175 protein-coding genes, 1 tRNA gene and 2 pseudogenes (2 of these 178 only partly in view) are annotated in these 230,686 nt (G+C 48.4%); 93 read left to right on the forward strand and 85 right to left on the reverse strand.

Annotation, left to right across the window (positions count from 1 at the left end; translation table 11 throughout):
* The 5 genes from ACXAGX_RS04700 to ACXAGX_RS04720 form a co-directional block, all read left to right on the forward strand.
* Positions 1-589, forward strand: partial view of an SDR family oxidoreductase gene (locus ACXAGX_RS04700; protein ID WP_474836881.1) — the 3' portion only. The gene continues 62 nt to the left of window position 1, outside the view; the window shows 589 of its 651 coding nt (coding positions 63-651); its start codon lies beyond the left edge, outside the window; it ends in the stop codon at positions 587-589.
* Positions 590-749: 160 nt separating this feature from the next.
* The gene (locus ACXAGX_RS04705; RefSeq protein WP_474836883.1) at positions 750-2,342 is read left to right on the forward strand and encodes a DUF4331 domain-containing protein; all 1,593 of its coding nucleotides are present in this window, start codon (positions 750-752) and stop codon (positions 2,340-2,342) included.
* A 6-nt stretch (positions 2,343-2,348) separates the two neighbouring features.
* A complete protein-coding gene (locus ACXAGX_RS04710) occupies positions 2,349-2,837 on the forward strand; it encodes an Ig-like domain-containing protein (protein ID WP_474836885.1) in 489 nt (162 codons plus the stop codon).
* Positions 2,838-2,885: 48 nt separating this feature from the next.
* Complete coding sequence (locus tag ACXAGX_RS04715; RefSeq protein WP_474836887.1) at positions 2,886-3,977, forward strand: tetratricopeptide repeat protein; 1,092 nt, start codon at positions 2,886-2,888, stop codon at positions 3,975-3,977.
* Positions 3,978-3,994: 17 nt separating this feature from the next.
* On the forward strand, positions 3,995-5,122 hold the full coding sequence (locus tag ACXAGX_RS04720) for a HupE/UreJ family protein (RefSeq protein ID WP_474836889.1): 1,128 nt from the start codon (positions 3,995-3,997) through the stop codon (positions 5,120-5,122).
* A gap of 45 nt (positions 5,123-5,167) precedes the next feature.
* Here ACXAGX_RS04720 and ACXAGX_RS04725 read toward each other — a convergent pair whose 3' ends face one another.
* The 7 genes from ACXAGX_RS04725 to ACXAGX_RS04755 form a co-directional block, all read right to left on the reverse strand.
* Positions 5,168-6,031: an aspartyl protease family protein gene (locus ACXAGX_RS04725; protein ID WP_474836891.1), complete on the reverse strand. Its 864-nt coding sequence runs from the start codon at positions 6,029-6,031 to the stop codon at positions 5,168-5,170.
* Positions 6,032-6,095: 64 nt separating this feature from the next.
* On the reverse strand, positions 6,096-11,867 hold the full coding sequence (locus ACXAGX_RS04730) for a tetratricopeptide repeat protein (protein WP_474836893.1): 5,772 nt from the start codon (positions 11,865-11,867) through the stop codon (positions 6,096-6,098).
* Positions 11,864-14,320 carry a VWA domain-containing protein gene (locus ACXAGX_RS04735; RefSeq protein ID WP_474836895.1) on the reverse strand — a complete coding sequence of 819 codons (2,457 nt, stop codon included), beginning with the start codon at positions 14,318-14,320 and terminating at the stop codon, positions 11,864-11,866. Before ACXAGX_RS04735 ends, ACXAGX_RS04730 begins: the two co-directional genes overlap by 4 nt.
* Positions 14,321-14,329: 9 nt before the next feature.
* Complete coding sequence (locus tag ACXAGX_RS04740; RefSeq protein WP_474836897.1) at positions 14,330-16,000, reverse strand: hypothetical protein; 1,671 nt, start codon at positions 15,998-16,000, stop codon at positions 14,330-14,332.
* Positions 16,000-16,899, reverse strand: a complete 900-nt coding sequence (locus ACXAGX_RS04745; RefSeq protein WP_474836899.1) for a DUF58 domain-containing protein — start codon at positions 16,897-16,899, stop codon at positions 16,000-16,002. Before ACXAGX_RS04745 ends, ACXAGX_RS04740 begins: the two co-directional genes overlap by 1 nt.
* A 2-nt stretch (positions 16,900-16,901) precedes the next feature.
* Positions 16,902-17,909 carry an AAA family ATPase gene (locus tag ACXAGX_RS04750; protein ID WP_474836901.1) on the reverse strand — a complete coding sequence of 336 codons (1,008 nt, stop codon included), beginning with the start codon at positions 17,907-17,909 and terminating at the stop codon, positions 16,902-16,904.
* Positions 17,899-19,380, reverse strand: coding sequence for a prolipoprotein diacylglyceryl transferase (locus ACXAGX_RS04755; protein ID WP_474836903.1), 1,482 nt, complete (start codon positions 19,378-19,380; stop codon positions 17,899-17,901). Before ACXAGX_RS04755 ends, ACXAGX_RS04750 begins: the two co-directional genes overlap by 11 nt.
* Before the next feature lie 187 nt (positions 19,381-19,567).
* Here ACXAGX_RS04755 and ACXAGX_RS04760 point away from each other — a divergent pair, with 187 nt between their 5' ends.
* Entirely contained in the window at positions 19,568-22,327 is a 2,760-nt protein-coding gene (locus ACXAGX_RS04760) for a M16 family metallopeptidase (protein ID WP_474836905.1), read from the forward strand.
* A 353-nt stretch (positions 22,328-22,680) separates the two neighbouring features.
* Positions 22,681-22,911: pseudogene (locus tag ACXAGX_RS04765) on the forward strand (IS5/IS1182 family transposase); the annotation flags it as partial.
* 384 nt (positions 22,912-23,295) lie between these two features.
* On the opposite strand, the gene ACXAGX_RS04770 reads toward ACXAGX_RS04765, so the two are convergent.
* From ACXAGX_RS04770 to ACXAGX_RS04790, 5 genes are all read right to left on the reverse strand, one after another.
* Positions 23,296-23,889: a hypothetical protein gene (locus tag ACXAGX_RS04770; protein ID WP_474836907.1), complete on the reverse strand. Its 594-nt coding sequence runs from the start codon at positions 23,887-23,889 to the stop codon at positions 23,296-23,298.
* A gap of 508 nt (positions 23,890-24,397) precedes the next feature.
* Positions 24,398-25,822: a sensor histidine kinase gene (locus tag ACXAGX_RS04775; protein ID WP_474836909.1), complete on the reverse strand. Its 1,425-nt coding sequence runs from the start codon at positions 25,820-25,822 to the stop codon at positions 24,398-24,400.
* A gap of 69 nt (positions 25,823-25,891) precedes the next feature.
* Positions 25,892-26,905, reverse strand: a complete 1,014-nt coding sequence (locus ACXAGX_RS04780) for an AAA family ATPase (RefSeq protein ID WP_474836911.1) — start codon at positions 26,903-26,905, stop codon at positions 25,892-25,894.
* A gap of 10 nt (positions 26,906-26,915) precedes the next feature.
* On the reverse strand, positions 26,916-27,587 hold the full coding sequence (locus ACXAGX_RS04785) for a response regulator transcription factor (RefSeq protein WP_474836913.1): 672 nt from the start codon (positions 27,585-27,587) through the stop codon (positions 26,916-26,918).
* A gap of 56 nt (positions 27,588-27,643) precedes the next feature.
* A complete protein-coding gene (locus ACXAGX_RS04790) occupies positions 27,644-30,646 on the reverse strand; it encodes a TonB-dependent receptor domain-containing protein (protein ID WP_474836915.1) in 3,003 nt (1,000 codons plus the stop codon).
* Positions 30,647-30,828: 182 nt separating this feature from the next.
* Between ACXAGX_RS04790 and ACXAGX_RS04795 the strand changes: the two genes are divergently transcribed.
* Both ACXAGX_RS04795 and ACXAGX_RS04800 read left to right on the forward strand, forming a co-directional pair.
* Positions 30,829-31,209, forward strand: coding sequence for a DUF2798 domain-containing protein (locus tag ACXAGX_RS04795; protein WP_474836917.1), 381 nt, complete (start codon positions 30,829-30,831; stop codon positions 31,207-31,209).
* A gap of 37 nt (positions 31,210-31,246) precedes the next feature.
* Positions 31,247-32,428, forward strand: a complete 1,182-nt coding sequence (locus ACXAGX_RS04800) for an MFS transporter (protein ID WP_474836919.1) — start codon at positions 31,247-31,249, stop codon at positions 32,426-32,428.
* Positions 32,429-32,465: 37 nt separating this feature from the next.
* Here the strand turns inward: ACXAGX_RS04800 and ACXAGX_RS04805 are convergent, their stop codons facing one another.
* Positions 32,466-33,515, reverse strand: a complete 1,050-nt coding sequence (locus tag ACXAGX_RS04805) for a LacI family DNA-binding transcriptional regulator (RefSeq protein ID WP_474836921.1) — start codon at positions 33,513-33,515, stop codon at positions 32,466-32,468.
* A gap of 631 nt (positions 33,516-34,146) precedes the next feature.
* Here ACXAGX_RS04805 and ACXAGX_RS04810 point away from each other — a divergent pair.
* From ACXAGX_RS04810 to ACXAGX_RS04825, 4 genes are all read left to right on the forward strand, one after another.
* Positions 34,147-37,053: a TonB-dependent receptor domain-containing protein gene (locus ACXAGX_RS04810; RefSeq protein ID WP_474836923.1), complete on the forward strand. Its 2,907-nt coding sequence runs from the start codon at positions 34,147-34,149 to the stop codon at positions 37,051-37,053.
* Between the two features lie 112 nt (positions 37,054-37,165).
* Positions 37,166-38,800, forward strand: a complete 1,635-nt coding sequence (locus ACXAGX_RS04815) for a glucoamylase family protein (protein WP_474836925.1) — start codon at positions 37,166-37,168, stop codon at positions 38,798-38,800.
* The gene (locus tag ACXAGX_RS04820) at positions 38,797-41,148 is read left to right on the forward strand and encodes a glycoside hydrolase family 3 N-terminal domain-containing protein (RefSeq protein WP_474836927.1); all 2,352 of its coding nucleotides are present in this window, start codon (positions 38,797-38,799) and stop codon (positions 41,146-41,148) included. Before ACXAGX_RS04815 ends, ACXAGX_RS04820 begins: the two co-directional genes overlap by 4 nt.
* A 98-nt stretch (positions 41,149-41,246) precedes the next feature.
* Positions 41,247-42,203 (forward strand): M20/M25/M40 family metallo-hydrolase, encoded by a 957-nt coding sequence (locus ACXAGX_RS04825; protein ID WP_474836929.1) that lies wholly within the window; start codon positions 41,247-41,249, stop codon positions 42,201-42,203.
* Between the two features lie 80 nt (positions 42,204-42,283).
* On the opposite strand, the gene ACXAGX_RS04830 is transcribed toward ACXAGX_RS04825, so the two are convergent.
* Both ACXAGX_RS04830 and ACXAGX_RS04835 read right to left on the reverse strand, forming a co-directional pair.
* Entirely contained in the window at positions 42,284-43,339 is a 1,056-nt protein-coding gene (locus ACXAGX_RS04830; protein ID WP_474836930.1) for an SDR family oxidoreductase, read from the reverse strand.
* A 61-nt stretch (positions 43,340-43,400) separates the two neighbouring features.
* On the reverse strand, positions 43,401-44,156 hold the full coding sequence (locus ACXAGX_RS04835; RefSeq protein ID WP_474836932.1) for an SDR family oxidoreductase: 756 nt from the start codon (positions 44,154-44,156) through the stop codon (positions 43,401-43,403).
* A 99-nt stretch (positions 44,157-44,255) separates the two neighbouring features.
* On the opposite strand from ACXAGX_RS04835, the gene ACXAGX_RS04840 reads away from it, so the two are divergent.
* Positions 44,256-45,137, forward strand: a complete 882-nt coding sequence (locus tag ACXAGX_RS04840; RefSeq protein WP_474836933.1) for a LysR family transcriptional regulator — start codon at positions 44,256-44,258, stop codon at positions 45,135-45,137.
* A gap of 18 nt (positions 45,138-45,155) precedes the next feature.
* Positions 45,156-45,737 carry a uracil-DNA glycosylase family protein gene (locus ACXAGX_RS04845; RefSeq protein WP_474820603.1) on the forward strand — a complete coding sequence of 194 codons (582 nt, stop codon included), beginning with the start codon at positions 45,156-45,158 and terminating at the stop codon, positions 45,735-45,737.
* A gap of 6 nt (positions 45,738-45,743) precedes the next feature.
* On the opposite strand, the gene ACXAGX_RS04850 is transcribed toward ACXAGX_RS04845, so the two are convergent.
* A complete protein-coding gene (locus ACXAGX_RS04850) occupies positions 45,744-46,928 on the reverse strand; it encodes a DUF418 domain-containing protein (protein ID WP_474836935.1) in 1,185 nt (394 codons plus the stop codon).
* Between the two features lie 247 nt (positions 46,929-47,175).
* On the opposite strand from ACXAGX_RS04850, the gene rutA reads away from it, so the two are divergent.
* The 5 genes from rutA to ACXAGX_RS04875 all read left to right on the forward strand — a co-directional run bounded on the left by rutA (position 47,176) and on the right by ACXAGX_RS04875 (position 51,789).
* Positions 47,176-48,309 (forward strand): pyrimidine utilization protein A, encoded by a 1,134-nt coding sequence (gene rutA / locus ACXAGX_RS04855; protein ID WP_474820610.1) that lies wholly within the window; start codon positions 47,176-47,178, stop codon positions 48,307-48,309.
* On the forward strand, positions 48,309-49,046 hold the full coding sequence (rutB, locus tag ACXAGX_RS04860) for a pyrimidine utilization protein B (RefSeq protein WP_474836937.1): 738 nt from the start codon (positions 48,309-48,311) through the stop codon (positions 49,044-49,046). Before rutA ends, rutB begins: the two co-directional genes overlap by 1 nt.
* Positions 49,047-49,059: 13 nt before the next feature.
* Positions 49,060-49,443, forward strand: a complete 384-nt coding sequence (gene rutC, locus ACXAGX_RS04865) for a pyrimidine utilization protein C (RefSeq protein WP_474820616.1) — start codon at positions 49,060-49,062, stop codon at positions 49,441-49,443.
* The gene (rutD, locus tag ACXAGX_RS04870; RefSeq protein ID WP_474836939.1) at positions 49,433-50,263 is read left to right on the forward strand and encodes a pyrimidine utilization protein D; all 831 of its coding nucleotides are present in this window, start codon (positions 49,433-49,435) and stop codon (positions 50,261-50,263) included. Before rutC ends, rutD begins: the two co-directional genes overlap by 11 nt.
* A gap of 68 nt (positions 50,264-50,331) precedes the next feature.
* Positions 50,332-51,789, forward strand: coding sequence for an NCS1 family nucleobase:cation symporter-1 (locus ACXAGX_RS04875; RefSeq protein WP_474836941.1), 1,458 nt, complete (start codon positions 50,332-50,334; stop codon positions 51,787-51,789).
* A 21-nt stretch (positions 51,790-51,810) separates the two neighbouring features.
* Here the strand turns inward: ACXAGX_RS04875 and ACXAGX_RS04880 are convergent, their stop codons facing one another.
* Positions 51,811-52,560, reverse strand: a complete 750-nt coding sequence (locus ACXAGX_RS04880; protein ID WP_474836943.1) for a sulfite exporter TauE/SafE family protein — start codon at positions 52,558-52,560, stop codon at positions 51,811-51,813.
* Between the two features lie 133 nt (positions 52,561-52,693).
* Here ACXAGX_RS04880 and ACXAGX_RS04885 point away from each other — a divergent pair, with 133 nt between their 5' ends.
* The 7 genes from ACXAGX_RS04885 (at position 52,694) to ACXAGX_RS04915 (ending at position 65,607) form a co-directional block, all read left to right on the forward strand.
* Positions 52,694-55,999: a S41 family peptidase gene (locus ACXAGX_RS04885; protein WP_474836945.1), complete on the forward strand. Its 3,306-nt coding sequence runs from the start codon at positions 52,694-52,696 to the stop codon at positions 55,997-55,999.
* 401 nt (positions 56,000-56,400) lie between these two features.
* The gene (locus ACXAGX_RS04890; RefSeq protein WP_474820630.1) at positions 56,401-57,468 is read left to right on the forward strand and encodes a branched-chain amino acid aminotransferase; all 1,068 of its coding nucleotides are present in this window, start codon (positions 56,401-56,403) and stop codon (positions 57,466-57,468) included.
* Positions 57,469-57,589: 121 nt separating this feature from the next.
* Positions 57,590-58,060: a CreA family protein gene (locus tag ACXAGX_RS04895; protein WP_474836947.1), complete on the forward strand. Its 471-nt coding sequence runs from the start codon at positions 57,590-57,592 to the stop codon at positions 58,058-58,060.
* Positions 58,061-58,170: 110 nt separating this feature from the next.
* Positions 58,171-59,277, forward strand: coding sequence for an adenosylhomocysteinase (locus ACXAGX_RS04900; protein WP_474836949.1), 1,107 nt, complete (start codon positions 58,171-58,173; stop codon positions 59,275-59,277).
* Between the two features lie 198 nt (positions 59,278-59,475).
* Complete coding sequence (locus ACXAGX_RS04905) at positions 59,476-59,604, forward strand: hypothetical protein (RefSeq protein WP_474836951.1); 129 nt, start codon at positions 59,476-59,478, stop codon at positions 59,602-59,604.
* Between the two features lie 2 nt (positions 59,605-59,606).
* Positions 59,607-60,725, forward strand: coding sequence for an RNA polymerase sigma factor (locus ACXAGX_RS04910; protein ID WP_474836953.1), 1,119 nt, complete (start codon positions 59,607-59,609; stop codon positions 60,723-60,725).
* Between the two features lie 238 nt (positions 60,726-60,963).
* Entirely contained in the window at positions 60,964-65,607 is a 4,644-nt protein-coding gene (locus tag ACXAGX_RS04915) for a hypothetical protein (RefSeq protein WP_474836955.1), read from the forward strand.
* A gap of 66 nt (positions 65,608-65,673) precedes the next feature.
* Here the strand turns inward: ACXAGX_RS04915 and ACXAGX_RS04920 are convergent, their stop codons facing one another.
* Positions 65,674-66,570, reverse strand: coding sequence for a cation diffusion facilitator family transporter (locus ACXAGX_RS04920; protein ID WP_474836957.1), 897 nt, complete (start codon positions 66,568-66,570; stop codon positions 65,674-65,676).
* A 177-nt stretch (positions 66,571-66,747) separates the two neighbouring features.
* Positions 66,748-67,626, reverse strand: coding sequence for a LysR family transcriptional regulator (locus ACXAGX_RS04925; RefSeq protein ID WP_474836959.1), 879 nt, complete (start codon positions 67,624-67,626; stop codon positions 66,748-66,750).
* A gap of 220 nt (positions 67,627-67,846) precedes the next feature.
* Here ACXAGX_RS04925 and ACXAGX_RS04930 point away from each other — a divergent pair, with 220 nt between their 5' ends.
* The gene (locus ACXAGX_RS04930) at positions 67,847-68,896 is read left to right on the forward strand and encodes a WD40/YVTN/BNR-like repeat-containing protein (protein WP_474836961.1); all 1,050 of its coding nucleotides are present in this window, start codon (positions 67,847-67,849) and stop codon (positions 68,894-68,896) included.
* 30 nt (positions 68,897-68,926) lie between these two features.
* On the opposite strand, the gene ACXAGX_RS04935 is transcribed toward ACXAGX_RS04930, so the two are convergent.
* Entirely contained in the window at positions 68,927-70,084 is a 1,158-nt protein-coding gene (locus ACXAGX_RS04935) for an AI-2E family transporter (RefSeq protein ID WP_474836963.1), read from the reverse strand.
* A 470-nt stretch (positions 70,085-70,554) separates the two neighbouring features.
* Between ACXAGX_RS04935 and ACXAGX_RS04940 the strand changes: the two genes are divergently transcribed.
* The 5 genes from ACXAGX_RS04940 to ACXAGX_RS04960 all read left to right on the forward strand — a co-directional run bounded on the left by ACXAGX_RS04940 (position 70,555) and on the right by ACXAGX_RS04960 (position 79,679).
* Positions 70,555-72,138 (forward strand): flavin monoamine oxidase family protein, encoded by a 1,584-nt coding sequence (locus ACXAGX_RS04940; RefSeq protein ID WP_474820666.1) that lies wholly within the window; start codon positions 70,555-70,557, stop codon positions 72,136-72,138.
* Between the two features lie 18 nt (positions 72,139-72,156).
* Positions 72,157-72,555 (forward strand): c-type cytochrome, encoded by a 399-nt coding sequence (locus tag ACXAGX_RS04945; protein WP_474820670.1) that lies wholly within the window; start codon positions 72,157-72,159, stop codon positions 72,553-72,555.
* Between the two features lie 18 nt (positions 72,556-72,573).
* The gene (locus ACXAGX_RS04950; protein WP_474820673.1) at positions 72,574-73,098 is read left to right on the forward strand and encodes a RidA family protein; all 525 of its coding nucleotides are present in this window, start codon (positions 72,574-72,576) and stop codon (positions 73,096-73,098) included.
* 611 nt (positions 73,099-73,709) lie between these two features.
* Complete coding sequence (locus tag ACXAGX_RS04955; protein WP_474820675.1) at positions 73,710-76,481, forward strand: TonB-dependent receptor; 2,772 nt, start codon at positions 73,710-73,712, stop codon at positions 76,479-76,481.
* An 81-nt stretch (positions 76,482-76,562) separates the two neighbouring features.
* Positions 76,563-79,679 carry a glycoside hydrolase family 2 TIM barrel-domain containing protein gene (locus ACXAGX_RS04960; RefSeq protein WP_474836965.1) on the forward strand — a complete coding sequence of 1,039 codons (3,117 nt, stop codon included), beginning with the start codon at positions 76,563-76,565 and terminating at the stop codon, positions 79,677-79,679.
* A gap of 166 nt (positions 79,680-79,845) precedes the next feature.
* Here the strand turns inward: ACXAGX_RS04960 and ACXAGX_RS04965 are convergent, their stop codons facing one another.
* Positions 79,846-81,075 (reverse strand): N-acetylmuramidase domain-containing protein, encoded by a 1,230-nt coding sequence (locus ACXAGX_RS04965; protein WP_474836967.1) that lies wholly within the window; start codon positions 81,073-81,075, stop codon positions 79,846-79,848.
* A 272-nt stretch (positions 81,076-81,347) separates the two neighbouring features.
* Here ACXAGX_RS04965 and ACXAGX_RS04970 point away from each other — a divergent pair, with 272 nt between their 5' ends.
* On the forward strand, positions 81,348-82,904 hold the full coding sequence (locus tag ACXAGX_RS04970; RefSeq protein WP_474836969.1) for a phage tail sheath family protein: 1,557 nt from the start codon (positions 81,348-81,350) through the stop codon (positions 82,902-82,904).
* Between the two features lie 80 nt (positions 82,905-82,984).
* Here the strand turns inward: ACXAGX_RS04970 and ACXAGX_RS04975 are convergent, their stop codons facing one another.
* Positions 82,985-83,920: a LysR substrate-binding domain-containing protein gene (locus ACXAGX_RS04975; RefSeq protein ID WP_474836971.1), complete on the reverse strand. Its 936-nt coding sequence runs from the start codon at positions 83,918-83,920 to the stop codon at positions 82,985-82,987.
* 419 nt (positions 83,921-84,339) lie between these two features.
* Here ACXAGX_RS04975 and ACXAGX_RS04980 point away from each other — a divergent pair, with 419 nt between their 5' ends.
* The 4 genes and pseudogenes from ACXAGX_RS04980 to ACXAGX_RS04995 all read left to right on the forward strand — a co-directional run bounded on the left by ACXAGX_RS04980 (position 84,340) and on the right by ACXAGX_RS04995 (position 87,512).
* A complete protein-coding gene (locus tag ACXAGX_RS04980; RefSeq protein WP_474836973.1) occupies positions 84,340-84,699 on the forward strand; it encodes a DUF2750 domain-containing protein in 360 nt (119 codons plus the stop codon).
* 83 nt (positions 84,700-84,782) lie between these two features.
* Positions 84,783-85,661 (forward strand): annotated as a pseudogene (locus tag ACXAGX_RS04985) (M24 family metallopeptidase); the annotation flags it as partial.
* 249 nt (positions 85,662-85,910) lie between these two features.
* Entirely contained in the window at positions 85,911-86,453 is a 543-nt protein-coding gene (locus ACXAGX_RS04990; protein WP_070123995.1) for a hypothetical protein, read from the forward strand.
* A 144-nt stretch (positions 86,454-86,597) separates the two neighbouring features.
* Positions 86,598-87,512 (forward strand): hypothetical protein, encoded by a 915-nt coding sequence (locus tag ACXAGX_RS04995; RefSeq protein ID WP_474836975.1) that lies wholly within the window; start codon positions 86,598-86,600, stop codon positions 87,510-87,512.
* A gap of 82 nt (positions 87,513-87,594) precedes the next feature.
* Here ACXAGX_RS04995 and ACXAGX_RS05000 read toward each other — a convergent pair whose 3' ends face one another.
* Positions 87,595-89,304 (reverse strand): GMC oxidoreductase, encoded by a 1,710-nt coding sequence (locus ACXAGX_RS05000; RefSeq protein ID WP_474836977.1) that lies wholly within the window; start codon positions 89,302-89,304, stop codon positions 87,595-87,597.
* Positions 89,292-89,852, reverse strand: a complete 561-nt coding sequence (locus ACXAGX_RS05005; RefSeq protein WP_474836979.1) for a gluconate 2-dehydrogenase subunit 3 family protein — start codon at positions 89,850-89,852, stop codon at positions 89,292-89,294. The genes ACXAGX_RS05000 and ACXAGX_RS05005 overlap by 13 nt, the downstream gene beginning before the upstream one ends.
* A gap of 610 nt (positions 89,853-90,462) precedes the next feature.
* Between ACXAGX_RS05005 and ACXAGX_RS05010 the strand changes: the two genes are divergently transcribed.
* Positions 90,463-91,647 carry a GAF domain-containing sensor histidine kinase gene (locus ACXAGX_RS05010; RefSeq protein WP_474836981.1) on the forward strand — a complete coding sequence of 395 codons (1,185 nt, stop codon included), beginning with the start codon at positions 90,463-90,465 and terminating at the stop codon, positions 91,645-91,647.
* A gap of 106 nt (positions 91,648-91,753) precedes the next feature.
* Here ACXAGX_RS05010 and ACXAGX_RS05015 read toward each other — a convergent pair whose 3' ends face one another.
* Complete coding sequence (locus ACXAGX_RS05015) at positions 91,754-93,307, reverse strand: ATP-binding cassette domain-containing protein (protein ID WP_474836983.1); 1,554 nt, start codon at positions 93,305-93,307, stop codon at positions 91,754-91,756.
* Entirely contained in the window at positions 93,307-94,905 is a 1,599-nt protein-coding gene (locus tag ACXAGX_RS05020) for an ATP-binding cassette domain-containing protein (RefSeq protein WP_474836984.1), read from the reverse strand. The genes ACXAGX_RS05015 and ACXAGX_RS05020 overlap by 1 nt, the downstream gene beginning before the upstream one ends.
* A 289-nt stretch (positions 94,906-95,194) precedes the next feature.
* Between ACXAGX_RS05020 and ACXAGX_RS05025 the strand changes: the two genes are divergently transcribed.
* The 6 genes from ACXAGX_RS05025 (at position 95,195) to ACXAGX_RS05050 (ending at position 101,817) form a co-directional block, all read left to right on the forward strand.
* On the forward strand, positions 95,195-97,303 hold the full coding sequence (locus ACXAGX_RS05025; RefSeq protein ID WP_474836986.1) for a TonB-dependent receptor: 2,109 nt from the start codon (positions 95,195-95,197) through the stop codon (positions 97,301-97,303).
* A gap of 87 nt (positions 97,304-97,390) precedes the next feature.
* Positions 97,391-98,101, forward strand: coding sequence for a TetR/AcrR family transcriptional regulator (locus ACXAGX_RS05030; protein WP_474836988.1), 711 nt, complete (start codon positions 97,391-97,393; stop codon positions 98,099-98,101).
* A gap of 54 nt (positions 98,102-98,155) precedes the next feature.
* Complete coding sequence (locus ACXAGX_RS05035) at positions 98,156-99,097, forward strand: ABC transporter permease (RefSeq protein WP_474836990.1); 942 nt, start codon at positions 98,156-98,158, stop codon at positions 99,095-99,097.
* The gene (locus ACXAGX_RS05040; protein WP_474836992.1) at positions 99,094-100,047 is read left to right on the forward strand and encodes an iron chelate uptake ABC transporter family permease subunit; all 954 of its coding nucleotides are present in this window, start codon (positions 99,094-99,096) and stop codon (positions 100,045-100,047) included. The genes ACXAGX_RS05035 and ACXAGX_RS05040 overlap by 4 nt, the downstream gene beginning before the upstream one ends.
* Positions 100,041-100,853, forward strand: coding sequence for an iron ABC transporter ATP-binding protein (locus ACXAGX_RS05045; RefSeq protein WP_474836994.1), 813 nt, complete (start codon positions 100,041-100,043; stop codon positions 100,851-100,853). The genes ACXAGX_RS05040 and ACXAGX_RS05045 overlap by 7 nt, the downstream gene beginning before the upstream one ends.
* Positions 100,819-101,817, forward strand: a complete 999-nt coding sequence (locus ACXAGX_RS05050) for a siderophore ABC transporter substrate-binding protein (protein WP_474836996.1) — start codon at positions 100,819-100,821, stop codon at positions 101,815-101,817. The genes ACXAGX_RS05045 and ACXAGX_RS05050 overlap by 35 nt, the downstream gene beginning before the upstream one ends.
* Before the next feature lie 123 nt (positions 101,818-101,940).
* Here ACXAGX_RS05050 and ACXAGX_RS05055 read toward each other — a convergent pair whose 3' ends face one another.
* The gene (locus ACXAGX_RS05055; protein ID WP_474836998.1) at positions 101,941-104,199 is read right to left on the reverse strand and encodes a TonB-dependent receptor; all 2,259 of its coding nucleotides are present in this window, start codon (positions 104,197-104,199) and stop codon (positions 101,941-101,943) included.
* Positions 104,200-104,325: 126 nt separating this feature from the next.
* Between ACXAGX_RS05055 and ACXAGX_RS05060 the strand changes: the two genes are divergently transcribed.
* Positions 104,326-105,162 carry a helix-turn-helix domain-containing protein gene (locus tag ACXAGX_RS05060; RefSeq protein WP_474837000.1) on the forward strand — a complete coding sequence of 279 codons (837 nt, stop codon included), beginning with the start codon at positions 104,326-104,328 and terminating at the stop codon, positions 105,160-105,162.
* A gap of 89 nt (positions 105,163-105,251) precedes the next feature.
* Here the strand turns inward: ACXAGX_RS05060 and ACXAGX_RS05065 are convergent.
* Both ACXAGX_RS05065 and ACXAGX_RS05070 read right to left on the reverse strand, forming a co-directional pair.
* Positions 105,252-105,336 (reverse strand) — tRNA-Leu (locus tag ACXAGX_RS05065).
* A gap of 148 nt (positions 105,337-105,484) precedes the next feature.
* Positions 105,485-107,470, reverse strand: coding sequence for a TonB-dependent receptor domain-containing protein (locus ACXAGX_RS05070; RefSeq protein WP_474837002.1), 1,986 nt, complete (start codon positions 107,468-107,470; stop codon positions 105,485-105,487).
* Between the two features lie 358 nt (positions 107,471-107,828).
* Here ACXAGX_RS05070 and ACXAGX_RS05075 point away from each other — a divergent pair, with 358 nt between their 5' ends.
* Positions 107,829-108,272: an RDD family protein gene (locus tag ACXAGX_RS05075; RefSeq protein WP_474837552.1), complete on the forward strand. Its 444-nt coding sequence runs from the start codon at positions 107,829-107,831 to the stop codon at positions 108,270-108,272.
* A gap of 55 nt (positions 108,273-108,327) precedes the next feature.
* On the opposite strand, the gene lptG is transcribed toward ACXAGX_RS05075, so the two are convergent.
* Positions 108,328-109,389, reverse strand: coding sequence for an LPS export ABC transporter permease LptG (gene lptG, locus ACXAGX_RS05080; protein ID WP_474837004.1), 1,062 nt, complete (start codon positions 109,387-109,389; stop codon positions 108,328-108,330).
* Positions 109,390-110,493 (reverse strand): LPS export ABC transporter permease LptF, encoded by a 1,104-nt coding sequence (gene lptF / locus ACXAGX_RS05085; RefSeq protein ID WP_070124735.1) that lies wholly within the window; start codon positions 110,491-110,493, stop codon positions 109,390-109,392.
* A gap of 294 nt (positions 110,494-110,787) precedes the next feature.
* On the opposite strand from lptF, the gene pepA reads away from it, so the two are divergent.
* Genes pepA through ACXAGX_RS05100 form a run of 3 tightly spaced genes read left to right on the forward strand, consistent with a single transcriptional unit; the run spans position 110,788 to position 115,514 of the window.
* Complete coding sequence (gene pepA / locus ACXAGX_RS05090; RefSeq protein WP_070124737.1) at positions 110,788-112,293, forward strand: leucyl aminopeptidase; 1,506 nt, start codon at positions 110,788-110,790, stop codon at positions 112,291-112,293.
* Between the two features lie 5 nt (positions 112,294-112,298).
* On the forward strand, positions 112,299-112,727 hold the full coding sequence (locus tag ACXAGX_RS05095) for a DNA polymerase III subunit chi (protein WP_070124738.1): 429 nt from the start codon (positions 112,299-112,301) through the stop codon (positions 112,725-112,727).
* A 9-nt stretch (positions 112,728-112,736) separates the two neighbouring features.
* A complete protein-coding gene (locus tag ACXAGX_RS05100; protein WP_474837006.1) occupies positions 112,737-115,514 on the forward strand; it encodes a valine--tRNA ligase in 2,778 nt (925 codons plus the stop codon).
* A 113-nt stretch (positions 115,515-115,627) separates the two neighbouring features.
* Here the strand turns inward: ACXAGX_RS05100 and ACXAGX_RS05105 are convergent, their stop codons facing one another.
* From ACXAGX_RS05105 to ACXAGX_RS05115, 3 genes are all read right to left on the reverse strand, one after another.
* On the reverse strand, positions 115,628-118,324 hold the full coding sequence (locus ACXAGX_RS05105; RefSeq protein WP_474837008.1) for an ATP-binding protein: 2,697 nt from the start codon (positions 118,322-118,324) through the stop codon (positions 115,628-115,630).
* 16 nt (positions 118,325-118,340) lie between these two features.
* Positions 118,341-119,609, reverse strand: a complete 1,269-nt coding sequence (locus ACXAGX_RS05110; protein ID WP_474837010.1) for an ABC transporter substrate-binding protein — start codon at positions 119,607-119,609, stop codon at positions 118,341-118,343.
* Positions 119,610-119,718: 109 nt separating this feature from the next.
* Positions 119,719-120,453 carry a choice-of-anchor H family protein gene (locus ACXAGX_RS05115; RefSeq protein ID WP_474820726.1) on the reverse strand — a complete coding sequence of 245 codons (735 nt, stop codon included), beginning with the start codon at positions 120,451-120,453 and terminating at the stop codon, positions 119,719-119,721.
* 250 nt (positions 120,454-120,703) lie between these two features.
* On the opposite strand from ACXAGX_RS05115, the gene bla reads away from it, so the two are divergent.
* Positions 120,704-121,342 carry a subclass B1 metallo-beta-lactamase gene (bla, locus tag ACXAGX_RS05120; RefSeq protein WP_474820729.1) on the forward strand — a complete coding sequence of 213 codons (639 nt, stop codon included), beginning with the start codon at positions 120,704-120,706 and terminating at the stop codon, positions 121,340-121,342.
* 50 nt (positions 121,343-121,392) lie between these two features.
* Here bla and rraB read toward each other — a convergent pair whose 3' ends face one another.
* Both rraB and ACXAGX_RS05130 read right to left on the reverse strand, forming a co-directional pair.
* A complete protein-coding gene (gene rraB / locus ACXAGX_RS05125; RefSeq protein ID WP_070124747.1) occupies positions 121,393-121,773 on the reverse strand; it encodes a ribonuclease E inhibitor RraB in 381 nt (126 codons plus the stop codon).
* Between the two features lie 54 nt (positions 121,774-121,827).
* The gene (locus tag ACXAGX_RS05130) at positions 121,828-122,556 is read right to left on the reverse strand and encodes a 1-acylglycerol-3-phosphate O-acyltransferase (protein WP_474820731.1); all 729 of its coding nucleotides are present in this window, start codon (positions 122,554-122,556) and stop codon (positions 121,828-121,830) included.
* A 193-nt stretch (positions 122,557-122,749) separates the two neighbouring features.
* Between ACXAGX_RS05130 and ACXAGX_RS05135 the strand changes: the two genes are divergently transcribed.
* Entirely contained in the window at positions 122,750-123,901 is a 1,152-nt protein-coding gene (locus ACXAGX_RS05135) for an HD domain-containing phosphohydrolase (protein ID WP_474820734.1), read from the forward strand.
* Between the two features lie 107 nt (positions 123,902-124,008).
* Here ACXAGX_RS05135 and glnG read toward each other — a convergent pair whose 3' ends face one another.
* The 4 genes from glnG to glnA all read right to left on the reverse strand — a co-directional run bounded on the left by glnG (position 124,009) and on the right by glnA (position 128,653).
* The gene (glnG, locus tag ACXAGX_RS05140) at positions 124,009-125,424 is read right to left on the reverse strand and encodes a nitrogen regulation protein NR(I) (RefSeq protein WP_474820736.1); all 1,416 of its coding nucleotides are present in this window, start codon (positions 125,422-125,424) and stop codon (positions 124,009-124,011) included.
* Complete coding sequence (gene glnL / locus ACXAGX_RS05145; protein ID WP_474837012.1) at positions 125,417-126,502, reverse strand: nitrogen regulation protein NR(II); 1,086 nt, start codon at positions 126,500-126,502, stop codon at positions 125,417-125,419. The genes glnG and glnL overlap by 8 nt, the downstream gene beginning before the upstream one ends.
* A gap of 128 nt (positions 126,503-126,630) precedes the next feature.
* The gene (locus ACXAGX_RS05150; protein ID WP_474837014.1) at positions 126,631-127,137 is read right to left on the reverse strand and encodes a DUF4124 domain-containing protein; all 507 of its coding nucleotides are present in this window, start codon (positions 127,135-127,137) and stop codon (positions 126,631-126,633) included.
* Positions 127,138-127,243: 106 nt separating this feature from the next.
* Entirely contained in the window at positions 127,244-128,653 is a 1,410-nt protein-coding gene (glnA, locus tag ACXAGX_RS05155; protein WP_474820746.1) for a glutamate--ammonia ligase, read from the reverse strand.
* A 782-nt stretch (positions 128,654-129,435) separates the two neighbouring features.
* Here glnA and typA point away from each other — a divergent pair.
* The 3 genes from typA to ACXAGX_RS05170 all read left to right on the forward strand — a co-directional run bounded on the left by typA (position 129,436) and on the right by ACXAGX_RS05170 (position 133,011).
* On the forward strand, positions 129,436-131,274 hold the full coding sequence (gene typA / locus ACXAGX_RS05160; protein WP_474820749.1) for a translational GTPase TypA: 1,839 nt from the start codon (positions 129,436-129,438) through the stop codon (positions 131,272-131,274).
* A gap of 116 nt (positions 131,275-131,390) precedes the next feature.
* Complete coding sequence (locus ACXAGX_RS05165) at positions 131,391-131,765, forward strand: response regulator (protein WP_070124759.1); 375 nt, start codon at positions 131,391-131,393, stop codon at positions 131,763-131,765.
* Positions 131,766-131,856: 91 nt separating this feature from the next.
* The gene (locus ACXAGX_RS05170) at positions 131,857-133,011 is read left to right on the forward strand and encodes a MalY/PatB family protein (RefSeq protein ID WP_474820756.1); all 1,155 of its coding nucleotides are present in this window, start codon (positions 131,857-131,859) and stop codon (positions 133,009-133,011) included.
* Between the two features lie 36 nt (positions 133,012-133,047).
* Here ACXAGX_RS05170 and ACXAGX_RS05175 read toward each other — a convergent pair whose 3' ends face one another.
* Entirely contained in the window at positions 133,048-134,244 is a 1,197-nt protein-coding gene (locus ACXAGX_RS05175; protein WP_474837016.1) for an Nramp family divalent metal transporter, read from the reverse strand.
* A gap of 86 nt (positions 134,245-134,330) precedes the next feature.
* Here ACXAGX_RS05175 and ACXAGX_RS05180 point away from each other — a divergent pair, with 86 nt between their 5' ends.
* Complete coding sequence (locus tag ACXAGX_RS05180) at positions 134,331-135,014, forward strand: UPF0149 family protein (RefSeq protein ID WP_474820763.1); 684 nt, start codon at positions 134,331-134,333, stop codon at positions 135,012-135,014.
* 2 nt (positions 135,015-135,016) lie between these two features.
* Here ACXAGX_RS05180 and ACXAGX_RS05185 read toward each other — a convergent pair whose 3' ends face one another.
* The 3 genes from ACXAGX_RS05185 to ACXAGX_RS05195 all read right to left on the reverse strand — a co-directional run bounded on the left by ACXAGX_RS05185 (position 135,017) and on the right by ACXAGX_RS05195 (position 137,385).
* A complete protein-coding gene (locus ACXAGX_RS05185; protein WP_474820767.1) occupies positions 135,017-135,193 on the reverse strand; it encodes a hypothetical protein in 177 nt (58 codons plus the stop codon).
* Between the two features lie 75 nt (positions 135,194-135,268).
* A complete protein-coding gene (hemJ, locus tag ACXAGX_RS05190; RefSeq protein ID WP_474820771.1) occupies positions 135,269-135,694 on the reverse strand; it encodes a protoporphyrinogen oxidase HemJ in 426 nt (141 codons plus the stop codon).
* Between the two features lie 14 nt (positions 135,695-135,708).
* Positions 135,709-137,385, reverse strand: a complete 1,677-nt coding sequence (locus tag ACXAGX_RS05195; protein WP_474837018.1) for a chloride channel protein — start codon at positions 137,383-137,385, stop codon at positions 135,709-135,711.
* A gap of 103 nt (positions 137,386-137,488) precedes the next feature.
* Between ACXAGX_RS05195 and ACXAGX_RS05200 the strand changes: the two genes are divergently transcribed.
* On the forward strand, positions 137,489-138,232 hold the full coding sequence (locus ACXAGX_RS05200) for a DUF6776 family protein (protein WP_474837020.1): 744 nt from the start codon (positions 137,489-137,491) through the stop codon (positions 138,230-138,232).
* Here ACXAGX_RS05200 and ACXAGX_RS05205 read toward each other — a convergent pair.
* On the reverse strand, positions 138,229-140,109 hold the full coding sequence (locus tag ACXAGX_RS05205; protein ID WP_474837022.1) for a bifunctional sugar phosphate isomerase/epimerase/4-hydroxyphenylpyruvate dioxygenase family protein: 1,881 nt from the start codon (positions 140,107-140,109) through the stop codon (positions 138,229-138,231). The two genes, ACXAGX_RS05200 and ACXAGX_RS05205, sit on opposite strands and share 4 nt — an antisense overlap.
* A gap of 145 nt (positions 140,110-140,254) precedes the next feature.
* Here ACXAGX_RS05205 and ACXAGX_RS05210 point away from each other — a divergent pair, with 145 nt between their 5' ends.
* The 3 genes from ACXAGX_RS05210 (at position 140,255) to aroQ (ending at position 143,099) form a co-directional block, all read left to right on the forward strand.
* Positions 140,255-141,160 (forward strand): LysR family transcriptional regulator, encoded by a 906-nt coding sequence (locus tag ACXAGX_RS05210; RefSeq protein ID WP_474820785.1) that lies wholly within the window; start codon positions 140,255-140,257, stop codon positions 141,158-141,160.
* A 111-nt stretch (positions 141,161-141,271) separates the two neighbouring features.
* Positions 141,272-142,606 (forward strand): MFS transporter, encoded by a 1,335-nt coding sequence (locus ACXAGX_RS05215; RefSeq protein ID WP_474820789.1) that lies wholly within the window; start codon positions 141,272-141,274, stop codon positions 142,604-142,606.
* A 61-nt stretch (positions 142,607-142,667) separates the two neighbouring features.
* Positions 142,668-143,099 carry a type II 3-dehydroquinate dehydratase gene (gene aroQ, locus ACXAGX_RS05220; protein ID WP_474820793.1) on the forward strand — a complete coding sequence of 144 codons (432 nt, stop codon included), beginning with the start codon at positions 142,668-142,670 and terminating at the stop codon, positions 143,097-143,099.
* 72 nt (positions 143,100-143,171) lie between these two features.
* On the opposite strand, the gene ACXAGX_RS05225 is transcribed toward aroQ, so the two are convergent.
* Positions 143,172-144,014 (reverse strand): shikimate dehydrogenase family protein, encoded by an 843-nt coding sequence (locus ACXAGX_RS05225; protein ID WP_474820796.1) that lies wholly within the window; start codon positions 144,012-144,014, stop codon positions 143,172-143,174.
* A gap of 450 nt (positions 144,015-144,464) precedes the next feature.
* On the opposite strand from ACXAGX_RS05225, the gene ACXAGX_RS05230 reads away from it, so the two are divergent.
* From ACXAGX_RS05230 to ACXAGX_RS05285, 12 genes are all read left to right on the forward strand, one after another.
* Positions 144,465-147,332, forward strand: a complete 2,868-nt coding sequence (locus ACXAGX_RS05230) for a TonB-dependent receptor domain-containing protein (protein WP_474820798.1) — start codon at positions 144,465-144,467, stop codon at positions 147,330-147,332.
* Positions 147,333-147,483: 151 nt separating this feature from the next.
* On the forward strand, positions 147,484-148,584 hold the full coding sequence (locus ACXAGX_RS05235; protein ID WP_474820801.1) for an alpha/beta hydrolase fold domain-containing protein: 1,101 nt from the start codon (positions 147,484-147,486) through the stop codon (positions 148,582-148,584).
* A gap of 3 nt (positions 148,585-148,587) precedes the next feature.
* The gene (locus ACXAGX_RS05240; protein WP_474820803.1) at positions 148,588-150,309 is read left to right on the forward strand and encodes a carboxylesterase/lipase family protein; all 1,722 of its coding nucleotides are present in this window, start codon (positions 148,588-148,590) and stop codon (positions 150,307-150,309) included.
* Between the two features lie 252 nt (positions 150,310-150,561).
* Positions 150,562-152,772, forward strand: coding sequence for a TonB-dependent receptor (locus ACXAGX_RS05245; protein ID WP_474820805.1), 2,211 nt, complete (start codon positions 150,562-150,564; stop codon positions 152,770-152,772).
* A 51-nt stretch (positions 152,773-152,823) separates the two neighbouring features.
* The gene (locus tag ACXAGX_RS05250; protein WP_474820809.1) at positions 152,824-154,401 is read left to right on the forward strand and encodes a tannase/feruloyl esterase family alpha/beta hydrolase; all 1,578 of its coding nucleotides are present in this window, start codon (positions 152,824-152,826) and stop codon (positions 154,399-154,401) included.
* A 30-nt stretch (positions 154,402-154,431) separates the two neighbouring features.
* On the forward strand, positions 154,432-155,463 hold the full coding sequence (locus tag ACXAGX_RS05255; protein WP_474820813.1) for an AraC family transcriptional regulator: 1,032 nt from the start codon (positions 154,432-154,434) through the stop codon (positions 155,461-155,463).
* A 167-nt stretch (positions 155,464-155,630) separates the two neighbouring features.
* Complete coding sequence (locus ACXAGX_RS05260; RefSeq protein ID WP_474837024.1) at positions 155,631-156,968, forward strand: MFS transporter; 1,338 nt, start codon at positions 155,631-155,633, stop codon at positions 156,966-156,968.
* Positions 156,969-156,991: 23 nt separating this feature from the next.
* Positions 156,992-158,392, forward strand: coding sequence for an aldehyde dehydrogenase (locus ACXAGX_RS05265; protein ID WP_474837554.1), 1,401 nt, complete (start codon positions 156,992-156,994; stop codon positions 158,390-158,392).
* Between the two features lie 44 nt (positions 158,393-158,436).
* On the forward strand, positions 158,437-159,273 hold the full coding sequence (locus ACXAGX_RS05270; RefSeq protein ID WP_303572699.1) for a p-hydroxycinnamoyl CoA hydratase/lyase: 837 nt from the start codon (positions 158,437-158,439) through the stop codon (positions 159,271-159,273).
* 14 nt (positions 159,274-159,287) lie between these two features.
* The gene (locus ACXAGX_RS05275; protein ID WP_474837026.1) at positions 159,288-160,781 is read left to right on the forward strand and encodes an AMP-binding protein; all 1,494 of its coding nucleotides are present in this window, start codon (positions 159,288-159,290) and stop codon (positions 160,779-160,781) included.
* 124 nt (positions 160,782-160,905) lie between these two features.
* Positions 160,906-161,250 (forward strand): iron-sulfur cluster insertion protein ErpA, encoded by a 345-nt coding sequence (gene erpA / locus ACXAGX_RS05280; protein ID WP_070124818.1) that lies wholly within the window; start codon positions 160,906-160,908, stop codon positions 161,248-161,250.
* A gap of 128 nt (positions 161,251-161,378) precedes the next feature.
* The gene (locus ACXAGX_RS05285) at positions 161,379-161,951 is read left to right on the forward strand and encodes a glutathione S-transferase family protein (RefSeq protein WP_474837028.1); all 573 of its coding nucleotides are present in this window, start codon (positions 161,379-161,381) and stop codon (positions 161,949-161,951) included.
* A 47-nt stretch (positions 161,952-161,998) separates the two neighbouring features.
* Here the strand turns inward: ACXAGX_RS05285 and ACXAGX_RS05290 are convergent, their stop codons facing one another.
* Together ACXAGX_RS05290 and ACXAGX_RS05295 are read right to left on the reverse strand one after the other, a co-directional pair.
* Positions 161,999-162,937, reverse strand: a complete 939-nt coding sequence (locus tag ACXAGX_RS05290) for a D-2-hydroxyacid dehydrogenase (protein WP_474837030.1) — start codon at positions 162,935-162,937, stop codon at positions 161,999-162,001.
* A 74-nt stretch (positions 162,938-163,011) separates the two neighbouring features.
* On the reverse strand, positions 163,012-164,301 hold the full coding sequence (locus tag ACXAGX_RS05295) for an OapA family protein (RefSeq protein WP_474837032.1): 1,290 nt from the start codon (positions 164,299-164,301) through the stop codon (positions 163,012-163,014).
* A 197-nt stretch (positions 164,302-164,498) separates the two neighbouring features.
* Between ACXAGX_RS05295 and tyrS the strand changes: the two genes are divergently transcribed.
* Positions 164,499-165,701: a tyrosine--tRNA ligase gene (gene tyrS / locus ACXAGX_RS05300; RefSeq protein WP_474837034.1), complete on the forward strand. Its 1,203-nt coding sequence runs from the start codon at positions 164,499-164,501 to the stop codon at positions 165,699-165,701.
* A gap of 86 nt (positions 165,702-165,787) precedes the next feature.
* Here the strand turns inward: tyrS and ACXAGX_RS05305 are convergent, their stop codons facing one another.
* Positions 165,788-166,216, reverse strand: coding sequence for an NAD(P)/FAD-dependent oxidoreductase (locus ACXAGX_RS05305; protein ID WP_474820838.1), 429 nt, complete (start codon positions 166,214-166,216; stop codon positions 165,788-165,790).
* A 776-nt stretch (positions 166,217-166,992) separates the two neighbouring features.
* Here ACXAGX_RS05305 and ACXAGX_RS05310 point away from each other — a divergent pair.
* Positions 166,993-167,832, forward strand: coding sequence for a hypothetical protein (locus tag ACXAGX_RS05310; protein WP_474837036.1), 840 nt, complete (start codon positions 166,993-166,995; stop codon positions 167,830-167,832).
* A 142-nt stretch (positions 167,833-167,974) separates the two neighbouring features.
* A complete protein-coding gene (locus ACXAGX_RS05315) occupies positions 167,975-168,244 on the forward strand; it encodes a hypothetical protein (protein WP_474820844.1) in 270 nt (89 codons plus the stop codon).
* 39 nt (positions 168,245-168,283) lie between these two features.
* On the opposite strand, the gene ACXAGX_RS05320 is transcribed toward ACXAGX_RS05315, so the two are convergent.
* The 9 genes from ACXAGX_RS05320 to gltB form a co-directional block, all read right to left on the reverse strand.
* Positions 168,284-168,889, reverse strand: coding sequence for a GNAT family N-acetyltransferase (locus tag ACXAGX_RS05320; RefSeq protein WP_474820847.1), 606 nt, complete (start codon positions 168,887-168,889; stop codon positions 168,284-168,286).
* Positions 168,867-169,265 (reverse strand): DUF2721 domain-containing protein, encoded by a 399-nt coding sequence (locus ACXAGX_RS05325; RefSeq protein WP_070124830.1) that lies wholly within the window; start codon positions 169,263-169,265, stop codon positions 168,867-168,869. Before ACXAGX_RS05325 ends, ACXAGX_RS05320 begins: the two co-directional genes overlap by 23 nt.
* Before the next feature lie 73 nt (positions 169,266-169,338).
* Complete coding sequence (locus ACXAGX_RS05330; RefSeq protein WP_474820851.1) at positions 169,339-169,755, reverse strand: rhodanese-like domain-containing protein; 417 nt, start codon at positions 169,753-169,755, stop codon at positions 169,339-169,341.
* Between the two features lie 104 nt (positions 169,756-169,859).
* Positions 169,860-170,807 carry a cobalamin biosynthesis protein gene (locus ACXAGX_RS05335; protein ID WP_474837037.1) on the reverse strand — a complete coding sequence of 316 codons (948 nt, stop codon included), beginning with the start codon at positions 170,805-170,807 and terminating at the stop codon, positions 169,860-169,862.
* A gap of 10 nt (positions 170,808-170,817) precedes the next feature.
* Complete coding sequence (gene mtnN, locus ACXAGX_RS05340; protein ID WP_474837039.1) at positions 170,818-171,513, reverse strand: 5'-methylthioadenosine/S-adenosylhomocysteine nucleosidase; 696 nt, start codon at positions 171,511-171,513, stop codon at positions 170,818-170,820.
* 164 nt (positions 171,514-171,677) lie between these two features.
* Entirely contained in the window at positions 171,678-172,265 is a 588-nt protein-coding gene (locus ACXAGX_RS05345) for a DUF2726 domain-containing protein (RefSeq protein ID WP_070124837.1), read from the reverse strand.
* A 166-nt stretch (positions 172,266-172,431) separates the two neighbouring features.
* On the reverse strand, positions 172,432-172,794 hold the full coding sequence (locus tag ACXAGX_RS05350) for a hypothetical protein (protein ID WP_070124839.1): 363 nt from the start codon (positions 172,792-172,794) through the stop codon (positions 172,432-172,434).
* Positions 172,795-172,981: 187 nt separating this feature from the next.
* Entirely contained in the window at positions 172,982-174,397 is a 1,416-nt protein-coding gene (locus ACXAGX_RS05355; RefSeq protein ID WP_474837041.1) for an FAD-dependent oxidoreductase, read from the reverse strand.
* 17 nt (positions 174,398-174,414) lie between these two features.
* The gene (gltB, locus tag ACXAGX_RS05360; protein ID WP_474837043.1) at positions 174,415-178,881 is read right to left on the reverse strand and encodes a glutamate synthase large subunit; all 4,467 of its coding nucleotides are present in this window, start codon (positions 178,879-178,881) and stop codon (positions 174,415-174,417) included.
* Positions 178,882-179,613: 732 nt separating this feature from the next.
* On the opposite strand from gltB, the gene arcB reads away from it, so the two are divergent.
* From arcB to ACXAGX_RS05375, 3 genes are read left to right on the forward strand one after another with little or no spacing between them, the layout of a single operon-like run.
* A complete protein-coding gene (gene arcB, locus ACXAGX_RS05365; RefSeq protein ID WP_474837045.1) occupies positions 179,614-181,971 on the forward strand; it encodes an aerobic respiration two-component sensor histidine kinase ArcB in 2,358 nt (785 codons plus the stop codon).
* A 5-nt stretch (positions 181,972-181,976) separates the two neighbouring features.
* Entirely contained in the window at positions 181,977-182,525 is a 549-nt protein-coding gene (locus tag ACXAGX_RS05370) for a PH domain-containing protein (RefSeq protein WP_474837047.1), read from the forward strand.
* Positions 182,525-184,096 (forward strand): PH domain-containing protein, encoded by a 1,572-nt coding sequence (locus ACXAGX_RS05375; protein ID WP_474837049.1) that lies wholly within the window; start codon positions 182,525-182,527, stop codon positions 184,094-184,096. The genes ACXAGX_RS05370 and ACXAGX_RS05375 overlap by 1 nt, the downstream gene beginning before the upstream one ends.
* 35 nt (positions 184,097-184,131) lie before the next feature.
* Here ACXAGX_RS05375 and ACXAGX_RS05380 read toward each other — a convergent pair whose 3' ends face one another.
* The 12 genes from ACXAGX_RS05380 to ACXAGX_RS05435 form a co-directional block, all read right to left on the reverse strand.
* Positions 184,132-184,692, reverse strand: coding sequence for an HD domain-containing protein (locus ACXAGX_RS05380; RefSeq protein WP_474837051.1), 561 nt, complete (start codon positions 184,690-184,692; stop codon positions 184,132-184,134).
* A gap of 186 nt (positions 184,693-184,878) precedes the next feature.
* Complete coding sequence (locus tag ACXAGX_RS05385; protein ID WP_474837053.1) at positions 184,879-185,085, reverse strand: TraB/GumN family protein; 207 nt, start codon at positions 185,083-185,085, stop codon at positions 184,879-184,881.
* Positions 185,082-185,288, reverse strand: coding sequence for a TraB/GumN family protein (locus tag ACXAGX_RS05390; protein WP_474837055.1), 207 nt, complete (start codon positions 185,286-185,288; stop codon positions 185,082-185,084). Before ACXAGX_RS05390 ends, ACXAGX_RS05385 begins: the two co-directional genes overlap by 4 nt.
* Before the next feature lie 22 nt (positions 185,289-185,310).
* Positions 185,311-185,496 carry a hypothetical protein gene (locus ACXAGX_RS05395; protein WP_474820894.1) on the reverse strand — a complete coding sequence of 62 codons (186 nt, stop codon included), beginning with the start codon at positions 185,494-185,496 and terminating at the stop codon, positions 185,311-185,313.
* A gap of 76 nt (positions 185,497-185,572) precedes the next feature.
* Positions 185,573-188,080, reverse strand: coding sequence for an acylase (locus tag ACXAGX_RS05400; protein WP_474837057.1), 2,508 nt, complete (start codon positions 188,078-188,080; stop codon positions 185,573-185,575).
* Positions 188,081-188,315: 235 nt separating this feature from the next.
* Positions 188,316-189,500, reverse strand: a complete 1,185-nt coding sequence (prpF, locus tag ACXAGX_RS05405) for a 2-methylaconitate cis-trans isomerase PrpF (protein ID WP_474837059.1) — start codon at positions 189,498-189,500, stop codon at positions 188,316-188,318.
* Between the two features lie 76 nt (positions 189,501-189,576).
* Positions 189,577-192,168 carry a Fe/S-dependent 2-methylisocitrate dehydratase AcnD gene (gene acnD, locus ACXAGX_RS05410; RefSeq protein WP_474837061.1) on the reverse strand — a complete coding sequence of 864 codons (2,592 nt, stop codon included), beginning with the start codon at positions 192,166-192,168 and terminating at the stop codon, positions 189,577-189,579.
* Between the two features lie 55 nt (positions 192,169-192,223).
* Positions 192,224-193,348, reverse strand: a complete 1,125-nt coding sequence (gene prpC / locus ACXAGX_RS05415; protein ID WP_474837063.1) for a bifunctional 2-methylcitrate synthase/citrate synthase — start codon at positions 193,346-193,348, stop codon at positions 192,224-192,226.
* A gap of 49 nt (positions 193,349-193,397) precedes the next feature.
* Positions 193,398-194,276, reverse strand: coding sequence for a methylisocitrate lyase (gene prpB / locus ACXAGX_RS05420; protein ID WP_474837065.1), 879 nt, complete (start codon positions 194,274-194,276; stop codon positions 193,398-193,400).
* A 14-nt stretch (positions 194,277-194,290) separates the two neighbouring features.
* Positions 194,291-194,962, reverse strand: a complete 672-nt coding sequence (locus tag ACXAGX_RS05425) for a GntR family transcriptional regulator (RefSeq protein WP_474837067.1) — start codon at positions 194,960-194,962, stop codon at positions 194,291-194,293.
* Between the two features lie 216 nt (positions 194,963-195,178).
* Positions 195,179-196,582, reverse strand: coding sequence for an MFS transporter (locus tag ACXAGX_RS05430; RefSeq protein WP_474837068.1), 1,404 nt, complete (start codon positions 196,580-196,582; stop codon positions 195,179-195,181).
* 74 nt (positions 196,583-196,656) lie between these two features.
* Positions 196,657-197,430: an IclR family transcriptional regulator gene (locus tag ACXAGX_RS05435; protein ID WP_474820919.1), complete on the reverse strand. Its 774-nt coding sequence runs from the start codon at positions 197,428-197,430 to the stop codon at positions 196,657-196,659.
* A 255-nt stretch (positions 197,431-197,685) separates the two neighbouring features.
* Between ACXAGX_RS05435 and ACXAGX_RS05440 the strand changes: the two genes are divergently transcribed.
* Positions 197,686-198,321 carry an RpiB/LacA/LacB family sugar-phosphate isomerase gene (locus ACXAGX_RS05440; protein WP_474820922.1) on the forward strand — a complete coding sequence of 212 codons (636 nt, stop codon included), beginning with the start codon at positions 197,686-197,688 and terminating at the stop codon, positions 198,319-198,321.
* Positions 198,322-198,429: 108 nt separating this feature from the next.
* On the opposite strand, the gene ACXAGX_RS05445 is transcribed toward ACXAGX_RS05440, so the two are convergent.
* Genes ACXAGX_RS05445 through ACXAGX_RS05460 form a run of 4 tightly spaced genes read right to left on the reverse strand, consistent with a single transcriptional unit; the run spans position 198,430 to position 202,024 of the window.
* Positions 198,430-199,017, reverse strand: coding sequence for a BON domain-containing protein (locus ACXAGX_RS05445; RefSeq protein ID WP_474820926.1), 588 nt, complete (start codon positions 199,015-199,017; stop codon positions 198,430-198,432).
* Positions 199,017-199,616 carry a phosphoheptose isomerase gene (locus tag ACXAGX_RS05450; RefSeq protein ID WP_070124870.1) on the reverse strand — a complete coding sequence of 200 codons (600 nt, stop codon included), beginning with the start codon at positions 199,614-199,616 and terminating at the stop codon, positions 199,017-199,019. Before ACXAGX_RS05450 ends, ACXAGX_RS05445 begins: the two co-directional genes overlap by 1 nt.
* Positions 199,617-199,666: 50 nt before the next feature.
* Positions 199,667-200,011, reverse strand: a complete 345-nt coding sequence (locus tag ACXAGX_RS05455) for a YraN family protein (RefSeq protein ID WP_474820931.1) — start codon at positions 200,009-200,011, stop codon at positions 199,667-199,669.
* A gap of 3 nt (positions 200,012-200,014) precedes the next feature.
* Positions 200,015-202,024 (reverse strand): penicillin-binding protein activator, encoded by a 2,010-nt coding sequence (locus ACXAGX_RS05460; protein WP_474837070.1) that lies wholly within the window; start codon positions 202,022-202,024, stop codon positions 200,015-200,017.
* 218 nt (positions 202,025-202,242) lie between these two features.
* On the opposite strand from ACXAGX_RS05460, the gene rsmI reads away from it, so the two are divergent.
* Both rsmI and ACXAGX_RS05470 read left to right on the forward strand, forming a co-directional pair.
* Complete coding sequence (gene rsmI / locus ACXAGX_RS05465) at positions 202,243-203,091, forward strand: 16S rRNA (cytidine(1402)-2'-O)-methyltransferase (RefSeq protein ID WP_474820939.1); 849 nt, start codon at positions 202,243-202,245, stop codon at positions 203,089-203,091.
* A 98-nt stretch (positions 203,092-203,189) separates the two neighbouring features.
* Positions 203,190-203,456: a hypothetical protein gene (locus tag ACXAGX_RS05470; protein ID WP_070124877.1), complete on the forward strand. Its 267-nt coding sequence runs from the start codon at positions 203,190-203,192 to the stop codon at positions 203,454-203,456.
* An 80-nt stretch (positions 203,457-203,536) separates the two neighbouring features.
* Here ACXAGX_RS05470 and mscL read toward each other — a convergent pair whose 3' ends face one another.
* The 5 genes from mscL to ACXAGX_RS05495 all read right to left on the reverse strand — a co-directional run bounded on the left by mscL (position 203,537) and on the right by ACXAGX_RS05495 (position 208,073).
* On the reverse strand, positions 203,537-203,962 hold the full coding sequence (mscL, locus tag ACXAGX_RS05475; RefSeq protein ID WP_474820946.1) for a large conductance mechanosensitive channel protein MscL: 426 nt from the start codon (positions 203,960-203,962) through the stop codon (positions 203,537-203,539).
* Between the two features lie 214 nt (positions 203,963-204,176).
* Entirely contained in the window at positions 204,177-205,307 is a 1,131-nt protein-coding gene (gene nspC, locus ACXAGX_RS05480) for a carboxynorspermidine decarboxylase (protein WP_474837072.1), read from the reverse strand.
* Between the two features lie 15 nt (positions 205,308-205,322).
* Positions 205,323-206,525: a saccharopine dehydrogenase family protein gene (locus ACXAGX_RS05485; RefSeq protein ID WP_474820951.1), complete on the reverse strand. Its 1,203-nt coding sequence runs from the start codon at positions 206,523-206,525 to the stop codon at positions 205,323-205,325.
* A 92-nt stretch (positions 206,526-206,617) separates the two neighbouring features.
* Complete coding sequence (locus ACXAGX_RS05490) at positions 206,618-207,019, reverse strand: hypothetical protein (RefSeq protein WP_070124884.1); 402 nt, start codon at positions 207,017-207,019, stop codon at positions 206,618-206,620.
* 124 nt (positions 207,020-207,143) lie between these two features.
* Positions 207,144-208,073: a 1-aminocyclopropane-1-carboxylate deaminase/D-cysteine desulfhydrase gene (locus ACXAGX_RS05495; RefSeq protein WP_474837074.1), complete on the reverse strand. Its 930-nt coding sequence runs from the start codon at positions 208,071-208,073 to the stop codon at positions 207,144-207,146.
* 152 nt (positions 208,074-208,225) lie between these two features.
* Between ACXAGX_RS05495 and ACXAGX_RS05500 the strand changes: the two genes are divergently transcribed.
* The 3 genes from ACXAGX_RS05500 (at position 208,226) to ACXAGX_RS05510 (ending at position 211,714) form a co-directional block, all read left to right on the forward strand.
* Positions 208,226-208,744 carry a chalcone isomerase family protein gene (locus tag ACXAGX_RS05500; protein ID WP_474837076.1) on the forward strand — a complete coding sequence of 173 codons (519 nt, stop codon included), beginning with the start codon at positions 208,226-208,228 and terminating at the stop codon, positions 208,742-208,744.
* Complete coding sequence (locus ACXAGX_RS05505; RefSeq protein ID WP_474837077.1) at positions 208,741-209,280, forward strand: DUF3833 domain-containing protein; 540 nt, start codon at positions 208,741-208,743, stop codon at positions 209,278-209,280. Before ACXAGX_RS05500 ends, ACXAGX_RS05505 begins: the two co-directional genes overlap by 4 nt.
* Positions 209,281-209,521: 241 nt before the next feature.
* Positions 209,522-211,714 (forward strand): bifunctional rhamnulose-1-phosphate aldolase/short-chain dehydrogenase, encoded by a 2,193-nt coding sequence (locus tag ACXAGX_RS05510; RefSeq protein ID WP_474837079.1) that lies wholly within the window; start codon positions 209,522-209,524, stop codon positions 211,712-211,714.
* Positions 211,715-211,777: 63 nt separating this feature from the next.
* On the opposite strand, the gene ydiJ is transcribed toward ACXAGX_RS05510, so the two are convergent.
* A complete protein-coding gene (gene ydiJ / locus ACXAGX_RS05515) occupies positions 211,778-214,807 on the reverse strand; it encodes a D-2-hydroxyglutarate dehydrogenase YdiJ (protein WP_474837081.1) in 3,030 nt (1,009 codons plus the stop codon).
* 171 nt (positions 214,808-214,978) lie between these two features.
* Between ydiJ and ACXAGX_RS05520 the strand changes: the two genes are divergently transcribed.
* A complete protein-coding gene (locus tag ACXAGX_RS05520; protein ID WP_474837083.1) occupies positions 214,979-215,716 on the forward strand; it encodes a PIG-L deacetylase family protein in 738 nt (245 codons plus the stop codon).
* A gap of 73 nt (positions 215,717-215,789) precedes the next feature.
* Here the strand turns inward: ACXAGX_RS05520 and ACXAGX_RS05525 are convergent, their stop codons facing one another.
* The gene (locus ACXAGX_RS05525) at positions 215,790-216,146 is read right to left on the reverse strand and encodes a hypothetical protein (RefSeq protein ID WP_474837085.1); all 357 of its coding nucleotides are present in this window, start codon (positions 216,144-216,146) and stop codon (positions 215,790-215,792) included.
* 183 nt (positions 216,147-216,329) lie between these two features.
* On the opposite strand from ACXAGX_RS05525, the gene ACXAGX_RS05530 reads away from it, so the two are divergent.
* From ACXAGX_RS05530 to ACXAGX_RS05545, 4 genes are all read left to right on the forward strand, one after another.
* Positions 216,330-216,662: an ArsR/SmtB family transcription factor gene (locus ACXAGX_RS05530; RefSeq protein ID WP_474837087.1), complete on the forward strand. Its 333-nt coding sequence runs from the start codon at positions 216,330-216,332 to the stop codon at positions 216,660-216,662.
* A gap of 139 nt (positions 216,663-216,801) precedes the next feature.
* On the forward strand, positions 216,802-217,665 hold the full coding sequence (locus tag ACXAGX_RS05535; protein WP_474837089.1) for a TonB-dependent receptor plug domain-containing protein: 864 nt from the start codon (positions 216,802-216,804) through the stop codon (positions 217,663-217,665).
* Positions 217,666-217,672: 7 nt separating this feature from the next.
* A complete protein-coding gene (locus ACXAGX_RS05540; RefSeq protein WP_474837091.1) occupies positions 217,673-218,140 on the forward strand; it encodes a TlpA family protein disulfide reductase in 468 nt (155 codons plus the stop codon).
* Positions 218,141-218,230: 90 nt separating this feature from the next.
* Complete coding sequence (locus ACXAGX_RS05545) at positions 218,231-219,928, forward strand: protein adenylyltransferase SelO (RefSeq protein ID WP_474837093.1); 1,698 nt, start codon at positions 218,231-218,233, stop codon at positions 219,926-219,928.
* 88 nt (positions 219,929-220,016) lie between these two features.
* Here ACXAGX_RS05545 and ACXAGX_RS05550 read toward each other — a convergent pair whose 3' ends face one another.
* Positions 220,017-220,484 carry a hypothetical protein gene (locus tag ACXAGX_RS05550; protein WP_474837095.1) on the reverse strand — a complete coding sequence of 156 codons (468 nt, stop codon included), beginning with the start codon at positions 220,482-220,484 and terminating at the stop codon, positions 220,017-220,019.
* Between the two features lie 301 nt (positions 220,485-220,785).
* Here ACXAGX_RS05550 and hisI point away from each other — a divergent pair, with 301 nt between their 5' ends.
* Positions 220,786-221,205, forward strand: a complete 420-nt coding sequence (gene hisI / locus ACXAGX_RS05555) for a phosphoribosyl-AMP cyclohydrolase (RefSeq protein WP_474820974.1) — start codon at positions 220,786-220,788, stop codon at positions 221,203-221,205.
* Between the two features lie 56 nt (positions 221,206-221,261).
* Positions 221,262-222,158 (forward strand): GTP cyclohydrolase FolE2, encoded by an 897-nt coding sequence (folE2, locus tag ACXAGX_RS05560; RefSeq protein WP_474837097.1) that lies wholly within the window; start codon positions 221,262-221,264, stop codon positions 222,156-222,158.
* A 100-nt stretch (positions 222,159-222,258) separates the two neighbouring features.
* Here the strand turns inward: folE2 and ACXAGX_RS05565 are convergent, their stop codons facing one another.
* Together ACXAGX_RS05565 and ACXAGX_RS05570 are read right to left on the reverse strand one after the other, a co-directional pair.
* Complete coding sequence (locus tag ACXAGX_RS05565) at positions 222,259-224,433, reverse strand: M3 family metallopeptidase (RefSeq protein WP_474837099.1); 2,175 nt, start codon at positions 224,431-224,433, stop codon at positions 222,259-222,261.
* Positions 224,434-224,457: 24 nt separating this feature from the next.
* Positions 224,458-225,801, reverse strand: coding sequence for a dihydroorotase (locus ACXAGX_RS05570; RefSeq protein ID WP_474837101.1), 1,344 nt, complete (start codon positions 225,799-225,801; stop codon positions 224,458-224,460).
* A 360-nt stretch (positions 225,802-226,161) separates the two neighbouring features.
* Here ACXAGX_RS05570 and ACXAGX_RS05575 point away from each other — a divergent pair, with 360 nt between their 5' ends.
* Positions 226,162-226,581 (forward strand): DUF4174 domain-containing protein, encoded by a 420-nt coding sequence (locus ACXAGX_RS05575; protein ID WP_474820990.1) that lies wholly within the window; start codon positions 226,162-226,164, stop codon positions 226,579-226,581.
* Between the two features lie 44 nt (positions 226,582-226,625).
* On the opposite strand, the gene ACXAGX_RS05580 is transcribed toward ACXAGX_RS05575, so the two are convergent.
* On the reverse strand, positions 226,626-229,076 hold the full coding sequence (locus tag ACXAGX_RS05580; RefSeq protein ID WP_474837102.1) for a membrane-bound PQQ-dependent dehydrogenase, glucose/quinate/shikimate family: 2,451 nt from the start codon (positions 229,074-229,076) through the stop codon (positions 226,626-226,628).
* Between the two features lie 504 nt (positions 229,077-229,580).
* Here ACXAGX_RS05580 and ACXAGX_RS05585 point away from each other — a divergent pair.
* A protein-coding gene (locus tag ACXAGX_RS05585) for a DUF3360 family protein (protein WP_474837104.1) crosses the window boundary here: on the forward strand, positions 229,581-230,686 show its 5' portion. It continues 385 nt past the right edge of the window; 1,106 of the gene's 1,491 nt are visible here — the first part of the coding sequence; its start codon is at positions 229,581-229,583; its stop codon lies beyond the right edge, outside the window.

A 230,686-nucleotide genomic window follows, 5' to 3' on the forward strand; every position in this document is an offset into this window, starting at 1 on the left:
GGTTAAAGGGAGTCATCACGTTGTTGCTATGCACAGAAAAGAGCAGCAACAGCAGGATCTGGAAGGGCGGGGTGCGCGCACATGCTTATTGAGTATCACAGAAACCGATGTACCCACCCTGGCTTCGGCCATCAAAGGTTGTGATACCGTTGTGTTCACCGCGGGTGCGGGCGGCGCCAGTGAAGAGCTTACGAATAAGGTAGATGGCGAGGGCCTGGAAAAAACCGTAGATGCCGCTATTGCCGCTGGGGCTAAGCGGTTTGTGTTGGTTTCTGCTTTTCCTGATGCGGGTCGTGGCAAAAAGATTTCAGACACCTTTGAAAACTATATGCGGGTAAAACGTCTGTCGGATGCGTACCTTGCAGAAAGTGCGCTGGACTGGGTCATTCTCCGTCCAGGCACGTTGACCATCGAAGAAGGCACCGGGAAAGTAAACGCCGGGTACGCAATTAAATATGGCGATGTTTCTCGTGACAATGTTGCCGATACTATTCGGGCCATTATCGATAACAAAGCACTGACACACAAAATTATCGAACTCACTGATGGTGATGTGCCTGTGGACGACGCCATCGGAAAATTTGTCTAAATAACAGTAAGAAGGCAGAGCAGAGCGGATTCTTACTGGCGGTATAGGTTTTTTGTTACATACTTTTCAAGAATTTTTTAATTAATTTTAAAAAATGATGCATCCAGTTAGCCATCTTCCCCGTATGGCTAGTTGTACATTCACAAAAAAAGGTATGTCTATGTCCCCGTTCAAACCGCTCAGCCTCGCTGTCTCAGCTGCATTACTTGCAGGTGTTTCTACTTCTGCATTGGCGTCTAGCCACCGTGAAGCACCTGCAATTACGCGTGCTCCAACGGTCGATGCAACCGATTTTTATATGTTTAACAGCTATGAAACCGGTCGCGAAGGTTATGTAACCTTAATAGCTAACTATATTCCGTTGCAGGACGCTTACGGGGGCCCGAATTATTTCGCTATGGACCCAGACGCTGTTTATGCCATCCATATCGATAATGATGGCGACGCCATGGAAGATATCACTTTTGCATTCCAGTTCAGCGCCATGCTAGCGGCTGAAAACGAAGGTGTAGCTTTACCGGTGGGTCCAGAAGGCGACCAGAAAATGATAAAGGTGCCATTGAAAAATGTAGGGCCGGTTAGTGCTGACGACCAAAGCAATGCCAACTTTTCTGAAAGTTACACCATGACGTGGGTTAGCGGTAATGCGCGTACTGGCGAACGTACCATGCTAATGCCATCTGAAGGTGACATGTTCTCGAAGCCGCTGGACTACATTGGTGATAAAACCTTTACCAGTTCCACAGAGTACGAACGCTATGCAGGGCAGTTTGTATATAGTTTTTCTGTGCCCGGCTGCGATAATAGCGGTAAGGTTTTTGTCGGACAGCGCAAAGACCCCTTCGTCGTAAATCTGGGGGATACTTTTGACTTGGTGAATTATGTGCCCGTTGAAGGTGATAGCGCGCCAGGAGCCGGTGACGGTGATGGTTTCCCGGGGGGCATAACGCAGAGTGCCGATAATGACGACTTAGCTGACAAAAACGTCACTTCCATTGCCGTTGAAATTCCGGCTGCATGTATTACCGGTGACGGTAACGGAACGGTGGGAGCGTGGACAACCGCCAGTTTGCCACAAGCCAGAATTCTAAACCCCAATGCTACCTTCGATAAACCCGCCGTGGCTAGCGGCGCGATGACACAGGTTTCTCGTCTGGGCAGCCCATTGGTCAATGAGCTGGTAATTGGTCTTGCCGACAAAGATAAGTTTAACTCGTCGCATCCATCTGAAGATGGTCAGTTTGCCGACTACGTGACCCATCCCGTGCTGCCTGAACTGCTGAATATTCTATTCCGTGATGCCGTAAACACAACGCTTGGCACGTCTATCGAAACATTAGCACCCACTAATTTTCCACGTAACGATTTGGTCACCGCGTTTCTCACCGGTTTCCCAGGAGTTAATCAGCAGGCTTCAGTAACTGCATCAGAAATGCTCCGTTTGAACACTGCCATTGCCGCGACACCTGCAGGTGAACAGTCTGCGTTTGGCGTAGCTGGCGATGATCTGGCGGGGTTCCCAAATGGACGCCGCCCTGGTGATGACGTGGTAGATATTGCTCTTCGTGTGGTGATGGGCGCCTTATGCTATCCGATCCCGGTAAACGGTGAACCAACAGATTTGGGGCTGTGTGCAGAAGAAGATGCTAGCGTGGGTAACGTGCCTTTTACCGATGGTGCGCCGGTAGACGCATCTATGATGAATAGCAGCTTCCCATACCTTGCCACGCCTATTTCTGGCTCAGCAGAATAAGGAGCCATGATGAAACATTTATACTTACTCGCAGCCGCGGGCCTGGTGCTTACCGGCTGTGGCAGTGACGATGACGACGAGGTCGTCAATTACGCGCCAGAAGTCGTTTCTGACAACTTCACCACCACAGTGGATACCCCTTTTTCCGACATGCTGACAGCAACTGACGAAAACGGCGACACACTGACATTTGCACTCGCTGATGCACCTTCAAACGGTGCGGTGGATATTGCCAGTGACGGTAGTTTTACATTCACCCCGGCGAGTGAATTCACCGGCGAAGACATGTTTACTTTCACGGTAACAGATGGTGAAAGTGACCCTGTGAGTGGCACTATTGGCATTACGGTTGAAGCCGAGCAGGTGGAGAGCGCAGCGTACATTCGTGCCGCTTTTAATCAATCTGCAACGGACATGCCTTTGCCTGTTAATGGCAGAGAGTTCTCTGATGATGATGATCCTACAGCCTACGATGACTTGCTGAGCGATTATTAATACCACAGTACATTTGGCCAAGGATGGCTTTCTAACAGGGAACTAGCCATGAGAAGAGCGAAAGACGTTACAACGCTGCTTACCGGCATAATCTGTGCGGGTGCTGTAACTTTGCTTATTACCGTGTTGGTAACACTTGGGGTAAGTATCAATAATCATGCAGAAGCTGCAGTTTACTATCCGGACAACAACACGGTTATTGCGAGTTGGGAACGGCCCTCTGATGCATTACCCGATGTTCAGACATTGCAGCAGGAGTTGGAACAAGCCCGTACGTTAAATGGCTCGGAAAAAGTGTTACGTAAACTCTATAGACAAACCAAACGCGGGTTGAATGCACAAGTCGATAATCCCGATTGGCACATTTTTCATGCCAGATTATTGCAACAACAACATCAGTTTGACGAGGCTGCTGAAGTGCTCGACAACACGATCAGACAACACAGGGCATCAGCTTCCGCCCTTATGTTACTTGCTACAGTGGAAGTGAATCGGGGAAACTCTGATCAGGCACGCAAGGCCTGTCAAAAGTTGGCTGGCATTGGCGAGCCCACATTCGCTGCCATTTGTTTGCTGGATATCGATGCTCAGCAGCAGCCAGACGAAGCAGACTATCAAAAATTACAGCAACTACGTAAGTTCTCAGGTCTCGAACGCGCTCCTGCTATCGATAGGTGGGCAGGAGAAATTCTAGCGGCGATGGCATTGGCATTGAATAAACCTGAAGAGGCGGCGGGGTATCTCAGCGACACTGATTTGTCGGCTGCGCCAATTAGCCGGGTTGCCCTTTGGGCCGACATTCAGCTTGAATTGGAACGCTCCAGAGCTGTTATTGATATACTTACGCCGTTGATCAAAGCGCCTTCTAATGTGGATGATGCCATACTTGTCAGACTCGCTCAGGCGGAAGCTACGTTAGCTGCCAATGACTACTGGCAACAAATTATGAAGCAACGCGTTACAATGCGGGAGTGGCGTGGTGATAATGTGCACGCAGCCCAGTTGGCGCGGTATTACCTCGATGTAAATGCTGACCCGGTGAAGGCAATGCACTTTGCAAAGCTCAATTGGGAGCACGGCAAAACTTGGGACGATAAAATGTTATTGCAACGAGCCAATGCGTTAGCATTAGGACAGTGATTGATATGGAGTACCCTATGCGTTGGGTGTATTACGCAAAGCTTTCAATAGTACTCATGGTGCTTCAACTCAGTTTTTTTGTCGCCAGTAAAGGTTTTGCGCACGAGCTGAGTAATGGCTATTTGACCCTGTCTGGTGAAGACACGCGTCAGCTTGAGGGAAGGTTGTCGTTAATGCCTTATGACCTTGAGATTGAGGTGAAGCTCGACGAGAATTTCGACGGCGATCTTACCTGGCAAGAGGTGAAGGCAGCACAGCCCGGTTTACATGATTATGCCGCCTCAGTACTGCGCTTTACTCAGCAGGAAACGCTATGTCGCCCAGTCTTTAAAGATGTTGCTATGGAGAGCATATCTGGCATCGATTTAATCGCGATTCCATTTACGCTTACTTGTCCTACAGACTCCGCTATAGTTGTTAGTTACCAGGGTGTATTTGACATGGAAGCGAGTCATAAAACCCTGCTAACGGCGACAATTGGTGGTGCCAGTCTTACCGATGTATTCACTGATTCACATAGAGAAAGTGCGCTGGCGACCGACTCAGATACTACCGCCTGGCAGACAATAACGACCTTTGTTTATCAGGGCATCATTCATATCTGGATTGGTATAGATCACATTCTGTTTTTACTGGCCATGCTGCTCACTGTTAATTTGGTGAGAAAAGACAATCGTTGGCAGGGTGAGGAACGAACTGGCACTATTCTCAAATCTACATTGTGGCTGGTGACAGCTTTTACCGTGGCACATTCAGTCACACTTACCACTACGGCACTAGGTTGGTATCAACCCTCTAGTCGCTGGGTTGAATTCGGTATTGCCATCTCAGTTATGCTCACGGCGCTAAACAATATTTGGCCGGTAATTCACCGTTTGGTGTTTATCACTTTTGCGTTTGGTTTACTGCATGGAATGGGCTTTGCCAGCGTTTTCGGAGAGCTGCAAGCGAATGCTGCCAGTCCGCTTTTGGCCATAGCATCGTTTAATATCGGTGTGGAAATTGGACAGTTAGTCGTGGTGCTATTGTTACTACCGGTGCTGTTAGCGCTTCGGCATGTACGTGCTTATGTTTCGGTAATAATGCCATTGGCGTCGTCGGTCATTGCGCTTATCGCGCTGAATTGGGCTATTCAGCGCTTTTAATAAGAACTTAGTGAGCATTTACTCGCGATGCATTTTGCGTAGAATTTACGCTTCAGGTAATTTTATTAAAAATTCCTGTTTTGGAAAATCGATAGCAAATCCAGGTAAGCTGTTTAGAACATCGCCTCCAAGAATTAATGCTGGTGGCTCACCATCTGCGTTCATAGTAAAACGGACTGGCACGTCTCGCATAGTGATTCCACCTACTGAAATTGTTTTAACAGAGGCTTTTTTGACTGCGCTCATATTTGATGTGGCACCCAGAATAGTGCCGTCATCTGCTAGATGAGAGTCTGTGGATAACCATCCCAGCGCTTTCAATACGGAATAATTGGCAATGGTGGCGGCTGCTCCGGTATCAATGAGAGCCGGAACTTCAACGCCATTCATCTTTACATTGATATGTATAAGCAAACCGCCATTTTTAATGGCAGGAATGGTCAGGTAATTGCCTTCTATCTCGCCAGAGAGGACAGTGCTGAGGCTGTGAGTTGCAGCATCAAATAGCAGTGCTTTATCTGCAAACAGGTCCATACCAATAATTCCCGCCGCTTCTGTGGCTCCCGAGTTCGGCATTGCTAAAAGCCCGATATAGCTTATGTCAAATAAGTCGCTTTTGAACGAATCCACCGGGTATGCCTGTGCAGCAATAGCGCCCGTCGCACCGTTTATGATCAGGCCGCTATCAAAGCTCTCCAACTCAAGTCGCTCTGCTAGGGCTGGCATCATCAGTGTGGCTTCGGCGCCGGTGTCCACCACCATATAGTACGGGCCCTGACCGTTTACCTCGGTGGCGATCACAGGGCGATTACGAGAGTCATATCGCATTTCCGTCGACAACGTCGTGTTTTCGCTTGCCCATGCACCTGCCGAAACAGCGCATAATGTGAGTAATACCGACAGTTTCATATCAGTCTCCGTGATTGGTCCTTTCCTGACTGTAACCAGGTAACCTTACCTCTACCTTGCAGCTTTATTCGACTACCGTCAGCTTGTCTGCGAACTGGTCTTTTATATCGTCATTGAGCGCAGAATCAGCTATTGCTAAACGAAGAGACTGTTTCCAGTCGTCGCTGGCATCTTTGATAAGCATGTCAAACCAGGGTAATAAAGACTGTTGATTCTTCACCGCCGCTGATGGGCCAAATAATTGACTTAACAGTGCATCAGCTTCACGGTCATAGCCGTTTATATCAGATTGCTGAGTGGGACTCTCAAGCGCTTGCAGAACCCGGTTTATTGCAGCGCTGTCGTCGCCTAAGACGTCACGGGTGTAAAGGGCAATGGCAAACTCCACTACAGGTGAAATTTCATCTCCCTTGTCGTCTATCATTTCTGTAATTGGCTCGCCGGTTTCTATTCCCAATTTTGCCTGCGCCATCAGGGTGAAAGCCTGCCAATATGCTTTAGCTGCTTGTGAATCCGTTGTCATTCGTTGACTGATGTGAAAAACCTGCGCCAGATAAGACGCAGCCACTTGACCGTTGTTCCAACTGCTTAACTGGGCAACCGCATCGGATAGAGAGGGGGCGTTGAAGCGACTCTGTACAATTCGCGTTTCCATTGTCAGCGTGGGGTAATTCATTTGCCAAACTGCGGCAACTACCAGCTCCCCCGCCTCTTGATATTGCTTTGCGCGAGAAAAGACATTTGCCAGGCCCAATCGCAAATACACCGATGCATTCTGAGTCTTTGCTATCTGTGCTCGCAACATGGTCAGGGAATGTGTATCCGGCGTGATACTGCTAAGTGGCAAAGCGGTGGCCAGAAGCTGAAGATGATGTGCGGTAACATCGGGTTCATCAAGTTGCGACAATAAATTCGCGATATGCTCATCCAGATTTCCCTGAGCAGACCATCCTCTGGCAATCACATCATAGAGCCTTTGCATTGAACTTCGCTGTTCAGCTGGCAGTGCTATCAACCAGTTATTAAACATGACTGTTGCTTCGGGAACGTTTGCAATGTGAGCCAGAAAATCTTCTGATGAATTGTCAGTTACAGGTAAACCTTCGCTATCATAAATGACATGAATTAACTGTTCGCGGCCTAGCCGCTTGCCGTCGAACTGTTGTCCGCCTTCAATGCCATTGCGCCAGAGGGTATTCAACTGACGAAGTCCTTCACTTCTGTTCTGATTATACACCTTTACGAGGCGTGCAATATCCGGTTGAGAGACACTCTCAGGCGCAGCGACCTGGTTACCGCCTTCCCGCCGTTTCAACTCGACTACCAGCGGATCAGCAGGGAAACGTCTGGCGTATTCAGTGAAAATTAAGCTATATAGTGCGGCGGTGCCACCGTCCTGCGCGCCGGCAGACATCGATTTATTGAGCCAACCGACCAGTGAAACAATATCGGCGACGGGTTTGCCAATCTGCGCCGTTTCTTTACCAGCCCCTTTAGCGTTTATCTGATGCAGGAAGTACTGAAGATGCTGGTCGTCATCGTTCGCATTGTTTTGTAACCTTGCAGAGATAACCGTTTCCAGTGTATCGAAGTGTCGCTCTCGCCACAGCAAATTGATCAGGCGGTTGAAGATCAGTTCATTCGCAGGCAATTGCCTGTGTAGCGCAGTCAGGTAATCGAGCTGATTAGACGTTTGGTTTTCAGTTGGCAATATATTGTTTATAAAAAACCGCGCGTCATCCGCTGCTATTTGTGGCGCGGCCAAAAATTCTGTGATGTAGGCCAGGCGTTCATCTCTTAAGTAGCGGTATGTTACATCGGCGAACGCCTGAAAATGCACACCAGCACCTGCTGCTCTGGTCAATTTCAGTAGCGCATCAAAAGCCTCCGTTTTATCTCCCTCAAAGAAAGCGGTGAGGAAATGTGGCAACTGTTCGCATTGGACTGATATACCCGCAATCTTCGTTGCCTCGTTTTGCAGAAATGGCTGGTTCTCCGCTGCGGCACTGAGCACCATTACTCTTTCCGCCATGGCTGCGCAGGGCGCCAGATTGTTGCCATTAGCCGTAACGTAGCTATGCAGCAATTTTGCCACTTGCTCCCTGTGGTCAGGGGAAACCGGTTTAGCAAATACGCGCTGTACAATTTCCTCTCTGATTGGATTAGTGGCGCCGGTCTGGCGGTAGCTTCGCTCTGTCTTCTCCCATAATTCGAGTAAATCCTTAGGGGAAAGTTTACTAAATAACAATTTATTAAAGCTGTCATCGTTCATGGCGTAGGGCAGGCCTGCCAGCGGAGGTGTGTTAATATGCTGGATGGTGAGTGAGATAAATTCTGCATCTGTGAGTAAGGGAGCTGAGAGCTTCGCTTCCAGCTTTCGAACGGTTTCTGGCAGATATCGTTGCAATTGCAACATCAGCAGCTTCTGGTTAGGCACGTCTATCATTACGGGCCAGAAGCGCTTCTTAAACTGCTCATTAGGCATCTTATCGGCAGCACTTCTCAACACATCAAAGTAGTTACCGCCAACGATCGGCGTGAATTCACCATTGCTCCTGAGTCTGGCAGTGAGTGATGATGCCAACTCAATAACGGAATGCCAGTCGTTTGAATCAATGGCGAGAGCCAAAGTCAGTTTGAAGTTATCTTCAACCTGCGCCTGATTTTTAAGGTGCGCGAGAACGTCGAGTGTTTGCTGGTCGCCTAACGGGGAAAGCGCAAGTGGTGTAAAATCTGCAAAGATCGGTGTTAAATCTGACAGCGCACTCTGCCACTGTGGCTGACTATGCCGGCTACTGGCAATACGCTGCATTAAATCTGTGATAAATGTTATGCGTGGATATTCGCTCACCTTTCCCAAGGGAGCAGCATCAGCGTGCTGTTGCAAGCTTTTCAGTGAGACTTTCAGCATGGATTGCAACGCCTGCATTACCGTTTTTGCCTGAGCCTCGTTTATTGTAAGCAGCAGTCCTTCAGATAGCGTGGGGAAAAACTTAAAGCTGTCTGAAGTGCGCATGGTGCTGAAATCGGGCTGGTGAAGCGGAGCTTGAGAGATAATTCGCTTCAGGCCTTGCCAGTACCAGTATTCGGCCATGTTTTTGTCGTTGAACTGTTCTTCCAGAATGGCTGTTTTACGCAAAAGCTCGAAATTGCTTTGATCTACCAGTAAGGCCTCTTTGAAATAGGTTAGTGCTGCACTGTCCATATGCTGACTGGCGTAAGCATCCCCTTTTAATTGCTTAACGTTGAGTATGCCGGGGATTTCCGTCATTAACGAAAAGGCGCGTTCAGCTCCTTGGACATCGCCGTCAGCGAGCAGAGAGCGACCCAGATCGGCATACAAGGCGGGTGGAAAGTCATGCTGAAGGGCGAGCAGGCGTCGGCCGTATTTCAGTTTCTTTTGCTCATCGCCAATCGCTGGACCCGAAGACTGGCTGTACGGATCTTTGCCGCTGAACTGTGAGATCAGACTTCTGAGTAGCGCTGCACGCTGGGTATCCGAGGCGGCCAGAATCAAATTGCTGATATGTTCTGCGGTGTCGAAATCGCCCTGACTTTGCTTAATGTCAGACAGCACCATTAGTAGTGATATGTCTGAACCGGAAACTACCAGACGCGTTAATATTTGTCGGGTTAACCAGTTAAGCGTACGGTTTTTAAGCGAAGGCGCGGCCTTATCTTCCCGTTGATCTGGAGTTGAATCAAACAGATTTAACAGGCCGTCTACAGTATTCATGTAGGCTGTATCTGTTGGGGCGGAAACCAAACGGGTTTGGAGTAACCTCACCGCCAGCTCAAACTGACTGGATTTTTTATAGAGCTCTACCAATTGCAACAGGGCGTCTGGATTAGTGTTGGTGTCGATGGCTTTTCTATATTCGGTTATCGCCTGTTCAGTCAGGCCCGCCAAAGTATAAATACTGGCAACAAATGCATGATCGTCTTGATTGCCATTCTCTGTTAGCGAAGCAATAAGTGTGTTGACCTGCGCCAACCGCTGTTCCTGTGGCGTTTCTCCGGCATTACTCTTTGTTGTCTCATACGCATTGTTACGTAAGCTATTTAAGGTAATTTGTTGCCAGTATTGCGATGCATTAGCGGGGTCCCTTTCTGCTAATTGTTTCCAGATTTCATTAAGCCTTGCGTACTGACGACTGCGCCCGAACAGGCTGGCCAGTAATTCCAGACGTTGTGTTTCGGGTATTACCGCTTTGGTCGCATAATTGTTTATGGCGGACTCAGCTTTATCGGTTTGATTGTCCGCCAAATGCAGAGCCACAAGCAGGTTTAATTCATGATCACTGAGTCCACCGTTTTCCAACAGCTGTTCCAGTTCGGTGACTTTGTTCTCTAATGTTCCTGCTTTTTGCGTTGCTTTAACCAAAAGGTTTTCGAGATAGAATTTGCGGGCTGGAAGCGTTGCCTGTTGCCACAATGTTTCCCATTCGGCAACCGCTAAATCTTCGCTTCCGGCATTTCTGGCAAGTTCAGCTAAATGCAGCCGCTGATCGTAGGAAAGTCGACCGCCCGCCTTTCTGAAATTTAACAGTACCTGAAGTGCCTGCTCGACATCGTCGAGTTGCTCCAGTGCAGTCACCACCAGTAAACGAGAAGGGCTCTGGGCTTGTGTCGAGGCGGTGATATTGTCCAGCGCCATCCTTGCTGAAGCTTCATCACCTGCTGCCAGATACGTTTTGAACAGAAAATAATTTACGTCAGGATCGGCTTGCGCATCGTGGACACGAGTTTGCAGCATGGCGATGGCGCTGTCCTGCATATTCATGGCAATCATACGCTGTGCTGCAGCTAGCAGCAGAGACTTTTTGCCAGCATTTACAGAACCGAAATCGTCAAATACCTGCTTAGCACCCGTTAGATCCCCTTCATTGATAAGCTGACCAGCGAGTCCATAGTAGCCTTCAGGGTTTGTCGGGTTAGCCTGAATTTGTTGGCGATAAAATGTGGTGAGTCCATGCTGATCATCAGACAGCGATAACAGCGCGGCGTTGCGGGATTTTATAGCAGGCAGAGTACTGGTTTCTGTCAGCGCCAGAGCCTCACTGAACTTACCTTCTTCAAGTAGGAAGTCCAGATACAGGGGCGTGAGGAACGGGTCGTTATGATAACCAGATAGTGTGTCCAGTACCGCTTCAGTTCGTCCGTTAATTCTTACTGCTTCAGCGAACAAGGCAAGCGCATAGCGTTTATCGGAGCGGGTTTCCGCTTGCTCAAAAGCACGCCATGCCAGCTTTTCAGCCCTATCGCTTTCAGCGATTTCCAGTAGCCAGTTGGTAAATACTAACTGACTGGGTAAGCTTTTGTTTTCAATGCTTTCCAGGATTGGTATTGCCTTTGATATACCAGAGGAGATGCCCACGACCAGCGCTACATTTTCTGCCAGTTTCGGATTGTTTCTGGCTATTTGCTTCAGGATATCCGGTTTATCTTGCAACAGTGCCAACTGGATCTTCATTTGCAGTTGCTCAGAGCCATTCAGCCCAGCACGGTCAGCCAGCGTGGAGTAAATACCGATGGCACTGGTTTTGTCGCCTAATGCTTCATATGCCTCAGCAAGCAGCACATCGCTTAGCCTGTATTGTTCTGCGATGGTCTTCACCTGCGTGATATCGCCATTTTCCCATGCGGCTAAGAGCGCTTGCCTGGCAGATATATCATTCTGAATTTGTGATGCCAGCATCGAACTCGGTGCAACGCTTGTTGAGCCGGGCTTTGCAGGTTCACCAGACATTGAAGATTCACCTGACATTGCAATCAGCGGTGAGGAAGTACTAGCAATAAGGAGTGCCAGCGCAATGGGTTTCAGTTGAAATCTCATACTACATTTCCCGGAAAGCGTGTATTGCGGCGCGACGGCCAGCGACGATAAATAATTTCAGACAAGTAAAGTAGCAGCGCGAGCGCCAGTGCGAATGGCATCAGTGCAAAGGTTTTAACGAAGGTGTTGCCCGTGTTCGATGCGTTCTGTCGGGTTTCAGCAAGCGAACGTGCTCCGCCGCTGCCGTTTACAACCTGTTGCAGTCGTTGAGCATATTGTGTTTCAAGTTGAAACTCTGGGCGAAGGTCGCTTAGTGGCGATAATGCCGAATAAAAGGTTCGGTGAGTCGTATCTACTTTTACTTCCACCGCCGCATCACGGGCAACATTGATTGTGGCAGTAAACAGCCCCGGTGCTCGCCGGCGAATTGGTGTGTCGTGCCAGTTTGTTTCATCAGAGCGCTTCCACTGTAACTCTGGCTGAATGTTGTCTGCTTGCGCAATGAACTGCACATTAATTTGTTCGAATGATCGCTGTGTGGTGAGTGTTGCACGGTTTGCCAGGGCGGCGAGAGAACCGATAATACCTCCCAATTTCTGACCATATTCAGGCATTCCTGCCCAGCTCTCAGTGCCTTTACCAAATGGTTCGGTCATCAGTGCCGTCACTTTTCCTGCGCCAGCTTGCCAGGAAGCGAGTAAAGGGTCCTGGCTGTTATCGATTGTCCATTCTGCAATAGCGGTTGGTTTCAGTGGGGCCGACGTATAGCCATTAATTGGCGAGGGGAAAGACGCTGCTGTAGCCGCATCACGAACGGTAAAACCGCCTTCTTTATAAGCCGATGCGGGGATTTTATCTGCGCGACGAAAGTTAAGCTCTACCATGCTGAATTCGTTGTATACCGCATAGAAGCGCCCCCGGCCCCAGTTTGCCAGGTCTGCCATTCTTTCTTCTCCAGTGGCGTCATCGCCAACCAGCACGGTAGAAACATTGATTTGATCTGAGGCGATATACTGCAATAACTTCTGGTAGTTCTGTTCTTCTACCGCGGCGTCGGTAATAAGCAGAATATGGCGGTATTTATTGTGGCTGCTTTTAAGCCCGAAATAGGCTTCTTCAATAGCAGGAAAAAGTTCACTGCCACCTTGTGCCTGCAGTCGACCGATAGCGCGTTCCAAGGTTTCGGTGTCCTGAACGGGCTGCATGGGCACCGCCCATTGGCGGGTGCCGTAAAATTCTACGATGCCCACCTGATCCTGCGGTTTTAGTTTTCTTACTGCCAACCGGGCCACTTGTTTGGCAAGTTCAATTGGCTGCCCCTGCATGGAACCAGAGCTATCGATAATGATCGCTAGTGAGATACCCGGCTCACGTTTGGCTTCTGTGTTATCGATATTAACCGGTAATAAATCCGCTAACGGGCTGCGTGCCAGACCGTTGGTAGAAAACGCCTGTTCGCTTCCGGTGTAGAGCAAGCCGGTGCCACTGTTAATTGCATCGAACAGTGCGCTCTGAGACTGCACGGGTAGCGCTGACTTACTGGCATTATGAAGCACCACCGCTTCATACTGACTGAAATCCATTGGCTCCGACCAGGGGAAGGGGGCGGTAGACACACTGAAGGCATTGCCCAGTAACAACTGCAAATGCTCGCCGTCGGTTTCATTGGGGGTGCCCATTAGCACCGGGATTGGTGATTGCGCTGCGAGCACGAAGGTGCGGCTATCAACAATCTGGTTGTTGTCGATGAGCGCTGCTTGCCAGGTAGAAAACAGGTTTTCAGAGGCAGGCAACGCAATGACAGGAGAAAACAGGTTATTTTCCGTTGCCTCGCCTAAGGTGGCCGCTATAACTTCGCCGGTTTGCGATGTGAGTCTGAGTGACAACGTCGACGCATCCCGCGCTTCAGCGAGAACGTTCACGGTGAGCGCTGGCGATTGCCCCGGATAAAATGCCGGGTAGGTCGTCGTCTGGATAGTGGGTTTTGCTTTGACGCTGTCTGCTTTAATCCAGTTCAGAGTGACATTACGTGCTTTAAGGGCAGCCAGAACCGGTTCCCAGTGATCATCGGTGGCGTAACCGTCGCTAAACAGTGTAATAATCCCGCTTTTTCCATAAGGCACTGACGCCAATGCCGTCATTACCGCCTGGGTGAGCGACGTCGATGGTATCACTGCCGCAGGAACATTTTTAAAATCAGTGTTGTCACTGTTGTCGATCACAATAACATTCGCGTCGTTGGCTTCAACCTGGCTGAGTAATTGATTGGCCTGTTCCATCGCGTCCTGAGCGCTGGTTTCATCCACACTTGGGGAACGGTCTACAATAACCACATGATGTACCACATCGGAATGCCATTGAACCACGGGCTCCATTAGTGCCAGTGTTATACAGAGCACCAACAGGCATCGCAGCACCGGTAACACTCGGCCCTTTCCCCTGCGGAAATACCAAATCATTGGAAGCAGCGTTAACAGCGCCAGATAGGCAGGATGTAAAAAAGAAATACTCATGATGTGCTCCTATGCCCAGCGACCACGTTGAATCATTAACCATTCAACAATCAATAAACCTAATGCGATGAGAATGATAATTGTCAGCCAGGGAACGTCAGCTCCTGAGTCTGCTTTTACGGTACCGGACGCTTCGCGCGCACTGGCAACCTGCCGGGATATAACCGGTGACTGAAGAGAGGCCGCTTCAACGGTGTCATCAGCATCCATTTTCATGACTGTCAGTGGATACGGACGGATGACATTATCTACCGGTAGTCCATTGCCTGGCTCCTCTGGCGCTAATTCACCCACTGCAAGATAGGCAGGCACAACGGGTAAATCCGCCAGCCAGTTAATGGCCATGGACAACCGTAAAAGCGGATCTGCCTGTTGTTTTTCTACCAACTGACCAAGGTGCGTAAGTGGCATGCTCACTGACTTGGTGTCTGCGTTCAGAATCTTCACCTCAGGCATGTCATTGGGAGTGTCACTCCAATAATTTGACTTCCAGGCTTTCTGCAGTCTGCTTTGCTCGTTAGCACTTGACGTATAGAAGGTCACAACGTTGCTGCTATCGTCAGCAAACAAGGTGGCCTTGGAAGCAGGGCATCGGCTGTCGCGGCTGATGCAAATGCTGACACTGGCCTGGTCAGGGGCGTTAACCAACTGCGGATTGGCATCAACAAAGCGTGTTACCCAGTCCGGTAAGCCTTCCTGTAAGGCGACGAAAATTTGCGACTTAACCGGTAGCATGAGTGTTGCGCTATTATCTGGTAAAAAACTATCCGCTGAGAGACTATCCGCGATGAAATCATCCGCTTCATCGAGAGAGACGGTTAAACGCTGTGGCTGGTCGGTAAGTGGAATACCTGAGATGGCAAACTGATTATCTTGCAGAGCGATAATCCGGGCGGTATCTACAGGACTATCGTTAAGCAACACCGTCACATCATCTGGCTGAAACTCTTGTTCAGGCGTACTCAGCAGCGTAAATGTCACCCGGGAGACCTGCTCATTGTCTATCATGAAACGTTGTTGCCCGATGGCAGTGATGCCAGCGTTTGCAGAAATAGCTTCTGAAATAAAATCCTTTTGAAGGGCAACACCTTCGGGTGCCGTTATGTTATTTAGCGCAGAGCCCAAATAATGTACAACAACGGGCCGACCGGCATAGAGTGTTGGTACACGTTCAAGCCATTCGCTGAACGCGGGTAAATGAGACGATGCCTGAATTGTACTGAGGGAGGCCGTCAGTACCGCATTAGATAAATCCGCGCTGAGTATTTTGGCGGGTACAGCATCGCCAATCCATAGTTCCCGGTTTGCCGATGAAGAAGAGGGGAGCCTGGCAACCAGCTCTGCTTTAGCATCGGCCATGTTATCACCCGCCTGCATCGCAACAGAGGTATCGAGGTAGTAAACGTGCAACGGCTTGGTGCTATCAGTAAACCTGATCCCGCTAATCGCCAGCCAAAGTAACAAAGCTATCAATACTGCAAGCAGAAAACCCAGCCAATGCCGGAAGCGCTGCCAGAATTTATTTGCTGAGGCATGTTGTAGCGCCTCCTGCCAGAGCTGAACAGAGGCTACCCGCAATACCACTGGCTGGGCTTTCAAGTGTTGTAAGGCGTAAAGCAGGGCAATCAGTGAAAATATACCTGTCAGTACCAGCCATACTGGAAAATTCACAAAACTCATCAGGCCACCATACCATTTTCAAACAGTGCACTGAGTTGCGCTAAAATGGGTCCGTTGGCGTCCAGTTGTAATAGCCCGGTGCCAGTGTTACTGGCGTATTGTGAAAGCTGCTGGTTAAAGCGCTGGTAAGCCTCGGTGTATGCCTTAATCACCGCTGGGGAAAGTTGCAGATCTACAGTGGCTGCAGACTCGGCATCTTCAAAACGGATATCTCCGCTGGTTTGCAATTGACGAGGGTCGGCATCCCAGGGCTGTGTTACCTGAATAAGCAGTTTGTTATGTTGCACCAACGACAGCGCATCTAGCACTGCTGACATTCCGCTGTTGTTGAAAAAATCCGAGATTACAATCATCAACCCTTTTCGCAAGGGGTAACCGGCAAATTCGGTGAGGGCGGCGGTGATGTCTGAATCATTAACCGGCTGATGGTGTTGTAGTTGTTCTGCCAGGGTGAACAACTGATGTTTGCCTGATAGTGTTTTGAACTGGTTATTAAGTTCTCCGGCGAAGGGAAATACCCGCACAGCGTCCTGTTGTTGCAACGCGATGGCGCCCAGCGCGAGGGCGCAGCGTTGGGCGGCACTGAATCGCGACGGTGTCTCACAGAACAGGCTGGCAGAATGGTCCAGCAGAATGTACACCGGCAGATTTTGCTGTTCCTCAAATACCCGCACGAACAAGCGACCAAGTCGACGATAAATATGCCAGTCGATGGCCCTTAATTCATCACCGGCGACATAGGGTTTGTAATCGACAAACTCCAGACCCTGACCTTTGGCACTGGTTTTCTGTTCAGCCAGTCGGCCACCTTTACCCGCCAGTGCGATACGAAGGCTGAACTGCTGAACCTGTTCAATCAGTTCAGCGTCAATCAGCGGGTGTACTGCATCTCCAGCCATACTCAGAAACCTGATAAGAGGTTTTTGATCAGGCTATCTGCCGACTGCCCGGTAGCCTGTGCTTTATAATTCAGTACCATACGGTGACGCAAAACCGGGATCGCAATTTTAGGAATATCCTGTTCCATCACTTCAAAGCGATTATCTAGCAATGCCTTCACCTTGGCTGCCAGCATCAGGCTCTGGATCCCACGTGGTGATGCGCCCAGGCTGACGAATTCGTTGACCGACGGCGAGGCGTATTGACTGTGTGGTTGCGTGCCCATCACCAGTTTTATCGCAAAGGCTTTCGCCGCTTCCGACACGCTGACATCACGCACAATGGTGCGCATTCGAATCAGTTCTTCTCGGTTTGATGCGGGCTTAAGCTCAATGCTGAGCCCGCTGGTGGTTCTGTCGATGATGGTGTGATAGTCCTGTTCGCTGGGGTAGCCTACTTCAAGCTTAAACAGAAAACGGTCGAGCTGGGCTTCAGGCAGCGGATAAGTACCTTCCTGATCAACCGGGTTCTGGGTTGCCATAACGCAAAACGGTTCGTCCAGCTTGATGGTGCGTTTACCTACGGTAACCTGCTTTTCCTGCATCACTTCAAGCAGGGCAGACTGGGTTTTCGGTGTCGCACGATTGATCTCGTCGGCCAGTACCAGGTTGGACACTATGGGTCCCGGCTGAAAGGTAAGTTCATGACCGCCGTGTTCATTTTCCAACAGTACCGATGCACCCTGGATATCTGCTGGCATCATGTCTGGCGTGAACTGAATACGCGAAAATGGCAAGTCCACCGATCGGCTTATCGCGCTTACCAGCATGGTTTTACCCAAACCAGGAACACCTTCAAGCAGCACGTGCCCACCGGCGCACAGCGCAGTAAGCACGCCTTCTACCACATCTTCCTGGCCCACAATCATTTTCCCGATTTCAGTTTTTATGGCATGAAAGGTTTCACAAAAAAACTGGATACTATGTTCTGCGTGATTGGCTATAGTGATGGTGCTGGCGCTAATTGTCATTTGCGTTCTCGTTATGCTGTGAATTCTGATGTTGTTGCTGGAAAAAATTGCTGAGCATTTGTTTCTCCCAGAATTGTGTAACTGGTTTCTGCTGGACCGGTGCTGACTGCTTAGTCTGCCCTCTGCTTGCTGAACCTGCTGTTGCCATTGGTTTTTCTTCTGAGGGCTGTTTCTCGATGACAGACTTTTCCCGTCCTGGTCCGGGCGTGCCGATATACTGATCTTCCATTGGCACGGCGAGCATTAGCTGATTTATCCCCCTCGATTTCTTCTGCGCATCGTCGCCCTGAGTATTGCTGTTCTGGCTATTACTGTTTTGCTGCGAACCTGAAGATTGTTGCTGACCGTTCTTTTTGCCGGAGTCCTGCTTTTTATTGCTTCTTTGCGCTTGCTGAGGGCCAGATGGCGCTGCTGCAGGTTGACTAGCTTCTCTTTGCTGCTCATCCTGTTGGGCTGAACTGCTATCTGTAGTGGCGCTTTTGTTATCATTAGAGTTAGCCGCACTAGCTTGCTGGTTTTCCTGCTGGGGACCAGCCTGACTATTATCGGACTGACTACCCGCATCTGTCTGCGAGTTCTCAGATGCCATTTCAGGTGGCAGCGGTGGCGGTTGTCTAAACCTCACGCGCTGTTCATCGTTCATAGGTGCCTTTCCCAGAACTGCCTTTGCTGCTGTGGCACCCCCTGAAGTGGACGTCGAACCCGTTTCTGCCGCTTCGTCTGCTTCTGCCGTTTTACCTGCCTGTTCTGGTTTTGATTCACTGAAAACCTGCTGACTTTGATCCGCATTATTGCTTTTAGGATCTGATGAGCGTTCTGCTTCGGCGGCAGCTATCGTGCTGCTAAGCGGAGTTTGTGTGATTTCCTGCAATTCCGAGCTGCCTGTCTCTGGCGGGCCCAGAGGGGCGGCGGTGAGTTCTGTTCTTAGCAAGGCAGTGATAACAACAAGCACTGAAGCTAACAGAGACAGTCCGCTAAAAATTTTTTGTATGGTGGTGAAGCAATGAGGGCGAACGGGGAAGGGTACCAGTTCGTGTTTTGCCGCGCGCTCCACCGAGCTTCTGCAATATGCCAGGGCGGCCAACTCAAAGTCTGTGGGTGCCTTAATCTGATAAAACTCATCTGCAATTTGTAAGTCATCTTTAAGTGCCAGTTGGCTGTCATAAAGCGCCAGAGACTGCTTTCTAGTAGTTATGGTTGTTAGCCTGACAATGAGTAAAGAGAGCACGTACACCCCAACTGGTAGAGCAACAATGCTTATTATCAGGAGCATAACGGCTGTTGATAATGAAACAGCGGGAACCACTAAAAGCAACAAACAAAGCAGCGGCGAAATCCATAATGCGCGACATGCGTAATCCAACGCTTTATGACGGTGACAACTCACTGCGGCGCGACGATAAAACGCAGCCCCTTTCTGAGCGAGCAGATTAAGTTGTAACTCTGTTTGAGATGCGTCTGTTGTTTGCATAGCCCTGCCTGTAAGCCGAGTTTCATCCACGGTTCTATTTCACACCAGCTAACTTGCACCAACCTTGCAAGCACCTCGGAATTTCGTCTTTTTGCCCTTTTTTCATCCAATCTAGCCGAGTAAGACTCGTGCAAGGTTGCTATGTCTAAATGAATGGATATTGAGAAACCGTTCAGGAGAAAAAGATTTGTTCAAGAGCAAGAAAATCCCTGTGTCTATCGTGCTGGGTAGCCTGCTTTCTGCGGCCGGGTGTAGCAGTACAACAGTCACGCCGCAAACCCAGTCCGCACCTGCTTACAGTAACGTGGATATTCAGTACGATAAATTCACCTTACCGAACGGATTAACTGTTCTGGTACACAGCGATCATAGCGTGCCAGATGTGTTTGTTGGCGTGTGGTACAAGGTGGGTTCGAAGAACGAAGCTGATGGCAAAACAGGTTTTGCCCATCTTTTTGAACATCTTATGTTTCAGGACACTATTCATCGTAAAGGTGAATATTTTGTACCACTGGAACAGGTGGGCGCGGTTGGCATAAACGGCACAACCAATCTCGATCGAACTAATTTCTATCAGACAGTACCTTCAAACGCCATCGATGTGGCTCTGTGGATGGAATCTGATCGCATGGCTTATCTGGGCGACAGTATCGATCAGGCGTTTCTTGATGAGCAGCGGGCAGTTGTAAAAAATGAAAAACGACAGGGCCAATTGCGCCCCGGTGCCAGTGTTTACGAACGCTTTCTTGAAAACTTCTATCCGAAAGGGCATCCCTACGACCACACCACCATAGGTTCAATGGAAGACATCGATAGTGCCACTTTACAGGATGTATCTGACTGGTTTGAGAAAGCGTACGGCGCATCCAATGCGGTATTGGTGCTATCTGGTGATATTGATTTAGAGACGGCAAAGCAAAAAGTCACCTACTATTTTGGCGATGCACCCGCCGGCGAACCCATGGATAAAATTGCCCAGTGGATCCCGGAACTGACAACAATAAAGCGTGACGTTATCTACGACAAAGTACCAACGATGAACCTAAACCGAATCTGGTCGTTACCCAATAATAACAGTCAGGACACCACTATTATGGAACTGGTGGCCCGTACTTTGGCTGGCGGGAAAAATACGCCGCTTTACGATTTATTGGTAGATGAAAAAGACATCGCGATGGGCGTGAGTGCTCATGTTCAGGCAAATGATGTCTCCAGTGTTCTCTCTCTCGATATTGTGCTGAAACCAGGTACAAATGTGGAACAGGCGAATCAACTTATCGACCAGGCGCTGAATGACTACTTCCATAGAGGGCCGTCGCAGGAAAAACTGGACGGGATCAATCTTGCCGGTGAAATCTCATTGTTGCGGTCGATGGAAAGTAATCAAGCCATCGGCACACGCCTGATTGAGGGGGAAGTGCATCACGACAATCCACTGTTCCTGAATATCAAGCGGGCCTGGATAAAGTCGGCCACACCCGAAAAGGTGAGACTGACAGCGCAAAAATGGCTGGACAAACCTTACTACGAAATTCAGCTTATGCCTTTGCCTGAGGTTAAGAGCATGAATGCTAAAGTAGAACGTTCAGCGGTGCCAGCGGCAGGTGAATTTACTGGTAAGGTGACCTTGCCCAATATTCAGACAACTACATTGGAAAACGGCCTTAAGGTAGTAGTCGCCCATCGAGAAAATCTACCGTTGGTCGATGTATCCATGCAGTTTAAAACTGGCTCGCTGGTGGATGAATACTACGCACCGGATACTGCCAGCAATGCTTTCAAACTCATGGCAACAGGCACACAGCAATACAACATGTCCGAGCTGTCTCGCAAACTTGAAGCGCTGGGGATGCAGTTTAACAGTGGTGCCGGTACCCGAGAGAGTGGTGTGAGCTGGAGTGGTCTGAGTGAAAATCTGGATGATACCTTTGCGATAGCGGCAGACATTATCCGTCATCCTGCCTATCCGGAAGCGGAAGTCAGCAAAGTGCTGCAAAATATTGATACCGCCTACAATGCGTACGAACAGAACCCTATGCAAGCCGCTTCAGGCGCTTACGCAAAAGCCATCTGGGGCAGTGCCCATCCGTTTGGAAAAATCACTACACGGGAAGAAGCCAAAACTCTGAATCGCGACATGATCCAGTCTTTCTATGACAACGAGATTGGTCCGGCAAGCGCAACATTATATCTGGTGGGGGAAATTACGTTAGAAAATGCTGAACAGCTGGCGAAGACCTACTTTGCAGACTGGCAAAAAACGCCACTTCACCCCGTCCCCGAAATTGGTGCGCCGGTAAGTCAGACGGGCAAAATTATACTTATAGACGCCCCGGGTGCAGTGCAAAGTAGTATCAGTGCCGGTCATATTGTCGGTGAGTTTGACAAGAATATCTCTGCGGTCGAGTCGTTAATGGATGCAGCGTTGGGTGCAGGATTTAATAGCCGTCTGAACATGAATCTGCGTGAAGACAAAGGCTGGACCTATGGCTTCAGTGGCGGGATACGCAACGCGCCAAACGGCCCTCGGGTTTTCACCGCCAGTGGCACAGTACAAGCTGATAAAACAGCTGCTTCAATGCTGGAAATACAGAAAGAAATCCGTGCTTACATCAGTGACAAACCTGTTATGACTGCCGAACTGGAACGTGACAGAGATTCTGCGGTGTACTCGATTCCACAGGCTTTTAACAACAACGGTGCCATACTCAAAACGCTGATTAATGCTGACCTGTATAACCTGCCATATCGCCGTGTTGAGACCTCCGCGGAACGACTGAAAGCCGTCACAGCAGAGCAAATCATGGCGCTTGCTAACAAGACTTATCACCCGGATGAACTGGTGTGGGTAATTGTTGGTGACCTTAAAAAGATAGAGCAGGATATCCGCGATACGCACCTTGGCGATGTGGAAGTGTGGGATGTGTATGGAAACCTGGTTAGATAGGAATAAGGTTCGATAGAAACAATAGCTCATAGTGTCACCCTGACCTTTGCCCGGCTTCGTCTGAACCGGGCTTTTTTTAATAATCATATTCGATACTAATGAGGTTAAGTCATAGTGTAATGTATTAGAAGTTTGGCTCGGGATGCTGATAGTCAAGTATTAGGGAAGATGCGTTATATGAAATTGCTTCGATGCGTCAGTTTGCGCAACTTTCACTGGATAAATCCATTCCTGACCGCACTGCCATTATGAACTTCCGTCACTTGCTGGAAAAGCACACGCTGACTCGCCAATTATTCAAAACGGTTAATCAATGGCTGTCCGACTGCGGTGTGATGCTGACGCAAGGAACATTGGTGGATGCCACCGGCCTGAAGGTCTTTGGCGAAGGGGAATGGAAGGTACGCAAACATGGCAAAGAGAAACGTCGTACTTGGCGCAAGATTGGCAAGGTGTCAGGCGATGTTGCTTACGATACCAGAGCCTGTTACCAGGAAGTGCAGTGCAAAGGAGCGACAGCCACCTTCCCGCCACGCAGAAATGCAGGTTTGTGGAAAGATGACCACCCGAGAAACGAAGCGGTCAAGGCATTATCAACAAGGCCCACTTTACCTGTACCCGCATTAAGCGCACCGGCCAGATAGTATTTCTCGTTCTTCCGTAGATAAGAGTATCTTTTCCGTATTGTTGGTCGAAAGATGGTGATAAACAATACCTATCAGTAGTAAAATGATTGATGTGAATATAATTGGTCGTTTTATTAAGAATCCTTTCTTATTTATGGGAAGTAACTACTCGTTATAACTTTTAAGTTAATTGATAGGATTGCTGTTGTTGAGGTAGTCTTTTAGCGAGTCGCTATTCCTCTTTGATTCTTTATTTATATTTCTGCTATTTTTTTGGAGTAAATCGTCTAGTTTAAATAGAATTTGTCTCCCATTAATTTTCCTTTGATACTCTTTTTTCAACTAGTAGCCCATATGCTGCAATTTCTCCGCAAGTGGAATGTTAAAGGTATGAAGTGCCAGATACATCAGAGGAATTGAATTGTTATCATCTGGATCCAAGCCGGAATTCACCAGCAATTCCACTACATCCGGGGTTTGGTCAGAGGCAGCTATCATAAAACCATTATTGCTGTATACTACCGCTCCACGAGAAAGAAATTCCCAAATATGCTCACTATTTAAATTTGAAGTTGTTGCAAGGGTGTACAGAAGGAGGTTAAAACTCTGTCCATGATCGTACATTTGTTCATTAATTGATATCTCGCCCTCATCAACCATTCGTAGTAACTTCGCCACTTTTTCCTCTACAGTGAGCCCATCCAAAAGTTCAAAAAAATAAGCTGCTTTCTTACGATAGTCAACGGTAGCCGAATCAGGCAGGTTTTGTGCGTCGAGGTCATTCTCAGGCCTAATTTCGTTAGAAGTAGCCTGCGAAACGATCGTGTTTTGCATTTTAGTATTTGGTGTGTTTTTGTCATTGTCTAACAGTGAATCTTCACCACTAAAATTCTCATATGATAAAGCTGTAACAATAAGAAAAACCGTGAAAATCATAAGGTTTTTATTTTTTTAAATATCATGTTTTCTCAATTAATTTAAAATTGGTATAAATTTACCAAATCTTACTGTTGAGGAAACTGCATGTCTAACCGCCAGGCATCTGCAAACTCTTGTGAAGAATTGTCGTATATGAAAAATGTTGCACCTGTTAATCCTGAGAATATAGTTTGCGAACCTGCTCTAATACAGGGAATTGTACTTTGATTATATTTATCTACCTCTACACATGTAACGAAGTCGTGAATTTTTGCCGATGCAATGAAGTTCATTCTTGATATTCCTACATAATTAACCCCTGCGTTTAACCCGAATATTCGGGGTGATTGATTTCTTAGAGGTGTTTGAGTGTTGGCACTCAAGGAAAATGATGCTATTAAAATTGTGGTGACTAATTTTTTTTCATGATTTTCTCTCTTTCTTAATTAGATTTTCAGGTGTTTAAATGGTGGCTGGTTTTCATTTATAATATCTTTAAATTCTGAAGTTAAACCGATTTTAGCCTTTATGTTTCACTCTCTTTAAACGTCAGAGTAAACCGCGCCCCGCCGTCTTCGGCATTATCTGCCGACACGTTGCCATTGTGCAGTTGCGCGATAGCTTTTACGATGGCAAGACCTAGACCGTGCCCATTGCGGTTCGGAGGGAATTTTGCGAAAGGTTCGAACAGGTTTGCCAATTTATCATCGGGGATCCCGAGACCGTGATCCCGAACACTCACTGAGTAGTCTGCTTTTACTTTGAGCTCTACGGTTTGACCGGCGGATGAAAATGACACGGCGTTATCGACCAGGTTCGCGATTGCGACTTCCATCAAACCTTCGTCTCCTGGGATGATGACAGCGGATTGTTCAATCTCGAGACTAAGCTTAACGCCTGCTGTTTCTGCAAGCAGGTGACGCTCTCTGACAACGCGCTGGCAGCACTGCACTAAATCGATATCGTGCTCATGATTCTTCGGACCGCCAATACGCATCAGCCGAAGGAGTTGATTTACCAGGTGTGACAAGCGTCTTACGTCATCAATCAGCTTTTCTTTGAGATTACCTTCATCCATCATTTCCAGTCGGGTACGCAATACCGTAAGCGGTGTGCGCATTTCGTGGGCGGCGGTAGAAAGGAAAAAGTTATGTTGTTTCTGGGTCTCATCAATCCGCGATAGCATTTCATTCACCGCCTGTACGAGGGGAAGGACTTCATTGGGTAAGCCTTTTTCAGGCAGCTTCTGGTGCAGGTTTTTGGGATTAAACGAGTAGGCGACTTTCGCCACCTTATTCATTAATCGCCAGTTAAACAGCAATATAACTGTGGTGATAATGAAAACTCCGGCCGCAGCGAGAACGAGGTTTGCACCTACATCTACCACTATTCGCTTGTAGAATGCCCACAGAGAGCTTTCCGGTGGCGCGTCTGCAACCTTCACGCCCGAGTATTCCAAATAAAATGCGTAATCATTGCAGTTGCTGTACTGAATATAGCCGTGGTCACCGTTATCGGAAATAGCGTCAAAATACAATGTGCACAGCTTGGTTTTATTTACGTCACGACTGATATTGTCTATGTCATCGAAACGGAAGGCAGAGTAGTACTGTGGAATTCTGCCATTGCTGAAGGTTTCGCCGTCAACCATAAAGAAGTAGCTGAAATCAGGGTTATTACGTTTAAAATTGTTGAGTGATTTGGACAGCTGAAATTGCTGGCTGGTGGTTTTGCCTTCATGCCGGGCATCCATAAAATCCCGGATTTCCCTGCGCACCTTTTCATTGGTGTAGTAAAACGGGTCGGGTTCGGTGAGATCAAGATCGGAAATCGGTAAGTAGGCAATGTAGTAGATGGTGGCTGATATAAACACCAGCGAGAGAATTAACATCTGCCCAATCATAGAGCGATGAATTTGCCTGAAAAAACTAAATGTGAGGATCCGTTTCATTGTATTTTTCCTTGTAAGAAGCGAAGCCTTCCTGCAGAGGTCAACGTGATTAAGACTGTAACATGTGTATTACGCTCTGGTTTCGGGCCGGGGCAGGCGCGCCAGAATATCGTTGATAATCGCATCAGCGCTTACGCCTGCTGCCTGCGCTTTAAAATTACGCGTAATCCGGTGGCGCAGTACCGGTAACACAACGCTTTCCACATCATCGCAACTTACCGCAAACCGGTTCGCAAGCAATGTTTTTACTTTGGCTGCCAGCATCAGGCTCTGAATACCACGGGGCGATGCGCCTAAAGAAACATAGTCATTCACCATGGCTGTGGCGTATTCACTGCCAGGTTGTGAAGCCATGACAAGCCGGATAGCGTAGACTTTTGCGGCAGAAGGCACCGGAATGTCACGCACTGTCTGACGCAATTCGCGCAACGTTTTAGCAGAGATCTTTGGCTGAATTTCAATTTTAGCGTTGCTGGTGGTGCGGTCAATAATGGTGTGGTAGTCCGACTCGGAAGGATAGCCCACAATCAGTTTGAACAGGAAACGGTCCAGTTGCGCTTCCGGCAGTGGATAGGTACCCTCCTGATCGACCGGGTTCTGCGTTGCCATTACGCAAAACGGGTCCGGCATTTTAATGGTTCTGTGACCAACAGAAAGCTGCTTTTCCTGCATGACTTCCAGCAGGGCTGACTGGGTTTTGGGTGTGGCCCGGTTTATTTCATCGGCCAGCACTAAATTGGAGACTATTGGCCCTTGCTGAAAAGTCAGTGTGTGCTTACCATTGCCATCGTCCACCAGTACTGAACTTCCCACAATATCCGCAGGCATCATGTCCGGGGTAAACTGAATACGATTGAATTGCAGGTTTACCACCTGACTTAAGGTACTTACCAGCATGGTTTTGCCCAGGCCGGGCACCCCTTCAATCAGTACATGACCGCCTACCATCAGCGCGGTCAGCACGCCATCAACCACGTCTTGCTGACCCACAATCATTTTGTTTAATTCGTTGCGGATGGTTTCGAAGGTTTCAGAAAACTGACGCACGCGCTGTGTAGCAGGCTCAATAGAGTGTAATGTCATAATTATCTGGCTAGTCCTTAATGAGGCTATAGCCTAATCCTCTTGTGGTTTGGATTTTTATGTCGTCGGTGTGTTCAGACAGGTTCTTTCTCAGTCTGCTTACCTGAGATTCCAACGAGTTTGAAGAGACAAACTTGTCGTAGCCATACACCTTGGATTCAAGCGATTCCCGTGATACCAAGCTACCTGGCCTTTGCATTAAGGCTTCGAGTACGAGCGCTTCGGTGCGACGTAAATTCAGCACTTCGCCACTTATATTAAAACCCCTGCTTTCCACGTCGTAACTGAGCGGACCAAAGGTTTTGACATCGCGTTTAATTTTTATCGGTTGTTTCAGTGCATTGCGAATGCGGGCAAGTAATTCTCTGGGTTCGAATGGCTTGGGAATGTAATCGTGTGCTCCGGATTCAAGGCCACGAACACGGTCATCCACATCGCCGAGGGCGGTAAGCAAAATCACTCTCTGGGGTTTATTCTGTTCTTCAAAATAGCGCAGCATTGTCATGCCTTCGCCATCGGGGAGGAGTCTGTCGAGTAATACCAGGTCGAAAGTATTCTCACATACCGCCGTTCTGGCAATGGAAAGGGTGGGGGCCAGGTCTACCACAAAGCCGTTTTTTTCCAGATACACCACCAGCGTTTCCGCGATGTTTTCGTCGTCTTCAATCAGCAGTAATCGCATGGGTTACCTCGTCCGAAAATACAAAAAGCGCCCACTGATGGGGCGCAGCTTTATTGTCAGAACTCGTATTGCAGTTCCAACGACAATGTACGACCGGCAATATTGTAGCGTGCGGAGTCATACGGTAACTGTCCCACCACCACCAGCGGCGGCTCTTTATCAAACAGGTTACGACCGGCGAAATTCACCCGTAGTTCTGGCGAGACCTGATAACTGGCGGTGAGATCAATGGTAGTCATTGAGCTTACCGTTTTCACGTAATCGGGGTTAACAATGTTGCCGGCTGACAGAAGCCCTTCGTTGTCGTTGATATAGCTTGGTGTGTAGTACGCCCATAACGTCGCGTTCAAAGCACCATAGCTGTATTGTAGAGACGCATTTATTTTATACTCATCAATACCACTCAATGTACCTAGTTGAGACACTGGTTCGCTGTCGAAGAAGGCTTTAGATTCCGATTTCAGGTTGTCCAGATAAGTAATACTTGGACTAAAGTTACCAAAATCAGTGCGGATGAAATAGCCGATATCATACATCAAAGAAGCATATTCAGATCCTGTCAGGTTGAAGGTCATGTTGCGAACTTCAGTAATTCTGCCGTTTTCATCTCGAGGATAAAATTCTTCAAACGTGTAAACCTCACTGGCAGGCATCAGTCTTATCAGATCCGCTGTGTCCGCATACTCGTTATCGATTGTGGTGTTATTGTAGGTGATATCTACGGTCAGGCCACCAAGTATGCCTTTCGGGTACCAGGACAATGTATAGGCACTTTGTTTCGAGGTTTGCGGCTTGAGGTCCGGATTTGGCGCGGTTGTGCGAAGCGCAAAATAGCCGTAGTAAGAATCGTCGTAGTCAAAGTCACAGCTTTCCGTTGTCCGACAGTTAAATATCGGGTCGTCAGAGATGTAAGCCGTATACTGCTGTGTCCCCAGCGAGCTGAACAACGTGGTGTAGGGTGGTGCCTTAAAGCCTTCGGTCCACTTGGCTCTCAGAGTAATTTCGTCAGTCGGTTGCCAGTTGAAACCGTAAGATGGCGTGGTTCTGCCGAAGGTATTTTTACCGTAAATCAGCTCTCCGCCCATATCTGGCAAAATGTTGTCGACTGTACCAATTGCCCCTTCCGTATTATATTCGTCACGACGAGCCGCAATGCTCAATGTCAGTGCTTTTGCGAAGGGCACATTGAAGTCTTTTCCAAAAACCGGGATTGATGTTTCAACAAAATAGCCTTCCCGTGTACGGTGCATCGATTCACCGGTAACGTAGGCTATCTCCTTACTGCCAACGCCATCATCGTTATATTCTGCACCTATTGCGTAATTAATTTCACCTGACGGTAGTTCAAACACAGAACCGGTTAATCGCAATTCAAAGTTTTCCAGTTTTGATGTTCGCGTCTCTGTAACATCCTGATAGAAGAAGTCGCTGATTGAACCGCCAGTACCATCCGCTGAGGATTTCCATGGGTTAAATGCAATCGTAGGATCTGAACTTGTCAACGCCGCACACTGCCGGTCAAACAGCTCCTGCCTGAAGGCGAGTTCATCACCTGTATAACGACCCTGACTTAACATAAAGTTATAGCAACTGAAACCTGTGGGACTTGCAGAGTCTGCGTTAATTGAGACTTCCGAACCGGATTTAAAGCTGCTTCCTGTGGTTTTTGAACGGGACGTGGTGTAGATGAAGTCGACCTTCGTGTCGTCAGAGATTTCGTAGGTCAGCCCTAAATTCAGGTTCCAGGTATCGTTTCTGTTTTCTGTGTAGCCCAACGGCAACTCGCCGCTCGCAATCTCATCCTCAGGATGATAATAAGCAGTGACGCCCGGCGACCAGCTATCTAGTGCATAAGCAGGGAACGGATTATAAGCCTGGCCGGGAGCAAGACTGAGTGCCAACCCGCCCCACTGCATGTCATTCTGGGAGGATTCGTTTCGGGTAAACATGCCGTTACCCGAGAAAACCAGGTGCTCGGTTAAACGTTGTTCGAAGCTGACGGTAGCACTCTTGGTTTCTGATTCTGGCCCGCCAACACGGGGCACAAAATCACGAATGGCCTCACGACCGACTAAAATCATGTCATCCAAAGTAGGCTGACCAGTGAACCCCGGCGCTACGGTGTAGGCCTGGGTTAACGTATCGTACATGCCGGTTTCAGGATTGTAAGTAGAAATAGAATTATCGATGAGAGCAGGTTGACCGCCTGCAGAGAACGAACGGCGGTCGTAATTTGGATCATCATTGAAATAAGGCGCATAGTTGTTTGTCACGTAGCCCGTTTTCGCGTTGATGATAGGGTCGCGTTTAGAATAATCCAGCGACAGCGACACGTTACCCGAGGTCCATGCCCGGCCAGTATATAAACTGATGCGTGAGTTATCTGCACCATTGTTCGAATCTACGTGCTGCACACTCACTGTTGAGCCTGAATAACCGCTCTTCAGAACAAAGTTAATTACGCCCCCCATGGCGTCGGCACCATATACGGCAGAGGCGCCATCTGTGGTGATTTCAACGCGTTCAATGGCGCTCAACGGAATACCGTTCAGGTTAACGAAGCCATCTTCGATACCGGCAGCACCTGCTACCCGACGACCGTTTATAAGGATAAGCGTGCGGCCTGCGCCCATGCCACCCAGGTTCGCGGCAGAAACACCCAGTGCACCGATGGTTGACATACTGCGCGAATCACTTCCCACGCCAAGGGGACCATTAGGATTCAGGTTTGCCATACCACCGATGGTGGCGAGGTTTTGCGGCATGGTTCGAATGAGTTCTTCCACGCTGGTAACACCCCGACGTTTGATTTCGTCGGCAGTAATGATTGAAGGTTTGTTTACCACGTTTCCACGTTGCAAACGAGAGCCGGTTACCAGAATCCGGTCTTCAATAACCGGAGAATCAGCCTGAACAGACGTGTCCTGCGTCTGAACTTCTGTATCTTGCACAGCGTCGATAGCGACCTCTGATTCCTGGATATTTGCCGCAAGGGTGGATGTGTGTATTCCCAGTACCGCAATCGCAATCAGCGACAGCGGAAATTTATTGTTATTCACTTATTATTTCTCCGAATTGAGTAAATTGCCCATTCGAGTTTGGCGGCTAGCTTATATGTCATTTTTATTACTAAGCTCGAACACCTTTTTTATAGCGAATAAACCTTGCACCAACCTTGCAGCGGTTGTTTTTTATACATGGATGCTTAACCAATATTTAAAGGTCATATTAGCAGGTTGAAATGGATGTGAAAATTACTCAGACGGGCTGTAAAGGCTCTTTAAAACTGGCGAATGCAGGCTGGTGTCGTGTAGACTTACTCATTCAGTATTCAACTTTTCTGAATAGCATAAAGGCAGATAAAGAGGCCGATATCATGATCCACCCCCGTTTCGCCCCCGTTGTTTTCGCTTTATTCATGGCATTTTTTATGTCAGGTATCATGTCGCTGGTAGTTACAACGATTAACATTGGTTTTGCTGACGACCTCATCAGTCGCTGGCTGACGTCCTGGCCGATGACATTTGCCATTGCATTTCCGATTATCATGATGGTTTCACCCGTGGTGAAGCGCATCGTGGGTAAGTTGGTGATGCAGGAAGTGGTGGTCAGGCAGCAGTAAGCCTGATTTATTTTAACGACAATGGCAGGGATCCTGTTTGTCGATAGCGACTAAAGTAACGCCCAGTAATCCTTACTGGCGGTTATCTGCATTTTACTTTTTCAATTGTGCCGTGCTTGGCATTATGCTGCCTTACTGGATGTTGTTCATGCAGTCGCTGGACTATTCGGCATGGCAAATCGGCCAGCTTACTTCGCTGCAAATGGTTACCACCATCGCCGCTCCTTATGTGTGGGGCGAAATCTGCGATCGGGCGTCCTCAAGGATTCGGGTTATTCAGATAGGCAACCTCTTTGCTGTGATAAGCTTTGCAATGGCGTTTCTCTGCTTTCACAATTACTGGGCTCTAGTGGCGTTGCTTTGTGTCAGCGCGTTTTGCTGGCAAGGGCTGAATGCCCAGTTTGAGTTGATTACGCTGAATCATCTCTCGGACAAACCGCAAGGATACGGACTGATCCGGCTCTGGGGCTCAGGCGGCTTCCTCACTGCTGTCTGGGCTGTGGGTCAAATCGTTGAGCAGTATGGCGTGGATTGCTTGCCGTATATCGTGCTTGGTCTGCTAAGCGTTCTTTGGCTGGTTACGCTGGCAAATCACGGGCAATCAGTGAAACCCGATTCATCCGTGACCGAAAATACGGGCGGGAGTATCTGGAAACAGCCGGCCCTGTGGAGCCTGCTGCTGATATTCTTCCTGGTAAACTTCAGTCACGGCAGCTACTACGGGTTTTACAGTTTATTGCTGAAAGAGCAGGGGATTGGTGCCGCCGTCACCGGTAACCTGTGGACCGTAGGCGTAGTATCGGAAATTGCTGTGTTTGCACTGATGCCCTGGTTGATGCGTCATTTTTCGCTGCGTACGCTGTTGCTTCTCAGTCTGGCGCTCACCACGCTGCGTTGGCTAGGTATGTCAACGCAAACTGGTAGTGTGGTGGAATTTACCCTTTTACAGCTTTTGCACGGTGTCAGTTTCAGTGCGGTACACACCATTGCGGTCCTGCTTTTTAAGCAGGTGGCATCAAGTCGAGACCAGGGCAAAGCGCAGGCGTTATATAGCGCTGTTTGTATCGGCGCGGGGCAAGCAAGCGGCGTGGCACTAGGCGGTTACCTTTGGGCATATTCTTCCAATGTGGCGTTTTATTTCAGCACCGTGGCGGCGATGGCATCTTTGGTTGTGGGGTTGATGGTGCTGAAGCGAGAGCAGGAGTATACTGAGAAGTAAATTAGGTCGAGTAACAAAAGTACGTGTTTATTAATAACTACTCCGGCACGGGCCCGGTACTTTTACGCACTACCAACTGATGGGGCAGAATATTCACTTCTTGCTGCGGCGGTTTGCCATCAATCAAATCCAGTAGAATAGTGGCGATGGTTTTGCCTATTTGTTCCATAGGCTGAGCAATGGTAGTGAGTGGTGGGGCACAATATTCACCCAGCGCAATACCGTCTACACTTATCACAGAGACATCGTCAGGGATACGGTATTCCAGCTCTCTTAATGCGTGGAGCGCGCCGATGGCGGCGAGATCACCAAAACAGAATAGCGCGGTTGGACGGTGGCGTTGCTGCATCAGTTTCTGAGCGCCTTCAACACCAGACTGGCTGGAAAAATCACCGTGAAAAATCAGCTTTTCCTCAACCTTAGCGCCGGCCTTTGCCATCGTATCCCGAAATCCCTGTTCCCGTAACAGACTACTGTTGATAGTGTCCGGCCCGGCAATAATGCCAATGCGGGTGTGACCGAGGGCAAGCAAATGCTCAGTGGCCTCCACTCCAATCAGGTAATTGTCCACGCCCACTTTGGGTATTCCGGCAAGCTCGGTGAATTCTGAGGCATTGACCAGCGGTGGCAGTTGCTCAGCAGCGGGTTTGGAAGGATCGATATCAAACGGGATACGGCTTGAGTTCGTGATGATACCGTCGACTTGACGGGTTTTTACCATACTGGCAAAGGTACGCTCCAGGGCAGGGTCGTCCTGGGTATCGTTAAGCACCACCGAATAGCCCCGCTTGTGTGCCACATTCTCGATACTTCTGATCACTGGGGAAAAGTAAGGGTTGGTAATATCTGGCAACATGATAGCGATATTGCGGGATTTACCCTGACGCAGACCGGCAGCCAGCTTGTTTGGCGTATAGCCCATTTCAGCAACCACTTTAAGCACCTTTTCACGGGTTTTGGCACTTACTCGATCTGGCGTATTTAACGCCCTTGAAACGGTTGCCTTGCATACGCCAGCCTTTGTGGCGATGTCGCTCATGGCCATTTCTTTATTGGTATTTGCCGTTGTTGTTTTTTTATAGTCCATTCTCTGGATGCCCCGGAAATACGTTTATTTTTATGCAAATAACTGCCATCGCTCAGGTCGATATTCCTATTAGGAGCCCGAATGCGGGTGGTTAAGTCTGGCATCGATTGCAAAGTAAAGCAATTTTGTTTGGAAATCGGTTTCCATTTTGGCGTTTTAATTGTCTATGTATTGAACTTTGCAACTGTTTTATATGCCGTTTTTTGTTTCTTTTTCAAAGTTTATACCTATGGGGAGAAGGTGGAGATACACCACTCACAAATTAATCATTTGAGATTTAATGTTAAAAAATAATCTTATTGGACTCTGGCTGCGTATCAATATTTTAACAATGCGTTTTAGCTTAATTTCAATGAATTCATGCTCTTATATTTGAGTGTTGTTATTTTCTTGAGAGTTAATGTTAATTTTTTGTATTTGACTTTAGACTTTAGGCTAATGTAAATTCGAAATCAGATCGCTGGAGCAGGGCGTAACCGATCCTGATTCCAGCTTTTTATTGTCTGGTTAATGAAATCGGTTTCCAAGAAATGAAGAAGGGCGTTGCAGCCTATTTGCCTGATTTTTTGGCGGCAGGTCGCGTGTGGAGTATCGCAGGAGCGCACTGGGCCACTTTTATGGAGAGACACGAATGAATATCACACCACAATGGATTAAACGCAGTGCGCTTGCCGTTGCCGTAGCATCTGCCGGCGTAGCCAGTTTTCCTACACTGGCACAAATTGAAGGAGCAACACTGCGGGGTAAGGTCGTTAGCACCGTTGACAACGCTGCGGGTAAGAAAGTCATGGCCCGTGATACCGAGCGGGGTTATGTGAACGAAACCACCACGCGCGAAGATGGTTCTTATGTGTTTGTCGGCCTGCGTCCCGGCACCTATCAGGTCATAGTTGACGGTGATGTGGAAGAAATCACATTAAGAGTTGGCCAGTCTGCGCGATTGAATTTCGATGTGGCAGCCAGCGAAGACGATATAGAAGTGATCACCGTATCTGGTACCCGTATTGAGGCGTTCTCAGGTGGCGAAATCGGTACCAACATTACGCCCGAAATGATGATGCGTTTGCCACAAAACAACCGTAACTTTCTCGCTTTCGCTGACCTCGCACCAGGCGTTCAGGTGAATACTGGCGCTGACGGCAGCGTGAGCTTACGCGGTGGTGCTCAGCATCAGCGAAGTGTGAATGTATTTCTCGATGGTGTGAGCCAAAAAGATTATGTACTTCAGGGCGGTGTCACCGGTCAGGATTCCAGCCGTGGTAACCCGTTTCCGCAGAGCGCCATTGGCGAATACAAAGTGATTACCCAAAACTATAAAGCCGAGTACGATCAGGTGGGGAGTACCGCAATTACCGCTGTTACCCGTTCTGGTACCAATGAATTTGAAGGGGACTTCTTTGTCGACTATACCGATGAAGGGTTCCGCGAGGCAGAACCTAATGAAACCGAAGGCAAAACCCGTTCATTAATCCGCCACGCCGGTGCAACGTTCGCTGGCCCGATCATCAAAGATCAACTGCATTTCCTCGCTTCCTATGAGAAGAAAACCATCGCACAGCCACAAGATGTGATTGGTGGTTCCGGCATCGACTTTGTCACCTTACCTTCTGAATACGCATCCAGTATTGGTCGTTTCGCGTCTGATTTCGAAGAAGATCTGTTTTTTGGCAAGATTGACTGGATGATTAACGCCGACCAGACCCTGGAAGCGTCGGTGAAACTGCGTGACGAAAGTGATGTTTCTGGTTTCGGTGGCGCCAATGCTTACGAATATGGCGTGGATCGGGAGGTTAAAGATCATCGTTATCACGTGAAATATACCTATACCGCTGACGCATGGCAGAATGAATTTCGTGTGACTTATGAAGACGCTGCATGGAATCCACGTGCCTTTACTGATGAGATCGGTATGCGACTGGAAACCGCAGAAAATCAATCAATTATTAATGTTGGCGGTGGCCAGGACTATCAGGAGAAAGGACAGAAAGGCTGGGGGATCCAGAACGATTTCACCTGGCTGGATCTGGAATGGAACGGATACCATGTAATCAAAGCCGGCATCAAATACAAAGACATTGAGCTTCGTACCATCCAGCAGCAGCCAATAAATCCGCAGTATTACTACAACGTTGAATTCAATGGCCAGGGCGAATTTGGTGTGGTTCAGCCTTATCGTGTGCAGTGGGGTATCCCCGCGAGCGGTTCCGTGGGCGGTGCCGTTGAAGCGAAGAACCGCCAGTTGGGGTTGTATATTCAGGATGACTGGGAAGTCACCGATCGCCTGACACTGAACATCGGTATTCGCTGGGATTACGAAGAAACGCCGAGCTACAAAAATTATCAGACCCCCGATGATTTAGTTGAAGCGCTGCGTGGCTGGGAGAATATCCAGAACGCGAATTACAACATCGACGACTACATCAGCACCGGCGCCGAGCGGGAGTACTTCACCGGTGCCTGGCAGCCTCGCCTGGGCTTCAGCTACGTGATGGATGAAGACAGGAATCACATGTTGTTTGGTGGTTATGGCCGCTCCTACGACCGTAACCAGTTTGACTTCATGCAACTGGAAATGAGCACCGGTTCATTCACCACCGCGGAATACTTCTTCCAGGGCGATACCGCCAACCCTTGTGATGCCTCTGCCACAAACTGTGTACCGTGGGATGCCTCGTATCTGACGCAAAGCGGCCTCGACTCGCTGATTGCCAGCACCGAAGTCCGCGGAACCCGCTATATGCTGCCGAACGATCTTAAGATGCCGTATTCCGATCAGATGAGCTTCGGTGTGCGCAGCGTGTTTGGTGACTGGAATACCGAAGTGAGTCTGGCCCGGGTAGTGAGTAAAAATGGCTTCAACTGGCTGCTGGGGAACCGTTTGCCAAATGGTGAATTCTTCCAGGAAGGCACTAATTGGGGAGCGCCTTGGGGTTACGGTATTCCAGAGTGGGGGAGTTTGATCATCGCCACTAACGATGGCGAAACCCGCGCCAACAACCTTTACTTCAAACTGAACCGCTCTCATAAAGATGGGTGGGGCGTGAACCTTGCCTACACCTTTACCGATGCAGAAGAGAACCGGGTTTACAGCGAAGTGTATGCCTTTGATTATGAAAGTGTAGGCGACTACGGCTGGAATAAATCCGTAGGCGTGCCGGACCATCGTGTGGTGATCACCGGTTCCTACGACCTGCCGTGGAACATTGCGCTCACCGCCAAGTACACCTGGTCGTCAGAGCGTATCTTCCAATACACCCTGTGCGACGATAACAACCAGTGTACCTTCGAGCGGGCTGAACCGTCGAAGAGTGGTTATTCCCGGTTTGATCTGGCTTTGAGCAAAGATTTTCCTACCGACTATCTTATTGCGAACTCTGTTGCATGGATTCGATTCGACGTGCAGAACCTGTTCAACGAAGACAACTACGGTAACTTCTATTTAAATCCGGACTTGGAAACCTTCGGTCAGCCAAACTACAACTCGGCTTCCAATGGCGGTATGCGTCAGTTGAAACTCTCTGCCGGCTGGCGCTTCTAAACCTTATCAATAAGCTCCTCTGAAGAGGACGATTTGCGGGGAAGGCTTTCTGCCCCGTACTTTTACCTGACGACACAACTTAAATACAACGACTTAAATCAGAGACCCGACAATGCGTTTATCACATTTTCTTCGCGGTATTTCCGCCGCAGCAATTCTGGCAATGCACCCTCCGGCGATGGCGGCTGACTGGACACTGGAAGGGTACGACAGCCATGTGGAGCTGAACTGGGATGCTCTCTATGAGGAAGGCACCCATTACCGGATTGATGTGTCATCCGACGGTGGTCAGAAATGGCAGACTCGCAAGGAAACCAACAGCAGTTTTGCGCTGGATTTTGTGCGTGATATGGGAGCGAACCTGCATCTGAAATACCGCCTGATGGCAGTGGAAGACGATAAAGCCACTGAAATTGCCAGTGGCACTGCAAGCACCCGGGATTTCACCGATGACGAACTGCTGAACATGGTGCAGAAATACACCTTCCGCTATTTCTGGGAATATGCTGAACCCTCCAGCGGCATGGCCAGAGAACGCATTCCGTTTATGGATGAAGACGGTGATATTGTAACAACTGGCGGTACTGGCTTTGGTATTGCCGCCATCATCACCGCTGCAGAGCGTGGCTGGATAACCCGGGAAGCGGCTGTCGCCCGGTTGAATAAAATGACTGACCATCTGGAACAATTTGAACGTTTTAAAGGTATGTGGGCGCATTGGTATACCGCTGACGATCTGAACGCCTTTAACTTTAGTAAGTTCGATGACGGCGGCGATATTGTGGAGTCTGCGTTTATGATGCAGGGGCTGCTCACTGCACGCCAGTATTTCGATAGCGATGACAAAGAAGAAAAGCGCCTGCGCCAGCGCATTACGGTACTGTGGGAAGACATGGATTGGCAGTGGTACACCCAAGGCCGAGATATTCTGTACTGGCACTGGTCGAAAAATTACGGCTGGAAAATGAATCATCCGATCAAAGGGTACAACGAGGCGCTGATCGTTTACGTGCTGGCAGCGTCATCGCCCACCAATCCAATTTCTGCAAAGCCCTACCATGACGGTTGGGCAAGCTGGGAAAATGAGACATTCCGCAACTACTCTGAGTACTACGGCATCACATTACCATTGGGTAATAAAGTTAACATGGGCGGTCCGCTGTTCTTTGCCCACTACAGTTTCATGGGGCTGGATCCAAGAGGCCTGCGAGATCGTTACGCCAATTACTGGGAACAAAACCGTCGCCACACGCTGATTAACCGGGCTTACAGCATCGACAATCCATTTGGTTGGGAAGGTTACGGCGAGGACTTCTGGGGTTTGACTGCTGGAGATATGGTACCCGTTGGCTACACCGCCCATGCGCCCGGCGCGGAGCGGGATCACGGTACTATTGCGCCAACGGCAGCGTTGTCGTCGATGCCATATACCCCGGAAGAATCGATGAAGGTGCTGAAAAACCTTTATCGCAACCACGGTAAGCATTTGTTTGGCCGAATGGGCTTTTTCGACGGCATAAACCTGAGCATCTCAGGCGATCCGGAAACTCAGGTGCGAAATACTTATCTTGCCATCGATCAGGGACCCATCGTGGGCATGATCGAAAACTACCGTACCGCATTGTTGTGGAACACCTTTATGAAAGACAAAGACGTTCAGCGTGGCCTTAAAAAACTGGGCTTCTCTGTTGATCGCAATGTGCGTGTTCGCCTCAATGCCAAAAGTAATCAGGAGCCTTCTTCATGAATTTTTCCAAAACCACTCTGGCCATCGCCCTTGGTGCAGCACTGGCGCTGACAACAAGCAGCCAACTGGTGCCAAATGTTCAAGCCCAATCTGCTAACCATGCTCAAGTATCTGAAACCGTCTGGCACGACGATAAACGGGCGATGGACAAAACCGTCGGTGAGCTGATGGCAAATATGACGCTGGAAGAAAAAATCGGTCAGATGAACCTGCTGACCAGTGGTTGGGATGTTACCGGTCCGTCCATGTCAGATGATTATCTGGAGCAGATTGAAGCAGGAAACGTGGGCGGTATTTTCAATGCGTTCACCGCTGACTATACCCGTAAGCTCCAGAAAGTGGCTGTAGAGGAAACCCGGCTCGGCATTCCGCTGCTGTTTGGTTATGACGTGATCCATGGCCACCGTACCATTTTTCCCATTTCGCTGGGTGAAGCGGCATCCTGGGATCTCGCAGCCATTAAAAGAGGTTCTGAGGTGGCTGCTGCTGAAGCCGCAGCTGACGGCATTCATTGGACCTTCGCGCCCATGGTAGATATCGCCCGGGATCCGCGTTGGGGGCGGGTTTCCGAGGGCGCCGGTGAAGATGTGTTTCTTGCCACTGAAATCGCCAAAGCCCGGGTTGCCGGTTTTCAGGGGGATAGTTTAATGGATACTGATACGGTACTTGCCTGTGCGAAACATTACGCCGCTTACGGTCAGGCCCAGGCAGGACGAGATTACAGCACCACCAATATGTCGGAACGGGAACTGTGGGATACCTATTTGCCGCCGTTCAAAGCGCTGAATGAGATGGGCGTTGCTACTTTTATGACCTCGTTTAATGAACTGAACGGCATTCCGGCGACGGGTAATAACTATCTGTTGCAGGATGTACTGAAAGGTCGCTGGGGCTTTGAAGGTTTTGTCGTGACCGATTACACGTCCATCAACGAAATGATTCCTCATGGCTACGCGGCGGATCTTGAACACGCGGCGGAAATCGCACTTAAAGCAGGCGTCGACATGGACATGCAGGGCGAGGCATACGTGAAAACCCTGCAACAGGCGCTGGAAAAGGGCACCGTTACCGAAGCTGAAATTGATGACGCGGTGAAGCGTATTCTGGAAATGAAATACCGGCTTGGATTGTTCGACGACCCTTATCGTTATTCAGACAACGAACGGGAGAAGTCGGTTATCGGCAAACAGGAGTATCTGGATGATGCCCGGGATGTGGCGCGTAAATCGATGGTACTGCTGAAGAATCATAACGACATTCTGCCACTGAAGAAAAAAGGCCAGCGCATTGCCCTGATTGGCCCGCTTGCCGACAGCAAGGAGGACATGATTGGCTCATGGGCCGCCGCTGGAGACCGCTATGATAAGCCGGTGACGCTACTTGAAGGATTACGGGAAAAGCTGGGCAAAAATGCCGACCTGCTTACTGCCAGGGGGGCCAGCTACGATATCGGTTCGAAGGATAATTCCGGGTTTGATGAAGCGATGCTGGTTGCACGGCAGGCCGATGTGATTGTGCTGGCCATGGGCGAGAAATGGGACATGACCGGCGAAGCCGCCAGCCGTGTTTCGCTGGATATGCCCGGTACCCAGCTGGCGCTGATGAAGCAGTTAAAGCAGCTTGGCAAACCCATGGTGCTGGTGATGATGAATGGCCGTCCGTTAACCATTAACTGGGAACAGGAAAACATGGATGCCATTGTTGAAGCCTGGTATCCGGGAACGATGGGCGGACACGCTATCGCTGACGTGCTGGTGGGCGATTACAACCCGTCAGGAAAATTACCGATTACTTTTCCCCGTTCTGAAGGCCAGATCCCGATTTTTTATAATATGAAAAATACCGGCCGCCCGTATGATGTGGATGGCGCAGAGCAGAAATACCGCTCCCGGTATCTCGATGAAGCGAACACGCCGCTTTATCCGTTTGGTTTCGGTCTCAGCTACACCTCCTTCAATTACGGGGAAGTCAGCGTTTCCAGCGAGACGCTGGATGCCGGTAGCTCGGTGACAGTCTCTGTCAACCTGACTAATTCAGGAAAACGGGACGGCGAGGAAGTGGTGCAGCTGTACGTTCATGACAAGCTGGGCTCGGTAACCCGTCCGGTTCGTGAATTGAAAGGCTTTCAGAAAGTGAAATTGAAAGCCGGCGAGAGCCGTGAGGTAACCTTTGAGCTGACCGCTGAAGACCTGGCGTATCATCGTGCTGACATGAGTTACGGTTTCGAGAAAGGCCAGTTTGATGTGTATGTGGGTGGTAACTCAGACGCGTCTAAACGGGCGTCATTTACGCTCACTGAATCCGGCCAACTGGCAGTGCCGCCACCTTCTATGCGTGGCACATTGTGAGTGATGAAGGTAGGCCGTAATGCCATTCGCAAATTATGGCCTCGCCTATTTGTGGTAGTTCCGTTATGCTCCTGCCATGCATTTTTAAAGGAACTACCATGAAGTTTTCTCCCGTTGCTCTTTTGCTGACATCAGCCTTTCTGTTCAGTCAGTCTGCCTCTTGTGAAACCAGCCCTGTTGAGCCGTCAGTGCTGTCCTCTGGCCTCAAAACCCTTTCTGCCGACGATATGGAAGGACGTAGAACCGGCTCTGAAGGATCTGAAAAAGCCCGTGAGTACATTTTGGATAGGATTCATGCGACAGCCTTTAAAGGCAATGTGGATGTGGAAGTGCTGCCATTTGACGTTCAACCTCGAAAAGAGGGGGAAGGAAAAGTGATTCAGGGCATTAATATTCTGGTGCATCTCGAAGGCACCGGCGATTCTGACAAGAGTCTGATTGTGACGGCGCACTACGACCACGTTGGTATCAACAAGGGCGAGATTTATAACGGTGCCGATGACAATGCGTCCGGCGTGGTGGCGGCACTGGCGGTAATGGAAACCTTCGCCGCGACTCCGCCTGAGCATGATGTGTGGATCATTTTCCCGGATGCTGAGGAAATGGGATTACAGGGCAGCCGCCATATTGCCGCGTCGCTTGATAAGCACGGCATCGACAATCCGGCTCTGGCGATTAACTTCGACATGCTGGCGCAGAACACCAAAGACGAGCTGTATGTTTCCGGCACGTATCATAATCCGGCACTGACACCACTGATTGAAGAACTTGCAGCCCGGGCCAGCATTCATCTGCTGATGGGCCATGATAAGCCGGAAGATGGTCATCAGGACTGGACGATGCAGTCGGATCACGGTTCTTTCTTTAAGCAGGGCATCCCGTTTCTGTATTTCGGTGTGGAAGATCATCCGCACTATCACAAACCCAGCGATACCTATGAAAATATCCCGCTGGATTTCTTCTATCGTTCTGTTGCGACGGTGGTGGATGCGGTGACGTTTATTGAGGAAAAACTGGATGAAATAACCTTAACGTCTGACATCACATCAAGCTGACTACGCTGGCCCGATGCCAGTCATCGGGGAGGTATGCCATTCGCGCGACAGCGCAGAATGGCATATTAAGCGTGACAGATTTACCCGACTGAATGAGGAGCTGGGATTAATTTCTGCTCTACCATGGCCTCCAGATGAGCGATAAGGTCATCGTCAGAACGCTTTTGCATTTTAGTAAAGCCATGCTGACGGGCTTTTGTGACATCAAACACGGCATCAGTTTCTACGTTAAAGATGAAATCACCGAATGCACCCTGCGCCAGCGTGGAAATGTCATCTATTTCCAGTTCATATTTTGTCGCAATATCCTGCCATAAATCTGCTGAAGCTTCGTTCAACCTCTGCTGCAAACTGATAGGCTGAGGTTCGCCCACGTCCACGCCAAACCAGTAGGCCAGTTTTGGCCAGACATGCTTCCAGCGGAACTGATCGCCGTTGGTTACATTAAATGCGCCCTGATGATTATTCAGTGCTGCCCACACCACAGCATCACCCAGCACTTCTGCACTACAGGTATTTACCAGTACATCGAAAGCCGTACTGGTTCCCGGAAACTGCATGGCAACGCCAAGATGCTTGCAAAGTGTGCCGTACACACCAATCAGGTTACCCATGTTCATGGCAGACCCCAGTGAATGTCCAATCACGATGTCAGGCCGCAGAGCGGTCCAGGTAATGCCTTTGGCTGTTAGTGTGCGGGCAAAGTCCTCATGTTCAAAATACAGGTTTGGCGGAAAATGCCGGCTGTCATCTTCCCGGGCCGGTGTTTTATAAACCCCGAGATGGGCGCCATAAACCTTCCCACCCTGTAAAAATATCACCTGCTTGAGATCGGCACCGGAAGCAATAACAGCGTTAATCAGATTGCGAAACATATCGCCGTTTTCGCGGGCTTCTGTTTTTGGATCATCAGAAGGCTTCAGGGCCGCATAAAAAATATGGGTAACCTGCTTAAGAGAGCCGCTCACTGCTTCCAGTGCATCCGGGTCGAGTAAATCAGCTGATAAATGTGGCTCATCTTCCACCCCTGAAGATGAGCGACTAATTGTGGAGAAACGCCACCCTGACTTTTTCAGGGCGTTAATAGCGCCGCGTCCGGTAACACCAGAACCGCCGGCGATGAGCATGTGAGTCATAAAGTCTCCTGTTAGTTGATGAGGAGCAAAAATGAAATCTGTCGTAATGAAGCGGGGGAGATCAGACTACCCGACCGCCGCCATCCACATTGATTACGGTGCCATCAATAAATCCGTTTTCCAGCACAGTCAGCGCAGCATGAGCGAGATCATCCGGCTTGCCAACCCGTCCTACCGGGAGTTTTTCAGAAATATCATCAAAGAAACCGGCTTTTTCACGCTGATTCATCGATGCCCAGGTTTCACTGTCGACTATGCCGGGGGAAATGACATTAAAGCGTTTTGGCTTCATTTCGATGGCAAGGTTAGCCACCAAACTTTCCAATGCCATGTTTACCGTACCGACCAACGAAGAGCCTTCGCCTTGACGATAGGCGGCAAGACCTGAAAAGAACAATACTGAACCTGTAGGTTTCAGGTGTTTATCTGCCGCCCTGGCCAGATTTACCGGTCCATATAATTTACTGCCAAGCATGTTATCTATATCTTCGTCTGTCAGTTCAAGGAACGGTTTGAATGCCAGGTTGGCCGCGGTAGAGATAATATGGTCGTAAGGGCCTTCTGCTGCCAGTGCGTCGTTAACCTGCGCCCCGTCTGATACGTCCAGTGAATAGGTACCAATAACGTTATCGCCAAGGTCTTTCGCTGCGGCGTCGAGCTTTTCCTTACTGCGACCAGCCAGTACCACTCGGGCACCTCGGGCAATGGCCATTGCAGCAATCGCTTTGCCCATACCAGATCCACCTCCAACAATAAAAAGTGTTGCGCCAATCAGTGCACCGTTACCGTCGCCGCCTCGTGTTATTTCAGTCGCCATCATAATCTCCTTCGATTGTGTGATGCCGGATAGTCTAAAATCTGAAAAAATAAGAATAAATAAGTCATACAAGAACGCTTTATTCAAAATGAGTGAATAATGGATAGACTGGCATTACTGAAAATATTCGTGGAAATCCATGATGCGGGTTCTCTGGCAGCAGTGGCTCGGCAACGAAATATCGCCCCTTCTGCAGTAACACAGGCGTTGCAACAGCTTGAGCATGAGGTGGCAACCTCGCTGGTTGTACGGACAACGCGGACAATGCGATTTACGCCGGAAGGAGAACGCTTCGTTGAGGACTGCCGGCGAATTATCAGAGAGTTGGACGACGCCATTGATGCTATGACAGACAACGGACCGCTGCGCGGTAGTATACGCTTTACCACCACAAACGATTTTGGCCGTACCCGGTTGCCATCGCTCATTGATCGGTTTCTGCAACGGCATCCTGAAGTCAGCATAGATATGAACCTGACTGATGGCGTGGTGGATTTAGTGGATGAGGGATTTGATTTTGCTGTTCGCACCGGTCCTCTGGAAGATTCGCGACACAAAGCCCGGCTTCTCGTTAATCAGCGAAGACTGATCTGCGCCTCTCCGCGATACTGGGAAGAGCATGGAATGCCAGAACATCCGGATAATCTCAGTACCCATAATTGTCTGGTATTATCCCGGCCCGGCAAACCGCAAAGCGAGTGGTATTTTAGTCAGGGGAAAAAACGGTTCTCGGTAAAAGTATCCGGTAACCGTACCACAAACGACGGCGGGGCACTGCGGAACTGGGCGATAAGTGGTGCTGGCGTGGTGCTCAAATCCGCCATCGATGTAGCTGAAGATATTAAGGCAGGCAGACTGGTAAGTGCACTGGATGCGTATACCTCTGAGGCCGTCAATTTGTATGCCGTGTATCCCGGCAGCCGCTCACCTTCCCGCAGAGTAGTAGCGTTAATGGATTATTTCTCAGATAAACTGCGGTGAGCCAACCCGGAGGGTAACATGACAACAATAACTGAAAGTCAGAAGTTAACCGCTGAAATTCGCCGGTGTACTCTCTGCGCTGGCGATTTCAGCCATGTTCCGAATCCGGTGTTTCAGTTCAGCGAACATGCCCGCATTCTGATCATCGGACAGGCACCGGGTATCAAGGCGCACGAAAGTAATAAACCCTGGAACGATGCCTCCGGCGACAAACTGCGTAGCTGGTTGGGCGTAGACAGAGAAGAGTTTTATTCCGGCCTGTTCGCCCATATGCCCATGGCATTCTGCTTCCCAGGTTACAAAAATGGTGCGGATGCGCCGCCGCCAAAAATTTGTGCCGAAACCTGGCATGCTAGCGTGATTAAACAGTTAAACCCAGCCCTGACTATCCACATTGGCCGCTATTCCCAGCAGTATTACTTGCCACAATTTAAAACCCTGACCCAAGCCGTAGAAGCGACAACACAATCTCCAGGTAACCGCTATGTATTGCCTCATCCGTCAGGGCGGAATAACCGCTGGCTGGTACGTAATCCATGGTTTGAAGCCCGCAGCCTGGCAGTGCTGCGAGAGTCGGTGGGCGCTTTGTTAAAGGAGTAATATCGTTCAGGCTTTCGGTGGCTCTTCACTTGCCTTCAGTGCCGCTTTCTCTGACTTTTTATTGAAGCTGCGCAGATAGCAATATCGCCATAGTTTCTCAAACGGTCCCTGACCGAACGTATTTATAACCACGTTTGCTAGCAGCATTTGAATAGCAGTAAATACCACAACGATGAAAAGCAAATCGGTTCGCGTCATGGTTTCTTCAAACCCAGGGTTAACGTGGGGCATTATCGCCCGGAACAGTATCGCCATGCAGATGGACTGCAACAAATATAAAGAGAACGCCATACGACCACAATTGCGTAACGTACTGTACAGCCAGTTTTCCTTTTGCTGGCATTTTACTAGTAGGTGCGCGTACACCAATGCCACAAATATCGCGGAAATCGATGACAACATCACCGCGAATTCTTCCATATATATCGACTGTAATATCAGCGGTTGCATGGCGAGCAGTGTACTTGCGATACCGGCGATAAGGATTTTTCTGAATAACTGCGGGCTGAAACCATTGACGAAAAATCCGCTTCGGAACAGGTACACGCCCAGCAACATCAGGCCAAGTGTCTGCCATATCATCACAATGCAAGCGAATACCAGAAACGCCAGCGCCACACCGCCTTGCGCCAACATCTGAATGATGTATCCGCCACGCCACACGGACAACTGCTCTTGATAGTTGTTTGAACCGCGTATCATCAAATCGTCCGGCGAGGAAAAAACAAGCATGGCGACGAACATAACCAGGATGACGGCGCCTCCAATAATCAGAAAGTTACGTGCCTTCATCATTAATGCTGCATTGTCATTCATCAGATACTTTCTCGCGACCATGCCGCAAATCGCGTAGTACATCAGAATGTCACCCCCGAAAATAAACAGCGCGTGCAATGCGCCGAATAGGAGCAACCAGTTAAGTCGGGTTTTAATAAAAAGCGATGGGTCGTACTTATTTTTCTCACAGCGCCCGTATTGAATGGCTAATCCCGCGCCAAACAAAATACTGAACAAAGTACGAAACCGGCCGTCGGCAAAGATGAGTTGCAGAAAACTCACTATTTGGTCGGCTAACAAGGGCGGCGCAAAATGCGCATAGCCCACTAGCATATTCACATGATACGGAATGTTCATGATGAGAATACCAAGAATGGCAATGCCGCGTATGGCGTCTAGGGAATGTAGTCGCATAGTCAATCCTTTTAGAGGTGCCTTTTTCCTTTTTTACAACCTCTATAGAATAACCTGAATCCGATCAAACTTTGCACCATGAGACTGCAAAGCAGCCAATAACACTGAACTAAAATGGACCAAATGGTCTGATTTTTGTGTTTATTTTAATCTAACTTTATGAATTTGATGGCTTTAAATTCATGGCGCGATTAATGCTCGCTTGTTTTGTGAACGATGATGAAAACTATCAGAAAAATCGTCAGGGATGGCTGCTATATCGGTGGTCACGAAACAACAAGTGAGAGCGAAAATGGATATAGGCGTTTTTATTCCAATCGGGAACAATGGCTGGCTGATTTCAAAAACTTCTCCTCAGTACAAGCCGACATTTGATTTAAACAAAGAAATCGTGATGAAGGCTGAAGAGTACGATCTGGATTTCGCCCTGTCGATGATTAAGCTTCGTGGCTTCGGCGGTGATACCGAGTTCTGGGACTACAATCTCGAATCGTTCACCCTGATGGCCGGCCTTGCTGCCGTGACCAGCAAAATTCAGCTGTATGCCACCGCGGCGACCCTGGTGATGCCACCGGCGATCATGGCGCGCATGGCCACGACTATCGACTCCATTTCCAACGGCCGCTTTGGCGTGAATCTGGTCACCGGCTGGCAGCGTCCTGAATATTCTCAGATGGGCATGTGGCCCGGCGATCAGTTCTTTGGTAACCGCTACGAATATCTCGAAGAATATATCACCGTGGTGAAAGAGCTGTGGGAGACTGGCAAGAGTGATTTCAAAGGCGAGCATTTCCAAATGGATGACTGCCGTATGCTGCCTAAACCGTCCCGCAAAATCCCTATTATCTGTGCTGGACAAAGTGCGTCTGGTATGGCGTTTTCGGCAAAACATGCTGACTACAATTTTTGTTTTGGAAAAGGGGTGAATACACCGACTGCATTTTCACCGACCTCTGAACGTTTAATTGAAGCTGCTGCGAAAGCTGAGAGAAAGGTCGATTCCGCAGTACTGATCATGGTGATTGCCGACGAAACCGATGAAAAGGCCATGGCGAAGTGGGAGTTATACAAAGAAGGTAAAGATCAGTCCGCGCTGGATTGGATGGCAGAGCAGGGCGCCGCAGACAAAACCTCCGGCAAAGATACCAACGTCCGCGACATGACCAACCCCACTTCGGCGGTAAATTTGAATATGGGGACGCTGGTGGGCTCCTACGCCTCGGTTGCTGCCATGCTGGATGAAATTGATACCGTTCCCGGCTGTGGCGGTGTACTGCTGACCTTCGATGATTTCCTCAAAGGCATGGATGATTTCGGCACCAAAATTCAGCCACTGATGAAATCCCGTCAGCATCTTTACGACAAGACAGGAGCCGCATAATGGCAGAGCAGTCTTACTATGAAGTGGCCGGTTATTTTCAGTCTGAGCGGGCAGGGCAGCCTTCGCAAAAAGTACTGCCCGCGAGACCCGAGCCTATCGCTTTTAATCCCGCTGAAACCGCAGTCATTGTGGTGGATTTGCAGAACGCCTATGCCAGCAAAAACGGCTATCTGGATAAAGCGGGTTTTGATGTGTCTACCACGGCCCCGGTGATTGCTAAAACCATCAAAGTGCTAGAAGTGGCCCGTGCTAACGGCATGCCAGTGGTGTTTTTCCAAAATGGCTGGGACCCTGAATATCACGAGGCTGGTGGGCCGGGCTCACCGAACTGGTACAAATCCAACGCCCTTAAAACTATGCGTAAGCAGCCTGAACTGATGGGCACCATGCTGGCCAAAGGTACCTGGGATTACGATTTAGTCGATGAACTTAAACCGCAGCCCGGCGACATGGTGATCCCGAAAACCCGCTACAGCGGCTTTTTTAACACCAACCTCGACAGCATGCTGCGCAGCCGTGGCATTCGTAATCTTATCTTCACTGGTATCGCCACCAATGTGTGTGTGGAATCGACCTTGCGTGACGGCTTCTTTCTGGAGTATTTCGGCATTATATTGGAAGACGCGACTTATCAGGCGGGGCCCCGCAGTGCCCACGATGCCGCATTGTTTAACATTGAAACCTTTTTCGGCTGGGTCTCCAGCGTGGATGAATTCTGTACCCTGATGGCCTCATAACAAGGAAATGCCCATGAGCAAGAAAGCAATTATTCCCGCAGGCACCGGCGTGCCTATCGCTCCATTTGTACCCGGCACCATGGCCGACAACATCGTATATGTCTCTGGCACACTGCCGTTCGATAAAGATAACAACGTGGTGCATGTGGGGGATGCTGAAGCGCAAACCCGTCACGTACTGGAAACCATTAAAAGCGTGATTGAGGAAGCCGGAGGCACTATGGATGATGTGACCTTCAACACCATTCTGCTCACCGACTGGGCCAATTACGGCGCGATCAATAAGGTGTACGCTGAGTACTTTCCGGGGGAGAAACCGGCCCGCTACTGCATTCAAGTGGGGCTGGTGAAGCCGGAAGCGTTAGTGGAAATAGCCAGTATCGCCCATGTCGGATAAGCCGGTGTTGTACTATGAAATACATGAGCCTGCCGGAGCCAGCGATGCCGGAAATGAAGACGCGCCCACGCTGGTATTAAGTTCAGGACTGGGCGGATCGGCTAACTTCTGGAAACCGCAACTTGAGGCGATGACAAAGAACTTCCGGGTGATCACTTACGATCACCTCGGTACAGGACGCAGTCCGGCGGCACTGCCGGAAAGCTACACGATTGCAGATATGGCGGATGAATTACTGGCGTTGCTTGATAGTCTGGACGTTACCGAATGCCATCTTATTGGCCACGCGCTAGGCGGACTAGTCGGGCTGGAACTGGCGCTCAAACGTCCGTCCATGCTGATAAGCCTCATCCCTATTAACGCCTGGAGCTGCCCGAATATTCATTCAGCACGCTGTTTTAATATCCGCAAAGCGTTACTGGCAGCCGGTGACAAAGCAGCGTTTCTGCAGATGCAGGCCCTGATCCTGTATCCGCCAGACTGGATTGTGGAACACGCTGAAGCATTGCATGCTGAAGAGGCGCACATGCTTGAACACTTTCCAGATGAGGCCAACCTGCTAGCGCGTATTGAGGCGTTAACCACATTCAATATTGATGATCGTCTGTCCGGCATCGAAACCGATACGTTTATTATCGCCAACCGTGATGATTTGCTGGTACCGTGGAAACGCTCACAAATCCTCGCCGCCAGACTGTCCTGTGCGGCTATATCGGTGCTGGATTATGGCGGCCATGCATGTACTGTTACCGTACCCAATATCGTGAATGATCTCATCCTCACGCACCTTTCGGGATATGTGTCAGAGGAGACATCCTGACGATAGTCGCGTAGATGCGGTAAGCTGCCACTTAGATATTTCATCAACATCATTAGGGCCCTGAAGGAATGGAAAAACAACGCAGTTTGCCTACACACGATGCCGACCTGTGGAACGCGGATTTAGCACCCACTGCATCTGAGGCGCGCACCTGGACCTGGGCGCATTATGCGTCGCTCTGGGTTGCCATGGTGGTATGCGTACCCAGCTATATGATGGCCGCCGGCCTGGTTTCGGAGGGCATGAACTGGTGGCAGGCTGTGACCACCGTATTGCTGGGCAACGCCATTGTGCTGGTGCCTATGCTGCTGATTGGTCACGCCGGGGCGAAGTACGGTGTGCCGTTTCCAGTATTACTGCGTTCTTCCTTCGGCACCCGTGGCGCCCGCATTCCTGCGGTAGCGAGAGGACTTGTGGCCTGCGGCTGGTTTGGCATTCAGACCTGGGTGGGTGGTTCCGCCATTTACGTTATCTTAAACGCCGTCACCGGCGATGCGCTGGTGACTAATCCATTGCCGCTTCTGGGTATCGATATCGCGCAGACCTTCTGCTTTCTGTTGTTCTGGGCGCTGCATCTGGTGTTTATTAAATTCGGCACCGATTCTATCCGCTGGCTGGAAACCTACGCAGCGCCGTTTCTGATCGCTATGGGGCTGGCCCTGCTGATCTGGGCGTATCTCAAAGCCGGCGGCTTTGGTGAAATGTTGTCGGCACCGTCACAGTTTATTGAAGGCGGGGTGAAAGAAGGACAGTTTCTGGCAACCTTTATTCCCGGTCTTACCGCCATGGTGGGGTTCTGGGCGACCATGGCGCTGAATATTCCCGATTTTACCCGCTTTGCCCGCAGTCAGCGGGATCAAATTATTGGTCAGGCAATTGGCCTGCCGCTGCCTATGGCGTTGTTTGCGTTCATCGGTATAGCGGTGACATCTGCGACAGTCACCATTTACGGTGAGGCTATCTGGGATCCGGTAGTGCTGGCCGGAAGAATGGGCGGCATGGGCGTGGTAATCGCATTGGCAGCACTGGCGCTGGCAACATTAACCACCAATCTGGCAGCAAATATTGTTGCCCCCGCCTATGGTTTCTCCAACCTGAACCCACAAAAAATCAGCTTTAAGATGGGTGGTTACATCACTGCCGGTATCGGCATTGCCATCTTCCCGTGGAAACTTCTGGAAACCGCCGGTGGCTATCTGTTTACCTGGCTGGTGGGATATTCCGCGCTGCTTGGCCCTATCGCGGGCATTCTGATTGCAGACTATTTTATTCTGCGAAAATGTCAGCTCGATGCGGATGCACTGTTTACACATGACGGTGAATACGGGGCTGACAACGGCTGGAACCGGGCAGGGTTAGTCGCCCTGGTAGTCGGTATTCTGCCGAATCTGCCCGGGTTTCTGCATGCTGCTGGAGTAGTGGAGAGCGTGCCTGTTATCTTCGATAATCTCTATGCGTATGCCTGGTTTGTTGGCGTCGCGGTGGCAGGCGGGCTTTATCTGTTAATGGCAAAACGACCGATGTAATGCTTGCCGCCCGCGCTGATATCACAGTGTGCCGGGCAGCAGCGCAACAGCGGCAACCAGGGTCATCACAATCACCAGCCAGCGGTAATGGGCTTCGCTGATTTTCTTCACTAGCCAAATCCCCGTATACACACCAGCGATAATGAGAGGCAGGGCGATTAAATCCAGTTGCAGGGTTTCCCACGTAATGGTTTCCCATACAAAAACGTGAAACGGCACTTTGAATAAGTTAATTACAAGAAAGAACCATGCCGCGGTGCCAATAAACATATTCTTCGGCAGACGCATACTCAGCAGATACACCGCCATTACCGAACCAGCAAGATTACCTACCATGGTGGTAAAGCCGCCCATCACACCCGTAACGGCCGCAAAAGCGTGATTATCTGGCACCGCCGTTTTGCGCTTTTCCAGCCACAGCATCAGACCCACACTTAGAAATATAATCACCGCCATAATTTGTACGAAGAGTGCATCGTCGATGGATTCCCCCAGCCAGGTACCCAGCAGTACGCCGACAATCGCAGGAGGGAACAGTTTCATCAGAAAGCGCCAGTTTGCGTGACGATGGTAGTGATAGACTGCGAAGATATCAGCGGCAATCAGCATGGGCAGCATAATGCCCGACGAACCTTTCCCGCCGAACAGCAGCGCCAGCAATGGCACTGAAAGCAGGGTGGTTCCGTGAATACCGGCCTTGGCAAGGCCAACCATAAAGCCGATTGCCAGCACGATACTGACATCCGCAACAGAAAGGGTGTCTAAAAGCAAAAGGGTTCCTTAGCACTGAATGAGGGCAGAAGACGGTTGTCTGTTGTTACGCATTGTGTTCAGGTTATGAAAAGAACAGCCCGCAACAAACCATTATTTCAATTATAAAGCACTTAGAACAGGGAAAACATCAATGAAATCCGCACTTTCTTTTTGTGGTGCCCTCGGACTACTGAGTCTGACGGTGACACAGGCGCTGGCTGCGCCGGGTTATTTCCGCGAGCCAGCCATTCACGATAACCAGCTGGTATTCAATGCCGAAGGGGATCTCTGGTCAGTCACACTGAACGATAACCAAAAAGGTGACTACGCCGCTACTCGCCTGACCACGCAACTTGCTGATGAAACTCAGCCGGTGATCTCCCCCGATGGGAAACAACTGGCTTTTGTTGCTAATTATGAAGGCGCGCCTGAAGTCTACATCAAACCTATTCGCGGCGGTCTGGCTGAGCGTGTCACATTCGAAAATTCGGGTATGAAGCTGCATCAGTGGACCGCTGACGGAAAAATCCTGTACAGCACCAACAGCCGGGTGGGCCCGACCAACAGCTATGTGCTGAAACTGCTGGATGTGAAAAGCGGTAAAACCACCACTCTGCCGCTGGCTGACGCCGTAGAAGGTGTAATTGATGATAAAGGCGAGTGGCTCTACTTCGTTCGCTTCGGTCTGCAACTTTCCGGCGACAATGCCAATTATTATCAGGGCGGCGCGAAAGGGCGTTTATGGCGCTGGAAACTGGGCTCTACCCAAGAAGCTGAGCTTCTAACGGCAGAGCACGAAGGGTCTATCCGCACACCAATGCTAAATGAAAACCGACTGTTTTTTATCAGCAATCAGGACGGCATCGACAACCTGTGGTCAATGACGCTAGATGGCAAGGCAGCGCGAAAAGAAACGCAATATGATGACTGGACCGTGCGCGGCGCTGCGATAGGGAATGGCAAAGCGGTGTATCAGAACGGTGCTGATCTGGTAGTGCGGGATCTGAAAGCGGGCAGCAATAAAACCCTGCCGATCCAGCTTGTTTCCGATTTTCCATATTTGCGTGAGCATTGGGACAACAGCCCCCTGGAATTGCTGAAAAACGTGTCCTTAGCCAACACGGGTGATGCAGTAGTGATTACTGCTCGTGGACGTATTGCGGTTGCCACCACAGATGGCTCCCGATTGGTTGAAATTGCCACACCGGAAGACTCTCGGAGCCGTCAGGCGCTACTGAGCAAAGACCGCAAGTGGGTGTATGCGCTTAACGATGCTAGCGGTGAACTGGAGATCTGGCGTTTCGCTGCTGATGGCTCCGCGCAGGCAGAACAGCTTACTCACGGCGCATCAACCTATCGCTGGCAGTTGTCTTTGTCGCCTGATGGCAATTGGCTCGCCTTTGACGACAAAGCCGGTGCAGTTTGGCTGATGAATCTCGAAGATAAGTCGCAGGTGAAAGTGTTCGACGACAGCGATGGTTTGTTTGCTAAGTCTGACATTGTGTGGTCTGGTGACAGCAATATGCTGGCGGTTACCCGCACGAAAACCGGTAACGAACGTAACAGCGTTTTCCTCTACTCCTTGCAAGATAACAAAGGGCAAGATGTCACGTCGGATAAATACCAGTCTTACTCGCCTGCTTTTAGCGCAGATGGCAAATGGCTCTATTTCCTGTCGGAACGCAACTTTGTGGCTACACCATCAAACCCGTGGGGCGACCGCGCCATGGGTACCGAGTTTGATAAGCGCACGCAGATCTTCGCCCTTAATCTAACCGATGACGCGGGTTTTAGTTTTTCTGCACCAACGGAACTCACTCGAGTAGAACAAGAAGCTGATAGCAAAGACGACGAAAACACCGAGCAGGACGAGGATGGAAAAGAAGCCAACGATTCCGGCAGAATACAATGGGATGGCCTGAATGCGCGGCTCTGGCAGGTACCTGTTGCACCAGGCAATTATTTTGGACTGAGTGCGAACAAGTCTCTGCTGTTTGTTGGTGACCGAAGTGGGCGAAACGCCACCCTCAAAGCGTTGGAATTTAAACACGACGCCAAATTGAAGACGATTACCTCCGGTATTGCAGGATACGAACTGTCGGCAGATGGCAAAGCTATGTTTGTGTTCAAAAGAGGTAATGGCAACAAGAACATGTACATTGTGCCGGCAAAAAGCAGCTTTCCCAAAGATCTCTCCGACGCGCAGGTAAAAGCGGGTGACTGGCAGATGCGGATTAATCCGCAAAAAGAGTGGGCGCAAATGTTTCACGACGCCTGGCTGATGCACCGTGAATCGTTGTTCGACCCTACTATGCGCGGCGTCGACTGGGAACAGGTTGAAGATAAGTATGCACCGCTGTTAAAACGCGTTACTCATCGTGATGAACTCAATGACGTATTCGCGCAAATGATGGGTGAAATGAATACCTTGCACAGCCAGGTGCGGGGCGGTGATATTCCCATCGATAAAGCGCAGCCTAAAGCTGCCATGCTGGGTGGCGTGTTTAATGACACGGAACAGGGCGTGAAAATCACCCATATCTATCGCTACGACACCGAAGTACCGTCGGATGCGCCGCCGCTGGCACAAGCCGGAGTCGATGCACAGGAAGGTGACATCATCGAGTCTGTAAATGGCCGCGACGTAAAAACAGAGGCACAACTGGTGAGTGCACTGCTGAACAAAGCCGGTAAACAGGTGCTGCTTGGACTGGTGCGAAACGGTGAAAAACTGAAAACCGTTGTTACGCCGGCAACTACAGGTAAAGATTTCGGCTTACGTTATCAAGATTGGGTACTGGCTAACGGCGAGAAGGTGAGTGAAGCCAATGAAGATATTGGCTATTTGCATCTGTACGCAATGGGCGGTGGTGATGTGGCTAACTTTGCCCGAGAGTTTTATGCCCAGTATCGCAAAGACGGACTCATTATTGACGTGCGCCGTAATCGCGGCGGGAACGTCGACAGTATGATTCTGGAGAAGTTGCTGCGTCGTGTGTGGATGTTCTGGCAATATCCTGATGGCAGTACCGGAACGAATATGCAGCAAACTTTCCGTGGTCATCTGGTAGTGTTAGCCGACCAGTTTACCTACTCCGACGGTGAAACCTTTACCGCAGGTGTGCGCGCCATGCGCATTGCGCCGGTGATCGGCAAAACCACGGCGGGTGCCGGTGTGTGGCTAACTGGCCGAAATTCGGTGGCAGATAACGGTATGGCCCGTGTTGCAGAATTCCCGGTATTCGCTGCCGATGGGCGCTGGATCACCGAAGGACGAGGCATCAGCCCAGACATCGAAGTGGATAATTTGCCCTATGCCACATTCAACGGCGAAGATGCCCAGCTTAACGCAGCGATTAAGTATCTCGAGGAGCAGATTAAACTGAACCCCATTAATCCGCTGAAAGGTGAGGCCTTCCCGGATGCAAGAACGCCAGCGAAGGATGTGAATAAATAAGTCTGCGGCGCATTAACTGCGCGGAAGTAGCTGCGTGATAGAAGACCCGGTATGAAAATATCGGGTCTTTTTCTCGGCAGGTGAAAATGCACTAACGACCACATAACCGATTTCGAAACAGTCGGTCATCTGTCAGTTTGCCGTCGACAGCCCCTTGTTCGTCTATCAAGCAGAATAAACCGCCTCCTCGTACTTCTTTCTAAGCGGTGTCTGCGCTAAACTGCGATCCAGCAACGACCATGTCTTCGTCGGTTCACTCTGGCAGCCTGGTGATCAACGGCTGTCGCCGCCTCCAGCACATTGCTTAAACTGGATCTCCGAATCTGACCCATACTGTCTTTTCGACAATCGTGTCGTTTGCTTTTTCCGAAACAATGAGTGTTTAATTAGTGAGGGTTGAGATGTCTATTGAAGTGTTGCCTCTGGATGCCGACAAACGCGGCGAATGTCCCCAGGAGTTTAGTTTTGGCGCAGTATTTTCTGATCACATGTTCCGCCAGGTCTTCGACAAAGGTGTGGGTTGGCATGATGCGCAAATCGTCCCTTATCAGGCACTTCAATTAGACCCTTCCGCCGCGGTTCTACACTACAGCCAGGAAATCTTTGAGGGCTTAAAAGCGTATCGTCGTGAAGACGGTAAGATTAACCTGTTCCGTCCGGAAGCGAACTGCCGTCGTTTCAACCGTTCAGCAACGCGTATGGTTATGCCTGAGGTGGAAGAAAGCTTACACCTGGAAGCACTGAAAAAGCTGGTTAAGCTCGATGCAGCCTGGGTGCCTTCTAAAGACGGTTCATCGCTGTATATTCGTCCGGCGATGATTGCAACCAGCAGCAAGCTGGGTCTGGGCGCCAGCTCACAATATACCCACTTCATTATCACTGGCCCATCTGGTGCGTACTTCGCTGGCGGCTTTAATCCTATTGCGGTTTATATTACCGACGAATACCGCCGCGCAGTGGCTGGTGGTGTCGGTGAAGCGAAAACCGGTGGTAACTATGCGGCCAGCCTGATGGCGTCTGAGAAAGTGGCCGAACTGGGTTACTCACAGGTATTGTGGCTGGATTCGGTTCATGGACAATATATTGAAGAAGTGGGTGCGATGAACATTTGCTTCGTTTACGAAGGCAAAAAGATTGTTACCCCTGCACTTAGTGGTAGCATCCTGCCAGGCATCACCCGTGATTCTATTCTTAAACTGGCACCAACCCTTGGTTACGAAGTCAGCGAAGAGCGCATGGATGTAAATCAGGTTGTGGCTGATATCGAATCAGGCAAAATCACAGAAGTGTTTGGCTGTGGCACCGCGGCAGTTATCTCTCCAGTAGGTAAACTGTGCTTTATGCAAAAAGATTACGTAGTAAATAACAACGAATCAGGCCCAGTTTCCAAGCATCTATATGACCAGTTAACCGGTATTCAATATGGTAAAATTGAAGACCCTTTCGGCTGGATCACGACCATCGATTAAACGATGGATATGCATTAACAATGGCGCCTGATGGGCGTCATTTTTGTTTTCGCTGAACAAGCGCAATGAAAAACGCGCCGGAACATTGTACGCTGACAAAATAGAAAAAAGAGGATGTTTTATGAGAACCGGATTATGTGTTGCTGCGGCGAGCCTGCTGTTGCTTTCGGGTTGTTCCGACAATGAGGTGGGTGATGTGTCGTTGGGCTTATTTACCACTAAAGACATCAAAATTGATTCGCTGACCGACCCGGGTATTCCCGGCGTGACTTGTCATGTGGCAAGCATCGAAGCGAACTTGAGTCTGGCTGATCCATCGGATAGTTCAATTTCTTGCCGTCAAACCGGTGACATTACGCCCGCCATGCTGACAGAGATTGATAAATCGGACTCTGGTGAAGTGATATTCCGTAAGTCGAAAAGTGTGCTGTTTAAGAACATGAAAATTCGCCGTATTTTGGATAAAAAGAGTCAGACGCTGATGTACCTTGCGTATTCCACTAAGGAAACATCAGGAAGCTTCAAGCACAGTTTGTCGACAGTGCCATTGTGGGGAACCAGTGCTTATCAAACGCCGCCGATGAAGGATTAATCTGCGTCTGACTAACGGCATGATAATTGGGGCGTTTTGCCGTTAAGATCCAGGCGAAGCCTGCTATGATGGCGCCCCGATATATTCTTCCAATTTCTTCAGGCAATTACATGTATCAGAATTTTCAGGCCGAGCTAGACTGGGCAACCCTTCATATGACCCGTACCCGCGACGCGTTGGCGGCACTTCCCGACCTTAGCGGCGTTCGCCTTGCCTGTAACATGCACCTTGATCTGAAAATGGCGCCGCTGGTAGCAGGTCTATTGGATAAAGGCTGCGAAATATTTCTCACAACCTGTAACCCGACAACCGTGCAGGATGACGTTGTTGCTTATTTGGTGGAAAAAGGCGCAGTGGCTCACGCCTGGCGCGATATGAGCGACGCAGACTGGTCTGAATCTTTTGATAAAGCGCTGGCTTGGCAGCCAACACATCTGTGTGAAATGGGCGCAGATTTAACTACCCGTCTGCACGAGAGCGACGCATCAACCGCGGTAAAAGCAGGCCTTGAAGCCACCGGCTCCGGTATCACGCGTTTAGGTGGTGTAGCCCCCCGTTACCCGATTTTTAACTGGGACGATTTGCCAGTAAAAGAAGGTCTGCATAATCGTCACATGGTGGGGTTGAGTGCCTGGCAGACATTCTTCCAGACCACGCACCTCACACTGCATGAAAAGACGGTAGTGGTCATCGGGTATGGCTTGGTAGGTCAGGGCGTGGCGGCATCTGCGAAAGCATTCGGTGCGCAGGTGCAAGTGGCTGAGCTCGATGCAGCTCGCGCACTGCAAGCCAAATATGACGGCTGGCCGGTGGTGAGTTTGAATGATGCTGCGAAAGAGGCGGATGTGATTGCCACCGCCACCGGCGCGGCTGGTGTGGTAAGCGCGCGCCATCTGGATAACTTGAAAGACGGTGCGTTTGTGCTGAATGTGGGTCACGTGGCAAAAGAAATCGATGTGGCTTACCTGAAAGCCAATAGTACTGAATCTCTTCCTATGCCTTATGTGAATGCTTACAACCTTAACGGTAAAACGGTATTTCTGCTTGCCGATGGTTCTATGTTTAACCTGACTGCCGGATATGGCGACAGCATCAACGCATTCGACGTGACACTGGCTGTAATGGCTGCGGGTATCGGTTTTATTATCAATGAAGGTGAGAAATCACCGAACGGTTTGTATCTATTACCTGAAAAGGCGTGGAAGAAGGTGCTTTAGTGAGCATTTTAATTTTATAGACTCAGGAAGGCCCGGTTACTCATCGGGCTTTTGTTTAGTCACTCAATAATCTTCTAGTGGCATCACCAGAAAAAAATTTAAGTTAATTTGTCACAAACTCTTAAGTCTTCGTTTCCTTGTTAAGTACTCACCAGTATGTACGCAGAGCTATGTACATACACTGATAAGGAACAAAAAATGAAACTTCAACAACTTGCGAAAGCGCCACACGGTAAGGTAATAATGAACACTCAGTCTCGTCATTTTATTATGAATGACGCCCCAGCCTGGCTGAATGAACAGATTAACCACTTTATCAAGGAATGATCATGAGTGTGCAAATCGCAGAACAAGACGTATTACTTGCCATGAAAGGCGACAGCAACGCCTTTACCCGTCTAATCTATGCCACTCGAAATACCATCAGTTGCATCGCCCTGGCGATTGTGAAAGATCTCGATGCCAGTGAGGAAGTGGCGCAGCAGGTTTACATTCAATGCTGGCAAAAACTCAACACGTTGAAAAAACCGGCTAGCTTTTTACCCTGGCTCAGGCAGTCAACCCGCTATGCGGCGTTTAATTATCTTCGGGATAACCGCGTAGCCGACAGAGTTGGGGGCGACGAGGCAGACTTACTTTTTTCACAGTTTTGTCTGGAAGATGGGGATTCTGAGGCGGTGTTAAGTCGAAGCCAACAGGCGCAAATCCTTGCAAAAGTCATTGATGATCTGCCGGACGAGACCCGTGAAATTGTATTGCTGTACTATAGGGAAGAGCAGTCCAGCGCACAGGTCGCGACATTGTTGTCAATTTCCGATGCATCGGTTCGTCAGCAACTAAGCCGAGCGCGTCAGACATTGAAAGGAAAACTGCTGGATAAATCTGGAGCGCTTATTCTGTCGACAGCGCCCACACTGACAATCAGTTCAGTACTTGTCGCTAGTGCAGGCATCAGTTCGCCTGCTCAGGCGGCCACTGTTTCAAGTGCAAGTTCGTCAACTGCCATGAAAGGCGGTTTGATAGGTGCACTACAATGGATATTCAGCGGCGCCATGTTGGCTACATTTGCCGGTTTAATTGCAGTTTACCTGAGTGCAGAAATTCCGTTGCGTCGCATGCGAAACGAAGGTCGAAAAGTAGCGCTGAGAAAAGAACGTAAGCGCACCATGATTGGCATCGGTATTACCGGCGTTTTGCTGACAGCTGCCTACGAATTCACTTCGGGGTGGGTATTCCCGATTGTGGCCTACGAACTCATGATGGTTGTGATTTTCGTACAAACACGCAAAACGCAAATCATTATCGCCGCAGATGAAAATACAAGAGGCAAAAAAGCGCTGTCGGTTTTTGGTTCCTGCTCCGGTACTTTCTGGCTTCTTACAGGGATAACTCTGGGTAATATTGGGATAATCGCGGGGCTATATACAAGTAGCAGGGCGCTCTGGTAAAGCGTCTGACCTAAATTGATATTTATCGGTAACTCTTTAGTTATAAGCATCGTATTGCTCGTTTTCTAGCGTTATACGGTGTTTATATTTGTTTTTATATCGCTTTTTTCTTATTGAAAGAGAGTACTGTGAACGCTATGATGAGGTTGATTTTTATACAATTATTCAGTTATAACGTTTAGTGGTTACTGCAGTTCGACTTCGATAGGATGTGACGTTATTAAAGCAAGGATGCTTTATGACACCGCTTAAGCGTAACCTCTCGCGACTATTATTCCTGATCCTCGTTCTTCTCCTTGGCGGCACCCTTTTCGGTATTGTTTATTTTCTGAAAATGGAGAGGAATGAAGATATTCTCAACACGCTTTATTTCCGTGAATTGCAACAGATTGAAGGCACCATTCACCGAACGTTGAAGAAGGTAGAAAAAACCTCCGCTTATTCCTTGCCAGAAAACTTTCAAGCTGATGAAAATCGTCTAGAGAGGGCCAAAAATAATATTCGCTTGCTTAGTATGTCTTCGAACGAACTTCGTGATTTAAAAGTCCTGAATTTCGATGAGAAGAGAAAATTTATAAATGACGTTATAAAAAACAAGCCTGTATTTACATTTTCTTTGCCGGAATACGATACTGTCAGGTTTGAACAGACTGGATACTATGGTACGAATACTGAACTGACACTCACCCTTCAGAGCAGCATAAAACATGTGTTAGGCATGAGACTTAATCGTTTCCAGACGGTTGCGTTAGTTGAAGAAGGCGGTGAAGTTAAAAGTGTAGTTAACAACGCTACGAAACTCGTCGATGATCCTGAATTGTTTTTCAGGAATATCAGCAACCTGGCGCCGGTATTTAACTCGGAAGGCGATGAGAGAAGTGCTCACAATACTTCCTCCCAGTTAGTACGTCTTTCAGGTACCCGTTACAATGATGTGGAGTTTGATGATACGACGTACCGGGTTTATCTTCACCCTATAACAAGTAAGGGGATGAGTGCGGATGACAAAAATTACTATCTTGTCGGTATCGTAAAGAAGCGGCTGATCATTTCCCAAAAGTTAAAGTTGCCACCAGATATGCTGATGTGGCTGATTTTAGCTCTGATATTACTTATTGCCATTATCCCGCTGCTTAAGCTTCGTTTTATCAGCGCCACCTATCCTATTCAACCGGCAGATAAAAGTCAGATCGTATTAGGCCTCATTGTCGCTGTAGGAATTATTACCATCGGACTTTCACAACAATTATTCCAGGATTACCTCATCGATGTAAAAGATAAGCAACTTAAAAAGTTACATCAGGAAATTAGTCGGGAAGTCACTGATGAATTAAAGACGTTAATGGACATTACGTCTGATTTATCGACTTTTAACGTAAATGAATCTAACGGGATTGCATCCGGTGATAAAGACGGTTCGCAAGCTTTTTATCCAAATTCGCTTCCGCACCCGTTTCCTAATATCTGTCATTATGGAATGCAGAGAGAACTATTAGAATCTTGTGTCACTTCGATGGTTGAATTTCCATTGACTGAAATTCCTTGGAAACCTGATAGCCTATCGTATGTGCATGGCTTCCTGCTTACTTTTTTAACTCTTCCGAACCCCCTTGATGCTAGTTGTTTTGAATCATTCTTTGAAACAAGTTTTCCGTGGCAGCCAAGCTACTCAGACATAAAGGGCGCAAAACCTATCTATGATGAAAGCCTGCTGAACCCTAAATTGCTCGGAAAGAAAATTCTCGGCCGAAATAATTGTTTTTTTCTTGAGTCCTTCGCCAGTCTGAATGATAAAGGCTATGTCATTGACGATAAATCTATGCCTGTTTCATATATATCGGCAAATATTGTAAACACTACCAAGCTCGAACTATCAAGCCGGGAATATTTCAAAGCAGGATTAAAGGGTGAATATTGGGAAATAAATTTTGATGATGGCTATCCCCAGAGAGTTTTCATGGAGCGAGTATTTAATATTGAAGATGGCCGTAGAAATCTCATGTTTACCGTTCCACCTTTCGATGAAGGTAAAGCCTCAGCAGATAAGTCCACGAATAAATTGAAAATGTATTTTGCAGGTACAAGATTGTCTTCTCTTACAGACCGGATCTTACCTGATAGTTTTGGTTTTGCCGTAATTGACGACAAGGGTAAGGTTATTTTTCATAGTGACGATTCATTAAGCCTGATTGAAAACTTTATTATTGAAACCAGCCAACATGCGTTACTGAGAGCAGCTATTAACTCAGGAACAAAGCAGAGCGTTCCCATCCAGTTAGATTATAAAGGGGTACCTCACAGGATGGTCATGGGCTCACTGTTGAGCCCTGACATCCCAAACAACATTCCATGGCATCTGGTCGTATTTTTCGACCCTACTGAAGTGAATACCAACAACATGGTAATGGTATTCACCACCGTTTTTCTTTTTTTACTTGTTGTCATTCCAGGGTTCGTCATTTTTCGCTACGTTACTGTACAGTGCTTTTGGGGAGATCTTTGCTATTTCAATAGTAAAAAACGGCATTGCTATTCATGGGGGGCGTTGCTAATTTTTGCAGCTGGACTCTTTGTCACTCTGCAGATGGGGTGGGTTGTTAGCCTTAGCGGTCGACTGTTTCTCTGGGCCCTTACTGCAGGAATGCTGGCATATCTCGTAATATACTGCTGGCAACTACGCTACTCAATGTATTACAGATGGCGACGGCCTCTTTTTGCCTTTGCCGGTCTCTGCATTCCTGTGTTTATTGGCGCGCTTTTTACCTGGAACGATGACCACAAAATAATACTTGAGAATAAGGTCAGCGCTCTTACCGGGTTCGTGCTAATCGTAGCAGCCAGCAGCGCACTGCTAAAGAATAGCCAATGTAAATTATGGCAAAACCCCCTCATTAACAAAGTATGGGCAAAAGGTATTGTATACCCTTGCATTGCGGCGCTTGCGGTGATCGCGCTATGTCAGAGTTTTCTCATCATTACCTGCATATTTATGCTAATAGGAATGTGGCAGATTGTGCTGCGTTATTACTGGAAGCCATCAAGCTCTAGGCCTAAAAACGACATAGAGAAAGTTCGCTTTTCAACCGGTCACGTCTGGTTCTTAACAAGTCTTATTTATTTTGCAGCAAGCGTACCTGCGACCATCATTCTTTTCAGTGCTCATGATTATCTGCTCTCCCGCCAGGCACTATTTGAAGAGCAGGCAATTAAACAAGAAATAGAAGAAAAAAATGAGTCATTTAATGAGTATATTCGATTTTTGGCTGGCGATGCCTGTGAAATGAAAAGCGAGCAGGGGCGCGTAGCCTACTCGCCATTTAAGTCTTTATGTAACGTTAAGTTAAGTAATAAATTTGAATTAATAACAGAGCGTTTCTTTAAATTGGAAAGAAACGTTGCTTATAAAACTCATATGCCTGAATGGGTGACGATTCATTCTGAAGTAAATGAAAGCACGACAAATTCTACAGATAAGTTATTTAACTATCTGTTCGGCTCAACCCTTGGTGAAACAGAGTTTATTAGTCAGCTTGCTTTAGCTGCGAAGAACGATTTAATGGAAAATAATCCGGCTGATGTGAGGCAACTGCAGTATCGGGCTGATTTGTTCTTAATGGAACCGTTGAAAACCCCTGGTGGGTTAATGATTGCAATGCTCATGTTTATCGGGATGCCTGCCGCGCTTTACCTGACCGTGAGACAACTGATAGTACGCCGGATGATGGGCGAACACATTCTGGGTCAGTATCAAGTGAATGAAATGGGGAGCGCCGGATATTCATATCAGTCTGATTTCCCTGAGCTGAATTTCCAAAAGCTAAAAATTGACGGTCGTTCGCAGTTGATTCTGAATACAACCAGGCTTAAGGGTGAAATAGAATTACTCAAAATTTCTCAACAAAACGGCTCGTTTGTGCTTTTTGACGACAGCGTGTTTCGTATTACAGAGTGTCTTGATAAATTTACTTGTATAGATGAACATTCTGATGCCTTCCATTTCGTGAAGAAGGTTGAAAGGTTTGTGAAAAAGCATTCTGGAGAAAACGTAGTGGTGGCGCTTTCTGCGCTTGAACAGTTAAGTCTGAATCCACAGTCCAGGAAAGATGCATTGAGTTTACTTTTTGAATTGCATCTACATAAAGACATAGTTCTTGTGATGGTAGCCGAAACCGCTCCGCTCTATCGCCTGCTTAACCCGAACGCATACGAATTGGACGCATCAGTGATTGCGGATGTTGATGAGAAGGCCAGCTGGTCGAAACTGTTCGCAGAGTTTGATAAGTCTTATGCGTGGTCACCGATGCACAAATTTCTGCCAGAAAATCCGTTTAACGTTTGTGAGCTTCTTAGCCATGAATGTGCGGCCTGGCCAGAAATTAACTCCGTATGGCAGCAGCTTGAGATACGGAAAATACGGGAGCCTGAACAAGCGATAGAATTTATGCTGGTACATGCAGGCCCCCTTTATCGACGCAAATGGGAAGAATGCACCATTAATGAGAAAATCATTCTTTGGCGTATGGCCCACGGGGCAACGATTAATCCTCAAAGTGCAGTTACTATCGAACGTTTGGTTCGGCGCTGTTACTTATACAGAGACAAGGGATGGCATCTTATCAATGAAAGCTTCAGGCAGTTTGTACTGACTGCAGAACCCGAATCTGTGATGAAAAGCTGGATGGACAACACCAGCACTGGAGTCTGGAGCATCATACGGATCCCCATTTTTGCCATATTGCTGGTTTTGATGGCCGCCTTTATTTATTCCAGTGGTAGCTCTTTGGACTCTCTATTGGGAATTGCTACCGCGGCGCTTGGTCTCATTCCGTTGATGATAAAAAACCTGAGTTTATTAAAAGGTGGTGGCTCAGATATAGAATAGAGCTAATGAACTTGGCGTTGCTAATAAAAACAGGCCGAAATAACGGCCAGTTCGAAATGTTTCGCGCTAGCTGGCGATATTCACATTAATTTGAAGTTCCAGCGGTAACTTAGCCAAACGCTTTTGAATGGTTTCACGGGTTTTTTCGATGTCTTTTACTCTGATGACATCACTGTCGTCTGGATATATATCTACATCAACCCATAATTCGCGACCAACTTTTGCTACACCCGCCAATTCAATTTCCTGATCTGAGTCTTTGCCCGCTTCCAGTACACTTTGATCGATGCGTTCGCGAATTTCTTCACTCGGCGCCATCAGAAAGATTTCGCGCAGTGCGGAAGTCAGCATATTCAGCGGTACCTTGATGAAATAAAGCGAGATAAGCAGCATCATCACCGGGTCGGCATAGACCGCATAGGCAGCCAGTGAGCTTTGTGTCATCAACCAAGCCACCACAAAGCCTGCAGTTACCGCCACACTTAACATGGTGTCCATTTGCCACTGGTCAGCTTCGGCATCCAATAAGCCTGAATGCTGACGTTTACTTTGTGCAGCAATTAATGCCCATACAGCAATACAGCCGAGCACGTTTATCACGCCAAACGCTGTGGCAACTGAGGCATCTACTTCTCGACCGCCGGTTAGTAAGGCCTCTATAGCGGCGTAAAGCGAGTAACCCACTACGAGCAGGATAACGGCGCCTTTTATCGCAATCACGGCAGGTTCAAATACTGCACGGCCAAAGGTGAAGCGATCACACGATGGGGCGGCGATGAAGCGGGCTGCAGCTAGCGACAATAAAGTTAACACCAGACTCACCAGAGAATAGGCACCATCGAACACAATAACCAGTGAATCTACAAGCAAACCAATCACCAATCCGGCAACTGCGAAAAGCAGTGCAGAAAGGGCTGAGAGGGTCAGAGTGCGCTTTTCATTGCGGCTTGTTTGGATACACATAAAATAAACACCTGTTGAAAACTGGGCTTATTTTCGTCCAATCGGGCTTTTTTACAACGGCATTCTCGTGTCTTAATCGGCCGGATAAATCTGCTTTGTTATATTTGTCAAAGAAATCATAGGGATACGAATAAAGTTTGGTGTCAATAAAATTGACGCTTAGCGGGGTGTTTACACTCAGAAGTCAAACAGATAGTCGCTTAGCTTATCCGCCAGCCACGCCATTGCAGGGTTATCCGCACTTCCGGTTAGACTTACCATGCAATAATCCTCTTGCGTTAAACCATAGGTATGACGGATTACGGCCAGGCGCTCCTCTCTGAGATGGTGACGAATTAATGGTTCGGGTAATACTCCCCAGGCGCTTTCTGTCAGAATGGTATTGAGCATAAATTCGAAGCTGGAAAAACCAATATGGCGGCGAGAGAAAGGTTCCAGGCTCGAGTTATTCTGTTCATTCAAATAAACCATCGCGGCCTGCATGGACTTTCGCAAATCTTCGTCGGTGACCCGCTTTAGTTTAGTCAGCGGGTGCGATGCACTGCATACCGACATCATGCGAATCTTTCCCAGTGGTTTATAGGTGATACGGGCGTCATCAAAACGTTCGTAATCGACACCAAAGGCAAAATCGACTTGCTGGGTTGCGACCAGGTTGGCCAGATCGCCGCTTGAGGCCAAAATCAGATTAAAGGACGTATTAGGAAACAGGTTGTTTAGTTGGTGGATAAATCCTTGCCATACCGAGTCAGGGAGGGAGTCGTCTGGCGCAATCCATACCTCGGCGGCAAATTCCTCGGTTACCTGTGCGCACGTACCGCGAATGCGAGTAGCGGTAATAAGCATACTTTCACAGTCTTTATAAATGGCTTTGCCAACTTCCGACAGCGCAATTTGATTGCCGGTACGCACGAATAACTCTACACCGAGCTCACTTTCCAGCACTTTAATCGCCATGCTAAGTTTACTGCGATTGCATTCCAGTTGACGAGCCGCTTCAGACACCGAACCAGTGTCGGCGATGGCACAAAAGGCTTCTATCTGCGATAGATTCATATTGGTCTCGGTTGAACAGGTCTACTTATCATAATCGATCTTTCAGTGAAAACGTGCAGCATCTGTCGAGGATTTCGATAAATTGCGGTTGTTAAGGTTTTGATTTCAGGATGAAGGTCAGTCTACACTGGTTGCCGCTCTGAATTACTCGAGTCGCGATTTCAATGATGCAAAGGAATATGCCCTGCTTATGAATAAACACCGAATTAAAAGACATTCGATGAAAAACATCTCGCTTTCTACATTAATGATGTCTTTCTCAATGGCATTCGCCAATTTGTCGGCATATGCACATGCCACGGGAAATGGTGTACATGCCGCGGAAAATATCACTACCCATCAGCTCGATAAAGGTGTGTCGTTTCAGGCGGTCACCTGGCAAAACGATACGGTGGTTGCCAGCGGCAGTGGCGGCGGCATTTATCTTTCAGAGGATAACGGTTTGCAGTGGCGAAAAATTAATGGGCCTGCACGCTCTGATTTTTTGCAATTCAGAGACAACCAGTATTTGGAAAACGGTCAACTTATTGTGATGAGCGCCGGAGAAGGGAATAAATCGGGTATTTATATTAGTGGTGAAAAGGGAGAGCGTTGGCAGCAAGTATTGCAAGGGGAAGCGTCTTCTACATTTTATGACTGCTTTACAATGACAGATGAAAGCAACGGCTGGCTTTACGGAGATTCCGATGAGAAGGGGCTTTTTGTTCTCTCCACTGAGGATGGCGGAAAACATTGGCAACGTCTGAATTTGAACATCGAGGCGCAACCTTCTGAAGGGGGATTTGCCTCTAGTGGAACTTGCCTGAGCCGTTACAACGACAGCGGTATTATCATTGGTACCGGTAACGGCGAATCGTCGCGGCTACTCATTGAGGAAAACGGGGAATGGCAAAGCCTTGAAACCCCCATACCTGGTGGTGAGGCTGGCGGCGTTTTTTCAGTTCAGGTTGAAGGGAAGGCGATTTTCGTTGCTGGTGGCAGTCTGAAGGCTGCAGGCAAGCAGGCGGAAGCCTGGCTTTATCATTCGGGAAGCGGCAAGTGGGTTGCGTTGCCGCCACTCCCGCTCAGGGGAGCGGTTTACGGCTCGGCGCTGTTACCTACCTCGGAAGGTATTGAATACTGGGTGAGTAATCCAGATGGCGTGGCCGTGCTAAAGCCAGATGTCAGTGAATGGCAGGTGATCAGTAAAAGCAACATCTGGAGCATTGCCTGCCAGCAAAATAAGGGGTGTATCGGGGCCGGAAAAGAAGGGCTTATTGAAGTTTATTAGCCTATGCCTTTTCTGCTGAATGCTGGATAATCACTTCGACTCGATAAACTTCACCCAGTGGGGCAGGGCACCTAAATTAGACAGGATAATTTTAAAGCTCATCAAAATGGGTACAGCCATCAACACGCCTACGATGCCCCACAACCAGCCGGCAATCGATAGCCATAAGATGATAATCAACGGGTTAAGTCGCAAGCTGCGGCCTAGCACCGTGGGCGTGGCAAGTTGTGACTCGAAAATGTTAATACCGAGAAATACAAAAGCGGGTAGCAAAGCAGCAGACACCAGACCAAACTGCACCACGCCTGCAACCAATAGAATACTGCAACTTATCAGACCGCCCAAATAAGGCACGAAATTCAACAGCGCAACTAACGCACCCCACAATATTGCATCCTGTACACCCAGAAAGGTAAATGCGATAGCGGTGGCAATACCAAGCAAGCCATTAATCATACTTATCGTAATGATGTACGCAGAAAGTTCGCGCTGGATATGATTAACCAACACCAGTGCCTTGCGCTTGTTGGTCACAATAGGAAAATCGCGAATGAATACGTTGAATAGGTTAGGGCCGAACACTAATAAAAAGAAGATTAAGATCAGGCAGCCAAATATCTGAGCTAACAGCAAAGGTGCGCTGCTTAATATGGTCAGACCTAATTCAATACCGCTTTGTTTAAGCCTGTCCGTCATTGTGTTGTCATCATCGGGCTTGGGTTTTGGTTCTTCTTCTTCATCATCAAACCAGTTAAAAAATGAGGTGTTTTCTTTCGCTGGCTCAGGCGTTGTGAGTTCTGCGCCTTGCTTTAAAGTGTCACTGATTTCTTCAATTTCCTGTGTGACTTCTGCCGCTATTTTGGGCAAAGACTGCATCCACCGTTGTGCGGGCTCGGCTAATTCCAGCCCCAGTAATGTGAATGGCGTTACTAATAAGAGCATAAGTGCGGCTGCAGATAGCGAAGGAGGAATAAAGAACCTGCGCGCAATTCTAACAAGCGGGCTTAACAGCAGCGCTACCAGTGCAGAGAAAAATAGCGGAATTAACAGCGATTTTGCCAGGTATAAGGTATAGATAATTGCCAAGCCAACGAGCGTCTTGAGCAGACGGATATGGCGACTTTCCTTAATCCCAGGCTGCAAAATACTGTCTTGCTGGTTACTTTTTCCGTTTTCTCTGTAATCCATTTACCAGCCTATTGTTTAACCGAGTGTTCTACGAAGCACGTTGCGCCTAATAATTAGTGTTGGTACGTGAAGTGTGGTGTTCGGTTCACTGTGAGTGACGTGCAATATTCATGCTCCTTAAACTACTAAATTGCTATTTGCTTTTATAAATTTTTCTCTCTCCTGCTTCGGTTAGTTTTCTCAAATATATCGGCAACGTCTTTACTTAACATGGCATAGGTGCGTCATGCGCACCAAATCAGCGCGATGCGTAACACATTTATTGTGCAATGACTGCTTTGAATAAGTGCAGTCATGCGATTGATTTGTGCACAACGCCAAATAATTGCGGCTCCTGTTTTCATAAATTTTACATATCGACGAATTATCGCGATTTTTTGCTGTTTAAACTCAGTGAAGTTAAAGCTGGTACTGACAGTGCAATTAAAGCCCGACCTTGAGTAATTTGATCATCACGAGGAGTATTTTCGATGACCAATCATAGTATGAGCCGCCGGGCGCTATTAGGCTGGATCGGAAAGACGGCGGGAGCCGGGGCCATGTATCAGGCCATGACATCCCTCGGCTTCGCAGCTGAGTCTTCACACCCGGGTTCATTAAATTTAAGTGGCGTTAAAAAAGGCGCGACTGTACTGGTTCTGGGCGCGGGCGTCGCTGGAATGACGTCAGCTTATGAATTACGAAAAGCGGGTTATAAAGTAAAAATTCTCGAATTTAACTCACGTGCTGGTGGACGTTGCTGGACATTACGGGGAGGCGATAGCTATACCGAACTGGGTGGCGCAACACAGCAATGTAAATTTGCGGAAGGCAACTACATCAACCCAGGTCCGTGGCGTGTGCCGTACCACCACCATCACGTGATGTCTTACATTAATGAATTCAATATTGCCATCGAACCCTTCATTCAGGTGAACTACAACGCACTGGTGCATTCCACCAAGGCCTTTGGCGGCAAGCCGCAACGGTATCGTACGGTTCAAGCTGATTATCAAGGCTATGCTGCTGAGCTTTTGGCAAAGACCATTAATCAGAATGCACTGGACGATTCTTTGAGTCTTGAAGATCGTGAAAAGCTGTTTGAATCACTGCGGCACTGGGGGGCGCTGAATGAGAAAGGAAAGTATCAAAAGTCTCATGAAACCAGCCTAAGACGCGGATTTGCCATTCCACCGGGCGGTGGTTTGTCAGGCAACGGCGAGCCAAGTGACCTTATAGATCAAAGTGCCTTGCTACAGTCAGACCTGTGGAAATTCATCGTAAACGGGCAAGACATTGAATTTCAAAGCAGCATCTTCCAACCCGTCGGTGGCATGGACAATATTGCAAAAGCCTTTGAGAAACGCGTTGGTGACTTGATTGAATACAACGCACGCGTTACCAAGATAGATCAAAACGATACGGGCGTGACAGTCGATTATGAACACCAGGGCGTGGCTAAAACAGCGAAAGCCGATTGGTGTGTGTGCACGATTCCGCTTTCCATACTTTCACAGATCCCAGTGAAAGCGAGCAGCGCAATGCAGACTGCTATCCGCTCGGTGCCCTATGCATCATCGGTGAAAGTGGGCCTCGAGTTTAATCGTCGCTTCTGGGAACAGGACGAAGCCATTTTCGGCGGCGTGTCTTATACCGACTTACCCATCACCAACATCAGTTACCCAAGCACGAAGTATTACGATAAAGGTAAGGGCGTACTGCTTGGCGCCTATGTTTGGGGGCCGAATGCTTTTGAATTCACCTCATTAGCGCCGGAAGAACGGGTTAAGAAAGCAGTGGAATATGGTAAGCAAATTCACCCTCAATACACTGAAGAGTTTAACAACGGTATTGCGGTTGGCTGGCACCGTGTGCCATGGACTCAAGGCTGCTTTGGCGCCTGGACAGAAGAGAAGCGCGAGCAGCACTACGATAACTTGTGTCAGGTTGATGGCCGACTGGTGTTGGCCGGTGAGCATGCTTCACATCTTCCTGCCTGGCAGGAAGGGGCGATTTCCTCCGCCCACGATGCCATTAAGCGATTACACAAAAAAGCGGTAGCAACCGCTGCGTAAAATAAAAGGGAACACATAATGAAATCTTCAATTAAAGCATTAGTGGTAACTGGCCTGTTTTCGCTTAGCGCAGCTGCGTTGGCAACCGATGACGCAGGTTTTTCACTGGGGAATAAATTTGAAGAAGCGTCTGGTGACGAGCTCTATCATGCAATTTGCCAGGGGTGCCATATGTCTGAAGCGCAAGGAGCGCAAGGCGCAGGTCGCTATCCTGCATTGGCTAATAATCCAAAACTGAGCGCCGGTGCTTACGTTACCTTTATGGTGAGCAACGGAATGGGCGGTATGCCCGCACTAAAACAATATCTGTCTGATGAGCAAATTGCTGAGGTGGTGAATTACACACGTACCCATTTCGGCAATAACTTTACCGATAAAGTTAGCGCAGACGATGTAAAAATAATTGCCAAACGTTAATATCAGGAAACACATAAAATGAATAAACTATTGATTGCCCCACTGTTACTTACTGCAGCACTTGCTAACACTGGCTGTAGCGAAGCCGAAGCGACGGCTGAACCGAAAGAAACCGTTATCCGTCATGGCTTGATTGGCTCTGACTTCCCCATTTTGCGCGCCTCTGAAGTGCCAGCAACCAGTACAATCGTTTTCTTAAGTGGTTCTGTGCCTGGAGTAAGTTTTCCTGATGCCCCTGCGGGTACGCGTGAAGCTTACGGTGATACCGAAGCGCAGACCGTGAGCGTGATGAAACGCATCGATGAAAACCTGAAAAGCCTTGGCCTGACCATGGGGGATGTGATTAAGATGCAAGCGTTCCTGGTTGGCGATCCGGAAATGGATGGTAAGATGGATTTCGCTGGTTTTATGCGCGGTTACACGCAGTTCTTTGGCACAGACGAGCAGCCTAACCTGCCTTCACGTTCTGCGCTGCAAGTAGCAGGGTTGGCAAACCCTAACTACCTGGTAGAAATTGAAGTGACAGCCGTTCGTCCAGAATAATCATATGTAAAAGCAAAAAGCTCGCTTCACAATGAAGCGAGTTTTTTTCGTTGCTCAACTCGCTAGTTACTCCCTTCCTAACAATCCACTTGTCCGTTATAAAAATCCTCGATTTCAGTCTCTTGAACTTGCCTGTTCATCAACCTCCTTTTCATTAAACAAACCTGCCAGTAAGCCGTACCAGACAATACAGTTTGTTAAACATTACGCGTTATTGTTGGTATAAATGTTTTATTTTATTCTCATGTAAACATTCTGTTTACATATGCTTGACGTTACCTTAGTATACTTTCGTCTAAGGTTTAACGTTTAACCTTGGATTTGCAAGACCAGTGTAGCGGAGTTAACGCCTCTCCAATGGCGGTAACATCCGCTGTGCTCATAACTTATTCTACTGATATATATAAATATTTTTGTTGGGTAACGTCACGGCTAAAATAGCACCACCGTTTTCGAAACAATAAAAACAAGAGAAAACAGGGTTGCAAGGGTAAACGTTTAACTTTGAGTCGTAGTTAAGCATCGTGACGTTTGGTTATGGAAAATTTGCAATTTATTCAACGGCCAAATCAAGGATACGGGGCGCGCGGATGCCCTGAAAGGAGACAGACATGACTGAGAGCAGAAATACCGGTTTCACGAAAAAAAATATTTTTCTTAAAAGTTCACTATGTTTAGCAATCGTTTCGTCACTCAATACATCAATAGCGATGGCACAGAGTACAGAAGCGACAGCCGAAAACACCGAAGTCATTGAAGTACGTGGTTTCAGAAACTCACTTAAAGAATCCATGCTCAACAAGAAGGCGTCGGATGTCGTATCTGATGGTATTTCTGCGGAAGATCTGGGTAAGTTCCCTGATCAGAACGTTGCTGAATCCCTTCAGCGTATCACTGGTGTCGCTATTGACCGAAGTGGTGGTGAAGGTCAGTTCATTACGGTTCGGGGGTTTGGGCCTCAATTTAATACCGTTTTGGTTAACGGCAGACAAATCGCGACAGAGAATCAGGGGCGTGAGTTTAGCTTCGACACCTTGCCGGCAGAGCTCATCAGTGGCGCTAATGTTTATAAGAGCCCTATCTCGTCTCTTCAAGCCGGCGGTATCGGCTCTACCGTAAATGTAACAACAGCAAATCCGTTTGATTTTGAAGGGTTCGCAGGCGCTGCGAGTGCCAAGGGCATGTATGAAGAAATCTCAGAAGAGATCACGCCGCAAATTTCTGGCCTGATCACCAATCGGTTTATGGATGATAAATTAGGCGTACTTGTCGCGGGTTCCCTGCAAAAACGGAAGGCGCAAACTAACATCCTTCAGGTGCGAGATTGGCGATCGAATGTCAGCCTGACTAACCGTTCAGAGGTAGACGACCCGCAGTACGCTGAAAATGACCAGTTTAATGGCGTATATGTGCCGCAGAACTTTGATCAGATCGTCGATCTTGGTGACCGTCAGCGCACCAGTGGAAATGTGGTGGTTCAGTATGCCCCTCAAGACGACATGATGCTAAAAGTTGATGCGTTGTATTCCAAATTTGAAGTGGGCTCCCGCAGGAATACGGTAGGGCATTGGCTGTCAGACAGTAACCTGGATAACGTTGTGGTTAACGAGAATGGCTCGGTAACATCTCTCGACAGTACACTGGTAAACGGTGTAGGTGGCGCGACCGACTTCATTCAAAGCAGCGACGCCCGTGATGTGGAGATTCAGGCCTACGGTATCAATTACGAATGGCTGGTAAACGACTACTTTACGGCTAACTTCGATGTATCTACATCAACGGCGAAGAACAATAGCGGTGGCAATAACTATTTCACCGTGGTGGGCTACAACAACGCTTACAGTCTCGATTTTTCTGGTGAAACACCAACCATCAATATCGAAGGTGGCTCTGATGCGTTAACCGATATTCCGGCAGGCCGTATGCACGTAACCAACCGCGAAGGTTACGACATCAAAGATACCATCAACGAATATCGTGCTGATTTTACCTGGTTACCTGATTCAAATAACGCATTCTCTAAAATGGAATTTGGTGCGTACTATCAGGATCGCAGCAAAGACAACAACAGCCTGACGTCTAGTTTATGTAATGTGTACTGCGGCTATCAGACAGATATTCCTGATGAGCTTCTGTATATTTACACGCCTCAGAACTACTTCTCAAATGCCAGCCAACAATGGATTGCTTACGATCCGGAAGCCTATTTTGATTACGCAATCTCTGACGATGCGATTCAGCAGGTTGCTGACAATACTGGGCAAACCTTCGATGAAGTTCGTGCAATCGTAGACGCTGAAGGTTTGAATAGTCCCTCACTCGCTGGCAGTTCATTCTCTGTGAAAGAAGAAGTACTCAGCCTATATGCGCAAATGTATTTTAGTTTGCTGATCTCCGACATGCCTGTGGATATTAACTTTGGCTTACGCTACAGCGAGACAGATACCACTACCACTGGTTATGGTCGCGAACTGTTAGACGTGGTTCCGGTGCCAAACGATCCTTCAGACTACAGCGATGTTTATGCTACCAGTGAAGGGGTGCCGATTGCTGAATCAAATAGCTACTCCAACTTGCTGCCAAACATCAACGCGAAGATGGATCTTACCGACGACTTGATGCTGCGTGTTGGTTTCTCTGAAACCCTCACCCGACCTACCATGAGTGATTTGGTGCCAGTGTTCAATGTGTCTGTTACCCGTCCGAATAACCTGCAGGCAGACTCTGGAAACGCCGACTTGAAACCTTTCCTGTCGACTAACTTCGATTTGTCACTGGAATGGTACTACGCCGATACCAGTTACTTGTCTGTGGCCGCGTTCAAGAAAGAAGTTGAAGACTTCATAGTGGCATCGTTTGAAACCCGCACGCTAAACTTGGCCAGTGGTCCGTACGATTTCACTGTACGTTTGCCTGATAACGGCGAAACGGCTGATGTGAATGGTCTTGAGATTGCTTGGTTACATACTTTCGAAAGCGGCTTTGGTATTCAGGCTAACGCCACTATCGTAAACAGTGACGCTTCACTGGACAGTGAAGACAACACGCAGGTTTTTGCACTGGAAGGGTTGGGTGATTCGCAGAATATCATTCTGTTTTACGAGCAAGGCCCGCTGCAAGCACGTGTTGCCTACAACAATCGTGAAGGCTTCATGCAGGATCTGGTGAGTCCTCTTGGCGGAACCGAGCCCCGTTTTACTGAAACCTATGGCCAGTTCGATGTAAGCGCCAGTTACGACATCAATGAGAACCTCACTGTATTCGTTGAAGGTATCAACGTGACAGGTGAAGAGTTACGTCGTCATGGTCGTTACAGTGAACAGTTCATTCAGATGATCGATAACGGCGCACGCTACACCCTCGGTGTTCGCACCAGTTTCTAAGCTTTCTGACTAGAAAAAGGCAGGCGCAGCAGTGCGCTTGTCTTTGTCATTTTCCCATTCTGCAACTCTGACAGGATAGTTATGTTTAAAAGATTCCTTATACTCTGTACAGTGCTAACGCCTTCGACTGCAGCCCTTGCTCAGACGGGGAGCAGCGAATTACCTGACTGGCAAAACCCACAAGTTTTACAAAAGAACCGCCTTGATCCCCGCGCCCATTTCTTTGCATTTACTGATAATCCAGGAAAGTTTGTTAGCACGCCTTGGGACAGCAACGACTACTTGTCGTTGAATGGCACCTGGCAGTTTAAATTAGCGGAAAATCCAGAAGCTGCCCCTGATGATTTTATGCAGCCGGATTATGCTGAAAAAGGCTGGGGAGAAATTCCAGTACCAGGTAACTGGGAATTGAACGGCTATGGTTACCCCAACTATGTAAATATTCGTCTGGATTATGGCCCCGAAACCCCTTCCGGTGAGATTCCGTCAGAGAATAACTCCACGGGTTTGTATCGTAAGCATGTGACCGTGCCGGAGGACTGGGCTGGTGACCGAGTTGTTGCATATTTCGGTGCGGTTAAGTCGTCATTTTCTGTCTGGGTGAACGGCAAGTACGTGGGCTATTCCCAGGATTCGAAAACCGCCGCTGAATTTGATATTACTGACAAGCTCAAAAGTGGAGATAACCTGATTGCGCTAAAGGTACACCGGTGGTCAGACGGCACCTATCTTGAGCTCCAGGATATGTGGCGATTGTCGGGCATTGAACGGGACGTGTATCTTTATCGCACACCTGCTGAACAACATATTCGCGATATTGAAGTGGTTGCCACACTGGATGACAGCTACGAACAGGGTGTGTTGTCTCTTAAGACGGACGTACAAACCGGCTCTGGCGACGTAATGGATAGCTGCAATGTCAGTTACCAGCTATTTGGCAAAAATGAGAAGCTGGTCTGGCAGGGGCAAGGTGAAGGTGCCGATTGTGTCGCTTCAGCAACCCTTCCGGGCGTTGATAAATGGACAGCTGAAACGCCAAATCTTTACAGCCTGCAGGTCACCGCAGGGGAAGGTGATACCGCACAGTATGCCTGGCAGCGAATTGGCTTCCGTCGCAGTGAGCTGAAAAACGGAAACGTACTGATTAACGGCAAGCCGGTGTTGATTAAAGGTGTAAACCGCCATGAGCATGATCCGCGCACCGGTCATGTGATCTCCCGTGAATCCATGCGCCGCGATATTTTGCTGATGAAACAACACAACATCAACGCAGCAAGAAATTCTCACTATCCAAACAATCCTGCCTGGTATGAACTGGCTGATGAGCTGGGCTTATACCTGGTAGATGAAGCTAATCAGGAAGCCCACGCGTTCGGTGCCACAGACAGCAACTACGATCCCAAAAAGCACATCGTGAATAACCCGTTGTGGAAAGACGCCTTTCTCGATCGCGTTCGCAACATGTATGAAGCGAGCAAAAATCATCCCGCGGTGGTGATCCTGTCTATCGGCAACGAAACCGGCGACGGTCCAAATACCGAGCAGTTATATCACTGGCTGAAAACCCGCACCGACCGTCCGGTCATGTCTGATCAGGCACGCACCAAGTCCCACACCGACATGTTCGCCAAAATGTATGCGTCCATTCCATTGATGGAAAACTATGCGCTCTCTGATCCCACTCGCCCAATGATTTTGTGCGAGTACGAACACGCCATGGGCAACTCAGTGGGTGAACTTTATGACTATTGGCAACTGATCCGTAAATATCCGGCGCTGCAGGGTGGGTTTATCTGGGATTGGGTTGATCAGACCATCGAGACTAAGGACAAGAACGGTAACACTTTCCTTGGTTATGGCGGTGACTTTGAGCCAGAAGGCGTGTATCACGACGAGAATTTCAGTGCGAATGGCGTGATGAACGCATATCGCGAGCCGCACCCTCATGCAGAAGAAGTGAAGTATGTCTATCAGGATGTGGAAGTGTCTTTTGCGGGTAAGGGCGAACGTCAGATCCAGGTATTTAACCGCCGGTATTTCACCTCTCTGAACGACCTGACATTGAATTGGGCGCTGGAAGAAAACGGCAACATTATTGCTCAGGGCGATATTCAAAATCTTGATATCGAACCACAGCAGTCCGGCACGTTTACCCTTCCATCCTTTAGCAATAAAACACAGGAAGGCAAGCGTTACTACCTGACATTCCGGTTCTACCCGAAACAGAAAAATGAACTGCAGGCTGCCGATGTCGCAGTAGCATCCGAACAGCTTCCGTTGGCAATCAACGCCATGGCAGCGGCACCGTCTCTCGGTGAAGGTCAGTTGCCTGCCGTGAATACGGCGTCTGGTGCCATTACTGTGAAAGCCGGCAAGCAAACGTATACGTTCGATAAGCAAAGCGGCTGGCTCAGCCAGTGGACTGCAAATGGTGACAAGCAGCTTGCATCACCCATGGTGCCCTGGTTCTGGCGTGCGCCTACAGATAACGATTTTGGTGAGAAATATCCTGAGAAGGCGAAGGTATACCAGAAGCTGTACGAGTCTGCCAAACTGACGTCTATCTCCAGTTCGACGGAAGGCAACCGGGTTATTATCAACACGGAGCATGCATTACCGACATTGGAAAGTCGCTACTTTACCCGATATGCCATTGCCGGAGACGGTACCTTAGAAGTGAGTGTGAATTTCTACGCGGCCGCACACAAGAAATTCCCCGAGTTGCCGCGCATTGGATATCGTGTGGAACTGTTGCCAAACTACGATACCGTCAGTTGGTTTGGCCGAGGTCCTCACGAGAACTACCGTGACCGCCATCACTCCGCCATGTTCGGGCGTTATACCCGCAATATTGAGCAACTGGGTCACGAATATGCCCGTCCCCAGGAAAACGGTCATAGATCGTTCGTGTACGAGGCTGATTTTAGCGGTAAAGGCGCAGAAACGTTCCGGGTTTCCGGAGAACCTACAATTGGCTTTAACCTGTCAAAAGATGATCTGTTCGATTATGACCAGTTTAAAAAGCTGGGACTGCACAGCTATCAAATCCCGCAAACCGATAATACCTTCCTGTACATTGATTATCGTCAGCGCGGGGTAGGAGGCACCAATTCCTGGGGCGAGTCGCCACTGTATCGTTATACGCTGCCGTGGCGGGATTATCAGTATAGTTTTGTGTTGAAACCAGTGGTCGAGTAATCTGCTAGTAGAAAACGGGTATTGGAAATTGCAGAGTTATCTCGTACCCGTTTTATTCTAGCCTAAGGCTGAGCTATCTGACTTCTCTGCGGGCCTTGCTAGGTTTTAAACGGCAGGTTCGAAAAAATCGCTAATGAAAGAAAATACCTTCATGGCAACCTCTTTGTCAGGTATTTACCTGTGACAGTAACTTATTAATTACGGTGTAGTGTTTGCGAATTTTCTCGCCGTACACGGCTTTCTGTCCAGACCCGTTGTACATGCTGGCAAAGTCGGTGAAATCTTCGTTTCGCAGATAATTCAGCATCGATGAAGAGAAATAATCGAAGAGTCCCCGTATCTGAAATTGTTCGTGGGAAGAAAAAGCGTTAAACATTTCGACGACAGTCTGATAACCGGTACGTTCGAAGTTGAAACCCATGATTTGAGGTGCGCCCATACTAATAGATAACATGGCGGCTTCTTTATTGAGGATGCAGGCGAATTCGAACACCTCCCACTCGGCAATCTGATTGCCATGAAATGTGCGCCAGGTTTCTGTGGGCCCTTTTCGCCACTCGTGACCCAGCCATACCCTGTCATCCCGGTATCGAAAGTGCTGACGAAACTGCTCAGGGTTATACTTCCCCCAGTACCGCCAGAACTTGTGATTCTCGAATCGAATAATCATTCTGTTACTGTTATTCTGCTCAAATCCCTTACCTGAACTTTCCACACAGAGAACCGCTACGGCGGCACCTGTACTGATATTTTTCTGTTCGCATAGCTCTAGGAGCAAAGCCCCAAAGCGATTCCATGTGCTGGCCACCGCACGGGAGGTACCGTCACCCGTAATGGGTAAAATCACCGGCGGTTTCATGAATGCCTGAGGGGCATTGTCGCTCCTTTTGAGGACGATGTCGGGCGTGACGTCATCGCGGTCTGTAAGAGGAATTGTGGGAATGCTATCGCTAACTGATCGATCATCCCGTGTAATATATTCACTGGCAACATAGCCCCGGTTACCGTTGAATCGAATCTGGCTCCATCCCTGAAGGGGGCGTTCAACCCAGATGCGACTGCCGTTAGCCAACTGACCAAGCCGGTTTGCCGTCGCCATTGGCCCCGCTCGAACGTTTAGCAGTGTTGCGCTCACGCAGGCATAGTATCCAGAGGCAGAATAGGTGAGATCAACATAGGGGGCGGCAACATACGCGGTTTGGTGGTTAAATTCGATTTCCAGCCAGCCATCAAGTATTGCCAGTGTTTTAACCGAGGCTCCCTGATGCAGTGTAGCCAGACGTGGGGCACTGAGTGACGGCGCGGCACGTACATTGAGCCTCGGTGTATTCACAGTGCCGGAAACTCGCGAGATGTCATTAACCGGTTTCAGGTGGCTTTCTGATGTGTAATACATGGTTAGTCCACAGTCCTTTATGCTTTTTCCGTAATAAAAAGCCGACTGCTTTCTGGCTGGTTAAAAATGTATCAGCTAAAAGTGTAAAATGCATCTGTTTAATTTTTGTTCAAAAAAAGGGCTGTGTTGTGGTATTACTAAAATTCGATGTTCTGAAAAGCGGAAAGCAGTTCGAGATGAACATTCAGCTTTAAACAATCTGATAGCCGCTGTCTGGTTTTAACCGCATCGATTCTCTAAGTTCAAGTCAATTTATTTGACGGAGATTTACTATGCCAAAGTACCGTCGTCCCGATGTCTACGTTGAAGAGATCACGAGCCAAGTCAAGCCTATTAAAGCGATTTCCACTTCTACAGTTGCTTTTGTTGGTGAAGCCTACCGAGGGCCCGAAAATATACCGACACGAATTCACTCGTGGCATGAGTATATCCGCTACTTTGGAGAATATTCCCGGTCTTCAGGCGTTAGCAGTGAGAAAGATGAAATGGCACTGGCGGTTTGGGCGTTTTATCAGAATGGCGGTAAAGCAGCCTATATTTGCCGAGTTATGGAAGATACGGCATTTCATAGTCCGCTGGCTGGAAGCGTCGTATTGCAAAACGGCAATACAGACGTACTGGAAGTCAAAGCTACAAGTAAAGGGGGCTGGAGCAATCTACTGCGAATCGCTGTTGCCCATGACGACGAGCTATTTGAGCTTCATCTCGGTATGGAGAGCTCCGGACATGATTTTATTCCACTTTCCAAAGAGATATTTCGCAAACTTAGTATGAACCCTGCGAAAGAAAATTTTGTGGAAAGGGTGGTTAATGAAAGCTCAGCGCTTGTTGAGGTGAGAGTACTTAATCGGGCGGCGCTCCCCCCAAATCAGGACACAATTGGTACATCAAGATTTTCGACGTTTTCGGCGTTAGCGAACGGAGCACAGAGTGTCCCGTCAGCCAAAGTTTACCGGTCGTTCTATGAACAAGTACTTCACAAATATAGTGATGTTTCTATTATTGTTTTACCGGGACAGCAATGGCCTGCGGATGGCACCCGGAATGAGATTATTGCCTCGACTATCGAGTATTGTGATACCAGGATGGCCAGCATGGTGATAATTGATCCGCCTGCGGACACAGAACTCAATACTCCGGACGAAGTACAGCGGTTAAATCTCCCGGAGTCGGATTATTCGGCTCTTTACTATCCTTGGGTTACTGTGGCTAACCCCTGCTATCATAGTGAGGAAAATCCAGCCGCCAGCAAGAAAGTGGTCATTCCCCCAGCAGCAGTTGCTTCAGCCATATGGGGAAAAGTGGATAGTAGCCAGGGAGTCTGGAAAGCGCCAGCTGGCGTAGAAACCACTCTTAGAGTAAGTGGATTACAGTACTTAGTTGGAAAACAGGCGCAAAGTGCACTCAATGCGAGGGGTATTAACTGCTTACGAGATCTATCAGGCTATGGGCCTGTTATTTGGGGAAGCCGCACGTTAGCCAGTAGTACTGAAATTGAGTGGCGATATCTTCCAGTGCGACGCACCGCAATATTTATTGAGCAGAGTATTTATTCAGGCACTCAATGGGCTGTATTTGAGCAAAACGATGTTCCACTGTGGCGTTCACTCCGCGAGTGTATCACTTCATTTATGGACGGATTGTTCAGGGCTGGAGCCTTTCAGGGAAGTTCGATTGATGATGTCTATTTTGTAGAGTGTGGGCTGGGTAAGACGATGACACAGACAGATGTAGACCGTGGATTAGTCATCATTCAGGTAGGTTTCGCACCATTCAAACCGGCCGAATTTTTGGTTCTGCGCATAAAATTAAAGCTGAAACGCCAATAGCAAAATCTCGTTGGTACCGGAAACTATCAGTCGAAATCCTGTCTGAAAGCGATGCCAAGTTTTAGTAAGATGAGGAGGCGTCAGCTCTGCACAGAAAAGTCTGAGATCACCTTTTCCTTTGGCAGTTCCGCTTTTACCCAGTCACAAAATGCAGCAATTCGTTTTTGTTTAGGATTGTTTCTTGAGTAAACAAGATGCGATTTCCACGTAATCGGATGGGGCAGGTTGAGGGGGATAACGAGTTCGCCGCTTCTCACGTATTCACCCACCATGATATCGGAAGCCAGCATCATACCGTGGCCTGCAAGTACTGCACTTAGTGCGAGATCGCTTGAGGTAACTTCGATTTTTTTCAGTTCATTAGCGGCTATCTCAACGTTTGCATGTTCAAACCAGCTTTCCCAATCTACTTTGTTTTCGTAGGCCAAGCTAAATAACCTTGCAGCTTTAAAATCGCTCGCAGATTTAAAGGCATATTTTTCATAAAACTTTACAGAACAGACTGGGTAAACTGCGTTTTCATCTATTTTTTCTACCACCAGTGATTCGTCTTTGAGCTGCGTACTTGAGGTACTGAAGCGGATTGCTACGTCAATTTGCGATTCGCGTAGATCTTCAATGCGATTCGAGCCCTGAACATTAATATTAATTCCCGGATATTCACTGAAAAATTCGAAGAGGTTAGGGACCAGCCAGAGTGCACAGAATGCCTGTGTGGAGCTTACAGTCAGCTCACCATCAAGGGGCGCTTCTTCAACCTGATTAAGCCCATGGATCAGTTCAGTAAATCCTCTCTGACAGGCGGAAAACAACGTCTTACCGGCTTCGGTAAGCACCATTTTCTTTGCCTGACGTGCAAAAAGCTTCACGTTCAGATTGCTTTCCAACTGCCGCATTTTCTGGCTTATCGCTGCCTGCGAAATAAAGAGTTCTTCGGCAGCTTTGCTGTAGCTCTGGTGGCGTGCCGCTACTTCAAAGCAAGCAAGATTGTTCAGCCAGCGTAATCGTTTATCCATAGGCTAGTAAAAGTATTCCAGTGATGTGAGTTTATTAATATAAGATCAGCTTATAATTTAGCTTAGGTTTTATCGTTGGTGATGTACAGCGATAAACGCAACACTGTGGTTAAAATCTACACGGAGAATGACCATGGTTAATGTAGTTGAAAGAGCTGAATGCGAGCCCGAGCCAACACAAGCTGAACTAAAGAATACTAAAGAAGAAAATGCAAGCTCGACAGAATCAAAACAAAGCAGGTTTTCATGCTGGTTACAGTTAATTGGCAATAAGCTGAACTTATCACAGTGGAGTTGCATGAAGTAACCGAGAGCAGACCAACTCTGGTCGACTTAATCAGCTAGTGTAGCGCGAATATCTGGCCTAACAGGCTAGCAAGCCGTATCATAGCTGCCTTATTCATTACCCAGAGTTCATCATGACAGATAAGCACGCAGATTCAGCCGATTTTATGGCACAGGTTAAGGAAACGCAGGAAGTATGGGCGTTGCAGGACAAGAGCAGCGAAGGCTGGGTAATTGTCGACTCAGTAAACTACGAAAACACTGACGTGATGCCGCTGTGGTCAAGCGCTGAACTGGCCCGTGAACATTGCACCGACGAATGGCAGGACTATGTGCCTAAAGCCATTTCGGTTTCAGACTGGCTGGAGTTTTGGATGGAAGATCTGGCAGAAGACAATGTAGTTATCGGTGTGGAATGGCGCGATGGTGGCGAGTACCTGGAAGTGGAACTTGCCGAGTTCAGTCAGATGGTGGCTGAGATAGAAAAACTATAAACGATGTATTAAACGCAGCTTCGGCTGCGTTTTTTCATTTTAGTCGTTCAGTCGGTCATGAAGTTCAGCTTGCGCTTAAACGCGCAGATGGTATGTCGTCTACTGAAAAACAACAGCTGACCCAGGCTTTATCACCCGAGTATCGTTCACGCCTGGTGTCGGCGGAGAAACTGGCCATAGGCTGGCTGGAAACCCGCAGTGACCTTGAAATGCAGATTTACCCGCAGTTGGCGGCTATTGGTCATCAACTCATTGCCACGGCGTTTTCAAACGAAGTCGTCACGCCGGGAAAAACCACCACTGACGACCTTGTGTGGTGGTTTCGCGATCAAAGTACCAAACTGGGGGTGAGTAATTGGTTCCATCCTTCAGTGTCTATTCAGCGGGCTGACAATGCCGAGTTTGACTAGATAGAAACGTTTAGTGAAGAAGGCAGTGAGTCTGTGATTCAGCCTGGCGACCTACTCCATGTAGATTTCGGCATTACTTATCTACGTCTTAATACCGATCAGCAGCAACATGCCTATGTGCTAAAGCCGGGTGAAACAAAAGCCCCAGAGGGATTACAAAAAGCGCTCGCCAATGCTAATCGTTTGCAAACGCTGCTTATCAACAACTTTAAGCAGGGTCGCTCAGGCAATGAAATTCTGAAACGCACCCGGCAGCAGGCAATCAGTGAGGGCATCAAACCTTCGGTATACACACATCCTCTTGGCTTTCATGGGCATGCAGCGGGCCCAACGATAGGAATGTGGGATGCGCAAGAAGGTTTGCCGGTAGTGGGAGATTATCCGTTATATCCCAACACGGCATTTTCGATTGAGCTGAATGCAGCTATTTTCGTACCTGAGTGGAATAAAGAAATTAGAATAATGCTGGAGGAAGACGCCTTTTTCGACGGTGATAAAGTGGAATATATCGACGGCAGACAAACCGATTTTCATTTAATTCGTTCGGAATAAAATAAGGTTAGCTTTCTACGTGATGCACAGCGGGCACTAAGGGCTAGGGCATGCAGTGCCGCGCCCTTTGCGATACGCGAAAACAAAATTCAAACTAATGGATGAGGTAAATTGAGGCAGTGCTAGGCTAGTTTTTTGCTTTCTTGTGCTAGCTGTATTTTACGTTTATTCTTCTTCGGCGTATTCGAAAAATAAGTAAACTAATGCCGTGATTAAAAATAAAATCAAAGGCTTACAACAGGGATTAGCATGTTTAAGAAAATTGGAATTATTGTTTTTGTATTATTGTCTTTTAACCTCGCTGGCTGTGCGGGTTTGGGGAATATGAAAGAGGTGGCGTTTCAGAACAAGCCGGAAGAAGATAAAGCAACGGTAAATTTTGTTCGTCGTTCGGTCTTCATGGGCGATGGCGCGAAAAGTGAAGTGTGGGACGGTGAAAGCTTTGTCGGCACCTTAGGTGCTGGTGAGTTACTTCAATATCAAGTCGAGCCTGGCGAGCACCTTTTCATGGTGGAGCTACAGAATATGTGGGCAGTTGCTCAAGGAAATATTGAAGCGGGCAAAACCTATTATCTCAAATTAAATCTGACAGGCTGGAGTATTATTCTGGGGGCTGCTGATGCATTGGATGACAGAATTGCTGAGTGGAAGACCATGACCACTATTGCAAAAGACGAGTCGAAGCCTAAGCCTGTACCCGAAAAATACATTGTCGAGGCAAGAAAGGTGATTAAACGGGTTGAAGATGGTAACGCGAATGTTACCCGTATAACCGAAGAGCACGCACTATAATAAGTGTATGCCTAAGCGCGTTTAGCCTGTCGCAAGGCTGGCTGAACGAGCGCATACAAGCCTCCTGCCACTCATCGAAACTTTTATCTTCGCTATCTTTAGCATTGCGTCTCGCACAGACATCAATATTCACAGGGAGTGATTGTGAAATACTTTTTGATACTATTTGTCTTGGTGGTAATGACTGCCTGCACCAGCCAAACGACTACGCATACTGCCGCCGAAACCCAGTCTGGGGCTGAATTGGAGGCGCTGAAATCTACCCGCAATCAGTATCTACCCATTGGCCAATGGGAAGGGATAAAACGCGAATTTGGCGAGTTTCATGTTCTGACAATTAATGAAAATAAAGCCCATAGCTTCACGTCATACAAAATTGCTTCGGCAATGGAAACCCAGGAATCCATATCGTTCTCTGACAAGGATGTTTCGTGCGACGAATTCGGCTGTACAATTCGTACCGATTCTGCCAGAGAGAAACTGCCTTTAAAAATAACGTTGGTCCCGTCCACTACCGGTTTCTTCGTAACCGAATCAATAAAAGTTGAAACCGGCACGTTGCTGGCTTCGGCCTATAAACTGGAAAAACTGAACGCAATTCCCACACCTCAACAGTTTATTGCAGCAGAATCCGGCGCGTTAGAGCAAACTATTTCAGAACACAAAACGGATCGGTTTGGGTTTTGGATGGGTATTCTCGAGACTGCCAACGAAGAAAAGCTGAAGTTGGTCACACTGAATTATCAGCCTGATCAAAATGCCGTGCTCACCGTGTATTCTACCGGCAATTCTCATAAAGCAATCATGTACTTTAAACCTGAATGGCTAACGCAAAACAACGGTGAACTTTCCACGAAGCTCGAAGGCAGCTTGTTTGCTTCTAAAATCACCATTCGTTATCCAGTTCGAGATGTCATTGAAGGCGATTTCGAACAACGTTTCGAGCGGTATCCTGAACGTTTAATCGCCCATGGCAACTTCAAACTTTACAGGGTGAAACCCGCTGAAGATCGAAAGTTGCCAGAATGGCTGAAGAAGGCGCTGGAAAATAGTGAGTAGAGGCAGGCCATCAACGCTACATTCGCCCAATATTAGGCACGTTTCCACGGGGCTGACACTGCCTTTTCGGAACATCAGCAATCTATAATTTGTTTTGCTGAATTTGCTTATGCGCATAGTCCACGGCTCGCGCGGTTAATGCCATGTAGGTGATACTTGGATTTTGTGTACCTGAACTGGTCATGCAAGCACCATCGGTTACAAATACATTTGAAACATCATGCATTTGATTCCATTTATTTAACACGCTGGTTTTTGGATCTCGTCCCATTCGCGCAGTCCCCATTTCATGAATACATGCACCCGGAGCAGTTAAACTATTGTAACTCGTAATATCCACACAGCCGGCGGCTTCCAGCATTTCAATCGCGCATTTAACCCCATGCTCACGCAATTTCATTTCGTTATCACGTAATTTGGCATCAAAGGTGACCATTGGTAAACCATGTTTATCCCGCTGGTTGAAGTTCAGATACATTCGATTCTCATGATATGGCAACATTTCGCCAAAACAGGTCATGCCAATACGATAAGGTCCGGGTTTAAAGACTTCTGCTTTTAATTCTTCGCCAACTAAACCGTGCGGATTATTCTGCACGCGCATAGCACCACCCTGATAACCAAAACCACGAATATATTCTTTCTGTTTGCTTTGCTCATCAATATTAGTAAATCGAGGAATATAAAAACCTGTAGGCTTGCGCCCCTGGTAATAATCATCTTCATGACCCGGTAGTGTGCCAGATGCACCCATACCATAGTGATGATCCATTAAGTTGTGACCTAGCTCTCCACTTGAATTCCCCAAACCATTAGGGAAAGTATCCGAACGACTATTAAGCAAAATAGCGGTTGTGGCTACCGTACTGGCATTGCAGAAAATGACGCGTGCATTGAACACAATAACTTCACCACTTTCAGCATCTTTAACTTTTACCCCACTGGCTTTTTTCGTTTTGGCATCATACACAACTTCCATAACGATACTGTTTGCCCGCACGGTTAGATTGCCGGTTTCGGCGGCGACAGGCAGCGTAGAGGATAAACTACTGAAATAGCCACCGAAAGGGCATCCACGCCAACAACGGTTGCGGCTCTGGCATTGTCCTCTGGGGCCTTTATGCACTTCAGGGTTGTATTCGGTCAGATGAGCGACACGGCCTGGCGTCACAACTCTTTCGGGATAGCGTTTTGCTACCGCTTCACGCATCTTTTGCTCAACGCAATTAAGTTGGAAAGGTTTTAAAAATATACCGTCAGGTATTTGTTTAAGTCCTTCCTCCTGACCAGCTACGCCAACAAATGTCTCTACGTAGTCATACCAGGGAGCGATATCCGCATAACGAATTGGCCAGTCTACGGCCACACCTTCATTAAGGTTGGCGCTAAAATCAATATCACTCCAGCGATAACATTGTCGTCCCCACATGATGGAACGACCGCCAACATGGTAACCTCTAATCCAGTCAAAACGTTGATCTTCGTTATAGGGATTTTCGTCGTCTTTGTTTATCCAGTGCTTATTGTCTTCATTAACCCACCAATTCAGCCTGTCCTGTTTTTGGTAATGTTGCTGTTTTTCTTCGAGAGAGACTTTATTGAGATTAGGCAAATCCCAGGTATCCATATGAGCTGTAGGATACTGCCCATGTTGAACCATGCGCCCACGTTCAAGTACCAGTGTCTTATAACCTTTATTGCATAATTCCATGGCAGCAAATCCACCACTGATACCAGAACCAATGACAATCGCATCAAAGTTTTTATTATTTTTCATTTTCATATTGCCCATGCCTTGCCGCCTAATGTCGCTAACGACACACACGGCTTATATTCACCAGGAATTGGCAAATAATTTAAATAGTGTTCTGCAATCTGTTCCGAGAGCAGGTAATAAGCCACTGTTTGCTGCTTGATATCTGTATATGCCCAATAAGCTTCACTTTGCTTCTCACCTAGCTCTAACTGACGTAAAACATTACCTCTCTGGTCTGGTGATAGTCGTGAGAAGTTATTTGATTCAAGGAATTGGCGCAGAGCTTTGTATTGCCCATTAAACTTATGTTGATACTCAGGTTCGAAAACAACGGAAAACATATGATCAATCATCTTGTTAGCCCCAACATCTGAAGCCGACGGGCTATCGGTTTTAGGTAGGATCGTATCCATTATTTGTGTTAACAGCTGGAAATCATCAGCGGCAAAAAACGTCAGGTTGGGTGAGGCAGAAGCGTTATCTGAAAGTCTACTTAAATCAGATAACATCGTTGCAGTCACTGGAGCACACAGTGCTGTGCCAGTGAGCATTGCTGCATATTTTAAAATTTGTCTTCTATCCATGGTGGTTACCTTGTAGAACTGCCATTGTAAGGAACAGTTTTGTTACAAAACAATAACAAAGTTACCACGATTTTTTCAGACTGGAATGCTTAACGATAAATCGTAATAAGGTTACTGAAAATAGAAACATTTTATCTTCGGAACGATGAATCTGGGATTGAACGTTAACCGGACTTGATTATTAACAATCCGTTTGGCTCCTACAGATTTGGATTGACTAGCATTAAAAGTTGCATGTGAATATGAGAATGGTACCAGTGGGCGGGCTTGATTGGACCAACACTTGGCCGCCACGCCCGAAGGCAACGGATTTAAAAAGCCCCTTCGCAAGTTCTTTACGCGAAGTAATGATTACCTTTATTTCCTCACATCGCTTTTGAAGCGTTCGGCGTTTTCACGTTCTTGCTTGTAGAGGCGAGAACAATTGGCTTATTCTATCTCATCCTGGCAATGACAAATGGCTTTCACATTTCTGCGATGTATTTCAGCCCGCAGCAAAATAGTTTATTCTGCTGAATTCGGAGTATCTTTTTGCTAGCAAGCAATTCGAAGATGACTTCCATTATTTAAATTTTCAGTAAATTAAAACGTAAACCGAGATAACTAGACTATGTCGCAGTCTTCTGCATCAGCGATATCAGTGGTACAAGCCATTGACTCCGTCCCTCACATTCTCAAGCTTGTTGCGGAAAGCACAGAAGTCGGCTTTGTGTGTGTCGCACACGTGACAGAAAACAGCTGGACAGCTTGCGCTGTCTACGACCTGATAGATTTCAACATGGAAATCGGCGACCATCTGGAAATCACGGAGACGCTTTGTGAGCGTGTGCGTGCAAAGCACCGTAAAGTTGTTATTGAGCACGCGACCAATGATCCAGTCTATCGCGATCACTCTGTTCCTAAGCAATATGGCTTTCAGAGTTACTTTTCGTATCCGCTTTACAACGCCGATGGTACTTTCTTTGGTACGTTGTGTGGGCTGGACAAGAAGCCGCTGACACTTAAAACTGACAAACTTAACAGCATGATTGACTCATTTGCATCCCTGCTGAGTCGTCAAATTGCTGATGCGGCAACCCGTGTGGCGACTGAAAGAGAACTGCGCAGCCAGCGTGAAGCGGTTACTCTGCGAGAGCAGAATATTGCGATTCTCGGTCACGATATACGTACACCTTTATCATCGATTTCTATGGGACTCGATGTCATCGAACATCATGTCCGTGAACCTCAGATAGCTAAAATTCTGAAGATTATGCGGGCGAGCACGCTACGTATCAGCAGACTTATAAGTGATGTTATGGATTTTGCCCACACCCGGGTAGGGCCAGGCGTTAAGATATCTCTATCAGAATCTGACAACTTAGGCAGCAGGCTGGCACATATTATATCTGAGCTTCAAAATGGTTATCCGGCGGCCGAAATAGACAGCGAAATAGACATCCGCGAAAAGGTGTACTGTGACGACGAACGTCTTAGTCAGCTGTTTTCCAATCTACTGATAAACGCACTGGTTCACGGAGATTCGAGCCAGCCGGTGAAAACTGAAGCCAGTGTGGAGGATTCCATTCTAAAGATTGAAGTGACTAACCATGGCCCGACCATCACAAAAGACGCGCTGGCAAATCTGTTTAAACCATTCTGGCGTTTAGATCAGGAAAAAACCGGCGAGGGGTTAGGTTTAGGACTGTTCATTGCTTCTGAAATCAGCAAGGCACACGACGCTGATCTCAGTGTTAAATCGACGGAAGGTGTTACCTGTTTCACATTAACCATGCCTGTAAGACCAGCGAGCTAGAATAAGATAAGCTATGCCGATATGCTGGAAGCCACACGCAGAACGCGTCTGTAAGCGCCATACGGATGGTTATCCAGTTGCAGATACAAAAAGCGATATATTGTGATTAGATGTAAAGCATATTTGTTGGCTGCCAGATATCAGGTGCACGGTGTGAAACAACAATCAGGGTACTCGCCTTCTCACAAATCACAGTAGCTACATGCTTCTCGGTAGCCTCATCCAGCGCAGAAGTTGCTTCGTCAAGTATCAGAACCGGCGCATCTTTAAGTAAAGCCCTTGCTAATGCGATTCTTTGTTTTTCTCCTCCGGAAAGTGTCTCTCCCATATTACCTATTTGCTGATGAATACCTGTAGGAGAGCGGTCAATTACATCTCCGAGTAACATCAGGCGCGCGAGTTGCTCAATGGTGGCATCATCAGCATCCGGTTTACCAAGCCGGATGTTGTCGGCTATGGTTCCGGAAAATATGGATGGATTTTGAGGAGCATAAGCAAAATACTCGCTAAGTCTGTCCCGTTCTACTAATGGTAAAGGCACATTGCCCAATAAAATATTGCCTCGTTCCGGGTCTTCAAATCGCATTATGTTGTTAAGTAATGTGGTTTTGCCCGACCCGCTGTTTCCTGATATCAGCCAGCATTCACCTGGATTTATCGTCGCGTTGATACTATGTTTGTGAGAATTAAGATGTAGGTCTTCTATAATCAGAATACTGTTATCCGGAATTTTGCTGTTCAGAGGGGGCGGCTCTTCTATTGTCGGAGCGCGGTCGAGAAGACGGAATTGTGCCATGGCTGCACGCTGATCATTCATGCTGAGTACCGCCAAAGCCAGGCTATCCAGAGGAGCTGTGGCTCGCAAGCTTAAAATAAGTAGCGCTAAGGTAGCTTCTGCAGAGGCATGGGACATAAAGCAATAAACTAATGTACCCGCTACGGGCAAACATGCTCCAACAGTAGCTGTGAAGGTCGATAGGGCAGCGTTGCGGCTAATTTTTCTTAATAGGTTGTCTTGTGTCGCCCAGCTCTTTGAAATGCGGGAGGTTGCACTCTGATAACCTCCGGCTGTGCGCAAAAGCTCGAGATGCCCGATAAGCTCTAATGCTGATTGGTTGACTTGCTGATTCATTTCGTTCCGTTGAGTGTCAGCATGTTTAAGTTTCCTTTGTGATAACCCAAGCATCAAAAATGCGACGGCAAGCAGACCTGATAAAACTAGCATCATTGCAACATTAACTAAGAGACCAACACTAATTACAATCACCATGCTAATTACCGGCCCGTGAATAAATATCTGGAGCTGATGTGCCGGTAAGCTCATAAATCCGGGGATATTGCGGCAAACAATGCTATTGAGAAGGGCTTTTTTATCCGAAGTAAACCACGTAAGTTTCTTGAGGCGTAGTCTTTCTCCAACCAGCGAGTACAATGTGCCGGCCAACCCGGCACCGGCCCTGAAGCCGGATCGCGATGCTAGGACAATACTTAAAATCGCCAGAGTAGCACAAGCCAGTATCCTTTCCGGCGTTTGTTGGTGCATAATCGCCATCGCCAGCAAAAGGTAGGTCATCGCCTCTAAAATTGCAGCCGTTGCCCAGGCCGCTGCTGAAGGTATGAGAAGACGGGTCACCGCTGTTTTCAAACTTAGCGTTTTCATCAGCCAGCTCCTTCCAGGTAATAATCATTCATTGGTAGCTTTACATCGCCTTGAGACGCCATGTCATTATCATGTGTGACGATCACGATGATTTGGTTTTTGTCTGTGGCTTCTTGTTTTAGCTCAGCAAAAATAGCCATCGCTGTGCTTCGGTCCAGCGCTGACGTAGGCTCATCGAGTAAAACGATTCGGTGTTCGGACAGAAAACAGCGGGCAATATTGACGCGCTGCGCTTCTCCACCGGACAGTGACTGGGCAGAAGTATTCAGTGACTTGTTAAGCCGGGCGCGTTGCAAAGCACGGCGCATCGTCTCTTCATCTGCACCTGGAGCGGTGAGCGCCAGGTTATCTGCAATGGTGCCGGGCAGCACGTCTCTGCTTTGTGGTATCAACAGAATGGATTGTTGCCGGGATAGCGGATTGAGGTGCTCAACATGTCTTCCTGCAATCACTATTTCGCCGCTCTTCAGTGTTTCGAAGCCGGTAATCAATCGTAGTAAAGTTGACTTTCCCGAGCCGCTTGTGCCGGTGATGACACCTACCTGTCCTGCAGAGAAGGTGATATTCAGAGGTCTGGGGCGACAAGCGTCACCGACAGCGGGAATCACATCTGATATCGCTAGTACCAGAGGCTCTGTATCTTCTAACGTCTCATCACCATCTATTAGTTCAGGCTCTTTTAAACAGTTATTGATTCTCTTTAAGGCATTTTTGCCACTTGTCACGTAGTCAAGGCCATGCCCTAATTTTAGTGCAGGCGTAACCAGAGCCAGACTGAATAGCAGAGCAATAGCTAATACCTCAACGGGCCAATCGTACCCAATGCTATAGACAATTGCATAAGTCCCCACTGCTTGAAGTAGTGCCGTTGCGATAGCAACCACGGTCGCCACGCTGCCAACCCGTTTCGCGATACTTTCAGTAAAACGCGAGGCAGCGCTTTTATACCGGTATAACGCACCGCCCCTCTCATTGTAAATGCGGAAAACGGCAGCTCCCTGACTGTAGTCCTGAATAGCCGCAGACATATTTTCCAGCTCCCCCATCATTAACTCACCATTTCTGGCAGCAAGCTTTGGCACAACAATCAGATAAACCAAGGTCGCCAAAAGCCCAGGAATAAGGGTGAGCAGGGTGACCACTCCGGCGGTTTTAAGAAGAATCACGACAGAGATGACGGGGATCACCAGAAAGGTGACGAGTTCTGAAGGTAGGTGCGCCATCATATGATGCAACGCTTCTATATCTTCAACGAGCAATTGCTTTAATTTTTCACGTTTATATTCCGCCAGCTTACTCGCGGGTAGTCTCACCAGATGGTTAGCTACAATCCCTCTTATTTTACCGGAAAAAGTTGTTTCCATCACATGACTTAGCCACGAGGCGAAAGCGGAAAGTAAGGCCGCTGCGGCCCAGAACAGCGTCATTAAACCTACCCACTTTATATCCGGAACCGCAATAAGTTTTACGGCGAACCACAAAGCAGCAAGATTCGCGAGCCCGGCCGAAGTGGACAACACAACTGAGACGAACAGTGCCGGAAGAGCAGCATAAAGTGCCGCTTTTAATGACGGGTTAATTGATGTAGATGAAAGCATTAGCAGGTCCTGCCCGAACGAAGAATCTGAAAACTTAATCTTTGCCAATAATGCCAAGATTCAAGTAAATAACTGAAAATTAGGGGATATGTCATTCTATTTTGAGCTTTTGCGGATGCTTTCATAATGACGCTGACCTTATTTCTGATATCACTCTGACCGACAGGCGAGACATTATCAGGGTGAAAAATTATTTTTTCAACATGGTGTTGATAAATAAATTTTTGAGCTTTAACATTATTGCGAATTATTCGTATTGCTTTTTGTTGGGTGTAAAGGAGTTGCGTAAATGCCCCGAATTATTGAATGTCAGTTCAAACTGAAAATGCTGGCCAGCTCAGTAGCCGTGTTATTTGCTACCAGCGCTATCGCAAATGAGAGTTCATATCCGTTAGTCACTTCAGCCGGCAGTGAAAATGACGACAGCGTGGAATCTATTGTTATCTACGGACAGAAAATAGAGCGAACGATGAAAGATACCGCCAGCTCAGTGTCGGTAATCGGTGCGGATGCTCTACAAAAGAATGCAGATCAGTCGACTATTTCTGAGGTGATTAACGGTATTCCCAACGTTATCTACGCCGGGAGTACAGATGCTCCTATTATTCGGGGAACAGATACAAAGGGACCAGTGAGCGCGGGTAATGCTTATCTGGCTAAACCTGTGCCCGGTGCCACAATCAGTCTCGATGGCAGATATCTGACCCCGGCGGAGTTGAGTCTTGGTGCGGCGGGCGTGTGGGATGTCAGTTCTATTGAAGTTTACCGCGGGCCGCAAACAACCAGTCAGGGCGCAAACAGTATTGCAGGCGCTGTAGTCATACATACTCGCAATCCGAGTTCAACGCCTGAGTTTGCTTTTCAGGCTCTGGCGGGAAGCAGAGATAAACAGCGCTTTTCAGCTATGGCCTCGGGCGCTGTTGGCAGTGATATTTCTGCCAGAGTCAGTGTTGATTACAGCAGCCGGGACACCTTCGTGAAGTACGTAAACGCTGAATTCACAGCGAATGATTTTGACTTCGGTTTCAAAAATAAAAATATCCGCGCGAAAGTGCGCTGGGAGCCGCAGCAATTCAGTAACTTCACCGCCATGCTAACTTACTCCGCGACTGAAGCAGACCGGCCCAGTAGTGAAGTGGTGTCCGAGCCGTACGAGGATCTTGAAAACGGTTCCCTGTATCAGGATAACCAACAGGTAAAAAACGACGTTGGTATTCTCGATCTTGAGTATAAGTTTGATAATGGTGCGGTGTTATCAAATCAGTTGCAGTATTCAAAAGGGTATTTTGATTTTGTGTTCGCCCCTCCCTATGAGGGCACGGCAAATCGCGAAAATACCAATTTTTCTAATGAATTGCGGTTAAATTTCGGTGACAGTTTATCTGAATTCAGTGGCGTGGCAGGTCTCTTTTATTTTAATGATGAAACGAACAACCGCCTGGACAATGTCTTTGGCAACGCTGATGCAGACATTACTCAGGAAAGTCTGGCGCCATTTGCAGAGCTTGTCTGGCGCCCCGACACCCGCTGGATGATTTCTGGCGCAGTTCGCTATCAGGTAGATGGCATTACCCATGACGGCATCAATAGCTATGTGCCGGATGTGGAGCATCATTACGATGAAACATTCAATGCGCTGCTGCCCAAGTTAACCGTTTCTTACGATATCACTGACGATATCCTGTTAGGCGCATTAGTCAGCAGAGGGTATATACCTGGTGGTACTGGCGTGAATTTTCGGGGAGGCGAGTACTACAGCTTTGATGCTGAATATGCCTGGAACTATGAATTGTATACCCGCATGGCATTGCTTGAAGAGCGGCTGATTATTAACAGTAATCTATTTTATACACGCTTTACAGACTCACAACGTTCCGTCACGGACTATTTAGACGGCCGCGCCTTTGGTGCTGTCATTATCAATGCGGATGAAGCTAAGTCTTATGGCTTGGAATTGGATTTGAGCTTTAAAGCTACCGACAACATCAAATTCACCGGTGCACTGGGCCTGCTAAACAGTGAAATAAGTGAATTTAACGACTATCGTGGCGAGCAGTTTGTAGGTATGGAAATCAGTAAATCCCCGGGTTACATGTATAGCTTAGGGGGGGATTTTACGATTACAGATGCATTGAAAGTAAACGCTGGTATTCGTCATGTCGACAGCTATTTTTCTACTGACACCAATGAGGTTGAGCTGAGGGTAGACGCTTACACCACGGTCAACGTCAATGCGTCATATCAAGTTACTCAAAATATCGAAACCTTTGTGTATGCCCGCAATTTAATGGATGAGCACGCGCCTGTGGCCAAAGTTGCTGATCGTAGCACTGGCGGTATCAATGCGTACTTGCTGGAGCCAAGAGAGCTGGGGATCGGGATACGGATAAATTATTAGCGAGTCGGGTGTACTCCTGAGGGCGGGATATGCAGTCAGTTAAAATAGCCGTTAGAATAGCTTTTTTTGAACCGGAATTATTAAGCTATGACAGACGCTTCTGAACAGGCTGCCCCTCGACGTCCCCGTGGACGGCCCAGGAAAATATCTCGCGACGCTATTGCGCGTGCAGCCCTGGAAATTGGTATCGAGAATGCCACCATTCCTGCGATTGCCGCGCATTTAAAGGTTGATCACTCGTCTCTTTATCATCATGTGAAAGGGCGAAGCGATCTCATCAGTGTTGCTGCAGAGTTGGCCATTGAAGAGCTGGAATGGCGACCTCCTGCAGCCACCAACTGGCGCGATGAGCTGATTATTTTAACCGACGCATTGTGGGCGCTTTACGACAGTAATCCCGGTTTGGCCGATGCAATTCACCGGGCAGATATTACGCCTTCGACGGGTATTCACTCTTTCGCTGAATCTGTGAAAAAGTTGCAAGAAAAAGGCTTTTCACTGGATAACGCACTGGTGGCCGTCGACATGCTTGTGGATATGGTTGGCGAATGCTTTCTGGGGTGGTGGGCAACAACGAAACCGGAACCAGATGGACGTACCCGCAAGGCACGGATTATCGAAATCTGGCAAACAGAGGCGGAAAAAGTCCCGGAAAATGCCGGGCAGATTAACGGCATGATAGACATCATGTCCCGCGGTTCCCGTCGCTGGTGGGAACGAAAACGTGATCTGGTATTGGATGGCATTGCTGTATCCCATGCCAGAGCCACCGAAACAGATCAACAGAGTAAAACATAGCGCTAACTTCAGATAAAACCTGTCCGTAGCGCTTCCAATAAGGGCTGGTTTTCTTTGAAAGTAGTAGTGGCACTTTCGTGCCTTTTTATTTTGTGCGTGCTATCGCTGTTGCTTGGTGCGAAAACCACATCGCTATCAGAATTTTTAGCACTATCAAACAATTCCTGGCTTGTGCTATCCGCAAGTCGAATTCCACGGTTGTTTGCTCTGCTTTGTGCAGGCACAGGGCTGGCAATATGTGGTGTCATTCTGCAGCAAATCGTGCAGAACCGCTTTGTTGAACCTGCCACATGCGGTGCGCTGGACGCCGCTAAGTTGGGTATTCTGGTTACTATCACGGTCGCCCCGGAAGCCGGTCTCAGCGGCAGAATGGCAGGTGCACTTATCTTTGCATTACTCGCCTGTTGCATCTTTATTTTTATCATCCGCTGTTTACGGTTTAAAAACGCAGTTCTTGTGCCGGTTGTCGGATTGATGTTTGGCAGCGTGCTCAGTGCGGGAGCAGAGTTTTATGCCTTTCAGCACAATATTATGCAAAGTATGCAGGGATGGCTGCTGGGTGATTTTTCAAAAGTCGTTCAGGGTAATTACGAAATCATTTACCTCATCCTGCCGGTCGTTGTGCTTACCTATTGTTATGCACAGCGCTTTACAATTGTGGGCATGGGAGAAGGCATGGCAAGCAGTCTTGGCCTGCACTATTTCAACTTCATCGCTCTCGGACTGATGCTGGTGGCAATCACCATTGCCGTCACTGTTATCACCGTTGGCAGTATTCCCTTTGTCGGACTCATTGTCCCCAACCTGGTTGCTATGCGTTATGGCGATAACCTTCAGCGCACGTTGCCCGTTATTGCATTCTTCGGGGGGACGCTATTACTTCTCTGCGATCTACTTGGTCGTATTCTCGCATACCCGTTTGAAATTCCGATAGGAATTACGGCCAGTTGTCTTGGCGGTCTGACTTTTCTGTATGTAGCGTGGAAGACAAAATGAAGCTCCGTGTAGTCCAGTCCATTATCTGTATTGCTGTAGGTTCCCTGAGCCTGTTTTTCTTATTGTATGGCTCAAGCCTGGATTTCGAATACGTGATCCCAAACCGGGCTATACGTTTGAGCGCCATGTTTCTTGCCGGCGTCAGTATTGCTGTTGCATCCATCTTATTCCAGACAGTCAGTAATAACAGAATACTCACGCCGTCGGTGATGGGCTATGAGGGTATTTACGTCATATTTCAGACACTGCTTTTATTAGTCTTGGGCACGGCCAGCAGTGTCATGGTTGATATGCAAACCAACTTCCTTTTATCGATACTGGTTTTACTGTTGTATTCCTTTGCCCTTCAGCGGTGGCTCTTCAGCGGCGGGAAGCAAAATATTTATTTCTTGCTGTTAGTGGGGCTGGTACTGACAGTGATCCTGCGTAGTTTCAGTCAATTGTTGGAGTACTCGATCAATCCCGGCGAGTTCTCGGTACTGCAAAGTTTCAGTTTGACATCATTTAACCGTGCGCAACCCGACCAGTTGTGGATTGCCTTGTTACTGGTAACCGGTGTAAACGGTTGTATCTGGCGATACCGTAAAGTGCTCGATGTGCTCTTGTTAGGAAGGGAACAAGCCATTTCTCTGGGGATCAACTATCACAGCGTAGTAAGACTTCAGCTAGGCCTCATCGCCATCCTGGTTGCTGTCTCCACCAGTCTGGTAGGACCCACCGCATTTATGGGCGTTTTCGTTGCCAATATCGCTTATGCATGTGCCCGGCATGCCAATCATCAGGCTGTTTTGCTTACGGGGGCCGGCATTGCCATATCGGTAATGGTTTGTGCACAAATTCTGGTAGAGCACCTTTTCAATTATAAAACCAGCGCAGGCCTTCTGATAAACCTGTTTTGCGGACTGAACTTTTTTATCTTACTTGTCAGGCCAGGGAGAATCGCGTGTTAAAAGCAGTAAGCGTAACGAAATCATACGGTGACAAAGTGGTGCTGAACAATGTGACGGCAGAGTTTCCTGCGGGTCAGGTTACTTCTCTTATTGGTCCGAACGGAGCCGGTAAAAGCACACTACTGATGACATTGGGAAAGCTACTCAACGCTGATTCGGGAGGCGTGACGCTTAACGGACAATCTATTGAAAGTATACCGGCTAACAAATATGCCTGCCAGGTCGCCACTATGCGCCAGTTCCAGCAGCTTAATTTACGCCTGACAGTCAGGGACTTAGTGGCATTCGGGCGCTTTCCATACAGTAAGGGCAACTTAACGAATAAGGACTTTAGCGCCATTGATGAAGCTATCGAACTGTTAGCGCTAAAGCCTATCGCAAATACATTCATCGACGAACTCAGTGGGGGGCAGCGTCAAATGGCATTTCTGGCACTGGCCCTTGCCCAGCAAACGCATTACTTGCTTCTTGATGAGCCGCTGAACAACCTGGATATGAAGCATGCGGTAAACATCATGCAAACACTCCGCTACCTGACCGACGAAAAGCAAAAAACAGTGATTTTAGTCGTGCACGACATCAATTTTGCCGCCAGTTATTCAGATCGGATCATTGCGATGAAACAAGGCATGGTGCATAGCGCAGGAACGGTGAAAGAGGTGGTGACAGAGGCCAATCTGGAACAGCTCTTCGACCTTAAGTTAGAGCTGGTTGCTACCGGAAAAGGCATGCTCTGCAATTTTTTTAACGTTGAATTAAAGGACACTATCCATGACACGGAAAATTTATCCCAGACTAAAAAATAACATGATACTTCTGTTTAGCTTGCTGCTCCTCGTAGCCTGCGATGGTAAGCGCGTATCCAGCGAGTCTCAGGAAACTACAGCAATGAATGAAAGTGCTGCAGAATTCGAACCACTGACAGTTACCCATGATTTGGGCACAACCAAAATCACAAAGCGACCTGTTCGAATCGCAGCACTGGATATGAACGAAGTCGACGCGCTGGCCCGGCTGGACGTTGATATTGTTGGTATGCCCAAAGATTTTGTACCGCATTTTCTTGAAAACTACGGCAACGATGCGGACATTGCTGACTTAGGTGCCATAGTGCAACCGAACTTGGAACGCATTTATACGCTTAAACCTGATCTCGTGTTGATATCGCCAATGCAGGCAAATCATTACGATGCCTTATCAAAACTGGCGCCGACCATTCTATTAGACGTCGATTATCAGCAAAGTAAGCAAAACCACTTTGAGGCTGTAGGGAAGCATTTGCTATTTTTAGGGGAACTGTTTGATAAGAAATCGCGGGCACAACAAATAGTCGACGCACTGAATCACAAGTTGTCGCTGGCACAAGAGAAAATTGCTGCGCGGCCGGAAAAAGCCATGGTGGTTTTACATAATAATGGTGCGTTCCGCTTTCTCGGCGTAAATTCGCGCTACGGATTTGTATTCAATGTGCTGGGTGTGAAGCCAGCTAAAATTTCTGACAAGGAAGGGGTTCACGGCCAGCCCGTATCCAGTGAGTTCTTACTGAAAAATAATCCTGATATTCTCTATGTAGTAGATCGAACGGCCGTTATGGAAGGGCGCCCTACGCTCGATAAAAGTGCGATTGCGAATCCTTTAATCGAACAAACCAACGCGTGGAAAAACAATAATATTGTCTTTGTCGATCCTGATGCCTGGTACATAACTGCCGCAAGCGTAAGTTCACTTGAGATAATTATTGATGATGTACTCAGAGGGTACAATGACTAAGATTCAAAATACCGAGCACCTAGCAATAACGTTAGGGAGAAGGTCAACACTAAGTAGGGTGTGATTTGAACTGACCGGGCATAAAACAAGCCCGGTCCTATTGTGAAAATATAAATACGCCCGCTACAACCAAAATTCCACTTCAACGCCGATGATGCGGGGCGCGTCAAGCGGACTGTAAAACAATCCGTCGGTGCCAAAAGCCATATTTTCTATAGCAAGCCCGCTGGCAATTCGCTCGTCTGTCAGATTTTCGCCAAATATTCTGATGGCAGTCTGGCCATCGTCGTACCCCAACTGTAATCCCAGTGTCGTGACCGCCCGCTGAACGGCGTCACCTTTTGCCCGTAGCGCTGTTTTACCAGTAAAGTTGGTTTCAGCTCTGACGTAAAAGTTACTATCCCATTCGTACCGGACAGCCACTCCGGCATCATAATCAGGCACAAACTGAACCGCCTGACCCGCAGCATTCAGTGACTCACTAATCTGAAGATCGGTGTATTCAGCATCAACATATCCAATGTGACTATTAATGGACAGCGAGTCTGTTGGCCGCCAGACCAGTTCAAGTTCAGCGCCTTTGCTTTCAACTGATGCGGCAGAGCCGATATAATCCGAGCTGACAGGGCGGCCATTCGCATCTGTCGCTACCTGAATCTCCTGCCAGTTATCTGATTCGATGAAAAATAGTGCGCCGGAAGAGCGCCACTTCCGGTCTGCGGACATCCACTTGAAACCTACTTCTCTGCTGAACAGCGTTTCACTGTCATAAAACAATATGCTGTCATCAACCACATCGTCTTGTATGGCAGTAAGGTTGAAGCCGCCCGGAATATAGCCCTTTGAAACTGACGCATGAAAAGACAGGTTGCGATTAAATTGGTATAAAGCGCTGATGCGTGGAAGCCAGTTTTCAAAGGTGTTCGAAAGATCCGCATCCTGATAGTAGGTAATGGCCCCAAGACCTAAATCCAGCGCACCGGCGGTTTGTTCCGCTGATCGTTCTGCATGTTCATAACGCAACCCTGCACCAAATTTTAGTTTATCGGTTACATACCAGTTCAATGAGCCAAAGAGGCTCTTGTCTTCACCTTCTTTGTACTGCAGAGGCGCTGCCAGATAGCTGTTGAGATCGCCGCTGCCCATAAACGTTGACTTAGTGTTTTCTTCGCTTTCTGCGTAATAGGACACGCCAACAATATAATCGAACACGCTATTTTCAGGTGAGCTGTAGCGCAGTTCTATGTTCTTGTAGTCTTCACTTTTTTCTTCACGACCGGACACGTATGGCGTTGCAGTAAGATCAAAATCCAGCCCTTTAGAGTCTTCTTCCAGAGTACGGTAAGAAGCAGCCAGGTCAATGGTGCCAACTTCAGTGTCGTAAGTCACACTCATACCGGCAACAAATTCTTCCGAATTCGTATATTTGGGGGCATCTTCTAATGCCGTCCACTTATCAATCTGGCGTCCGCCGTTCATCGTGTCTGCATATAATTGATTGTACAGATTGATATTTAGTGGAACATATTGCTGCACGAACAGACCCGGGGCATCCTCATTAAGCCAGTAGGATGTTGCGTTAACGGTAAGTGCCTCTACAGGTTTCCATTGCAGCTTACCCTGAACGAAGTTCTCTTTAATTTCACCGCTTTCGCCCGTGGACGTTCCCACATTCTTTACGTAGGCATCCTCCATCGATGTACTGAACGCCACGGATCCACTGAGTGAATTTTGAGCTAGTGGCCCGCCGACGAATCCGGTTCCCACATATCCCTGGCCAGAGGCGTAACTTGAAGCCGACACACGGTAGTTCTGTTCCATGACTTCCGAAGGTGTTTTTGTGGTAACTAAGATGAGTCCTGACTCAGAATTTGCACCGTAAAGCGTTCCCTGCGGGCCGCGAAGTACCTCGATGGAGTCAACCTGACTAAGTACTGAGTTACTTAGCTCACGAAACGGAATGCCATCTATGTACACCGCGGCTCTGTTAACAACAAACGGATTGGACTCAACACCACGAATCGTAATGTAAATGCTGCCAGTCTGCCCTGACTCGTTAAATTGCACGTTGGGCACAAGTTCATCTATCCGGGTAAAATCACGTATTCTCGCTTCATCAATCATTTTTGAATCGATAACCGTTACCGAGACATCTGCTTTTAAGAGATCTGTCCCCCGCTTAGTCCCCTTAACGACAATTTTCTCAATGGTAGGTCCGACATCAGAACCCCCGGCGTCTTTTTGCTGTTTTTCTATACGTACAGGTTCATCTTTATTAGCAGATATTGCATACTCGGTGGATATCGCTGTGAAAGAAATAAAAGCCAGCCCGAGGCCAGAAGATACAGATAGCGTTTTTGTTAATCGTCTCTTTTCAAACATACTGAAGATATTCCCTTACTGATTGCAAAGTGTCGTAGTTTAAAAAGCCGCTAAATGAATACCGCTCCAAAATGTCCCACCACTCCATTTTGGTATTTTTATTGTTATTTCTACCAAGTGAATCATATGGATAATGGAATTTCCCTCGTCGACAGCCTAAAAAACAGCACTTTGCAGCCGATGATTAAGCGTTTCGCCCGGGATAGCGTTGTACTCGTGCGTTCACACTTCCCTGCAACAGCCGGAAAAATGGTGGCGGGAAAGCACCTTAAAATCGGAATCTGCTTCTCGAACGGAGGTATTGTCAAATATGGCAATCGTTCCTGGCGCTGGAAAAAAAAGAGCATTTTGATAACGGCTCCCCACGAAAGTGGTGAGTTTTCTTCTCCTGATGTCAATATGCTGGGCATTGCCATTGATACTGAGAAGTTTTGTAGTATTTGCCAGTCAGCGAGTTGCTATCAATCTACTGTGCTGGAAGATGAAATAATCAGTTCTGTGGCGATAGCAATGTGGGAATGTGCTGAACGGCAAGATACGTACTCAGCTTTCCTGAAAGAGGGCATTGCCGTTATTTTGCGACGCATCGCTGAGCTATCTAAAAACCACACGCAACACCAGTCCGCATCACAACTGAGTCACCGGCAATTGACTTGCCTTTCTGAGTATATTCAGAGGCAGATTGAGCAGGAAATTAGGATTGATGAACTGGCTGAACTTTTAGGTATGGGGGCTAAGCAGTTTTATCGAGCGATCGAAAGCACCACTGGAACAACACCGTACAAGTATATACTGATAAATAGAATGAAAGAAGCCAAGCAATACTTACAGCAGGGACACAGTGTAACACATGTTGCCGGTATGGTGGGGTACAGTAATCCGAGCAAGTTTACTGCGGCATTCGCACGCGTGGTCGGGTGTACTCCATCTCACTGGAAGCAAAATAACACTGTAGTGGCATAGTGAACTTGGCCATCCATAAACCAAATTTCAATACACAAAAAAACCGACTCAAAAGGTCGGTTTATTGTTTTTCCCGCAAAGGGAGATAATGGTACCAGTGGGCGGACTCGAACCGCCACGCCCGAAGGCAACGGATTTTGAATCCGTCATGTCTACCAATTCCATCACACTGGCATTCGACTTAGTCGATGTGTGGTGCATTATAGCGATACGCGGTTGGGTGACAAGCACTTTTTCCGGAATATCTACCTTATGCAACCTAGATGGATAAATAATGTGCGACTGAAGCCGCACATTATTTATCGCCATCGATTAATTGCCTTTAAAACTTATACGCCACCGACAATTTAATGTTACGTCCAGGTTCGTAATCGCTCAACTCCAGTGCGCCGAACACCGGGTGGGTGGTAGTGCCGGTTCTGGATGCGTGAGAAACGTATAACTTGTCGAGCAGGTTCTCAATGCCCAGCGTCACGTTAAGGTTATCCTGGAAGTATTCAGGGTGCCAAATGGCAGTCACGTTGTGTACCGCAAAACCCGCTTTAGCGCCTTCTGAGAAAGTCTTCTGGGTGTGCCAGCGCAAATCAACGTCGTAATCTGTCAGGTAGTAGTTAAGCGTAAGGCCCATGCTGTCACCCACTTCGCGATCGAGCGGTTGAGTTACGGCTGTGCTGTCTTTCACTTCTGAATCAGATTTTGCGTAGGTTACTAACGCATTAAACACATCCAATGAGTAGAAAACACTGGCTTCGAAACCGTCGATATCTACAGAGCCGATATTGCGGTCCCAGGTTAGGCAGCCACGTCCGGTACAGTCATCTTCAGGGTAATCCACCTCTTCAATATAGGAATCGATTTCGGTTTTAAATGCGGTGAAGCCAACACGAAATTCGTCGGCGCCCAGTACATCTGCGCTGTTGTAGCGGATGCCGATTTCACGGTTCGTGCCAGTTTCTGGTTCCAGATCTGGGTTACGCACTTTTCCTGCCTGGTCGTTCACGAAAATCTCACCAGGTTGAGGGCCTTTAAACAGATCGGTGGTACTTGCATGCACAACGATTTCGCGGGTAATGGCATATTCTGCGGCCAATGCGGTTTGCCAGTCGCTCCAGCTATCTACGCCCTCGGTAGCCATAGAAGATTTATCGTAATGATTGTAACGAACACCTGGCGTTACCACTAAGCCGTTGCCAAAATCGATGGCATCTTCTACAAAAATACCGGTATCGTCAGCTTGCTCGCGGCCCAGCGTTGTAACGCCATCTGTTACACTTTCACTTTGATTATCGGCTTTAATCCACTTCACGCCGTAGGTGAACTGATGGCGGATATCTGCAGTATTAACCAACGAGTTTGCAATCAATGTTAAGCCAGTGTTTTTAGAGGTTCCCTCGGTGGTGGCGCCATTGTAATTGCGCCATAATTCCTGTTCATTCTGATACAAATCGGCGCGTAAATTGAGCATGGCGCCCAGGTTCAACTCGTAATGACCGCTAAGCGTGTCGCGGTCGTAATGTGTGTCGAACAATGGCACTTCGCCACCGCCAATAGCGGCATTGGTGCGTACGCCCATATCTGGGCGGGCAGAATACCAGCCGCGATTACGATAGGCATCGTACTTAATGGCAACACGAGAAGTTTGGTCGATATTCCAGCCTAGCTTAGCCATGGCGTTTTCAATCTTACCGTCGCTACCTAGTACTTCCACGCCGTCGCCGTCGTCGAAATTATTTCGATTCATGCTGGTGCCATAAACCAGAATATCGAGGTCGTCGGTAAGTTGGCCAAAGCCGGTAAGCGACAGATACTGGCTGTCATTGGTGTTATACCCGGCAAGTACGCGACCACCAAACTGTTCATTGTCAGTGAGCAAATCGCTGGCAGACTTGGTGCGAAATTCCAGTGCACCACCCAAGCCAGAGTGAACTACAGAGTTTGAACCTACCTGAATGTCTACAGACTCAAGAATATCAGGGTTAATGTTCAGGTTACCCATGTGGTGGAACATGTAGTTAGTCTGTGAAGCACCATCAATCAGCACTTCTAGATCGGTATCATCTAAGCCGCGTACGTTGATACGTTGGTTCAGAGAGTGGGTTCCGCCCACGTCTACACCGGGAATATCGCGGAGCAGATCGCTCAAGTGATCTGCTTGTTTAGACTCGATAGCCTGCTCACCAATAAAAACGGAAGAACTTTTTACCGTGGTACCCCAAATCTCAACATGTTCGGGCTCGGCTGCTGTATTGGCTGATGCGTGTGCGGAAAGGGCAGAGAGTACTGCGAATGCTAGTGAGTGCTTTTTCACTGAAATGAGTCCTTTAACTTAAAATGAAAAATGTTTGTACTTTTTTGAGGGCGGCATTCTAGTGTTGTTTAAATTATTGCGCAAATGATAATCATTATTAATTGCAAAAGACCTTAAGTTTTCATTATGTTTATTGATCTCGATCATAAAAATGATGAGCGCATTTGGCTGCTAGATTTTGTACACTTATCGCGAATTCCGCGGCTATCGATAAAGGACTGAAGTGGGAAAAAAGAACAAATCGCAAAAGCCTAAGCCATCCGCTTCCGGCTCATCACCTACCACTGCGGCAACATCGGCAGAGCAGAAATTGGATAATTCGCCTAAGCGCGCAGGGTTCTTTAGGCGACTGGTTGCAATGGTTTACGACACGCTGGTAGCGATAGCGGTAGGTATGTGCGCGGCGATGGTCATGATAGTGACAATGGTTGTACTGCTGAAAAACGGTGTACTGGATTTGCAAGGCTATGCTGAGCCAGCCAATCTCATTCAGGCGTCACTGTTGTACAAAACACTCATTCAGGTCTGGGTGGGCGGATGGATAGTCGGCTTCTTTCTCTGGTTCTGGAAGCGGGGTGGCCAGACGCTCGGCATGCGCGCCTGGCGTTTACGTATTTATAGCACGGTAGATGAACCGATGACCTGGAGCCGGTTAATTGTCCGGTTGATAGCATCAGTCGGTGGTTTAGGAACCTTACTGGTACTGCTGGACTTTAAAAATAAGCAGTCTTTGCAGGATCGCGTAGCAAAAACTGAAGTGGTGCAACTGACCAAAGAAGCGAACGACCATAAGAGCTGGTAATTCAGCTCTTATGCGATATCAGTTGTTCATAGAACAGCAAAAGTAAACAGGCTGGTCAGCGCTGGAGTAACAACGCAGCCACACCGGCAAACAGGATGCTGGGCAGGATTGCACCCACAAATGGCGGCAGTGAATAAACCAGACTCAGCGGGCCGAACACTTCATTAGTGATGAAGAAACCAAAGCCGGTCAGCACGCCCATGATCACCCTGGCGCCCATGGTGACGCTACGCAGCGGACCAAAGATAAACGACAGTGCCATCAGTAGCATCACCGCAATAGACACGGGCTGCAGCAGCTTGCGCCAGAAAGCCAGCTCATAACGGCTGCTGTCCTGACCATTGCCTTTACGGTACTGCACATATTCGTGCAAACCCTGAATCGACAGCGCTTCGGGCTTTATCGCCACAATGCCGAGCTTGTCCGGCGTCAGCGTTGAGTTCCAGCGCTGTTTGTCATTGTTGGAAATTTCAATGCTACTGTCGCTGAAAGTTGTCACCGAAATCCCTTCAAGCCACCAGTTATTGCCATCGTAATGACTTTCTTCAGCGTAAGTCAGCGTTTTCAGCGAAAGGTCATCGTTGAAATCATAAATGGTGATATCCCGCAGCGACTCACGGGTGACAACCTGTCCGATACTGACAAAATGCCTGCCGTCTTTTGCCCAGGTCAGTTCATCAGAAGAGAACAGGCTACCGCCTGAAATCGCTTCTGTGCGGATCTCCTTGGCTTTGGATTCACTGTAAGGGGTGACCCACTCGCCCACAGCCATCACAAACAGGATCATCAAAACGGCTGATTTCATCGCTGAATTAATGATGTTCCAACGGCTCATACCGGCCGCCTGCATGACCACTAATTCACTGTTGCTGGCGAGCAAGCCCATCCCAATCAAGCCACCTAACAAAGTCGCCATGGGAAAGAATTGCTCTAGATCCCGGGGCAAACTGAGCAACACATACAAACTGGCCACGGCGATGTCATAATTACCTTCACCCAGCTTGCGTAACTGTTCAACGAACTTAATCAGCGCAGACAGCCCAACCAACACCGAAAGGGTGACCGTAATGGTGCCTAACAACGTACGGGCGATATACATATCGAGGATTTTAAACATCTATTTTCTCCCCAACAGTCGGGCGCGTATTGCCGCACCCGTGCGCCTATCTTTGATAATCAGCGTCATACCAATCACCAGCATAATGCCATGCACCCACCATAGGCCAAGCCACATGGGAATTTTACCGTCTTCGAGTACCCTGCGACTGGCGAGTAACAGCAAGAAGTAGCCAAGGTAGAGCAGTATAGCCGGGAACATTTTGCCGAATCGGCCCTGACGAGGGTCGACAGAACTCAATGGAACCGCGATTAGCACCAGAAACGGAATAGAGAGTGGAATAGCCAATCTCCATTGTAATTCGGCTCGGGCTTCCACAGAATCGTCATTCAGCAATTCCATGGTGGGCAACACGCTAACCTTGCGGCGAGGTTCACTTTCTGACTCATCAGCAATCTGAATTTGGTATTCATCAAACGCTACTTTCCGATAACGTTTTTCAGTTTGTGTGCCCTCATATTGCACACCTTCGCGAAGCACCAGATTACGGGTACCGTCAGGATTATTCTGGATTTGTCCGGTTTGCGCTTGCACAACACGTACCTGGTTACCTTCTGCATCCTGCTGGGTTTGCGACAGGAATACCTTTCTTAATGTATCGTTGGATGAGTCTATATCCTGTACAAAGATAACCGCTTTGCCGTTACCGGTTTGTTGGAATCGACCCGGCATAATGGCTGAGAAGCCCGCTTCACTTCTGGCTTTCTCGCGAAGTTGATACTCACTTTCAGCGGCTGAAGGCGCCAAATAAAGGGTAATAACGCCGCAAAGCACCATAATGAATACTGACAGCAAAAGCATCACCCGGGTGATATACCACTCGCTCACCCCGCAGGCGCGTAGTACCGTCATTTCTGAATCAACGTACAGTCGGCCATGGGCCAGCATAATGCCAAGATACGCACTGATAGGCAGCACTAAAGACGCAAGAATAGGGGCATAAAGCCCGAGGAAGCCGAGCACAAGGCCGGCGGGTATGTCGCCATCGGACGCATCCCCAAGAACACGAACGAAACGTAAAGTCACAAAAATGGCCATCAGAATAAAAAAGATAGCCATCTGAGATTTCAGCGTTTCCTTTATCAGATAACGGAATATCAGCATTCCGGCACCTCTGGAAAATTTGGAATTATAGTGAAAAAGCGCACGATGTTGAGTAAACTAACTGTTTTTACAAGTTTTGCCTGTGTATCAATAACCCGATTGCATGATGCGACGCTTAAACCGTCTACGTTACATGCGTTGTAAAGACCATTGTAGCAGTACGACTATAACGACAGAAAGCGTCTTCAACAGTGTAATCGCTATATGGCTGCGTATTAAAACATATTGCAGCGCAAAACGTTATGCGAAATTAACGTCATGCAAATCACAAGATAAAAAGAGCGAGGTGTTATCGTGGAATTTAGTGTAAAGAGTGGCAGTCCGGAGAAACAGCGCAGCGCATGTATTGTCGTCGGCGTCTTCGAACCTCGTCGCCTGACTGCGGTGGCGGAACAGCTGGATGAAATCAGTGAAGGTTACATCAGCAACCTGCTGCGCCGTGGTGATCTGGAAGGAAAAGCGGGCCAGATGTTGCTGCTGCATCATGTACCTAACGTATTGAGTGAGCGCGTACTACTGGTTGGCTGCGGTAAAGAGCGTGAACTGGACGAGCGCCAGTACAAGCAAATCATTGCCAAAACCATCAAAACCCTGAACGAAACGGGGTCAATGGAAGCGGTGTGTTTCCTTACCGAACTGCACGTGAAAGGTCGCGATACTTACTGGAAAGTCCGCCAGGCAGTAGAAGCCACTCAGGACTCCCTGTATACCTTCTTGCAACTGAAAACCAAAAAGGGCGAGCCTCGCCGTCCGTTGCGTAAAATCGTACTTAACGTACCTACCCGTCGTGAACTCACCGTGGGCGAGCGTGCTATCGAGCACGGTCTGGCCATTTCTAAAGGTGCCGCGCTGACCAAAGACGTGGCCAACATGCCGCCGAATATCTGTAATCCTGCTTACCTGTGGGAACAAGCACAGTCGCTGGCTGAAAGCTACGACAGCATTAGTGCCGAAGTGGTTAACGAAGCGGCAATGGCTGAGCTGGGTATGAATTCTTATCTGGCGGTAGGGCGCGGTTCCGACAACGAATCTATGATGAGTATCATCAGCCACAAAGGCGGTCCTGACGATCAAGCGCCAATAGTGCTGGTGGGCAAGGGGCTGACGTTCGACTCTGGCGGTATTTCCATTAAGCCAGGCGAAGCCATGGACGAAATGAAGTACGACATGGGCGGTGCTGCTGGCGTACTGGGTACCATGCAAACCGTGGCCGAACTGAATCTGCCAATCAATATTATTGGTGTACTGGCAGGCTGTGAAAACATGCCTGACGGCAAAGCGTACCGTCCGGGTGATATTCTTACCACCATGTCGGGTCAAACGGTGGAAGTGTTAAATACCGATGCCGAAGGCCGTTTGGTACTGTGTGATGCGTTAACCTACGTTGAACGTTTCGACCCTGAACTAGTAATCGACGTGGCAACATTAACCGGTGCCGTCATCGTCGCGCTGGGTAACCACGCTACCGGCCTGATGAGCACGCACAACCCGCTGGCACATGAATTGATGAATGCCGGTGAGCAAAGCTCCGACCGCGCATGGCGTTTGCCGGTATGGGACGAATATCAGGACCAACTGGAAAGTCCGTTTGCAGATTTCACCAACTTAGGTGGTCGCGCAGCGGGTTCTATTACCGCAGCGTGTTTCTTGTCGCGTTTCACCAAGAAATACAACTGGGCGCACATGGACATCGCCGGTACTGCGTGGCGTAGCGGTAAGAACAAAGGCGCAACCGGTCGTCCGGTACCTATGCTGTCTCAGTTCCTGATGAACCGCTCCGGCATTAAGCAAGAGGACTGAGCGCAATGCCTCAGGTAACCTTCTGGCAACTCAGCGATGGCAAGGACGCGGGTGAATCCCGCGCTTGCGATCTGATTGCCAGCGCCTATGCACAACGCCAGAAATGCGTGGTGTATTGTGCCAATAAATCGTCTGCCGAAGCTGTTGATGAGCTGCTTTGGCAACTTCCTGCAGACCGCTTCGTACCGCACAATTTGTGTGGGGAAGGGCCGGGCGCCGGTACGCCGGTGGAAATCTGCTGGCAGGAAAATCAACTTTCCCGTCGCAACCTCATCGTCAACTTAAGCGGAGAGATGTTAACATCGCCCCGTTCTTATCAAACCATTTATGACTTCGTGCCGGTGGCGGATGACGCCAAACAGGCGGCGCGGGTTCGCTATAAACAGTATCAGCAGGCTGGCTGCCAATTACAGTTTAAATCTGCTGACAGTTGAGAGTAAGTAATGGAAAAAACCTTCGAACCGCAATCCATTGAGCAGCAATGCTACGAAAAATGGGAAGCAGCAGGCTATTTCAAGCCAACAGGACACGGTGACCCTTATTGTATTTTACTGCCACCACCAAACGTAACCGGCAGTCTGCATATGGGCCACGGCTTCCAGCAAACTATCATGGATGCGTTAACCCGTTATCATCGCATGAAAGGTGACAACACCTTATGGCAGGTGGGCACCGACCACGCCGGTATCGCCACGCAAATGGTGGTAGAGCGTCGTTTGAATGCAGAAGGCAAAACACGCCACGATTTAGGCCGTGAAGCCTTTATCGACAAGATCTGGGAATGGAAAGAAGAGTCTGGCGGCACGATTACCCGTCAGATGCGCCGCCTGGGCACGTCTACCGATTGGGACCGCGAAGTATTCACCATGGACGATAACTTGTCCAAAGCGGTAACAGAGGTATTCGTTCGCTTGCATGACGAAGGCCTGATTTATCGTGGTAAGCGCTTAGTTAACTGGGACCCCGTTCTGCACACCGCGGTTTCCGACCTTGAAGTACTGAACGAAGAAGAAGCCGGCCACATGTGGCATATGCGCTATCCGCTGGCGGATGGGTCTGGTGAGTTGGTCGTAGCGACTACCCGTCCTGAAACCATGCTGGGCGATACTGCCGTTGCCGTCCATCCTGACGACGAGCGTTATCAAGCCTTCATCGGCAAAGATATTCGTTTGCCAATCACTGGCCGTCTTATCCCTATCATCGCTGATGATTATGTCGATCCTGAATTTGGTACCGGCTGTGTGAAAATCACCCCGGCGCACGATTTTAACGACTACGACATGGGTAAGCGTCACAGCCTGCCAATGATCAACCTGTTCACCGACGATGCGAAAATTAACAACGAAGCACCAGAAGCCTATCGTGGTCTGGACCGTTTCGATGCCCGTAAGCAAATCGTTGCTGATTTGGACGCTGAAGGTCTGCTGGTAAAGGTAGTCGATCATAAACTGAAAGTACCGCGTGGCGATCGCACCGGTGCGGTTATCGAACCGTACCTGACCGATCAATGGTATGTGGCAGTAGAATCGCTGGCTAAACCTGCGGTTGAAGCGGTAGAAAGTGGCGAAATCCGCTTTATTCCTGAGAACTGGAACAAAACCTACTATCAATGGATGAACAACATCCAGGACTGGTGTATCTCTCGTCAGTTGTGGTGGGGACACCGTATTCCTGCATGGTACGACAACGAAGGTAACGTATTCGTGGGTCGTGACGAAGCGGAAGTTCGCAGTCGTTACAAGCTCGAAGACGCCGTTGAGCTGAAGCAAGACAACGACGTGCTGGATACCTGGTTCTCATCTGCACTATGGCCGTTCGCGACCATGGGCTGGCCGGAAGAAACGCCAGAGCTGGATACGTTTGTACCGTCGTCCGTGCTGGTAACGGGTTTCGACATTATTTTCTTCTGGGTAGCCAGAATGATCATGATGACGAAGAAATTCACCGGCAAAATACCGTTCAAAGATATCTACATCACTGGCCTTATCCGTGATGAAAACGGCGATAAGATGTCGAAGTCGAAGGGGAACGTACTGGACCCAATCGATCTGATTGACGGTATCGATCTGGAATCTTTGGTTAGCAAGCGCACATCAGGCATGATGCAGCCGCAACTGGCTAAGAAGATTGAGAAAAATACCCGCAAGCAGTTTGCTGATGGTATTAATGCTTATGGTACCGATGCCCTGCGATTTACTTTCGCAGCGATGGCATCAACCAGTCGCGATATCAACTTCGATATGAGCCGTGTGGAAGGTTACCGTAACTTCTGTAACAAGATTTGGAACGCATCACGCTTTGTGCTGATGAATACCGAAACCGATGATACAGGTCGTGATGGCGGTGAACTGGTGCTGAGTCTGGCGGATCAGTGGATTTGGGCACAGTTCCAGAAAACCCTGAAAGAGTTTGAATCGGCGCTGGCTGATTACCGTTTCGATATTGCCGCGCAAACCGTGTATGAGTTCACCTGGAACCAGTTCTGTGACTGGTATCTAGAGCTGACCAAGCCGGTACTGAACAGCGATGCGTCTACTGATGCTGAAAAGCGCGGAACACGTCATACGCTAATCAACGTGCTTGAACAGTTACTGCGTCTGCTGCACCCATTAATGCCGTTCATCACCGATACCATCTGGCAGCGTGTTGCACCGCTGAGTGATGCCGGTGTGAAAGAAGGTGAAACCAGCATCATGATCCAGTCTTTCCCTGAAGTGAAAGCGGAGCGTGAGAACGACAAGGTACTGGCCGACATCGAGTGGCTGAAGCGCTTTATCATTGGTATTCGTAATATCCGTGGTGAAATGGACATTTCTCCGAACAAGCCGCTGAACGCTATTCTGCGTAATGTGAGTGAACAAGATCAGGAACGCCTGGACTTAGCTGCTCCATTTATCGATAAACTGGCGAAACTGGAGTCCATCACCACGCTGAAAGCCAGTGAACAGGCGCCAGCGAGTGCTACCGCGTTAGTGGGTGAGATGGAAATTCTTATCCCTATGGCAGGCTTGATTGATAAAGACGCCGAACTTGCCCGTATTGCCAAGGCAATGGGTAAGGCCGAGCAAGATGTGGCCCGCGCCAACGGTAAACTTTCTAATGAGAAATTCGTTAACAGTGCCCCTGAAGCGGTTATTGCCAAAGAGCGTAGCAAGCTGGAAGAGGCTGAAACAGCATTGGCAAAACTGAAAGAGCAACACGCAACCATTAGCGCGCTGTAATCTCAGTCTGGCGACAAAAGAAAAAGGAGCGTATCACAACGCTCCTTTTTTTATGCCTTTACATTAGGCTAGGCATCTATGCCTTTACACTAGCTAGGCATAGGCTGCTTACATTACCGGCGGTTTGAACGCAGCATTCGCTCAGTGGATTCGGTGTGCAGGTAACGTTTTAGCATTTCCGATAATTTACCTCGCTTAAGCGGTTTGGTTAAATAGTCGGTCATGCCGTTTTCCAGCGCCTGAGAATGGTCTTCTTTCATCGCATTCGCCGACAAGCCGATAATAGGCAGTTCATTCAGCCCTTTCTCCCGTATTCTTCGGGTTGCTTCATAACCGTCCATAACCGGCATCTGCACGTCCATCAATACAAGATCATATACCGGCGCATTGCTGATTTTGGTTACGGCTTGCAAGCCATCTTCCGCAATGTCAAAGGTGAGGCCTAACGACGACAGCATTTCACCGGTAACAACCTGGTTAATGTTATTGTCTTCAACCAGCAAGATGTGTCCTTCCAGCATGGTCGATTCTTCCGAAACGTCCTTGCTGTACACTTTGCTTTCTACACCTGCCAATGTACAAATAAAAACAATGAATTGTCCTGGCGTAAAGGGGTGCAGAAGAATGGGGCCTTGCCACTGACTTTGTATTTTCTCCTGCAACTGCCCGGTTTGTGTTTCCATGATGATCCCCACAGGGATCCCTTGGCGTTCATAGAGCGTAAGCTGCGGCAGTAACGATTTAAACTCTGCGTAGCTGTCAATTTCAACCAATAACGAGGCGGGAACACCCACGTCACTTTTGAGTGCACGTAGCGGCTGTTTGGCTGTTCTCAGTTTTAACAGCTCGAAATAGCTCTTGGGTAATAGGGGGCGATCGGAATAATAGCTGCTACCTAACGGCAATTCCGGCACATCGGCCAGAATACCTCGTTGTTGATTCTGGATAGACATGGGAATGGTAATAACGAATGTCGACCCTTTGTTAGGCTCTGATGATACTTTCAGCTTGCCGGCCATCAATTCCGTTAGCTGTTTAACGATGGTGAGTCCTAACCCGGAACCGCCGAATTTGCGGTTTGTCGAATCATCGGCCTGGGTAAACGGTTGAAAAATTCTGTCTACCTGGGCTTGCGACATGCCTATGCCCGTGTCTGCGACTTCGATGCGCAGGACCACTTTATCACCCAACTGATTCACCATGCCTTTAATGAACACGTTAACCGAACCCTGTTGGGTGAATTTCACAGCATTGGTGCAGATATTCATTAAGATCTGAGACAGTCTCAGTGGGTCACCTACGATTCTGGTGGGTAAGGAAGGATCTACTTCCAGACGTACGCTGAGATTTTTCTCCTGGGCGCGAAGACTCACCACCGCCAGCAGATTATCGAGAACTGAATGCAGAGAGAAACTGACATTTTCCAGCTCCAGTTTTCCTGCTTCAATTTTCGAGAAATCGAGAATGTCGTTGATCACGCTTACCAGGATTTGACTCGAATAGGAGGCTTTATCAAGATAGTCCTTGAGCATGGCTGACATAGGTTGCTGGTGTGCCAGTTCCAGCAATCCGATTATACCATTTAGTGGAGTACGTATTTCATGGCTCATGTTCGCCAGGAAGATACTCTTCGAGGCCGTTGCCCGTTCTGCTTTACGCTTCGATTCGGCAAGCTCTTTATTCAACGCTTCCTGTTGAACGTTGAGTTCCTGCGCGTTTTTAAGGAGTGAACGGGTCTGCGCGTTCTTATCCTTGAAAACGGAGGCTGCTCGGGTCAATTTGCCAATTTCGTCCCGTCGCTCCAGGTTCGGTAAGGCTTCAATTTCTTTACCGTTAGCCAACTCGTTAAATACACCTGTGATATTTCGGATGGGGGTCAGTACCCGCTTCACGGTAAATATCGCAAATCCAAATGCTAAAACGATGGCAATCACCAGGTAGATTTCGCCGTTCAACCTGGCGCTTATTGCGGCATTCTGCGCATTCCGATTAATAATATTGGTTTGCGCACTTACGTGACTGGCCAGCTCCCGACTCAGATAGAGAAATTCGTTGGCTGAACCCGCCATGACCACATTTACCAGAAACAAATTATTCTGCGTGATCTGAGTCAGTTGCAGGAAGCGTTCTTCAAGCCCTTCAATTTGCGCTTTGATCGCAACGGCGCTTTCGGTGCTTTCGTTTTCCAGTGACGCGTACACAGACGCCAGCGAATCCCGAAAATCCTGAATGGTGTCCATGCTGGGCTCAAGCAGATAACGTAAAATGGTATTTTCCAACGCAATGATTTGTATACGCAGTTGGTTAATTTTACCTGTCGACAGGTGTTGTTTTTCTGCCGCCGTTTGAAGCAGAGCATCGATTTCATTGCCGATGATAAGTGAGCCAGACTCAATTAATTGATCCCGTTGGTGCCTGTCATCAACCACGGTGTGAAAATTTTCCTTGTAGGCGACAAGGTGCTCGCGCATGCGCTGTAAAGTGTCGTCACCGTTGTCATCAAACGTGGCTGCGATGGATGAGCTTTCCAGAACATTCAACTTTTCCGTGATTGAAATCATTAACCGCTCGAATCGCGTTACCGCAGAGGCGCTGGTCATCTCTTTAAAGATAAGTACATTGCGCTGTAAATCGACGACATCTCTTTCAAGTTCGCCAACTATGCCTACATCAATAACCGCCTGGCGCGTATTCGTCATGCCTTCGGTTAACGTTTGCTCGTTGGCACGACTTAAAAAGCCCTGCACTAGAACAAGCGCACTCATGAGGAGCAGGACGGCAATTAATTGAATGCGAATTGAATGAAACATAAAGTGTTATTAACCGCTAAGAAGTAATGAATTCATACCATTTTTGCAGACTGTATTCGTAAGTCGGCATAACGGTATTCCATACAGCAACATGACTAAACCTGTCTTCGTAACTTCCGCCCGAACGTTGCTGCCCCGGTTGAACTGACACTTTGCCATCTGGCCCGCTTAAGGCTTCGGAAGCTGGCTTTCCTTCATACCAATAATCCCATTCAGCTTGAGAGAGTAGTGGTTTAGAGCGCTGCGGGTTAGAAATATAATATCCCTGACGGGCAATAAATGCGCCTGGCCAACCGGAAAGCCACCAGTTCATATATTCGTAGGCCACGTCTTTAACACGGCCATGGGTGGCCGACGACAAACACATTACACCGTGCCAACCACGATAGCCTTCTCGGGGCGCCGCAAATTTAACCAGTATATTCTGACCGTTAAGATCAGACACTGCCGGTGAAAACATGCTTTCAATCAGCACCCGCTTTGAACGCATAAAGTGCACGGACTCTGGTACCGATGTCCAGAAACCACTGAAGTGCTGTAGCTGTTTTAACTCAATGAGCAAGCCGAAGAGCTTATCAAGTTCAGCATGCGTGATGGCGCCGATATTCTCAAAGCGCATAAAGCCCTTAGCCTGCGCTGCCAATGCCAGGTCAAACAGCCCAATTGTCGGATCGTTAACAATGCCCACCTTGCCACTGTATCTGGAATCGAGCAACCACCCCCAGCTTTCGTTATTAACATCGAGATCTGCCGGAACCTCCTTGCTAAGGTAGCCGAAGGAATCCACATTGTGCACGTAGGGTAAAAAGCTGATGTTATTGGTATGTTTGTCAGAAAGCGTTCCGTCTTTCTGCACGTTGATAATTTTGTGTGGCGCATCGCCGGCGCCAATCTCGGCATCTGCAGTGACCTTGCCGGTTTTCGTCAGATTATTGATTTCATCCCAGTAAGTCAGTTTGCGTTTATCGATTGCCTGAATAGCGTTGGCCCGCCACAGCACATTAATACTGTTCGACCACTGTTCATAAAGGTCGAAACCAGAAGGATTCATCGATGCTTTCTGAAGCACAATAGCACTGCCGCCGGGCTCAAACTTAATGCGAATGCCTAAATCTTGTTCCGCTTGTTGTCGGAGGGCTTCTTGTAGGGTGACATGCGTGCCCAGAACGCGTAAAACAGGCTTTTCCCGGCCAATGGCGAAAGGTGTAGAACCCGCGGTAAGCCAGGTGGCTAATGCCCCTTTGAGTATTCTTCTGCGATTCAGTGTTTTCTGTGCATTTTCCATAGCGACAACATTTGTTCCAGTAGTACTTAATTGTGACACCTAAACCCGTATTTCGCCAATGTACAGCAAAAGACCGGACGAAGCCGGTCTTTTATATTTATGGTTTTGGTTAAGGGCGCATTCTGCGCCATAGTGCCAGGCCAAATAAGCCCGCGAGAATAGGCCAATAGAGGGCGCCGCCATACTCCCTAACTTCAACCACGGTTTCTTGTTCCACAATCACCACATCGTAATTTTCACTTTCCAGAGGCACATAGGAAAGGTCTGCATCTGTGGTATGATCGGCAATGGCCACCAACTCGTTAGTCGTCGCGTCATAAATCTCAATCATGATGTCATAATCAAAAGGCTGGTAGCCAGAAATCAGGTCGGTCTCGATCACGAATTCATCGGTAGTGCTGTCGCCATAAATATAGAAAACCGAAGAGTCATGGACTTCATAAAATTGTTCGGCGTCACCTAAATACAATACCGCGTAAACCGGCGCTTCACCGTATATTGTATCGACATCAATATGTACACTCAGTGTCGATGCATACCCGTCGTAATCCGTATCGTTGTAGGTTTCAATCCAAGCGTCATAAATCCAGAAGTCAGAATTAACCACTGAGGTGATGGCGCTGCGCTTCTTACTGCTTTTAGCCACGCTGGCAGTCGAAGATAGAGATTGGTTTTTTATCAGCTTCTTGTCATCAACAGGAACATGGGCTTCGCCAAATTGAAACTCCTTTGCATTGCTGACACGTTCCTGTGACTCGGCAAAGGCGGGCGCGGCGAGTAGGGCACTTAAAGTAACCAAGGTGGCCAGAGGCATTTTTACAATCCGGTTCGTTAGTTTCAGCATCATCTTTCCTCTCATGTGTGCCTGACTATGCTTTACAGTTTGGCGTTCTGAAGCTGAACGAATGCTGAAACAACCCTTAACCAAACCGTTCAGAAAAGCATGGCGGGCTGGGTACAATCACTGGTATAACAGTTGAATAGTTCTTCTTATGATTAAAAGCGAGCGTCCATTGCAACTAGCAAAATATCTGTTTTGTAGTTTTATCTTATGTGCAACTCATCTGCCTGCAGCGGCCAAGGCAACGGGGGAAATGCAGCTCAAGCAGCTGTCTGACAACGTGTGGCTTCATGTTTCCTACAAGGCGGTGGAAGGTTTCGGGTTGGTTGAATCAAACGGTGTGATTGTCTTGTCTGAGCAAGGCAGCAGTATAATTGATACGCCGTGGACGCCGGAAGAAACACGACAACTATTGACGTGGGCGAAAGCGCAGGGAATGCCGGTAACCCAGTCATTCTCAAGTCATTGGCATGAAGACAGAACAGCCGGGATCGGCGTGCTCAACGAAAATGCTGTGGCGACGTATGCATCGGCGATGACGAATGCATTCCTTCAGCGCAATCAGAGACCGTTGGCATCGCACAGTATTACCGAAGAGGTTTTTGAACTGGCTCCTGGCATCGAAGTGTTTTATCCCGGTAAGGGCCATGCAGCAGATAACAGTGTAGTTTGGCTAGAAGAAGCCAATATTCTTGTCGGCGGGTGCCTTATCCGCGGCGCTGAAACGCAAACGCTGGGTTATACCGGCGATGCGGATTTACAGCAGTGGGGACCGTCAGTGCAAAAGGTGCTGTCCCGTTACGGGAACGCTGCAACCCTTGTTTTACCAGGCCATGGTGAGCCCGGTGATGCCGGACTGTTAATTCACACCCTGTCGCTCACCAGACAATAAAAAACCGACTGAATAAGTCGGTTTAAGGCATGTGCAGATTATGCGAAGGATTAATCGTTTAGCTCGTGCTCGCCTTCGCGGGGCATGAAGTAAGTTCCCCAACCGTCGTAGTGCACATTGTGCTTATCGGCAATTTTCAGCAACGTATCAGAGTCGTTGTTCAGGGCATCTTGATCGAGTTTCCGTTCTACAATGGCATCGAAGCAGAAAATGGTGCCACCGTCATCAAGCATCAGTTCTTCCGCATCAGACACTTCAAACCCTGCTTTGAATGCGTCTACCGCCGCTTTTTCCAGAATATCAAAATCACTGGAAGCTAAGTGATGCTCAATGGTGTAAACGGCGTCGGCCTGACTACCATCTTCCAGCAGTGCCTCGATGGTCTCCTGGTTAAACTCGTACCATTCTTCGCGCTCGTCAAACTGATTCATGTTTTCTCTCAACAAGTAAATTAGCGATAGTGTAATTAACCCTGCGTCAGGATGCTATCTCTTTGCAGATTCAATTTGCGCCACTTCCTGATCTAGCGCGATGAGTTTTTCTTTCATCTGCTGCTCGAAATGCTCAGTCCAGCCTTTCGCTGAATGTTCTGGCCCCATCTCAACGGGCGCGTCGATATCCACCAGTACTACACCGTTATTCCAACGATTCCACTTCACTTTATCGTGAGTACTACTGGCGGTAACCATCACAATCGGTACCTTTACGGCTTTAGCCAGCCAGAATGCACCACTTTTAAACGGCAGAATACCACGGCCGTAGCTTCGTGTTCCTTCAGGAAAGACCCACACCGAGGTACCTTTACTGCGAATTTTCTCACCCGCAATTTTCAGTGTATCCCGCGCCTTTCCACTGTTTTTACGGTCGATCATGATGTTACCAGACAGCCAGTAAATCTGGCCGAACAGAGGGATCCACTTCAGGCTTTTCTTACCAATGGTCACCACCCCAGGCAGTGCGGCTTTACAGATAGTAATGATGTCGTAGCTGTTCTGGTGATTAGCGATGAACACGTAGGGCGTATCAGCTTTCACTTCTTCACTTTTTCTGACAATCACTTTTAGTCCGACAATGCGAGACAGAAGCGCGTAGGCATTACCGCCGAAATGAACGTTGTTTTTATGAAACGGGCGCAGCACACAGACAATAAAGACAACCAGATTAACCAACACAAAGCCGATTAAAAGCGCGATGACGCGAAGAATAGCTAACACGATTTTTCCTATTTTATAATTTTGCGGCGAAGTATACGGGATCGTGCAGGCTTCAGTTATCCGATCAGTGATTTTATCGTTGAGTTTGCTTAATCAAGCGGTCACTTATCCAAAAGTCTAGCGAGTGGAATTAGCGAAACTGCTATTGTGATGATATAAATTAAGTAACGGTTTAATTCTACACAGAGATAAAATGCAGACGTTCACACCGGAAGAGCTAGAGGAAGATATCTTAAGTGATCTCATGGAGGAGATTAACGAGTTATACGAGTCCAGTGAGCAAACGCTTATTGAACTTGAGTTGCGTCCGGAAGATAACGAGTTGCAGAGAAGCCTGTTTCGTTCTATTCATACCATCAAGGGTGATCTTGGGCTGGTAAACTTCGGGCCGATGATTCCACTGTTACAGCACGTTGAAGATTTGCTCGACTACCTGCGTAAAGGGCAGGTTAACTACACCAGTATTATGAGCGATCTGGTATTGCTTACCATGGACCGGGTGAAAAGCTTCGTCATGGAGGTCATGAGCGATGGCAAAGCCGAATATGATGAACACCTTCATGAGCAACTGGTACTGGCAATCACCCGAATTACGCCAGAGAACCTAGGTGATCACGACAAACTTCTGGCCGATGCGGTATTACTGCTTAATCCTGATCTCGATATTGCTTCTGAACAACCGGAAGAAACCGTGGTTGAGGATAAGCCTAGTGCTGCGAAAGCACCCGCAACAGTAGCGAATACGGGTATTCTGAAAACGGTTAGCAAAGAAAAACGTGAAGACATGCTGTTCTTTCGAGATTTGATGCAAACCATTGAACACCGTTCGAACTATTGGGCAGGGCGGGGCGACCGGATTGCCAAGTTGGCATTGTATGTCAACCACGCCGCGGGTAACCCTATCGACGATGATCAGTTGTCTGTGGCCTGTTACGTACACGATTTCGGCATGGCATTTATGCCACTTCATTTGCTTAACAAGACCGAGCCCTACAGCGATTCAGAATTTAATTTAATGCGCTCGCATGTGTACAAAAGTTCGCGATTGCTGGAGCATTTAGATCAATGGGATCATGCCCGTAAAATTGTAATGCAGCATCATGAGCGCGTAGACGGCAGTGGTTATCCGTTAGGATTAAAAGAAGACGATATTTGTGATGGGGCCAAGTTGCTGGCAATTCTGGATACCTACGATGCAATGACGCATGCGCGGTCGCATAATCAGGAAAACAGAATGCCGAAGAAAGACGCGGTTATCGAGATTAATCGCATGGCGAAAGGGCAGTTCAGTGCGAAATGGGTGCGGCATTTCAACCAGGTGATGACGAGTCTATTAACCAAATAATTCTGCCGAAGACTGCACCAGAAAAACACGGCATCAAAAAGTGACTATACAAAAAAGCCCGCAGCATGTATTTGCTGCGGGCTTTTATTTTGTTTCTGGTTTCTGGATTAGCCGTTTACGTCCAGTTCTTTCAGCTTGCGGGTGAGGGTGTTTCGCCCCCAACCTAAACGCTTGGCTGCATCTTGCTTGTGACCGTGGGTATAACTCAGCGCACGCTCAAGCATGATTTTCTCAAATGTAAGCATAGCATCGTTCAGAATGTTGAAATGCCCATCACGCAATTGCGCATCAGTCCATTTAGCTAATAATTCCGGCCATTCGCCAATCGCTGCCGCGGTGCCTTTCTCAGCGGTGCCCTCAGAGTGAATTTCTGGTGGCAGATCATTGGGTAGCACTTCCTGGCCGCTTGCCATTACGGTTAGCCAACGACAGACGTTTTCCAATTGGCGGACGTTACCTGGCCAGGCAAGCTGAGTCATCACTTTCTCGGCTTCTTTGCTTAATATTTTGGCTTCGACATCAAGCTCTTTCGCTGCGCGGCGAAGAAAGTGGCGAGCCAGTAGTGGAATGTCTTCACGTCTTTCGTTGAGCGACGGAATATGAATTCGAATGACATTCAAGCGGTGGAATAAATCTTCACGGAATTTACCCTCAGCCACGCGCTTTTCTAAGTTTTGGTGAGTCGCGGCAATGATGCGAACGTCAACCGATACCGATTGGTGTCCGCCTACGCGATAAAACTGACCATCAGCCAATACCCGGAGCAAACGGGTTTGCACGTCTAAGGGCATATCACCAATTTCATCAAGAAACAGCGTACCGCCGTCGGCTTGTTCGAATCGTCCCTGACGTGCCGCCTGGGCACCGGTGAATGCACCTTTCTCGTGACCGAACAATTCGGATTCTACCAGGTCTGCAGGAATCGCCGCCATGTTTAAGGCGATAAATGGATTGGCAGCACGAGGGCTATGGCGGTGCAATGCATGGGCAACCAGTTCTTTACCCGTACCAGATTGGCCATTAATTAACACGCTGATGGATGAACGAGATAAACGGCCTATTGCACGGAAAACTTCCTGCATCGCCGGTGCTTCGCCAATGATTTCAGTGACTACCTCGTCCTGAGGAGCCTGATTTTGGCGGCTTTGTTCGCGAGCATGGGCAATGGCACGCTGAGTCAGCGTAACGGCTTCATCGATATCAAAAGGCTTGGGTAAATATTCGAATGCACCACTTTGATAAGCATTTACGGCACTATCCAGGTCGGAGTGGGCCGTCATGATGATAACCGGGATGAGTGGGTCAACGTCGTGCACTTCACGAAGCAGCGTCATACCATCCATCTGTGGCATGCGGATGTCAGATACGATGACCTCTGGACTTTGGCCGCTCTGCAATTGCAGCAGCAAATCTTCAGGATTTTCAAAACTCAGACAAGCGATATTTGCAGCTTGCAAGGCTTTCTGCAAAACCCATCGAATGGAGCTATCGTCGTCTACTATCCAAACGGACTCGTTATTCATGTTCCGACTCCTTTTTGGGAACGGGGAGATATAGCGTGAATTCGGTGTGACCAGGATGACTGTCCACTTCGATTTTTCCGCCATGATGGTTAATTAAAGTTTGTGCGATAGACAAGCCAAGACCACTGCCATTCTGTTTACTGCTTACCATGGGATAAAACAGCGTGTCTTTGATGTCTGGGGGAATGCCTGGACCGTTATCGATAATCTGAACTTTCGCAACGAGAGAATGGCGTTTTCCTAAGATAGTCATTTGCCGGTCGATCCGGGTAACCAGGCGAATCTGCGGATGCGGTGTTTTCGCCTCTGTAAGCGCCTGAACGCTGTTCCGCAAAATATTCAGTACCGACTGCTGCACCATATCTTGGTCGACCATCAGGTCGGGAATGCTTGGGTCGTAATCACGAATAATGGTGATAGGGTTATCGGAATCCACCTTCATCAGGCTCCGCACTTTTTCAAGTGCCTGGTGCAAGTTGCTCCATTCCAACCGCGGCAAAGAATTTGGGCCAAGCAAGCGGTCGACCAGGTTACGTAACCGGTCTGATTGCTCAACGATCATTTGCGTGAATTCAGTGTGATCGGGGTTTGTTAGTTCTTTTTCCAATAACTGCGCTGCACCGCGAATGCCCCCTAGGGGATTTTTAATTTCATGGGCGAGGCCTCGAATAAGTTCTCGCGCGGCGTCGTGTTGGGCATTTTGCTGATTTTCACGGGAGATACGACGCTGCTGGTCAATCCGGCGCACTTCAAACATCAGCGCCGGACCGTGCTCAGTATTCAAATTCGTAACGGTGAGGTCAGACAGTACGTTTCGACCATCTTTAAAGCATAAGCGAAAATCATTTTCTGTGAAGTCTTCCCCTTTGCGAATGGCTGCACGTAATCGCGCATCATTAATGGCATTAGGTGCGAAGAAATCAGAGAGCTGGTGACCACACAACTGCTTAAAACCGGTTTCAAATAGGGCTTCACCGGCGTGATTCGTATAAACGATTTGCAGCTTTTCATTCACCATCACCAGCGCAGTGTTGAGGGTGTTTAATAAATGGCTAGTTTCATATTCGGTGGCTAACATGGCCGACCAATCCTTTCATTGCACCTTTGTGGTGCATTATAGTTTATCGTTATCAAAAGGTGCAGGCACGGTTAAAAAAATAATCCCGTTGAACCCGCATGGTGCGCTGGCTGCGCCAGCATAGAACGCTAGTTAGTATTTATCAGCACCGATGCCTGGTGTAGATAAAGCGTCTGTTGAGGGGAAGATGCAAGAGTCTTGCCTGTATTATCGATAATATCGATATGATAGGTGTGGGCGCCTCGATTAATGCCGGCGAGTCTGAATTGACCACTGCTGTTCATACGCAGTGCCTGGCCGTCGAAGGTCAGACGATAGCGACCTTTAAAGGTAGGCGTGGTGGAAGCTGAAATGGAAAAGTTGCCTTGGTTGTCACGAATGGTGGCTTCAGGTTGTGGCGATGTGATGGTGACCTGATAGTTGGGTTTAGGTGCCTCCTTTGAGGGAACTTGCACATCAGGTACGGGTAAGCTGGTTGCCACATTGTCGGTGTTTCCCGCCAGCTCCAATGCTTCTGCGCCGTCTTGAGGCACATCAGTGTAAAGTACGGTGCCATCTTTTTTGACTATTTTATAAATGGTCTGCGCGCTGACAGTCTGCGCCGACAGCAATAACAGCATTACAAAATATTTCATGGCGAGTACGTCCTGGTAAAGTCTTGGTTCAGTCTAGCCAAAGCTGTGAACAAAAAAAAGCCCGCTGATGCGGGCCTCTTCTAATTCTGTACCTTCAGGTGTGTAATTACACACTGTAGTACATGTCGAACTCAACAGGGTGAGTAGACATGTTCAGGGTAGTTACTTCTTCTGACTTCAGGCCGATGTATGCATCGATCATGTCGTCAGTCATAACGCCACCCGCTTTCAGGAATTCACGGTCGTTGTCCAGTGCTTCCAGAGCCATCTCCAGTGAGCTAGCAACAGTTGGGATTTCTGCAGCTTCTTCAGGAGGCAGATCGTACAGATCTTTGTCCATTGAATCGCCAGGGTGGATCTTGTTGATGATACCGTCAAGACCAGCCATCAGCATTGCAGTGAAGCCCAGGTAAGGGTTACCCGTTGGGTCAGGGAAACGTACTTCGATACGACGCGCTTTATCGCTAGTTACGTAAGGAATACGGATTGAAGCTGAACGGTTACGTGCAGAGTATGCCAGCATTACCGGTGCTTCGAAGCCTGGTACCAGACGCTTGTAAGAGTTAGTAGAAGCGTTAGTGAAAGCATTGATCGCGCGAGCGTGCTTAATGATACCACCGATGTAGTACAGTGCTTCTTCAGACATACCAGCGTACTTGTCACCTGCGAAGATGTTTTTGCCATCTTTAGCGATTGATTGGTGAACGTGCATACCAGAACCGTTGTCGCCAACCAGAGGCTTAGGCATGAAGGTCGCAGATTGACCGTATGCATTTGCCACGTTGTGAACAACATACTTATAGATTTGAACTTCGTCAGCTTTCTTAACCAGGGTGTTGAAAGCACAAGCGATTTCGTTCTGACCAGCAGTTGCAACTTCGTGGTGGTGAGCTTCAACTACCAGACCCATTTCTTCCATTACCAGACACATTGCGCCACGGATATCGTGTGCAGAATCTACTGGAGGAACTGGGAAGTAACCGCCTTTCACGCCTGGACGGTGAGCAAGGTTACCGCCTTCAAAGTCTGCGCCTGAATTCCATTTTGCTTCAGCAGAATCGATCTTGAAGAAAGAACCCGCCATATCAGTGTGGAATTTAACGTCGTCGAACAGGAAGAATTCTGGCTCAGGACCGAAGAATGCAGTGTCACCGATACCGGTAGACTTCAGGAATTCTTCAGCGCGGCGTGCTACAGAGCGAGGGTCACGGTCGTAACCTTCCAATGTAGATGGCTCTACGATGTCACAACGGATGTTAACCTGCGTTTCTTCTGCAAACGGGTCAACAACAACAGATTCTGCATCTGGCATCAGGATCATGTCTGATTCATTGATGTGTTTCCAACCAGAAATTGAAGAACCATCAAACATTTTACCTTCTTCGAAGAACTCATCGTCGACTAACCCTGCAGGGATCGAAACGTGTTGCTCTTTACCTTTAGTGTCGGTAAAGCGTAAATCTACGAATTTTGCTTCGCTTTCTTTGATGAGCTCTAATGCCTTTTCTACTGACATCGTGTCCTCCGGATTATTATACTAAAAAGTGGAATGAACAATTTCACTCCAAAATAATTGGGAATTTCTGAAGCTATTTTCATGCCAGCTGTAGTTAAGCACCAGAATGCGGCTTAGCAGGGCGTAGCAGATAAATTCACAAATGCAAATGCACGATGTTGGTGCATAAGATGTCTGTTTTGGTGCAAATGTAACGCTTCAGACCTTCAACTGTTTCAAAACACCCTTCCGTCATCAGCGTGAACTTTAACCGTCAACCTATACCACGGGATGAAATATACGAAGGTAGGAAAAGAATACTGAAAGAACAGTTAGTAGCTGGTGAATGAAACTGCGTCTAGACTAGAACAAAGCAAACTCGGATACTAGTACCGGTATCGATAAATCGTTGGAATAATTTAGAACGTAATGGTTGTGATGACTTATTGTGCAGCGTTCAGTACGTTTACTGATTGACCGCGAGCGAGAAGTCCGAACAGTGAAAAAGTTCAGGTTTACCGTCGTTCAGGGTAGAACCCGATTGTTTGTGCTACAGTTCTTAATGCATTACTTAAGGCATTGCCGGGGTTTTACGGGCGCTTAATGCAGAGTGAGCCTGCGAGTTGAGCGTAAAATAATCAGTTATCTGACAAAATAAATCATCGTCTTAGCCACGCCGCCCTATTATTAACCAGTAATCCCCTATATAATCGCGCCCAAAATTACCCCGCCTACGCAAGATCAGGTACACCAAACACTCCGAATTGGCCCCCCGATTAGGCACCCGAAACGAGACTAAAAACATGACAGAAGCAAATAACGCTACTGATATCAATAATTTAAGAAATATTGCGATTATCGCGCACGTTGACCACGGTAAGACTACGCTGGTTGATAAACTGCTTCAGCAGTCCGGTACGCTGGAAAGCCGCGGCGAAGCCCAGGAACGGGTGATGGACTCTAACGATATCGAAAAAGAGCGTGGTATTACCATTCTGGCGAAAAACACCGCCATTAACTGGAATGAATACCGCATCAATATCGTAGATACTCCCGGACACGCCGATTTCGGTGGTGAGGTAGAGCGTGTTATGTCTATGGCTGACTCTGTACTGCTTCTGGTTGACGCGCAGGAAGGTCCGATGCCACAGACACGCTTTGTAACCCAGAAAGCATTTGCTCAGGGCCTGAAGCCAATCGTGGTTATCAACAAAATCGATAAGCCAGGTGCGCGCCCTGATTGGGTAATGGATCAGGTATTCGACCTGTTCGATAACTTAGGTGCGACTGACGAACAGTTAGACTTCCAGGTTATTTATGCATCAGCTCTAAACGGTTGGGCATCAATGGATGCAGATACCAAAGGCGAAGACATGACGCCACTGTTCCAGTTAATCGTGGATCAGGTTGAAGCGCCAAATGCAGACCCTGACGGTGCATTCCAGATGCAGATTTCTCAGCTGGACTATAACTCTTATGTAGGTGTTATCGGTGTTGGCCGTGTTAAGCGCGGTAGTGTGAAGATGAACCAACAGGTGACAGTTGTTGGTGCCGACGGTAAGAAGCGTAACGGTAAAGTCGGTCAGGTGCTAGGTTACTTAGGCCTTGAGCGTCATGAAGTTGATTCTGCAAGTGCGGGCGACATCATCGCAGTCACCGGTCTGGGCGAACTGAAAATCTCTGACACCGTGTGTGATGTAAACACGGTTGAAGCGTTACCAGCGCTGACTGTTGATGAACCAACAGTTACCATGACGTTCCAGGTAAACACGTCTCCGTTTGCTGGTAAAGAAGGTAAGTACGTGACTTCACGTAACATCCTTGAGCGTCTGCAAGACGAGCTGGTACACAACGTGGCACTGCGTGTAGAAGAAACAGCTGACCCGGATAAATTCCGCGTATCAGGCCGTGGTGAACTGCACTTAGGTATCCTTATTGAAAACATGCGTCGTGAAGGTTACGAGCTGGCGGTATCACGTCCGGAAGTAATCCTGAAAGACGTTGACGGCGAGCTGCAAGAGCCGTTCGAAACGCTGACTATCGACTGTGAAGACGAGCACCAGGGTTCTATCATGGAGCAACTGGGTCTGCGTAAAGCAGAAATGCGCGACATGAACCCAGATGGTAAAGGCCGTATTCGTATGGACTTCATCATTCCAAGCCGTGGTCTGATTGGTTTCCAAACTGAGTTCATGACCCTGACTTCTGGTTCTGGTCTGCTGTACCATACATTCGACCACTACGGTCCGCACAAAGGCGGTACTATCGGTAAGCGTAAGAACGGCGTACTGATTGCCAATGCAATGGGTAAAGCACTGACTAACGCCCTGTTTAACCTGCAGGAACGCGGTCGTCTGTTCATCGGTCACGGTGTTGAAGTTTATGAAGGTATGATCATCGGTATTCACAGCCGTGACAACGACCTGACAGTAAACGCCCTGAAAGGTAAGCAACTGACAAACGTTCGTGCGTCAGGTACTGATGAAGCGCAAACACTGGTTCCACCTGTGAAGATGTCTCTTGAGCAGGCACTGGAATTTATCGATGACGATGAACTGGTAGAAGTTACCCCGGTAAGCATCCGTATTCGTAAGAAATTGCTGACTGAGAACGACCGTAAACGTGCAGGTCGTGCAAAGTAAGTGCAAGTTGATGTATTATAAAAAAGCGCCTTTATGGCGCTTTTTTTTCGTCCAAAGCATAGTTTTCTTCCGCTACTGAAAGAATTATCCTCAACAAAAAACAAACGGAGTTTAGTTTGGCGAAGTACACCATTGTGGTAGTCGATGACGACACTATCACACTCGACATCATTACCTTTGCCCTGGAAGACGGGCTTCAAGCCAACGTGATAGCATTTAGCCGCAGTGAAATGGCTTATGATTTTCTGATTAACCAATCACCGGATAATCTATCGCTTATCATTAGTGACCAAAATATGCCGCAGTATAATGGCCTGGAACTGTTAAAAGCCTGTCGTGAAAAGGGGCTGCAAACCCCGTTTGTGCTGTTAACCGGAGAAGCGACCCGCGATACAGTCATGGCCGCGAAAAAGGGCGGCGCAACCACCTTTTTAGCCAAACCTTTCGAAACAGAACATCTTATTCAGAAAGTGAAGCAACTGGTGGATTGAAGACCAGTCCTAATCGTTGTAGTGTTACCTTACTTCAGGGTTTACGCGCATTAGCGCGCTTATCTTTAATCTGCTTTACAGGAATTTTTACGTGCCTTTCAATTTTGACGATACGCCTTCCCGTCAGGAAACCTATTCATACAAGTGGCAAAAATATAAAGGGCGGGACATCATTCCTGCCTGGATTGCAGATACCGAATTTCGATGTGCGCCCGCTATTCTAGATGCTCTGGCCGCCAAGGTTGAACACGGCATTATGGGCTATGAATTGCCTGCTGGATATACAACTGCTATTGAAGCCGTGGTGCGTTGGCTAAAGGACAAGCATGACTGGGAAATCGATGCCGACTGGCTGGTGTGGACACCAGGTGTAGTGCCTGCTTTTAACATTGCGATTAAGGCCAATTGTAAGCCGGGTGACAAGGTGATGGTACAGACACCTAATTACCCTCCACTGTTAGCCGCCCCCAAAATCAACGGTATGGAGCGTGTCGATATTGGCACTGTGGTAGTCGATGGCAGACCGACCATCGATTTTGCGGAACTGGAAACCCAGGCCGCCGATCCGAAATGTAAGCTGCTTATTCTATGCAATCCGATGAATCCGGTGGGCAGTGTGCTCAGTCAGGCCGAGATTGATAAGGTTGCTGAAATCTGTCTGCAAAACGATGTGAAACTGTGCAGTGATGAAATTCACTGCGATCTCATTCTGGATGAGTCTGCTAAGCACATTCCAGCAGGCCGTGAAGAGGCCTTAAAAGATATCAGTATTACATTGATGGCGGCCAGTAAAACCTTCAATGTGGCTGGTTTAGGAACGTCCTTTGCGATTATTCCTGACCGAAAACTTCGTCAGCAGTTTGTTCAATCTGCAGCCGGTCATATGCCATGGGTCACTCTGATGGGGCTGGCGGCTACAGAGGCGGCCTTTACCCATTGTGATGCCTGGCATGCAGAATTATTGGAATATCTGCGCGGCAACCAGGCTTTGCTGGTGGAAAAGATCAATGCTATCCCTGGCCTGAAAGTACATAAGTCACAAGCCACATTCCTGGCATGGATTGATGCCAGTGGCCTAAATGTGCCAAACGTACAGCAATGGGCTGAAAGCCGGGGCGTTGGTCCGTCGCCTGGTGCTGATTTCCACGCTGCAGATCACTTCCGCATTAACTTTGCTTGTAGCCGCAGTATGCTGGAAGATATTCTTGCACGATTGGCTGGCGATTCAGTTCCTGCGGAAGAATAGCCAGCTCCGCACTTACCAACTTTACTACAAGCCTGTCTAAACAAAAAGTTTCGCTAGTTTGTAGAGGCCAAGGCAAACAACAAACAGTACGATTGCAGCACCAATAAGGTTGCTCATCGTGCTGTTTCTGTATGCGGCGGGCAGGGCGCTTTTATTCATAACTACCAGTAAGAATACGGCAATGATAGGTAGCAGGAGCCCGTTGGTAGCCTGAGCAAACAGAATGGCCAACAGCGGTTTTACACCGATACTGGCAATTACAACACCGCAGATAATCACCGTTAGCCAGACTAAACGGAATACTCCGCCTTTCATGTCGGCATCTTTACCTAATGCACCACAAACCGCATAAGCGGCCGCTAGGGGAGCGGTAATCGCACTGGTGAGCCCGGCTGCAAATAATCCGGCTGCAAAAAACCATTGCGCATACTCGCCAAGTACTGGCGCTAGCTGCGTTCCCATGTTACCTGCATTCAGTGCTTCAGGCTTGCCGTAAAACGCGGTCATGGCGGTGGCAACTATCACCAGTGTAATCAGACCGCCTGCACCAATGGCTGTAACGGATTGCCGGCGACAAGCCTGCAAGGCATCACTGTCTTCGGTTGTTTTGTGTTGGTTAGCTACCAGGCTGGCATGCAGAAACAGGTTGTAGGGAACAATCGTGGTGCCAATCAGCGCGAGCACCATGGTAATGGTATCGCTATCAAGGCGTGGCGACACAAGTTGTTTACCCATCGCCGACCAGTCTGGTGAAGCAAAAATCAGAGTGATTATGAATACCAGTGCCATTAGTGCGACAAGGCCAACCAATACTGATTCAATCAACTTATATTTACCGGTAACAAGCAACAGTGCGGCGAGTACACCTAGCGTCATGGCCCAGGAGGGTGTGCCTATGTCCACAATCGCATTTAATCCAATGGCGGCACCGGTAAGATTCCCAGATTCGTATGCGGCGTTGCCAATACCAATGGCAGAAATGATCAGTGCCGAAGCAATAAAGCGTAGTGGTCTGCTTTGGGTGAGAGTGAGTAAGGCATCAGAAAGTCCACGGCCGGTACCCAGCCCGAGCCGTGCTGCCATATCCTGTAGCACCATAGTGGCGACGACAGAAAAAAGTAGTGCCCAAACCAAGTGAAAGCCAAAGTCTACCCCCGCTATGCTGGCAGTGGTCACCGTTCCTGGTCCGATAAAAGCCGCGGCGACAATGTATCCTGATTTATCTGCAGCCATACTGCATCCCCTATTTACATGTTATTGTTATAATATTGATAGTCAGCATAACCATTCTTGCCTCCCAATCATAGGTTTGCCATCTAATGCCAACGCGCTCCACAAGCTTTCAGCAATTATTCATCCAGCCTGAATTCAGTTGTTTGTTACCCAGCCAGATGTATTGTCGCGGATTTATTTTTGCTGTTGCAGCTTGCCCGGAAATTCCTATGCCGGAAAGCTGGATGCCCTGGTTAATAAAACAGGATAGTCGGCCAGCAGACAATACGTCGTTCGACCATCTTGCCGAAGGGCTAATGGATGGGTTACGGCAGGAACTGCAGGTTATGCGGGAAGGCGGAAAGTTAGTGCCGAATGACTGTGTATGGAATGTCGATGCTGCAGAGCGACAAGCCCTGTCTGAATGGCTTACTGGATTACTCAGTGCGCACAGCCAGATGGAGCCGGTTTGGCAAGATGCCTGGTTGTTGGCTCAGCAGCATCCCGAGCAGGACAAAGGTGTTCAGAAAAGTGAAGATCCGGCCCGGCGTTTAACCCGGTGCCTTAAGCTCTTTTCAACATTGGCGAATGTAGAGTTGGCATTGCAGAAACGGTCTGTGGAACAACGGGAGCAGCTTACAGAAAATTTGCCTAAACTGGCGGAACAACTGCCGTCTCTGGCGAAAGAATATGTGATTGTGGCTGGAGAGCTCTCGGCAGTGCTGCCGAATCAATTTGAATCATTTACACAACCTGTTGGTGCTGCTAATGATCCGGCTGAAGGGGAATAATATTATCGCTGCCGCTGAGACATATTATGTCGCACAGAACTGACATAATTGTTCAGTTCGCCCCGGGCTAATTCGTAGGCATCACTGAGTTCATCAGAATCAGGTTCTTTTAGCAGGGCTTGAAAGGCCTGATCCGTTCTCTCTATCAACAATTTCAGGTGTTCGTTGCTCACATCCATGTCATTTCCCCGTGGACAAAATAATTTACGTCAGCTCACTACTTCCTTTAATCAGCTGAACGTGTTGTCTGAAGCTTAAAACGGCTTTACCACCGCAAGGATCACAATACTTAATAAAACGAGTACGGGGGCTTCGTTCAAAAAACGGTAAAACTTCGGTGAACGGGTGTTTTCATCCCGTGCGAATTGCTTTACCAGTTTATATAGATAGAAGTGATATCCGTAAATGGCAAGTACCAAGAGTAGTTTTAGGTGCAGCCATCCAGAAGCTTTAAACCAGGCCATACCGTAAACGTGGATGAGTGCGAGACCAAATACCAGCGTTAGTACTGCAAAAGGTGTGACAAAGAACCAGAGTCTTCGTTCCATAATTTTAAACTGATCACGAACATTTTGTTCCGTCGTCTCTGCGTGATATACGAATAGGCGAGGCAGATAGAATATACCGGCGAACCAGGCCACCATAAAAAAGATGTGAAGGGCTTTTAACCACAAAATCATTTTGATCTCTGTATTTAGTATTGAGCGCGAAGCAGGAAGGTCTGAAGGATGTTCCAGGTAATTACGCCCTTAATTTCCTTTTCAGACTGGTCATAAATGTATACCGCACCATTACGGCCATTTTTCAATTTTTCATAGACTTCATGCAATGTAGCCTGGCTACTAACGCCCTCAAGGGCAAAGTAGCTTAATGGATGCGCATTGTGGTCTAAGCTTACGTCGTATTGTACCAGCTTGTAGCTTACATCCAATTCCGTGCGGATCTTTTGTACCACAATGTAGGTCGGGTTTTCGGACAGGTAATTCTCAATAACCTGTTCCGGCGCATCCAGAAATAATTTGTATTCGGTGGTCATGGCGGCCAGCACACCGGTTTTTTCCAGTGCTTCACGAATGGAGGTCACTGCGTAGGGCAGATTCTGGTAATCGAGCTGTCGAATAAAAATAGAACGGTTACCGAGAAACTGGGTAGCCGTAACGTAAGCGGGTACTATTACCAGCATGGCGGGGAGAATAATTTCCGGGCTATATGATAACTCCATCACCGCTGACAAGGCCGCTAGCGGAGCGTGTAATACGGCTGTGAGCATACCCGCCACACCGAGCAAGGCGAAGCTACTGGTGTATTCGTCGACATCGACTAACGACTGCAGCGGCATAAGCAATACCGCGCCCGCCAGCATACCAATTACCATCACCGGGCCGATAATACCGCCAGGCACACCAAGACCAATGGCGAAAATAGCCAGAACCAGCTTGGCCGCAAGGATCGACAGCAACAACAGCGTGCCCGGGTGGGTGTGAAACAGGTGGTCCACGTTCGCAAAACTGGAGCCAAGACTCTCAGGTAGAAAGGTGCCCACTGCACCGGTGATTACCGCTGCAAGCAAGAGCCGTAGCCCCATATTCACAGGCCGGAAAAACTGCATCACCCGCATAAGTTGCGTATTGAATAAGGTGGCCAGGCCGCCCAATGCAATACCGAACAGTATGAAATAGAAATACATCCATTCATCAAAGGCGGCGATGGCCAGAAAGGAGAGTTCATTGATTTCGCCAAAAACCATTCGGGTAAGTACCGAGCCGATAGCGGCAGCCAGCATCACCGGCACGAAGATATGAATTTTGTATTCTCTGAGCACCACTTCCATAACAAAAATAACGGCCGCAAAGGGGGTATTAAAGGATGCTGATATGCCCGCCGCAATACCACAGCCAGCCAGTATACGAATACTGTTGTAGGGGAGGTTAAGTTGTTGCCCAACAAAACTACTGCCAAATGCGCCTAAATGCACGGATGGCCCTTCTCGGCCCACGACAAAACCGCCTGCCAACGCCAGCATACCGCCAAAAAATTGATTTACCGTAGTTCGAAAAGGAATGAGGCCATAGTGATGCTTAACCCGGTGTATAACGAAAGGTATACCCAGGCGATAATGACGGAATCCGGTAATATAAGCGATGGCGAGAATACAGAGCACTGCACCCACGGGCATAACAAACCAAATGAGCCATGGGTGCGGCAGAACTTGAGTGAGCCAGCCCTGCGCACTTTCCTGCACCCACTCGACACAAAGCCGGAAGAGAATGATAAGGCCTGCTGCGATAAGTCCGCCAACGATACCCAGTAAACAAACCTGAACTGATGTTCTGGGGTGGGCTAATTCCTGTCTAAGGGCTGAAAGTTGCATTTATGTGGCTTATCCTTTTGCAATAGCGTTATCCTACCATAAGTCACTGCTTTTCCTAACAGCATATGTGGCTGGAAATTGACTGAAACTAACAAGAGAAAGTATGAAAATTCCGTTAAATAGAGCTGAATTGGTTGAAAAATGGGGGCATTTTCGATTTACCTTGATCTGCGTTGCCATGTTGATACTCATGCTGGTGTTTGGCTATCAGATTGCCCGTTTTGAAATGGATGAGGGGGCAAAGGCGTCGGCCAGCGAGTCGGAATCGGTTGCGTTTCTAGCACAGCAAAATAAAACACTAAAGAATCGAGTAAGCGAGTTACAGGTTGAGGCTATACTCGCGGATAACTCGGTGGCTGCGATGAAGAAAAGCCTGGAAGAACAACTCCAGCAAAACCGAGCACTGGAAGACAGATTGAGCTTTTATCAACGGGTGGTGGCCCCGGAAGTCACTCAGGACGGCTTTTTCATCGACGGTGTGCAGGTTGCCGCCAGCGCCAGCGATAACCGTTACCGGCTTACTGCGGTGCTACTGCAACAAAATGACAATAAAACAATTTTGAAAGGTGAATTAGGTATAACCGTTCGCGGCGCATTGGACGGTGTTCCCCATGAAGTTTCCACCTCCAATAGCGAAACATTTCCTTCAGGCCCGGTGAAATGGGGATTCAAGTATTTTCAAACGGTTGATCTGGAATTTACGCTGCCGGCGGGGTTTGTTCCTGAGCAAATTATTTTCACTACCGATGTCATTCAGTGGAAAACTAAGCGAGGCGAATACTTCAATAGTTTGGATTGGTCTGACGTATTCGACTCGCCGATAAATGCCGGAAGTCAGGATGCCTAATTTTGATTTTTCTGCCTTGCGGTAACTTGCGCCGCAATCCGGACATGGGCGTTGGCCTCACCGTAATTACCATATTGATGGCGCTGAACAATTTCAAAAAATAAGCCATTAACATCGATGGTGTAGCAGTGAATAAAGTATCCCGTGGGGCTCTCGTCATACAACAAGTTATATTTGCGCATTTTTGCTGACAGTTCGGGGCTTAAGTCAAAACGCGCCTCGAGGTCATCGTAATAGTTTTCTGGGATCTGCAGAATGTATTTCTGGTCCACATTTTCGATGTACGTAAGGATATCGTCGCAGTGAATAGCAATATGCTGCACACCTGAACCACCATGGCGACGGCGAAATTGCTCTGTAGAAGAGTTGCCGCTGCGCGACATATTAAAAGGAAGACGTATTTTCTTATTCTGACTGGTGGCCGTTCGGCTAACAATCAAGCCGTAAGGGTCGATAAGATCTTGTGGTTGATCCACATTCAGACCAAACAGTACGCGGTAAAACAGCGACGTAGACAAGAATTCCGATTCAGAAATACCACTTGTGATGTGATCAACACGCATCGCCGCTTTACTGACCGGGGCGCTGGTTTCTAATGGAATAAAATCAACGTCATAAAATCGGCGCTGATCGCTTCCAGATTCCACGAAATAAACCAATTCCCCGTTCATGCCCCGAATACCTGGGATCTGCATTTCTTGCGGGCGGGCCTCGGTTTCAAAACGGGAATATTTGAAATAGCTGGCGCGGGACACCATTTTTTCTGCATTGTCAGTTCCATACCCAACTGCACACACCGAGGTGCCGTGAACCAGAAAGTGATTTTGGGCAAAACTGTCGGGTTCCTGATTCAATATAAAGTTTACATTCTGGCAGCGGAACAGGGCTACATCCTTGCTCTTATGCTGATGAGTTTGCTGAAAGCCAAGGGCGCTGATCAGTTCTAAAAAAGTATCCCGTGCACTGCCGGCAGTGGCAAATTCAATGAATTCCACATCAGTCACGGAAGCCTGCGGTGGCGCAATGGCTTTTTCAGCAATCTCCGGCGCAACGATGTCCGGCGCCCGGCCTGCCATTTCATTTTCAAGCCAAAGTAATGACCGTTTACCGTCCAGCGCTGTATCTTGGGTGGGGGTAGAGCGGAACTCGTCGTTAAAAATTTCGTGAGAAACGTAGCCGTCATAACCGGTCTTTGCGACTTCCTGCATAAACTCCACTACCGGAAACTGGCCTTGGCCGGGGAAGCAGCGGAAATGTCTACTCCATTGCAGCACGTCCAGTTTCAGCCAGGGCGCGTCGGCAATTTGCACAAGCGTGATTTTATCTCCGGGGATTTCTGCGATGGCAGACAGGTCTCGCCCCCGGGCGAAAATATGGAAACTGTCAAGAATAATACCTAAATTCGGATGGTCGGCTTGCTTCACAATATCCCACGCCGCTGTAAAATCAGCAGTGTAACGCCCCCAGGCCAGGGCTTCGTAGCCTAGCTTGATGCCACGGGAGGCGGCGCTGTCGGCCAAGCGATTAAATTGTTCTGCAGCCAATGCCGGATTGTCCACACAGGCCGGCGACACGTTGGAGCAAATAAGTAGTGTGTCAGTGTTCAGCTCCGCCATCGTATCAAATTTTCTCTCCGCCCGGTCGTAGTTCTTTTTCATGTTCTGACGGGGCATGCACTCGAAGTCTCTGAAAGGCTGCAGCGCAATAATCTCGATATTGTTATCTTCTGCAATTTGCCGCACGACGGCGGGAGAGGCATCGTACAGCAGCAAATCGTTTTCAAAAATTTCGATGCCACGGAATCCGGCAGCGGCAGCAGCTTCAATTTTCTGTTTCAGGTTACCCGACAGGCATACTGAGGCGATAGAGTGTTTCATAAATAATCCAGCACTTCTTAGACAGAGACAATTTTTCAGCATTCATGTTAAAAATGGTTTTCTCGCTTGTAAAAGATCTGCTTGTCCGTATTGTATAACCTCATGTTAATCTGTGTCGCTTAAGTAACCTGTAAGGAGTGACGAAGTGAATTTGAATTTTCGTCAGTTAGAAGTATTCAGAGCCGTGATGATTGCAAAAACTATTAGCGGGGCTGCGGAAATATTGAATGTGTCTCAACCCGGTATAAGCCGGTTGCTTAAGTACATGGAATACAAGATGGGGATCGCCCTGTTCGAGCGCAGTAAAGGGCGCTTGATACCCACGCCGGAAGGGCTGGAATTATTTCGTGAAGTTGAGCCGATCTACCAGCGTATTGAAGGGCTGGAGGATACCATCGGACGCATTATTCGCGGCGATAATCAGCAATTTCACATAGGCTGCACGCCCAGCCTGTCTAATGTGGTCGCTCCCTGGCTTTTTGCCGAAATTAAAAAAGTGATGCCGGACGTCATGCTTAAACTGGAAACGCTACCGAATGAAGCCATGGCGGAATATGTAAGCCAGCGGCGCATTGACTTTGCTATCGCTTTAGGGGAAGTCAGTCATCCGTTGGTTCAGGCCGATCCTTCCACTCATCTGCGTCTGCAAGTGGTTCTACCGGAAGACCACCCGCTGGCGTCTCAAGAACAACTTTCTTTTGATGATATCGCCGGTCATCCCATCGTCAATTATTTCCCTGAAACCTTGTTGGGTCAGGCGATCCGCGATGGCTATGAAGAAATCGGCAAAGAGCCGCAAACCGCTGTGATGGTGCGTTACGCAGACGACGCGTGCGCTATGGCTGAGCAGCGATTGGGATTAACCATTGCTTTGGAATACACCGCTATACCCGGACGTTATCCGGGCCTGGTTTCTGTGCCCCTCGGCGATGTGAGGCAATCCATATACTTTGTGCGCCACAACGAAGTGTCTATGTCTAATCACTTACGTAACTGTTTCGAGACAGCCCAAAGTAAACTCGCAGAGATTCATACCAGTCTATTAACTTAAAGTTATAGTGTACCGACGTCAGAGTAATTGTAACTCCGAGCCGAATACTTAGGATAATCACAAGGTTTAACGAAATATTAATCAAAAATATACATTTGGGAATCTGTCCTTATGTCTGTAGTTACTAACGATTATGAGCAAAGTGTGACGCACCTCCGTGGCGTACTCGAAAATAACAACATGGCACCGCTTCAAATTCTTGTTGTCATGATTTGCTTTACCCTGAATATGATTGATGGCATGGATGTGGTGTTGATGTCTTATACTGCACCAGTGCTGGCACAAGAGTGGAATATTGAGCCTGCAGTGCTCGGGGCTGTGTTCAGTGCAGCTCTGATTGGAATGACTCTCGGATGTTTGTTTATCGCTCCCTATGCGGATGTGATTGGTCGGCGCAAAATGATTCTTTTTGCGGTAACCACCATCGGTGCAGGTATGCTGTTCTCCGGTTGGTCGCAATCGTTAACTCAACTGGTAATCGCAAGGGTAGTAACCGGTCTTGGCGTAGGCGCAATATTGGCAAGTATGGCAACCATGACCAGTGAATTTGCTACCCGGGAACGACGCAATCTTTGTGTTTCGTTTCTTCAAGCTGGATATCCAATTGGTGCGGTGGCAACCGGGTTTGCTTCTGCTTGGCTTATTCCCGAATTTGGTTGGCGCGTTATGTTTGAAATCTCAGGCATTGTGACTTTGCTGATGGTGCCGGTAGTGTTTTTCTTCATGCCTGAGTCGCCGGAATTTCTGCTCAAGCGTCAGCCGGGCAATGCGCTTGATAACATCAACCGTATTCTGGTGAAACTGAAGGCGGCGCCTCTTGCCACTCTGCCGGCTGCGCCGGCAGACAGTGCACGCACATCGGTGAAAAAGCTGTTTACTGACGGGCGTGCCAGACCCACGTTATTGCTCTGGAGCGGCGTATTCTTCGGTTTCTTCACACTGTATTTCATTATCAGCTGGATCCCTAAGATTGCCGTGGATGCCGGTTTACCGCTGGAACAGGGCATTTTTGCCGGCGCCGCTTATAATCTGGGATCCTTCACCGGTAGTATTTTGCTTGGCTGGATTTCCGTGCGGTTCGGTTTACAGAAAATGATTTTTACATTCTTCGTGCTGGCTGCTGTCACCCTGATGGTATTCGGCAATGTCTCTATGGGCGTATCAATGATTCTGCTTACCGCGTATATCCTCGGGGTGACTCTGAATGGCGGCTTCAACGGCTTCTGGCCAACGTCGGCCAGACTTTATCCCACTGAGATCCGCGCCACCGGTGTGGGCTGGGCCGTCGGAGCAGGGCGTGCCGGTGCGGTAATCGGGCCCTTTGCCGGTGGTTACTTATTGCAATCCGGTGCCGGACTTTCTACCACCTTTATTGTGTTCACTATTCCTGTTGTGCTGGCCGGGTTGCTGACACTGCTGATCAAAGACAGCGATTTCGCAAACTAATCTCGTCTATTTTTTGCGCCGGAACGACCCGTTCCGGCATTTCGCATTGCAGGAGAAAACCATGAAACTATTGCTACTGAACGGTCCTAACCTGAATATGTTAGGTATGCGGGAGCCGGAAAAATATGGCAATGCAACATTGCAGGATATTGTGTCTAAGTTGACTGCTTGTGCAGAACAGAAAGGCGTTGCTCTGACGCATTTTCAGTCAAACTGTGAAGGTAAGCTAATAGACACTATTCACGCTGCCAGACAACAATATCAGCATATTATTATTAATCCCGGTGCACTGGGGCATACCAGCATAGCCTTGCGTGATGCGCTGTTAAGTTGTGAAGTGCCCTTTACTGAAGTACACCTTACTAATATTCACGCTCGTGAGCCTTTTCGTCACCACACGTATTTGTCTGATGTGGCGACCGGGGTGATTGCCGGTTTCGGTGCTATTGGATATCGTCTCGCATTAGATGCAGTCATAACACAAGCCTCCTAAGCCGGGCACATTTCGCACAATTGACAATTAAAAAAGCCGGCGCAAAGGCCGGCTAATGCAGGAGAGGCAATCTTAATCAAGCCAGCTCAATGCTTCATTAATGAGAGCCGGCGTGGCGACGACGCTGGCACCGAAGAACAAATTGTACGCATCAATTCCTTGAAATATCCATAAATCGAATCCCGTTACACATTGCAAACCTTCGGTTTCACACGCCTTAATAAAATCTGTTTTCAATGGGACATATACGGCATCAAAGGCCCATTCGGGATGAGAAAGGCAGTTTAAATCAAACGGTGTACCAGGCTTACCGTACATACCCAGCGCCGTGCAGTTCACCAGGCCGTCTACCTTATTCTGCAACACCTTAACTTCATCCGGCGATACCGCACTGGCGGAATGTCCATGCTTAACCAACAAATCAGCCATAGCTTGAGCGGCGGTGGTATTAATATCACTGATATAAAGATGAGCTGCGCCCAATTCTGCCAGCGCAAACATAATGGCTCTGCCCACGCCGCCTGCACCGCAAACCAGTACTTTGCCCGGAGATTTGTCGCCACGGCGGTACAGATAGCCTTGCTTAAATCCGCTGTAGTCGGTGTTGGCCCCCAGGATGCCATCTTCTGTGAACCGCAGGGTATTGTAAGAGCCAATTTTTTCATGACCCTCTGCCAGCGGGCTTTTCACCAGCGGATACACTGATTGCTTATAGGGATGGGTCACATTGATGCCGTGATAGCCTTCGGTGATCAGACGTTTTACGCAGCTTTCGGGCTTAAAGTCCGACAGTATTTCGCCATCAATTAAACCGTAATCAATATTGAGGCCATTTTGCTGCGCAAGATACGTCTGCAATTTTCCCATTTTCGAGCGGCTGATGTGCGCGCCCATTAGTGCCAACTTAGATGTCATTGCTTCACCAATCCTATAACACTGGTTACAAACTAAACTTGTTATGATTTTGTTATTAAATTACGTTTCGTGGGCTTCTGTAAATTATCTAAAGTTGTGATGACTATAACAAAGGGTTAATGGCCAGTATTCGTATCTTTTATCAACCATTAGTCATAAGTCTAAGTCTTGCATTTTTAAGGTTCTTTTTGTTATTGATTTATAATTATATTTTTCTTGATTTTGGCCTTCCTGGTTTTCATTGTCACTGAGTTTGAGCTGCTTTTCCACTATCCCCAACGTTTTGAATTAACTGAAAGTTCTTTACATGGTTAACAAAATGTTATGCCTTGGTTATCTATTGGTAATTTAAAATTTGTAACAGCACCTGAATAATTACTCCGTCGTCGTCAACAGGTCGTTGAACACGCATTACTGTTAACACTCAATCTCTTAACAGGAGAGAGACCCGTGAAAAAAACAAATAACACAAAACAGCCTGTCACCCGGTTCAACCGCAAAATTATAGCTTCCGCAGTGGTATTAGCCTTATGCCCTACCGTTGCTACTGCACAGGACAATGAGGCAGAAAATGCTGCCGATGTAGAACAAATTGTTGTAACCGGCTCCCGCATTGCCCGCCGGGATGAAAGTGCATCTAGCCCGATCATGACGGTGGGTGAGCAATTTATTGAAGATACCGGTCAGGTGAATGTTGAAGCCACCATGAATGAAATGCCTCAGTTCACCCGTGATTCGTCGGGTGGTCAGGGCACAGGCGGCCGTGCACTACTGGACTTACGTGGTCTGGGCGCAACCCGCAACCTGATTCTTCTGGATGGTCGCCGTTTGCCAATTTCAAGCTCGTCCGGTGTGGTAGATACCAATGTGTTACCTACCTCTGTTGTACGCGATGTGGAAGTCATTACCGGTGGTGCTTCGGCCGTGTACGGTTCTGACGCGGTTTCAGGTGTTGTGAATTTTGTCACGCAACGGGGGGTTGAAGGCGTGAACGTGGATGTGCAGTACGGCAACTCCATGGAAAATGACTATGCCAGTTACAATGCCTCGGTAACGGCCGGTGCAGTAACCGAAAAAAGTAGCATGTTTATCTCCGTCAGCTCCGCCCGTCAAGATGCACTTTACGGCAAAGATCGCTTTGATTTCTTCCAGCTGGGGATCCCTTCCTCATATATCGGCACAGGTACCTTTGTCCCTTCTGCCACCAATCTGCCTGACCAGGCCGTGGTGGATGCCATGTTTGCCGGGTATGGTTATGGCTCTGTGCCTAATAACAATAACCTGGGGTTCAATGATGACGGGTCGCTGTTCAGTCAGACCGGCGCCGTGAATTATATGGGCAGCGATGAGAGCGACTATCGCATTGTTAATGGCAACGTGCGTATGCCGGTACAAATACAGGGCATGTTGCGCCCGCAAACCGATCGTAAAAACTTGTTTGCCCGCTTCGATTACGAGTTTTCTCCTGCCGTTACCGGTTATGCGCAGGCGTTGTTTACTGACCATACGGCAGTGACCAACTCAGGTGGCACACTGACCCAGTTCGGTACGCCAACGATTCCGGTCACTAACCCGTTTATTCCTGACGATTTATCCACATTACTGGCATCCCGGGCCGACCCGACGGCACCGTTTTCTTACAATGCCCGTTACGTGATGACGCCGGCAAAAAGCTGGGATGAAAACTACGTGACTCAACAATACATTGTGGGCCTTGAAGGCGATACTGGATTCCGCGACTGGACTTTTGATGCCTGGGTGTCATGGGATAACTCCCGTCACAACCAGGTACAGCACAATGCCGTGTTTCTTTCCCGTGTACAAACCCTGTTTAACGCTGCTGACGGTGGCGACAGTATTTGTGCCGGTGGGTATAACCCCTTCGGCCTGGCAAATGTGCTGAGTATGTCGGACGCTTGTCAGTCATACATTAGTGGTGATACTCACAGCACTGAAGAATTACAGCGTACCGCCTTTGACGTTGTGATACAGGGTAGCTTATTTGAACTGCCTGCCGGCGACGTGATGTTCTCGGCATCGGCGAACTACCGTAACGATGAGTATTATTTCAGCCCTGATAAAGCGCTGGCTGAACAGGATGTGCAGGCAGTCATCGCGGCGCAGCCATCTGCCGGTTCTTCCGATGTAACTGAGCTGGCGGCGGAGTTCATTATTCCGGTAACAGACTCGTTTGAAATCGGTACGGCCTACCGTATGTCTGACTACGAGTACTCAGGTACCGTAAATGCCTACAAGCTGGATGGTCTGTGGCATGCCACGGATGAAATTATGGTACGTGGTGGTTATCAGCGTGCTATCCGTGCGCCGAATATCAACGAACTGTTCAGTGCCGCCACCGGCAGTCAGGTCACTTTTGGTAATCCGCCTTCCGGTGGTGAGCCTTGCGATGTGCGCACCGCAGCGCGCGCAGCAGACAGTAGTGGCGAGCTTCGCGGACTGTGTGTTGCCATGGGGATCCCGGTTGAAACCGTAGACAACTATCTGTTTCCGACTACAGCAACGGCCACATTGAGCTCGGGCAACATTGAACTGCAACCGGAAACCGCAGATACCTACACGCTGGGTCTCGTGTGGAATACGGAGTTTGGTGCAGATCAAACATTAATGATGTCAGCAGACTATTACTCGATAGAAATTGAAGATGTTATTTCTGCTGTTCCAGGTTTAACAGCCATTAATAAGTGCCACAACCTGGATGGCTCAAACCCCACGTATTCCACAGATAATGCCTATTGTCAGCTGTTGTCGCGAGATCAGGACGGCTATCTGGAACTGGTACGTACGCCTTACTTCAACCTTGGTCAATTGGCGACTGACGGTATGGATTTCCAGGTGAACTATAAGTTGTCTACCGGTGCTGGTGACTTCTCTGTGCACTCGGTTATCACCTATGTGAATTCCTATGAAGTGGTGACATTGCCGGGCGATGAAGGTGTGGATGAAGCGGGAACCATCGGTTTTATGACAACACCTCGGCCTAAACTGCGGGCGCAGACCAGCTTCGGTTATGAAAAAGATGCCATGAGCCTTACCCTGCGCTGGCGCTTCACCGACAGCATGGATGACCGCAGCACGCTGACGAATACCGCCAGTACGGTACCGGGTGTACCAAGCTACAACAAGTTTGATTTGGTGGGGCGCTATCGTCTCACCGAAAGTATCAATCTTCGTGGCGGTATCAGCAATCTGTTCGATAAAGATCCGCTGGTGGTGGCCGGAACGCCGGGCATCACTGACAACGAAAGCTACGACATCGTTGGCCGTTCTTACTTTGTCGGTGCCACCATGTCTTTCTAACCCTGAAAAAGGCAGCGTTTAATCAGCGCAGCCTTTTTGCTTTTCAGGTTTTGTTTTATGCGAGGTTGGGATTGTTGTTCTCGCAGATGTGCCACTACCGGCAGAAGCGGTGTCTTCTCCGGTAGTGTTTTTTCATAACAAGGAGAACGAAATGAAAGTTTCTGTTATTCGTCATTTAGCTGTATTGCTTGCTCTGTCTGCTGTGACATCAACCCGGGCCGCAGAGATGACAACGCAATTAGATACATCAGGCGCTATTACTATTCGTAACGCTTCTGTCCCGCTACCTGATGCCTTAAGTGAAGGTGGCCAGGCGGTACTGAAACGCAGCGGCGCAACCGAAGGGCCGGGGGCTCCCATGCCGCTGCCGTCAGATATCACCGATATCAAAGAAATCCGGAAAGTGTACAACAACAATCTGCAACCCTATGTGGATCATATGAAGTCGGTGTTTCCCGTAGACATCGAGGAAACCACCATTAACGGTATTTCTGCTGCCATTATTACACCTAAAGGGGGCGTTCCTGAGAAAAATGCAAACCGGCTTATTCTGAACGGCCCGGGCGGTGGCTTTCGCACCGGTGTGAGAGCGAACGGATTGTTGATCAGTATTCCTGTTGCAGCACAAATGAAAGTGAAGGTGATATCCATTCTGTACCGGCAGGGGCCGGAACACCGTTTCCCGGCAGCCAGTGAAGACTTACTGAAGGTCTGGGATGTGGTGTCAAAAGAGGTGCCGCCCGAGAATATTGGTATGGTGGGATGTTCTGCCGGCGGCATGCTGGTATCACAAACCACGGCCATGTTAATTGAAGCCGGACGGCCTGTACCCGGCGCATTGGGCGTATATTGCGCGGGATTAGGCATGACGCCGTCAGGCGATTCGGTTTTTACCGGTAAGCTGAGCATTACCAATATCGAAGCGGATATGAAGCCGGTTACTGCACCTGCACCACGGGGCGGAATGTCTTACTTTGACGGTGTGGATACCTCGCAATTTATTGCCGCCCCGCTGAACGACGCAACTAAGCTGGCACAATTTCCGCCGGTTCTGTTTTTTACCGGTACCCGGGATTTTCTGATGAGTGGCGCGGCGTACAGTCACCGTAAGTTACTGGCCGCCGGTGTGGAAAGCGATTTGCTCATTTATGATGGCCTGTATCACGGCTTTATGACCAACCCTGATTTTCCTGAATCGCAGGAAGGATATAGCATTGCTGCAGATTTCTTCGATAAGCATCTGGGGCAGTAGGGTATGTTTTCAATTCTCCCGCTAACACAGATCACCAGCCGGGCTCTCTCCCGGCTGGCGCTGACCGCTGTCATGGTAAGCGGTGTTGCGCTGGCAAGCAGCACGGTGCTGGCAGAAGCGCTGGCTCAGCTACCCGTGGTACACAAAGCCACAGACATCATTACAACGCAAAGCGGAAAACTGCAGGGTAAAGTGCTGCCCTCAGGCGTACAGGCCTGGTTTGGTGTGCCTTACGCGCAGGCACCGCTCAGAGAACTGCGCTGGAAAGCACCGCAGCCGGTCAACTGGCAGGGATTGTTTCATGCCGACCGTATGGCGCCCCAGTGCATCCAGCCGTTGCGTAACAGCAATATTAATCACTACTTCAGCCACGAAGCCACCAGTGAAGATTGTTTGTACATGAATATCTGGGCACCCGACGCCGCGAAAGCTGGTGACGGTTTGCCTGTGGTGGTATGGATCCACGGCGGTGGCTTCACCATCGGTTCGCCTTCCATGGCCATTTATGGCGGCGAGCCGCTGGCAGAAAAAGGCGTGATCACCATCAGCATTGCCTATCGACTGGGGATCTTAGGATTTATGGCTCACCCTGAGTTAACCGCACAGTCGCCTGACGGCGCATCGGGCAATTACGGATTGATGGATCAGCTTGCTGCACTGCGCTGGGTAAAACAGAATATCCGACAGTTTGGTGGTGATCCGGAGAACGTGACTATTGCCGGTCAGTCTGCCGGTTCAGCGTCTGTGTCTTATCTGCAGGTGAGCCCTTTTGGCAAAGGTTTAATCAGCAAAGTAGTGGGGATGAGCGGTTCGGCGTTTATGTTTCCCATGACGTCCCGCCGGGACGCGGAGCAAACCGGGGTGGCCATTCAGTCATATTTCAAAGCCGAAAACATCAATGCACTGAGGCACATCTCTGCGGATCAGATATTAAAAGCACAGCGGGATTGTCAGTTGGGATGTTCCGGCAGCTTCAAGGCCGGGCCGGTTGTCGACGGCTATGTGCTACCTGCCCAGCCTGCTATGTTATTTGCAGATAAAGCAGGCAGCGATATACCCGCAATGATTGGATTTACCCGCGATGAAGGTTTCAGTCCGCTTGGCGGAGTGAAATCGAAAGCTGAATTAACCGCACTGGTGAATCAGCTTTACCCCGGCAAAGCAGATGAACTGCTTAGCCGCTTTGCAATCAACACTGATGCAGAAGCCATGCGTGCCGGTAAAGATATGGCCAGAGACAGCACGTTGGGGCTGAGTATGTGGCGTTGGTCACAGGCACAAACTGAAAACCTGACATCGCCGGTATTCCCCTACGTGTTCGCCCGGGTGCATCCGTATACCGCAGGCATCACCTTTGCCGATCACGATCCGAAGACGGCCGGTGTGTATCACACTGCTGATGTGCCTTACTGGCTGGGTACGCTGGATGCCCTGAACATTTACCGTGAAACCCGCACTTATACGGCCTTTGACCGTGCGCTCAGCGACGCCATGCAACAGGCTATTGTGTCATTTGCGCGCACAGGCAAGCCAGCCTTGCCGGATGGCAAAAGCTGGACACCTTTCACTCCGGATTCGCCGGACGTGGTGATGTGGGGCAGTGGGGATAGCATTTCCCAAACCGTGCCCTGGCCGAATGCTGAAGACATGACGTTCTATGCAGACAACCCGGTATTGATGACGCCGCCGGCGCCGTCAAAAGAAGGGGCGAGAGCGAGGGATTAATTGAAATTGAAAAACAGCGGCGGGTGCCGCTGTTTTTTTATTTATCAGGCTAATCATAAAATCAATTCCAACATTCAATTTCAAAAACATGCCAAAAATCCCCCTTTGTCGTAATCGGCAAAGTTTTTAGTCGTAATATGCCATTCACGCGAGTGAAACAAAAAAATAACATTTGCTTGTTATTTGGTTTTTGACGGTTGTCTGTTTCCTGTTGACAGATCCCATCTTAAATAAGGCAAAAGGACTAAAAGCATGTACCTTCTGAACACTACAAAAATAAAATCGACCCGTAATCTGCTTAATCTCGCTGTTGTGGCGGGGCTGGCAGGTTTTACCAGCATTTCATTCGCTCAGGAAACAGATACCGCTTCAGACGCAGATGACGTGGAAGTCATCACAGTAAAATCTGAACGCAGAATTAAACGAGTGCAGGATATTCCTACCTCGATGACGGTGCTGTCAGCAAAACAACTGGAGAAAAAGGCGGTGTCGCGGCTGGACGATCTGCCTTTCGCATCACCGGGATTAACCATCACTGATGCTGGCTTAACCCAGTCGGTGAATATCCGCGGTATTGGCCTGGCAAGTGGTGATCCCGACGTGACTAACGGTGTGGGCACCTACATTGACGGTTTGTTTCAACCGCCTATCGTGAGCACGCTGAATTTCTACGATGTGGCGAATATTCAGGTGCTGCGTGGTCCGCAGGGTACGTTTGCCGGTTCAAATTCAACGGGCGGTGCCATTATGGTGACTTCCCGCAGACCGGAAATCGGCGGTGATTTCGACGGCAATGTGATGCTGGGGATCGGTAATTATGCATCGCGCAATGCCCGTGCAGCGGTGAACCTGCCGGTTTCTGACACTTTTGCCGCGCGGGTTGCAGTGAACTACAAAAACCGCGACAGTTTTTATAACAGTACGGGCAGCGTCGACACCGATGCGGGTAGTCTGGATGAAACCAGTGCGCGACTCGGCCTGGCGTGGTCACCCCTCGACAGCACCGACATTTACGTAAAATACGAAACCTCAGATAAATCTGCCGGCGGCTTTGCATACCGCCCCATTGAAGGCACGGCGTATTCTGAGGGTCGTACTGGCTCAATCCGGGATTTAGCCTATAACACCCCGTCGCAAAACGAGGAGTCGGCCGACAGCCTGTTACTGGATATTTCCCACCGGTTTGAAAACGGACTGTCTGTGAAATGGTTAAGCGGCACGCAGGAAAAAGAGATTGATAATATCTATGACTACGATGCCACAGAGCTTGATGTGAGTACGCGCAGCCAGTTTGTCAAAGAAGATCAAGTGAGTCATGAACTGAACCTGATTTCACCTGACGGCAAGGATTTTACCTGGGTTGCCGGTGCTTACTATCAGAAGAATGAAGTGCTGGTGGATATTGACAACGGCCCGTTTCCGGTAGAAATCGACATTCAGAATCAGAAAGTCATAAAAGGGGTATTCGGGCAGGTGAGTTACCGCTTCTCAGACCAATGGCAAACCGAATTCGGATTACGTAAAGCCTGGTTTGAAGGCTCAGCCGACCCGCAAAGTGGCGTGGTAGTGGGCAGAGGTATCATCGCTCCGGATGGCGTCAAGGTCGCCACCATCTCCGGAAACTACGAAGATGATGATATTCTGGGCAAAGTATCGGTGAACTATACGCCTTCAAAAAATCACAGTTTCTATGGCTATATCGCCAGAGGATACAAACCCGGCGGGATAAATTCAGAAACCTCGGTGTTCGACAAAGAAACCGTGATATCCATTGAAGGTGGCTGGAAAGGACGCCTGTTTGACGATACGGTGAGTGCTTCGGTGGCAGTATTCAATAATGATTACAAGAACTTCCAGAACACGAATATTGATGTGACCACCGGCCGTTCAGACGTGTACAACATTGCCGATGCCAGCATCGCCGGGCTGGAGTTTGCGCTGGATATCTATCTTGATAACCTCACCATTGATTTCGCGGGCTCGTTTATCGACTCAGAAATGGAGCCTACCCAGCCTATCGTTAACACCCGTGAATCCGGTTCACCGTCGTTGCCTCAGTGCAGCGCAGGACAGGATGCCAGCAGTGGAACATGCTTCGATTACACGCCGTTTCTGGTGGCTGCGGGCTCAGGTCCAAACCTGTATGCGCCGGAAAAAAGCTTCACTGTGGGTATTGAATATGCCATTGAATTATCTGATGGTGCATTGCTGACACCCAGATTAAATTACGCGTGGATAGATGAACAATGGACGAATCTGATTTACGACCCGGAAACTGATTTACTGGCCGACCGGGGACTGCTTTCGGCCATGGTTACCTACGAAACAGGAAACTGGCGTGTGAATGCTTGGGGACGTAACTTAACCGACGAAGAGTATGTGTCCGGGCAGCAGCTCAGCAACAATACTGAATTTTATGGCGCGCCCCGTACCTTTGGGATAGACGTCAATTATACATTTTAACTGTGTGCGGCAGCCATGCAGTGCTGCCGCTGCTTTTTGCGGAGGGATCGCATGAAATTTATGGGTAACTTGGCGGTTGGTGCCGCCTTACTTTGCACCGTGCCTACAGCGATGGCGGACAATGGTGTTGCCGAGCAATTAAATGCCGGAACATGTGCTGCTTTGAAAGCGTCGTTGATGTTGCCTGAAGGCGTATCATTAACGTCAGTTAAAGCAGTAACGTCGGTTTCGGCCCTTGAATCACAATTAAAACCGGCGCAGGCGAAGGCTTTTATGCCTTATTGTCAGATCACCGGTGAGTTTGAAAAACGTAAAGGCGTAAAAGGGAAGGACTACGCTATTGGTTTTGGCCTGAATTTGCCCTTTGACTGGAATGGCCGGTTTCTGTTTCAGGGCGGAGGCGGCTTAAACGGCCTGATCCGCGAGCCGTTAGGTGCGCTGGCTGCCGGTGATACGCCCGCGCTGTTCCGGGGCTTTGCCGTCGCCAGTACAGACAGCGGGCACCAGTCTGATACGGTGTTCGATCCTTCATTTTTTGAAGATCAGCAGGCGTTACTCAACTTTTACTCCGGGGCTGTGTCGAAAACCGCAAAGCTGGTTTCACAGTTGATCACCGGAGTGTATTCGCAGCCGGCGCAGAACAATTATTTTGTCGGGTGTTCAACAGGCGGGCGTGAAGCCATGACCATGTCGCAACGCTTCCCCGATTTATTTGATGGCATTATTGCAGGCGCACCGGCCAGACAAACGAATTACTCAGAAATTGCAGATTTGTATGTGGCGAAAACATTGCGGGCGCTGAGCGGAAACAATCAGCCTCCTTTCAGTGACAAGAAACAAAAAGCCGTTGAGCAAGCACTGCTGGCGCAATGTGATGGTCTGGACGGCCGTGAAGACGGACTGATTTTTGCGGTGGAACAGTGCGAATTTGACCCCGGTGAAATGATTTGCGACGGGCAACAGCACCGTGATTCATGTTTAACAACGGAAGAAGCCAAAGGGCTGGTAACCGCATTTAACGGTCCGGCTGACAGAAACGGAAATAACGTGTATCCGGGATTTTTCTTTGATACCGGTATCGACGATAAACCGGCCCGCTCTGCACCGGGCTTACTGTCTGCTCAGCCTGGTCCACTGGGACGGGCCCGCATTGATGAGCCCTTTGACATTAACCGGGAACTGGCTATCGCGGACGGGTTTCCTCTGGAGCCCGGTAACGCCACGCTGACCAATTTGTCGACCTTTGTTGTTGAAGAGAACAAACTAATGTTCTTCCATGGTGTCAGCGACCCCTGGTTTTCGGCTAAAGATACCTTAGCCTATTTCAATGACATGGTGGCGCAAAACGGTGGCTACGAACAGGTCAGCCAGTGGTCACAGTTTTACTTTGTGCCGGGAATGGGTCATTGTCGTGGCGGTGAACAGGCGCTGGATCAGTTCGATATGCTCTCTTCACTGGTAGACTGGGTTGAAAAGGGTGACAAGCCTGTCTCCGTTGTTGCCTACGGGGAAAGCATGCCAGAAGAAACCCGTCCTCTTTGTCCGTATCCGTCGGTGACCACTTATAAAGGGGAAGGCAACGGGAATGATGCTGGCAGTTATGTGTGTAAAACACCTGAAAGTCACTAAAGCTGAAGGCCACTAGAGAAGGTTTTGCCGGTGAGAAGACATTTTGAGTATGGCAGTGCATCGAACCACTACATTACTGCGCTCTACCATGCAGCCAAAGAGCGTGGCGTAGACAGTGCGCGCCTGCTCGAATCAGCCGGCTTAAATGAATCTGTGGTTGATAAACCGGACCAGCGGGTGCCGGCTGAAAAGCTGGCGCTCTTTCAGAAGCTTATCTGGGACGACCTCGGTGATGAAAGTATGGGGATGTCCGGCTACCGGCTGAAATCAGGCTCTTATTACATGATGGGGCAGCTGACTGTTCAAAAGTCGTCGCTGGGGCAGGCGCTGGCCTTAGGTGCACGCTTTTATAATCTGCTCACAGATGATGATTTTATCACCCTTCACAAAGATAAAGACGTTGTCCGCCTGGTCATCAGGCCCACGGAAATGCACCTTGATCCGGACCACCTTTTTGCTGAAATTTGTTTGCTGGCCTGGCACCGCTATGCGTCCTGGCTGATTTCAGACATTCTTCCTCTTAATGAAACCCGCTTTCCCTATCCGCCGCCTAATCATATTGGCGAGTATCATTATTTATTTCCCGGCGTTCACCGGTTTAACCATACTGAACTTGCTTTAGTTTTTCCTGTCCATTATCTGGAGCGGCCGGTAAAGCAAAACGCAGCGTCGTTAAAGGCGTTCATGTCCCGCTGTCCTCTTGAGTTATTTCGTCAATATAAAGCTGATTACAGCCTGGCGACGGAACTCAAGCTGATTTTGAGTAAAGCCATGTCAAACGGCACCGGCACGATAGAACATTGTGCTGGTAAGTTGCACATGACAACGCGCACTCTGATGCGCAAGCTGAAAGATGAAGGCACCTCATTTCAGCAACTGAAAGATGTGGTGAGACGGGATAAAGCCATATTTTTCCTTGGCCAGCAGGGATTACGCATCAATGAAGTGGCAGAAAAAGTCGGTTATTCCGACCCTGCCGTTTTCACCAGAGCATTCCGGAACTGGACCGGGCAGTCGCCCCGGGACTTCAGACAACAGCTTCTGACTGACAGCGAAGCTTAATATTCTTTGCATAAAATATAGAGTGTCACTTTTTGCAAAGTAATTAGTCACTTTATGCCATTCTCAGAATGTGTTTAATTGTTAATATCGTGTTTAACGATTACACAAGTTATTTACGTCTAACGCCTTAATTTCTTTTTGCGTAAGTGACTTAGAGGATGGCCACTATGTCTTTAACCGCAATTCTTGATGATTCCAAATTAAGCCCTGTGCAGTGGGTGGCAATTGTCATTTGTATCTCTCTTAATGCGCTGGATGGCTTTGATGTTTTGGCTATTAGCTTTGCTTCGCCGGGTATTGCCGCTGAGTGGGGGATTAACCGTGCCGAACTGGGTGTGGTGCTGGCCATGGAGCTGGTGGGGATGGCCTTCGGTTCTATTTTCCTTGGCGGCGTTGCCGATAAATTTGGCCGCAAACCCACAATTCAGTTTTGTCTGGTACTGATGACCGCTGGCATGTTTGGTGCGGCGTTCGTCGATAGCGTGATGACACTGTTGATCATCCGCTTCATTACCGGTTTGGGAATTGGCGGTATGCTGGCTTCTACGAACGCCATGGTATCGGAATTTGCTAATAAGAAAAGCCGCAACCTTTGCGTCATTATCATGGCCACCGGCTATCCCATCGGCGCAGTGCTTGGCGGCAGTATTGCCTCTATGTTACTGGAAACCCACACCTGGCGTGCGGTATTTATTTTCGGCGGCAGCATTACCGGTTTGTTTATGCTGGTGGTGGCGTTCTGGCTGCCTGAATCTCTGCTGTATATGGTTAACCATCCGAAAGAAAACACGCTGGACAAGGTCAATCATCTGCTTACGCGTATGAAAAAGCCTCTGCTGGATGCGCTGCCTGCGCCGGAAGTATCAGCCAAAAACTCCAGTTACAGCACCCTGTTTTCGCCTGAAATGCGCAAGCTCACGCTGCTGTTAATGGTGGCGTACTTTGCACAAATTATGACGTTCTATTTCATTCTCAAGTGGATCCCGAAAATTGTGGTGGATATGGGCTTTGGTGCTGCACAGGCCGGTCAGGTGCTTGTGTGGGCAAACCTGGGCGGTGCGGTGGGGGCCATTTTACTGGGGCTGCTTACCAGCAAACTGAATTTGCGCCTCACCATGATTCCGGTACTTATTCTGGCTTTCGTGATGGTGTCGGTATTCGGCATTGGCTACAGCGACTTAGGTACGCTGGCGCTGGTCTCCGCAGCCACAGGTTTTTTCACTAATGCCGGTGTTGTAGGGCTTTATGGACTGATGGCACAGGCGTTCCCGGCGAACGTGCGGGCTAGCGGTACAGGTGTGGTCATAGGTATCGGTCGCGGTGGTGCAGCGTTGAGCCCGGTGGTTGCCGGACTACTTTTCACAAATGGCGTCAGCTTGCAGGGTGTGGCCATTGCCATGGGCACCGGCGCGCTGGTAGCCACACTGGCGATTTATTTCTTAAATAACAAACAGGGCGGACGGGGAACAGCAACGCATTCTCCTTTGTCAGCCGTCACAAAATAACTAATCCACCGGAAAACGGAGTGATGATGAACTTTACCCGCTTAAACCCGCTCACCGGCGAAGTTGCCAGTGAGGCACCGGCAATGAAAGGTGCGCAAATGCAGGCTGTTGCAGAAAAAGCACAGCAAGGCTTTGAAATCTGGTCTGGTTTTGGCCCCAACCAGCGCCGTGCCATCCTGTCTCAGGCTGCCATTGCCCTTGAAGGTAAGAAAGACGATTTCGTCAAAGCCATGATGGAAGAAACCGGCGCCACTGCAGGCTGGGCCATGTTTAACCTGATGCTGGCAACTTCCATGCTGCGTGAAGCCGCCTCACTGACTACACAAATCAGCGGTGAAATTATCCCGTCTGACAAACCGGGCTGTGTTGCCATGGCTCAGCGTGTGCCGGTAGGTGTCATTCTGGGAATTGCTCCCTGGAATGCGCCAATTATTCTGGGCGTTCGCGCCATTTCCACTGCACTTGCCTGCGGCAATGCGGTGATCTTAAAAGCATCGGAAGTGTGCCCGCGCACTCACTCGCTGATCATCGAAGCGCTGGCAGAAGCCGGATTCCCTGAAAATACAGTGAATATCGTCACCAATGCGCCGGAAGATGCCGCTGATGTTGTGGGCGCGTTGATTGATGCCAAACCGGTAAAACGCATTAATTTCACCGGCTCAACCGCCGTGGGCCGCATTATCGCAAAACGGGCAGCAGAACATCTGAAGCCCTGCTTACTGGAGCTGGGTGGTAAAGCCCCAATGCTGGTACTGGACGATGCTGATCTTGATGAAGCGGTGAAAGGGGCCTCCTTTGGCGCATTCATGAATCAGGGCCAGATCTGTATGTCTACCGAGCGTCTGGTTGTGGTGGATGCGGTGGCTGATGCCTTTGCGGACAAGCTGGCAGCGAAGGTATCCACCATGAAAACCGGCGATCCCCGTGAAGGGAACACTCCGTTGGGTGCGGTGATTGATCAGAAAACCGTTAAAAAGGTCAACGGGCTGATTGACGACGCGGTCAGCAAAGGTGCCGTGATCCTTACCGGTGGTAAAGCCACATCGGTACTGATGCCGGCTACGGTGCTGGATAAAGTCACCGCTGACATGGCGATTTACAGTGAGGAAAGCTTCGGTCCGGTGGTGGCGATGATCCGTGCAAAAGACGAAGCGGATGCGGTGCGCATTGCCAACGATTCCGAGTACGGACTCAGTGCGGCGGTATTCACCCGTGATACAGCACGGGGCATGAAAGTCGCCGGAAAAATTCAGTCCGGTATTTGCCACGTAAATGGCCCTACCGTGCATGACGAAGCGCAAATGCCCTTCGGCGGTGTGGGAGCCTCCGGTTACGGACGCTTTGGCGGCAAAGCCGGTATCGATCAGTTTACGGAGCTGCGCTGGATCACGGTGGAAACTGAACCCGGCCATTATCCCATTTAAATTTTTAAAGCATTGAATTTTATCGTTTTGAGTAAGGATTGATTGTGAGTACAGAAAATCAGGAAGCAAACACCGTAGCGGTGACGATTGAAAACGGGGTGGCGTGGGTTGCCCTGAACCGTCCGGAAAAACGCAATTGCATGAATCCGGCGCTGAACCGCCAGATGATGCGGGTACTGGATGAGCTGGAGTACAGCGACGATGTAGCCGTGCTGGTGCTGACAGGGGAAGGCACTTCCTGGAGTGCGGGCATGGATTTAAAAGAATATTTCCGAGAAAACGAAGCGAAAGGCCTGGGCGCAACACGCAGGGCGCAGTCAGAAGCTTACGGCTGGTGGCGCCGTCTGCGCTGGTACCACAAGCCAACGGTTGCCATGATCAATGGCTGGTGTTTTGGCGGTGCGTACGGCCCGTTATTCGGCTGTGATCTCGCATTTGCGGCCGAAGAAGCCACATTCGGTTTGAGTGAAATTAACTGGGGTATTTTGCCGGGCGGCGGTGCCAGTAAGGTCGTGGCTGATTTGCTGCCACTGCGTAAAGCTATGTACCACGCCATGATGGGGGAAAACATTGACGGTAAAACTGCGGCAGAGTGGGGACTGGTTAACGAAGCGGTGCCGCTGAGTGAGCTGAAAGCCCGTGTACAGGCAGTTTGTGATGTGCTGAAAGGCAAAAATCCGGTCGCCCTGAAAGCCACAAAAGATGCTATCCGCCGCGTGAAAGAAATGACTTACGACAATGCGGAAGACTATCTGGTACGTGCTCAGGAAGCAGCAAACAGCTTCGATAACGATGGCCGCAAAGAAGGCATCAAGCAGTTTATTGATGACAAGACCTATAAGCCGGGTCTGGGTGCATACGATAAGAGTCAGCAGAAGTAAGCGGAGTGAGCAGCATGGATTTTCTCTCTTTTCAGGCCCGTCTGCGTCCCGTAGACGAAGCGGTGTACGACATTACCTCGCAGCGTCGCTGGACATATGAGGCGTGGGACGGTTTCGTTTCCCGCCTGGTGACCTGGTTGTCACAACAAGGTGTGCATAAGGGTGACAGGCTGGTTTGTCTGGCGAGAAATTCTGCTGAAACCGTGGCGCTGCATCTGGCTTGCGGACGGGCAGGGGTACTGTTTGTTCCTCTGAACTGGCGGTTGTCTCAGGAAGAACTGATGCAATTACTGGATGATTGCGAGCCTTCGCTGGTATGTGGTGATAAAGAGGCTGATCTTGCCGGTTTGCCCTATGTAGCGCTTTCCGCACTGCCTGATCTGGTCAGCGAACTGACACCATCTGCTACCGGTAACGAGAACGCAGCAGCGCCTTCGCTTATCCTTTACACATCGGGTACGACAGGGTTACCAAAAGGTATTGTACATACCGAACAAACCATTATGGAAACCACGCAGAATATGGCTTTGCTGGGGCATGTGGACGAACACAGTACCTTTTTGTGCGAGACCCCCATGTTCCATGTCATCGGCCTGATTTCCTGTGTGCGTCCTGCGCTTTACTTCGGTGGGCGATTAATCATTTCTGACGGATTCGAGCCGGCCCGCACCTTTGACCGGTTGTGTGATCCTGAGCTGGCGGTCAGTCATTATTTCTGTGTACCCCAAATGGCCAATGCCCTTCGTCAACTGGCACATTTTGATGCGTCAAAAATGACGGGATTAAAAGCGCTGCTGACGGGCGGTGCGCCGCATCCTGAAGTACAAATCAAAGCATGGTTAAATGACGGCATCCCCATTGTGGACGGCTATGGCATGAGTGAAGCCGGCACCGTGCTCGGGATGAGCTTTGATATGCGTATTATCGATCAGAAAGCCGGTTACGTGGGTTTGCCTACACACCGTATCGATGTGCGGCTGACCGGACCGGGTAATCAACCGGTGGCATTTGGTGAAGCCGGTGAAATACAGATCAAAGGGGCGAACCTGTTTGTGGATATATGGAAGAACCGACGTGCTTACGAACGCAGCTTCACACCTGACGGCTGGTTTCAGACCGGTGATATTGGCGTGAGCGACGAGGACGGTTATATCCGGATTGTGGATCGCATCAAAGATATGTTCATCTCCGGTGGAGAGAATGTGTATCCCGCTGAAGTTGAGGCTGTGGCACTGCGTTTCCCGCAAATACTCGAATGTGCGCTGATAGGTGTACCGGACGAAAAGTGGGGAGAATCCGGTTGTCTGTTTGTGGTGCCCTCTGTGAGTCATGAATCTTTCGACAAGGAAGGCTTATTACGGGAAATGGAAAAAGGGCTGGCCCGCTATAAACTGCCTAAAGTGATACATCTCATCGAAGCGCTGCCTCGTAATGGCACGGGGAAGCTCCGGCGAAATATTCTGCGGGAATGCGATATAAATAGTCTCGTAGGAAACCTGCAGGCGTAAGTTAAAACGATTTCACAGCTGACAGTTATTCCGCTCATTCGCGCTAATAGTTGAATGCTCTACTCAGGTATTAGATAATTAGCAGATTGATGAGCATTCTGCTCAGCGTTTTTGTGAGGTAACTATGTCTGTAGAAATGGCACTGCCAATCGACTTTTCTGATTCTGCTGCGAAAAAAGTCAAAGAGCTGGTGACAGAGGAAGAAAATCCGAATCTTAAACTGCGGGTGTACGTAACCGGTGGTGGTTGTTCAGGCTTCCAGTACGGTTTTACTTTCGATGAGAAAGTGAACGAGGGCGACATGACCATTGAGAAAGACAGCGTTACGCTGGTGGTCGACCCAATGAGTCTGCAATATCTGGTTGGCGGCACCGTCGACTATGTGGATGGCTTGGAAGGTTCACGTTTTCTGGTGAATAATCCGAATGCCACTACCACTTGTGGCTGTGGTTCCAGCTTCAGTATCTAATCCGGTTATTCATCACTTTACAGGGTTCACCGGTCGGATTTTACCGCTGTACCCTGTACCAATTTATGCTAATCCCCGTTACTGTTTAGCCGTACTAATCGAGAATTCCCCAATACAGGAATCATAAGATGAAATTATACGGTTCAACCACATCACCGTTTGTCAGACGCATTCGTATTGTACTGGCAAATACAGAGCATGAATTCATTAACTTGAACATCTTCGAGGGTGAGGGGAGAGACATACTTGCCTCCAAAAATCCCACATTGAAAGTGCCTTGCCTGGAAGACGATGGTCAGATGATTTTCGACTCCAGAGTCATTCATAGCTATTTGCTTGCGAAACTGGATTTACCGCCGTTAAGTTGGGATCAAGAAAATCAGCTTACCCTTATCGATGCGGCGAACGATTCTTTTGTGCAACTCTTTATGCTTAAACGTTCTGGCATTGAAGCCACTAATGATCAGCTGTTTGTACGTTTGCAGAAGGAACGCATCGCGTCAACGCTGAGTCTGTTGAATGAAATGGCTGATGCTGGCGAGTTCGATGGTTGGGGTTACCCCTCTATCGCGCTGTTTACCTTGATAGACTGGGTAGAATTCCGTGAATTGCATCCGCTTACCGGCTTAGATGCGCTGAAAGCTTTCCACCATGCCAATAGCGACAGAATAGAAGTGACAGCAACCGATCCGCGAGATTAGTTGTATTTCCATTAAAAGAAAAAGCGCCTTCATCGGCGCTTTTCTCGTTAATATCCCTTGGAAAAATCGAACTGGTGGGGTAACGGTTTGCCTTCCAGCAAGAGTTCGAGATTATCCACAAATAACGCCGCGATATCCTCAGGCCGGGATTCTGCCGCGGTATGTTGGGTAATGCGGATTTTTGGGTGCGCCCAGAACGGGTGTGACGCTGGTAATGGCTCTTCACGAAACACATCCAGTACCGCCGCCTGCAGCTGATTCGCGTCCAGAGCGGCAATCAAATCTTCATCGACGATAGCTGTGCCACGGCCTGCGTTAATCAGCACGCAGTGGTCTGGCAGTCGGGCAAAGAAATCCTTGTTGAGCAGGTTTGCCGACTGGGGTGTGTCTGGCATCAGATTCAACACATAGTCGCAGCGGGACGCGAAATCATCCATGGTATCCCAGGTATAAATTTGCTCGTAACCGTCTTGATGCTTGCCGGAACGGCTAACGCCGATGACTTTCAGGCCTAAACTAGCCGCAACTGGTAACAGCGCTTTGGCGATACTGCCCGCACCGGTAATGCCGAGGGTTTTTCCGCACAGACGGCCAAAGGATGGCTGGAACCAGTCTTTCTGCTGCTGGGCGTCACGGTATCCATCAACATTGCGGCAGTAATGCAGCAGGTAAGTAAATACAAACTCACGCATTTGCACATCAAACACACCTTTTGCCGGGGTTAGGATATAGTCTTTTCTGTCCAGCGCCAAGAGAGGGCGATTACCCGCCCAGATTGATTGGCACCACACCAGTTTTGGCATGTGAGGAATAACCTGCGCGGCTAAATCCGGGTCGGCCAGCAAAATGGTGGTATTTTCTAAATCGACTTTTGTCGGATTATCGGTGACACAGTCGAGAACAACATGTTCAGGCAATGAACCGGGAACAAGTGCAGCGTAATCAGACGCTTCTGCGGTTAATACGGTAACCTGATGTGTTGTCATAGCGCTTTTGCTTTTCTTTATCGGGGGAAACAAAAATGCCCGACACGTCGGGCATTTTCAATGGGGAAAACAACTTATTTCATTGCAAGCATGATGCGCTTGTTATTATCTAACTCGTGCAAACGGGTTTCCGCTATTTGCATAAATGCATCACGCTCTTTCGGATCGATAGGTTCCGCTTTGGGTAACTCAACAGTACGTGGGTTACGATGAACACCATTCACCAGGAATTCATAGTGCAAGTGCGCACCGGTAACCATACCGGTTGAACCTAGATAGCCCACAGTCTGACCTTGCTTCACCGTTTCGCCACGCTTTACACCGCGCTTTTTCAGGTGAAGATACTTGGTCACGTATTTTTCACCGTGCTGAATGAATACGTAGTTACCATTGTACTTATTGTACGAGGCTTCTATCACCTTACCGTTACCGGCAGCCATAACAGGGGTGCCAACCGCTGCCACGTAATCTGTGCCGTTATGCGCTTTCCAGCGCTTTTGCACAGGGTGGAAACGGGCTTTGGTAAAGTTAGAACTCACGTACTTGAAGTTGATAGGCGCACGCAGGAATGACTTGCGCATGCTGCGGCCTTCCGGCGTGTAGTAGTTACCATCTTCGTACTGAATCGCAACGAAACGGTCACCCTGATTCACAAACTCTGCGGCAACAATATCGCCAAAACCAACAAACTCACCATCAATGTACTTTTCTTCGTACACGATATTGAACATGTCGCCTTTACGAATACCCATGGCGAAGTCGATGTCCCAACCAAAAATGCCAGCCAGGTGCATGATCTGGTTATCTGTCAGGCCTGCTTCTACACCGGCATTCCAGAAACTGGAGTCAATTTCACCCTGAGCAAAGTTGTAGCGGGTTTCAATGTCTTTCGCTTCAATATCGGCAACGAGTTTATCGTTTTCGCGCTGAATAAGCAGCGTTTCATTAACCGATACGCGATAGCGCAAGCCGTTGAAACTGCCATCTTCATTTGCACGCAGCGACAACTCATCGCCAGGGATCAAGGTCACCAGCGTTTTCGCCAGTTCGCCTGCCTGCGTCACCTCGTAGGTATCGCGAGGTGAGAATCCAGCACGTTTAAAAATTTTAGCCAGCGTGTCGCCACGCCCCACTTTATAGGTTTCCCACCTGCCTTCATCTTCAGCAACGTACACTTCCGGCGTGTCGGCTACTGCGATATCAAGGGGATAACGAACACCTGCGTCCAGGACCAATGACTCCTGATGACGACTTGCCTCAACCGGTTCGGAAGGAAGAAGAATAAGACCACCCAGTAAAAAACTGGCGATCACCAACCCGGTTCGGTGTGGTTTGGGAAGATTTTTGAATGTTTTCAGAACCACGGTAATTTCAATCTCATATTACTGCCCAGCCTGAGAATATCGTGTTACAGCACGACTTTCCACCAAAGTACCTGTAAATTCACAATTAGATCGTGCAGGAAGCCGATTTTTGACGGTCAAGTCTTTCAAAGGTTCACTGGGATGCGTAAAATGCTCCGATTATTTTTCCCAGTAATTCTAATAAGTGTGGTACGAGCATGACCGATTGGCAAACCGCTTTAGCTGAAATTAAACGAGGTACGGATGAAATCCTGCCAGAAGAAGAGTTAATTGAAAAACTCAAATCAGGCAAGACTCTGACCATTAAAGCGGGTTTTGATCCAACTGCGCCGGATCTGCACCTCGGTCATACCGTCCTCATCAACAAACTTCGCACCTTTCAGCAGTTAGGCCACAATGTCGTTTTCCTGATCGGTGATTTTACCGGTCTTATTGGTGATCCTACTGGTAAAAACGTGACACGCAAGCCTTTAACCAAAGAACAGGTATTGGAAAACGCGCAAACGTATCAAGAACAGGTGTTCAAAATTCTCGATAAAGAGAAAACCCAAATCCGTTTTAACTCTGAGTGGATGGATGCACTAGGTGCGGCGGGTATGATCAAACTGGCTGCCAGTCAAACCGTTGCCCGTATGCTTGAGCGTGACGACTTCAAAAAGCGCTATGCGAATGGTCAGCCTATTGCGATTCACGAATTCCTTTACCCGCTGGTACAGGGCTGGGATTCCGTGGCCCTGAAAGCCGATGTGGAATTAGGCGGTACTGATCAGCGCTTCAACCTGCTGATGGGTCGTGAACTGCAGAAAGACGAAGGTTTAAGCCAGCAGGCCCTGGTAATGGTGCCGCTGTTAGAAGGCTTAGACGGCGTGCAGAAGATGTCTAAATCGCTGGGTAATTACATTGGTATTACTGATGCGCCTAACGACATGTTCGGTAAAGTGATGTCAATTTCTGATGATCTGATGTGGCGCTACTACGATCTGTTAAGCTTCCGTCCGCTGGACGACATCGCAGAGTTGAAGGCGAAAGTCGAAGCTGGCGCTAACCCGCGCGATATCAAAATTGAGCTGGCGAAAGAAATTATCGCCCGATTCCACGATGAAGCGGCTGCCGAAGGTGCACATCAGGACTTCATTCAGCGTTTCCAGAAGAACGCCATTCCTGACGACATGCCAGAAGTATCTGTTGCCATGGAAGCTGACGGTATTGCTATCGGCAATCTGCTGAAAGAAGCCGGTCTAGTTGGCTCAACCTCTGACGCTATGCGCATGATTAAACAAGGCGCAGTGAAAATCGACGGTGAGAAAGTAGAAGACACCCGTCTGGTGCTGACTGAAGCCGGCGAAGCGGTATATCAGGTGGGTAAACGCAAATTTGCTCGCGTGACGCTGACAGCCTAATTCAGCCAACGTAAGAATAAAGAAACCCGCCTGATGGCGGGTTTTTTATTGAGCTGATTTCTGTCCTTCTGAGCAGAGCCGCGATGTTACTGTTTGCTTATCGCCGCCCAGGTATAAAGCCCCCGCAGCGCCAGTCGGCGAAACTGTGGCAGAGAGAAGCGGGGCAGATCGTCAGCGTAAACGGGTAGTGACGTATCGATTTTTTCTCCCAGTAGCTGCTGAGCCAGTCGTTTACCGGCGAGCGCCGCAAAAGACACGCCGGAACCGCAGTAGCCCATGGCGTAACCGATTTTATTCGTTGCATCATAGCGAATACGGGGTAAATCATCGTAAGACACACTTACCCAGCCACTCCAGAAGTGAGCGATGCCAAGCCCTGCCAGCGCCGGAAAACTGCGCTGTAGCGCTTTGTACAACCGCCTTTTCGCCTGAAAGCTGTCGTGACCTTTTCCTGCTACTTCACCACGTCCACCAAACAGCAGACGACCATCTGGTAGCACCCCGTAGTATTTCATCAGGCGAGAGGGGCTGATATGAGTTAGTTTGCTGGCATTTCTGTTGAAAGGTTTAGTTGGGTTCAGTATTCAACAACGAATGACCGTCTATATATCGATCTTCATAGTTGTGAGAAATACAAAGAGTTACTCTATTTATCAATTGCATCAAAACCCCATAACCCCTACTCAGAATCGAAACAAACTTAGAATTGGACATTGAATTACTTGTAAAGATATTCCAAACACGCACATCTCTTACAGAGACAAGAAAACCGGGTGCTTGAGCGAGGAAGTAATGAAAATACGAACGGTTTAATCAGACAATATATCCTAAAACGAACGTCTATGAGGGAGCCCCGAATTCAGGAAGGTTGTGTTGCAATAGAAAGGCGACATAACAGTCGCCAAGAAAACGATATGGCTTTAAATCACCGTGGGATATGAAGAATGAGCATGTATGATCAGTGTTGCACTCGGAAGTTGAATTCGCGGGTATAAAACTACTTAAGATAACCTGTCGTGGAATTAACAGGATATGCTCATATTTAATTCGTTAAATTCACAGTAAATCATTTCTAATAAAAACTCTTGTAGCGAGATTTTTACTGTGATATTAATAAAAATCGATTTATAAAGTAAGGTAATGTTGGAAAGATCAACTTCTGATAAACAAGGATAGTTATTAAAATGAAATTTTCTATTTTCTACTTGTAGTGCTCGGCTCTATAACTTATACCAAAAAAGTGCTTGCAACAGACTATGTTTTCGAATGCGATGGATGTTCATCTTCACAAATGCTATCAAAAGCTAAAAGTAAGCGTCCGAAAGCCAGACCACATTATGTTTTAGTAGTTAATTCTGACGAGAGTATTATCAAGTACTATAAAATATCTAAAGTAATTATAGATGATTTTATAGAGCATATCGAAGCTATTGAGTTGAATGTGCCAACCGAACTAGATGCATCATTCTACGATTTTTCAATCGTTTATCGAGATGTCAAAAATAGACTTGTTAGTCAATCTTCTGCAAATGATTTTATAACCTCGCAACGAAAATTGTCGGCATTTAATCTGACTCTGAAAGAAATTGGAGTTCAAGAACAAGCTTGTAACTTTGGAGAGTATTATGCCGCTGTCAACATCATCACTCCAACAAATGCATTTGAAGTGAAGAACGCAAACCAGGAATTGCAGAATGTAATGCTCGAACTACATAACAGAGCTGATGTGAGCGCACTTGAGTTAGGCATTGCGAATGATTTTGCAGCATCAGTTTCTAGGTATCTTAACGTCAATAGTTTCTTACCTATTATTCCAGTTAGATTAAAATTTAACGATAATAGTTCAGTGCTTGTAAAGTATGGATTTATGTCTGGGCAAGTTGAATTTGTTCCCAAAGAATCTTTTGATAGTAATTGTAATATGATACCAGACAAAAATTCGGAGATATCTAGGGAGTATAGGTTAAAAACTGCAGAACAGTTTTTTGATATGGAACTATGGTTGCGTTACTATCACGTCCAATGGGGGAATGATCCAAAAGATGTTGGTGAAGTTTGCTCATATATAAAAGCACCTTGTATACCGACGGAAAATAGGCATACCTGCACTTGGAAAAAAGTATGTGGTTAAAATTCTATTTTGAGTGCTAATTTTTCACCGACTATGAATAGGCTCTAGGGGACGTAAACCTTAGTTCCTATTCGTATCCAAAGTTATTATGAGGTGGTTCAGCAAACGAGCAGGTGTTAATCTGATATCAACTGGAGGTTAAGTGATTCCATACAGAAATATACATACTAAAAACCTGGGTGTCCTATTAGTTTTAGCTAAGGTAACTTTTTATTTGGCTATCCTTGTGTTTTTATTTTCTTTCCCGTTAACTTTTATAGGTTTTATGCGAAAAGAATTTTGGTTCTTAGCAAGTATGCCTATCGCTATTTGCTTGTTTTTTATTTCCGGTATGTGGGCCGCAATTGTTGCGCTTGAGGATAATTTTAGAAAGCAAACAGAATATATGATGGATTCTTATGAAGAAAATTGAGCTCATAAAAGTTATTGAAAGAAATCAGCGGATCGTAACTCATGAAAAAACCAGCATCATTTCTGCGCCTTCACACTCGCAGAAGCCTGGACAAACCGGGCAATCGTAGCCTTCATGGATAGACGCGTAACGCCACTTTCCGGGATGGCGTGCAATTAACTCACCACCATTCTTGCTGAAATAGCGAAAGGCGCTGTTGCCAGGACTGCCCAACCAAATGTGAGCCAGGCCAGCGAGGGCACCTTGCTGCTTCGCTTTCTCTGTGGCGAGGGCAAGCAGGGTGCTGCCAATGCCACAACCTTGAAGATGGTCGTCCACGGTATTGCATTTAAAGTAACAAACGCGGGTAGGGTCGACAGGCCACTTCTTCACTGAACACCATTCATCGGGCTGCCATTGAGAATGGGCATAAGTAAGACGGAAGCCGACGATTTCACCTCTATACATCGCTACATAACTGGCATTAATGCCGTTATGAAAGCCCTGGTGATACATTTCTTCCAATGTGAAATGAGTCAGGTATCCGTCACCCTGAATGCGGTTACCCAACGATAACACGCCATTGAAATGTTCGGGGGCCAGTGGTGAATATTCGATATCTTTTGCGGAAGGGGCGCTGACGCTATTTTGATGATTTTTTGTCATCTTTAATCCCGTCCAGGTGGAAATCGAGGGCTTCAACGGAAATCAGAATTTCACGCACAGACATCCATAACGAATACATCAGGCACACCAAGCTAAGGGCAAAAATCCAATTGCCCACATTCTGATAAGTCAGGTAAATCGCTAACATGGAGAGTACGCAAAGAAAGAAACTCACCACACCGGCAATCTGCATGCGCTTGATAAACAAAATGCGCTGACGGAGGTTTCTGATCTGAGCCTGGGTATTTTCATCTCGGTTTTCTCTGGCAAAATTACGAATGATCGTTGCCAGCGTCAAAAAACGATTGGTGTAGGCTAAGAGAAGAAGTGAGATTGCCGGAAACAACATAGCCGGCGTGGCGATATCTATCTGCATTCAGGTGGATCTGCTTAAAATCAAAGCGCGGAATATTACCAGCTTACTGGCTCTGCTACCATACGAGCAAGGGTTACATGGCTAATTTATTAACCGGGAGCCCCGCTTCTGTCCAGCCCAGCATATCGCCTTCAAGATGATTCACATCGGTGAATGCCTGCTGTTCAAGGATCTGCATTGCCATAATCGCCCGTCTGCCTGAGCGACAATATATGATAATCGGTTTGTCGCGGGCATCATTAAGCTGTTCAACATATTCATCTATTTGCTCGTGAGGCATATTGATCGCCCCTGGAATATGGCCGTCAGCGTATTCCTGCGGACTGCGTACATCAATAAGCAGCCATTCATCGGCTTTTACTTTGTCTAGCAAATAGGGCGTTGCTGTTATTTTCCCGATGCCGTCAGCTTCAGCGTCATCGGAACAGTAAATCGCCGAAATTAAAATGGTTGCGAAAAGCAGTGTGGTAACAATAAGTAGTTTGCGCATAGTCGTATCCATCGTCATTGCAACTCGTAGACCGGTCCTAATACAGTTTACCTCATCTATTACGGCAGGAGCACTACGAATAGTTCAGTATTTATTGAAAGAAATTAAAGCAACGCGTGAATAAGGGTGAGTACCACTATCAACAGGCTTAGCAGCAGCAAAATTGTGCGGATAATGGCACGACGGCAATACACCATATCAGAGAATCGGACTTCACGTTTGCCACCTACTCGGGCATAACGAATCATGTTGCCGGCGTAAAGCGAGGGGCCGCCCAGGCGAATGCCCAGACTACCGCCAGAAAGCGCCAACAAAAGTGAAGTGCTGTCTTTTGCTGGGCTAGCGAATAGGGCTTTGAAGCCGCTAATAGGATTGGTTGCGAGTGATAGCAAGCCCGCACCGATGAAAGCGGGTACAAGACTTAGCAAGCGGGTAATGGTGCGCACGGGCAGTGCAAACCAGTAAAATCCGGGTTTCCGCCAGTGCCACTGCCAGCTAAAAAGCAATAACAGTCTGAACAGTAGCGCCGCTACCGGTCCACCAATCAAAAACCAAAACACGACGCCACAGAATTGATAGTAGAAACGCAGCAGCAGGCTTTCCATTGCTGCTTTCGCAATACCAATGTCAGACAGCCTGTCGGTATCGCGCGCTACCATGTAACCGGCCATTTCACGGGCCAGTACTTTTTTCTCTTTGCTTAACGCGGTAACCACAGCGTTATAGTGAAAACGGATTTGAGCGAAATCCATTACGCTTAGTAAAATTACTGCTTCAAAAAATAGCGGATATTCCGCCATAGAAACCAGAATCCCCACAAGCACTGTAAACGGCATGATGAGCACAATAGCACCCAGTGCGCCTGAAATGCGGTGCTGTGACGGGTTTTCTGACGTGGTAGGTTTAACTTTCTTGGCCATGCCGTCGGCAAGTAAGCGAAACAGCGTGAGGGGGTGATATTTCTGCGGCCAGCGCCAGAGGCTGTCGATTATCACTACCACCAACAGCAATAACAGGTTTTGTAATACCGGGCTCTGGTAAAGTGCTTCCATGCGGTGTTATTTATGCCAAGCGGGCAATCATTCCCATTACCAGTTGCGCAGAGTGTTTCGCGGCGGTTTCCAAATATTCCTGGAACGATACCGACGACGTTTTACCAGCAATGTCTGACAACGAACGGATAACCAGGAACGGGGTTTCCAACATAAAACAGGTCTGGCCGATGGCTGCACCTTCCATCTCTACGGCTTTCATCGTGGGGAAGGTTTCTTTAATTTCTTGCGCGGCCTCATCAGAACCTACGAAAGAATCGCCAGTACAAATCATACCTGTGGTGTTTTGCACGTGAGACAATTCCTGGGCTGCCGCGGTTGCCGCATCAATGAGCTTCTGATCACACTCGTAGTGCGCTGGCATACCTGCACACTGTCCGAGTTCGTAACCAAAGTGGGTAATGTTCACGTCGTGGTATTTAACGGCACTGCCTACCACTACATCGCCTACATTCAGAGCCGGGTCGAAACCACCGGCCGAGCCAGTATTCACCACATAATCCGGGGCATAAAGTTCGATAAGTGCGGTAGTTGCTAGTGCTGATGCGACTTTACCAATACCGCATTTCGCCAGCACGACCTCTGCACCATGCAGTGTGCCAGTGTAGAAGGTCAGGTGTTTCCACTGACGGGTTTCGCAATTTTCCAGCGACGATTGAAGTAGCGCTATTTCTTCATCCATAGCACCAAGAATACCGATTTTCATAGTTGAGTTCCGTAGCTGAGCTGCACGATAGCCAGAGTTGGCATAGATTGCAGATTAGTGGGTATTGACTAATGGTAATATGAAAGTAGCAAAACTGACAGAAATTAGCAGAAAATGGGTCGGAATCCTTGGGGGAAATTCCGACCCGGAGAGTAACTGTTTTATTAAGCAGCGGCAGCCCGGCTAGACCGAACAGGACGGGTAGGGCGCTTCGTTGGTGCAGGGTTCAGCGTAGGTGCTTGCGCTATTTTCTGTTGTCTGCGGCGGTATGCTACCAACTTGCTTTCAATACATTCGCGAATTTCTTCCACCGAATAACCGGTTTTCACTTTAATCCGAGCATGAGGAAGACCTGCCGCGTCGAGCGCACCATTGACGAAAAAGTCGCGCTGAGATTTATATTTATTCTTGCCGTCGTTGTGTACTAGGTCGATTGCCATAATCGGCGTCATGTCTTCACGGTCGCACAATACAAAATCAAGTTGCTTAGAGGATGCACGTGACATGGCGCTGGAGCCTTGCTTCTTACTCGCCTTAGCGCGTACTGCAAGTACATCGCTCAAACGCACGCGGCACACAATCCGAAACTCCCGGCCTACTGCTTGCTCGATGAGTTTAAGGAAATTGTGCTCCACAGGAGTAAAAAGTTGCGGTTTACTGCGAAAGGGAAAACTTACCCCGCTATCCGACAGTTTCATGGCACCGAGTGCCACCACAATCAGTAACATCATTAAAATAATTGCCAGTTCCATAATGTGCCTCGCGAATACAAAATCAAAGCGTCAAATTTGTGACGTTTTCTGGTGAGAAATAAATCTGCTATCCGGATTTTGCAAAGCGGGTGCCAGCATGGAGCGGCAAGTTAAAATTAGCCTAAGAGACTGGCTGCGCCGGCCCTTGTCAGATGAATATCGTTAACTACTCTTGTTCTCCCAATACCATCATATCCACCTGTGAGCCTTTATTGTCGGGAGAGATAATCACCCGTACATTGTCATTGTTTGCGGTGAGTAAGGTACGGCCTTGCACAGAGGCAACCACTGCCATTCCTGGATACGAAGCCTGGAAATGGTCAATCAGCGATTGTTGTGGGGTGGACGAATAGAATACCAGTGTCGCTGGCAATGTGGCGTCGAATTGCTGACACTGTTTAGCATCTGATGGCACCGTCAGTTTATGAAAATCAGACGGGCATGCCACTGTCACTGGTGCCGCAGCCACCGAGAGTGACGCCGCACTTAGTAGGGTTGCTGCAATCAGACTGTAGGTTTTCGTTCTCATTTTCGATTCTCCTAACACAAGACCATCTGGCCTCTCAATGTAGAAAAACTATAGGAGAGATCGATTAATACAACAATGAAATGTGGGTATCTGTGAAGACACGTGAGTATTGTGCGGCAGGTATTCTCTACACAAACAAAAAAGCCACTGTACAAGACAGTGGCTCTTAATCATTACGGTGACCGGATTACACGTTAAGGAAATCCAGAATACCGTCAGCGGCTTTACGGCCTTCATCAATGGCGGTAACCACCAAATCACTGCCGCGCACCATGTCGCCACCGGCGAAAATTTTCGGGTTAGCAGTCTGGTAAGCGTATTTACCACCGGCAGGGGCGATAACACGGCCTTTCTCGTCCAGAATGATGCCGTAGTCAGCAAACCAGCTAGCAGGACTCGGTTGGAAACCGAACGCAATGATAACCGCGTCAGCTTCAAGCACGTGCTCTGAGCCTTCCACTTCAACCGGACGGCGACGGCCATTCACGTCTGGTGGACCCATTTCGGTTTTTACCAGACTCACACCAGCTGCAGTACCTTTATCGGTTAACGCGATATCAAGCGGCTGCACGTTGAATACGAATTCCACGCCTTCTTCTTTCGCATTTTGAACTTCTTTGCGAGAACCTGGCATGCTGGCCTCGTCACGACGGTAAGCACAGATAACGCGCTTGGCACCCTGACGGATAGACGTACGTACGCAGTCCATGGTGGTATCACCACCGCCGAGTACCACAACAGTTTTGCCTTTCATATCGACAAAGTCTGCCGGATCTTTTTCCAGACCCATTACCCGGTTGGTATTGGCAATCAGAAACGGCAGCGCATCATAAACACCTTCAACGTGCTCGTTGTCAAAACCGCCTTGCATAGACTTATACGTACCCATGCCGAGGAAGACTGAATCGTACTCGTCGAGTAGCTTCTGGAAGTCGATATCTTTGCCGATTTCGGTGTTGAGTCTGAACTCAATACCCATTTCAGTGAAGATTTCACGACGACGCTTAATCACGTCTTTTTCCAGTTTGAACGAAGGAATACCGAAAGTGAGCAGGCCGCCAATTTCTTCGTACTTGTCGAAGACAACCGGTTTAACACCGTTACGAACCAGAATATCCGCACATGCCAGACCTGCAGGGCCTGCACCGACGATTGCTACTTTTTTGTCAGTCCACACTACGTCAGACATGTCCGGACGCCAGCCCATTTCGAAGGCAGTATCGGTGATGTATTTTTCAATACTACCGATGGTCACGGCACCAAACTCATCGTTCAGGGTACACGCGCCTTCACACAGACGATCCTGAGGGCATACACGACCACATACTTCTGGCAGGCTGTTTGTCTTGTGAGACAGTTCCGCCGCTTCCATGATGCGACCTTCGTTAGCCAGGCTCAGCCACTGTGGAATGTAGTTGTGAACCGGACATTTCCACTCGCAATACGGATTACCGCAGTCCAGGCAGCGGTCTGCCTGGCCTTCGGTTTGTGACTGCGTTAATGGTTGATAAATTTCCGCGAACTCACCCTTGCGCACCATGATAGGTTTTTTCGGCGGGTCAATCCGTTCAACATCAACAAATTGGTAAACATTCTTAGCCATTACTTCACCTACCTCTCTTATTGCGCCTGGATCCGCAGCTCGTCACTAGAACGGCTGATGTGGCCCAACAGGTTTTTAACGTCACTGGTTTTCGGCTTGATTAGCTTGAAGCGCTTCACAGAATCAGCAAAGTTCGTCAGCAGAGACAATGAGTGCTCGCTGCCCGTTTCTTCATAGTGCTGATTGATCAAACCACGTAAGTGCTCAGACAGTATGGCTTTATCACCGATATCCATGATTTCAACCAACTCAGGGTTAACACGGGCATCAAGGTCGCCGTTTTCGTCGTACAGATAAGCAAAGCCACCTGTCATACCGGCACCGAAGTTCACGCCTACCGGGCCAAGTACCGCAACGATACCACCGGTCATGTATTCACAACCGTTGTCGCCAATACCTTCAACTACTGCTGTAACACCAGAGTTACGTACGCCGAAACGTTCACCGGCTCTGCCTGCTGCAAACAGCTTACCGCCGGTTGCGCCGTACAGACAGGTATTACCCATAATGGCACTGTCGTGCGCGTCGAAGCTAATGTTCTTCGGCGGGTAGATAACCAGCTTACCGCCAGTCATACCTTTACCCACGTAATCGTTGGCATCACCTTCGATACGCATGTGCAGACCACCTGCATTCCATACACCGAAGCTCTGACCGGCCGTACCCGTGAATTGAATCTCAACCGGTACATCTTCCATATCGTGGTTGCCGTGATGTTTAGCGATTTCGCCAGACAACATTGCGCCCACAGAACGGTCAGTGTTACGGATTGGATAGCTCAAACGGATACCTTTGCCGTCACGCACTGCTTCACGGGCATCGTCAAGCATCTTCGCGTTCAGAACACCTTTATCCAGCGGTTGGTTGGTGGTTTCTGAACAGAACAGACGGGTATGTTCACCTTCCACCGGCGTTGCCAGCAGCGGAGACAGATCCAGTTTATTTTGTTTCGCTGAAATACCGTCAATCATTTCCAGTAAATCAGTGCGGCCTACCAGTTCTTCGAACTTACGTACGCCAAGGGCTGCCATGAGTTCACGTACTTCCTGAGCAATAAACTTGAAGTAGTTCATTACCATTTCCGGTAAACCGATGAAGTGTTCATCACGCAGCTTTTGATCTTGAGTTGCAACACCTGTCGCACAGTTGTTCAGGTGGCAAATTCGCAGGTATTTACATCCCAGCGCAACCATTGGGCCCGTACCGAAACCGAAACTTTCTGCACCCAGACATGCCGCCTTGATGACGTCCAGACCGGTTTTCAGACCACCGTCAGTTTGTACACGTACTTTGTGACGTAGACCGTTTTCGATCAGCGCTTGCTGTGTTTCAGCCAGACCTAATTCGAACGGGCTACCCGCATACTTAACCGAGGTCAGTGGGCTTGCACCGGTACCACCATCGTAACCTGAGATGGTGATAAGGTCGGCATAGGCTTTCGCCACACCCGTTGCAATGGTGCCAACACCTGGCTCTGATACCAGTTTTACTGAAATCAGTGCAGTAGGGTTAACTTGCTTAAGGTCGAAAATAAGCTGTGCCAAATCCTCGATAGAATAAATATCGTGGTGTGGCGGCGGTGAAATCAGGGTTACACCAGGTACCGAGAAACGCAGTTGCGCAATGTACTTGTTAACCTTATCACCAGGTAGCTGACCACCTTCGCCTGGCTTCGCTCCCTGTGCCACTTTAATCTGAATAACGTTAGCGTTAACCAGGTAGTGCGGTGTTACACCAAAGCGACCAGAGGCCACCTGTTTAATTTTAGAGTTCTTTTCTGTACCAAAACGGGAAGGGTGTTCACCACCTTCGCCCGAGTTCGATTGACCGCCTAAACGGTTCATCGCAATCGCCAGCGCTTCGTGCGCTTCCGGGCTGAGTGCGCCGATAGACATTGCGGCGGTATCGAAGCGCGGAAACAGATTCTCCGGCCCTTCAACTTCGCTGATGTCGATAGCTTCGTTCGGTGAATTCAGTTTCAGCAAGTCGCGGAAGTGCGAAGGTGCACGTTCGTTAACATGCTTTGCATAAACCTGATAATCGCTGTATTCACCGGATACCACCGCCGTTTGCAGTGTTTTCACCACATCCGGGTTATAAGCGTGATATTCACCATCGTGAACATACTTCAGCAGACCACCATGGGACATAGGCTTACGTTTCAGCCATGCCACACGGGCAAGGTTGATCGCATCCTGTTCGAAGTCGTCGAAACCGGCGCCCTGAATGCGCGATGGCACACCGTTAAAGCACAGATTAACCACTTCCTGATTAATACCAATGGCTTCAAACAGTTTCGCACTGCGGTAACTCGCCACGGTGCTGATGCCCATTTTAGACATGATTTTGTACAGACCTTTGTTGATACCCTTACGGTAGTTCAACACAGCATCTTTAACGCTGCAGGTCAGCTCGCCTTTTTCGCACAGTTGTTCAATGGTCTCGTAGGCCAGGAACGGATAAACCGCGGTGGCGCCAAGACCGATAAGCACAGCAAAGTGATGGGGGTCGCGGGCAGAAGCGGTTTCTACCACCACGTTAGCATCACAGCGCAGCGCTTTTTCTACCAGACGACGGTGAACCGCACCGGTAGCCATGGCCGCTGGAATGGTCAGTCGATCTTTCTTGATGTTGCGATCAGACAGAATAACGAAAGCGGCGCGTTTCTGTTTAACCAGATACTCCACTTCGTTACAGATGCGCTCGATAGCCTTACGCAGACCTTCTTCCTGCTTATATTGCAGGTCGACTTTCTCTGAATAGTAGTTATCCGGATTAAACTCACGCAGCTGTTTCAGGTCGGTGTAAACCAGCACCGGCGATGAGAACAATACGCGGTCGGCGTAACCCGAGGTTTCGCTGAATACGTTCTGCTCACGACCGATACAGGTGGCCAGCGACATAACGTGGTTCTCACGCAGCGGATCGATGGGCGGGTTAGTCACCTGCGCGAACTGCTGACGGAAGTAGTCATAAACGGTACGGGATTTAGAAGACAGGACGGCCATCGGGGTATCGTCACCCATAGAGCCTACAGCTTCCTGACCATCTTTCGCCAGAACCTTAACAACCTGCTGGATTTCTTCGTAGCTGTAGTTAAACAGCTTGTGATACACCGCCAGGGTGTCGTCATCAAACACCCGCTTACCCAGCAGGGATGAGTCCATCTGGTCGATAGGCGTTAAATGACGGATGTGCTTATCAAGCCACTCGCGATATGGGTGACGGTCTTTTAAATCGGCATCAATTTCGTTAGAGCGCCAGATTTTACCGTTGTAGGTGTCCACCGCAAGCATTTCGCCCGGGCCTACACGGCCTTTTTCTACCACATCAGCTTCACTGTAATCCCAGATACCCACTTCGGATGCCAGGGTAATGAAGCCATTTTTGGTGATCACATAACGCGCCGGACGCAGACCATTACGGTCGAGGTTACAGGCAACGTGACGACCATTGGTCAGTACGATACCGGCAGGGCCATCCCACGGCTCCATGTGCATGGAGTTGAATTCGTAGAATGCACGCAGGTTCTCATCCATGGTCTGGTTGTTCTGATACGCAGGCGGAACCAGCAGGCGCATAGCACGGAATAAATCCATACCACCGGCCAGGAACAGTTCCAGCATGTTATCCAGTGAAGACGAGTCAGAACCTTCTGTATTAACATAAGGCGCGGCGTCTTTCAGATCAGGAATTAACGGCGTAGAAAATTTACCGGTACGGGCCATTGCCCAGTCACGGTTACCTTTAATGGTATTAATTTCACCGTTATGTGCCAGGAAGCGGAAAGGCTGAGCCAGAGGCCACTTAGGCAGCGTATTGGTAGAAAAGCGCTGGTGGAAAACACAGATAGCACTTTTTAAGCGCTCATCGGCGAGATCTGCATAGAAGGCAGGCAGATCTTTAGGCATAACCAGGCCTTTATAAATCGTTACCAATCCTGACAGACAGGCAACATAGAAATCTTTGTCTTCTTCAAGACGTTTTTCGGCACGGCGGCGAACCATAAACAGACGACGCTCTACGTCGCGTTTACGCCATCCCGCAGGGGCGTTCACGAAAACCTGTTCGATTTGTGGTACACCGGTTAATGCCAGTTCACCCAGAATATCGTGATTTACCGGCACTTTACGCCAGCCAACAACGGTCAGGGTTTCTTTTTCCAGTTCCTCGTTGAGTACTTCTCTGGCAGCTTGTGCCAGCTCGTCATCCTGACTCAGAAAGATCATGCCTACTGCATATTTCTTACTCAGCTTCCAGCCGTTCTCATCGGCAATGGCCTTAAAAAAGGCATCTGGCTTTTGTAGCAGCAATCCACAGCCGTCACCGGTAACACCATCAGCGGCAATACCACCACGGTGCTGCATTCTGTCCAGGCCCTGGATAGCAGTCGTCACCAGTTCATGGCTGGCTTCCCCGTGAGTGTGGGCAATAAGACCAAAGCCACAGTTATCCCGGGAATCATTGGGATTATATAAACTCATCTTAAAACTCCTTCAACCTTCGACTGGACAAGGCATGTGTCGGATCGTCACCCGAGAAGGGCACGCATCTCAACAATATCGTGTAGACGTTAAATCAGAGCAGGAATAAACCATACTCCAAGCGTCTGTTTATGTCGTTAATTATTATTAGTAGGACGCCAGTCGTTATCCGCATTTTTATGCACTATTGCTTAGCGGGCCGTACAAAATACATACATTAGAATATAAAATCAAATGATAAAAATGACATGACGGCATCAATTTTACTTTTATTTAATAAAGCTGTTTTTTATCAGTTGCTTACGGTTTTAATTGGCCTGTTTGAATTTTGAGCTCGGCGCTCAAAAATCTACCGCTTTAGTACGTTTATACTAAAGTTTAACCCTGTCTACAGCTTTAAAATTGAATATTCATTCAGTTAATGTGGTTAATTATATGATTTTATCCGGTGTGGCTGAATGAATATCGTTTTGACGGATTTCTGAGGCTTCCGCACAAAAGTTGTATTTGTTTATTTAATATACGCGCCTGACGAGCGTTACGCAAAGTCAGCCGACGAATGTCGTCAAGTTGCTTCCTTTATATAGATGTGTCCTTCGATGATTATTATTGGCTAACAGGAAGTGCAACGCACAATTATGCACTCATAATTATGACACCTGTGGGTTTTACCTGCTGAAAGTGATATAAGTGCTTCAGGTTATAGTTTTAGTTATTTGTAGTACGGTTGCTATGCATCAAGACTCACCAAATGATTCCTGGGCGATAAAGTTTGCTCAGTTCATCAAACGTTTTGGCACGCTGAAGCTCAGCATGCTTTTTGTTGTGGTTACGCTGGTATTCACGTTGGGCGGTTCATACGTGATCCGTGTGGCGATGGGGAACGAGGTTCAGCCTGACGATTTTATTATCGCGGTAGTGCTGACCATGATGTCCGCCCCTTGGGTGCTTTACTTTCTTAGTGAGCTGGTAAAACAGTTAGAAACGTCTCGGGTTAATCTGAAAGAAGTGGTTAGCCAACTTGAGCGTCTACGCGAAGAAGATGTGTTTCTGAATCGAGAGTTGCAAAGCAACATTCGACAGCTCAATCATGAAATGGAACAGCGACGTAAGGCCCAGGATGATCGCGAAGCGGTATTCAAAGATCTCGAACGGGAAATTGAAGAAAAGTCGCATTCTGAGCAGCAAGCCAGGCATTTATCTACCTTATTACGCTCCATCATCGATGCATCACCGGACCTCATTTATTACCGCAATGAAGAAGGGCGTTTTGCCGGCTGTAACCGGATAGCAGAGATGCTCACCGGTAAAACCGAAGCCGAGCTGGTCGGTCTTACTCTGCACGACGTTTTCGAAGAAGAACTGGCTCGTCAGATTGTAGCCTCAGACCACGAAGTACTGGAAACCAATGAAAGTATGACCGAAGAACTGTGGTTACGGTTTGCTGATGACCGTCGTCGTTACTTCGAAATGAAACGGGTACCGTTCTTCGATAATGAAGGCAAACGTTTAGGTTTGCTGGCTTTCGGTCGTGATATGACCGAACGTAAGCAGGCAGAAAACGCCGCAGCCAAAGCCAGCACCGATAAAACCCGGTTTATTGCCACTATCTCTCACGAATTGCGTACACCGCTGAATGGCATCGTAGGGTTAAGTCGCATGCTGCGCGACACCGATCTCAGCGACGAGCAGTTCAGCTGGGTCAGTACTATTTATGCCAGTGCTATCACGTTGGGTAATATCTTTAACGACATTATTGACCTCGATAAGCTTGACCGCGACAAACTGGAACTCAGCCTTAAAACGGTTTCCCTGCGAGATTTCACCCAGGAACTGGCGAGTATCATTCGTTTGCTGGCTGCAGATAAGTCGCTGGAACTGATTACAGAGATTCAAGAGCCTCTGCCACAATTAGTGGAAGTGGATGGAACCCGGTTACGCCAAATTTTGTGGAACATTTTGTTTAATGCCGTGAAGTTTACGCAGAAGGGCAATGTGCGCTTGAGCGTGTCAGCCACAGAAGCTAAAGACGACATGACCATGGTGACATATGTGGTGGAAGATTCCGGTGTGGGTATTCCCGAGTCTGAAATCGACAAGATTTTCGCAATGTATTATCAGGTCGATCACCCTGACCACCAGTCGGCAACAGGTACCGGTATCGGTTTGGCCATCTGTAAGCAAATGGTTGATTTAATGGATGGTGATATCAGTGTAACCAGTCAAGTGGGTAAGGGCACCCGGTTTGAAATTACACTGCCATTACATATCTCCAAAGCGCCGATGCAGGTATCAAAACTGCTGGTAACAGATTTAAATATTCTGTTAGTGGAAGATATCGAACTGAACGTAATGGTAGCCAAAGCGCTGCTTGAAAAGCTCGGTCAAACTGTCGATGTGGCGATGACCGGCCAGGAAGCAATTGATAAAGCTCGTAACAACCATTACGACCTTATCCTGCTGGATATTCAGCTGCCTGATATGACTGGCTTTGATGTCGCCAATACCCTTCGCGACGAAGACTTAGTAATGGGGACTGCCATGGTGGCGCTCACCGCTAACGTGATTAAGAAGCGTGAAGAATATCTGCAGAACGGCATGGATGATGTTATTGCCAAGCCGATTAAGAAAAGTCGCGTGATTGAAGTATTCAATGCCCTGTTTACCGAACCGGCGGCACCACTGCATACCGAGGTGGAGAACAAGCCTAAAACGGACAACAGCAAAGCCTTATCGAACATTCTCGATATTGAGTTATTGCAAATGCTGGTGGATACCATTGGTGAAGACATGGTTCGTGCTAGCGTGAAAGTGTTCCAGGATAAAATGCCCGAGTACATGGAAATTCTGCAACTGAGTCTGAGTGCCGATGAAAAGTCTGAAGTCTGCTCACAGGCGCATAAGATTAAAGGCGCTGCGGGCTCGGTGGGGCTGTCCCGGGTGCAGCGAATTGCGAACCAGATCCAACAGGGCGACCATCCTGCGTGGTGGCAGAACGTGCATGACTGGGTGGAAGAACTACAAATGGCTGTGGCGCACGATATGAAAGCGCTGCACGAATGGCTTAATACACAGATGATTGAGGACTAGTCGTCATGACAACCATGGATGGTAGTGCTTTTTGTAATGGGCAGCTAGACACGGCCGCCTTACCATCGCTCGATAACCTTAACTACGAGCCGGTTTCTCCGGCTTATTGCAAAATGAATCTGATCATCACCACATTGATTTTCAGTATTCTACTTTTTATTGTCAGTGCTATCAGGTTTCAGCCTTTTGCTGAATTGCCTGAGGGCTTGCAACAAGCCTATCCATTTATTTGCGCCGGACTTCTCTTTTTTTGGACCTGGATCTTCTTTTACCACTGGTTCGCAGATCGACGAATAAAGTTCGCTTTACGGGAGCAAGACATCTCGCTCAGCGAAGGGCTGATTTTTCGTTCTGTGACGTGTCAGCCTGTGCTGCGCGTACAGCATATTGAGATAAAACGTGGCCCGGTAGACAGAATGGCCGGGCTGGCAAAATTGCAGGTCTTTTCCGCTGGTGGCGTAGCGCATACATTTGAAATTCCCGGCCTTCCCGTAGAGCAAGCCCAAAAAATTCGTCGATTCATTCTCGAGCACAAAGACGTCGGAGCACGTTAATGGATGCAGAACTGACTTCTCTGGCTACGGGAAAAAGCTGGCGACGTCTGGCACCTGTTGCGATCATCTATTTCATTGCTTCGAATATCGTTCAGTTTGTTCGCCAGTTCATCGTGCTTATTTCGGTAGCAGCCTATTCCGCAAATCAATTTGATTTTGTCGACTCTCCGTATTTCATCCCTGGCGCGGTGCTCGTCGCGGTCATTATTGTGGTGAGTGGCGTGGTCAATTATTGGTTTTATCAATACCGCATTTTGGATCAGCACATAGAAATTCGCAGCGGTATGTTAAAACGCAGAAACCTCAACCTGCCATTCTGGCGCATTCAAAATGTTAAAATTGAGCAGCCTTTTTACTATCGCCTCACCAACTATACCGTGGTGATTTTGGATACCGCGGGTTCAGGAAAAGAAGAAGCTAAAATCGTCGCCGTAGACCGGAATGATGCCAAAATTCTGCGTCAGGAGATCTTGGCAAGTGCGACTGTAAATAAAGCGGCTTCTGCGTCAGAACAGCCAACAGAGGCATCAGGTTCAGCGCAGGCTAGCGACGGAATGCAATGCGATGACGAGCGGGTGATCAATCGTCGCAGTTTGTTTGATCTGGTATTGCATGGGCTAACAAACAATCGAGTATGGATTTTTCTCGGTGCAGCAGCACCGTTTTATCAGGAAATTTCAGGATTTATTTTTGATTGGGTTGATTCACTCGGGCTTTCTGTTGATGCACTCTTCGCCGACCAGCAGGTAGCATGGTGGCAGATGGGCTTGTACGTCATTTCAACCATGATGGTTGTTTTTGGGGTCATGGCATTAATCTCTGTTGGCGGCTCGGTAATGGTGTATTACAACTATACGCTTACCCGTACAGCCGACCGTTACATTCGCCGTTCCGGGTTGTTTAGCTTGCAGGAAGTGAGTATGCGGGAAACCCGCGTGCAGATGATTTCTGTGAAGCAAGACTGGCTGGATTATCTGCTTAAGCGAGCGAACTTCTTTTTCGAACAGAATAAGACCGGTGCTAATCCCGAACAAGAGTTACACGCTACCAATAAACTGGTGGTACCGTCGGTGACTACGCCAGAAGCGCAAGCGCTCGCTGCCGATGCTATGCCAGACAATTGCCTGTACGACGCGCCTTATCAACCAATTAGTAAACGTTTTATCGGGCGCTGGATAGCACTCACCGCCGTGCCGCTATTTCTCTTCTTGACGGCGTTGAGCCTTGCCAATGATGATTTAAAACTGTTTTTCATTGCCATACCGGTACTGGCTATTCACTGTTTACTTATCTATTTACGCTGGCGGGCATGGGGAATTTGGCAAGACGATACCCATTGTTATGTACGCAAAGGCATCATTGGTATTGATAGATATTGTTTCGCGCTACACAAGGTACAGCAGGTTGGCGTTTCTCAAAGCGTGTTGATGCAGCGACGTGGATTAGCGAACATTCGCTATGTCTTGGCCAGTGGTGATATGGTGGTTCCCTATCTTCAATATGGATTCTGTGTAGACTTTGCCGATAAAGCATTGTGGGAAGTCGAAACCAAGCGCCAGTCATGGATGTAAACTGACGCTCAACTTACTAAGTTCATAAGGCGGGCTCAGCCCGCGTCCTCCAGTACAAACTCCTGTTGTTCTGTTTCAAGCAGCCAGGAACTGACTTTTTCAATTAATCGGGTATTTGCCTGATTAAATGTATGAATGTGTAGCCTCAACCATTTTGCAAACGGTGCTAACATTTCAGGGCTGTATTCAGCTGTTGTGTTTGCGAGTACAAAAAGATGTGCCAACGCCATGGTTTGCAACACGGGGCCGGCATTTCGGATAGCGGCAAATTCGACTTTAGCCAACGCAGGTAAGGAACAACTATCTGGTAGATTAAAAGCGGCGAGTTTCGTGGCCAGGTCTGCGGTTTTGCTGCCAAAACAATCTTCAATTTCTTCTGCGTCTGCATAGGCTTCTTGCAGTGGTCGGGAAAGCCAGGCTGCGGCCAACACATCGCGGTTATGGGGGAAGCCACTCAGAAGTTTTGCCAGCTCGCGGGGATGATGAATAAAGGATTCGCCATTATGACGGCGCAGATGTCCCGCCAATGCATATCTTCGTGCTGTGAAGAGTGCTGCCGAAGAAACAAAATCATCTTCAATCAATAGTGCCTGCATGTGTAACCCCTTAAACCTGCTAACGTGTTGAGTGTCGACGCGAGTTGTTACGTCGTTGTAAACAGGGATATCAAATAGCGTGCCTATTTTTTCGTCAATTCTCTGACAGCAGTAGGAGGGGGCAGTGAGTAAACAAAAAAGAGCCTGTGCGAAGCGCAGGCTCAAAGGTCCTTGGGAGGATAAATCTTACAGTTTTTCAATGTGGTAGCCGCGGGCCTCGAGTAATTCCAACACGTTGTCGTCGCCCACCAGGTGGCCTGCACCGACCAGTACCAGTTCCTGATCTTCATCGCCGAACATGGCTTCGATTTGACTGATCCAGCGTTTGTTGCGCTGTACCATCATTTCATCGAAAGATGCCGGAGACTCACGCTTCATTTTATCTACGGTCATTTCTTGTAAGCTTTCATAAACTGAGATGGCAGCGGGAACTCGGTAATGGGCAAAATGTGAATAGTGCCACCTACGTAAACCTTGTCTTCGCCTTTAGTGACTTTCCAGACCGATGAATGGTCCTTGTCGCTCTCACCCGCGAAAGCGGTATTAGCGAAAAGGCCCAGTGCGTAGATTGCAGTACGTATTTTTAAGTTTTTCATGAGTAGTTTTCCCTAACCGGTTTTAGTATTTGAATGATTGAGTAATGGTATCGATAACGGCGTGTTCAATTTCAGCCAGACGCTGTTGAAGTGTTTCGTTGACCTTTTCTTCGATTACATCAGTAAAGGAGCCAAACAGCGACTGTTCGGAAGACGGGTTTTGAGTTTGTAGTGCTACGTTGAGCGCAGTTTCACTATGCTGTTTCACTGCGCTGTTTTGATGAAAATAAATCACCGGTAAACTGACCCGGTAGATTCCTGTTAGAAATTGCTGACTCCACCAATTACTGCGATACCAGCGTCATCTCTTCAATTTTTGCTGCTTCTATTTCATCATCAGTAAATGCCACTGGCCGCAGGGCGGGTTGGGCGGAATACCAGCGGGTCTGGTCAAGGAAGTGATCGCTACCGAACACCCGTGACTGTGAGTAAGTGAGCAGGGCGCGAGCAGCAGGGTCGGTATCGGTAAAATTCACCACCATCATCCAGCTGCTGCCGTAATTAATCCGATAGCCTCCGGCTTCCGCGCTGATTTCAGACACATCATTAAGTGGCGCATAGCTGACTTGCGGTAGCAGGGTGGCGTTCTGTGGTAATAAGCCACTGGTATTGGGTACTGGCCGGAATACATTAAACCCGCCTTCCACATTATTGGCACCGCCCCAGGGCAGCCGCTCTTCGTCTGCTGTGCCATCAGGCTTGGCGCGTTGCACAAACTGTACTTCACCCAATGTCGCATCTGGTGCAACACCGGCAGCGTCAAGCACGGTAACTGCCCTGGCAAACTGCTCAAGGGTGGTGGCGTTGGTCACCAGGCCTGAAGGTGTGGTCAGCGGTAAACTGGCATCAAAGGCCACTTCCCATTGGGGATTAGTCTGGAACTGGTAGGCAAACTCCCGGAAGACCTGACCACCAACGCTGTCGGTATTCATGGTGCTGTCCCACAGCGCTAATGCATTACAGGCCGCTTCAATAACCACGCTTTCACCATCCATATCTACCGGTGTTGCACCTTGCGCGGTACACATGCTCAGTACATCGGTGAGGATCTCTTCTGCCAGATAACTGCGGTTACTCATTAGCAGGGTTTCCACTTCATCAGGAGTGAACAGACCGTCACTGCCACTGCCTTCCTCAAGTAACTTCTGGCCCATTCGGGAACGTAGTGTCTGCTGATCGTTCTCGCCACCGTAAAGCGGCGAGATGCCGGTGATGGGCGAATCCACATTGGTCAGCCAGTAGCTGTTATTGGAGTTTTGCACCGAATCATTGCCTTCGTATTTCGGTGCTGCCTCATAAGGCACCGGGCCGTCAAAATCAAATACTGATTGGTTTCCCGGCAACACGGTGAAGCCAGCCGCAGCTCTTGTCTGCACCAGTTCGGGCACGGTGGTGAGGGCTCCGATTGCCGTAGCTGATAAGTTCGGCACAGTAGAATCATCGATATAAAACACCTGGCCATCGGCAGACGCGGCCATAGTGTTGTTAAAGATCACGCCGTCGTAATCCATAAAAGCCTGTTTGAATTCGTCCATGCTGGTGGCCAGGTTCATCGCCATCCAGTGGTCGAGAATATCCAGGTTGGGCAGGTTGGCATCTTTAATGGCGAATGCCTGAGTTGCAGTCCAGTCGAAGCTGCCGGGTATTTCAATCATCGGTCCGTAGTTAGTGTAATACGCAGTCTTACGTACATTCACGGTCTGTCCGCCACCCACAGCGACTTCTATCACCATGTCTTTCTCTTCAATCGCCACGGCTTCGCCGTCAATTAGCTGGGTCTGGGCGTCGGTGTCAGTTTCATCCAGCGAAAGCTGGTACACCACAAAGTGTTCTGCCGAGGAGAAGGTATGGGTCCAGGCCACGTTGTCGTTGAAGCCGATATTCACTGCGCCAGGCAAACCAATGAGCGAAGCACCGGTTACGTTCAGAAAACCAGGCACGGTGGTATGAAACTGCCAGAATCGCAGACTGCCGGTATGCGGAAAATGGGGATTGGCCAGTACCATGCCCATACCATTTTCCGTTTTATCCGCTCCCAGCCCCCAGCCGTTAGAGCCGAGTTCTGACGGATTGGTATCAGGAATCGCTGAGGTGTGATTAATGTTTAACGTGAGATTCGCGCTTTCTGGCACGGGCGTAAAGTCTTTGCCGGGAGGAGCGGCTACAAACATGGCGCTCAAGAAGTTCGTCGCACCGGGAAGTACAGCAACCCCAAGAGAATAGGTGAGCAAATCGGTGGCGTCGATGGGGGTTACCCAAGGCTGTCCCGCACAGGCGGGATCTTGTTCCGCTACCGGCGTATCTTCAAGGTAACGATTGTAACCCGCAGTATAACCCTGATACATGGCCTGGCTGGTATCACTCATGGTCGACAATGATTCCTCGGCGATCTCGCGGATGCCTATCGTGAGGAAACCAAAGTCGCTGATCAGGTGGCTGCTGTCGCCGCTGCCGGGCACAAGGTCGGGACCATAATATCGGCTGCGCTGAGAGTTATAGCGCACAATCTGGTCGGCCAGAATACACAGGTTATCTCTGGCAAACGCATAACCCACCCCGTAAGACAGACTCTCCAGGTTGTCAGCGGTGATATGCGGCACGCCGTAGGTTGTCCAACGGATATTGGCTTCCAGCACGCCGTCGTCGTCAAAGGCGTCAAGAGATTGTGGCGGTTCAGGAAGTGGCTCGTCGTCATCGTCGCAAGCGCTGAGTAGCGTGAGGCTGAGTGCTGAAACTGTCAGCAGGGAAAGCAATCGAAAGGGGCGGTTCTGATGTCGTCCATAATATGACATGGGGTTGTCTCCGTTCTATGCCGGTTTTATAGAACAACAACCACACCGGTTAACTTAATGTTTACAAGCTTCCGAAGCAGTATACACAGATATAAATGCTGATGAATACCATTCTAAGTTCCGCTATTCTGCATATTTCCTTCGCTTCACGCCAAGCCATTGAAAACCCGCCTTTTAAAAGGCACAAAAAAACGCGCCGGGGCGCGTTTTCGCACATAGCAATTATGAAGTTTGCTCAGACGTCGAGCACGTCGCCGGGCACACGTACATTGCCTTCCATCAACACCCGTGCACTGCGACTCATGACGACTTTATTCACCTGCCATTCACCCTGATATAACTGTGCTTCCGCGCCCACTTTCAGCGTACCTGAAGGATGGCCAAACACGACAGAGCTGCGCTCACCGCCGCCGGCCGCTTCATTCACCAGCGTACCGGAGATGGTCGCCGCGGTGCCAATGGCGACGGCAGCGGTGCCCATCATCGCATGATGGAGTTTACCCATGGACAGAGCGCGGACGTTGAGGTCGATGTCCTGACGGGCAATCGCTTTACCGCTGGAGGACACGTACTCAGCCGGACCGCTGACAAATGCCACTTTCGGCGTGTGCTGGCGGGCAGCTGCTTCTTCGATGTTGTTAATCAGGCCCATTTTCACCGCGCCATGGGCACGGATGGTTTCAAACATGGCCAGTGCTTTGCTGTCGCTGTTAATGGCGTCCTGCAGTTCAGTGCCTTGATAGCCGATAGCGTCAGCATTGATAAAAATGGTCGGGATCCCGGCATTGATCATGGTGGCTTTAAGCACGCCCACACCGGGCACCTCGAGATCGTCCACCAGATTACCGGTGGGGAACATGCTGCCTTCACCATCCGCCGGATCGATAAACTCGATCTGTACTTCAGCGGCAGGGAAGGTCACGCCGTCGAGTTCGAAATCGCCGGTTTCCTGCACTTCGCCATTGGTCATGGGGACTTTAGCTATGATCGCCTTGCCGATATTTACCTGCCAGATTTTTACCGTGGCAATGCCGTTTTCCGGCACGCTTTCGGGGTTTACCAGACCATTGCTGATGGCGAAAGCGCCGACAGCCGCGGTCAGGTTGCCGCAGTTACCGGACCAGTCCACGAATGGCTTGTCGATGGCGACCTGGCCAAACAGGTAGTCCACGTCATAACCTTCCTGTTCGCTTTTCGACAGGATCACGGTTTTGCTGGTACTGGAGGTCGCGCCGCCCATACCGTCGGTTTGTTTGCCGTAAGGGTCGGGGCTGCCAATAACACGCAATAATAGCGCATCACGCACCGGCCCCGGCTGCTGTGCAGCTTCCGGTAAATCGGTTAATTTGAAAAACACACCTTTGCTAGTTCCACCACGAATATAAGTAGCTGGAATTTTAATTTGAGGGGCGAATTTCATAATGTGCTCTCACCTTTGTATAAGAAGGGAAAAATCAGACCGGAGCAGAATTACTGTCCGGTCTGTAACGGGGCTATCAGGCGTTTTCAGACTCAAGAAAATCCTGAGCAAAGCGCTGCAGTACGCCGCCCGCTGAGTAGATAGATACTTCTTCGGCTGTGTCCAAACGACACTTTACGTCTACTTTTTCGGCTTCGCCGTTAGTGCGGTGGATGACGACCGTCAGGGTTGCGCCTGGCGAGACTTCACCTTCCACATCATAGGTTTCGGTGCCATCCAGTCCCAGGGTTTTGCGGGTGGTGCCTTCGTGGAATTCCAGCGGTAACACACCCATACCAATCAGGTTAGTGCGGTGAATACGCTCAAAACCTTCGGCCACAATCACTTCCACACCGGCCAGACGTACGCCTTTGGCGGCCCAGTCACGGGATGAACCCTGACCGTAGTCCGCACCGGCCACGATGATCAGTGGCTGCTTGCGATTCATGTAGTTTTCAATGGCTTCCCACATGCGCACCACCTTGCCCTGGGGTTCGATGCGAGCCAGCGAGCCCTGTACCACTTTGCCGTCTTCCTGCACCATTTCGTTAAACAGTTTCGGGTTAGCCAGAGTCGCGCGTTGAGCGGTAAGGTGATCACCACGGTGTGTCGCATAGGAGTTGTAATCCTCCTCCGGTACGCCCATTTTCGACAGGTATTCACCGGCCGCGCTGGACGCCATGATGGCATTCGACGGCGACAGGTGATCGGTGGTGATGTTGTCACCCAGGATAGCCAGCGGACGCATACCTTTCATCGTACGTTCAGCGGCCAGTGCGCCTTCCCAGTAAGGCGGGCGACGAATATACGTGCTCTTCGGACGCCAGTTATACAGCGGATTCAGATCCTTGCCGTAATCGACTTTGAGGTCGAACATGGGCTCATACACCTGACGGAACTGCTCGGGTTTCACCGCGCTTTTCACGATAGCATCGATTTCCTCATCGGATGGCCAGATATCTTTCAGTGTCACCGGGTTACCGTCTGCATCGGTACCCAGCACATCTTTTTCGATATCGAAGCGAATCGTACCGGCAATGGCATAAGCCACAACCAGCGGTGGTGACGCCAGGAATGCCTGTTTTGCATAAGGGTGAATACGGCCGTCGAAGTTTCGGTTACCGGACAATACCGCCGTGGCGTACAAGTCACGCTTAACAATTTCTTCCTGAATTTTCGGGTCCAGTGCGCCGCTCATACCGTTACAGGTGGTACAGGCGAAGGCCACGATTCCGAATCCCAGCTTTTCCAGTTCAGTTAGCAGCCCGGCTTCTTCCAGATACAGTTTTACGGCCTTGGAGCCTGGTGCCAGTGAGGTTTTCACCCATGGTTGTCTGAGCAGGCCTTTGGCATTGGCGTTGCGGGCCAGCAAACCGGCGGCAATCACGTTGCGGGGGTTACTGGTATTGGTGCAGGAGGTAATGGCGGCGATGATCACCGCACCATCCGGCATCTGTCCTTTTTCGTGCTCTACACTGCCGGTAATACCGCGAAGGGCTAAATCGCGGGTGGCGAGACGGGCGTGAGGATTCGACGGGCCCGCCATATTGCGGCCAACAGATGACAAATCGAATTTTAACACTCGCTCATATTCAGCGGTTTCAAGATCGTCTGCCCACAGGCCGGTAAGTTTGGCGTATTGCTCTACCAGCTCAACCTGCTTGTCTTCACGGCCAGTGAGTTTCAGGTAGTCGATAGTCTGTTCATCGATGTAGAACATGGCCGCGGTGGCACCGTATTCCGGTGTCATGTTGGAAATGGTGGCGCGGTCACCGATGGTCAGCGCAGAGGCGCCTTCACCGAAGAACTCCAGATAGGACGAAACCACTTTTTCCTTACGCAGGAATTCGGTCAGCGCCAGTACGATGTCTGTGGCGGTAATACCTGGCTGTGGTTTACCGGTAAGTTCCACGCCAATGATATCAGGCAATCGCATGTAGGAGGCACGGCCAAGCATCACGCTTTCCGCTTCGAGGCCGCCGACGCCTACGGCAATCACGCCCAGTGCATCAACGTGTGGAGTGTGGCTGTCGGTACCAACCAGGGTGTCCGGGAACGCCACGCCGTCGCGGGCGTGAATCACCGGTGACATTTTTTCCAGATTGATCTGATGCATAATGCCGTTGCCCGGGCCAATCACGTCTACATTTTTAAACGCGGTTTTGGTCCAGTTAATAAAGTGGAAACGATCGTCGTTGCGGCGGTCCTCAATGGTGCGGTTCTTATCAAACGCGTCTTCTTCAAAGCCAGCATGTTCCACTGCAAGTGAGTGGTCGACGATGAGCTGAGTCGGTACCACCGGATTCACTTTCGACGGATCACCGCCTTTTTCCGCGATGGCATCACGCAGTCCAGCAAGGTCCACAAGTGCTGTCTGGCCAAGGATATCGTGGCAGACTACCCGAGACGGGAACCACGGAAAGTCGAGCTCCCGTTTACGGTAAATCAGCTGTTTCAGGGAATCGCTAAGCATAGTTGGGTCGCATTTGCGCACCAGGTTCTCAGCCAGTACCCGGGAAGTGTAAGGCAGTTTTTCATAAGCACCGGCTTCGATGCTGTTCACGGCTTCACGGGTGTCATAGTAATCCAAACCGGCATTTGGCAACGGTTTGCGATAATCAGTATTCATAATTGGTCTTCTCCGGCAACATCAGGGCAGGCAGTGTGGTGGCCCGCCAAAGCACCTAGTCTCGCTGGTCGATAGGTGTAACAGTGCGCAGCTCTTCGCCGGTGTACTCTGCAGACGGACGGATAATGCGGTTATCCGCGCGCTGTTCCATCACGTGGGCCGCCCAGCCGGTGAGTCGTGACATCACAAAAATCGGCGTGAACAGCTTGGTGGGAATGCCCATGAAGTTATAGGCAGACGCGTGGAAGAAGTCAGCGTTACAGAACAGCTTTTTCTCACGCCACATCACGGCTTCACAGCGCACAGAAACCGGGTAAAGCACCTCGTCGCCCACATCTTTGCTAAGTTTTTCAGACCAGCCTTTAATGATTTCGTTACGCGGATCAGACTCGCGGTAAATGGCATGACCGAAGCCCATGATTTTCTCTTTGCGTTCCAGCATGCCCATCATTTTTTCTTCGGCATCGTCGGCAGAAGTGAGCCCTTCAATCATTTCCATCGCCGCTTCGTTAGCACCACCGTGCAGCGGGCCACGCAGGGTGCCGATGGCGCCGGTAATGCACGAATGCATATCAGACAGGGTGGAAGCACACACGCGGGCGGTAAAGGTAGACGCGTTGAACTCATGCTCGGCGTACAGGATCAGCGATACGTGCATGACCTGTTCGTGCAGTTCGCGAGGCTTCTCGCCGTGCAGCATGTGCAGGAAATGGGCGCCGATAGAGTCATCATCGGTAGTGGTGTCGATACGCATGCCGTCATGGCTGAAACGATACCAGTAACAGATAATGCTTGGGAAACAGGCCAGCATGCGATCGGTAACGGCTTCCTGTTCGGAGAAGTCATTTTCCATTTCCAGATTACCCAGCATGGAGCAACCAGTGCGGATCACGTCCATAGGGTGGGCGTCTTTTGGAATACGTTCCAGCACTTCTTTGAGCGCAGCAGGCAGATCGCGCATGCTTTTCAGTTTGGCTTTGTATTCAGCAAGCTCGCCTTTATTCGGCAGCTTGCCTTTAAGGATCAGATAGGCCACTTCCTCAAACTCACAGTGATTGGCCAGATCTTTAACGTCATAGCCGCGATAAGTGAGTCCCGAACCTGATTTCCCTACGGTAGAAAGCGCTGTTTTACCTGCTACCTGGCCCCGTAAACCGGCGCCACTTAGTGATTTAGCCATTATCTTGTCTCCGATTTTATCATCGTGTGTAAGGTACGAAATGTGATTATTAATCTTTTGATTTTGCAAATAGCTTGTCGAGAGTCTGCTCGTAATCGTGATAGCCGAGATAGTCGTAAAGCTCCATGCGGGTCTGCATGGTGTCGACCACCGCTTTCTGATCGCCATTCGCCAGAATGGACTGATACACCAACTCGGCTGCTTTGTTCATGGCGCGGAACGCACTCAGTGGATACAGCACCATGTCGGCACCCCATTCACCCAGCTCTTGTTTGTTCCATAGCTCGGTTTGACCGAATTCGGTGATGTTGGCAAGAATAGGCACGTCCAGTGTTTCGGCAAAGGCGCGATAATGTTCTTCGGTTTTAATCGCTTCGGCGAATATGCCATCAGCACCGGCAGCGACATAAGCTTTTGCTCGTTTGATGGCTTTTTCCAAACCTTCCTGGGCAAATGCATCGGTACGGGCCATGATGAAAAAATCCGGATCGGTGCGAGCATCTACCGCTGCTTTAATGCGATCAACCATCTCATCACATGACACAATTTCTTTGTTCGGACGGTGGCCGCAACGTTTCTGCGCTACCTGATCTTCCATATGTACCGCCGCTGCACCGGCTTTTTCCATATCACGAATAGTTTTGGCTATATTAAACGCACCGCCCCAGCCGGTATCGATATCCACCAGCAACGGCAGATCGCAGGCAGAAGTAATGCGCTGCACATCAACCAGCACGTCATTCAGTGAGGTCATGCCCAGATCCGGCAGACCATACGACGCATTTGCCACGCCACCACCGGACAGGTAAATGGCCTGGTGACCAATCTGCTTCGCCATCATGGCAGAGTAGGCGTTTATGGTGCCTACAATCTGGAGCGGTTTGTTGTCGGCTAATGCCTGACGAAATTTCTTGCCTGCACTGTGCATGGAATAATCTCCGTTTAATGCGGTGAAGTGTGAAGAAGTTTGCGTTCGATATTGTTTTTCGAATACAAAATGTGTCGACGCATTAACATTTCTGCTAATTCACCGTCACGATTGGCGATAGCCTGTACGATATGACGGTGTTCGTCGAAGGCAGTGGTGACACGCGGACCGGCCATACCGAACTGCACGCGGTACATGCGCACTAAGTGATAAATGCCATCGATAAGCACGGATATAAGATGCTGGTTTTTACTTCCCAGAACAATGCGGTAATGGAAGTCCACATCACCGGCTTCCTGGTAATAACGCTGGCCGTCTTTCACCTCATCGAAGTGGTCGTTCAGCAAACCTTGTAAATCATCAATTTCTTGCTGATTCATGTTCTGGGCAGCAAGGCGGGCAGCCATACCTTCCAGGGCTTCACGAACCTGATAAAGTTGAATCAGCCCTTGTGGAGACAGGTTTACCACGCGGGCGCCGACATTGGCGCGGCGTTCAACCAGGTGACTGGCGGTGAGACGGTTAATCGCTTCACGAATAACAGCGCGGCTGACGTCGTATTTTGTCGACAATTCGGTTTCGCTAAGTTTCGAACCGGCCTCGATGACACCTTCTACAATGTCTTTGCGAAGCTTGTAAAACGTCTTGTCAGCGTGGGTGACGGCGCTTTCTACGGCTATTTCCATACTCAATTATCAACAGCTCAATAACTAAACTGTCGACAATGTAGGCGTGATTATGGTGTTAGTCAACCTGTTTACCCGATTTTTGTCGACAATCGTCGACAATTTGAAGGATATTTCGCTGAGGCGGGTTGTCTGTCAGACATTGCACAATGTCGGTATGAAAAAGAGAGAAAGGAAGCCGTGGCGCAGCAGGCTACGCCAGACTCATCACTGTATTCAGGCTTTTGCTCGTTTATTTAAAATGGCTTCGCCGGCATTAGCAGGTAGTCGGGAACTGTCTATCAGTGCGAGTAAGGTGACCGCGGCTAACATATAAAATGCCAGTGAAAAATCAAAAATAGACGGGTCTTCTGTAGAGGTGCCGGTGATAAACGTGGCCAAAGCAAGGGTGAGTGCGCCAAAAGTAATACCCAATCCTCGGGTCATTTGCATCACCACGGCACTGAGTGTATTGGCATCACGCATTTCGTGTTGTGGAATGTCGGCGAAGTTGATGGTGTTCAGTACCGTAAGGTGCATTGAGCGCGTCATTCCGCTGAAAAACAACACCAGCACCATAATCAGGTAAGGGGTTTGTGCAGTAAACTGTGCAATCAGAACAAAGCTCAGCGCAATGAGCACGGTATTGGCAAGCAGCACAGTGCGGAAGCCAAACGTATTCATGATCCAGGTTGTGGCCGGTTTCATTGCCAAATTACCGGCGAAGAGCCATATAAATAATGAGCCTGCTTGAACAGCGGTGTACCCAAAGCCAAGTTGTAACATTAACGGAATGAGGAAGGGGGCACTGGCTAAACCCATGCGTATTGCCGAACCGCCCATTACCGTCACTCTGAAGGTTTGAACCGAAATGGCTTTTAGTGAAAACAGCGGGTTTTCTGCATGGTGCATATGCCAGAAAGTAAGAACCAGAAGTAATATACCAGCACTAGTGAGTAGAGAGGGAAAAAGTAAGCTTTCAGGTCGACTGCTAAATGACTCAAGCCCGGCCATAAACAATCCGAAGCCAATACCGCTAAGCAAGAAACCTTTAATATCAAATGGCTGGGGCTCACCTTTATTGTTATTTATCAGGTAAAAGCCGGCGATGAGGGCCAGCATTCCCAGCGGTACATTCATCAGAAATATCCAGTGCCAGCTGAAGGTTTCAGCTATCCAACCACCCAACACCGGGCCAATCAAAGGCGCGGCCAGGGCAGGCCAGGTAAGGATTGCCATGCCACGCACAAAATCTTTTTTGGGTAAGGTTCGGATAACGACCAGACGACCTACCGGCACCATCATGGCGCCACCTACGCCCTGAAGTACTCTGGCGGCGGTGAACGTGTAGAGGTCGGTACTGATTGCACATAACAAAGACGCCAGCACAAAGACACAAATTGCCGCGCTGAAAATTACCTTGGGGCCGATGCGATCTGCCAACCAGCCGGAAATGGGCACAAACACGGTTACGGCCACCAGGTAAGCGGAGATCCCTACTGAGAGGTGCGCAGCGGCAACCCCAAAGTCTTTGGCGATGATTGGCAAGGCAGTGGTGATGATGGTGGAGTCCAGCACCTCCATAAATAAGGTTGCAGCAACCAGTAGTGCAGTGGCAGTCTGGCGGTCAAGTCTTTGCATAAATTCCTGTATTAAAGAGTCCTGTATTAAAAGAGTCCAGTACTAGAGTGTATCCAGAGTTCATCGAACTAGATTCAGGTTGATTCAGATAGACGCTGTCGATAAGCGTCTTTATATATGTTTCTTGCCGCCTCTTTTACGAGTTCAGCTACCGCAGGAATGGCTGATTTAGTGAAGCTCACCGCGGGCGCCGTTATGCCAATGGAGGCAACAACCACACCCTGATTATTCCTGATAGGCGCAGCCAGGCAGCGCACCTCTGGGTTGAGTTCTCGTTCGTCCACCGCATAACCACTCGCAATGACCCGATTGAGTTCTTTTATTAACCCGGCTTTGTCGGTGATGGTAAATTCTGTGTGTTTTTCCAGTGGATTCTGTTCGATGATCTCGTCGAGCTGATCAAAGAACAGGTTTGCCAGAAAAACCTTTCCCGTGGCGGTACAGTGCATTTGCGCCGTTCCCCCTGGGCGTTTAGACACCATGAGTGGATTCGGGCTATCTACCACTTCTACAATGAGAATTTTACCATTATTAGGTACCGCAAGGTGCGCCGTGTGTCCGCTTTTTAATGCCAGTCGCTGAATATGTGGCACCGCCACCTGATGTAAATGGTCAGCATTAATCATATGCAGACCCAGTCGGGTTAGTTCATTTCCGCACAGGTATTTTTTACCTTTTTTTTCCAGCATTTGCTCGTGGCACAGGGTTCTGAGTAACCGGAACAATGTTGTGCGGGGGAGGTCCATGGCTAGCTCTAGTTCATGCATGCTTAGGCCAGCAGGCACGGATGCCAGCAGTCTGAAGATTTCACAGGCGTGAGTAACACTGGGGATCAGGTATTTGTCCATAAAATTCCTTTTTTACAATCACGACACGAGAAACGCTGAAAAAGAGAAAAAATCGTGCCGGTTGTTATGATAGCTGTTTCCTGAGCCTGCATTGTACACCCGCCTTCCTGCTAACCGAGAAGTTTTTAATTGCATACCTATTCGCCAATTTTTTCATATATGAAACGAAATCCCGAAACCAGATGTGTATCGTTTACTTTGTAACTGATAGTCGCCAACATTTCTGCCATAACCTGAAATGGAGATGAACACCCCATGCGCATTGCATTAATGAACGAATTTAGCCAGGCATCGAAAAATGCTGTGGTACTTGAGCAACTTGAAGCCGTTGGTCAACAACAGGGTCACGAGATTTTTAACGTAGGTATGAAAAATGATGATGACCATCGTCTTACTTACATTCATCTGGGCATTATTTCTGCGTTGCTGCTAAACAGTAAAGCAGTAGATTTTGTTGTGTCGGGTTGCGGTACAGGTCAGGGCGCGCTGATGTCCCTGAATGCCTACCCTGGTGTGGTCTGTGGTTACTGCATCGACCCTGCAGATGCGTATCTGTTTGCCCAAATTAACGACGGTAATGCGCTGGCGCTGCCGTTTGCCAAAGGGTTTGGCTGGGGCGCGGAACTGAACGTACGCTATATTTTTGAAAAGGCCTTCACCGGCGAAACCGGTCTGGGTTACCCGCCAGAGCGCCGCGAATCGCAAAATGCCAATGCGGTTATTCTTAACGATGTAAAAGCTGCAACGAACAAACCTATTGTGGAAGCGCTGAAGGCACTCCCTGAAGATTTGGTTAAGCAAGCAGTTGGCGGAGCGCAATTCCAGGAATGTTTCTTTTCGAATAGCCAGTCTGAAGAGTTAAGTGCACTGGTAAAAAGCTGGATAAGCTAACGCATTAAGCGCAAATGAAACCATTAAAAATGCCGACCGCGATGTCGGCATTTTTTTGTGCGATAGAACGCAATTGGTGCGAAATAAAGCGGGCGACAGGCCCCTTAATTACATAATTTCAAACGCACGAATGACCCGCTGAACACCACTGACGTTACGGGCAATCTCTACCGCATACGTGCCTTCCTGGTTAGTTACACGACCCATTAAAAACACTTCGCTATTTTGTACAATAACCCGAACCTGTAGCGAAGGGACGCGTTCGTCAGCCAGTAATTTGGTTTTGACCTTTGATGCCAGCCAAATATCGTTGGCCTGGGTTGAGGCTTCAATAGGCATTTGCAGGCGGATCTGGTTGTGGATCTTCTGCACGTACTCAATTTGTTCCACGCCGGCAATCGCTTCATCGATAAGACTTTGGCTTGGCGCCTGGCCTGTTACCAGCGCAACACCGTTGTAGATATCAATCTGCAGGTTTGTACTCTTTTTCAGCGCATCGCTTTTCGACCACTGATAAGACACTTGGCCTTCGGCTGTCTGATCATCAAGCTGGGTGCCTACCGTGCGTCGGTCGTTGGCAACCTTGGCCGTTAATGCACCGGCAGCACCGACGGCCACTACGGCACAGCCTTGTGTGCCTGATAACAGAGTAAGTGCGGTTACCGCACAGAGTGCTTTCCTTGTACTACACCACATTAATGTTCGTCTCCATGGTCTGCAGGGAATAACATATCATCAATGCATTCACATAAATTGTGAATGGCAAGTAGATGAACTTCCTGAATTCGCGCCGTGCGGTTAGACGGCACGCGAATTTCTACGTCGTGCTCACTTAAGAAACCTGCAATTTCTCCGCCATCCCGGCCGGTAAGCACGACAATCGTCATATCTCTTGAAAGTGCTGCCTCCACTGCTGCAATCACGTTTCTGGCATTGCCGCTGCTGGAAATAGCCAGCAGGATATCGCCGGGTTGACCCAGTGCCCGCACCTGTTTGGCAAACACTTCGTCGAAGGCGGTGTCGTTGGCAATGGCGGTTAATGTAGAGGTGTCGGTACTAAGTGCAATCGCCGGCAAACTTGGACGGTCACGCTCAAAGCGATTGAGCATTTCTGAAGAGAAGCGCTGGGCGTCGCTGGCTGAGCCACCGTTGCCGCAAGTAAGAATTTTATTGCCACGAATAAGCGCTTCCACCATCATGTACGCTGCTTTTTCTATGGCTTCAGGCAGGATCTCGATGGCAGAAATCTTCGTTTGAATACTTTCGGTAAAATTCGCTTTTATTTTTTCTATCATATTATTTTACTTAGGTTACGTCTCTGCTTGCCTGATGGGTGGCTAGCGCCTTACACATTTTTCAGCCAGTTCAGCTTGTTACCATCTAATGCTACCACATCCACTCGCATGAGTGTGTGAATTGGGTTAAGACCCCGAGACAGTAAATAATGTTCAAAGGTGCGTTTTACTTTTCGTAATTTAGATGGGGTAACGAAGTCGACGGCGCTGCCATAAGCATCATCATCGCGGTACTTCACCTCGATACAAACAATAGTTTCATTGTCTTGCATTACAAGGTCAAGTTCACCGGTTTTTGCGGAGTAGTTTGCGCAGATAAACGAAAGGCCCTGATCTTCAAGATATTGTCGGGCCTTTTGTTCACCTAGTTGACCAATTTGAGTGGTTGCCGCCATAGGTTAGCGTCCGGCAGAAATTGATCCGTCTTCAGAGAGTAATTTCACTGCCTGATTATCGATAATGGCCTGGGGAAGCGTGCGAATAACTTCACCTTTTGCGTTAATTCGCATGGTACCACTAAGGCCATCAACTTTAGTTTGCGGCAATGTCATCATACTTGGCACGTGGGGGAGGAGGTTGTAGGCATCAACACCAAATGCAAACAGTCGCGACATATTGGTACTACGTTGAGGCCATAATGCCTGAGACTGTGCTCGTAAATCCTGCCACTGACTTTGCGGCATCATCCAGGGCATATCGAGGAAGCGTACGTTTTGTAAATCACGCCATTGGTTTTTGCTGTCATCGTATTCGATAGAGCGTGACGTGGCGAAAACGGGAACCGTTTGGCCATTGAACGGGCTCAGGCTGGCTTCCACCATGGGGTTAAGCAACTCGGTTTGCTCTGGCGAAGCAAAAACGATGATGGCATCAACGTCCCGGCGATTCCGGGGCACGTTATACAGTTTCTCGTTCACCATGTATTCGATTTGCTTGATGCGATCGCGACTTTGCGCCACATCCAACGAGGCAGTAATGCCTTCCCGTAGACTGTTACTATCGGTGAAATCAACCGTGGTTAACTTCACTTTTTTATTGCGGGCGACATTGTCATTCAGCATTTGCCAACGGGCGGTAAACGCGCTTTTCATTCGTTGGTTTACACTATTTTGTGCCGACACCACGATTGGCGCTTTATAGCCATTTTGATAAATGTAATCCGCCAGTTGTCCGGCTTCGTCTTCTGGCGCGAGGGCGAAAAAGGCATGTTTTGCTTTAGCCTGTGCCAGCGTATTCAAGCTTTGTTCTGCTTGCAGAGTAATATCTGCCAATACAGGAACATTGCTGCTCTCCAGCACAGAATTGGTGGCTGGTGGCGTTACTGAGTCGGTAGGGAATTCTGCGCGGTTCAATGCCAGCATGTAGGTTTCAGGTGAGACTCGGTTAATGATGGCATCCACGTTTTCTTTTAGCAGGGGGCCAATTACCCAGCGATAACCTGCTACAGCAGCTAAGAGGTCGTCAGCGGATTTGTTTACGGTATCAACGAAATGCAATTTTACCGGCGCGCGACGGGATTCGTTGTCGTTGCTTTGCTGATAATAGGCCGACAGTAAGCCCTCTTTTACGGTGGTGCCAGTGGCAGCAAGTTTGCCGCTAAGGGGGAGCAGAACCACAACTTCTTGTGGTGCTGTGACAGTTGCCTGGGTGGCAGCCAAAATTTCTGCTGGCAGGAACTGAACCAGGGGATGTCCCCGAAATACCCGGCTGAATTGCGCTAAGGAACGGTTAAGAGCGGCAGCATTCAGGCCTTCCTGTTCAGCTAAATCATACAGTGCTAAATATGGTCGGAGGCTGGAAAATCGGGCTTCTGCAGCGGCACGTTCTTTGTCTGAAGCTGCATTTACCCACTGCCACACCTGAGACACCAACTCTTCGTCGGCTTCGCGACTGTCGATGAGGGCATCAGCCGCAGCCAGCCATTGATGCTGTTGCGCATACAACTGCGATTTCAACTCTTGCTGTTGCTGACGCACAGCTTGATCGCCAGACAGCGGTTGGAGCAGTGCTAGCAGTTCAGATTCTGTCACGCTAGGCTGCGCCATGTAAGCCTTGGCGGTATACAAGTTAGTGAGAATGCTGTGTTCTTCAGATAAAGGACTTTGCTTAAGAGAAAGCAGGATTTGTTGCGCTTTATTAAACTGCCCTTCATCGAGATAAAGCCCAACTGCGGCTAGCAATAGCGCATTGCGCTGTTCAGTATCGCGCTCGTTTAACCACACACTTTGCGCATCGGTAAGTAATTGCGCCGGTGTGACCTCTACGTCAACGGCGGGTTTATCGATAACACTTTTCACCGGCGCCCGGGTTTGTTTCGGGCCTGGAGCACTTCCACAGCCTGCAAAGAACAGTGCGCTGGCAATGAGAGAAAGTTGGGGGATACGAAGACAGCTTGCGGACAAATTCACCGAGAATTCCTTCTACCTGGATACCGGGTCAGTTTAACGGAAACAGGCAGAAAATCTACGTTTGCATGAATAAACTGGCCTTATGACATGGTACAATCATCCCCCTAATCTCTGGTGGCCCCGCTGTTTAAACACAACCTAAGTGTTTGTTCACTGTATCGATGTCTTAGCTTCGAAACAGGGCAGCCAATCTAATGTTTATTCTGTGAGCTCGCGCTATGATCGAATCTGCAACGCTTTATATTGTGCCTACCCCAATTGGTAATCTTGATGACATTTCGCCCCGTGCGCTGGAAACACTGAAATCAGTGAATTGGATTGCGGCAGAAGATACCCGTCATACGCACAAATTACTGCAGCATTTCACTATTTCTACCCGCACCCTGTCATTGCACGAGCACAATGAAGACAAGCGCACAGCCATGCTATGTCAGCGTTTGAAAGAAGGGGAATCGGTTGCACTGGTTAGTGATGCCGGCACGCCGCTTATCAGCGACCCGGGCTTCGTACTGGTGCGTCGTTGTCGGGAGGAGGGGATCAATGTGATTGCACTTCCTGGCCCCTGTGCGGCCATTACAGCGCTCAGTGCATCGGGTTTGCCCACCGACCGCTTTATGTTTGAAGGCTTTCTGCCGCCGAAAACCGGGCCTCGTTCACAGGTGCTGGAAACTTTGAAAGAACGTACATTTACCACCGTTTACTATGAAGCGCCGCGCCGGGTGCTCGATACTATCAACGATGTGAAGAAAACGTTGGGGAACGAGCGTCATATTGTTCTGGCCAAAGAGCTGACGAAAACCTTTGAAACTTACGTAGATGGCTCGGCTGCATCGGTGGCAGAATGGCTCGAAGCTGACCCCGTGCGTCAAAAAGGCGAGTTTGTGTTGATGATCAGTGGCGTTGAAGACGTGCCTCGGGAGTTACCGCCGGAAGCTCTGGCATTGCTCAGTTCACTGAAGCCTGTATTGCCGCTGAAGAAGGCTGCTGCGATTGTAGCAGAACACTATAATCTTAAGAAAAATGCGTTGTATCAGGCTGGTCTTGATATGGATGACAGCCAACATTGAAAACATCAGGCGTAGAATAGTCGCACGGGCAGACATTGCCGCAATTCGGTAAGGCCGCCGTCATTTTAACCAGGCGGCAGCGAAGATAAGGAACGACCATGATCGAAAGGGTGTTATCAATCGAAATCGCAAAAGGTACCTGGATGTTGGATGTGGTTGCTGAGCGCAACGACAACGGTATTTACGACCTTGTTTACCCTAAAAAGGAAGCCACGGTGCATGTGCACGAAGAGCACATGTATGCATTGGAATACAGTATCAGTGCCCCTGAAGGCACAGAATTCAAAATCTATCTCGACGGCGAATTGTTGCTAGATGACACGGTAGGGGATACCGGTATTTGTCGTGGCAGTACAGTCATTTAGTTGGCGAATTATTCCGCCGAACTGCCCTGACAGGCCAATAAATATCGACGGGAGAGTTTTGGTTTTCCTGTCGCTATGACTCAGGGAGCTTTGCGCTCTACCAATGCGTCGCGAATTTCCTGAAGTAGTTTTATATCCTGAGGGGTTTTGATACTGGTATCTTTTGGGTCTTCGGCTTTTTCTTTCAGCCTGTTAAGCGTTCTCACCATCATAAAAACCACCGCCGCCACAATAAGAAAGTTGATCACGGCATTAATGAACAAACCATAATTTACGGTTACTGCCCCGGCGGCTTTCGCGGCTTCTAACGTGGCATATTCGCCACCGGATAAATTCAGGTAAAGATCTGAGAAATTCACATTTTTGGTGAACAGGCCGATGATCGGCATCAAAATATCGTCTACCAGCGACTTAACGATGGTTGTAAAGGCGGCACCAATGATAATACCCACAGCCAAATCCAGCACATTGCCTCTGGCAATGAAGCTTTTAAAGTCTTTCCACATTACTGCTCCGAAAATCCAAAAAGTTGTTTAGATGCGTTGCGGTTTATACATTGCCAGAAATAGAGAAGTTCAACGTGCCGTTAAGATAAAGGTTGTGCGTTGGAAATTCGGCGGTTCACAGAATGATGTATAGGCGTTGGTATGAAAGATGTTAGAGTTGGATAAAAGAAAAGCGCCAAGGAGGCGCTTTTGCAGAGTTTCCTGACAGTCTGTTTTAAGACAGACGACCTTTAAAGTCTTCGTAGGTAAACTGACGAATCACGTCCAGCTTATCGTCTTTCCGCAGAATGCAAATTGATGGATGCTCCACACCATTGAAAAACGTGGTTTTTACCATGGTGTAGTGAATCATATCTTCAAACTGCAGACGGTCGCCGATTTCTAGAGGCTTATCGAAAGAATAGGTATCGATAACATCACCTGCCAAGCAGGAATTGCCACCTAAGCGATAGTCATACGTCTTCTCGCCAGGCATTGCTGCACCGCGAATTGCCGGACGGTAAGGCATTTCCAGTACGTCAGGCATATGCGCTGTAGCGGAAATATCAAGAATGGCAATCTTGCCTTCGTTCTCAACAATATCTACCACTTCCGCGATTAACGGACCAGTCTGCCATGCCACCGCTGAGCCCGGCTCAAGAATGACATCTAGATTCGGATGACGAGCTTTGAAGTCTTTCAGTGTTTTGATCAGATGATCCACATCGTAACCTTCCCGCGTCATCAGGTGACCACCACCTAAGTTCAGCCATTTCAGCGTAGGCAGCCATTTGGCAAAACGCTTTTCGATAGCCAGCAGGGTGCGCTCGGTAGCGAAAGAATCACACTCACACAGGTTGTGACAGTGGAAGCCTTCAATACCAGTTAAATCCACACCTTCAAGCTCTGAAACGAGAATACCTAGACGGGAACCTGGCGCCGCCGGATCGTACAGCGGGGTTTCCGCTTCCTGGTGTTCAGGATTAATACGAATGCCTTTGGACACATTCGACAAGTCATCTTTGTAGGTTTGCCACTGATTCAAGCTGTTAAACGAGATATGGTTGACCAGCTTTTTCAGCTCAGCCATGTCCGCTTTTTTATAAGCAGGCGAGAACGCATGCACCTCTTTACCCATTTCAGCGGCCAGCTTGGCTTCCCAGACAGAGCTGGCTGTGGCACCGTGAAGATAAGGTTTGATGATGTCGAAACTCGACCACATAGAGAAGCCTTTAAGGGCAAGAATAATTCTTGCCCCAGACTCGTCTTGCACGCGTTTCATCAGCTCAAGATTGCGGATGAGCTTCGCTTCTTCCAGCACATATGCGGGAGAAGGCACATCAGATCGCTGAGTTAAATCAGTCAACGCAAATACTCCGAATTACTTTTTGAACGGGCTTTCGTCACATTCAATCACGTGCCAAGGCAGGCCGTGCTTGTTCAGCTCGTCCATGAACGGATCCGGATCGAACTGTTCCATGTTCCATACGCCAGGCTTATGCCATTTACCCTGAAGCATCATCATGGCACCAATCATGGCGGGTACACCGGTGGTGTAAGACACGGCTTGTGCGCCCACTTCTTCATTACATACTGCGTGGTCACAGTTGTTGTAGATGAAGATAGTCTTTTCTTTGCCGTCTTTAATACCGGTAATGTAGGTACCGATACAGGTCATGCCGGTGTAGCCTTCAGCCAGTGAGCCCGGGTTAGGCAGAACCGCTTTTAAGAACTCAAGAGGCACTATTTTCTGGCCCTGGAATTCAACCGGTTCGATGCTGGTCATACCGATACCTTCCAGCACACGCAGGTGGTTCAGGTAGGCATCGCCAAAAGTCATCCAGAAACGGGCACGCTTCAGGGTAGGGAAGTGTTTAACGATAGATTCCAGCTCTTCGTGGAACATCAGGTAAGAAGCACGTACACCAATGTTCTGGTAGTCCAGATCTTCACGTACGCTCAGTGGATCAGTTTCTTTCCACTCGCCGCCTTCGAAGAACTTACCCCGCTGGGTGATTTCACGGATATTGATTTCAGGGTTGAAGTTCGTCGCGAACGCCTGACCGTGATCACCGCCGTTACAGTCAACGATATCCAGATAGTGGATTTCGTCGAAGTGGTGCTTAGCCGCATATGCCGTGTAAACGTTAGTTACACCCGGATCAAAACCGGAACCCAGCAGTGCCATGATGCCAGCATCTTTAAACTTGTCCTGATACGCCCACTGCCAGCTGTACTCAAACTTAGCCACATCTTTTGGCTCGTAGTTGGCGGTATCCAAATAATCAGTTTTAGTTGCCAGACAGGCGTCCATGATAGGCAGATCCTGGTAAGGCAGTGCCAGGTTTACCACCAAATCAGGCTTAACTTCATTGATCAGCTTTTCTACTTCAGCTGCATCGTCAGCGTCTACTGCAAAGACACCCTTAACACGATCAGCGCCAACTTCGTTTTGCAGCGCTTCGCATTTCGAAACGGTACGGCTGGCCAGATAAATTTCGTCAAAATATTCAGGCAGACGGGCACATTTTTTAACGGTTACAGCAGCGACGCCGCCAGCACCAATAATTAAAACGCGAGACATATTCTTGTTTCCGTGACGTTAGGTAAATTTGCGCTGAATGCTAGCAGACATCAACTTTTTGGCAAGCAAAGTTAGCCTGCTGGCAGCATTTTTCAGCCTGGAATTGGAGGGGAGACAACGATTTTTTTCCCCACACGAAAGTAGGGGTAGAGTAGCATGGTTTCATCGCCATTTGGATGCCCTGCATTGATGGCAATCGCATTCAACTGCTTATGTCTGTCGGTTGTCACCGTGGCTGCGTACACCAGCACACTGTAACTTTCCGTATCGGTAGTGGTGTCGATAATACGCCACTGTAATTGCTCGATGAGATAACTTTCATTTTCGCCGTGGCATCGATCATCGGCAAACAAGCAACCCACGCGTCCGTCTTCATAAATAGCAGCAAACGGATAAAGGGCACTGCAGTGCGGCAACATCAGTTCACACAACTGGAGGGAACGGTTTACCAGCAATTGCAGGGGTTCAGGCAGCTGCTGCGGATTATTTATCAATGTGGCTCTCCTTTATAGCGTGTGGAACGCGCGAGTGGCTGTTCCTGAAAAAGGCAACCTGGTGCAGTGAAAAACTGTAAGGTTTACATGGCTTAGAACGTAATTCTTACACCGACAGATCAAATTATCTTGCTCCTTGAAGACCACCAGTATGCACGATTCTCAGCCTTGTGCCATCGGGGAAAAATCGCTTTTCGAGCAAATCTTTGATCGCGAACAATAATTTACCAGAATAAACAGGCTCAACCGGCACATTGTACTGCTGTGTCACATCATCACAAAAGCTTGTCAGTGCAGCGTTTCGCTTACCGTAACCACCCTGATGATAGTCATGCAGAATTTGCCATGGGTGTTGTTGCCCCGTTGCTGGTAGTAACGCTTGCACCAGCGACTCAAGATAGCCTTCGCCTTTTAAAACGGCAATGCCGGTGACTGAAACCGGAGGACTTTTTGCGCCAATCAAACCGGCCAGGGTGGCGCCACTGCCAACAGGGACCACAATATGGTCACACGCGCTGTTGTCTTCTTCTAACAGCTCTGCCACCCCTTTAAGCGCATGAGCCTGACTGCCGCCTTCAGGAATAAGTACAGACTCAGGATACTGTTTTTGCAAGTTTTCCAGCCAAATAGGGTCGGTTCGTTTGGAATACGTGGCCTTATCCAAGTACTGAATGTCGGCTTGCCACGAGGCTAAGTCGCGTAACATCGGCGTGTGATTGGCTGTGTAATCGCCGCGAACCAGTGCCGTGAAGTGAATACCCAATTTCATGCATAAATAACCGCAGGCATGAAGATGATTAGAAAAGCCGCCACCAAAACTGATGATGTGTCGACAACTGCCGGGTAGGGCATTCAGGGTATGTTTTAGTTTGCGCCACTTGTTTCCGGAAATAATCGGGTGGATGAGATCGTCCCGTTTTATTTGCATGCTGACAAATTCAGCGCCTGGCCAGTCTGGTTTGAAGTCGGTAAGTGAACTTGGCGTGGTCAGTGCCAGCATTTTTTCGGCAACTAATGAAAGCTGAGTGTCTGAAACGACGACTTTGTCTTGCATAACGCTCCTGATTCGTTGGCCGCATTGCATGGGGGGCGGCCGCCAATTACCGACCGTGGCAGATATCGGTAAGCAGACTACATTAACAGATGTTAATGAATGATCATGCCCTTCGTAAAGCCTGTAAACATTAAATAAAAAAGGAGTACGCCATGCCTAAGTTCAATGTTGTCGCGCTTTTACTGTTAAGCCTAAACTATGCTGCGCCTCTTTTAGCAGATGCTGAACGACTCTCCACCGAGAGCAACAAGGTGGGGAAAGCCAGGCTGACTTACCTCTTTTGGGATGTGTACGATGCCGTGCTCTACGCGCCAAACGGTAAATGGGCCGAGGACAAACCCTTCGCGCTAAAGCTGACTTATCTGCGCGACTTGGATGGGCGTGACATTGCTGAACGATCGGCAAAAGAGATGCGCAAGCAGGGATTGAAAGACGAAGACAAGTTGGCTGAATGGCAGACTACGATGACCGCCATCTTCCCGGATGTATCAGACGGCGATGTACTCACTGGGGAAGTCAATGCGGATGGACATACCCGTTTCTTCTTTAATGGCGAGGCTATAGGCAACGTTGACGATCCTGCATTTACCCGCGCCTTTTTTGGTATCTGGCTGTCTGAAAGTACCTCTGAACCGGAAATGCGAGAACAATTACTGGGAGAAAAAGAATGAAAAAATTTGCGATGTTAGCTGCAGCAGCCTTGTTGGTGGGAAGTCTGACGGGTTGTGCGGGCTCAGTGCAAAGTGACGCGTACACAAACCAGCAACCAAAATTCGATCTCTATGATTTTTTTGACGGTAAGGTGAAAGCCTGGGGAATTGTGCAGAACCGTTCTGGTGAGGTGGTGCAACGATTTATTGTTGATATTGATGCCCGTCAGGATGGTGAAACGCTGATATTGGACGAGTCATTTAACTATCAGTTAGGCGACGGTGTGAAAAACCGAACCTGGCGCATTACCCCTACCGGAAATAATACATTTGCTGGTGAAGCGGGGGATATTCTGGGAACTGCAGAAGGCACCAGTTACGGCAATGCTTTTAACTTTGCTTACTCCATGGATTTACCCGTTGATGATAGCACTTATGAAGTCGCCTTTGACGACTGGTTTTTTGGCATGTCTGAAGACACCATGATGAACCGTTCTTACATAAAGAAGTTTGGTATAACCATGGCGGAAGTGACCATATTTATGCAAAAGCAATGATTTGATTCCCCTGAAATATGGGTCTGTAAATAAATTGTGCGTCTGCAGTTTCAATATGCAACCTTAACTAATTAAATGAAAATAAGTGTTATGTTATAACGTTTGTTTTATGTAGAATGCTCTGTATGGCTTTCCTTCATTGGAGGAAGGCATTTTTTATATCTATAGATGATTGAATTTGATTGATATTGGTTTTTTGTTTCAGTTTTATTCAATTGATATCAATTACAGGAGCGTTCAGATGATTTATAAGCCAGAAGAATTCATGCATGTCGATTATCTTTGGAATGACGAAGAAGTGAATAATTTAGATGCGGTGGAGAACTTAATTTACCGTTCTAATATTTTGGGTTCTGATCTTCGTATAACCAATACGGGTGGGGGGAACACATCGGCAAAAATCATGGATAAAGACCCGCTAACTGGTACCGAAGTTGAAGTACTATGGGTGAAAGGTTCCGGCGGTGACTTGCGAACTTCGGTGAAAGAAAACTTCGCGACCCTTTATCAGGAGAAGCTCAATTCGCTGAATAATGTCTATCAATCTTTCGAAGACAAAGGCTACAAAGAGAAAGGCGAAGACCGCATGGTTGGCATGTTTCCACACTGTGTTTTCAAATTGAATCCAAGAGCTTCATCAATCGATACGCCTCTCCACTTCATGATTGACCAGAAACATGTTGATCATATGCATTCAAATGCGGTCATTGCTGTGGCGACCTGTAAGGATCAGGTTTCACTTACGGAAACTATATGGGGAGGCAAACTTGCTTACATGCCGTGGATCCGTCCGGGATGGGAAGCGGCTCTGCTATTGAAAAAGACTTACGAGGCAAATCCGGGAATTGACGGTGTTTTGATGGGTCAGCACGGGCACATAAACTGGGCAAACGAAAGTAAAGCCTGTTACGACCTTTCTCTGAGTATCGCGGAACGGGCAGCCCGGTTTATTGAAGAGCATGATAAGGGTGAATTAACGTTCGGCGGCGAAAAATATCAGTCTCTCTCCGAACAGGAACGTGCAGATTTACTCTCTGACTTTTTACCCGTAGCCCGTGGGCTTATCTCAAAAGAGAAGAAATTTATCGCTACCGTGCAGGCTGACAGTACGATTTTACGGTTTGTGAATAGTCGCGATGCATCACGTTTAGCGAGTATGGGCACTTCTTGTCCTGATCATTTTCTGCGAACCAAAATTAAACCATTATTTGTTGATTTCGACCCGCAGACAGAGAACGTTGACAATTTAATAGAGAAATTCAAAGCGGGACTCAAGGCGTATCAGCAGGATTACGCTGACTACTACAATGCCTGTAAGCGCGAAGGCTCTCCCGCTATGCGTGATCCAAGTCCAACGGTGGTGCTTATTCCGGGCGTTGGTATGATTGCATGGGGTAAGAATAAAAGTGAATCCCGGGTAACCGCTGAGTTTTATAACTGCGCAGTAGAGGTTATGCGAGGTGCTGAAGCGATTTCTGAATACCAGGGGCTCCCTCCCCAGGAAGCATTCGACATTGAGTATTGGGCGTTAGAAGAAGCGAAGCTTCAGCGCATGCCCAAAGAGAAGCCTTTAGCAAGAGATATCGTGGTGGTGATTGGTGCCGGTGACGGCATTGGTAAAGCGACAGCCCATCGCGTAGCAGCCGAAGGCGCGCACGTGGTTTGTGCCGACCTTCGTGCAGAAAATGCTAAGCGGACAGCAACTGAACTTACCGCTAAGCTTGGACAGGGCATTGGTGTTGCGGGAACAGGGATTTCAGGCTGCGGGCCCGCTATTGCACTTGAAGTAGACATTACCAACAGAGAGTCAGTTAAAGCAATGCTTTCAAACGTGATAATGGCGTATGGCGGTATTGATAAAATCATCGTAACTGCGGGCGTATTTAAAGCCGAAGGCGCTGATTTACTGGCTAACGACCAGATTTTCGACCTCAGCTTCAACGTAAATGTGAAAGGCGGTTATATCGTTGGTTCAGAGGCTCAGAATGTGTGGGCTAAACAGGGGCTGAAGGGCGCGTTAGTGCTGACAACCAGTGTTAATGCTGCTGTGTCGAAAAAAGGTTCCATCGCTTATGACACCAGCAAGGCGGCGGCTAATCACCTGGTCAGAGAGTTGGCGGTAACACTTTCCCCGCTAGTGAACGTTAACGCCCTCGCGCCAGCTACGGTGGTGCAGGGAAGCAGTATGTTTCCAAGAGAGCGGGTGATCTCTTCGCTGAGCAAATATGATATCGGCTTTGATGAGACAGAAAGCACAGAGTCGCTGCGCAATAAACTCGCTGATTTTTATGCACAGCGGACGCTGACTAAATTACCCATTACACCTGATGATCAGGCTGAAGCGGCTTACCTGCTTATTTCCGGCCAGTTAAGTAAAACAACCGGGCAAGTTATCAGCGTGGACGGCGGATTACACGAGGCGTTTTTAAGGTAATCTGTAGATAAAGAGAGGAGATGCATGGCCTTAAACTGTACCGGTTTGGCCATGCATTATTTTTTAGCTCAGGTGGTGCAGCAGAACCTGAACAGGATGGCGAGGCTTGAAGCCTTCTAATCGTTTCACCTGGCTTCTGCAGGAATATCCAGTTGCCATTACGTGCTCTGACTCCGCACCCGCAATGGCTGGTTGCCAGCTTAGCCCGTAAATCGCTTTGGATGTGTCTTTATGCACTGTTTCATGACCAAATGTACCCGCCATACCGCAACAGCCGACAGGCAATGCTCTACATCGCAGCCCCGCTTTTTCAAATAATTCCCGCCATTGCGTTTCAGATTCAGGTAAGGCTGTTTTTTCTGTGCAGTGACCAAGTAAAACATACTCATGACTTGACGTTGTAGGCATGTCCGGCATCTTGTCGTACAACCATTCGTTCAATAAATACACCTCGAAGTTACCTCGTTTGTCACCAAGAGCTTTGGTGTATTCATCGCGATAACACAATACCAGGGATGGATCGAGACCTACCATCGGCAGCCCGGTTTCCGCTATCTTATTTAGAAAGGCAGCTGATGCCGCTGCAGTATCTCTGAAAGCGTTGGTAAACCCTTTCACGTGTTGAGGTTTACCATTCGGTTTGAAAGGAAGAAGGTGTGGCTTGAACCCGAGCTTTTCTAATAATTGCAGAGTGTCGGTTATCAGCTCTGCTTCGTAATAACTGGTAAAGGGGTCCTGAACGAGTAATACTGTATTTTCACGTTCATCCGGACCTATTTCCTCAACTTTCGAAAAGTCGAACAGGTATTTTTTGCTGATACGCTGTTTTAAAGTAGGAACTGAAAGTTCAGGAGCATCTACGTAACCAATCCGGTTCTCTAACAGATTTTTAACAGGCATGGACGTCATAAGCCGGTTGACCATTCCAGGAATTTTTGCCAGCCACGGCGTCATGGTTTCTACACCCGCTACCAGGTAGTCTTTCAGCGGGCGGTTGTAACGCTGATAATAAAGGTTCAGAAATCTGGCCCGGAATGCGGGAACATCAACTTTTATCGGACACTGCGTGCTACAGGCTTTGCAGGCAAGACATTCTTCCATACTTTCAAGCACCTCGTGGGAAAAGTCATCCGGAGATTGCAAATTATTCCGGTAACGTGTGTACCAGGAAGTACTACCTGATTTTTGTTCAAGCATCTCAGCTTGTAAATCGCGTTCTGCAAGTAGCCTTAACCACTCTTTTAACATGGATGCTCTGCCTTTCGGGCTGAAGCGCCTGTCGCCTGTGGCCTTAAATGAAGGACACATCGGAGAATTTGTATCGTAGTTAAAGCAGAGACCATTGCCGTTGCAGTCCATTACGGTCTGAAAGGCATCTCGTGTTTCAACGGGGATTTCCCGATCATAACGTCCCCGTTTTTCATCATCGATGCTGACTAGTGTTTCATCGCCCGCCAATGGTGTACAAATTTTTCCGGGGTTCATTTTATTTTCCGGATCGAAGGCTGTTTTTATTTTTCTGAGTTCATTAAAAAGTTCATCACCAAAAAATGCAGGACCATACTCGCTCCGGTATCCTTTTCCATGTTCTCCCCACATTAAGCCACCATACTGAGCGACCAAGCGGACAACATCGTCGGAAATTTCCCGTAATAGGGCTTCCTGCTGAGGATCACATAAATCAAGAGCTGGGCGAACATGAAGAACCCCTGCGTCGACATGCCCGAACATGCCGTAATGCAGACCTTTATTGTCTAACAATCTGCGAAAGGCCAGAATGAAATCAGCCAGGTTTTCAGGCGGAACAGCGGTGTCTTCGGCGAATGCTACTGGTTTGGCTTTAGAACGCGTTTTGCCCAGTAGTCCCACAGCCTTTTTTCGCATGGCATAAATTGTATTGATCTGCCCGTTATCGCGGGTGATCTCGTAACCAATAACGCCGTTTGCTCCGATTTCTATCTCTGCGTTGAGTCTGGCCTGTAAGACACGTACCTTTTCTTCAATATCGTTCTCATCATTACTGTTATATTCCACCATGTTGAGACCAAGTATATCCTTGCCGGACACCTCTTTAATCAGCGATTTAACGCTGTGCCAAATAATATCCTCCCGTGCGAGGTTTAATACTTTGCTGTCTATTGTTTCCACCGAAGTAGCCCTGGCTGCAACCATTTGGGGCGCATGCCGGAGTGCCGATTCAAAGGAATCGTATTTTATATTGAGCAATACTTTATGATTTGGAATAGGAGTAATGTTAAGAGTTGCCTCTGCAATAAAAGCCAGCGTTCCTTCTGAGCCACAGAGTATCCTGCTTGGATCCAGCACATCCAGTTCATCGTTCAAAATATGCTCAAGGTCGTAGCCTGTTAAAAAGCGATTCAAACGGGGAAACTTCTTAACAATTTGCTCTCGCTTATCTATACCTGTTTCGATGAGCTGCGCCAAAATTTTACTTTCTATACCACCATTAGAAATACGCTTCTTCGCTTCTTCAACAGTCAACGGAGACGTCTCGAACAAAGTGCCGTCGACCAGTACAGACTTTAATCCCAACACGTGATCAGATGTCTTTCCATAAACGAGGGAGCCCTGACCTGATGCATCCGTATTTATCATTCCGCCGATAGTCGCGCGGTTGCTGGTGGAGAGATCCGGCGCAAAAAAATAGCCGTAGGGACGGAGGAAGTCGTTTAGCTGGTCTTTAACTACGCCCGCTTGCACACGCACCCATTTTTCACGGGTATTAATTTCCAGAATCTGATTCATATGCAGTGAGGTGTCGACTATGAGGCCGTCAGTTAATGACTGCCCGTTTGTACCTGTTCCTCCGCCTCTGGGGCTGAATCGAATGCCTGAATGTTGATGCCGGACTGCAAGTTTTCCTAAAAGAACCAGATCAGTAATATTCGCTGGCAGTACTATCGCTTGTGGTAATTTTTGATATACGGAGTTATCCGTACTGTAGAGCACCCGACTCCCGTAACTTTGCTGAATATCTCCTTTGAATCCGGCTTCTTTCAATTGAGCCAGAAATTTAATGTACTCTGGCTTAATCAGTGCACTGCTATTAAGGGCCGGGATAGATTTATTCATACCGTAAACTCTTCTCATTATCAATTTTACTAATACCTGAGGCAGGTAATCTAATTTCAAATTCGCAATTGTTACAATATAACATAACACTCAGTGCATGTTTGCACGTGAATCATCATTTAAAGGGTTTCCCAGCAATAATTATTTAGGTTACTTTTTTGAGGAGAACATATGCCTGTAACAGATCCCATAAAAACAGCATTGGTTGTCAGTGCGCATTCTGCAGATTTCGTATGGCGGGCAGGTGGTGCTATTGCCAGTCACGTTCAGCAAGGCTGGCATGTAAAAGTAGTGTGTCTGTCCTATGGTGAACGGGGAGAATCTGCAAAATTATGGAAGCATTCTGATATGACTGTGGAAAAAGTAAAAGCCGCGCGACAGGAAGAGGCTCAGATGGCTGCTGACATACTCGGAGCTGACATCGAATTTTGGGATATCGGTGATTACCCAATGCGCGTATCCGATGAAACCCTTTTTCGTATGGTTGATTTGTATCAGACGCTGCAACCTGAATTCGTATTAAGCCATTCAGTGGTCGATCCCTATAATTTTGACCATCCTCTCGCAATGCGTCTCGCGCAAGAAGCAAGAGTGACGGCGCAAGCCGCGGGATACAATACCCAGCAAAAAATTCTGGGTGCACCGCCAGTTTATGCTTTCGAACCTCATCAGACAGAGCAGTGTGAATGGACGCCAAATACTTTTTTAGATATTACCAATGTGTGGGATAAAAAAAGGCAAGCGATTGAATGTATGGCCGGGCAGGAACATTTATGGGCATATTATACCCGTGTGGCGCTACAACGTGGTGTTCAGGCGCAGAGGAATATCGGTATAGCAGCTAAGCGGAAAATTGAATATGCCGAGGGGTATATGAAGCTTACACCAACAGTGGTGAACGCATTGTAAAAAGCCCTCTTTCTTTTAAAAAGGGCCATTCTAATACCACGACTCACTTTAACGTGAGTCGTGAACTTTTTATTTACGCCTGAGATAAAATCTCTACAGGACCATGATTGTCGCAATGGCCATTATGTTGATGGTGAAGATGACCATCAACAATATAGTCGATGTGATCGCCATGAGGAACGGCTTCATGACCGCAACCCGGGCCATGTACATGGTCAGCATCATGGCCACTGCATGAGTGACCTTGCGTGCAGGTATCAGGGTTGGTATCCGATACTTCTAATACGTGTTCGTCGACATGATCACCATGAGGGTGATGTAAATGACCGTCGTGCAGATAATCAACGTGATCATTATGTTGAATTGCAGTATGTCCGCAATCCGGACCGTGCTCGTGAGGATGGTTCTCGTGTTTATTACATTTGGTCATAGAAAATTTTCCTTATCAATTAAACATTTCATCATTTAATTAAATGTATTATTGATTATATGACATAAGAGATCAAATTAAATTGCAATTAGAGTGAAGCGGGAAAAGGAAGACAACCTGAGCAGTATTAGATAAAGTATTTCCACAATTAATAAAATGTTTAAATATGGTTGCCGGTAACTTATGCAAGATAACGATTTACACCATTCCCATGATATAAAGCGAACGATTACTGATATCGAAACACTAACATTTGAGAAAGCCGGACAACTTTTTAAAGCACTTGCTGATCCGGAACGCCTGAAGCTACTGACTATTTTATCCAGGGGTGAGGCATGTGTATCAGAATTGGCCAGTAAAGAACAAATGTCCACCGTTTCACAGCGGCTAAAAGTCTTAAAAAACGTCGATTTAGTAAGAAGCCGCAGAGAAGGTAAGCATATCATTTATACATTATCAGACTCTCATGTGTATCAACTCATAGAGAACGCGTTGGAGCACGTTACGGAGCGCTAGCTAGCTTAACAGCAATTAAAACACCACCATTTAGATTGAGAATCGTTCTTATTATCTGTAATGTTATAATGTAACATTTTTGATAAGTAGTAGCGTAAGTTCGGTTGATCAATAAAACGAATGGTAGGAAGCAGTTTTAATGAAAAAGAATGTGATAGCGCTGGCGGTGGCAACCGCTCTTGCTATGCCTGTGCTCGCTCAAAAAAATGAAAAAAACGAACCCTCGTTAAAGGACGTTGAGAAAATTTCCGTAAGAGGCGTACGTGAGCGCCTTTCTGAAGCCGGATTTCTAAAAGACACAGTTCAAAAAACTGAAATGGTCTCAGGCGTAACCATAGAGCGCCTTCAGGCTGCAAATTTGACAGAAGCCATTTCAATATCACCGGGTGTCAGGGTTAACAACGAGTGCTCAATGTGTGGTGTTAAGCGAGTTATGCTGAATGGTCTGCGTGGTGAACACACTACCGTTTTGGTAGACGGGCTTCCCGTGTATACCATGATGTCGGGGTTTTATGGACTCGATGCAGCTACCTCTTCTGGTTACGATAATATAGAAATTGCTCGTGGGGCAGGTGCATCTCTCATTGCGCCAGAGGCAATAGGCTGCACCATTAATCTTGTCACTAAAAAAGCGTTAAAAGACGAAGTGGTTGTCGATGTCTCTGCCGGCGAAAATGGGTATAAGAAAGGTAGCCTTGTCGCCACAGGACTGCTCAATGAAGACAGCACCCGAGTCACTTTTTCAGCGCAATATGATGACCGGGACCAATACGATGGTGATAACAATGGCGTCAGTGAAAATCCGGAGTTAGAGAATAGATCAGCAATGCTGTTCGTTTCACAGGATTTTGGTCTGAAAGACAGTGTGCATTTGCGCGCTAATTGTGCAGAGTCAGATATCTTCGGTGGTCCAACGAATTCAAGTGTTGGCTACGATGTGGCTTATATTTATGGTCCGCTTCGCGGCCGTGAAGCCTATACCGGCTTATCGGTAACTTTCTGATAACGGTATGGCAAGGTTAGTATTTTTAATTGTACTGGCTTTAGGGTGCACTGCGGCCCGCAGTGCATCTTTGTTTGAGCTGTCACTGCCAAGTCTGACTGAACTCAGTCAACAACCACTGGGCGACTATAAAAATCAGTATTTAATAATAAGTATGTTCGAGCCTGAGTGTTCCTGGTGTCTGAAACAACTAAAAGATCTGGAGCTGCTCAACGCGCATTGTCACAGTGCGCTCGCGCCCGTCGCTATCGGTGTGGGACAACGGCGCGGTTTACAGACACTGATAAGGCGTGCAAAGATAACGTTCCCTGCGCTTGAGGCTTCCCCCGCGTTGATTGCGCTAACAGGGCAGCCCGAAGTGACGCCTTTTACATTGCTGATAAATCCTTACGGGGAGCTTGTCACTACGCTGACTGGCTACATTCCACTGGAAAAACTCGAGTTTGCCTTTCAGGATATCTATAATAATTCGTGATGAGTACTTCATGAACACGAATGCGTTTAAACTCGCAATAATCTCCCGTCTTATCTGACGTCATTGACCATCTGAGGAGAGCAATTTGTTATGAATGCATCGAATGAGAAGCGTAAAGCTGGAATAAAATCTGTGACCGGGCTGGCAGAGATTGTCGATTACAGTTTCATCGAAGCGCTCAGCCGCGATCCGCAGTCCACCGAATCTGGCGATGACTATCATCCCCGTCAGGTATTTTCAGGGCATTACGTACCCGTGAAACCGACGTCTATTGCAGAGCCGATTTGTATTGCACACAGTAAAGTACTTTTCGAAGAACTCGGGTTTGATGATGAGCTGGCAAAAGATATCGATTTTATCCGCTTATTTTCCGGCGATCTAAGCAACCAGCCTGCACCCATTCGTTTTACCGGATGGGCCACCGGCTATGCGTTGTCTATTTACGGCACCGAATATATTCAGCAGTGTCCGTTTCAAACCGGCAATGGTTATGGTGATGGCCGGGCAATTTCTGTGTTTGAGGTTAATGGTGAAAGCTCCCGGTTTGAAATGCAGCTGAAAGGCGCCGGGCCAACCCCTTATTGCCGGGGAGCCGATGGCAGGGCGGTGTTGCGCTCTAGCGTGCGGGAGTTTCTCGCCCAGGAATTTATACATGCGCTGGGTGTTCCCACGTCTCGTTCATTATGTTTGATTGTCTCGGCTACAGACACTGTGTACAGACCCTGGTATGAAGATAATTCCCGGAGCGCCGACCCCACCATGATGGTTGAAAACCCGGTAGCCATTTCTACCCGCGTTGCGCCCTCGTTCATTCGGGTGGGGCAACTTGAATTGTTTGCCCGTCGTGCCCGCAGCAATCAGCACCCTGAGGCGCTGGCAGAATTGCGTGCTTTGGTTGAGCACCTTATTGTTAGGGAATACAGCAAAGATATTTCCGCAGACCAGCCTCTCGAAGCGAAAGTCACTCAGCTGGCGGTAGCGTTTCGACACCGGCTGACTGACCTTATCGCAAACTGGATTAGAGTTGGCTACTGTCAGGGGAACTTTAATAGTGATAACTGTGCAGCAGGTGGCTTTACGCTGGACTATGGACCGTTTGGGTTCTGTGAACCTTTCGATCCGTTCTTTCAACCCTGGACCGGAGGCGGTAGACATTTTTCATTTCTTAATCAGCCTGTGGCTGCGCAAAAGAACTTTTCCATGTTTTGTCAGTCGCTTGCCCCGTTATTATCAGGCAGTAAAGAGCTGGAGCAACTTGACGAGATCAATAAAAGTTTTGAGGCTGTCATGCAGGAAAAGCTGGACGCTATGTGGGCATCTAAACTGGGGTTAAATACAGTCGCTCCGGAGTTTGTCATTGAACTATTGAAACTGATGATGCAGACACCGGTAGACTACACACTGTTTTTCCGTGGGCTGTCATCATTACCCGTTGAATTCAGCGCGCTGAAAGAGAGCTTTTACAAGCCGTTATCCGAATCCCTGGAAGTAAAATGGGAGCAATGGTTCGAGAGTTGGAAAGCACAAGTCACACGATGCGAGGATGCAAGCACAGTATCTGAGCGAATGATGCAGGTTAATCCTAAGTTCGCCTGGCGGGAATGGTTGGTTGTGCCGGCCTACGAACAAGCAGCAGCCGGGGACTATTCCCTGATTAACGAATTACAAAACGTTTTTACTCACCCCTACAGTGAGCAAACCAGCGAGTTGGAAAGCAAATATTGTAAAAAACGACCTGAAGAATATTTATATGCAGGTGGCGTTTCCCACTATAGCTGTTCTTCATAGCATGCCAGAAAAATTTAGTAAAAAGCCGTGCGCACCAGGGTACGCACAGCTTGGTAATCTCTTACTACCTTGCAGGTGCCAGGGCTATTTAAGCAGGCTGATAGGGCAGCGATGATTGATGAAGAATAATACGCACTTTGCCGTCTTCGCATTGTTTAAACACGAAACTTTTGTTCACAAATATGTGACTGTCATCAGCACCGATAAAATGCACATTACATTGAACGATGGCTAAGTCGCCATGAAGAATAAAGTCTTCTTTGCTATACCAAACCTTAACCCACGGCTTTAACTTGAACCCGCCATCATTAGGATAGTCACTGTTACCACCTACAAAGTAAGATAAAGCACCTTCTTTGGTGGGTCGGAAGGTTTGCTCTCCGAAAGTCAGGGTGGGTTTAAACAACACGTGCCCATTGTCATAATCGTAATTATCAGTAAGCACCTGGTTTGAAAACGCTGCCGCGTCACCACCTTCAGCATGGACTTTGCCTACTTTTACAACGTTATCACACCAGGTTTGTAGCGCTGTATGAACCATTTCTTGGTTAAACATGTTTGATAGTTCTCCGGTTTTAGACTTTGAAATGATGTATCTGCTCTGCATTAAATAAGGCAGTACACTAATTTCTGTCTTCTTTATTAAAGTTTAACATTCCATCTCTCCGACGTTTTGCCACTTAAACTTCAGCAGGTATCAGTAAAAAGTAACAATTCTTTATGCCAGTATTGTTATAATATAACATTACGTTAGATAGATATTTATGGTAACTCGTAATAGTTTTTCTCAATGAGGGGATACGTTATGAGTTGCATTCACTTTAAGTCGATTACTATAAATACGGTAATAAATTCAAATGACTAAAGACTATTTCCGCAGCATAGAGTCATTATCTGACCAAACTGCGTTTCCACTTAGCGATGTTATCAGCGAGCTAGCATTTAACCAGGATGGGCTTATCCCGGTTATTACTCAGGATAGTGAAACGGATACAGTGCTCATGTTTGCCTGGATGAACAAAGAGGCCCTGATTCACACATTGGAAACCGGCAACGTCACCTACTGGTCCCGTTCACGTAAGCAGTTGTGGCTTAAAGGTGAAACAAGCGGACATACCCAATCGTTGGTCGGGCTATCCTTCGACTGCGACGGAGATTGCATTTTGTGTCGGGTTAAACAATCAGGTCCGGCCTGCCACACTGGCCGGCCGAATTGCTTTTACTTAGCTGTAAACAGAAACAAACACGAAGTGGTTATTCACGGAGATCCTGCCTGATTCCGGCCACTATAGCGTGCATCTTTTGTAATTTTATATATCTTTTGGAGTTCAGTTTGTCTTCTCGTGTTATTCCCGATATTACTTCGGACACTTCATCTTCTTTGCATTCAACAATTCGCTGGGTTGGTATGGACGGTATTGCCATACCGCTAAATATTGCTTTAGCTAATGCAACGCAAACCGTTGCAGCTTCTTCTGATATCTATGTCAGTCTTGATGACCGCTCAGCAAAAGGCATACATATGTCCCGTTTGTATTCATGCATCAACGATTTTGCTGTTAAGGAGTATTCAAAAGAATCAATAGAAAGCTTGCTGGAAGATATGATTTCCAGCCAGCAGGGCCTTAGCAAAAGTGCCCGAATCAGTATCGACTTTTCTCTTACGCTAGAGAAACCCGCTCTGTTAAGTGGAAGGTCGGGATTTCAGGCTTACAGCATCTCACTCATTTCTGAGAAAAATGAGCAAGACTTTACGCATCAAATGCAATTAGCAATACCGTATTCCAGCACTTGCCCTTGCTCTACGTCGCTTTCTCAGCAATTGACAGCGGAGGCCGTGGATAGTGTTTTCTCTGAACCCTTGATAGAAAAAGCGCGACTTCTGACGTGGCTACAGGGGCCGGATGGTGCAACAGCAACACCCCACAGTCAGCGCTCCTTTGCGTATATTCATTTAACACTAAATGAACAAGCATGGCCGTGCCCGGATACGCTTATCTGGGCGCTCGAAGATGTGCTTGCCACCCCGGTGCAGACGGCAGTAAAGCGGATAGATGAACAGGAGTTTGCCCGTTTAAATGCGGCTAATCAGATGTTCTGTGAAGATGCAGCAAGAAAATTACAGATGTCTCTTAGCGCGATGGATTATGTGAATAAATTCTGGTGCAAAGTGGAGCATCAGGAAAGCTTGCATGCTCATAACGCTGTTGCCGTGGTTACCAGCGACTAAATACTCAATTTGTCCTAAGGCAAATGACAAGTAGAGCGGTGTGATTTAAAGCCCTTCCCGAAAAGGGAAGGGCGTAATCTCGCAAAAAACCTAGTTCTAGTTAATTAATTCGCGTTTTTAACCCTCTGCGAATAAGCAACGCTTCGGTTGTCGGTTCCTGACCACGGAATGCTTTGTAAGATTCCATAGGAGGGCGAGAATTTCCTGTGGCCAAAATATGTTTTCTGTACTGCATGCCGTTTTCCAGCTTCAAACCACCTTTTGTTTGCATGTAGGCAAATGCGTCGGCGGCCAGAATTTCACTCCACATGTAGGCGTAGTAGCCGGCAGAATAGCCTCCGCCCATAGAGTGAGAGAAGAATGCTGATTTGTAACGGGGTGGCACGTAATCAATATCTACACCGTGTTTGGTCAGAGCAGCTTGTTCAAATTTGTTGATGTTTGCAGGGATATTATCCGGCGTGATTGAGTGCCATTCCATATCGAGCAGGGCGGCAGACATGTATTCAAGCGTGTCGAAGCCCATGTTGAAGGTTCTGGAGCTGATCACTTTGTCTAATAAGTCTTTCGGGATAGGCTCGCCGGTTTGATAATGTTTTGCATAGTTTGCAATGACTTCCGGATACGCTGCCCAGTCTTCCTCAAAGGTTGAAGGGAATTCAACAAAATCTCTGGAAACATTTGTACCAGACAAGGACGGATATTTCACATCTGAGAGCATGCCGTGAACACCGTGGCCCATCTCATGAAACATGGTGGTGACGTTATCATAGCTAACCAGCGTAGGCTCGCCGTCCGGGGCCTTTTCAATATTCATAACATTCACTACAACCGGCTTTTTATTCAATAAATGCGATTGTCCGACAAATGAACTCATCCAGGCACCGCCCCGTTTTCCGTCGCGGGCAAAGTGATCAGCATAAAAAATGGCCAGGCTTTTACCGTCGATATCGAAGAGTTCGTATGCTTTCACATCAGGGTGATAGACCGGAAGATCCGGACGTGGCTCGAAGCGGATACCAAACAATTTATTCATTGTGAAGAAAACGCCGTCTTCGAGCACCCGATCAAAATCGAAATATTGCTTTACCTGTTCTTCATCCAGATCATAACGGGCTTGCCGGACTTTCTCTGCATAATACGCCCAGTCCCAGGGTTCAAGGGTAAAGTCGCTGCCTTCTGCATCAATCAGCTTTTGTATATCTGCCGCTTCTGCTTCAACATTTTTAACTACCGCAGGTACCATGCTGCCGAGCATGTCGTAAACTGCCTCAGGTGTCCCTGCCATCTGTTGTTCCAGGCTATAGCTCGCCCAATCTTTATATCCGAGGAGGTTAGCTTTTTGCGCGCGTAGTTCTGCTAGTCTGACAATTATTTGACTGTTGTCATTACTGCCAGATTGGGCACGAAATGCAGAGGTCTCCCAAATTTTTTGTCTTAATTCACGATTTTCAAGAGAGGCCAGAATGGGCTGTCGGGTCGTATTGGTGATTTTTATTTGATACTGGCCTTCATGGCCGTCTGCCGTCGCTGCATCCGCAGCAGCTTTCACTTGTCGCTCTGAAAGCCCTGCCAGCTTATTTTTATCATCAACGAGCACGGCAATCGCTTTCGTCTCTGCCAGCAGATTCTGTGAAAATTGAGTTGTCAGGGTAGAAAGTTCTTCGTTTATGTCTTTGATTTTATTCTTTTCCACTTCATTGAGTTTCGCACCGGCATGCACGAAATTCCCGTATGTTTCTTCAAGAAGTCTCAGCGATTCTGCATCGAGTTTAAGTTCATCACGACGGTTGTAGAGAGTTTCAATCCGGCTGAACAATTGATGGTTCAGTGAGATACTGTCGCGATGTGCAGCCAGCCTTGGCGCCAGTGTTTTCTGCAGTTCACGACGCTCTGCAGAACTATCCGTGCCCGCTAAATTGAAAAATATCCGGCTGGTGCGGGTAAGCAGAGCCCCGCTCTTTTCCATAGCAACAAGGGTATTGTCAAAACTCGCAGGCTGCGGATTTTTTGCAATCTCTTCAATTTCCTCGCTGTGCTGTTTCATGCCCTCTTCAAAGGCCGGGAGAAAATGGGCGTTATCGATTTTATCGAAAACCGGTGCCTCGTAAATTAACGGGCTAGCCTTGAATAAAGGGTTGTTCTGATTGTCTTCTTTAGGGCTTTCAACTGAAACGCCCTGTTGGCTGCCGGTATCAGAAGAGGGGGCTGGCGAACATGCCTGTAAGCCCAGGATTGAAGCCGTCATGGCAACGGCGATTAGTGTTTTTTTCATTTGTTTTCCTGTCGTTTGGGTTTGTTATTTATTGAATAGGGTTTTATCGAAGTGCAGGCGTGCAGCTGCTGCAGGCTTTACGCTTTGCCCGTCATAAACTTGCTGACCATTTACCCATGTGGCAGCTATTTTTGTGTTGAAGATGTGTCCGTCAAAAGGTGTCCAGCCGCATTTATACAGGGCGTTACTATGACTGACGGGCGTAGAGTCATTCGAGTCAATGAGAACTAGGTCGGCGAAATAGCCTTCGCGGATAAATCCCCGGTCAATGATGCCATAACGTTTAGCTGGATTATGTGCGGTTTTTTCCGCCACTTTCGTTATTGTCATACGTTCCGCCATAACATGGTCGAGAAGGGTAAGTAACGCATGCTGCACCAACGGTAGGCCTGCAGGGGCGCTCATAAAGGGTGCTTGCTTCTCGGTCAGGGTGTGAGGCGCATGATCGGTGGCAATAATATCAATTCGGTCGTCATTAACGGCAGAAATGAGTGCGTCTCTGTCGACAGCCGCTTTTATGGAAGGGTTACACTTTATCAGGTTGCCCTTTGCGGCATAGTCTTCTTCACTGAACCACAAGTGATGAACACAAGCCTCCGCGGTAATACGTTTATTTTCTATCGGGCCAGGCTTAAAAAGCGACAGCTCTTTAGCTGTTGTTAAGTGCAATACGTGAAGATGGCTTTGATATTTCTCAGCCAGACTCACCGCATAAGACGATGATGCGTAACAGGCTTCAACATCACGAATGACGGGGTGATGAATAATGGAAATGTCTGTTTGCTCAGCTTGCAGACGTTTGAGGTTACTTTCTATAACCGAGCCACTTTCACAATGCGTGACAATGATCCCGGGCGCTTCACGAAATATGGCTTCTAAAGCCTGTGGGTTCTCGACAAGCAGGTTACCGGTAGATGCCCCCATAAATACTTTCACACCGCAGTGCTTTGCGGGGTCGAGTTGTTTGATTTGCTCAATGTTGTTTTCTGTTGCACCTAAATAGAAGGAATAATTTGCCAACGACTTTTCTCTGGCAATAGCGAATTTCTTCTCCAATGCATCAATTGTGGTGGTTGCCGGATTCACATTCGGCATTTCCATAAAGCTGGTAATTCCGCCCGCAACAGCCGCGGCTGACTCGGTGGCGATGGTGCCTTTTTCCGTTAGTCCCGGTTCACGGAAGTGCACCTGATCATCAATCATACCGGGAAGCAAATAGCCTCCTTGTCCATCTATTACAGCCTCCGGACCAGAGGGCGTAATGGTGTGGGCTATTTTTTCTATTCTGTCATTTTTAATAAGTACATCAGACGGATACTTACATCCCTCATTCACAATAGTGACATTTTTTATTAATGTAGAACTCAACACTCTCTCCACTTTCTTTGCATGCGTCGCGATGTGGTTATATTGATTGATATGTTATAATGTAACATTATTGCAGGTGATTGTTTATGCTTATTCGCAAGAGCTTTTCTCAATGAGCAGAGTATTGCTCACATTCCCATAAAGCGCCGAACATAAAATAAATGCGGCTGAATTATCACTTTGTGAAAGTTTATAAATTTAATATCACTCTGTTCGGGGCAATGATAGTTGTTGCCATTCAGGCAGCCTGATTGAGCTTTTCCAAAACTGTATCGTTATAAATTAGTCAGGACTGCGTTGGTACTACGCTATGTGATACAGCGCTATTCCTGACAATCCATTAACTTGTGAGAAAACCTGATGAAAAAACGATTTTTACTACCCGCGTTATTGTCAATATTCTCTGTAGACGCAGCGCCTCAAAAACTTGACTCTCTCACTGAGCTCAGATGGAAAAACAGGATAATTCTCATTTTCAGTGAAAATCGTGAGAGTGATTTGGCCATGCTACATGATGCCAAAGAGGATATTTCAGACCGCGACACGCTCTGGTTTATTGTAAATGGCAATGAAACGCTAACGAATTATTCTGGAACTCTGACCGACTCCTTCAGCCAGAATACCCGGGAGCGATACCTGAATGCAGATGGAAACGTGTTGTTGATAGGCAAGGACGGTGGGGTAAAAGCGAGAGGTAATGAGTTATCGCTAAACGGCTTGTTTCAGCGTATCGATGGCATGCCCATGCGCAGGAATGAGATGCGGCAAAAGCAAAAATAAAAAAACGCCAGCGAACTGGCGTTTTTTATGTTCTGGCAATGAATTTATTGACTACCAGCGGCACTCGTCACTGAGTCTGGTAACGTATAAGCAATAACATAGTCACCAACCGGGGTTTCCATAAAGTGATGACCACCGGCCATGATAACCAGGTATTCCTTACCATCCTGCTCATACACCATCGGATTCGCTTGGGCGCTAGTAGGTAGTTCGTCCTGCCATACCGTATCTCCAGTGTTGATATTAATGGCACGGATAAGGCCGTCAGTGGCTGCAGCAATAAAGATAAGATTACCGGCAGTCACTACAGAGCCACCGTTATTCGGTGTGCCAATGTTGATTGGCAGGTGGGATGCAATACCAAACGGACCATTATTGCGTGCGGTACCCAGCGGTCTGTCCCACAGAGTTTTACCCGAGGCAAGCTCGATAGCTCGGATACCGCCGTAAGGAGGTTCTTTGCACAGTAAACCAGTGAACGGTAAGCGCCAGCCCGCATTGACATCAATGCCGTACGGTGTGCCTACCTGGGGATCGCCCGCGCCTTCAGCACCACCAGTGGGGCCGCCAAATTTTTCATTTTCTTGCGCCCGGGTTAGCCAACCTTCTTCATTCACTTCTTCCCGATGTACCAGCTTGTTGTACATGGGCATGTCGTTGTAATTGGCAATCATAACGCCACGTACAGGATCGATAGCCACACTGCCCCAGTCTGATCCGCCATTATAGCTCGGATACTGTATCCAGCGCTGGTCGACGGTGGGCGCGGTGTACATGCCATCATAAGCGGCTTCCTGATACTGAATTCGGCAGGCAAGCTGATCGAACGGGGTGACGCCCCACATATCCTGCGGTGTCAGATCGGGTTTGCGCAAAGCGTGATAGCCACTGAAAGGTTGCGTAGGGCTACGCTCTTCAGGCTCTACGCCACCCACAGGCACCGGTTTTTCAGTGACTTCGGTGAGTGGTTTACCGGTGCGGCGATCAAGCACATACAAGTCGCCTTGTTTTGATGGCAGCATGAGTGCCGGCACAGTGCCATTTTCGGTGGGGAAGTCCAGCAACGTCACCTGTGAACCTAAATCGTAGTCCCACACATCTGCATGTACGGTTTGGAAATGCCAAACTGGTTTACCGGTATTAACATCAATGGCCACCAGTGAGCTGGAATATTCATGTTCTTCTTTGCGGCGCATGGAGCTGTAATAATCTGCAGTGGAATTACCCATAGGCAGGTAAATTAAACCAAGCTCGTTGTCACCGGTACCTGTGGTCCACATGTTCGGTGTACCACGGGTGTAGGTTTCGCCTTCCGGTGGAACAGTGTCGATATCAGGGCGCACCATGTCCCAAGCCCACTTCAATTCGCCGGTTACTGCATCAAAACCCTTAATGACACCTGAAGGTTCGTAGCGTGCCTGACCATCGATTACCTGATGACCGGTTACAATCACGCCTTGTACCACATTAGGTACACCTGTAATGGCCACATAGCCGTTCGGGGTTTCGCCCATGTGCTCTTTAATATTGACCTGACCGTTATTGCCAAAGTCTTCGCAGGGTTTGCCGGTTTCAGCATCCACCTCAATAATGCGTCCATCCAGCGTGCCTTCAATAATTCGCGCCTTGCAGGTTGTCTGACCGTCGGCCATTGCCGATGCGGGCGTTTCATAGTACGCCACACCACGACATGCGGCTGTGTATGGAATGTCTATCTGATCGAGTCCCGCATTGTATTGCCAGATTTTTTCGCCGGTGCGGCTATCCAGCGCAAAAATGTTGTTTAAACCTGAACAAAGATAAAGTCGGTCATCCACTTTAATAGGCGTGGTTTCTGCACCCCAACTCTTCACATCCATTTCACCGGTACGAAACTCCCAGGCGCGTTCGAGTTGATCCACGTTTTTAAGGTTAATTTGTGTCAGTGGAGAATAACGGGTGGCCGCGTTATCGCGTCCATATGATGGCCAGTCACCGTCGGCAGGGGCGTCGGAAATATCACTACTGCCGGTAAACGTTTTATAAGAGGTTTTTGCGGTGACAGGAACATCGTCGTACTGATTAAATCCATAAGGCACAAACGCCAGCGCGAAGGCTACTGCGAATACCACCACAGAGGCTCCCGCATAGCCGTAAGCGGTTTTCTTGCTAAATGGTTGGCGAAGGCGTGGCATCGTTAGCGCTACAAACAGTGCAAGCACCATGACAACATCGAGTCGGGGTACCCAGCGCCAATAATCCAGCCCTGATTCCCAGGCCGCCCAAAGCACGGTTCCCAGCACCACTAAGCCATAAACCCATACCCCCGCGCGCTGGTTTTTCGCCAGCAGGAAAGCGGAAACAAGCATGCCAATACCGGCAAGAAGATAATAAAAACTGCCACCAACGGCAGCAAGCCAACCACCACCAATAAGCAGGGGAAGACCACAGATAAGCAGCAATAACGCCACGAATAGTGTGAATTTGCTGGTTTTTTTCTGACTGGATGAAGTCACATTACCATCCTTCTGTGTAAGTTACAGACCAGGCTTCCGAACAGGAAGTCAGAGATTCGCGTATGCGTTTGACATCGCGTATGGGCATACTGCTGAACTGCCCGGAAGAGGGTTGGTTTCATGCGCTATGGCGAAACTAACCATATGGGTCGATACGGCAAACAAGGTGAATAGTTCAAGCTTCTGACACGATTGCGATAAGGTGTTGCCGATTGCCGACAAATAACTTAGCAAGAGAATTTTGAGGAATTTCATTGCGGTTGATCATGAATATACGACTAATAGCGTAGGCACTTATGTTGCGAAAATGTTAATAGCAAGTAGGGCGATGAATTCACTATTTTTATGCAGGATAACGGTATTTCAGCACCTATTAGATAAAGGGAATATTGATAATTAATACATGGTTGTTTTCTTTGTGTTAATTTAGGCTAAATAAATTAACATTTTTGCGTGTTTTCTTCACATAGGATGGGCTTTCTTTTCTAGTCAACCGGAGAAAGTATGGGAACACGTACTGAGTTTGATCAGCCGTCCTCTGACGCTGAGTCGAATAAATCAGGGCAATACGCCGACTTACACAAGCCGTCTTCATCGTTTAGCAGTCGCGATGACTATTTAGAGCACGAGTTGCAAATCATGGCGCCAAAGCGCTGGCGTCCAAATTTACCGTTTAAAGATTATCGTTTTGAATGGGAAGACACCATTCCCGCGCTCGCGGCTACTATCGGTAAAGTCGTCATGGTGGGGGCAATCGCAGCAACGTTCGCCAGTCAGCTGGGGTTAGGCGATGGATTCATTCTTGAAAACGTGCGCTACGAGTTAATTATCGTATCGGTGTTTATTTTGCTGTTTTCTGGCTTCTTCCTGCCCACCGCCAACCTGGCAGGTACGCACGGACCGCTTATTCCGCTTATTCCTATCGTGGTGGCGGCTGGTGGTCATCCCATGGCATTTGGTTTGTTGATTGGTATCTTTGGCTTACTGCTCGCTGTGTTCAAAGGGGGAAGTTTGCTTGCCAGCCTTACCAGTCGCGGTGTGTGCGGTGGTTTGTTGCTATACCTGGGGTTCATTGGCACAACATCACAGGTGAAAAAGCTCATCGCCTGGGCGGAAGGCATTGGAATGGCGCATATTGCGTTCATCGTCATTATCTCCACCATCGTTTTATACGCGCTGCTTGAACACTGGAAAAAGCGTTGGCTGGCAGTGCCGCTTAGCTGTCTCATTGGGGGCGGGGTCGCATTTTTACTCGGGGCGCCGTTTGAATTTTCCACGGGTCCTGGTTTACCCAACTTCAATCCCATGTACTGGTGGGGCGATGACACTGGCTGGATGCTAGGGTTACCCACGGTAGAAAACTTTGTTGTGGTACTGCCTTTCGCAGTGTTAGCTGTAGCCATGTGGTCTCCGGATTTCCTCGGGCACCAGGTGTTTCAGAAGATCAGTTATCCGGCCAGAACCGAGCGGGTGCACATGAATATCGACGATACTATGGTATCTGCGGCTACCCGTCAGGTTGCCGGCTCTTTAATGGGCGGTGCGAATTTTACTTCTTCCTGGGGGACCTACATGGTGCCTGCGGCCATTGCCAAGCGTCCCATTCCAGC

Source organism: Alteromonas sp. ABV4_515, assembly GCF_056160345.1.

Excerpts from the sequence above, each read along its gene's own strand:
- hemJ (WP_474820771.1), bottom strand. The coding sequence starts at position 135,694 with ATGATTTTGTGGTTAAAAGCCCTTCACATCTTTTTTATGGTGGCCTGG.
- prpB (WP_474837065.1), bottom strand. The coding sequence starts at position 194,276 with ATGCACAGTGCAGGCAAGAAATTTCGTCAGGCATTAGCCGACAACAAA.
- prpF (WP_474837059.1), bottom strand. The coding sequence starts at position 189,500 with ATGAAATTCGCCCCTCAAATTAAAATTCCAGCTACTTATATTCGTGGT.
- ACXAGX_RS05400 (WP_474837057.1), bottom strand. The coding sequence starts at position 188,080 with ATGTCATATTATGGACGACATCAGAACCGCCCCTTTCGATTGCTTTCC.
- ACXAGX_RS05185 (WP_474820767.1), bottom strand. The coding sequence starts at position 135,193 with ATGGATGTGAGCAACGAACACCTGAAATTGTTGATAGAGAGAACGGAT.
- ACXAGX_RS05305 (WP_474820838.1), bottom strand. The coding sequence starts at position 166,216 with ATGAAATACTACGGGGTGCTACCAGATGGTCGTCTGCTGTTTGGTGGA.
- ACXAGX_RS05430 (WP_474837068.1), bottom strand. The coding sequence starts at position 196,582 with ATGCAAAGACTTGACCGCCAGACTGCCACTGCACTACTGGTTGCTGCA.
- ACXAGX_RS05445 (WP_474820926.1), bottom strand. The coding sequence starts at position 199,017 with ATGTGGTGTAGTACAAGGAAAGCACTCTGTGCGGTAACCGCACTTACT.
- ACXAGX_RS04710 (WP_474836885.1), top strand. The coding sequence starts at position 2,349 with ATGATGAAACATTTATACTTACTCGCAGCCGCGGGCCTGGTGCTTACC.
- ACXAGX_RS04810 (WP_474836923.1), top strand. The coding sequence starts at position 34,147 with ATGAATATCACACCACAATGGATTAAACGCAGTGCGCTTGCCGTTGCC.
- rutD (WP_474836939.1), top strand. The coding sequence starts at position 49,433 with ATGTCGGATAAGCCGGTGTTGTACTATGAAATACATGAGCCTGCCGGA.
- ACXAGX_RS04815 (WP_474836925.1), top strand. The coding sequence starts at position 37,166 with ATGCGTTTATCACATTTTCTTCGCGGTATTTCCGCCGCAGCAATTCTG.
- ACXAGX_RS05135 (WP_474820734.1), top strand. The coding sequence starts at position 122,750 with ATGCAGACGTTCACACCGGAAGAGCTAGAGGAAGATATCTTAAGTGAT.
- ACXAGX_RS05530 (WP_474837087.1), top strand. The coding sequence starts at position 216,330 with ATGCAAGATAACGATTTACACCATTCCCATGATATAAAGCGAACGATT.
- ACXAGX_RS05150 (WP_474837014.1), bottom strand. The coding sequence starts at position 127,137 with ATGAAATATTTTGTAATGCTGTTATTGCTGTCGGCGCAGACTGTCAGC.
- ACXAGX_RS04910 (WP_474836953.1), top strand. The coding sequence starts at position 59,607 with ATGAGTGTGCAAATCGCAGAACAAGACGTATTACTTGCCATGAAAGGC.
- ACXAGX_RS04890 (WP_474820630.1), top strand. The coding sequence starts at position 56,401 with ATGTCTATTGAAGTGTTGCCTCTGGATGCCGACAAACGCGGCGAATGT.
- ACXAGX_RS05180 (WP_474820763.1), top strand. The coding sequence starts at position 134,331 with ATGCCAACGCGCTCCACAAGCTTTCAGCAATTATTCATCCAGCCTGAA.
- ACXAGX_RS04730 (WP_474836893.1), bottom strand. The coding sequence starts at position 11,867 with ATGAGATTTCAACTGAAACCCATTGCGCTGGCACTCCTTATTGCTAGT.
- ACXAGX_RS04925 (WP_474836959.1), bottom strand. The coding sequence starts at position 67,626 with ATGAATCTATCGCAGATAGAAGCCTTTTGTGCCATCGCCGACACTGGT.
- rutA (WP_474820610.1), top strand. The coding sequence starts at position 47,176 with ATGGCTGCTATATCGGTGGTCACGAAACAACAAGTGAGAGCGAAAATG.
- ACXAGX_RS05535 (WP_474837089.1), top strand. The coding sequence starts at position 216,802 with ATGAAAAAGAATGTGATAGCGCTGGCGGTGGCAACCGCTCTTGCTATG.
- ACXAGX_RS04930 (WP_474836961.1), top strand. The coding sequence starts at position 67,847 with ATGAAAAACATCTCGCTTTCTACATTAATGATGTCTTTCTCAATGGCA.
- ACXAGX_RS04895 (WP_474836947.1), top strand. The coding sequence starts at position 57,590 with ATGAGAACCGGATTATGTGTTGCTGCGGCGAGCCTGCTGTTGCTTTCG.
- ACXAGX_RS05030 (WP_474836988.1), top strand. The coding sequence starts at position 97,391 with ATGACAGACGCTTCTGAACAGGCTGCCCCTCGACGTCCCCGTGGACGG.
- ACXAGX_RS05260 (WP_474837024.1), top strand. The coding sequence starts at position 155,631 with ATGTCTTTAACCGCAATTCTTGATGATTCCAAATTAAGCCCTGTGCAG.
- mtnN (WP_474837039.1), bottom strand. The coding sequence starts at position 171,513 with ATGAAAATCGGTATTCTTGGTGCTATGGATGAAGAAATAGCGCTACTT.
- ACXAGX_RS05440 (WP_474820922.1), top strand. The coding sequence starts at position 197,686 with ATGCGCATTGCATTAATGAACGAATTTAGCCAGGCATCGAAAAATGCT.
- ACXAGX_RS04850 (WP_474836935.1), bottom strand. The coding sequence starts at position 46,928 with ATGCGACTACATTCCCTAGACGCCATACGCGGCATTGCCATTCTTGGT.
- ACXAGX_RS05015 (WP_474836983.1), bottom strand. The coding sequence starts at position 93,307 with ATGAAAACGCTAAGTTTGAAAACAGCGGTGACCCGTCTTCTCATACCT.
- ACXAGX_RS05380 (WP_474837051.1), bottom strand. The coding sequence starts at position 184,692 with ATGCAGGCACTATTGATTGAAGATGATTTTGTTTCTTCGGCAGCACTC.
- ACXAGX_RS04745 (WP_474836899.1), bottom strand. The coding sequence starts at position 16,899 with ATGGCTGGAGATGCAGTACACCCGCTGATTGACGCTGAACTGATTGAA.
- rutB (WP_474836937.1), top strand. The coding sequence starts at position 48,309 with ATGGCAGAGCAGTCTTACTATGAAGTGGCCGGTTATTTTCAGTCTGAG.
- ACXAGX_RS04920 (WP_474836957.1), bottom strand. The coding sequence starts at position 66,570 with ATGTGTATCCAAACAAGCCGCAATGAAAAGCGCACTCTGACCCTCTCA.
- ACXAGX_RS05495 (WP_474837074.1), bottom strand. The coding sequence starts at position 208,073 with ATGCAAGACAAAGTCGTCGTTTCAGACACTCAGCTTTCATTAGTTGCC.
- ACXAGX_RS05110 (WP_474837010.1), bottom strand. The coding sequence starts at position 119,609 with ATGGAAAATGCACAGAAAACACTGAATCGCAGAAGAATACTCAAAGGG.
- ACXAGX_RS04705 (WP_474836883.1), top strand. The coding sequence starts at position 750 with ATGTCCCCGTTCAAACCGCTCAGCCTCGCTGTCTCAGCTGCATTACTT.
- ACXAGX_RS05290 (WP_474837030.1), bottom strand. The coding sequence starts at position 162,937 with ATGACAACACATCAGGTTACCGTATTAACCGCAGAAGCGTCTGATTAC.
- ACXAGX_RS05050 (WP_474836996.1), top strand. The coding sequence starts at position 100,819 with ATGACACGGAAAATTTATCCCAGACTAAAAAATAACATGATACTTCTG.
- ACXAGX_RS05055 (WP_474836998.1), bottom strand. The coding sequence starts at position 104,199 with ATGTTTGAAAAGAGACGATTAACAAAAACGCTATCTGTATCTTCTGGC.
- ACXAGX_RS05435 (WP_474820919.1), bottom strand. The coding sequence starts at position 197,430 with ATGGACAAATACCTGATCCCCAGTGTTACTCACGCCTGTGAAATCTTC.
- ACXAGX_RS04785 (WP_474836913.1), bottom strand. The coding sequence starts at position 27,587 with ATGCGATTACTGCTGATTGAAGACGACGAAAACATCGCGGAAACGCTG.
- ACXAGX_RS05320 (WP_474820847.1), bottom strand. The coding sequence starts at position 168,889 with ATGACAAAAAATCATCAAAATAGCGTCAGCGCCCCTTCCGCAAAAGAT.
- ACXAGX_RS05240 (WP_474820803.1), top strand. The coding sequence starts at position 148,588 with ATGTTTTCAATTCTCCCGCTAACACAGATCACCAGCCGGGCTCTCTCC.
- ACXAGX_RS05025 (WP_474836986.1), top strand. The coding sequence starts at position 95,195 with ATGCCCCGAATTATTGAATGTCAGTTCAAACTGAAAATGCTGGCCAGC.
- ACXAGX_RS05455 (WP_474820931.1), bottom strand. The coding sequence starts at position 200,011 with ATGGCGGCAACCACTCAAATTGGTCAACTAGGTGAACAAAAGGCCCGA.
- ACXAGX_RS04740 (WP_474836897.1), bottom strand. The coding sequence starts at position 16,000 with ATGAGTTTTGTGAATTTTCCAGTATGGCTGGTACTGACAGGTATATTT.
- ACXAGX_RS05540 (WP_474837091.1), top strand. The coding sequence starts at position 217,673 with ATGGCAAGGTTAGTATTTTTAATTGTACTGGCTTTAGGGTGCACTGCG.
- ACXAGX_RS04990 (WP_070123995.1), top strand. The coding sequence starts at position 85,911 with ATGTTTAAGAAAATTGGAATTATTGTTTTTGTATTATTGTCTTTTAAC.
- ACXAGX_RS05060 (WP_474837000.1), top strand. The coding sequence starts at position 104,326 with ATGGATAATGGAATTTCCCTCGTCGACAGCCTAAAAAACAGCACTTTG.
- ACXAGX_RS05375 (WP_474837049.1), top strand. The coding sequence starts at position 182,525 with ATGGATGCAGAACTGACTTCTCTGGCTACGGGAAAAAGCTGGCGACGT.
- ACXAGX_RS05245 (WP_474820805.1), top strand. The coding sequence starts at position 150,562 with ATGTACCTTCTGAACACTACAAAAATAAAATCGACCCGTAATCTGCTT.
- hisI (WP_474820974.1), top strand. The coding sequence starts at position 220,786 with ATGACTAAAGACTATTTCCGCAGCATAGAGTCATTATCTGACCAAACT.
- prpC (WP_474837063.1), bottom strand. The coding sequence starts at position 193,348 with ATGGCTAAATCACTAAGTGGCGCCGGTTTACGGGGCCAGGTAGCAGGT.
- ACXAGX_RS05330 (WP_474820851.1), bottom strand. The coding sequence starts at position 169,755 with ATGCGCAAACTACTTATTGTTACCACACTGCTTTTCGCAACCATTTTA.
- ACXAGX_RS05355 (WP_474837041.1), bottom strand. The coding sequence starts at position 174,397 with ATGGCTAAGAATGTTTACCAATTTGTTGATGTTGAACGGATTGACCCG.
- ACXAGX_RS05565 (WP_474837099.1), bottom strand. The coding sequence starts at position 224,433 with ATGAAAAAAACACTAATCGCCGTTGCCATGACGGCTTCAATCCTGGGC.
- ACXAGX_RS05550 (WP_474837095.1), bottom strand. The coding sequence starts at position 220,484 with ATGTTTAACCAAGAAATGGTTCATACAGCGCTACAAACCTGGTGTGAT.
- ACXAGX_RS05370 (WP_474837047.1), top strand. The coding sequence starts at position 181,977 with ATGACAACCATGGATGGTAGTGCTTTTTGTAATGGGCAGCTAGACACG.
- ACXAGX_RS05020 (WP_474836984.1), bottom strand. The coding sequence starts at position 94,905 with ATGCTTTCATCTACATCAATTAACCCGTCATTAAAAGCGGCACTTTAT.
- glnL (WP_474837012.1), bottom strand. The coding sequence starts at position 126,502 with ATGTTAGCCACCGAATATGAAACTAGCCATTTATTAAACACCCTCAAC.
- gltB (WP_474837043.1), bottom strand. The coding sequence starts at position 178,881 with ATGAGTTTATATAATCCCAATGATTCCCGGGATAACTGTGGCTTTGGT.
- ACXAGX_RS05265 (WP_474837554.1), top strand. The coding sequence starts at position 156,992 with ATGATGAACTTTACCCGCTTAAACCCGCTCACCGGCGAAGTTGCCAGT.
- ACXAGX_RS04835 (WP_474836932.1), bottom strand. The coding sequence starts at position 44,156 with ATGGCGACTGAAATAACACGAGGCGGCGACGGTAACGGTGCACTGATT.
- ACXAGX_RS05250 (WP_474820809.1), top strand. The coding sequence starts at position 152,824 with ATGAAATTTATGGGTAACTTGGCGGTTGGTGCCGCCTTACTTTGCACC.
- ACXAGX_RS04795 (WP_474836917.1), top strand. The coding sequence starts at position 30,829 with ATGGATGTGAAAATTACTCAGACGGGCTGTAAAGGCTCTTTAAAACTG.
- ACXAGX_RS05545 (WP_474837093.1), top strand. The coding sequence starts at position 218,231 with ATGAATGCATCGAATGAGAAGCGTAAAGCTGGAATAAAATCTGTGACC.
- ACXAGX_RS04940 (WP_474820666.1), top strand. The coding sequence starts at position 70,555 with ATGACCAATCATAGTATGAGCCGCCGGGCGCTATTAGGCTGGATCGGA.
- aroQ (WP_474820793.1), top strand. The coding sequence starts at position 142,668 with ATGAAACTATTGCTACTGAACGGTCCTAACCTGAATATGTTAGGTATG.
- ACXAGX_RS05385 (WP_474837053.1), bottom strand. The coding sequence starts at position 185,085 with ATGACCGTAGATAAAATGAAGCGTGAGTCTCCGGCATCTTTCGATGAA.
- ACXAGX_RS05310 (WP_474837036.1), top strand. The coding sequence starts at position 166,993 with ATGCTATCAAAAGCTAAAAGTAAGCGTCCGAAAGCCAGACCACATTAT.
- ACXAGX_RS05075 (WP_474837552.1), top strand. The coding sequence starts at position 107,829 with ATGGTTTACGACACGCTGGTAGCGATAGCGGTAGGTATGTGCGCGGCG.
- ACXAGX_RS04945 (WP_474820670.1), top strand. The coding sequence starts at position 72,157 with ATGAAATCTTCAATTAAAGCATTAGTGGTAACTGGCCTGTTTTCGCTT.
- ACXAGX_RS05010 (WP_474836981.1), top strand. The coding sequence starts at position 90,463 with ATGTCGCAGTCTTCTGCATCAGCGATATCAGTGGTACAAGCCATTGAC.
- ACXAGX_RS05040 (WP_474836992.1), top strand. The coding sequence starts at position 99,094 with ATGAAGCTCCGTGTAGTCCAGTCCATTATCTGTATTGCTGTAGGTTCC.
- ACXAGX_RS05390 (WP_474837055.1), bottom strand. The coding sequence starts at position 185,288 with ATGAAAAACTTAAAAATACGTACTGCAATCTACGCACTGGGCCTTTTC.
- ACXAGX_RS04720 (WP_474836889.1), top strand. The coding sequence starts at position 3,995 with ATGCGTTGGGTGTATTACGCAAAGCTTTCAATAGTACTCATGGTGCTT.
- tyrS (WP_474837034.1), top strand. The coding sequence starts at position 164,499 with ATGACCGATTGGCAAACCGCTTTAGCTGAAATTAAACGAGGTACGGAT.
- arcB (WP_474837045.1), top strand. The coding sequence starts at position 179,614 with ATGCATCAAGACTCACCAAATGATTCCTGGGCGATAAAGTTTGCTCAG.
- ACXAGX_RS05275 (WP_474837026.1), top strand. The coding sequence starts at position 159,288 with ATGGATTTTCTCTCTTTTCAGGCCCGTCTGCGTCCCGTAGACGAAGCG.
- ACXAGX_RS04840 (WP_474836933.1), top strand. The coding sequence starts at position 44,256 with ATGGATAGACTGGCATTACTGAAAATATTCGTGGAAATCCATGATGCG.
- bla (WP_474820729.1), top strand. The coding sequence starts at position 120,704 with ATGCAGCTCAAGCAGCTGTCTGACAACGTGTGGCTTCATGTTTCCTAC.
- ACXAGX_RS04955 (WP_474820675.1), top strand. The coding sequence starts at position 73,710 with ATGACTGAGAGCAGAAATACCGGTTTCACGAAAAAAAATATTTTTCTT.
- ACXAGX_RS04875 (WP_474836941.1), top strand. The coding sequence starts at position 50,332 with ATGGAAAAACAACGCAGTTTGCCTACACACGATGCCGACCTGTGGAAC.
- lptF (WP_070124735.1), bottom strand. The coding sequence starts at position 110,493 with ATGCTGATATTCCGTTATCTGATAAAGGAAACGCTGAAATCTCAGATG.
- ACXAGX_RS05105 (WP_474837008.1), bottom strand. The coding sequence starts at position 118,324 with ATGTTTCATTCAATTCGCATTCAATTAATTGCCGTCCTGCTCCTCATG.
- rsmI (WP_474820939.1), top strand. The coding sequence starts at position 202,243 with ATGATCGAATCTGCAACGCTTTATATTGTGCCTACCCCAATTGGTAAT.
- ACXAGX_RS05335 (WP_474837037.1), bottom strand. The coding sequence starts at position 170,807 with ATGGAAGCACTTTACCAGAGCCCGGTATTACAAAACCTGTTATTGCTG.
- lptG (WP_474837004.1), bottom strand. The coding sequence starts at position 109,389 with ATGTTTAAAATCCTCGATATGTATATCGCCCGTACGTTGTTAGGCACC.
- rraB (WP_070124747.1), bottom strand. The coding sequence starts at position 121,773 with ATGAATCAGTTTGACGAGCGCGAAGAATGGTACGAGTTTAACCAGGAG.
- ACXAGX_RS05575 (WP_474820990.1), top strand. The coding sequence starts at position 226,162 with ATGAAAAAACGATTTTTACTACCCGCGTTATTGTCAATATTCTCTGTA.
- ACXAGX_RS05200 (WP_474837020.1), top strand. The coding sequence starts at position 137,489 with ATGAAAATTCCGTTAAATAGAGCTGAATTGGTTGAAAAATGGGGGCAT.
- ACXAGX_RS04980 (WP_474836973.1), top strand. The coding sequence starts at position 84,340 with ATGACAGATAAGCACGCAGATTCAGCCGATTTTATGGCACAGGTTAAG.
- ACXAGX_RS05485 (WP_474820951.1), bottom strand. The coding sequence starts at position 206,525 with ATGTCTCGCGTTTTAATTATTGGTGCTGGCGGCGTCGCTGCTGTAACC.
- ACXAGX_RS04770 (WP_474836907.1), bottom strand. The coding sequence starts at position 23,889 with ATGATTTTCACGGTTTTTCTTATTGTTACAGCTTTATCATATGAGAAT.
- ACXAGX_RS05510 (WP_474837079.1), top strand. The coding sequence starts at position 209,522 with ATGATTTATAAGCCAGAAGAATTCATGCATGTCGATTATCTTTGGAAT.
- ACXAGX_RS05235 (WP_474820801.1), top strand. The coding sequence starts at position 147,484 with ATGAAAGTTTCTGTTATTCGTCATTTAGCTGTATTGCTTGCTCTGTCT.
- ACXAGX_RS04735 (WP_474836895.1), bottom strand. The coding sequence starts at position 14,320 with ATGAGTATTTCTTTTTTACATCCTGCCTATCTGGCGCTGTTAACGCTG.
- ACXAGX_RS05345 (WP_070124837.1), bottom strand. The coding sequence starts at position 172,265 with ATGGAACTGGCAATTATTTTAATGATGTTACTGATTGTGGTGGCACTC.
- ACXAGX_RS04915 (WP_474836955.1), top strand. The coding sequence starts at position 60,964 with ATGACACCGCTTAAGCGTAACCTCTCGCGACTATTATTCCTGATCCTC.
- ACXAGX_RS05450 (WP_070124870.1), bottom strand. The coding sequence starts at position 199,616 with ATGATAGAAAAAATAAAAGCGAATTTTACCGAAAGTATTCAAACGAAG.
- ACXAGX_RS05115 (WP_474820726.1), bottom strand. The coding sequence starts at position 120,453 with ATGCTGAAACTAACGAACCGGATTGTAAAAATGCCTCTGGCCACCTTG.
- ACXAGX_RS04965 (WP_474836967.1), bottom strand. The coding sequence starts at position 81,075 with ATGTATTACACATCAGAAAGCCACCTGAAACCGGTTAATGACATCTCG.
- ACXAGX_RS04900 (WP_474836949.1), top strand. The coding sequence starts at position 58,171 with ATGTATCAGAATTTTCAGGCCGAGCTAGACTGGGCAACCCTTCATATG.
- ACXAGX_RS05325 (WP_070124830.1), bottom strand. The coding sequence starts at position 169,265 with ATGCAGATAGATATCGCCACGCCGGCTATGTTGTTTCCGGCAATCTCA.
- ACXAGX_RS05095 (WP_070124738.1), top strand. The coding sequence starts at position 112,299 with ATGCCTCAGGTAACCTTCTGGCAACTCAGCGATGGCAAGGACGCGGGT.
- rutC (WP_474820616.1), top strand. The coding sequence starts at position 49,060 with ATGAGCAAGAAAGCAATTATTCCCGCAGGCACCGGCGTGCCTATCGCT.
- erpA (WP_070124818.1), top strand. The coding sequence starts at position 160,906 with ATGTCTGTAGAAATGGCACTGCCAATCGACTTTTCTGATTCTGCTGCG.
- ACXAGX_RS04905 (WP_474836951.1), top strand. The coding sequence starts at position 59,476 with ATGAAACTTCAACAACTTGCGAAAGCGCCACACGGTAAGGTAATAATG.
- ACXAGX_RS05470 (WP_070124877.1), top strand. The coding sequence starts at position 203,190 with ATGATCGAAAGGGTGTTATCAATCGAAATCGCAAAAGGTACCTGGATG.
- ACXAGX_RS04975 (WP_474836971.1), bottom strand. The coding sequence starts at position 83,920 with ATGGATAAACGATTACGCTGGCTGAACAATCTTGCTTGCTTTGAAGTA.
- ACXAGX_RS04780 (WP_474836911.1), bottom strand. The coding sequence starts at position 26,905 with ATGACATTACACTCTATTGAGCCTGCTACACAGCGCGTGCGTCAGTTT.
- ACXAGX_RS05285 (WP_474837028.1), top strand. The coding sequence starts at position 161,379 with ATGAAATTATACGGTTCAACCACATCACCGTTTGTCAGACGCATTCGT.
- ydiJ (WP_474837081.1), bottom strand. The coding sequence starts at position 214,807 with ATGAATAAATCTATCCCGGCCCTTAATAGCAGTGCACTGATTAAGCCA.
- ACXAGX_RS04755 (WP_474836903.1), bottom strand. The coding sequence starts at position 19,380 with ATGCAAACAACAGACGCATCTCAAACAGAGTTACAACTTAATCTGCTC.
- ACXAGX_RS05100 (WP_474837006.1), top strand. The coding sequence starts at position 112,737 with ATGGAAAAAACCTTCGAACCGCAATCCATTGAGCAGCAATGCTACGAA.
- ACXAGX_RS05195 (WP_474837018.1), bottom strand. The coding sequence starts at position 137,385 with ATGCAACTTTCAGCCCTTAGACAGGAATTAGCCCACCCCAGAACATCA.
- ACXAGX_RS04830 (WP_474836930.1), bottom strand. The coding sequence starts at position 43,339 with ATGACTCACATGCTCATCGCCGGCGGTTCTGGTGTTACCGGACGCGGC.
- ACXAGX_RS04970 (WP_474836969.1), top strand. The coding sequence starts at position 81,348 with ATGCCAAAGTACCGTCGTCCCGATGTCTACGTTGAAGAGATCACGAGC.
- ACXAGX_RS05175 (WP_474837016.1), bottom strand. The coding sequence starts at position 134,244 with ATGGCTGCAGATAAATCAGGATACATTGTCGCCGCGGCTTTTATCGGA.
- ACXAGX_RS05520 (WP_474837083.1), top strand. The coding sequence starts at position 214,979 with ATGCCTGTAACAGATCCCATAAAAACAGCATTGGTTGTCAGTGCGCAT.
- ACXAGX_RS05350 (WP_070124839.1), bottom strand. The coding sequence starts at position 172,794 with ATGAGAACGAAAACCTACAGTCTGATTGCAGCAACCCTACTAAGTGCG.
- ACXAGX_RS04960 (WP_474836965.1), top strand. The coding sequence starts at position 76,563 with ATGTTTAAAAGATTCCTTATACTCTGTACAGTGCTAACGCCTTCGACT.
- ACXAGX_RS05425 (WP_474837067.1), bottom strand. The coding sequence starts at position 194,962 with ATGGAAATAGCCGTAGAAAGCGCCGTCACCCACGCTGACAAGACGTTT.
- ACXAGX_RS04750 (WP_474836901.1), bottom strand. The coding sequence starts at position 17,909 with ATGACAATTAGCGCCAGCACCATCACTATAGCCAATCACGCAGAACAT.
- ACXAGX_RS04805 (WP_474836921.1), bottom strand. The coding sequence starts at position 33,515 with ATGGACTATAAAAAAACAACAACGGCAAATACCAATAAAGAAATGGCC.
- mscL (WP_474820946.1), bottom strand. The coding sequence starts at position 203,962 with ATGTGGAAAGACTTTAAAAGCTTCATTGCCAGAGGCAATGTGCTGGAT.
- ACXAGX_RS05205 (WP_474837022.1), bottom strand. The coding sequence starts at position 140,109 with ATGAAACACTCTATCGCCTCAGTATGCCTGTCGGGTAACCTGAAACAG.
- glnG (WP_474820736.1), bottom strand. The coding sequence starts at position 125,424 with ATGAATAACGAGTCCGTTTGGATAGTAGACGACGATAGCTCCATTCGA.
- acnD (WP_474837061.1), bottom strand. The coding sequence starts at position 192,168 with ATGAATACTGATTATCGCAAACCGTTGCCAAATGCCGGTTTGGATTAC.
- ACXAGX_RS05225 (WP_474820796.1), bottom strand. The coding sequence starts at position 144,014 with ATGACATCTAAGTTGGCACTAATGGGCGCGCACATCAGCCGCTCGAAA.
- ACXAGX_RS05215 (WP_474820789.1), top strand. The coding sequence starts at position 141,272 with ATGTCTGTAGTTACTAACGATTATGAGCAAAGTGTGACGCACCTCCGT.
- ACXAGX_RS05005 (WP_474836979.1), bottom strand. The coding sequence starts at position 89,852 with ATGGATAGAAGACAAATTTTAAAATATGCAGCAATGCTCACTGGCACA.
- ACXAGX_RS05525 (WP_474837085.1), bottom strand. The coding sequence starts at position 216,146 with ATGACCAAATGTAATAAACACGAGAACCATCCTCACGAGCACGGTCCG.
- typA (WP_474820749.1), top strand. The coding sequence starts at position 129,436 with ATGACAGAAGCAAATAACGCTACTGATATCAATAATTTAAGAAATATT.
- glnA (WP_474820746.1), bottom strand. The coding sequence starts at position 128,653 with ATGTCAGTAGAAAAGGCATTAGAGCTCATCAAAGAAAGCGAAGCAAAA.
- ACXAGX_RS05500 (WP_474837076.1), top strand. The coding sequence starts at position 208,226 with ATGCCTAAGTTCAATGTTGTCGCGCTTTTACTGTTAAGCCTAAACTAT.
- ACXAGX_RS05000 (WP_474836977.1), bottom strand. The coding sequence starts at position 89,304 with ATGGGCAATATGAAAATGAAAAATAATAAAAACTTTGATGCGATTGTC.
- ACXAGX_RS04935 (WP_474836963.1), bottom strand. The coding sequence starts at position 70,084 with ATGGATTACAGAGAAAACGGAAAAAGTAACCAGCAAGACAGTATTTTG.
- ACXAGX_RS04825 (WP_474836929.1), top strand. The coding sequence starts at position 41,247 with ATGAAGTTTTCTCCCGTTGCTCTTTTGCTGACATCAGCCTTTCTGTTC.
- ACXAGX_RS04950 (WP_474820673.1), top strand. The coding sequence starts at position 72,574 with ATGAATAAACTATTGATTGCCCCACTGTTACTTACTGCAGCACTTGCT.
- ACXAGX_RS04715 (WP_474836887.1), top strand. The coding sequence starts at position 2,886 with ATGAGAAGAGCGAAAGACGTTACAACGCTGCTTACCGGCATAATCTGT.
- ACXAGX_RS05505 (WP_474837077.1), top strand. The coding sequence starts at position 208,741 with ATGAAAAAATTTGCGATGTTAGCTGCAGCAGCCTTGTTGGTGGGAAGT.
- ACXAGX_RS04725 (WP_474836891.1), bottom strand. The coding sequence starts at position 6,031 with ATGAAACTGTCGGTATTACTCACATTATGCGCTGTTTCGGCAGGTGCA.
- ACXAGX_RS04885 (WP_474836945.1), top strand. The coding sequence starts at position 52,694 with ATGAAATCCGCACTTTCTTTTTGTGGTGCCCTCGGACTACTGAGTCTG.
- ACXAGX_RS04845 (WP_474820603.1), top strand. The coding sequence starts at position 45,156 with ATGACAACAATAACTGAAAGTCAGAAGTTAACCGCTGAAATTCGCCGG.
- ACXAGX_RS04775 (WP_474836909.1), bottom strand. The coding sequence starts at position 25,822 with ATGAAACGGATCCTCACATTTAGTTTTTTCAGGCAAATTCATCGCTCT.
- ACXAGX_RS04820 (WP_474836927.1), top strand. The coding sequence starts at position 38,797 with ATGAATTTTTCCAAAACCACTCTGGCCATCGCCCTTGGTGCAGCACTG.